This is a genomic window from Pseudomonas sp. S06B 330 (genome assembly GCF_002845275.2).
Taxonomy (GTDB): Bacteria; Pseudomonadota; Gammaproteobacteria; order Pseudomonadales; family Pseudomonadaceae; genus Aquipseudomonas.
The window spans coordinates 1,651,034-1,881,719 of the sequence record NZ_CP088149.1 but is presented as its reverse complement, the minus strand read 5'-3'; the positions used below and the strand labels follow the sequence as shown (position 1 = coordinate 1,881,719).

Below are 230,686 nucleotides of genomic sequence, written 5' to 3'. Positions count from 1 at the left end.
TCTACTGATCATTCTGGCCTCGTCGCTGGTCGTCATTGCCTTCTTTAGGCGCCTGAAGCTGCCACCGGTTTTAGGTTATTTGTGTGTGGGCCTTTTCGTCGGTCCCACGGCACTGAACTGGGTCAATGAAAGCGAAGAACTGCCAGACCTGGCCGAGATGGGCGTGGTTTTTCTGTTGTTCTCCCTGGGCCTGGAGTTTTCCCTGTCGAAAATGCTCGCCTTGCGCAAGGTGGTGTTTGGCCTGGGCAGCCTGCAGGTCGTGTGCTCAACGGCCCTGCTGGCAGGGCTACTGATGCTGCTGGGCATGCCCGGCGTCGCGGCGTTGTTGCTCGGTGCAGGCCTGGCCTTGTCGTCCACCGCTATCGTCAGCAAGGAACTGACCAGTCTTGGTGAGATCTTCAGCAGTCACGGCCAGAACGCGATTGGCGTGCTGCTGTTTCAGGATGTGATAGCCGTATTGCTGCTGACCCTGGTGCCGGTGTTTGCCGGTGAAGGGGGCCAGGCTTGGTATTGGGCGCTGCCGCTGACCTTGGGCAAAACGGTGATTCTCTTCATCGGGCTGCTGCTGGCCAGTCGCTGGCTACTGCCGCGACTGTTCCACGAAGTGGCCAGCTCGCATTCGGCAGAACTGTTCGTACTGCTGGCACTGGTCATTGTCCTGCTGACCGCCTGGCTGACCCACCTGCTGGGCTTGTCGCCGGCGCTGGGTGCCTTCCTGGCTGGCATGTTGTTGGGCGAGAGCAACTATCGCCATCAGATCGAAGCGGATATCCGCCCCTTCCGGGACATTCTTCTGGGGCTGTTTTTCGTCAGTATTGGCATGCTCATCGACCTGCAACTGTTCGCCACTCATGGCCTGGAGATTCTCGTCCTGACCCTCGGCCTACTGCTGGTAAAAGGCTTCGTGGTCGCCGCCCTGGTCCGGCTACGTGGCAGCGACGCCGAAACCGCCTGGCGCAGCGGCCTGGCCTTGGCCCAGGGCGGCGAGTTCTGCTTCGCCCTGATGGCACAGATGCAACAAACCCAACTGTTGCCTGAGGCCATTGGCAATCTGTTGCTGGCCGCTACGTTTTGTTCGATGCTAGTCACCCCCCTGCTGCTGCGTGCCGCCCCCAGCATCGCTGCCCGGCTGCACCGCAAGCCCAACGAAGAAATACAGCTGGAGGCCATTGAAGCGCAAAGTGCCGACATGAACGGCCACGTACTGATCTGTGGATATGGCCGGGTCGGGCAATCGATTGGACGCTTCCTACGCCGTGAGAATATCCCCTTCATCGCCTTGGATGACGACCCGGTGCGGGTACAGGAAGCTGCGGCTGGCGAAAGCTGTGTGCACTATGGCGACTCACGCCGTGGCGATCTGCTCAGTGCCATTGGCTTGGAACGAGCGCGTCTGTTGGTGATCGCCGTAGACAAGACCGACATCGCCATGAGTGTGCTCAAAGCCGCACGCGAGCGGCATGCCGATATTCAGATTCTGGTGCGCACCCGCGATGACAGTCAACGCGAAGAACTGCGCAGCGCCGGGGCGACTGCGGTAGTTCCGGAACTGCTTGAGTCGAGCCTGATGCTGGCGTCCCATGCGCTGGTAATGTTGGGCCTGCCAATGGACCACGTACAAGCGCGTATCGATGAAGTGCGTCAGACCCGCTATCGCATGCTGCAAGCCTTCTACCATGGTGCCGAGACCAATCCGATCGACAGCGAAGGCCTGCCCAAAACCATGATGCATGCGGTCAACCTTGGCGCCGAGGCGTTTGCCTGTGGACGCGCGCTGGCGGATCTGGACCTGGAGCAACTGGGCGTCGAACTGCAGGCGGTGCAACGCAACGGCGAAGAACTGGCCGTAGACGCCGAGACCTGCCTGCATGCGGGCGACGCGGTGTTGCTCAGCGGCCCGTTAACCGCTCTTGAAGCCTGTGAGGCGCGGCTGGTCGCCGGACGCTGATCAGTCCTGGCTGGTGGCGCCGATCTTGTGGATCGACAGATCGGCGCCGTAGTACTCCTGCTCCTGACTCAGACGCAGGCCGTGCACGGCCTTGATCACACCATACACGGCAAACCCACCCAACAGCGCCACCAGCACTCCAGCCAGGCTGCCGATCAATTGACTGATCAAACTGACACCGCCCAAACCGCCAAGCGCTGCCTGGCCGAATACCCCGCAGGCAATACCACCCCACACACCGCACACACCGTGCAATGGCCAAACGCCCAGGACATCATCGATTTTCCAGGCGTTCTGCGCTGCCGTAAAACACCAGACAAACAACGCCCCGGCGATCGCCCCGGTCGCCAGCGCCCCGACCGGGTGCATCAGGTCGGAACCTGCGCACACCGCCACCAGCCCCGCCAGTGGGCCGTTATGGAGAAAGCCCGGGTCATTACGGCCGACCACCAACGCGGCCACGGTACCGCCGACCATCGCCATCAACGAGTTGACCGCGACCAGGCCGCTGACCCCTTGCAGGGTCTGGGCGCTCATGACATTGAAGCCAAACCAGCCAACAATCAGAATCCACGAGCCCAAGGCCAGAAATGGAATATTCGACGGCGCGAACGCCACCAGCTTGCCATCGCGGTAGCGGCCGTTGCGCGGGCCGAGCAACAGCACGGCTGCCAGGGCCAGCCAGCCGCCCATGGCGTGCACCACCACAGACCCGGCAAAGTCATGGAAGCTGGCACCGAACTGCTCCTGTAACCAGGTTTGCAAACCCAGATTGCCATTCCAGACGATGCCTTCGAAAAACGGGTAGACGAAGGCAACGATCAACACCGTGGCACACAACTGTGGTGCGAAGCGCGCCCGTTCAGCGATCCCCCCGGAAATGATTGCCGGAATTGCCGCAGCGAACGTCAGCAGAAAAAAGAACTTCACCAGGCTGTAGCCGTGCTCATTACTCAGTACCGCCGCCGGCTGCAAGAAACTCACACCATAGGAAATCCAGTAGCCCACAAAAAAGTAGGCAAGGGTCGATACGGCGAAATCGCTAAGAATCTTACACAGCGCATTAACCTGATTTTTGTGCCGTACCGTGCCCACTTCAAGAAAGGCAAACCCGGCGTGCATGGCCAGAACCATGACGGCACCCAGAAGAATGAACAGCGTGTTGGAGCCGTGGACCAGAGTGTCCACTGCACTTTGCAGATTTTCCATGGAAGCGGCAGGCCTGTCGAAAAGCACCAAGACAGCGCGGAGTGACTCCTTTTTGCACCAACCTGGATCATTGCGTGGCCACTTCCCTGGCCGATCCTGCTGATAGCTGGAGTTTTTCCTTGGGTTTGTCGTGGATTGGGTTAAGGTTTAGAGGCCGGTTGTCGTCTGCGCGCGGAGTTAGCGCAGACACCGGACCTGAGCGCACCTTGGGACAGCAAAAGCTGTACCAGTGCATTGCACTGAACCTTCGCCAGCGCTCGCAACTCGAAATAGCCACACACATTAAGGAGAGCCCCATGACCAGCAAATCGGCAAAGACTGCTCAAGACATATTGATGGCTGACTTTCAGACTTTGGTTCGTGACACCGAAAAGTTGCTGGAACACACCGCCACCCTGGCCGGTGATCAGGCTGACGAATTACGCGGCCAGATCCACGACAGCCTGGAGCGTGCCCGGGAAACTCTGCAGCTGACTCAGGACTCTGTCCGCGAGCGCGGCCAGGCAGCCCTGACCGCGACTGAAGACTATGTACAGAGCAATCCCTGGCAATCGATCGGCATCGCTGCCGGCGTCGGTTTTTTGATTGGCCTGCTGGCCAATCGGCGCTGAGGTTGGCTATGGATAGCGAATCGAACAGCACCAGCACAGCCTCAAGCAAACGTCTGGGCGCTGCAGTGCTCGGCCTGTTACACGGCCATGTCGAGCTGTTTGGCATTGAGCTGCAGGAGCAGAAAGCACGCACCCTGAGCCTGCTGCTGTTTGCAGGCTTGGCCCTGGTGTTCGCCCTGCTGTTGCTGGTCGCGCTTTCGGCCCTGGTGCTGGTGCTGCTGTGGGACAGCTACCGCCTGGCCGGGGTTATCGGCCTGTGTGTGTTCTACGGTTTAGCCGCCCTGTTCTGCGGCCTGCGTCTCAAAGCCGCGGTGTACGATGAGTCATCACCTTTCAGCTCAACCCTCGAAGAACTTGCCAAGGACCGGGAGCGTCTGTTGCCATGAGCCTGTCTGAGCTACCGAACACCACCAACCGCCGCGAACTGCGCAAGGCGCTGGTGCGCCTGCGCCTGGAGATGCATCGCCAGGAAATCCGTCATGAGTCTGGGCAGTTGCTCAACCCGCTGACCCGCTTGCGCGCCATGGGCGATAGCCTGCAGGGTGGGCTGGGGATCAAACATGCGCCGTTATGGGGGATTGGTGCAGTGGTGGTGCTGGGGTTTCTGACCGGTAAAGGTGCCAAGAATGGCAGCTTGAGTCGGATGGTTCGCCTCGGCGGTAGCCTGCTGCCACTGCTCAAGTTGGTGATGCAGGGTGCCGCTAACAAACGCTGATAGCTTGCGCTAACACCTGGTGTAGCTGCTGCCTTCAGGCTGCGATTGGGCGCGAAGCGGCCATAAAACCTGAACTGATGCATGGACCCAGTTGCGACTGCTTTGCAGTCGATCGCAGCCTCGTGCCTCGACAGCGGCTACGGCGGTCGGAACAGTCTCTAATACGGTGCAGCGAAGTCACTTGCAGCCACCACGCTGACACGGGAAGCTAGGCACCTGCCCCCTGTATCGGAGAACTGGCCTTGGACTGGCACACCCTGCTCACCCGCGAACGTCTCGGCAAGCCCCTGCACAGCCCCGAAGAACTAGGCCGCAGTCCTTTTCACAAGGACCACGACCGGATCATTTTCTCTGGCGCCTTTCGCCGCCTGGGACGAAAAACCCAGGTGCATCCGGTCTCCAGCAACGATCATATTCACACCCGCCTGACCCACTCACTGGAGGTCAGTTGTGTCGGTCGCTCGCTGGGCATGCGGGTCGGTGAAACCCTGCGCGAACAGCTGCCGCAATGGTGCGAACCCAGCGATCTGGGCATGGTTGTGCAGTCGGCGTGCCTGGCCCACGACATCGGCAACCCGCCTTTCGGCCATTCCGGTGAAGATGCCATCCGCCATTGGTTCCAGCAGGCCGCCGGGCGCGGTTGGCTGGACGCTATGACGGACGCCGAACGCGGCGACTTCCTCAATTTCGAAGGCAATGCCCAAGGCTTTCGGGTGCTGACACAACTGGAATACCACCAGTTCGACGGTGGTACTCGCCTGACCTACGCCACCCTCGGCACCTACCTTAAATACCCATGGACAGCTCGCCACGCCGATGCGCTTGGCTACAAGAAACACAAATTCGGCTGTTACCAGAGCGAGCTGCCGCTACTCGAACAGATTGCCCGTAAACTCGGTCTGCCGCAGATTGAAGACCAACGCTGGGCCCGGCATCCGCTGGTGTACCTGATGGAAGCCGCCGACGACATCTGCTACGCCCTGATCGACCTGGAAGACGGCCTGGAAATGGAGCTGCTCGATTATCCGGAAGTGGAGTCGCTGTTGCTCAGCCTGGTCGGCGACGACCTGCCGGAAACCTACCGCCAGTTGGGGCCTGCCGACTCACGTCGACGCAAGCTGGCGATTTTGCGCGGCAAAGCCATCGAGCACCTGACCAATGCCGCCGCCCGCGCCTTTGTCGAACAGCAGGATGCCTTGCTGTCGGGACACTTGCAGGGCGATCTGGTTGAGCACATGCATGGCCCGGCCAAACGCTGCGTCCTGCAAGCCAAAGACATGGCACGCAAGAAAATCTTCCAGGACAAGCGCAAAACGCTGCACGAAATCGGCGCTTATACGACCCTCGAGATTCTCCTCAACTCTTTCTGTGGGGCTGCGCTTGAACAGCACGGCGGGCGTACGCCTTCATTCAAAAGCCGACGTATCCTCGACCTGTTGGGCAACAACGCCCCTGACCCCTCAGCATCGCTCCACAGCTCATTCCTGCGCATGATCGATTTCATCGCCGGGATGACAGACAGCTATGCCAGCGAAATGGCCCGGGAAATGACTGGACGCTCAAGCCCGACGTGAGCATATAAAGGGCACGCCAGGCATGTGAGTCGGCACCGGCGACATTCCTGGCGACGCCTTGATGCATTTTGATGTAGGACTATAACTACATAACGCAAAACATATTAAACAATAGCGCCACCCGGAAACATAAAGTCACTAATAGCAACATTCACACCCACAGCACTTCGCAAAATTTGTAGTCCATACCTGTATTTAGTGTCAGATATTTCCCATATAACAATTACCTCCCCTTGAGTTCGTGTGCGCCCTATTCCATCTGCGTTAAGGTGCCTGCCTAATTTCTGGCTCCTTACCTGGAACGTTCAACATGCACTCTGTATTTATCATCGACGATCACCCAGTCATCCGCCTGGCAGTGCGCATGCTCCTGGAAAATGAAGGCTATCGCGTGGTCGGAGAATCGGATAATGGCGTCGACGCCATGCAAATGGTCCGTGAATGCCTGCCGGACCTGATCATCCTTGATATCAGCATTCCAAGACTTGATGGCCTGGAAGTGCTTTCGCGCTTCCACACCATGGCCATACCCCTGAAAATTCTGGTCCTCACCGCCCAGTCTCCCGCCCTGTTTGCCGTTCGCTGCATGCACTCCGGCGCTGCCGGCTATGTATGCAAGCAGGAAGACTTAAGCGAATTGCTCAGTGCAATCAAAGCAGTGCTGTCGGGTTACAACTATTTTCCCAGCCAAGCAATCAATAACCTTCGCCTGCATGGGAATGAACACTGTGAACTGGAGCTTTTCAAGCAGGTCAATGATCGCGAGTTGATGGTTTTGCAACTTTTTGCCCAAGGCAGAAGTAACAAGGAAATCGCCCAAGGCATGTTCCTCAGCAATAAAACCGTCAGCACCTACAAAAAGCGCCTGATGCAAAAACTCAAAGCCAAATCGCTGGTCGAACTTATTGAAATGGCCAAACGCAATGCCCTGGTTTGAGCTGGACCATGCCTAAGCGCATCCTCTTTAGTTGCCTGTGCATTACCCTCCTCTACCTGTGCCAGCTATCAACGGCATACGCCGACGAGATTAAAGCCAGCCAGTACCGGTTGCTCAGCCGCTCACAGCCGGTGGGCTTGAAACTGTCGCTGAATCCAGCACAACAGCAATGGATCAACGGCAAAGGGCAATTGCTGCTTGGCACCTCGGCGCCGGATTACCCGCCCTTCGATATGACGGCCAGCGGTCGCGACTACGAGGGCCTGACCGCTGACGTTGCGGGCATTCTGGAGCACACCCTGGGCTTGCCGATTCACGTGCGACGCTTTGCCAGCCGCCAGGACGCGGTACAAGCCCTTACCCAGGGACAGATTGATCTGCTTGGCAGTGCCAATGGCTTCGAAGCGGCGACACCCGGGGTGGTCCTTTCCAAGCCTTACGCAGCGGACCAACCGGTTTTGGTGACGCGCGAAAACGAAAGCCGCCCCCTGGATACCGGCTTGGCTAACCTGCGCCTGAGCATGGTCTATCACTACTTACCCATGGCAGAAGTGAGGGCCAACTACCCCAACGCCACGATCCAGTCCTATCCGTCCTACCAGAATGCCCTCAACGCGGTGGCTTTCGACCAGGCTGATGTCTTTCTGGGCGACACCATTTCCACCCACTACCTGATCAATCAGGGTCACCTGCAAAACGTCAAAATGGCCAATTTTGGCAAGCACGAACCGGTCGGTTTCAGCTTCGCCGTACAGCAAGACAACCTCACCTTGCTGCAACTGATCAATGCCACACTCGATAACATCTCAAGCACTACCCGAGAAAGTATCTTCAAGCGCTGGAGCGCCGGTAGTGACATCTTGCTGACTGATCGCAAACTGCAGCTCTCGCAGCGTGAAGAGCGCTGGCTTAGGGAGCACCCGGTGGTGCGCGTGGCGGTCAATGAAACCTCCGCCCCTCTGACGTTTTTCGACAACGCCGGCAATTTTCGCGGGATCGCCGCCGACCTGCTTGAATTGATTCGCCTACGCACCGGCCTGCGCTTCGAAGTGCAGCGCGCCAACGGCATCAGTGACATGATCGATCGCCTGAATCATGATCAGGCCGATGTAATTGCTGCCATTTCTCCCAGCAAACGCCGGGAAAGCACCCTGAACATCAGCCGCCCCTACCTGGAAAACTCTTATGTGCTGGTGACCCGTCAGGGTCACAAGCAACCGACCTCCTTGGATCAGCTGCCAGGCCGACGCGTAGCCCTGACCCGCGACAGTCCTCTGATCGATAGCCTGCGTACGCGCGTAGCCGATATCCAGCTGGTAGAAACCGAAAGCAGCGCACAGTCGATAGCGTTACTTGCCAGCGGCCATGTCGATGCCGCCATCACGGCACTGATCAATGCCAACTTCAGCCTGGCGTCCCAACCTGAGCTGATCATTCGCAGCACCGTCGGCGCCGAACCGGCGACTTTTTCGATGGCTACCGCGCGTCACGCCCAGGCATTAACGTCGATTCTCGACAAAGCCCTGCTGAGCATTGCACCGGAAGAGCTGGGGGTGATCAACAGCCGCTGGCGGGGCTACAGCACCGACACCGGTGCCTACTGGAGTAAATACCACCAACTGGTCGTGAAAATTGTGCTGGGCACCAGCCTGCTGTTGCTGTTGTCATTGGCCTGGAACGCCTGGATGCGCCGCCAGATCAAGCAACGCGAAGCGGCTGAGCGTGCGCTGGGTGACCAGCTCGAATTCATGCGCACACTGCTCAATGGCACGCCTCATCCCATGTACGTGCGTGATCGCGGCGGGCGACTACAGAGTTGCAACGACAGCTACCTGGAAGCAGTGCAGTTGCAGTTGAATGAGGTGCTGGGCAAGCGTGTGCAGGAGGGCGCGCTGGGCGACAACTGCTATGCCAGCCAGATCCAGGCGGACTACCAACAAGTGATGCGCGATGGCGAGCCATTGATCGTCGACCGCCCGCTGCTGATCAACAACCAGGCCATAACCATCTATCACTGGATCCTGCCCTTCCGGGACTCGCTGGGTGACGTCCAGGGCATCATCGGTGGCTGGATCGATATCAGCGAACGGCGCCAACTGATCCAGGACCTGAAAAGGGCCAAACAGCAGGCCGATGACGCCAACCGGGCCAAGAGCACCTTCCTGGCCACCATCAGCCATGAAATCCGCACGCCGATGAACGCAATCCTCGGCATGCTCGAACTGACCCTGGAAAAAGCCAATCACGGCCAACTGGACCGTCCAGCCGTCGAAGTCGCCTACACCTCAGCCAAGGACCTGCTGGCCTTGATCGGCGATATCCTTGACATCGCCCGCATCGAATCCGGGCATCTGACCTTGGCACCGGAACGGATCAACCTGGCGGAGCTGGTGGAGTCTGTAGCGCGCGTATTCGATGGTTTGGCACGCCAAAAAAACCTGACCCTGATGCTCCGCATCGCCGCCAATGCACGCGTCGACGTGCGTCTGGACCCGCTGCGCGTCAAACAGATTGTTTCGAATCTGGTCAGTAATGCCATCAAGTTCACCGAACGCGGCCAGGTCATCATCGACCTGATTCTGGAGCCTGACGTTGATTCAGGCCCTGCCAGGCTTGAGCTGACAGTACAGGACAGCGGCATCGGCATTCACGAACAGGATCAGCAGCGCCTGTTCCTGCCTTTCGCCCAAGCCAACCCCGACAGTCGTCTCGCACGCAGCAGTACGGGACTGGGCCTGGCGATCAGCCGCGACCTGTGTAGGCTGATGGGCGGTAGCCTGACGTTGCACAGTGTGTTTGGCCTGGGTACCCGCGTTCATATCAGCATGCCGGTGACGTTGATGAGCAGCCAGCGCAACGAACCGATAGTGGCGCCTGAGCCCTGCATCGCCATTGCTGCACTGAAGGTACTGGTGGTCGATGACCACCCTGCCAACCTGCTGCTGATGACCCAGCAACTGGACTACCTGGGCCTGCAGCATCACAGTGCTGATAACGGCCTGGCGGGGCTGGGCTTGTGGCGGCAAGAGGCATTCGATGTGCTGATACTTGACTGCAACATGCCAACGATCAATGGCTACCAGTTCGCCCAGGCTGTACGTGCCGATGAAGTTGAACGGCAGTGGCCACGCAGCACGATCCTTGGCTACACCGCCAACGCCCAGCCTGAGGTCCGCGAGCAATGCCTGCAGGCCGGCATGGATGACTGCCTGCTCAAACCGATCAGCCTCAAGGCCTTGGGCCAGCGACTGGCCAGCCTACACCCCCTGCCCCCACGCCCACCTGAGGCCCACTCGGCCCTGTTCGACCTGGAGGGTCTGGAGCCGGTGGTGGGCAACAGCGCTGTCGACCTGCAGGCATTGCTAAAGCAACTTCAGGACAGTTTCCACAAGGACCGGCTGACCCTGGAGGCACTCGAGCCAAGGCTTCAAGCCAACCAGTTGAAGGAACAAGCCCATCGGATTCTCGGCGCCGCCCGGATCATTCAGGCGAACAGACTGATCGATGCCTGTGAACAGCTGGAATCAGCCTGCCAGTCGAACGCGCCGCCCTCCACGCTCGCGCTTGAGCAGCAGCAAGTGGTAGCGGCCATGACTGCGCTGGAGCAGGCGCTCACTCCGTACTTGGGCCAAGACAGCGACAGCAGTGCTGGAGCACAGCGGCGCTGAAAACAAAACGGCGGCCACTGGGGCCGCCGTTTCGTCAGGCATCAGGCAACCGGATTGATCGGGTTTTCCGGATACCAGGCGTCCAGCAGCGGGCTGACTTCGATCTTGGTCAGCTCGTTGCGGCCTTTGAGCCAGCTTTCAACGGCAGCGCGCTGTTCTTCAGTGACCGAGCCACGGTCTGCCTTGCAAACCAGGCCGAAGTCGTCGCCGCCAACATAGTCCAGACCATTGGCATCCATCGCCTCGGTCAGGAACGCATCGAGGAAGGCATCAACGGCTTCGTCGGACAGGTCTTCCTTGAACTCCAGGTTCAGTTCAAAACCCAGCTCCTGGAATTCATCCACGCAGAGTTTTTTGCGCAGACGGCGCGAACGGTTAGTGGCCATGAAACAATCCTCTTAAGTAATTACGCGCGGCACTTTACCAGTTTCACCACAAGGTTGCCGGAATAAAAGCCGATAAGCCGCCCCTTCGCACTGCCCCATCCGCCCGCGCCTTGGGGCATAATGCGCGCTATATTTTTCGTGTCGGGGCCTTCACCTTTTCTTGCCCCGTTCTTTTCACCCCTCGCTGGCAGGGTTTTATTGCACATGATCAGATCTCTACGCCCTTTTCTGCTTGCCGGCCTGCTCCTGCCGGTAGCCCTCTCGTCCCAGGCTGCAGCCGTCAACACCACGCTGCCGGCCAAAGTCCAGCAAGCGCTGAAAACCAATAAATTGCAGGACTCGGCCCTGTCGCTGGTCATGCTGCCGCTCAACGGCCCAGGCACACCCACGGTGTTCAACGCCGATGTCTCGGTCAACCCGGCCTCGACCATGAAACTGGTCACCACCTACGCGGCGCTGGAACTGCTCGGCCCGACCCACCAGTGGAAGACCGAGTTCTACAGTGACGGCCCACTGCGTAACGGCACCCTGCAGGGCAACCTCTACCTAAAAGGTGGGGGTGACCCGAAGCTGAACATGGAAAAACTCTGGCTGTTGATGCGCGACCTGCGCGCCAATGGGGTACAGACCATCAGCGGTGACCTGGTACTCGACCGCAGCCACTTTGTCCAACCGGTACTGCCGCAGTTCAATGATGACGGTGGTGACGAAAACAAACCGTTCCTGGTCAAGCCAGACTCCCTGCTGATCAACCTCAAGGCGCTGCGCTTTGTCGCCCGCAATGACGGTGGCAAGGTGCTGGTATCGGTCGAGCCGCCGATTGCCAACATTCGCATCGACAACCAGGTCAAAGCGGTGAACAGCAAGCAATGCAAGGGCGACGTGCGCTACAACCCGGTGACCCAGGCCGATGGCGTTACCGTCGTAGTCAGCGGTCAGTTGGGTGATGGCTGCAACTCGCAAACTTACCTGTCGCTGCTCGACCACCCAAGTTATGCCGCCGGCGCAGTACGCGCGATTTGGAGCGAGCTGGGGGGCACCATCCAGGGCCGTGACCGGATCGATGCCGTACCGAAGAGCGCCCGCCTGCTGGCCCGCGCCTTCTCGCCTGATCTGGTTGAGATCATCCGCGACATCAACAAGTACAGTAACAACACCATGGCCCAGCAGTTGTTCCTGAGCCTTGGCGCGCAATTTCGTACCGATGCCGACGGTGACGACGCCCGAGCGGCACAGCGGGTCGTACGCCAATGGTTGGCGAAGAAGGGCATCACCGCACCGCACCTGATCATGGAAAACGGTTCTGGCTTGTCCCGCGCCGAACGGGTCAGCACCCGGGAAATGGCTGCCCTGCTGCAAGCGGCCTGGAAGAGCCCCTACGCCGCCGAGTTCATCAGCTCGATGCCACTGGTCGGCATGGACGGCACCATGCGCAAGCGCCTCAAGCGCACCGCCATGACCGGCGAAGCACACATCAAGACCGGCACCCTGAATACCGTACGCGCCATCGCCGGCTACAGCCGCGACAGCAACGGCAACACCTGGGCGGTGGCGGCGATCCTCAACGACCCGAAACCCTGGGGAGCCTCTGCGGTGCTCGACCAGGTGCTGCTCGATCTGTATCGCCAGCCGAAGCTGGTCAACAGCACCGCCTCGGTTCAACCCTGATCGCTCAGGGCAGTTCGGCCTCGACGCGGTCGCGGCCGGCCTGCTTGGCCGCATAGACGCCGGAGTCCGCGCGTAACAGCAAGGCATCGGCGCCCTCTCCTGGGCGCCAGCTGGCCACGCCAAAACTGGCCGTCACCTGGCCAACCCCCTCCACCAACACGCTGCGCACCCCTTGCCACAGCTCCAAGGCCAGGGTGTACGCCTGGTCGGCGTTGCTACCAGGGCACAACACCATGAACTCCTCACCGCCCAGGCGACAGAACACATCGGTACGCCGCAGACGCTGACTGATGCGCTGGCACAGACTGCGCAACACGTGGTCCCCTACGGCATGACCATACTGGTCGTTGATCCGTTTGAAGTGATCAATATCCAGCATAATCAGCGCCAGCTCCTGCTGGTCGCGCTGAGCCCGCTCAAGCTCAGCCTTCAGGCGCTCCTGAAAATAGCGCCGGTTATGAATGCCGGTCAGCGAGTCGGTCACTGACAGGGCTCGCAACTCTTCTTCAACCCGTTTGAGATCGGAGATATCGGTCAGGTAGCCGTGCCACAGTGTGCTGCCGTCCTCCTCCGGCTCAGGCGTCGCTTCACCGCGCACCCAGCGCTGACCGGCCATCGGTAACACCACTCGGTATTCTTCGCGCCACGGTGTCAGGTGCTCGGCTGAATAGCGAATCGAGTTGCGCACTCGCAGCAAATCTTCCGGATGGATGCGCTCAAATACAGCCGTGGCATCCTGACGCAACAGCTCGGGCTCAATCTCGTAGATTTCCCGCAGCCCCTCACTGGCATAGCTGAAACATGAACTGCCATCAGGCCGCAGATGAAACTGATAGATGCCACCAGGCACCTCGGCACTGAGCTTGTCGAGCAAACGGTCACGGGCGGCCAGGGCTTCATGCACGCGCTTGCGCTCTGTGACATCGATACAGATGGCCAGATGACCGACCCACAAGCCATGCTCGTCGAGCACCGCCGTTACCAACATATTGGCCAGTAGATGGCTGCCGTCCTTGCGTTGCAACGTCCATTCGCCAGCCTCATTGCCACCCTCTGGAACGGTTTGCGCAAACATCGCCTGGGCGGGAGTGACTTCGCGCCCATAGCGATGACTCAAGTCGCGGGCGCGCTGTTGCAGCTCTTGTGGCGAGACCAAGGCCTCAAGGGTCAGGCTGCCCACCGCTTCGGCGCTGCTATAGCCGAGCAGGCGCTCAGCACCGGCATTGAATGTGCTGATCACACCTCGCAGGTTGGTGGCGACAATCGCAACCTGGGTTGCCGCATTCAGCACGCTGCGCAACTGGTTATGGGTATTGCGCAATGACTGCTCACTGATGCGCAACTCGCCCGTGCGTTGCTCGACCAGGGTCAAGGCACGTTGACGCTGGCTAAACAGGCTGAACAGCAAGGCGCTGAGCATCAGACTGAGCAGGCCACCAAGAAACACCACAGCATTGACGGCTGAAGAACGGTTGGCTTGCATGAACGCCAGACTGGGACGGATATCAAGCTGGTAGTCATGATCGGCCAGGTGCAGTAGATGGCTGGCCGCCAGCGGCGAGGAAACGCCCTGATTATCCGACTGGAATAACACCTCGTGCTGGGCATCCGGCCCGGTCAGGTCGCGAATGCGCACCACCAGGTTGTCCTGCGTGGCATTGGGCAAACCTTCGGCCATCAACTGGCGCAGGCTAATCACCGCCATGACATACCCCCGCGGCTCTGTGTTAGGGTCGCCCGGGGTGAACACAGGCGCTGTCATCAGCACCCCGCGGGCATAGGCGGGCTCCACATTGGCAAGGTTCAGCGGTGCGGACACGGCCATGCTGCCAGGGGTCGAGGCACGCTCCAGGGTGTCCTGACGCAAGGTCTGGGAAAGCAGGTCCAAGCCAAGCGGCTGGCGTTGCGGGCCCAATGCCTGGGTAAACAGCACGGGGTAGTACAGAGGACGCACCGGCGATACGCGCAGTTGACCGTCATCGCTCAACTGTTGGATGTGGTAAGGGCCTCCCAGCAGCTGGCTCGCACGCTGCTCGAACCCTTGTCGTGCCGGCCCGAGCACCCGTGGCGCCCAGGAGTAGGCCTGGGTCCGATGCAGCAAGGGCTGGGCATAACCGTTGAATTCGTCGAGGGTGATCTCCGTAGCAAAGACAAAGAACCGGCGCAGCCCATCCAGACGCTGCACCTGATCCTCGAAGCGTTCTTCGATACGACTGTAGCGCTCGCTGGCCAGCAACTCGAAACGTTGACGCAACTGTTGCTGGTACAACTCATAGGTTGCCAACGCCAGTAACGCGGTCAACAGTCCGCCCGCCACCAATGCCACCAGAGCCATCAGCCAGGCGGACACTTCTTCGCTGACAAAGCCGAGCATCTTTGGACGAACGCCATGCATCGACATATTGATAACACTCATAACGCCAGCATGCAGCGTTTCCCGGACCGTACCTCAGTTATAGCCATTAGCCACTAATGAAGCAATTCACGGCCCGGGAGAAGACTGTTTCAGCGTGCCTGAATGCGCCATGCCCGGTGAATTTTGCTGTTACGGGCAAAGTCTGGGTCCAGGGTCTGCGCGGTTATTTCCTCTACGGCATAACGCTCAGCCAGATGTTCATCAAGCTGGAACTTACGGAAGTTGTTAGAGAAGTAAAGCACGCCGCCAGGTGCCAGGCGCGCGACCGCAAGGTCAAGCAACTGCACATGGTCACGCTGGACATCGAACACACCTTCCATGCGCTTGGAGTTGGAGAAGGTCGGCGGATCGATGAAGATCAGCTCGTACTCGTCACGGCACGCTTGCAGCCAAGCCATGACATCGCCCTGCTCCAGACGGTTCTTGTCGGAGAAGCCATTGAGCGACAGGTTGCGCCGCGCCCAGTCCAGATAGGTCCGCGACAGGTCGACACTGGTAGTGCTGCGTGCACCGCCCTTGGCCGCGTGAACACTGGCGGTAGCGGTATAGCAGAACAGGTTGAGGAAACGCTTGCCGGCCGCCTCGCGCTGAATGCGCATGCGCATTGGCCGATGGTCGAGGAACAGGCCGGTGTCGAGGTAGTCGGTAAGGTTGACCAGCAACTTGACGCCGCCTTCGCTGACCTCCAGGAACTGACCCTGAGTGCTTTGGCGCTCGTACTGACGGGTGCCGCTCTGACGCTCGCGACGTTTGACCACCACACGGCTCTGGTCGATGCCCAGCGCCTGCGGAATCGCCGCCAGGGCATCAAACAGACGGGCCTGGGCCTTTTCCGGGTCTACGGAGCGTGGGGCGGCGTACTCCTGAACGTGTACCCAGTCCTGATACAGGTCGATGGCCAGGGCGTACTCAGGCATGTCAGCGTCATACAGCCGGTAGCAACTGACCTGCTCACGCTTGGCCCATTTGCCTAACTGCTTGAGGTTTTTCTGTAGACGGTTGGCGAACATCTGCCCGCCTTCGCTCAAACGCGCCGGCTCACTGGCAATGGCCGCGGGTGAACGCTGGTCTTCGTTGCCCTGCGCATCACGCTCAGGCTGACGGCGCTCGCCGGTCACAAACTGGTCAGGCTGAACCTTGATCAACAGCAATTTGCACGGCAGCGCACCGTTCCAGAACGCGTACTGCTTGTGGCTGCGAATACCCATGCGCTTGCCCAGGTCCGGCGCGCCGGTAAACACCGCCGCCTCCCAGTTCAAGCAGGATTGGCGCAGGCGCTCACCGAGGTTCTGGTAGAGGTACAGTAGGCTGGCTTCGTCACCCAGGCGCTCGCCATAGGGCGGGTTACAGATCACCAGGCCTTTCTGGTTCTGGTCAGGGCGCGGCTCGAAACTGCCCACTTCACCCTGATAGATTTTCACCCAGTCGCTCAAGCCCGCACGCTCGACGTTATTGCGACCCGGCTGAATCAGCCGTGGATCGGCCTCGTAACCTCGAATCCACAACGGCGGACGGGCAAGGCCGGCCTGCGCGCGCGCCTGCGCCTCATCATGCAGCTTGCGCCACAGCGCTGGCACGTGGCCCAGCCAGGCGCTGAAACCCCAGCGTTCACGCTTGAGGTTGGGAGCGATGTCGGCGGCAATCATTGCCGCTTCGACCAGGAAGGTCCCGACACCACACATCGGGTCAGCCAGAGCCCCGCCTTCGGCGGCAATGCGCGGCCAGCCGGCACGAATCAGCACCGCGGCGGCCAGGTTTTCCTTGAGCGGCGCAGCGCCCTGCTGCAAGCGATAGCCGCGCTGGTGCAGGCTGTGACCAGAGAGGTCCAGGGACAGGATCGCTTCGCCACGATCCAGGCGCAGGTGGACGCGCAAGTCCGGGTTGAGCTTGTCTACAGAGGGACGCTCGCCATCACGGGTACGCAGCTTGTCGACAATGGCGTCCTTGACCTTCAGGGCACCAAAATGGGTGTTGTCGATACCCGAGCCATGACCGCTGAATTCAACGGCCAGCGAACCACTGGCCTCCAGGTGATCCTGCCATTCGACCTCGTTCACGCCATCATAGAGGTCATCGGCGTTCTTCATGTTGAAGCGTTTGAGCACCAGTAGCACGCGGTTGCCAAGACGCGACCACAGGCACAGCCGATAGGCTGTTTCCATGTCGGCCGAGCCGCGAATCGCCGAGGTGTGTTCACGCACCTCTTCAAGGCCCAGGCCGCGGGCCTCTTCGGCGAGCAGGCCTTCAAGGCCTTTGGGGCAGGTTAGGTAGAGTTCGAAACGGTCCGACATGAGGTATCCAGTGCCTTGAGCAATAAGTGGAGGGCAAGCGCATTGCCCTGCCGATGTTTAATCGAACGCCTTTCCAGCGAGCGTTCGAATGGCACCCAATGGGTGCCGGGCCACCCAGGCGATCAGACGTATGCCAGGGGCAGAAATGTCTTTGATCGCTGGGCAGAATGAAAATTTCACGATTAACAGGGTGAAAAATGCCCCTTCGTCGTATTGACTGCCTTGTTACAAATTATCACTCAGCACTGGCCAAGTGACTTCAACGCTGGTCAAACCCTGATCATAGCGGGCTTTGCGTCAAACCCTGCTCTGACGCATTTATTTACTTATCCTGTGACCCTCAGAAAGGTTACGCCCTTATGACAAAACGATCATTCACACTGTGTCGCGTATTGGTTAGAACTCATCTCAGGTTGTCACCGCAATGGGGCAACACTTTCGCTCGCGACGCCGGCAGCGAGCGCAAACCGGCAGAACGATTCTGCCCGGCCTCCTAGAGGCCGACGGGACATTACAGTCAACAAGTGAGGGCAACACCCTATGAGAAGACTTAAGCGTGATCCGTTGGAACGAGCATTTTCACGTGGCTACCAATATGGGGTCACCGGCAAATCCCGCGAGCTTTGCCCCTTTACTCTACCGTCTGTACGTCAGGCATGGATCAATGGCTGGCGCGAAGGACGCGGCGACAACTGGGACGGTATGACCGGCACTGCGGGTATTCATAGACTCAACGAACTTCACGCCGTTGGCTGAGCGAGGATTTAACTTCGATTAACCATGCGCGCCCCATCCGGGCGGCGGGCTACGGCCCAGGGGCCCCTTCAAGGGGCCCTTTTTTATGCCCGCGATTCAGCGCGGCATAGCGGCAATAGCGTCCACAGCCTCGCGAATCAGCGCCGGGCCCTTGTAGATGAACCCCGAATAGATTTGCACCAGGCTGGCACCGGCCGCAATTTTTTGCGCGGCGTGCTTGCCCTCGGTGATGCCACCGGCGGCAATGATCGGCAACTTACCCCCCAGCTCGCCAGACAGCACCTTGACGATGTGGGTGCTCTTCTCCAGGACCGGCGCGCCCGACAAGCCACCGGCTTCATCGCCATGGGGGAGACCTTCTACCCCTTCGCGACCCAGCGTGGTGTTGGTCGCGATCACCGCGTCCATACCCGACTCGATCAATGCAGCCGCTACCAGTGCGGTTTCTTCATCGCTCATGTCCGGTGCGATCTTGATTGCCAGCGGTACGTGCTTGCCATGCTGCACCGCCAGTTGCCCACGGCGTTCGGCCAGGGCGTCGAGCAATTGCTTAAGCGAATCGCCGAACTGCAGGCTACGCAGGCCCGGGGTGTTGGGCGAGCTGACGTTGACGGTGATGTAGCTGGCCTGGTTATAGACCTTGTCCAGGCAAATCAGGTAATCGTCCACCGCGCGCTCGACCGGGGTGTCGAAGTTCTTGCCGATGTTGATGCCGAGGATGCCGCGGTATTTCGCCGCCTGCACCCGCGTAAGCAAGTGATCAACACCCAGGTTGTTGAAGCCCATGCGGTTGATGATCGCTTCAGCTTGCGGCAGGCGAAACAGGCGTGGCTTGGGATTGCCCGGCTGCGGACGCGGCGTGACGGTGCCGATCTCGACAAAGCCGAACCCCAGCTGGGCAAAACCATCAATGGCCGCACCGTTCTTGTCCAGGCCGGCCGCCAGACCCACGGGGTTGGCGAACTCCAGGCCCATGACGGTGACTGGCAACGAGGCCGGGGCCTTGGTCAACAGGCCGTTCAGACCCAGGCGGCCACCGGCGCCGATCAGGTCCAGGGACAGGTCGTGGGAAGTCTCCGGGGAGAGCTTGAACAGCAGCTGGCGGGCCAGGGTATACATGGGCGGGCTTAGCTCGACGTGAGTGAGGGGGCGATTATATAGGTGGCATCGTCCGGGGGACAGCGCCGCCTTGGCATATGCGTTGCTTTGTTGTGTCTAGACACCGGCCGCGCGAGCGGCCCGGCCTGACCTTCGATACAGGCGCGACACTGTGACTAACGACATTCCCTTCTCTCCTCTGGCCTGGGTCAACGGCAGCGATGCGCCGGAAAAGCACAGCCTGGACATCGGTTTCATGGCCCTGAGCGACTGCGCCTCGGTGGTGGTTGCCGCGACCCAAGGCTTTGCCCAGCCCTACGGCCTGAGCCTGAACCTCAAACGCCAGAGCTCCTGGGCCGGCTTGCGCGACAAACTGGTCAACGGCGAACTGGACGCCGCCCATAGCCTGTACGGGTTGATCTATGCCGTGCACCTGGGCATTGGCGGCACCCGTGCCACTGACATGGCGGTGCTGATGGGCCTGAACCAGAACGCCCAAGGCATCCATCTGTCGGCGGCGCTACAGCGTCAAGGCGTGACCCGTCCCGAGGCGCTGGAGCGCTATGTGCACCAAAGCAGGACAAAACTGACCTTTGCCCAGACCTTTCCGACGGGCACTCACGCCATGTGGTTGTACTACTGGCTCGCCAGCCAAGGCATCCACCCCTTGCATGACGTCAACAGCGTGGTGGTGCCGCCCGCACAAATGCTCGCTCACCTGCAGGCCGGGCGCATCGACGGTTTTTGTGTCGGCGAACCCTGGTCTGCGGATGCCGTCGCGCAGGGCCATGGCTTCACACTCGCCACCAGCCAATCGGTCTGGCCTGATCATCCGGAGAAAGTCCTGGGTTGCACCCGCGTCTTTGTCGAACAGTACCCCAATACGGCCAGGGCGTTGATCAAGGCGATCCTGGCCGCCAGCCGATTCATCGAGCAGAGCCCGGAAAACCGTCGCAGCACAGCCCAGTTGCTCAGCGGCAATGCCTACCTTGATGCGCCCTTGAGTAGCATCGAACCACGCCTGCTCGGCGACTACCACGACGGCCTGGGTAATCACTGGCACGACCCTCACGGCTTGCGCCTGCACGACCAGGGCCGGGCCAACCTGCCCTACCTGTCCGACGGCATGTGGTTCATGACCCAGTTCCGCCGCTGGGGCCTGCTGCGTGAAGATCCCGATTACCTGACAGTAGCGCGCCAGGTGCAGCAACTGGCGCTGTACCGCGACGCTGCAAGCGCCATCGGCGTGCCGTGCGACGCACAGATCATGCGCCGCAGCCAGCTGATTGATGGCTGCTATTGGGATGGCAGCGACCCTGCAGGCTACGCCCACAGTTTTGCCTTGCACGCGCTGGCCGAAACGCCTGCTGCCCACGCCCATCGCTGACAAGGGGACGCCATTATGCTGCGAATCCTGTTGATCGACGATACCGCAAAGAAGGTCGGACGCTTGAAGTGCGCACTGGTTGAAGCGGGTTTTGAGGTTATTGATGAGTCAGGGCTGACCATCGACCTGCCGACACGCGTTGAAACGGTGCGCCCGGATGTGGTTCTGATTGATACCGAATCACCGGGCCGTGACGTCATGGAGCAAGTGATCCTGGTCAGCCGTGACCGCCCGCGCCCCATTGTCATGTTTACCGATGAGCATGACCCGACAGTGATGCGCCAGGCGATCCAGGCGGGGGTCAGCGCTTATATCGTTGAAGGCATTCATGCCGCCCGACTGCAGCCGATCCTCGATGTGGCGATGGTCCGTTTCGAGAGCGACCAGGCGCTCAAGGCGCAACTGCAGGCCCGTGATCAGCAATTGGCCGAGCGAAAACGCATCGAGCTGGCCAAGGGGCTGTTGATGAAAATGAAGGACTGTAATGAAGAGCAGGCTTATACGCTGATGCGTCGCCAGGCCATGAGCAAGCAACAGAAATTGGTGCAGGTGGCTGAGCAGATCATTGCTATGAGTGATTTGCTTGGGTAGGGCTTGTCGGTGCGTTTTTGTTGTGTTTGAGATCGAGCGCCGCCCGCGCGGCGCTCGATCTCAAACACAACAAAAATCTATCGGCATTCCCCAACACATCCCTAGGCTCTGTATGAAAAGTTTTGAGACGAAGGTCAGGCAAGGCGAAAACAGCCGAGGAGGCGGAGTTTACGGGTTGTAAATGAGCATTCCGAGGCTGTTTTCAACGCAGCATCACCGAGTATCAAGGCTTTTCGTACAGTGCCTAACGCACTCTGGCCCACATCTTGCTCAACCTATCGCACTGGTAGCCAACGGCGGTTGCCCCTTCACGACAAAGACGTCGCATCCCCCTCGCCACAGCGGGTCGGGAGGCGGCGTCTTTTTCGTTTCTGCCCCTTGAGGGCGCGACCTGCAGTGCAATGTTCAACGAGGTGTTCGATGAATACGAGTTTCTGGAAGTCCGGGCATATCCCCACGCTGTTCGCTGCCTTTTTGTATTTCGACCTCAGCTTCATGGTCTGGTACCTGCTCGGCCCAATGGCGGTACAGATCGCGGCCGATCTGCACCTGACCACCCAGCAACGCGGGCTGATGGTCGCCACGCCGATCCTGGCCGGCGCCATCCTGCGGTTTGTCATGGGCATCCTGGTCGATCGCCTGTCCCCGAAAACCGCCGGCCTGATTGGCCAGGTGATCGTCATCATCGCTCTGTTCTGCGCCTGGAACCTGGGCATACACAGTTATGAGCAGGCACTGCTGCTCGGCGTCTTCCTCGGCGTCGCCGGCGCCTCCTTTGCTGTCTCCCTGCCACTGGCCTCGCAGTGGTACCCGGCCCAGCACCAAGGCAAGGCCATGGGCATTGCTGGCGCTGGCAACTCCGGTACGGTGTTCGCCGCGCTGCTGGCACCGGTGCTGGCTGCCAGTTTTGGCTGGAACTCTGTCTTCGGCTTCGCCGTGATTCCGCTGCTCCTGACCCTGGCACTGTTCGCCCTGCTGGCGCGCAATGCCCCGCAACGGCCCAAACCCAAGGCCATGGCTGATTACCTCAAGGCCCTGGGTGACCGCGACAGTTGGTGGTTCATGTTTTTCTACAGCGTCACCTTTGGCGGCTTTATCGGGCTGGCCAGCGCCCTGCCCGGCTACTTTAACGACCAGTACGGCCTGAGCCCGGTCACGGCCGGCTATTACACTGCCGCCTGCGTCTTCGCGGGCAGCCTGATGCGCCCCTTGGGTGGCGCGCTGGCTGATCGCTTTGGCGGCATCCGTACCTTGCTGGCGATGTACACCGTGGCGGCCATTTGTATTGCCGCTGTCGGTTTCAACCTGCCAAGCTCGGTGGCCGCCTTGGCCTTATTCGTCAGCGCCATGCTCGGGCTTGGTGCAGGCAATGGCGCAGTGTTCCAACTGGTGCCGCAACGCTTCCGCCAGGAGATCGGGGTGATGACCGGATTGATCGGCATGGCTGGCGGTATCGGTGGGTTCCTGCTCGCCGCAGGCCTAGGCGCTATCAAGCAGCACAGTGGTGATTACCAATTAGGGCTGTGGCTGTTCGCCAGCCTTGGCGTACTGGCCTGGTTCGGCCTGCATGGGGTCAAACAACGCTGGCGCACCACCTGGGGCTCAGCTGCAGTAACTGCAGCACGCGTCTGAGACCCGATCATGAGCCTGCAACTAAGTTTCGCCCACGCCAGCGCTACCGGGCCACGAGAGGAGAACCAGGACGCATTGCGCCTGGTCACGCCGAACCCGGAACTGGCCGCCAGTAAAGGCTACCTATTTGCCTTGGCCGACGGCGTCAGCCAGTGCGCCGATGGCGGCCTGGCGGCACGGGCGAGCCTGCAAGCACTGGCCCTGGACTATTACGCCACACCGCCAACCTGGGGTGTGGCCCAGGCTCTGGACCGCCTGCTGCTGGCGCAAAACCGCTGGCTGCGTGTCAACGGCGGCGGGCAGCCGTTACTGACCACCTTGAGCGCCCTGGTACTCCGTGGCCGACGCTTCACCTTGGCGCATGTCGGCGACTGCCGGATCTATCGCTGGGCCGCCGGGCAACTGCAACGCATCAGCGAAGATCATGTATGGGATCAACCGGGCATGCAGCATGTGCTCAAGCGCGCGCTGGGTCTTGATCAGCACCTGCAGGTTGACTACCTGGAAGGCGACCTGCGGGCCGGCGAGTGTTTTGTCCTGTTGAGCGATGGTGTCTGGGCCAGCCTGAGTGAATCGCAGATCAGGGCAGTATTGCGCGAACAGATTGACCTGCAGGATGCGGCGCAGACCCTGGTCAGCTCCGCCCATCTCAGCGGCAGCCAGGACAACGCCAGTGCATTGCTGGTGCGCATCGATCGGCTGGGCACAAACAACCTCGGCGACTCCCTGGCGCAACTGCAGCAATGGCCGTTGCCGACAGCCCTGCGCAACGGTCAAGTGATCGATGGCTGGACCGTTGACTCCCAGCTCAGCCACAGCCGCCAGTCACTGCTTTACCGCGTCCATGACAACCAGCAGCAAGCCTGGCTACTGAAAACCCTGCCGGAACAACGCACGGATGAACCCGGGGCACTGCAATGCCTACTGCTCGAAGAATGGTTCCTGCGTCGGGTCGCCGGACGTTACTTCCCCGAGGTACACCCGGCCAGCCAACGCCAGCACTTGTACTATGTGATGAGTGAATATCCAGGCCAGACCTTGGCGCAATTGTTCGTCCACTCTGGCCCACTCCCCCTGGCGCAATGGCAATCACTGGCCCAGCAACTGTTGCAGGCGGTGGGCCTGTTGCACCGGCGCAACATCCTGCACCGCGACATCAAACCCGAAAACCTGCACCTGGGTGATGACGGCCAACTGCGCCTGCTGGATTTTGGCCTGGCGTTCTGCCCGGGCCTTTCCGAGGACCGCGTCCACGAATTGCCAGGCACCCCTTCGTTTATTGCCCCGGAAGCCTTCGACGGCGAGCCGCCCAGTGCACAACAAGATCTCTACAGTGTCGGCGTAACGCTGTTCTACCTGCTGACCGGACACTACCCCTATGGCGAGATCGAAGCCTTTCAGCGCCCACGCTTCAGCCAACCGGCCAGTGCTGCGCGCTATCGCCCCGACGTGCCGCCATGGCTGGAGCACAACCTGACGCAAGCCCTGCTCGCCGACCCGCAACAACGCTTCGAAACCGCCGAGCAATGGCTGTTGCTGCTTGAACAAGGCGAGCGTCAGCAGCTGAGTGCCCGTCCGCGCCCGCTGCTCGAGCGCGAACCGCTTAAGGTCTGGCGCGGTGTGGCGCTGCTGTCCTTACTACTTAACCTGATCCTACTGATCTGCCTGCTAAAAGGCTGACAGCCCGAGCCTACGAGGAATACCCATGAAAGCGAAAGTCTGGCTAATTGGTGCGGGACCTGGCGACCCGGAGCTGTTGACGCTCAAAGCGGTACGCGCCCTGAGTGAGGCCGACGTGGTCATGATCGATGACCTGGTCAACCCACTGATCCTCGAACACTGCCCTCAGGCGCGGGTAATCGCCGTGGGCAAACGCGGCGGTTGCCGCTCCACACCGCAAGCGTTCATCCAGCGTCTGATGCTGCGCTATGCCCGTCAGGGCCGCTGCGTAGCGCGGCTCAAAGGCGGCGACCCGTGCATCTTTGGCCGCGGTGGAGAAGAAGCCGCCTGGCTGCAGGCTCAAGGTATCGAGGTTGAATTGGTCAATGGCATTACTGCGGGCCTTGCCGGCGCAAGCCAATGCGGGATTTCCCTGACCTTGCGCGGTGTCAGCCGCGGCGTAACCCTGCTCACCGCGCACACTCAGGATGACAGCCCGCTGAACTGGCAAGGCCTCGCTCAAGGCGGCACCACGCTTGTGGTGTACATGGGCGTGAGCAAACTCGCCGAGGTCCAGCAGGGACTGCTGGCAGGCGGCTTGGCGGCCGATACGCCCGTGGCAATGATCGAGAACGCTTCCCTGCCCCAGCAACGCGAACAACGCAGTTCGCTGATACACCTGTGCGAAGACGCCGACCGCTTCAATCTCTGCAGCCCAGCCGTTCTGGTGATTGGCCAAGTGGCAGCCCGAGACGCTGTAGCCAGCGCACTACTGCAGATACCCGCCTGAATCGCAGGCAAAGAAAAGCCCGGCCTAAGCCGGGCTTTTCTGTGAAGCGCTTACCAATTACTTGGCTTGAGCTTCTACTTGTGCTTCTACGCGACGGTTAACAGCGCGACCATCTTCGGTGGCGTTGTCAGCAACCGGACGGGTTTCACCGTAACCAACCGACTCAACGCGAGTCGACTCAACACCGTACTCGTTGGTCAGAACCTGCTTAACGGCGTTTGCACGACGCTCAGACAGCTTCTGGTTGTAAGCGTCAGGACCGACGGAGTCAGTGTGACCTTCAACGGTGGTGGTGGTCTGTGGGTACTGCTTCATGAAGTCAGCCAGGTTTTTGATATCACCGTAGCTGTTCTGCTTGACGACAGACTTGTCGAAGTCGAACTTGACGTCCAGCTCAACACGTACGACTTCAGCAACAGCTGGGCAGCCGTCAGCGTCAACGGTAACGTTGGCTGGGGTGTCAGGGCACTTGTCGACGTTGTCGCAAACGCCGTCGTTGTCGCTGTCGGAGCAGACTTCAGCAACAGGTGCTGGAGCAGGAGCAGCGCCACCGCTACCACCGAAGTTCAGACCCAGACCAACAGTTGGGCCCCACTCGGTGTTGCCGTTGTCGATGTTGTACATGGCTTCAACGCCAGCACGGGCGAAGAACATGTCGGTGATGTACCACTTGGCACCGGCGCCAACGTTGGCGAAGGTGGAGTGGTCACGACCGTTGTTGAAGCTCTGGCCGATGCTCTCGTGTGCAAAACCAGCCGAGACGTACGGACGCAGTGCATCGCCTACGGTACCGAAGTGGTAGGTAGCGTCGAGCTTAGCTTTGGAACCTTTGATGTCCTTGTTGAAGACATCGCCACGAACGTTGTGAGTTTCGTTGTAGCCCAGATCCAGGGACAGGTCGTCGGTCAGGAAGTAACCGAGGCGAACACCTGGGTTGGTGCCGTCGTTCTGAAAATTGCGCTCGCTATCGTAGTACTGCTTGGTAACGTTACCTTCGATCTCAACCGCGCCTTGGCCTTGTGCCAGAGCGCCGAGCGAAGTTACGGCTACAAGAGAACCAATGGCCAAGCCCAAGGTGTTTTTCAATTTCATCCGTTAAATCCCCATCTGGTGATAGTTAAGCAGTCCCACCAACATCCGGGGGACAACTCGTCGACAAGTCTAGCAGAACTTGCCAGTACGTAAGAGATATTTACGTGCCACTAAGTTTCAGCAAGGCCCGCAAATTTCTCACGTAGCTTGTCTAGCGCACGTTTATACCGCATTTTCGTTGCGCTAAGGCCCATATGCATGATATCGGCGATTTCCTGAAATTCCAGCTCTGCGACGAATCGTAGCACCAGAATTTCACGGTCAATCGGATTTACATGCACTAACCATTTATCCAGCCCACCTTTCTCTTCAGGTTTGGGCGCCTTCTCTTCCGAGGCTTCCTCAAGTGGATCCAAACTCAAGGCATCCATCAGTCGACGTTTGCGCCGCTCCTTGCGGTACTGGGTGATGCATTCGTTATAGGTGATGCTGTAGAGCCAAGTCTTGAACTTCGATTTGCCCTCGAAGTTCTTCAGGCCATAGAGCACCTTGAGCATCACCTCCTGACAGACATCATCAGCGTCCCGATCGTTCCCCAAGTAACGCGCACAGACGTTAAAAAGAGTCCGTTGGTAGCGTCGCATGAGCTCTTCATACGCGCGAGTAACATGAAACAGCTCCTCATGCGAACGCGCCACCAACTCCTCATCAGTGAGCTCGCGGGGGTCGTAACGCATGGGCAGCGAGTGAACTTTATTCAAAACGAATCTGGCCGACAGTCAGGTCAATGTCGCCGCTTACCCCTGCCTGGGGTAATTTGCGGCGGCATACATTAGCAGGATTTACCCGGTTAGCGGCTATTGACTCGCTGCTCGAGGAGAATCCGGTTGGACAACGAGACCAACTCGCCATCGTCGGTCAGCAGGGTCGTCTTGACCGTACCGATCTCCTCGATCTGCCCTTCAACCTCTCCAACCTGCACATACTGGCCCACTTGATAGAGCTCACGCACATAAATTCCAGCCAGAATCTGCCCGGCAATTTCACGACTGCCCAGGCCCATCGCCAACGCAACAGCCAGACCAACGGTAATCAATCCAATGACGATTACATGGTTGAGCAGGTCGGTCTTGACCTCAAGCTGGCTGATTGCCACTGAAATGCTGATGATAATGACCAGGCCCTGGGCAATACGCCCGACACCCGCCGCGTACTCAAGGCCAATGCCTTCAGCAGCACCACGCACCAGGCCGTTAACCAACTGGGCCAGGAGCACACCGGCCAACAACACCAGCGCAGCGCCAAATACTTTGGGTAAATACAGGGCAAGCATGTCGAGCGTAGCCGAAACCCGCTCAAGACCCAGGGATTCAGCGGCCGAGACGAGGAAGATCAACAACACAAACCAATAGACGATCTTGCCAATCAAGGTCGAGATCGGTACCTGGATACCGACCCGATCGAGCATCTTGGTCAAGCCAGTGCCGCCCATCAGGCGATCCAGACCCAGTTTGGCGAGTAACTTGGACAGTAAGGTGTCCAGCAGCTTGGCCACGACAAAACCAAGTAGCACCACAACCAGGGCGCCAAACAGATTAGGAATGAAGTTCGCCACTTTGGTCCACAACGCGGTCATCGCGGTGAGTAAGCTCTGTGTCCAGAGATTAAGTTCCATAGTCAATCGGCCTTATCAGCTTTACGGGCGGTAACGTTACGGCGGACCGGCGCAACATGCGCCGAGCCATTGTTAACGGCAATCATCAACGCCTGGCTCCAGCGGCCAAGCAGACTGAACAGATCGCCCGCACCAACCTGACGGTTGGCGGTTTTCAGGACGCGCCCAAGGCAAGCATCATCGTCGCGATCCTGGCCGGACGGCGAAGCCTTGAGCAAGTCTCGCAGGGATTCTTCAAACGGATCGTGCATGGGCACCTCGCGCAATATCTGTCAAAGACGAGGTGCTCGCCAGGCAGGTCACATGAACCAGGCGGACAGTTCGTGACTGATTGTTCACTAAATGCACTGAATCACACCCACCGCAGGCGGCGAAACAGCCACCACTGCCCCAGTGCCAACCCCAGCACCAGTAAACTGGCGAAGAGGAAGCCATAGGGACTTTCAGCACCGGGAATGCCACCAACGTTGATGCCTAGCAGTCCGGTGACGAAACTCATGGGCAGAAAAATGCAGGTAATGATGCCGAACCGGTACATGGTCCGGTTCATTCGCTCGGCACGCCGGCGGTCTTCGCTCTCCAGCACCAACGCAGCCCGCTCGCGGGTCAGTTCCAGTTCTTCGAGGTAGCGGGTCAGGCTGTTGTTGAGCTCGTTCCAGTAGTCGGCGTCATCGGCAGCGAACCAGCTCCACTTGTTGCGCGCCAGCTGTGCGTAGATTTCCCGCTGCGGGTTGAGAAAGCGCCGCAATCCGGCAGCGCGGCGGCGGATCTGCTGCAAACTGCCCTGATCCGGCGCGTAGCGTTTGTCCGCTTCCAGCTTCTCTTCCTCCAGATCGACCACTTCCGAAAGGTCGCTGATCAGCGCCTGAACTTTCTCGGTCAGCAATTGCGCCATGGTCAACAGCAGCTCGGACGCGGTTTTAGGCCCGCGCCCTTCAGTCAGTTGCTGGAGCAACTCATCGCTGGCGCGCATTGGCCGCAGGCGCAAGGAAATTACGCGCTGGGCCTGGGCGAAGATGCGCACCGAGACCATGTCTTCGGGCTCGGCACCTGGATTGAGGTTGACTCCGCGCAGGAACAACAGCATTTGCGCGTCCGCCAGCGGCAACAACCGCGGACGGGTGTTTTCCTCAAGCAGCAGGTCGCAGGCAAACTCGTTCAAACCACTGTCATGGCGCAGCCAGGTACGGGTCTGCGGGTGACTACGATCCCAGTGCAGCCACAGGCTTTCCTGCGGCTGCAGCTCAAGTGCATCCAGCTCAGTTCGAGCAATCGAACGCGCACCGCCGTTTCCATCCAGCACCAGGGCATGTACCAGGCCCCATTGCGCGTTTTCTTCTTCGAACATCCCTACCCCAGGCTTGGTTTCAGAGGCTTACTCTGGCATTTTCAACGGGCTTGGCGAGACAATCACACCATTGTTGTCAGCGTAAATGTATTCACCGGGGCGGAAGGTCACACCGGCAAAATTCACCACCACGTTGAGGTCGCCGATGCCACGCTTGTCGGTCTTCATCGGATGGCTGGCCAACGCCTGCACGCCTACATCGGTTTGCGCCAGAACATCGACGTCACGTACACAGCCGTAGATCACCAGGCCTTCCCAGTGGTTCTTCGCGGCTTTTTCGGCAAGCATGTCGCCCAGCAACGCCCGACGTAACGAACCGCCACCATCGACCACCAGCACTTTGCCTTTGCCATCGAGCTCGACCTGCTCCTTGACCAGCGAGTTGTCCTCAAAGCACTTGATGGTGACGATCTCACCACCGAAGGAATCGCGGCCACCGAAGTTACTGAACATCGGCTCCAGCACCTGCACCAGTTCCGGGTAGGCGTCGCACAAATCGGGGGTGAGATATTGCATGGGAAACTCCTGTCAATTGCCAAGACAATGGGATGTCACAGTTTCAATCAGTTAACGAGGCCCAGCGGTCAAGCTTTAGACTCAAGGCTACACGTCGGCGCCGATCCGGTCACCTGTTGTGCAGCGTCTTCGGTTACCACCGCCAGCGGGTTATGCAACCAGCGCTCGACCAGCGGCCAGACTTGCGCCTGGGCAGGCTTACTGACGAGCATATCGACGTGACCAAAGTTGTCGAAACCCTGTTCACGACCCAAGCGAACAAATTGCTTGTGCTGACCACCCAATTGTTCGAACAGCTTGCGGCAGGCCCACACCGGATCTTGATGATCGCCCGCACCTGCCACTGCCAGCACCGGCAGGTCAATCTCAGCCAACCCCGCCCACCAATCCGCGTCCTTGTCGCCAAAACGGCCAAACAAACCAAACCAGCGCATGCTTTCCAAGGCCAGGCCGATAGGTTCATCCTCCGGACCACGCTTGAGCCGCGCCCCGGAAATCTGGCCGAAGCGTTTGAGCAACAGGCGCCCGCCCCACTCCACCGGCGGCAATTTCAACGGCCAGTAAGTACGACTGACCTGAGTACCGAAAAACGCTGCACTGGCAACGTGCTCAGCCCCCAGGTACTGCCCGCCGAGTGCGGCAGCCAAAGTGGTACCGCCGAGGGAGTGACCAATCCAGTGCGCGGCGCGGCCACACTGCTCGCTGACAAAGGCGGCAATGACCGGCAAGTCATACCGCGCATAGTCGGCGACACGGTTGTGGCGATAATTGCGATTGCGCGGTGACAGGCCATGACCGCGCATTTCCGGAATCCATACATCGAATCCGGCGCGTGCCAGGTAGGCCCCGAGACCAATACCCCGAGGTGAGTACCAGAACCGCCGATTGGAAAAGCTGCCATGCAGCAGAATCACCGGGGCGCCCCGCACCTCGGTCTGATCGGCCATGCCAAGACGGGTCACGGCCAGCTCAACGGTGGGGTCTGGGCTGTTTGCGGCCTTGATCCGGTACACGTCCTCGCTCAGGTCACCCCGACGCTCGGCGCTGAGCAAGGCCACGGGAAATAGAGTACTGCTGCTTTGCATAGGTTTCTTGCACGAAAAAGGGCGGGATCCATCACTGGAACACGCCCTGGAATACGGTCGAAACCTTCATCGGCCACAAGGGCCAGGTGAAGGTTTCGGTTCAGCGCATCAGCTTGCTGCCTGACCTTCGGCCAGGAAGAACCAGGTCTCGAGTACCGAGTCCGGGTTCAGCGAAACGCTTTCAATACCCTGCTCCATCAGCCACTTGGCCAGGTCCGGGTGGTCGGATGGGCCCTGGCCGCAAATGCCGATGTACTTGCCAGCCTTGTTACAGGCCTGAATGGCGTTGGCCAGCAGCTTCTTCACCGCCGGGTTACGCTCATCGAACAGGTGCGCAATGATCCCCGAATCACGGTCCAGGCCCAGCGTCAGCTGAGTCAGGTCGTTGGAACCGATGGAGAAACCGTCGAAGTACTCGAGGAACTCTTCGGCGAGGATGGCGTTGGATGGCAGCTCGCACATCATGATCACGCGCAGGCCGTTGTCGCCACGAGCCAGACCGTTTTCGGCAAGCAGGTCGACGACCTGGCTAGCTTCGCCCAAGGTGCGGACGAACGGCACCATGATTTCAACGTTGGTCAGGCCCATTTCGTTGCGTACGCGCTTGAGTGCACGGCACTCCAGCTCGAAGCAGTCACGGAAGGCTTCGCTGATGTAACGCGAGGCACCGCGGAAGCCCAGCATCGGGTTTTCTTCTTCCGGCTCGTAGAGCTTGCCACCGATCAGGTTCGCGTATTCGTTGGACTTGAAGTCCGACAGGCGCACGATGACCTTCTTCGGCCAGAACGCCGCCGCCAGAGTGCTGATGCCCTCGACCAGCTTCTCGACATAGAAGCCAACCGGGTCGTTGTAACCGGCGATGCGCTTATCGACGCTTTCTTTGAGCTCAGCTGGCAGGCCAGCATAGTTCAGCAGCGCCTTGGGGTGCACACCGATCATGCGGTTGATGATGAATTCCAGCCGCGCCAGGCCGACACCGGCGTTAGGCAGCTGGGCAAAGTCGAACGCACGGTCCGGGTTGCCAACGTTCATCATGATTTTGAACGGCAGATCAGGCATGGCGTCGACGGAGTTCTGGCGCACATCAAAGCCCAGCTCACCTTCGAAGATAAAGCCAGTGTCGCCTTCGGCGCAGGACACGGTCACGCCCTGGCCATCCTTGAGCAGTTGGGTGGCGTTACCGCAACCGACGACAGCCGGGATACCCAGTTCACGGGCAATGATCGCCGCGTGGCAGGTACGCCCGCCACGGTTGGTAACAATGGCGCTGGCGCGCTTCATTACCGGCTCCCAGTCTGGGTCGGTCATGTCCGAGACCAGCACGTCGCCTGGCTGGACCTTGTCCATTTCCGAGACGTCCTTGATGATCCGCACCTTGCCGGCGCCGATGCGCTGACCAATGGCACGACCTTCGACCAGCACGGTACCGGTTTCTTTGAGCAGGTAGCGCTCCATGACATTGGCCTGAGCGCGGCTTTTCACGGTTTCAGGACGGGCCTGAACGATGTACAGCTTGCCGTCGTCACCGTCTTTGGCCCATTCGATGTCCATCGGGCACTTGTAGTGCTTCTCGATGATCATCGCCTGCTTGGCCAGCTCGCTGACTTCAGCGTCGCTCAGGCAGAAACGGGTGCGATCGGCCTTGTCGACATCAACGGTCTTGACCGAACGACCGGCTTTGGCTTCTTCGCCGTAGATCATCTTGATCGCTTTGCTGCCCAGGTTGCGACGCAGGATGGCCGGACGACCGGCTTCCAGCGTGCCCTTATGGACATAGAACTCGTCCGGGTTGACCGCGCCTTGCACCACGGTTTCGCCCAGGCCATAGGCGCCGGTGATGAACACGACATCACGGAAGCCCGATTCGGTGTCGAGGGTGAACATCACCCCGGCGGTACCGGTTTCCGAGCGCACCATGCGCTGTACACCGGCGGACAGGGCAACCAGCTTGTGGTCAAAGCCCTGGTGCACGCGGTAGGAAATGGCACGGTCGTTGAACAGCGATGCGAACACTTCCTTGGCGGCACGGATAACGTTTTCGACGCCACGAATGTTCAGGAAGGTTTCCTGCTGACCGGCGAACGAGGCGTCTGGCAGGTCTTCGGCGGTGGCCGAAGAACGCACGGCAACGGCCATATTCGGGTTGCCCTGAGACATTTCGGCAAAGGCAGTGCGGATTTCGCTGTTCAGCCGCTCGGGAAACTCGGCTTCCATGATCCATTGACGGATTTGAGCGCCGGTCCTGGCCAGGGCATTGACGTCATCGACATCCAGCGCGTCCAGCGCGGCGTGGATCTGGGCGTTCAGCCCGCTCTGCTCGAGAAAATCACGGTACGCCTGAGCCGTAGTGGCAAAGCCGCCGGGGACCGACACACCGGCACCCGCGAGGTTACTGATCATCTCGCCCAGGGATGCGTTCTTGCCCCCCACATGCTCCACATCATGGACGCCGAGCTTATCGAGGGAAACTACGTACTCTACCAAGGTGATCTCTCCACTAACTGTGTTGGAAAAGCTCAGGACGCCCGCCTGCCAGCTCTGGCTTGGCCGGGCGCTTGTGGCCTGGACCCGGAAAATAAGTGAGAATGCCGACGAACCGCGTTCGGCAAACCGAACCTATCATAAACAAGATTCGTCACCAGCTTAAGGCCCAAGGCGCAAATGAAACGATCTGCTTTCTTTATCTCCGATGGCACCGGCATCACAGCCGAGACGCTGGGACAAAGTCTTCTCGCGCAATTCGATACCATTCCATTCAATAAATTCACACGTCCGTACATCGACAGCGTGGAAAAAGCGCAGGTCATGGTACAACAAATCAACAGCGCCGCAGAAAAGGACGGTGTCCGTCCGATCATCTTCGACACCATCGTAAACCAGGATATCCGTGAGGTCCTGGCCACTTCCAATGGTTTCATGATCGACATTTTCTCGACGTTCCTGGCGCCGTTGGAGCAGGAGTTGACCGCGCACTCGTCGTATTCGGTGGGCAAGTCCCACTCCATCGGCGGCAACTCCAATTACATGGAGCGCATCGAGGCGGTCAACTTCGCCCTGGACAACGATGACGGCGCCCGCACCCACTACTACGACAAGGCTGACCTGATCCTGGTCGGCGTGTCACGCTGCGGCAAGACCCCGACCTGTCTGTACATGGCCATGCAATTTGGCATCCGTGCGGCCAACTACCCGTTGACCGAAGACGACATGGAGCGCCTGCAACTGCCGTCGGTGTTGAAAAAGTACCAGCACAAGCTGTTCGGCCTGACCATTGACCCGGACCGCCTGACCGCCATCCGCCATGAGCGCAAGCCTAACAGCCGTTACTCCAGCTTCGCCCAGTGCGAGTTCGAAGTACGCGAGGTGGAGAACCTGTTCCGTCGCGAGAACATCGCCAACATCAACTCCACCCATTTCTCGGTGGAAGAGATTGCAGCGAAGATCCTGGTGGAAAAAGGTGTGGAGCGTCGGTTCAAGTAGCTGAGCTTTTCTAGGGCCTCTGGCCGTTGCGGCTCTTTTGGGCGTTTGCCCAAGGGGCCGCCGCAGCGGCGAACGAGGAGACCCGAGGCTCGATCGCGAATTACCGCGAGCGCTCAGCATCGGCACACCCCTCCATGGGTGGCATATAGCCATTATGCGCAAGAAGTTGCGCAGTCTTCGTGTAGAAATCCCCGCGAAAAACGCTAAAGCCCTTGCAGGCTGTGGCCTCCCGCTGAGTGCGCAAGAAGTTGCACAGTAGTGCGCAACTTCTTGCGCACTTTTTCATGGTTTCCACCGTGAACAGAGAAAGAAGTGTCTGCATAAACTTCTAACTAATTGATATTTATGACTATTTGTTTTTTGGCATGAATATTGACTGGATGATGGCTTATCAGGCGATCTCGCCTACTACCAATACTGGGCGAAAAGGACACCCTGCATGAGTGCAGACAAGCTGGAAATGCTTGATCGACTGGCACGAGCTGACCGAGCCGCCAGGGCGATGCCCCACGAAGATATCAACTGCGCCATAACGCCCTGCCCTGCCGGTCAGCCTGAACTGTTCGTGGTGCCGGTGCGCTATGCGCTGGCCGAAGAACAAGCGCCCCATCCCTGCTGCACGCCTGGCGTTGCCAGCCACAGCCATCCCATGGCGGCCCGCCGCCTGCGCGCAGGTTATCTTTACCTGTGGCAGGACCAGGGCCCGCTCCAACGCTACGCCATCGCACCCGATGGTTTGCTCAGCGAGCAAGCGCTGGAGGACGATGACACGCTCGTGTTGAACGGCACCTTGGCGGGCCTGGCGCTGAAAAAGATCCATAACGCCTGGATGCTCTACTGCGAGTACCCCCTGCCCCCGGAACACTGCCAGGCGTTGAGCGACAGCAGTGCCCAGCGTAGCGCGCACATGCGCCACGTGGCCTTGCGCACGGTGGCCAACGAGCTGCAAGCGCCTCATTGCCCAGCGCTGGCCGATGCTGAGCAGGTGATGGCCGAACTGATCCCGTCCACCTACGCCCGGTCGATGAAGGCCGATCAAAAGCGCGGCGGCGACGATACCGACGCACTGGGCGCGGCAGCGATGAAATCGCCGACAACCCATAACATCAACGCCTACACCACGGCGATGCACCGCGCACGAGAACGGGAAAGGGTCATCGGCCAACACCCCGACGCCAGCGACGAAGCGCCGGGCGAGTGGAGCGCCGAACGCTGGGAGGGCCAGCGCACTCAGGATTGGCTGGAAACCGCCAAGGCCCAGGCCAATGGCTTGTTTCCTGTCTTTGCCTGCCTGGACGATGACCTCGGCGTGCTGCGCGATATCAACCATGAGCAGGAGTGGCTGGAAGCGCGTCACCAACAGTGGATCGCTGATAACACCCTGCGCCTGAGCATCGGTGGGTTTGTGCGCAGCCTGGTCAGCGAAGACGGGGCTGAGTTGGCGGGTACCCTCAACTACCGCTACAAGGGGCGTGATATCAGCCTCACCCCCGAGCAGGGCAAGGTCATGCTCGACACCCAGCATCAGCTGGATGAGGCGCTCAGGGCTGAAACCCAGGCCCGCCGCTACGGCGGCCAGCCCAGCCGGGTTGAAGCCAGCACCCGCGATGCGCGTATTGCCCGTATCGTAGCGCCCGTGCGCGCCTTTATACCGGCCGACCTGTACCCCGAAGCAGAACACCTGGTGCGCGAATACCGCGCCGAAAAACAGGCCAACCGCGATAACGACTTCCTCAGTGCCAAGGTGAGTGAATACATCGACCTGGAGGCGATGAACACCTGGCTCGAAACCACCGCCCCCAGCCATTTCCAACAGATCGAACAACGCCATCAAGCACTGTTCAGCGACCGCGGCGTGTTCCTCAAGCGTTCCGCCAATGGCACCTGGTTTGTCGATTACCATGACCTGAACACACGGCTCTGGTTGACCGAGCTGGCCACGGGCTGCCTGAGCGCCCAATGCATTCGGGCCCAGGGCGCCGAACAATATGCCGACTATGTGCGGGCCGCCGATGGCGGCGCACTGACACACCTCTTCCGCGCCTGGACGCCTTCGCTCGATGCGGCCATGAACAGCAGCACGCGCCTGGGCGAGTTGCTGGCGGCGCTGGCCGCCGAGAACATCACCGCCACCCATCAGGCCCTGGCCCCTCTGACCCTGCCGATCATCAACGACCTCGCGGCCATGGCCCGGGACGCCAACGGCCCATGGAGCGTACTGGTCAACCGCCTGGCCGCGGCGTTGCTGTTGCTCAAAGAGCAGAAAACCTTCAGCACGGCCTGGCTCGGCATTTTCGTTGCCGCGCGCCTGGGCAGCGAAGCGCGCTTGCAGTTCGTGACCGAAGGTGGCCGCCAGATCTGGACGTTACTGGGGCAAAAAGCCGAAGGCCTGACCCGCTGGGCCCGCGCCACAGGGGAAGCCATTGGAGCCGGGCGCGTGGCAGGGATTACGAACTCCACCTTTGTGACCCATAGCGGTGGAGTCGTCCCCCTGGCGGCCTTGCTGCTGAACTCGTTCAACGCGAGTAATTACCTGAGTCAGGCTGAGACCGTGGAGGGAATGGACGACCGGCGTGTTAACGACACTATTTCTGCGACTTTGTATACGGCGGCTGCGTTGACGGCAGTGATTGATAATCAGGTGCGGCAGGGGATGAAGAAGGATCAGTTTCTAATTCGCTCATCTCCGGCCCCAACCCTGACCCTGTTTGGTGGGGTGATTGGTGGATTGTCATTTCGCGCGGCCGTAAACGAATACCGGTCTTTGCAAATACAACTGGAGGGCGCACAAACCCATATCGATCCGTGGCTAGAGATGCGCCTGGCCGTGGTCTCGGGCCAGGTAACGGCCTATGGAGCCCAGGCGTTATTGGGCGTAGTACAAACGGGCAAAGCCTTGGCGGGTTTAGTGGAAGTGGAAACCGCCATCATGCGCTATTCGCTGTACATGGGCCCGCTGAACTGGATCATTGCCGCGCTGGGCGTGCTGTACCTGATCACCTGGTTCTTTCAGCAAACGCCACTGCAAAACTTCCTCAGCGCCTGCTGCTGGTCAAAAGCGCGGGCGGGCAATCTGGAGCCTATCGCGGCCAAGGCCCAACAAAGCGAACTCAACCACCTGTACGGCATCCTGTATACACCTCGAGTGAGCATGGAGAGCCGTTCGGAGGTGGGCAGCGCCAATGGACCTTCAGGACTGACGTCCATCAGCTCCATCGACAGCCTGACCATCGACCTGCCAGGGGCTGAGCCCAACAGCGTCTACCTGGGACTGAGCCTGATCGGTGACCCAGTGGATACCCAGCGCCACCGCTACTTGATCAAAAACAGCCTGAGCAAAAATCGTCAGCCGCCCAGACCTTGGCGGAATATGGTCCCGCACTGGCTACCCAGCAGCAGCTGTTGCTGGATACCGGCCAAGGAAGGTCAAGGCTTGCGCCTGAGCGGGCCCTTCAACACCGAGCCAGGTGTTCTTAGTACACAACCCAGTACTGTCTCCCTGCGCTTGTGGTACCGCACCCCCTTGATCGCGATGCTGGGTGCCGACACCTTCATCGGTGGTGAACGGGGGCTCGCCTTTACGTTGAATGACAGCGGCGGCGTGGTTGCCCTGCGGGACGACCCGACACCGGAACTGGATAGTGTGCCGAGGTATGGGCTGGGCGCAGATCGACCCGGTGCCTATTACCTGCAACCCAAGGACAAGACATGAGTACGCCACCGGCAGGCACCACAAAAAAGCGGATATTTTCGCGCAATGACTACTTGGCACCACTGCCCATCCCCACCGGTCGAAAACCCTCGGATGTGCTCAACACCATTTGGCGCAAGAACGAGGTGTTTATCGATATCGGTAATTACAGCATCGGTTCGGCGGTGATGGGGATATGGCCGATGGTAATGTTATTTGCATTTATGAACTACCTCACGCCTGACCCTATAGTATTGGTGGGAGGAGTTATCATCGTTGGCATCCCTATCTTATTTTTGATCCAGGCTCTGTTCCGCGAAGTGCCACTACCCGTGCGCTTTAATCGGCAACGCCGCGAAGTATGTGTACCGCAAGCAGATGGCGAATACTGGATTGTCCCCTGGGAAAGCGTGACGGCGGCAGCTACACAACATTCGTCGGTGAGCCAGGCAGGTAAAGCAACGATGGGCTTGTTGATCATCGGCTTTGAAAATCCGGATCCGCAGGCCAAAGACGACAACAAGCATTTCTCGCTGGGTTTTAACTGTGGCGGGGGCACCAGCGCAATGGCGTTATGGGAATGCATGCGCAGTTATATGGAAATTGGACCGGATGCAGTTGATGATCAGACTGCACGCTTCGACAGATCTAAAGGCATATGGGCCACCTATCTGGACGACCTTATCAAGGCTGCGAAGTTGAGGGGCTGGCTTGTAACCGCATTTTGGGAAGGCTTCTGTGGGATTTTCATTTTTAACACGCTACTGATAGACGTACTTGAACGCTGGAAACTGAATCCACCTCCAGACCTGACCTACCCCGCCATCATCGAATGGTCCAACCCCCTGCCACCCGAGCAATGGGCCAAGCGCTCCCCCGAGCTGGAAGCCGCCATCGCCAAGCGTGAGGCCGAATTAGCCGTGCAGATGCAGCCTGTGGACGAGACATGAGTACGCCACCGGCAGGCACGACGAAAAAGCGGATATTTTCGCGCAATGACTACTTGGCACCACTGCCCATCCCCACCGGTCGGAAACCCTCGGATGTGCTCAACACCATTTGGCGCAAGAACGAGGTGTTTCTCGACATCGGTAACTACAGCATCGGTTCGGCGGTGATGGGGATATGGGTAGGTGTGATGACGTTTCTGGCCATGTCTTTCTTCACCCGAAATCTCAACTCTGACTTCAGTCGGGATACTTTGATGTTGGGTGCAATTATTATGGCATTGCCAGTTTTTTTTCTAATCCAGGGCCTGTTCCGCGAAGTACCTTTACCTGTGCGCTTTAATCGACAACGCCGCGAGGTGTGTGTACCACAAGCAGATGGCGAATATTGGATTGTTCCTTGGGAAAGCGTGACGGCGGCGGCGACGCAACATTCGTCGGTGAGCCAGGCAGGTAAAGCAACGATGGGCTTATTGATCATCGGCTTTAAGAACCCCGACCCGCAGGCCAAAGACGATAACAAGCATTTCTCGCTGGGCTTTAACTGTGGGGGTGGCACCAGCGCCATGGCGTTATGGGAATGCATGCGCAGTTACATGGAGATTGGGCCGGATGCAGCGCCGGAGGCGGCTGCACTTAACTCAGGCGGGAGCCTGCGCTACTACATCGATTACATGAGCGATAAAGCTAAAACTCGCGGTTGGATTCTGACGATATTGTGGGAGGGTGTAGTTGGGGTATTTATTTTCAACGCACCTTTGGCCACCTATCTACAAAGAAAAAAGTTATACCCGCCTCCAGACCTGACCTACCCCGCCATCATCGAATGGTCCAAACCTCTGCCGCCCGAGCAATGGGCCAAGCGTTCCCCCGAGCTGGAAGCCGCCATCGCCAAGCGTGAGGCCGAGTTAGCCGTACAAGCTCAAGAGGTTCACTGAGCACGCCATCTATCGGCCCACCAGGGGTGATAAACCGACCCAAACAAAACGCCCGATGCAGTGCATCGGGCGTTGGGCTGAAATAGGTGTAAATCTATTTCAGGATTCGACCTGCTTTAGACTCAGGACGGCATCATCACCGCCTGCCCGCTCATGGCCAAATCCACCAGCTCGCGGTTGGCCACCGCGTACATAGCGTAATCGGTTCCGGTAGCGGCACGCAGATCGTCAAGCATGGCGCGCCAGCGCTCGACCATCACACGGTGCTGCTCCAGCCACAGCGCGACCCGTGCATCCATGTCCGCTGGCGCATCGGCCATCTGCAGGACCGAGATGGTGATCGCCCGCTGCTGCAGGTCGATGTCATCGCGGAACGACTCGCGGGCCAGGGCCTGCCAGTTGTTCTCTACCGACAGGTTGCTGATTTCCTGCAGGTACCAGGTCAGATCCAGCGCGCTGCCAACGGCGAAGAAGGCCTTGGCCACTTCAGCCGGATCCTGGCCAGTGACGTCGGACGCTTCAATGATCGGCAGCAGGGTGTACAGGTGCGTCGTCCCCGCGACCATGCGCGCCAACAGCTCAGGCACACCCGCTTCGACGAAGCCCTGGTAACGGGTCATCCAGCGCTCGCGGGTCGGCCCTTCCAGCAGCTCATCAAGCTTCAGGCCGAGGGCGGCGATCTTCGGCCCGAAATGCGCCACATCACGCCCGGCATCCTGCTCGTTGCGACGGCTGCGCAGGAACCAGCGAGTCGCCCGACGGCCCAGACGCATCAACTCGTCCATCAGGGTTAGCTGGATTTCCGCCGGCACCTGATAGTCCAGCGCCTCGATCTGGCGGAACCAGTGCGGCAGGTGGAAGATGTCACGCACGATCACGTAAGCACCGGCGACATTCGCCGGGCTCATGCCGGTGGACTCTTTCAGGCGCTGAACGAAGGTGATGCCCATGTTGTTGACCAGATCGTTGGCGATCTGGGTGCTGACGATTTCGCGCTTGAGGCGGTGACGACGCATGGCCTCGGCGAATTTGCTCACCAGCGACGGCGGGAACGCGGTTTCCATGTCGCGGGTCAGGTAGTCATCATCCGGCACCAAGGACTTGAGCAGCGCTTCCTTGAGGTCGATCTTGCTGTAGGAGATCAGCACCGACAGCTCGGCACGGGTCAGGCCCTGGTTGGCCGCCAGACGCTCCGCCAACTGCTCCTCAGTCGGCAGGAACTCGATGGCCCGGTCCAGCTTGCCACGGCTTTCCAGATCAGCCATCAGCCGCTTGTACTCGGCAATCCGCTCGCGAGCCCGGCGCGCCGCCAGAGACAGTGCCTGGGTCTGCTTGTAGTTGTTGCCCAGCACCAGCCCAGAGACTTCCTCGGTCATGCTGCCCAGCAGCTGGTTACGCTGCTTCTCGGTCATATCGCCGGCCTGCACCACTTCATTGAGCAGGATCTTGATATTGACCTCGTGGTCAGAGCAGTCCACACCACCGGCGTTGTCGATGAAGTCGGTGTTGGTGGCGCCGCCGTTGAGACCGAATTCGACACGGCCCAGCTGGGTCATGCCGAGGTTACCGCCCTCGCCGACCACTTTGCAGCGCAACTCGTTGCCGTCGACACGCAAGGCGTCGTTGGCCTTGTCACCGACATCAGCGTGACTTTCTTCGCTGGATTTGACGTAGGTGCCAATACCGCCGTTCCAGAGCAGGTCCACTGGTGCCTTGAGCAAGGCGTTGAGCAACTCGGTCGGGGTCAGCTTGTCGGCTTCGATGGCGAAGCGCTCTTTCATCTGCGCGGTGATGGCGATGCTTTTCGCACTGCGCGGGAAGATCCCGCCGCCTTCGGACATGATGCTGGTGTCGTAATCGCTCCAGGCCGAGCGCGGCAGGTCGAACAAGCGCTTGCGCTCGGCAAAGCTGCTGGCCGGTTCCGGGTTCGGATCGATGAAGATGTGCAGGTGGTTGAATGCGGCCACCAGTTGCAGCTTGTCGGACATCAGCAAGCCGTTGCCGAAGACGTCACCAGCCATGTCGCCAACGCCAACCACGGTGATCGGGTCTTCCTGGACATTGATGCCACGCTCGCGGAAGTGCCGCTGCACGCCGACCCAGGCGCCACGGGCGGTGATGCCCATCTTCTTGTGGTCGTAACCGGCCGAACCACCGGAGGCGAAGGCATCGCCGAGCCAGAAGCCGTAGTCGATGGCAATGCCGTTGGCGATGTCAGAGAAGGTTGCGGTGCCCTTGTCGGCGGCCACCACCAGGTACGGATCGTCATCGTCGTGGCGCACGACGTTGGCTGGCGGTACCAGGGCGCCGTCCTTGAGGTTATCGGTGATGTCCAGCAGACCGGAAATGAAGATCCGGTAGCAAGCGATGCCTTCGGCTTGAATATCATCGCGGCTGCCGCCCAACGGCAGGCGACGCGGCAGGAAGCCACCTTTGGCACCGACCGGAACGATGACCGAGTTCTTGACCTGTTGGGCTTTTACCAGGCCCAGCACTTCGGTACGGAAGTCTTCCTCACGGTCCGACCAGCGCAAACCGCCACGGGCGACGTTGCCAAAGCGCAGGTGCACGCCTTCGACGCGCGGCGAGTAGACGAATATCTCGAACTTGGGCACAGGCTTGGGCAGTTCGGGAATCAGCTTGGGATTGAACTTGAAGCTGAAGTACGACTTGGCCTGACCTTGAGCGTCGGTCTGGTAGAAGTTGGTACGCAGGGTGGCCTTGATCAGGTCCAGGTAGCGCCGCAGGATGCGGTCTTCGTTGAGCACCTGGACATCATCCAGAGCGGTCAGGATGGCCTGTTCCAGACGCTGCTGCTTGTCATCCAGGTCATCGCTGGCGAGCTTGCGTGCCAGGTAGAAGCGGGTCTTGAACAACCGGGTCAGTTCGCGCGCGATGTCGGTGTGGTTGTTCAAGGTGCTGGCGATGTACCCCAGGTCGAAACCCAGGCGGATCTGCTTGAGGTAGCGGGCATAGGCACGCAGCAGGGCCACGTCGCGCCATGGCAAGCCGGCGGTCAGTACCAGGCGGTTGAAGGCGTCGTTTTCCGCATCGCCTTTGACGATATGGACAAAGGCGTCCTGCAGCGTGTCGTTGAGTTGCTGGATGTCCAGGTCCAGGCCTTCGCTGTAGGTGAAGGCGAAATCATGAATCCAGAACTCACGGCCGCTGGCATGGCGCAAGCGGTATGGGAACTCGCCAAGCACACGCAGGCCAAGGTTTTCCAGGATCGGCAGAACGTCGGAGAGCGCCAGCGGCGTATCGGCGTGGTACAGCTTGCAGTGCAGTTGCTGTTTGCCGGCCTGGGTCAGCGGCTGATAGAAGCTCATGACCAGCGGTTTGCGTTCGGACAGGGTCAGCAAGTGATGCATGTCGACCACTGCCGAGTGCGCGGCAAAGCGCTCGCGGTAACCTGCCGGGAAGCCCTTGGGGAAGTCGGCAAGGATGTTGGTGCCCTGCGCTTCGCCGAAGCTCTCGACGGTGAGGCTGGCAAAGTCGTCCTGCCACGAACGGCAGGCCTGGATCACTTCGTTTTCCAGCTGTTGCGGGTCGATGTCGATACGATTCTTCGGATCGACGCGCAGGATCAACTGCACACGGGCCAGTACCGACTCGGAGAAGAAGGTCCAGAACTCGCAGTCGCTGGCCTTGAGGCGATCCATCAGCACTTGCTGGATTTTCTGCCGCACTTCGGTGGAGTAGATATCCCGCGGCACATACGCCAGGCAGTAGCAGAAGCGACCGTACGGATCCTTGCGCAGGAACACGCGAATCTTGTTGCGCTCCTGGATCTGCACGATCGACATCACGGTGCTGAACATCTCATCGACCGGCGTCTGGAACAGATCGTCGCGCGGCAGCACTTCCAGAACCTGCGCCAGCTCTTTGCCCAGGTGGGCTTTAGGGTCGAAGCCAGAGCGACGCTCGACTTCGGCGACCTTGCCACGGATATACGGAATCGAGCGCACGCTTTCGCCGTACACCGAAGAGGTGTACAGGCCCATGAAGCGGCATTCTTTGATGACCTTGCCGTCGGCGTCCAGCTGGCGGATCGATACATAATCCGGGTAAGCCGGACGATGCACGCGGCTCGGGTAAGCGGCCTTGGCGAAGGACAGCAGCAGCGGCTCGTTGAGGTAGTTGACCGCATAATCTTCGATGCGCAGGTCTTCGGCGGTGAGGCCGGCGCGCAGCAGGCGGGTCAGGCCGAGGAACGACTGTTCGTCGTAAACCAATTGGCCGCCCTGGGCATCGCCCTGAACAACAAACTCTTCATAACCGAGGAAGGTGAAGTGGTTGCCCAGCAACCACTCCAGAAAATCTTTGACCTCAGCCTTCTCGGTCTGCGCCGGGGTGTAGGCGGTTTGCTCGACCAGCGTCAGCAGCTCACTCAGCTTGGCTTTCATCGGTTCGAAATCGGCTACCGCGACGCGCACTTCAGCCAACACCTGCTCCAGTTCGCGGGTCAGCACATTGAGTTCGGCGGCGTTGGCGCAGCGGTCGATTTCCAGGTACATCAGCGATTCTTGCGAAACGCCCTCACCCTGGGTGCCCTTGGGCAGAATTTCCAGCAGCTCACCCTTAGGTCCGCGACGCACACTCAGGACGGTGGTCTGCAGGGTATGGATGCTGTAACCGCGGCGGTTGAGCTCGGTGCGCACCGAGTCGACCAGGAAAGGCAGGTCATGGTGCAGGACTTCGACCGCCGTGTGGGTCGACTGCCAGCCATGACGCTCGTAATCAGGGTTGTAGACGTGAACTTCAGGATGGGCAGGATCGAAGCGTTCGATAATGCGCCAGGCCGACAGGGTGCAACCGGCCAGATCCGACAGGCGGCGCTGGGTGAGCTCGTCAAGAGAGATGATGCCGAAGAACTGTTCGGCAAACAGCGCCACTTGTGGCAGTGCCTGTTCGCTGATGTGCTGCGCCAGGGCCGCTTGCAGTTGATGCTGGAAGTCGGCTTTGCTGGCTGCGGTGAAAAACGCCATCTGTGGTACTCCGCTTGGGCTTTGTTATTGAGTGAAGCGTCGCGCGCGTCCGCCATCTACGGATCAACGATAGCCAACCCGTAGCAGGAAGACGGTAAAACCATAAGAACAGGCGCAAAACACGACTCATTAGTCACATTCACCAATTCCACGGATGGGCATCTGCAAAAACGACTGCTCCAGACCGGGCTGTGTCTTTACGGGTGACCATCGACAGCGCAGCTTAACGAGTGCCCACCCGCCCCTGCTTGCGGTGCTGCGACATATTCGGTCATTGAGGTGCAACTGCTCGTTTATCCCTGGGCCGAAGACTGGCAAAATCGTGTTTCAACTTATTGATCGAGCCCCCCATGCAACTGACCACCGCCCTGCTCTTCGCCACCCCTTGCGATGATGAAGAAGACAACATGGCCACCCTGTGCTGCCACAGCGACAAGGGCCAGATGTTCCTCATGACCCGCTACCCGGACGAAGACCGTGTGGACATTACGCTCGACGAGCATTACGCCCCCGTCGAAGGTTTGAAGGTCACGTTCAGCACCAAACGCTTGCTGATCGAGGTTGCACCGCTGGATGCCGACGCCCTCGGTGGCGACGACCATCTGGAGATTCTCCTCAGCAGCGACGGCACCGACCTTGCCGAGGTCGACGAAACCCTGCAGAACATCCTCAAGGGCACCGGCACCTACGTCAGCGAGCTGTAATCGCAGCTGCAGTTTCTTGACAAGCAACTGCCTCGAAGGCATTGTCTGACAACCTGATTAATGAGCTAGACCCCATGCTTGAGCTTCAGCGCCCTGACACGCTGGTCGAACGCGTCGTCGGTGCCATCCGTGCAGAGATCGATTCCGGACGCCTGGCGGCCGAAGCGCGCCTGCCCACCGAGCAGCAACTGGCCGAACAACTGAACGTCAGCCGCTCGGTGGTGCGCGAAGCCGTAGCCCAGCTCAAGGCGGATGGGGTGCTGATCGCCCGCCGCGGCCTGGGTTCTTATATTTCGCAAACACCCACCGGCACGGTGTTCCGCTTCCCTTCCGCACAAGGCCGCAGCCCCGACCTGGTGCAGATGTTCGAAGTGCGTCTGTGGATCGAGACCCAGGCCGCCTCGGTGGCGGCCCAACGCCGCGATGCAGCGGACCTGGCGCGCATGAACAAAGCCCTGCAGGAGATGCTCGACAAACGCAGCGACTTTGCTGCGGCAGCCGCCGCCGACGTCGAGTTCCACCGCGCCATTGCCGATGCCAGCAAGAACGATTATTTCGTCGCCTTCCACGACTTTCTCCGTGGCCAGCTGGCCGCGGCACGCAAGACCGCCTGGGAAAACTCCGCCGCCCACTCGGTGGGGGGCTCTGCTGACGCCAACCGCGAACACCAGGCGCTGTATCAGGCCATCGTTGACGGCGATCGCCATGCCGCCGCGGCCTGCGCCGAAGCTCACCTGCGTGCTTCCGCCAAACGCCTGAAACTGGAATTGCCAAGCATCGATTGACCCTTTGAATTACCGTCTCTAACCGGCGCTGGTGCACAGCGCCTTTTGTTTGACCGACTTAGTCTGACAACCTGATAAGCAGACTCTCTGATAAGAACAAGCCAAGGTGACACCTGCATGATTTACGACTATTGCATCATCGGCGGCGGCATTGTCGGCCTCGCGACCGCCATGGCACTGCTTGAGCGCCAGCCTGGCGCCTCACTGCTGATCCTGGAAAAGGAAGCGAGCCTGGCCAGGCATCAGACCGGACACAACAGTGGCGTGATCCATGCGGGTATCTATTACGCCCCCGGCAGCCTCAAGGCTGACCTGTGCAAGCGTGGCGCCGAGGCAACCAAGGCGTTCTGCAGCGAGCACCAGATCACGTTCGATGTCTGTGGCAAATTGCTGGTTGCCTCTACCCCGCTGGAAGTTCAGCGCATGCACGCGTTGTACGAGCGTTCGCAGCACAACGGCCTCAAGGTCGAGCGCCTGGATGCAGCCGAACTGCAACGCCGCGAGCCGAACATCGTTGGTCTGGGCGGGCTGTTTCTCGATGCCACCGGCATTGTCGACTACAAGCAGGTCTGCCAGGCCATGGCGCGGGTGATCCAGGCCGCCGGTGGCGAGGTGCAGTTGTCGACCACCGTGCGCGCCATTGTCGAGAGCGGCGACGATGTCACCATCAGCAGCGATGACAAGGTCTGGCGTGCTCGCCAGCTGGTTGCCTGCGCCGGTCTGCAATCGGACCGCCTGGCAGCCCTGGCCGGGGTCAAGATCGACCATCAGATCATCCCGTTCCGTGGCGAATACTTCCGCCTGCCCGCCAGCAAGAACGACATCGTCAACCATCTTATCTACCCGATCCCGGACCCTGAATTGCCGTTTCTCGGCGTGCACCTGACGCGGATGATCGACGGTAGCGTCACCGTTGGCCCCAACGCGGTGCTGGGCCTGGGCCGTGAGAACTACAAAAAGTTTTCGGTGAACTGGCGCGACGTTGCCGAGTACGCACGCTTCCCCGGATTCTGGAAAACCCTCTGGAACAACCTCGGCTCTGGCACCACCGAGATGAAGAACTCACTGTTCAAGGGCGGTTACCTGGAGCAATGCCGCAAGTACTGCCCTTCGCTGAACATCGAAGACCTGTTGCCCTATGAAGCCGGCATCCGCGCCCAGGCGGTGATGCGTGACGGCACGTTGGTGCATGACTTCCTGTTCGCCGAGACGCCACGCATGGTCCACGTCTGCAACGCACCGTCGCCGGCCGCCACCTCGGCGATCCCGATCGGCCAGATGATCGCCGACCGGATCTTCAAAACCCGTTGAAACCCTGCTGCACACCATAACTACAAAGACAAAAAGGAAACCGCTTATGTCGGTACATGAGACGGCTGCGGCCGCGACAGAAACCCCGGAACAGAAGAAAAAGCGCCTGCGTAAGGTCGCTGCTGCAACCATCTTCGGCTCGATGCTGGAGTGGTATGACTTCTACTTGTACGCCACCATGGCGGCGATCGTGTTTTCCAAGGTGTTCTTCGACCCGAGCAATCCGGCCGTGGCCTCGCTGCTGGCCTTTTCCACCTTCGCCATCGGCTTTATTGCCCGACCCTTTGGCGGCATCCTGTTCGGTTACCTGGGTGACCGCTTCGGACGCAAGCAGGTGCTGGTCATTACCTTCTGCCTGATGGGTGTGTGCACCACCCTGATTGGCCTGATCCCCAGCTACGCCTCCATCGGCATCTGGGCACCGATCATCCTCGTCCTGGTACGGGTCATTCAGGGCCTGGGCGCGGGTGCCGAACTCTCCGCCGCAGCGGTCACCTCCTATGAGCACGCCAGCGAAGGCAAGCGCGGCAGCCAGGGTGCCTGGCCAGCATTGGGGCTGAACCTGGGCTTGCTGCTGTCGTCGCTGACCGTGTACGTGCTGACCATGAACGGCAACGAGTTCCTGCTCTCCGGTGGCTGGCGCATCCCGTTCATCTGCAGCATCGTACTGGTCGCAGTCGGCCTGTGGGTGCGCAGGAGCATCCCGGAAACCCCGGATTTCAAAGAGTTGGACAAGACGCCAAACAAAGCACAAGTGTCACCGCTCAAGCTGCTGTTCAAAAACGACCTCAAGGGGCTGGCAGTGGTGTTCTTCGTTGCCATTGGCTACAACGCTCTGAGCTACATTTTCAAGACCTTCTCGCTGGCCTACCTGACCCAGTACAAAGGGGTTGAAGCCCATGTCACGTCGTTGTCGGTGACCATCGCCAGCCTGGTGGCGATTATCGCCGTACCGTTCTTCGGCTGGCTGTGCGACAAGTGGAGCAGTAAGGCTGTGCTGATGCTGGGCGGGGTGTTCTCGGTGCTGTTCGCTTATCCGTTCCTGGCCCTGCTCAACACTGGCGAGCCAATGATGATCTACCTGGCCATCGCCATCGGTACCGGCATCCTTGCGCCGATGATGTTTGCGCCTCAGGGCTCGTTCCTCAGCCGCCAGTTCCCGACCCAGACTCGCGCCTCGGGCTTTGGTACCGGCCGTGAGATTGGCACTGCGGTAGCCGGCGGCCTGGCGCCCCTGGGTGGTCTGGCCCTGGTTGCAAGCTCGGCGACCCACTCCACCGATGGTGTGGCGGTGATCCTGGCTGTGGCAGCGGTGTTGGTGGTGGTGTTTGCCTGCTTTGACCAAGGCCGCAAGCATTCCACCTTCAAGAACTGAGTGATCGCCGTAGCCGCTGCCGCCAGGCTGCGACCGGGCGTGAAACGGCCGTCATTCAGCCCCATCATGGTGACTGAATGACGACTGCTTCGCAGCCGATTGCAGCCTGGCGGCAGCGGCTACGAATCTATTGCGCCTACCGCCCCGCGATGCTTTTCAACCCCGGATGCATTAAAGTAACAGCCCCCGCCCGGGCGCTTAGACGCGGTACGCCCTGGCTTTTGTCCAGGAACCTTCAACGATGGAACACCGTGAGGCGCTGATCGCGCTGCGCACCTTTCTTTCCACCCAGATCCTTGGCCAAGAAAAACTCGTCGAGCGTTTGCTCATCGTGCTTCTGGCCGACGGCCATATGCTGGTCGAAGGCGCCCCTGGTCTGGCCAAGACCAAGGCGATCAAGGAACTGGCCGAAGGCGTCGAAGCCGAGTTCCATCGTATCCAGTTCACTCCCGACCTGCTTCCGGCCGACATCACCGGCACCGAGATCTATCGCCCGGAAACCGGCAGTTTCGTGTTCCAGCAAGGACCGATCTTCCACAACCTGGTGCTGGCCGACGAGATCAACCGGGCACCGGCCAAGGTGCAGTCGGCGCTGCTCGAAGCCATGGCGGAGCGCCAGGTCAGTGTTGGGCGCAGCACTTACGAGCTGTCGCCACTGTTCCTGGTCATGGCCACACAAAACCCGATCGAACAGGAAGGCACCTACCCGCTGCCCGAAGCCCAGCTAGACCGCTTCCTCATGCATGTGAAAATCGGTTTCCCGGACGCCTCGGTGGAGCGCCGCATTCTCCAACAGGCCCGTGGCGAGGCACTCAACGGCGAAGCCAAGCCCGAGCGCCGGGTCAGCCAACAGGCAATCTTCGCCGCCCGCAAGGAAATCCTCGGGCTGTACATGGCCGATGCCGTGGAGGAATACCTGGTGCAACTGGTCATGGCCACCCGTACCCCGGCCAAATTCGACCTGGAGCTGGCCGACTGGATCGCCTATGGCGCCAGCCCGCGTGGCTCGATTGCACTCGACCGCTGTGCGCGGGCCCACGCCTGGCTGGCCGGTCGTGACTTCGTCAGCCCAGAAGACATCCAGGCGGTGCTGTTCGATGTGTTGCGCCATCGCATCATTCTGTCCTTCGAGGCGGAAGCCGCCGGGATTGATCAGGACCGGGTGATCCAGCGCATCCTCGACGTCGTCGCTGTCGCCTGACGCCATGCCTGAACGCTTGCTGGCCGCGCCCGGAATCCGCATCAGCCTCGCCGAGCTGATCGAGATGCGTCATCGCGTGCGCGAAGTGCAGCTGTTCTCACGACCCGGCCAGCGCAGTCCGCTGGTGGGCCTGCACCACTCGAAACTGCGTGGCCGCGGGGTCGACTTCGACCAGGTGCGGGTCTACCAGGCTGGCGACGATGTGCGCAATATCGACTGGCGGGTGACAGCACGCACACAGGAGCCACATACCAAGCTGTTCCACGAAGAACGTGAGCGACCGATCTTCATTCTCGTCGAGCAGAGCCAACGGCTGTTCTTCGGCTCCGGCCTGATGTTCAAATCGGTGCTTGCTGCCCAGGCAGCGGCCCTGATCGGCTGGGCCGCGCTGGGCCACAACGACCGCATCGGCGGCCTGGTATTCGGCGACAACGAGCATTATGAAATCAAGCCACGACGCAGCAAACAAAGCCTGCTGCAGTTGCTCAACCGCCTGGCCCGAGTCAATCAGGCGCTGCATACCGAAGCCCAGCCTCAAGCAGACAGCCTTGGCCTGGCCTTGCGCCGCGCCCGTGAAGTGCTGCGCCCCGGCAGTCTGGCGATCATCATTTGCGACGAACGCGCGTTGAGCCCGACGGTGGAGCAGCAATTGAGCCTGCTGGCGCGACACTGCGACCTGCTCCTGCTGCCGCTGTCCGACCCGCTCGACCATGCCTTGCCCGCCGCCGGCCTGCTGCGTTTTGCCCAGCGCGGCGCACAATTGGAACTCGACACCCTCGACCCGACCCTACGCCAGAGCTACCGTCAACAAAGCGATGCACGCATCGAGCGTTGGGAGCTGCTGGCGCAAAAACTGCGGGTGGTGCTTATGCCGCTGAGCACCCAAAGTGAAATGATTGAACAACTGCGCGAGTACCTCAACGCGCAACGACCGGGGAAAGTCCAGTGAGCTCACTGGAGCAACTGCAACCGCTGATCGCCCCGCCACCTGTGGGCTGGTGGCCGCTGGCACCCGGCTGGTGGGCGTTACTGGCGTTATTGCCATTACTGGGATGGGGCCTGTGGCGCCTGCACCTCTGGCGTGCGGGCAATAAACCGATTGTGCGCGCCGAACTGCCACTGGACCCGATCCGCATCGAAGCCCTGGCGGAACTGGCGCGCCTGCCCAAACCCTACGACGGCGAACCCGCCGGTGCCTGGCTGCAGCAGATCAATGCCCTGCTCAAGCGCTTGTGCCGCAACCATTACCCCGGCAGTCATAGCCATACCCTCAACGGTCGGCAGTGGCTGGCGTTTCTCGACAACCGTTGCCCGGCTGCCGGCCTGACCCGCTGGATGGTCCTGGTCGAAGGCGCCTACAAACCTGAATGCAAGCTCGACGACAAGGCCATCGCCGGGCTCAATCACGCGGTCGAAACCTGGATTCGCAAACATGTTTGAATTGGCCTGGCCGTGGGTGTTCCTGCTGTTGCCGCTGCCTTGGCTGGCGCGCTGGCTGCTGCCCACCGCCGACAGCGGCGAACCGGTGCTCAAGGTCAGCTTCCTCGACGAACTCGAAGGTCTGGCCGGGCGCCGGGCGCGGCTGAATCTGCCAACTTGGCGCCAACAGGCACCGTTCATCCTGATCTGGCTATTGCTCCTGTTTGCCGCCGCTCGCCCGCAATGGCTGGGCGAACCCTTGCCGGTGGCTGCCAGCGGCCGCGATCTGCTGGTCGCGGTGGACGTCTCCGGGTCCATGGACTTCCCCGACATGCAATGGCAGGACGAAGAGGTTAGCCGCCTGAGCCTGGTCAAAGCCCTGCTCGGCGACTTTCTCGAAGCTCGTCAGGGTGACCGCGTTGGCCTGATTCTGTTTGGCAGCCAGGCCTATCTGCAGGCGCCGCTAACCTTCGACCGCCATACCGTACGCACCTTCCTCGACGAAGCGCAGATCGGCATTGCCGGCAAGAACACGGCCATCGGCGACGCCATTGGCCTAGCCCTCAAGCGTCTGCGCCAGCGTCCATCGCAGAGCCGCGTGTTGGTGCTGGTCACCGACGGCGCCAATAACGGCGGGCAGATCCACCCACTGACAGCGGCGCGCCTGGCGGCCCAGGAACACGTGCGGATCTACACCATCGGCATCGGCGCCGATCCGCAAGAGACCGGTAACGCCGGTTTGCTCGGGATCAACCCGAGTCTGGACCTGGACGAGGCCTCACTCAAGGAAATCGCCGAACTGACCGGTGGTACCTATTTCCGTGCCCGTGACGGTCAGGAGCTACGCGATATCGACGATGCCCTCGACCGCTTGGAACCGGTTGCCCAACAACCGACTCAAGCCCGTACAGCGCAAGCCTTGTACAGTTGGCCACTGGCCCTGGCGCTGCTTCTGAGCGTACTGCTGGTGATACACGAACAATGGCCGGACAATCGGCTTCAACGGCTGCTGCGGCGCCCGAGCTTTCTGGTGCCGCACCCGCAATGGCGTGAACGGCTCAAGCGCCTGCGCCTGAGGAGACGCCGATGATCGCACTCTGGCCGCAATGGCTACGCCCGATCTGGCTGATTGTCCTGCCGCTGCTTGTCTGGTTGCTGTTCAAGCTCTGGCATCGACAGAAACGCGCCGGACGCTGGCAGATGATTCTGCCACCCAGCTTTCATGCCGTACTTCTGGGTGGGGGCAATGGCCGCGACAGCAAGTTGCCGTGGATTGCCCTTGGCCTGGCCTGGTTGCTCACGGTTCTGGCCCTGGTCGGTCCTAGCTGGCAGCGCCTGGAGGAAACCCGTCAGCGCCCCGCCGATCCGCTGGTGATTCTGCTGGAGCTGACCCCACAGATGCTTGCCGAGGATGCTGCGCCTACCCGCCTGGAACAGGCGCGACGCAAGATACTCGACCTGCTTGAGCATCGCCGCGACAGCCAGACCGCAATCATCGTCTATGCCGGCAGTGCCCACACCTTGGTGCCGCTGTCCGACGACCTGGCCACCAGCCGCAACCTGCTCGAAGCCCTCGACCCGTCGATCATGCCCCAGGCTGGTCAGCGCGCCGATCTGGCGGTTCGCAAAGGCCTGGCACTGCTGGCCCAGGCTGGCCTGGGTCAGGGGCGCTTACTGTTGGTCGGCTCATCCCTGAGCCCACAGGAGCGTGCCGGCATCAAGCAGGCCCTGGGCCGTCGGGGGCCTAGCCTGTTGATGCTCGGTATCGGCTCTGCGCAAGGTGCACCGGTCAAGCAAGCCAATGGTGAGTTCCTCAAGGACGATCAGGGCGGCATTCTCATGCCACGCTTGGAAAGTGCCAGCCTCAAGGCCTTTGTCAGCAGCACCGGGGGGCGCTACCGCAATGCCCGCATCGACGACCTTGACCTGCGCGGCTTGCGCCTGTTCGAGAACCCGAAAAGCCTGCGCGATGATGGTCATACCTTGCAGCTGGATAGCTGGGCCGACCAGGGCTATTGGCTGTTGTTGCCGCTCCTGCTGTTGGCGGCCTGCGCCGGACGCCGTGGTTGGTTGTTCTGCCTGCCGCTATTGTTTCTAGTGCCGCGACCGAGCTACGCCTTCGAGTTCACTGACCTGTGGCTGCGTCCCGACCAGCAAGGCCAACACCTGCTCGAACAACAACGACCGAATGAAGCCGCCCAGCACTTCGAAGACCGCCAATGGAAAGGCCTGGCCCTGTATGAGGCCGGTGACTACGACGGTGCAGCACGCTTGTTTGCCCAGGGTAACAGCGCCGCCGATCACTACAACCGCGGTAACGCCTTGGCCCGCAGTGGGGAACTTGAAGCGGCCCTTGATGCCTATGAGCAGGCGCTTGAAAAACAGCCGGAATTGCAACCTGCCTTAAGCAATAAGGCCCTGGTCGAACAACTGCTACAACAACGTCAGGCTGAACAACCCAAACAGCCCGAACAACCCACGCAGGAAGCGCAGCAGAGTGCCCCCAGCGCACAAGTCGACACCAGCAGCAGCGCCCAGAACAATCAGGACCCGGCCAGCGAAAAACCCTCGCAACAGCCCAGCGACAGCAACAAGAACGACAGCAATGCCAGCGAGCAGGCACAGAACCTGGCCAGCAATGCGGATAATGAACAAACGACCCGACCGCCCCAGCGCCCACTCGACAGCACCCTGGATGCCGAACAGCGTCAGGCCCTGGAACAATGGCTACGGCAGATCCCGGATAATCCGGCCGAACTGCTGCGGCGTAAATTCTGGTACGAACAGCAACAACATCAGGAACCCCATCAATGAGTCGCGCCTGCGCCTTTGTACTCGGCCTCTTCCTCAGCCTGCAGGTGCATGCCGCGTCGCTGCTTGCCAGCGTTGATCGTACGCGCCTGAACGCTGGCGAAACCCTTGAACTGACCTTGCAGACCCAGGATGTGACACAGTTTGGCAAACCGGACCTGAGCCCCCTGGAGGCCAACTTCGACGTGCGTGACACCCGCCAGGTCAACAGCCTCAACAGCCTTGACGACCATAACACCGCCGGTACCCGTTGGATCATCACCCTGCTGCCGCGCCAGAGCGGCAGTGTGGAAATCCCGGCCCTGCAGATGGGTGAATTACGCAGCGAACCGATCAGCCTGCAAGTACTGGCGCAAGAAGCCAGCAGCGAAAATCACGGTCCGGTGTTCATTGATGCCAGTCTCGATCAACCCGAAGTCTATGTGCAGGCTCAGGCGGTACTGACCCTGAGCATCTACCATTCGGTGCCGCTGTACGACGACAGCAGCTTGAGCCCGCTACAAATTGACAACGCCAAGGTCGAGCCCCTGGGTGAGTCGCGGACCTTCGAGAAAGTGATCGACGGCGTACGCCATGGCGTGATCGAAATGCGCTACGCGATCTACCCGCAGCACAGCGGTGACCTGAACATCCCGGCCCTGGCATTCAGCGCCACGGCAGCGCAGAACGATGCCGATCAGGAACTTAGTTCACCCAGGGCCGGTAAGCAGGTGCGGGTCAGCTCTACGCCATTGGTACTGACGGTCAACCCGATCCCCAGCGACTACCCCGCCAACGCCCCTTGGCTGCCGACCAACAACCTGAGCCTGGAGGAGCATTGGAGCCCTGATCCCGGGCAACAACAAATTCAGATCGGTGACTCGCTGACCCGCACGGTGACGGTGCAGGCGGAGGGCCTGTCCAGCGCCCAACTGCCGCCGCTGCCGGTAACCGAGGTCACCGGCTTACGCCGCTACCCGGACCAGCCGCAACTGCGTAATCAGGTCAACGACCGCGGCTTGCTCGGCATCCGTGAAGAACGTGAAGCCTTGGTCCCGACCCACAGCGGCACGCTGGAGCTGCCGGCTCAAGAAGTGTTCTGGTGGAACACCCGCGAAGACCACTTGGAGCACAGCAGCCTGCCGGCGCGCAGCCTGCAGATCCAGGACAACCCGGCTCTGAGTGCCGACAAGCCGGCCAACATCGACCCGGTTAGTGTCACCACCCGCCCACTCTGGCCCTGGCAACTGAGCACTTTACTCCTGGCCCTGAGCACCCTGGCCGGCTTTACCCTGTGGTGGCGCGCCCGCTCGCAACCGGCGGTGCTGCGCGCTGCCCAGGCGGGACCTAGCCCACGCACCTTGCTGGACGACCTCAAGCGCGCGTGCCAGGCCAACGACCCCCAGGCCACTCGCCAAGCCCTGGACGCCTGGGCCCGACAACAACCGGAAACCCTGGCGGAAATGGCTGCCCGCTTCGTGCCGCTATCCGACGCCCTGGACGGTCTCAACGGTGCCCTCTACAGCGAAAGCGGGCACTATTGGCAGGGTGATGAACTCTGGCGTGCCATTGGCACCATCCCGGCGGCAGAACAGATCCAGCCGACTGTGAGCGAAAACGGCAGCCTGCCACCGTTGTATCCCAAATAACCCAAGGCGTGACGCCCATGCGTTGCGCCGGCAATCTGCGGAACCCTTCATGCGTCTGTTTCACACCTCCGACTGGCACTTGGGACAAACCCTACATGGCCAGGAACGCGACTTCGAACACGCCTGTTTCCTTGAGTGGCTGCTCAGCCAGCTCAAGCTGCGCCAACCTGACGCGCTGCTGATCGCTGGCGACATCTTCGACACAGTCAATCCGCCGGTCAAAGCCCAGGAACGTCTCTACGACTTCATCGTCCAGGCCCACGAGCAACAGCCGAAACTGAACATCGTGATGATCGCCGGCAACCACGACTCCGGCTCGCGTATTGAACTGCCAGCACCCTTGATGCGTCGCCTGCGCACCCATGCCCTGGGCCGGGTGCAATGGCTTGATGAGGGGGTGCTCGATAGCGAGCGCCTGCTGATCCCCCTGACCAATGCCCGCGGCAAAGTCGCTGCCTGGTGCCTGGCCCTGCCCTTCCTGCGGCCGGCCGAAGTCACTGGCGCGCACTTGGGCGACGATTACCTGCGCGGCATCGGCCAGGTGCATGAGCTCTTGATCGCAGCGGCACTTGAGCGGCGCAAGCCGGGTCAGGCATTGATCGCCGTCAGCCACGCGCACATGGCCGGCGGTTCGGTCTCGGAAGACTCCGAGCGCAGCCTGATCATCGGCAACGCCGAAGCCCTGCCCGCCAGCCTGTTCAGTAAGGACATCAGCTACGTCGCCCTGGGTCACCTGCATAAGCCACAGCGGGTCAATCGCGAAGATCGCATTCGCTACAGCGGCTCGCCCATCCCGCTGTCGTTCTCGGAAATCGGCTATCAGCACCAGATCCTCGAAATCGAAATCGATGGCAGCGCTCTGGCCAGTGTTGAATCACGCCTGATCCCACGTGCTGTGCACCTGCAACGCCTCGGCCCCGCGCCTTTGCCTGAGATTCTTGCGCAACTGGCCGATTTGCCAGTGGTCGACCTGCTCGATGACCCGCAACGTCAGCCCTGGCTGGAAGTGCGGGTGCGTCTGGACGAGCCACAGCCGGACCTGCGCCAGCAACTGGAAAGCGCGTTGCAGGGCAAGGCCGTACGCCTGGTGCGCATCGGCGCCGAGTACGCGGGCAACGGCGAAGGGGCAGAGGTGGATGATACGGCCCTGGTAGAGCTGGGTCAGATGACCCCGCAAGAACTGTTCAGCCGCGCCTGGGCCCAGGCCTACGGCAATACCGTGGACGAGCAGACCCTGGCCGACTTCGCCCTGTTGTTGCAGGACGTTCAGCAGCAAGAGGAACAGCCATGAAAATTCTCGCCATCCGCCTGAAGAACCTGGCATCGCTGGCCGGTCCGTTCGAAATCGATTTCACCGCCGAACCGCTGGCCAGCGCTGGCCTGTTCGCCATCACCGGGCCGACCGGTGCCGGCAAGAGCACCCTGCTCGATGCCCTGTGCCTGGCGCTGTTCGGCGCCGTACCGCGGCTGAGCAACATCGGCCGGGAAACCAAGCTGCCGGAAGTCGACAGCGACATCCTTACCAGTGACCCGCGTACCCTGCTGCGCCGTGGCACGGGCAGCGGCTTTGCCGAAGTCGACTTCGTCGGCATCGATGGTCGCCGCTACCGCGCACGCTGGGAGGCCAATCGCGCCCGCGACAAGGCCAACGGCAAACTGCAAGGCAGTCGCCAGAGCCTGCACGACCTAGACAGTGATCAGCTGTTGAGCAACCAGAGCAAGGGCGAATACAAACAACTGATCGAATCACGCCTGGGCTTGAACTTCGAACAGTTCACCCGCGCCGTGATGCTGGCCCAGAGTGAGTTCAGTGCATTCCTCAAGGCCGACGACAAAGACCGCAGTGAACTGCTGGAAAAGCTCACCAACACGGCGATCTACAGCCAGCTTGGGCGCCGCGCCTATAGCAAGAGCAAAGAGGCCGAAGAAGCGCACAAAATATTGCAGGAGCAAGCCGCCGGGGTCATGCCGTTGTCCGACGAGGCTCGCGCCGAGCTTGACCAGCGCTACCACCAGGCGCTGGAGCGCTTCAAAGGCGAGCAGACGCAACTGCGCCAGCTGGAACTGCAACGCGCCTGGCTGAACGAACTGCAGCAACTGCAAGCCCAGGTGCATAACAGCAGCGAGCAATTACTCAGCGCTCAACAGCACAGTGACAACCTGCAGGGCGAGCGCCTGAACCTGCTACGTCTGGAGCACCTGGCGCCGCAACGTCATCAGTTCGCCCGTCAACAGGCCTTGAGCAGCCAACTCGCGCCTTTGGCCGACCGTATCAGCGTCTTGCACCAACAACACGATGAGCAGCAAGCACGCCAGCAGCAACTGCACGAACAACAGCTCGGCGCGCAAGAGGGGCTGGCTCACGCCCTGGCTCGGCAAAGCGAAAGCGCGCCGTTGCTGCGCCAGGCCTTTGCCGAACAAAACAGCCTGACCCGCCTGAGCCAGGAACTGGCCAACTGCCAGACCCTCAAGCAACAGGCTGAGCAGGCCTGCAATGAAGGCCAGCAGCACCTGCTGCAGTTGGCAGAACACCAGCGACTGACCGAAGAACGCCTCGGCCAGATCTGCGAACAGCTTGTGCAGAGTGAATCACTGGCAGGCTTGAGTGACGCCTGGAGTGCCTACCGCGACCGCCTGCAACAGTTGATGCAACTGGGTAACCGGCTGAATCAGGGACGCGCCGAATTGCCAGGTTTGCAGCAACGGGTCGAGCAGGCCAATGCTGCACTGGAGCAACAACGCGCCGCCCTTGCCCTGCTCTACCACGAAGCCCAGGCTGAACCCGACGCCCTGGCTGAACAGATCGGTTTGCTCGGCGAGCTGCTGCAGAAAAATCGCCAGCAGCAGCGCCAGGTGGAAACACTCAGCCACCTGTGGCATCAACAGCAGGAACTGGAACAACGCCAGGCCGCCTTGCGCGAGCGCCAGCAAGCCGCCCTCAAACAGCGCGAACAGCTGATCAGTGCAGGCCTCAACGGCAAGAACCAACTGACCGCTGCCGAACAGACCCTGACGGTCACCCGGCAACTGCTGGAACGCCAGCGACTGGCCCGCAGCCAAAGCGTCGAAGAACTGCGCGCACAACTTCAAGATGACCAGCCCTGCCCGGTATGCGGCAGCCAGGAGCACCCTTACCATCAGCCTGAAGCGCTGCTACAAAGCCTGGGTCGCCATGACCAGGATGAAGAGCACAACGCCCAGCAAGCGGTCGACGCGCTGAAACAGCAGTTGGATGAACTGCGTACCCAACTGGGTGGCGTCAACGGCCAGATTAAAGAATACATTCACCAGCAGGAGCAACTGGCCGAGCAGCTACACGCCATCGCTCCGGACCTTGAGGCTCACCCGCTCAACAGTGTGCTGCTGGAGCAGGACAGCAGCCAACGCGCTGGTTGGCTGCAATTGCAAGCGCGCCGACTGAGCGACGACATCAGCCGCGATGAGCAGCGCCAGAACACCCTGCTGACCCTGCAAAAAGAAGCAGCGCGCCTGCAACAGCAACTGCAGCGTGCCAGCGACTCCAGCCAGCAGGCCAATCAGCAGCTCAGCCATCAGCAGCAAGCCCTGGATGCCGATCAAGAGCGCCTGGAGCAAGACCTGGCAAGCGTTGCCAGCGTATTGCCAGCGCCTGTTCTCGACGACCTGCGCCGCGAGCCTGCAGCGACCTTCCTGCACCTGGACCAGCAACTGGCCTTGCGCCTGGACTTGCTGCAACGGCGCAAGGACGAGCAGCAAGAACACAGCGAACGCCAGCAATCCCTGGACAAGGCCCAACTGCAACAACAGACGCGAGCCCTGAAACAAGCAGAGCTACAACAGCAGTTCAGCGAGCTGGAGCGCCAACAGCAACAGAGCCAGGCCAGTCTCGCCGACCTGCTCGGCGAGCAAACAAGTGCTGAGCAGTGGCAACAGCACCTGGAGCAGACGGTCGAGCACGCTCGCCAGCAACAGGACCAGGTCAGCCAGCAACTGCAGCAAGCGCAGGCTCGACTGATTGAACTGGCCGCTGAACTCAAGGCCAAGGGCGAACGTTTAAAGGCGCTGGAACAAGAACACGCTGAGGTTCGCAGTCAAATCGAGCAGTGGCGTCAGCAGCATCCCGAATTGGATGACAGTGGCCTGGAGCAATTACTGGGTTTCGATGACGATGCCGTCAGCCAACTGCGCCAGCGCCTATTGGACAGTGACAAAGCATTGGAGCAAGCGCAAATCCTGCTCAAGGAACGCCAGCAGCGTCTGCAACAGCATCAGGCCCTGGCCACGCTGGAACTACCCGCTGAGGCACTGGCGTCAGCCCTGCAAACCTTGCAGGAACAACTGACTGCCAGCGAACAGGCTTGCGCCGAATTGCGTGCCCAACAGGCCGACGATCAACGCCGCCAACAGGCCAACCAGGCCCTGGCCGAGCGAATGACTCAGGCCTATGCCGAATGGCAACGTTGGGCGCGGCTCAACGCCCTGATCGGCTCGGCGACGGGCGACACCTTTCGCAAGATCGCCCAAGGCTACAACCTCGATCTGCTGGTGCATCACGCCAATGCCCAATTGCGTCAGTTGGCGCGGCGCTACCGCCTCAAGCGCGGCGGCAGCCTGCTTGGCCTATTGGTACTGGATACCGAGATGGGCGACGAGCTGCGTTCAGTGCACTCTTTGTCCGGTGGTGAGACCTTCCTGGTATCGCTGGCCCTGGCCCTGGGCCTGGCGTCGATGGCCTCAAGCACCTTGCGCATCGAATCGCTGTTTATCGACGAAGGCTTCGGCAGCCTTGATCCGGAGTCGCTGCAACTGGCCATGGACGCCCTTGATGGCTTGCAGGCCCAGGGCCGCAAAGTCGCCGTGATTTCCCACGTGCAAGAAATGCACGAGCGCATCCCGGTACAGATCCAGGTACGGCGTCAAGGCAATGGCTTGAGTACAGTGGAGGTCAGTGGGTGATTCTCTACTCGTTCCGCCGCTGCCCGTGGGCCATGCGTGCGCGCCTGGCGCTGCGTTACAGTCAATGCCCGGTGGACATCCGTGAGGTCAGCCTCAAGGCCAAGCCGGCCGAGCTGCTGGCCTTGTCGCCCAAAGGCACGGTACCGGTATTGAGTGCCGGTGAGCAGGTGTTCGATGAAAGCCTGGATATCATGCGCTGGGCTTTGGCCCAGCATGATCCGCAGGATTGGCTGCTGCGCGCCGATCCCCTGGCGGCAGACGCGGCTGATGCCTTGATCGCCCGTAACGACCGAGACTTCAAGGTTCAGGTCAACCTGTACAAATACGCTGAACGTTATCCAGAGCATTCACGCGAACACTATCGCCAGCAGGCTGAACCTTGGCTGGCCGAGCTGGAAGCGCGGTTGGCCCAGCGCGCCTATTTGTTCGCCGAACATCCGAGCCTGGCCGATGCAGCATTGCTACCCTTGATGCGCCAGTTTTCTGCAGTCGAGCCCGAATGGTTTGCAGCAGCGCCCTACCCGCACTTGCGTGCCTGGTTGCAGGGCTGGCTTGAGTCGCCGTTGTTCAAGGCAATCATGGCGCGTTAAGGCCTGTGCACCCTCTGTCTTCTTGACTGTGCCCGCGTTGCGACTGCCCTGCAGTCGATCACAGCCCCCTACCTCGGCAGCGGCTACAGCACCTGGCCTCATACCGCCAGGATCGGCGAAGAATAGAGAAACAGCAGTACCGCCACGATGCGCCAGATCATGCTTCGTCCTCGGGTCGAGAAGAGTCAAAAATTTAGCGCCAAATTAAATAACGTGGCCACATGCCACTACCAGAAGTTTTACATTTCCCCTCGGACCTGACATTTCTGCCAGTAGACCCGGCGCGTTGCTACCGCTTCAATGGTGCTGCACCACATGTGCATTCAATGGAGTGAGCCCATGAACACCCTGCGTTATTTCGCTGCCGTAGCCTTAAGTCTTGTCAGTTGCTATGCGCTGGCACTCGACCCCAACGAAGAAATCGTCCCTGACACTGTAAAGCCTGAATTTCTTGTTTACGCGGCGACCTGGCAACCTTCTTTTTGCGCCAGATCCCCTACGGTAGCCGGTTGTGACGATCTTGAAAGAGGCTTTCTGGCTCATGGCATCTGGCCCTACAACAAGAGCACTGAACAAAAAACCAACCGTCACCCACAATTTTGCGCCAACTCGGCTGCGTGCAAGGGCGAAGCCTGCCCCATGACTGACAAAGCGATGGAGGATGTATTGGGTAATAAAGATCTCAGAAAGTTGGTGACGAAAGAGCCACAGGGTATGTTCGCGCATGAATGGAAAAAACATGGAACCTGCACAGGCAAAACCATGGAAGGTTACTTTGACGACCTCGCGAATCTGTACTCAGATATCATCCAGTACGACGAGGCGATGTTCAGTGCGTGGGTTGGTAAGGGCGCCGAGTTTGCAAGCATCAAAAAGGCGTTTCCAGACAACACATCATTCCGCTGCTTTGTTCACAACGAACAGCAATACTTGCATGAGGTTTTCTACCTCATCGACAGCGCTGGCCAACCGTATACCGAGGAAAAGCATCTGCAAATCGGCACTGCATGCCAGGACAAATACACCTTGATTCCCGCCCCTCCAGTATGACGGCCGCTGCAAAGCCGCAATCCTGATAGGCTGCGGCTTAACTCTGGCAATCAGTGCTGTGCCTTGTGGTCCAATGCTGCGTAGAAGTTGGCACTTTGTTGCAAGTATTTCTGGGTGTAGCTGAGGGTGGAGGACTTACGCTCACTGATTTCAACCTGAGCGTGGGCAGGCAAGGCAACCGAAGCAGAAATGGCAGAAGCGGCGATGACCGGAAAGAGATTGAAGTTCATGGCGCTGACCTCGAAGTCTGTGGTTTGAAGTGGCCGTTGCAGGCCGTGGTTCAAACTTACGCCGCTCACGCGGCGTACAGAAATTCATTGCAGCAGTAGCCATTATCAAGGCGGTTGATAGTCAGTCGATGAATTTCAGGTCGGACGGTGCGTCCTGAGGCAGCTTCTGCACCGTTTCGCCAAGCATGCCGCTACGCGGATCGCGGCGCATTACCACGATCTCGTTGCTCTTCTGGTTGGCCACCAGGAGGAACTTGCCCGATGGATCGATGACGAACTCACGGGGGTGGTCACCCTCCACACTGCGTCGCTGCACTTGCATCAGCTTGCCGCTGTCTTCGTCCACCGCAAAAACCAACAACTCATTGGCCGTGCCGCGGTTGCTGACATACAGAAAACGCCCGTCAGCAGACAGGTGCAAAGCGCCTGCGGCTTTGGCCGCAACATCGTTTTGTTCGGTCAGCGGCAAACGCTGGCGCTCGATCAACTTGCCGTCGTTGTGCTCAAAGAGCACCACCTGCGCGCTCATTTCCAGGGTCAGGTAGGCCTGCTTGCCGTCGCTGCTGAACAGTAGATGGCGCGGACCGCTACCTGGCGGCAAATCGACGAATGCTGGCGTGGCTGGACTCAGCGGGCGCTTGGGGCTGGCACCGTCATAGCGGTAGATAAATACCTTGTCGGCCCCCAGATCGCTGGCAAACACGTAGTGGCCATCCGGTGAAGACACCACCGAATGTACATGGGGGCCGGCTTGGCGTTCCGGGTTGGCGCCGCTGGCCTTGTGCTGATCCTGCTGCACCGAGGCACCCAACCTGCCATCCTTGGCCACCGGCAACACGCTCAGGCTGCCACCAGGCGTCGGCTGCACGCCATAGTTGGCGACGAACAGGTAACGCTGGTCATGGCTGAGACTGGCATGGGTCGGCTCATCGCCGCCGCTGCTGATCTGGTTGAGGGGCTTGAGGGTGCCGTCTTTGGCGCTGACAGAAAAACTGCCGGCCTGGCCCTTGCCCGCCCCGTTCTCGTTGACCGCGAACAGTAGTCGATGGTCGACCGAAAGCGTTAGCCAGGAGGGGTTCTCGCTTTTGAGCACCTGCAACGGCTTGACACCAATCTGACCGCTGACGCTGCTGAACGCATAACGGTACAGCCCTTCACTGGCACCATCGGTGTAGCTGCCCACCAGCAATTGCGTGCCATGGGCCGCGCTGAACACACTCATGGCACTAGCGATCAACAGCGTCGTCAGCTGGCGTTTCATCGTCGTCCTCACTCTCATCCGATGCGCTAAAGGCACTCATACAGACTAGCCGATGCTCGGCGCTGTCGGCAGCGATCAGCCAATCCTGGCCGTCGGCTCGGGCGGCGGTAATTTGCTCGGGGGAAAAGGACCATGTCTTGCGGGCTCGACCGTCCATGCATTCGATCTGCAGGCCGGTGTCATTGAAGGTGAAGGCAAACGCGTGCAAGCCGTCGATCAGGAGCATGTCGCACGTTTCGAGGGCTTGGGAAAGGGTTGTCATTGCGCAGGTATCATCGGCTGGAAAAATGCCATGATACTCCATCCTCAAACGCATCGCCGGCAAGCCCGGCACCCACAGAACATGCCACTCCTGTGGGAACCGGCCTTGCCGGCGATGGGCTACGCAGTGGCCCCGCTTACCACACCGATCAGTGAGCGAAAATCGAACCGCTCGCCTTGCCCACCATTTTCTCCGGTTTGATCAGGAAGCGTGCCAGCGCGGGCAACAGCCACAGCGCGCCAAACATGTTCCACAGGAGCATGAAGGTCAGCATCAGGCCCATGTCGGCCTGGAACTTGATTGCCGAGAAGATCCAGGTGCACACGCCGATGGCCAGGCAAAGGCCGGTGAACAGCACCGCTTTACCGGTGGACTTGAGCGTCTGGTAATAGGCTTCCTGCAGCGGCAGGCCGGCACGCAGGAAGCTTTCCAGGCGGCTGTAGATGTAGATGCCGTAATCGACACCAATACCCACACCCAGCGCCACCACCGGCAAGGTCGCGACCTTGACGCCGATGCCCATGAACGCCATCAGCGCGTTACCCAGCACCGATGTCAGCACCAACGGCAGCACAATGCATAAGGTCGCGGCAAACGAGCGGAAGGTGATCATGCACATCACCGCCACACAGATGTACACCAGGATCAGGATGGTCAGCTCGGCCGACTTGATCACCTCGTTGGTGGCCGCCTCAATCCCGGCGTTACCGGCTGCGAGGAGGAACTCCAGACCTTCCTTGTTGTGGGTGTCGGCAAACTCTTTCACGGCATTGACTGCCCGATCGAGGGTTTCAGCCTTGTGGTCGTTGAGGAACACCAGCACTGGCGCCAGCGAGCAGTCAGCGTTGTACAGGCCGTCGGCACGGGCGATAGAGCTGTTGAGCACGTCGCTGTTTCGCGACAGGCTTTCCCATTTCAGGTTGCCCTCGTTCATGCCCTTGATCATCTGCTTGGAGACCGTCACCAGGGAAATCGCCGATTGCACCCCCGGGGTGTTCTCCATCTTCCACATCAGCTCGTCGATCGGCGCCATGGTCGAGTAGATCGAGCACCCCTCGGTCGGGGTTTTGACCATGACCACCAGTACGTCGGAACTGGTCGAGTAGTTATTGATGATGAAGCTGTTGTCATTGTTGTAGCGCGAATCCGGACGCAGCTCCGGTGCGCCTTGATCGAGATCGCCGATCTTCAGGTTCTGGCTGTACCAGAGGCCACCACCGAAGGCCAGCAAGGCCAGGACGATGGACACCGGCGCGACCTTGGCACTGGCGAAGTTGGACAACAAGCGCCAGAACGGATGTTCGCGGGTCGCGTCCTTCTTGCTGCGCTCGATGGCCTTCTTGCTGATGCCGACATAGGAAATCGCCACCGGCAGCAGGATCAGGTTGGTGAACACGATCACCGCCACGCCGATCGAAGCACCGATAGCCAGTTCACGGATCACGCCGATGTCGATGATCAACAAGGTGATGAAGCCTACGGCGTCGGCCAGAATCGCAATCATCCCCGGCAGGAACAGCTGGCGGAAGGTGCGTCGGGCAGCGGTCAGGGCGTTATCAGCATCGCTCGACTGCAGGGCAATGCCGTTGATCTTCTGCACCCCGTGGGAAATGCCGATGGCGAAGATCAAAAACGGCACCAGCATCGAATACGGATCAAGGCCGAACCCTACCGCATGCATCAGCCCCAGTTGCCAGACTACCGCCACCAGGGTGGTGATCAAAACGGCGATGGTGCTGCGGATACACCAGGTGAACCAGTACAGCAGAATCCAGGTGATCACCAGGGCGATACCGAAGAACATCGCCACCATCACCAGGCCATCGATCAGGTCACCTACCTTTTTCGCGAAACCGACGATGTGAATCTTCACATTCGGGTTCTGCGCCTGGAACTTGTCGCGGATCTTCTCTTCCAGCTGATGGGAGAATTGCTGGTAATCGAGCTTGATCAGTTTGCTCTGGTCCTGCGGATCCGGGTAAGACTCCAGCAGCGGCACATCGATGATGCTCGACTTGAAGTTGTTGCCCACCAGGCGACCGACCTGGCCGGACTTGAGCACGTTGTTGCGCAACAAGTCGAGGCTGTCGGGCGAACCGTCGTAAGTGTTGGGAATGACTTCACCACCAGCAAAGCCTTCTTCGGTCACCTCGGTCCAGCGCACGCTAGGGCTCCACAGCGACTTCAGCCCGGAGCGATCGACCCCCGGAATGTAGAAGACCTCGTCATGAATCTGGCGCAAGGTCTCCATGTAGTCCTTGCTGAAGATATCGCCATCGGTGGCTTCCACCGAAATGCGCACGGTGTTGCCGAGGTTGGCCAGGTCGTTACGGTGTTCGAGCATCTTCTCGATGAAGGGATGCTCAAGCGGAATCATTTTCTCGAAGCTGGTCGAAGGACGGATCTGCGTGGCCTGCCAGAACAGAAATACGCTAACCAGCAGGCAGATGAGAATCACCACCGGGCGGTTGTTGAAGATCAGGCGTTCAAGCAGGGTCGCCTTGTCGTGATGGTGCTGCTGATTCATGTTGAACTGCTCCTGCTGGCTCATGGCTGCACTCCTTCAGCGCCCTGGGCCGAAGCCAGGTGCACACCACCCTGACCAACCAGCACCAGCCCTTCACCATTGCGACCACTGACAGCCGCCAGGGCGATGCGATCAGCACGGTTGAAGATACTGAACGTCTGACCGTCGTCACTGCTACGCAGGACGCTGCCACCGTTGCCGACCAACACCAGGTTGCCATTAGCGAGAAGCGTAGCGCTTGCCAAGCCAAATTCGAGGGCACCGCGGGCGGCCTTCAGTTCAATCTGTTGCCAACTGTCACCAAAATCAGTGGAGCGGTAGAGGTTGCCACGCAGCCCATAGGCCAGCAACGTGCGCGGCTGGGCGGTACCGATCACACCAAACAGTGAACCTTCATAAGGGCCTTGAAGCTTTTGCCAGGTCTGACCGTCGTCACTGGAGCGGAACATACTGCCCTGTTCACCGACGATGAACAGACCGGCATCTTTGACCTGGGCAATGCCGTTGAGGTGGAACTGGTCTTCGTTGTCCAGTCGATCAGCAACGTCGAGCCACTGTTTGCCACCGTCAGTGGTTTCCAGCAGCGCGCCATAAGCACCCACGGCAAAGCCGTGCTCGGCGTCCTTGAACCAGACATCGAGCAACGGCGCTTCACGTTGCAGGTCTTCGAATTGCTTGGTCCAGGTCACACCGCCGTCGCTGCTGACCAGAATCTGCGCGTCATGGCCGACCGCCCAGCCGTGCTTGGCATCGACAAAATAAACGGCGGTGAGCAGTTGCCGGGTCGGCACCTTGGCTTGGGTCCAGGTCTTACCCTGGTCATCGGAGAAGAGAATATGGCCGCGATCACCGACAGTGATCAGGCGTGGGCCGGCTTGGGTCACGTCGAGCAACAGGCTCTTTTCGGCCTTGGCCGATTCCGTGGAGTAAACCTTGGCCTCGGACGTTGCCGCCGCGACCGTGTTGGCCGACAACCCCATTGCGATCACCAGCAAACCGCTGGCGGCCAATGCCCATGGGCGTACGCGCGCTGCGCCGCCAGTACCTGCCATGCATGGCTCGGTCATAGATCTGTCCCCCGATTATTGTTATTTGGGTCAATCTATTTGCAGGCACTGCGAAAAACCGTGTTCCAGAGCCCCGCAAAAGCTGAGGGCCATCCTATCGGGGTTTTTGAAGGGCTGACAACGAACGGGACGTTATCTTTTGTTAAGCGAAGGATTTGCGGGGTAGTTCTCGCCAGCAAGGCTGGCCCCCACAGTCTCTCGGGAGGACGGTGGGGCCAGCCTTGCTGGCGATCAGGCCATTACGCCAGGCTCTTGCTCACGACTTCATAAACATCGCTGGACAGTGAGCCGGACGCCAGGATGCGCTCCAGCTCACCCTTCATCAGTGCCTGACGGGCGCCGTCGTATTTGCGCCAGCGGGTCAACGGTGCCAATTGCCGTGAGGCAATCTGCGGGTTGAGGGCATTGAGTTCGATCACCAGGTCCGCCAGGAAACGATAGCCAGAACCATCGCCAGCATGGAAGTTGACCAGGTTCTGGCCGGCGAAGGCACCGATCAAGGCACGTACCTTGTTCGGGTTCTTCATCGTGAACGCCGAATGCTGCATCAGCGCTTTGACCCGTGCCAAGCCGCCCGGCAAGGTGCTGGCTGCCTGCACGCTGAACCATTGATCCATGACCAGAGGGTTGTCCTTGAAGTTCTCGGCGAAGACCTCAAGTGCCTTGGCACGCTCAGCCTCGAACGGCGAGTTGACCAGCACGGCCAGCGCGGTAAGGCGCTCGGTCATGTTGTCACAGGCGTCGAACTGCTCCTGAGTCGCGGCCAGCACTTCAGGTTTGCCACTGAGCATCAGGTACGACAAGGCAATATTCTGCAGACTGCGACGGGCAAAATGCTCAGCTTCGGCCACGTATTCGGTCACGCGCGACACACCACGGTTGGCCTGGTAACGCGCATTCAATGCGTCGAACAGCTGCGTGGCGATCTGCTTGCGAGCGAACTCACGGGCCGCGTGGATGGCATCGACATCAGCCACTTCGCTGATTTCGGTGAGGTAGGCTTCGCTTGGCAGCGAGAGCATTTCGGCCACCATGGCTTGGTCCAACTGCTCATTGGCCAACACCGTTCCCAGCGCCGTGACCAACCGCTGATCAAGCACCAGGGCACTGCCCTGCTGGTGCTGGGCGATCAGCTCCTGAAGCACTTGCACCGACAGCTGCTGACCCGCTTCCCAGCGGTTGAAGCCGTCGCTGTCGTGCTGCATGAGGAACATCAGCTGATCGCGATCATACGGAAAGCTCAGTTTGACCGGCGCGCTGAAGCCGCGCAGCAACGACGGTAGCGGCTTGGCACTGACGTCGACGAAGGTAAAGGTCTGCTCGGCTTCGGTCACCGACAGTACCCGCGAGGTGCCAGCGGCAGCCGCTTCACCTTGCAGACGCAAGGCGATGTCGTTGCCCTGGGCATCGAGCAGGCCCAGCTCAACCGGAATCACGAACGGCTGCTTCTCGACCTTGTCCGGGGTTACCGGGTAACTCTGGCGAAAGGTCAGGCTGTAGGTTTTCGCGGTGCTGTCATACACCTCGCTGACCGCCACACGCGGAGTACCGGCCTGGCTGTACCAACGCTTGAACTGCGTCAGGTCGACGCCGTTGGCATCTTCCATGGCCTTGATGAAGTCGTCGCAGGTCACGGCCTGGCCGTCATGGCGCTCGAAGTACAGGTCGCTGCCTTTGCGGAACCCTTCGGCACCGAGCAAAGTACGGACCATGCGCACCACTTCCGAACCTTTCTCGTAAACGGTCAGGGTATAGAAGTTGGAGATTTCGATGAAGCTGTCCGGGCGTACGGCGTGAGCCATGGGGCCGGCATCTTCGGCGAACTGGTGGGTACGCAGGTAGGCTACGTCTTCGATACGCTTGACCGTACGCGAGTTCATGTCGGCACTGAACTCCGAATCGCGGAACACCGTGAAGCCTTCCTTGAGCGACAGTTGGAACCAGTCGCGGCAGGTCACGCGGTTGCCCGACCAGTTGTGGAAGTATTCGTGTGCAACCACTGCCTCGACCCGCTGGTGCGCGGCATCGGTAGCGGTCTCGGCGCGGGCCAGTACACAGCTGGAGTTGAAGATGTTCAGGCCCTTGTTTTCCATGGCGCCCATGTTGAAGTCGTTGACCGCGACGATCATGAAGATATCCAGGTCGTACTCACGACCATAGACTTCCTCATCCCAACGCATGGACTTTTTCAGGCTGGTCATGGCGTGTTGGCATTTGTCGATGTTTTCTGGCTCGACATAAATGCGCAGGGTGACGTCACGGCCCGACTGACGGGTGAACTTGTCTTCGACGCACCACAGGTCACCAGCCACCAGGGCAAACAGGTAGGCCGGTTTCATGAACGGGTCTTCCCAGGTTGCCCAATGCCGGCCATCTTCTTGCGGGCCGGTACCGACCGGGTTGCCATTGGACAGCAGCACCGGGTAGCGATGCTGTTCGGCGATCACCGTGGTGGTGAATTTGCTCATCACGTCCGGGCGGTCGAGGTAATAGGTGATCTTGCGAAAGCCCTCGGCTTCACACTGGGTGCAGAACATGCTGCCGGACTTGTACAGGCCTTCCAGCGCGGTATTGCTTTGCGGGTGGATCTTTACGCTGGTGTCGAGCGTGAAGCTTGCAGCTTTCGGCTGCACGGTGAGATGACTGTCGTCCAGCTGGTAGTCAGCCGCTTGCAGCGCCTGGTCGTCCATGGCGACTGCAATCAACTCCAACTGTTGCCCATCGAGCACCAGCGGCGGCAAGCCGGCACCACGCGCGGGGTTACGGCGCATGACCAGCTGCGCGTGAACCAGGCTGTGGTCCTCGAACAGTTCGAAGGTCAGGTGCGTCTCGTCGATCAGGTACTCGGGCGCCTGATAGTCCTTGAGGTAGATCACTTGCGGCTGTTCGGTACGCATGTGGCGGTCCTTTTACTGATGCACGGCGAGCTGGTACGCCGTGTACTTGCGAATATTGATCACACCGGTATCGAAAATCAGGTACTGACCCTTGATCCCCAGCAGTGTGCCTTCAGCCACCGGGTTCTTGTCCAGGTTGAAACTGACGATCTTGCTCGGGTAGGCCTCGACTGGATAGCGGATTTCCAGCACTTCGCCGTCGCTCAATGGCTGCACGGCCTGTAGGCCAAAGCGAGCCTGCAAGGCGGTCAGCCCCTCGGCGCAACTGTCGAACAACTGATCACGCACCGCCAGCAGGTCAACCGCTTCGGCATCGCCCTTGAGCAGTGCCCGCCAATTGGTGCGATCAGCGACCTGACTGCGGAACAGGTCTTCGACCAAGCCCGATTGCTGCCGGGTAGCGACCCGCACGATTGGCAATGCCTGACTGGCGCCTTGGTCAAGCCAGCGAGTGGGCAGCTGAGTGGCACGGGTGATACCAACCTTGATACCCGAGGAGTTGGCCAGGTACACCACATGATCGGTCATGCAGAACTGCTCGCCCCAGGAGGGTTCGCGGCAGGTGCCTTGATCGTAGTGGCATTTTTCCGGGGCCATGATGCAGACATCGCATTGGGCCAGCTTGGTCATGCACGGGTAGCAATAGCCCTGGCTGAAGCTGGTCTTGGTCTTGCGACCGCAGTGACTGCAATGGATGGCACCAAGGTATTCCAGGCGCAGGGTCTTGCCGATCAACGGATTGACCGGCACTTCCTGCTCGCCCAGACGAAAAGCGTACTGCACCACCGACGCGTCAAGACGCGCCGACATTTTACTGATGGAGCCGCGGCCAAGTTCGATCAATGGACCGCATCCGACTTGAACAGGATGTTGGCCACTGGTGCCGACTTCGAGCTGCACTCTTGCGGGCCCATGTAGCCGGTACGCTGCTCTTCAGGCAGGTTCTGCAGTTCCCAGGCGATCACCGCCTGCAGCGACAATTCTTTCTGCTCGGTGGTGAGCTTGCGCCCGTCCGCCCATTTGCCCAGTTCCACGGCCAGTTTCAGGCTTTCGTAGATTTCCGGGGTGATGTTTTCGATCATTTGCGCAAAAGTGGACATAGCGTCTCCCAAAATCAAGCCGTCAGTTTACGCCGGGCCAGCGCCCCGCCCAAGAGCCCGCTGAGGCAACCGACCAAAAGCCCGCCCACGTGAGCGGCGTTGGCAATTTGGCCGAAGCCCAGCAAGCTGACCAATCCGGACAGGCACAGCAGCAGCCAGACCAGCATCATCACCAGTACCCCCCGCGGCATGCGGTAGACCGGATTGGGCGCCAGCCACTGGTACAGCCAGACGTGCCCAAGCAGGCCATAGAGCACCCCCGACAAGCCGCCAAACAGGCTCGGCCCGCCAAACAGGTACTGCGCGGCGTTGGAGACCAAGCTGAACAACAAGGTCAGGCTGAGCAGCGACCAGGGCCCTTGACGCAGTTCGATACGTCGACCCAGCTCCCAATACCACAGCGCGTTCATGGCCAGGTGAAGGATGCCGAAATGCACCAGCATCGGCGTGAACAGACGCCACCATTGGCCGTCTGCCAGGCTCGCCGCCAGCGGGGTGAAGTACAGGTATTCGCCCTGTACGCGAAAATCGAGAAAGGTCAGCCAGCTCAGGGTGGCAAAGTTGTCACCGAGACCGGTCAGCCCGGCGACGATCAGGCACAGCAACAACACCACCGCAGTGGCCTTGCTGGCCTGTAACTGTTCGGCGAAACCCGGCCGTGACGCCGGCGTCAGGGCGGCATCGGCGGGCAGCTGGAAGTCGGCATCGCCTTCGGGAAAGCGCTGGTACAACTCGCGGACATCCTCGGCGAGGTTTTCCGCTACCCACAACACCTGATCACCGCCCTCTTCGCTGACCCGATGCGGCACCTGCAGGCGTCGCAATAAGCCGACAAAGCCACTCAGGTCGGTGTTCAAGGGCATACGCAACACCACCACTGCACTCATTGGTTGGCCTCCGGCCGGTCCACGTCGACCCAAACAAACTTGCGTGGGTCGATCTGAGTTTCATCATCAAGTCGGTAAGCAACCAGTTTGCCGTACAACACCGCACTGTAATCCAGGCAGGCCAGGTTGGAACGGATCGGTGCCGGTTTGCCGCTGCGCCAGTAATGGCCGACAAACAGCATGGGCTCGTCCTCTCCATAGCGCAGCAAGGCATTTTTCTGGGTGTGGCTCAGTGGCGTACTGGCGACTTTCTCCGGCAGGGCATCCGGCTGGAAGACGATATCGCCGTAGGTTTGCGGATCTTCTTCCCAGAACTTGGTGCGGAAAAAGGCCCGCGTCAGGCCGTCGCCACCGGTCAGGGTCAGACCGTCCGGCAGGCGCATGTCGGTACCGCGCAGCAGACGGTTGCAGACTGTCGCGGCAAAGCTCTCAGGCACCGCAGAGGCCTGGATGAAATGCTCATCGATACGGCCATCTGGGTGTTGCTGGCGCAACGGTTCGATCAGCCGCCGGTCCCAGCAGGCATGCACGACACGGAATCGCCCAGCATCGATAAACAACGGCAACTCGTAAAACCACTCGAGAAAATCATGCCAGTCGCCTGGATGCTGCTCGAATTGGGTCAGGGTTTCGTAGATCAGCCGACCGTGGCGCGGGTTGTGTTCGCGCACGAACTGCTTGCCACTGCCGGGCAAAGCCGGGGTATTCCAACCCAGCGCGTTGTACTCATGATTGCCCATGATGCAGTAGGCCTGACCTGCATCGACCATGTCATGGACGATGTGCAGCGCCTCGCGAATCCGCGGGCCGCGGTCGATGATATCGCCGAGGAACAGCGCCTGGCGCTGGGCGTGGCGCCAGACACCGCCCTGGCGCTTGTAGCCGAGGGCATCGAGCAGGCGTTCGAGGGTGTGCGCACAGCCGTGCACGTCACCAATCAGGTCGTAACTACGGGCTGGATCGAGCATCACTCGCCTCCACCACCCAGGCGGCTGCCCCAACCGAGTTTGGTCCGGCAGACCTCGTAGTAATTGTGATCCAGTGGGTGAATCAGGCGCAGTTTCTGCGGCTTCTTGTTCACCGTAATGGTATCGCCAGGGGCGCAGGTAAAGTGGTTCTGGCCATCACAGGAAATCTGCGGGTAGATCTGCAGGTCCTTGGACACCACGATCTTCAGTTCACTGTTGCCATCGACCACGATCGGCCGCCCGGACAGCGTGTGCGGATACATCGGCACAATGACAATAGCGTCGAGTTTAGGGTGCATGATCGGCCCGCCCGCCGACAGCGCATAGGCCGTCGAACCGGTCGGGGTGGCGACGATCAGGCCGTCGGCCTTCTGGCTGCAGACAAACTGGCCATCGATGTAGATCTCAAACTCGATCATCCGCGTCGATTTGCCTGGATGCAGGACCACGTCATTGAGCGCATCGCCCTGGCCAATGGCTTCGGCGTGGCGGCGCACTTCGGCCTGGAGCAGAAAGCGGTTTTCCACCAGGTAATGGCCATCGAGCACTTCGGCGACTTTGACCTCCAACTCATCAGGACGGATGTCGGTCAGAAAGCCCAGGCTGCCACGGTTGATACCCAACACCGGGGTGTTGTGCTTGGCCAAGGCGCGGGCGGCGCCGAGCAGGCTGCCATCACCGCCAACCACGATGACCAGGTCGCAGACTTCACCCAACAGCTTGCGCGACGAGGTCTGCAGACCGTGGCCAGGCAGGACTTCGGCAATCGTCTCCTCGAGGATGACGTGCAGATGCCGTTGCAGCAGGAATTTTTTCAGTCGGCGAATAGTATCGAGCACCTGCGAACTGCCAAGGCGACCGATGATACCGATATTGCGAAATTGCTCCATGGGGCTCCTGCTAGACGCTACGGCGGGTAAAGAGGCGCAATTGCGCCAAAGAGTTCGATTATGGGCGAAAGCGCCGGGTGGCAGCAAACGCCGGAGAAAATCGCCAAGGCCCGAAGGTTAGCGGCTATGCTCGCTGGATGAACCCTTTCCCCGGCCTGATCGACCTGCCCCGCCAGTTGCGCCAGCCCCACGTGCGCGACCTGGCCTGGGTTATCCTCGCGCCCCCGATGCTGCACGACACGCCCTGGCCCCAACGACATCCGCTGGCGGGCAGTGACTGGGTTGCCCACCCTGAACGCCTGCACCACTGGTTATACGCCCTGGACCACGACAGCGGCGCGCTGGATCACTGGCTAGCGCAAACCACCACGCGGCGATTAGGTCTGTACTACGAACGTCTCTGGCAATTTGCCTTGCAGCAAGCGCCAGGGGTCGAGCTGTTGGCTGCCAATTTGCCAATCCGCACCGGTGGCCACACCTTGGGCGAGCTGGATATTCTCCTGCGCGATGAGCAAGGCGTGCACCATTTGGAACTGGCGATCAAACTCTATCTGGGGCCGCCAGGCGGCGATGGCAAGGACCCGGCGCACTGGCTGGGCCCAGGTTGTCATGACCGTCTGGACCGTAAGCTGGCGCATCTGAGCGCACACCAACTGCCAATTTCTGCCCGGGCAGAAAGCCGTGAAGCCTTGGCGGCACTGGGTATCAAGCAGTTCAGCGCGCAGCTCTGGCTTGGCGGCTACCTGTTCTATCCATGGCCCGGCCATGCCGACTCGCCTGCCGGTGCACACCCCCAGCACTTGCGTGGGCAGTGGTTACATCAGCGCGATTGGCCAGCTTATGTCGAGCACAGTCACGATGGTTCCTGGCAACCCTTGCCGCGCCAAGCCTGGCTGGCGCCGGCGCGTTGTGAGCCTGAGGCATGTTGGTCAGCAGCACGCCTGGAAAGCTGGTTTCACGCGCTTGATCCACTGGCACCCGCGCAACTGCTGGTGCGCATGGTGGAAGTGCAAGGTGGCGACTGGCAGGAAGCGCAGCGGGTGTTTCTGGTGTCTGATCAGTGGCCGAACCTGCCAGACTGAGTAAAGGCCGTCGTTAACCCAGACTCAGACGCAACGCCAACGCCGCCAAGGTCAACAGCAACACCGGCACCGTCAGCACAATCCCGACCTTAAAGTAATAGCCCCAGCCAATCTTCACCCCCTTGCGCTCCAGTACATGCAACCACAACAGCGTGGCCAGGCTACCGATCGGAGTGATTTTTGGCCCCAGGTCGCTGCCAATCACGTTGGCGTAGATCATCGCCTCCTTGACCACGCCACTGGCCGTGCTTGCGTCAATCGACAGCGCGCCAATCAGCACCGTCGGCAGGTTGTTCATGATCGACGACAGCAACGCGGCCAGCAGCCCCGTCCCCATGGCGGCGCCCCACACCCCACCCTGGGCAAAGTTTTCCAGCCAGCCGGCCAGGTAGTCCGTCAATCCGGCGTTGCGCAGGCCATAGACCACCAGGTACATCCCCAGCGAGAACACCACAATATGCCAGGGCGCCTCTTTGAGCACCTTGCGCGTGGATATCTTGTGCCCACGCGCCGCCACCAGCAGCAACACCAACGCGCACAGCGCCGCGATGGCACTGATGGGAATACCCAGCGGCTCCAGCGCAAAGCAGCCGATCAACAAGATCACCAAGACCAGCCATCCGGCAACGAAGGTCGCCGGGTCCTGCACTACGCTGCGCGGTCGGTCCAGCTGTAAGGGGTCGTAGTCAGCCGGGATATCACGACGGAAATACCACAGCAGCATCGCCAGGGTTGCCACCACCGCGACCAGGTTCACCGGCACCATCACGGCGGCATAGCGGTTGAAGCCGATACCAAAGAAGTCCGCCGAGACAATGTTGACCAGGTTCGACACTACCAGCGGCAAGCTGGCGGTGTCGGCGATAAAACCTGCAGCCATGACAAACGCCAGGGTCGCCGCCGGACTGAAACGCAAGGCCAGAAGCATGGCCACCACAATCGGCGTCAGGATCAGCGCCGCACCGTCATTGGCGAACAGCGCTGAGACCAGCGCCCCCAGCAGGATGATGTAACAGAACAACCGTCGCCCACTGCCACGCCCCCAGCGCGCCACATGCAAGGCCGCCCAGGCGAAGAAACCAGCAGCATCGAGCAGCAGGCTAATGATGATCAAGGCGATAAAGGTACCGGTAGCGTTCCAGATGATTTGCCAGACCACCGGAATATCACCCCAGTGCACCACGCCACTGAGCAGTGCCAACAACGCGCCACCGCTCGCACTCCACCCCACCCCTAACCCTCGGGGCTGCCAGATCACCAGGGTAATGGTCAGCAGGAAAATCAGCGACGCCATCAGCATTTCAAAAACCTTGAGAACGAAGGAGGACAAACCGCCGGATTCTAGCGACAGATCAATGTGGCGTTGGCAATTATTTGTTGCAATCGACAGGCAATCGCCATACCAGCGATTAAAGTGATGCCACGGCGCCAAAAGAGCACCGACTTCCACCTGATGATAAAGGAATAACCATGACCCTGAAGACACCTACGGCCCGCTATAGCGGCCTGTCGATCACCTTGCACTGGTTAATGCTGGTGCTGTTGGCGGCCGTATATGCCCTGATCGAACTGCGTGGCCTGTTTCCCAAAGACAGCGTCGAACGCAACTTGATGAAAGACTTGCACTTCATGCTCGGCCTGACCGTGTTCGTACTGGTCTGGTTGCGCCTGGCCCTGCGTGTGAGCCGTCCGACACCACCGATCATCCCGGCTCCGCCCGCCTGGCAGACCGGCCTTGCTCACTTGATGCATCTGGCCCTGTACTTGTTGATGATCGGTCTGCCGCTGGCCGGCTGGATGATTCTCAGCGCGGCGAACAAACCTATCCCGTTCTATGGCGTTGAGCTGCCGGCCCTGATCGCACCGGATATGGACCTGGCCAAGTTCATCAAGGGCTGGCACGAGCGCATTGGCAGCTGGGGTTACTGGCTGATCGGCCTGCACGCCCTGGCTGGGCTGTACCATCACTATGTGCAGCGCGATAACACCCTTGTGCGCATGCTGCCGTATAAAGGCTAGGCAAAGCCGCGGCGGCCCTGCAGGCCGCCGCTGTGCAGGAAAATCAGCCGGGTGCCGGGGGTAAAGGCACCCGCCTCCACCTGTTGTTGCAAGGCCATCAGTGCCTTGCCGGTGTAAAGCGGCTCCAGCGGTACACCGGACTCGGCCTCGCAAGCGGCGATAAACGCCAACAAGGCCTCATCGACCTTGGCAAAACCGCCGCGACTGGCTTCGTACAGCCGGTATCCATAGGCCCCGGCCAAGGCTTGAACCTGTGTAGGGACGCCATGGTCCATTGGCACGGCCAAGGCGCCATGCACTTGATGGGCACCGCTCTCAGCCAGCACCAACCCGGCCAAGGTGGTGCCTGTTCCCGCCGCCAGCCACCAGCCGTCATAGTCCGGCCACCGCAATGTTGCCAACTGTGCGCGAGCCTGCTCAACAATCAGGGCGCAGCCTTTGACCCCCAACGAACCGCCACCACCTTCAGGTATGCAGTGCCAGTTCGGGTAGTGGCTCTGCCAAGGCTGCCAAAAGTCCGGCTGATGCCGCGCTCGGTAACCGGCATAGCCCAACCAATGCAGGTGCATGCCAAAGGCGTGCAGATCACGCACTGTGGGGGTGTCCTGAAAATGCCCGCGCAACAGGCCTGCCGTGGCAAAACCGAAACGTTTACCGGCAGCTGCCAGCGCGTGCAGATGATTGGAGTGAGCGCCCCCCAGGCTGATGACACCGGGGGCAGCTAGGTGTTGGGCCACACGCAGGTGTTCCAGCAGTTTGAACCACTTATTGCCGCTGATCAGCGGATCAATCAGGTCCAGGCGCAGCACCGCCAACTCAACGCCGAACCGACGTAACCAGCTCAGCTCCAGTCGCTGCAGGGGGGCATTGGGAAGAGCATCAAAGGCGAACATGTAAAGATCACTGCCTCAAGGAACCAGCAGTCTAACAGCGCGGCGGGATCGGCACCCCGCCGCGCGCCACACTCAGAGCTCAGCAGCCAGACGCGACCCTTGGTTGATCGCCCGCTTGGCGTCCAGCTCGGCAGCTACATCGGCGCCGCCGATCAGATGCACCGACTGCCCTGCCGCCTGCAAGCCATCGTACAGCTCACGCAACGGGTCTTGACCGGCGCAGATCACCACGTTATCCACCGGCAACACCTGCGGCTCACCCTCGGCAATACGGATATGCAGGCCTGCATCGTCGATGTTCAGGTACTCGACGCTGTTGAGCATCTGCACCTGCTTGTTCTTCAGCCCGGTGCGGTGAATCCAGCCTGTAGTCTTGCCCAGGCCGTCGCCGACTTTGGTTTTCTTGCGTTGCAGCAGAAACACCTGACGCGCCGGCGCATGCGGCTCGGCCTTGATCCCGGCCACCCCGCCGCGTGCATCCAACGCGGTATCGATACCCCATTCCTTCCAGAATGCTTCGCGGTCCTGGCTGGTGGCCACGCCTTGGTGTACCAGGTATTCGGAGACGTCAAAACCAATACCGCCAGCGCCGATCACCGCTACTTTCTGGCCCACGGGCTTACGTTCGAGCAGCACGTCCAGATAGCTCAGCACCTTACTGTGCTCAATACCGGGAATTGCTGGCAGACGTGGCGCAATGCCGGTGGCGAGGATGATCTCGTCATACCCGCCCTTGGCCAGTTGCTCGACATCGACGCGAGTATTGAGGCACAGCTCGACACCTGTGGTCTGCAGCTTGCGCTTGAAGTAGCGCAGGGTCTCAAAGAACTCCTCTTTGCCTGGCACGCGCTTGGCCACGTTGAACTGGCCACCAATTTCGCTGGCCGCATCGAACAGGGTCACCTGGTGGCCACGCTCGGCTGCGACCGTGGCCGCAGAAAGCCCGGCAGGGCCGGCACCGACCACAGCAATCTGCTTGACCTGGGTGACCGGCAGGTAATTAAGCTCGGTTTCGTGGCAGGCCCGCGGATTGACCAGGCAACTGGTCAGTTTGCCGCCGAAGGTGTGATCCAGACAGGCCTGGTTGCAGCCGATGCAGGTGTTGATCTCATCGCCACGCCCGGCGGCGGCTTTGTTGACGAACTCAGGGTCCGCCAGAAACGGCCGAGCCATGGAGACCATATCAGCATCGCCGTCGGCAAGGATCTGCTCGGCCACTTCCGGGGTGTTGATACGGTTGGTGGTGATCAGCGGAATCCGCACCGCGCCGCGCAACTTGGCGGTGACCTTGCTGAAGGCCGCGCGTGGCACCTTGGTGGCAATGGTCGGAATTCGCGCTTCGTGCCAACCGATACCGGTGTTGATAAGGGTCGCGCCAGCCTTCTCGATCGCTTGCGCCAGTTGCACAATCTCTTCCCAGTCGCTGCCGCCTTCAATCAGGTCGAGCATCGACAGACGAAAGATGATGATGAAATTCGGGCCGACCGCTTCACGCACACGGCTGACGATTTCCACTGCCAGGCGCATACGGTTCTCGTAACTGCCACCCCAGCGGTCAGTACGGTGGTTGGTGTGGGCGGCGAGGAACTGGTTGATGAAGTAACCTTCCGAACCCATGATTTCGACACCGTCGTACTCGGCGCTTTGTGCCAGCAACGAGCAATTGACGAAATCCTGGATCTGCTTTTCGATGCCCTCTTCGTCCAGCTCACGCGGCTTGAACGGGTTGATCGGTGCCTGGATGGCGCTTGGCGCCACCGACTTGGGGCTGTAGGCATAACGACCAGCATGGAGGATCTGCATGCAGATTTTGCCACCGGCTTCGTGCACGGCCTTGGTAACGATGCGGTGCTTATCAGCTTCTTCCGGCGTGCTCAACTTGGCCGCACCGGAATACACCCCACCCTCGACATTCGGGCCAATACCGCCGGTGACCATCAGGCCTACGCCGCCACGGGCACGCTCAGCAAAATAGGCGGCCATGCGCTCGAAGCCACCGGGCTTCTCTTCCAGGCCAGTGTGCATCGATCCCATCAGGGTACGGTTGCGCAAGGTGGTGAAGCCCAGATCCAGCGGGGCGAGCAGGTGCGGGTAGTGAGCGGCGGCCATAATGAACTCCACAACAGGCGTAATCACGGAATGCGGGCACCTCGCACAGCTGGCGGGGCCCGTCGGTTATCTGTGGACGACATTAAAGAGCCAGCCCGCGCGGCTCAATGACCGAAAATGACAAGTTATTGATCCTACTGCACCCGAGGTCTACCCTTAGGACCGAATCCCTTGTTGGTGCTGTGCTGTTTCATGCGAAAACTTCTGTTAAGCGCCTTGGCGCTGGTTGTCATTGCTGCGCTGTGCGGCTATGGGTTCTGGACTGAGCAACGGCCGAGCGGGCATTACCTGTCGGACCTGCGGGTCGAGCTGGCCTTGAGCGAAGGCGCCCCCTCCGACCATGGCAACCTGCTGGGGGTTGAGCCGCAACTGTTCCCCAGTGATTACCAAAACCTGCAGCGCCTGCACCGCAAGTTGGCCGCCTACCTTACCCAGGCACGCGCGCAAGGCCTGGTCAGCGCCCGGACCATTGTCATCCTGCCCGAACACATCGGCACTTGGCTGTGGGCGCGAGGCGAAAAGAACGAGCTGTACCAGGTCACCCAGCGCCGTGAGGCCTGGCAATGGCTTGAGGTGAGCAACCCGATCAGCTACGGCCTGGCCATGCTTGGCGCCGAGGGCGACGACTGGCGCGCCGATGCACACCTGCGCATGAAGGCACAGCAGATGGCCCGCGACTACCAACAGCTGTTCGGTGGCCTGGCCAAAGAGTTCGGCGTCACCCTGGTAGCAGGCTCAATCGTCTTGCCATCTCCCTATGTCGAGAAAGGCACACTGCGGGCCGGCTCAGGCGCTTTGTACAACAGTAGCCTGGTGTTTGCCGGCGACGGCTCGATACTCGGCCAGCCGCAACGCCAGCAACACCCGGACAGCGATGTGCGCCGCTACATCGACAGTGGCACCGACCAGCCACCGCAAGTTGTGCAGACCCCAGCCGGACGCCTGGGCGTCTTGATTGGCAGCGATAGCTGGTACCCGAGCAATCAGCAGCAATTGGCTAATCAGTCAGTACAGTTCATCGCCAACCCGGCGTTCCTGGGTGGCAAGGACAGCTGGAACGCGCCCTGGCGCGGCAATCGCCATCAACCCTTGGCCGCCTCTCTGCCGCTCAAACCCGGCGAAGTCAGCGAAGCCCAGGCCTGGCAGCAACTGACCCTGCACGCCAATCCCGGCGACATGAGCAGCATGAGTGTGTTTCTGCGTGGACGTTTCTGGGATGTCGTCGCCGAGGGCCAGGGCTTCGCCAATCGCGGTGGCCTCAACCTGAACGGCAACCACGCCAGTGGTGCGCGCTTGCTGAACCTGTGGCTGTAATACGGCCATGAACCGCCCACGGATGCGCCTCGGCGACCTCTCAGTCGGTTTTATCCAGAGCCTTAGTGAAACCCTGCAGCAGCGCGGTATCGAGCCCACAACGCTGTTGCAGCGCTATGGCCTGGACGCTGCACGCCTGGGTGAGGCCGGTGCTCGCCTGTCCATCCCGCGTTACATGCACCTGGGCCATGCCGCCATCGAACTGACCGGCGATCCGGCCCTGGGCTTGCAGATGGGTGCCATCAGCCGCCTGAGCCAGGCTGGCCTGGCCGGTGTCACCGCGGCGCAGGCGCCCACCGTCGGTGAGGCCGCGCGTACCCTGTTGCGTTTCGAGCCGTTGTACGCCGCCAACTACCGCGGTCGTTCGAGTTTCCATGAAGACAGTACAGGAGCATGGCTGCGCTTCTACTCCATCAGCCCTTATAACGACTACAACCGTTTTGTGGTCGATTCGCTACTGGCTGGCTGGCTGGCGCAGTTGTCGAACCTGGCCGGGGTGAGCCTAATGGCCGAACGGCTAGACATCGAATTCGAGACGCCCGCCTACGCTGCCGACTACCAGGCGTTGTGCAGCAATCCCGTGCACTTTGCTGCACAGACCAATCAACTGCGGCTCAATCGCGCGAGCCTTGCGCTACGCAACCCGGCGCACTGCCCGAGCACTTGGCGGCATTTGCTCAATTTGTGTGAAGCAGAACTGGAACAACGCACACGAATCCGCAGCTTGAGCGAACGTATCGCCCATTTGCTCGGACCACTGCTCAATGGCGGGCAAGAACCTGATTTGGAGGAAGTGGCGCAACACCTGCAACTGCCGACCTGGACACTGCGGCGCAAGTTGGCCGAGGAAGGCACGCAGTATCGCGCCATCCTCAACGATACCCGCCGCGACCTGGCCATGGCCTATATTCGCGACACGGAACTGGCCTTTGGCGAGATTGCCTATCTGCTCGGCTTTGCTTCGGCCGAAGCGTTCCAGCGTGCGTTCAAGCGCTGGAACAGCATGACCCCTGGAGCCTTTCGCCGCAGCCAGCGGCGTACCGGCTGAGATTACAGCTCGGTGGCGTCTTCGGCAGGCTCGGGTGGGTCAAGCTCGAACGCGCGCAATTCGAGTAATTCTTCTTGATAGTCGTCCATCGTCTGCTCCGTCGTTTCTCATTCATTTCATTGATTCGTCATCGAGCCTAAAGTGGCGCGATGAAAGAAAAATGACAATGACACTCATCAACACAACGTAGCAGCAAAGGCGAAAATTACGATGTTCCACAGATTTCGGGGGAAAGTGCTCTTGGCCTCCTTCTGAAGTCGCGAAGTTACAGGCAAGCTCAGGCGCTACAGACTGCGACTTCAGGAGGCCGCCGTAAGGGCGGAAGGGGCCATCAGCATTGCCACATCGACTGGATAAGCTCGCGCTCTGAACACCGAAGCCCAACCCCACCTACCCCAACAATTCGCGAAGAAGCAAAATTACCGGTGCGTTACTGGGGTGCTTGCTCAGCGTTGTTGGCAGGCACCACCGGCACTTCTGTCGAAACGGGCTCAGCCGCAGCAGGCGCTGGCTGCTCGACATTGATCGGTGCCGTATCGACCGGCGGCGCCACCGGCATCGACCCCTTGCTGTCATCCACCACCGGCGCTGCGGCAGCCTCGGCAGCGGGTGCCTGCGGCGCAGGGGCCGGCTCAATGACCGGCGGCACTGGCGCAGGCGCTGGGACCGGCGCCAAGGTAGCAGCGTCTGGTGCAGGGCTGGCCTCAGGCATACCCAGCGCTGGCGCAGGCTTTTCTACCGGCTTTTTCAGCGAAATCTTTTTCTTCTGTTCTTTGGGTAAGAAGCTTTCTACCAGGGCGAAGTAGCGCTCGTAAAACTTGGCCGAAGTCACCGTCTCACTGGCAACTTTGACCATCGAGTCATCCGTCGAGCCGATCGGCATCGAGACCGAGCCAAGGATGCCAACGCCGAGGCTGGCCGAGGTATTGGATTTTTTCAGCGCATAGCGGTCTTGCAGGGCGTTGGCGAATATGGTCGAGCGCTGCTCATCGCCGCTGTCGCGGGCGCAGACCACGTTGAAACTGATCTGCAGGTGCGAGTCGCCGGTCTGCTGAAAGCTCTTGTTGCCGTTGACCTGCCCAGCATCGCTACTGGTGATGATATAGCCCTGGCTGAGCAGTGCGCGGCGGGCCGCTTCGCACGAACCGGCTTCGCTGACCGGGAAGTTGCGCGAAAAGGTACCCGAGTCGTCGAAATTCTCGTGTTCGTAGATGGCAGCTTTCTTCGAAGAACAGCCGGAAACACCCGCCAGCACAAGGGCCAGCCCGAGTGCACTGAAGACGGTTGACTTTGACATTGCAAATCCTGAGTAAAACGTTCGACGCCTATTGTGCATCACATCGGCGGATCACCGAAACCGCAGCTGGACGATCACCATAGAAAATTCATCAACGAGCCCGCAAATCAGGCTGATGACCAAGGCCACCGGCGGTCGAAAAACCTTGAATTAATTCCTCCTGCCGCCCGGCGCTTGCACAACGATCGCACTTTTCCCCGAGCAATGTCCGACTACGCCGGCATCAACAGCCAGAAAGTCGAGACTGACCAGGTGGCGACGGCCATGAGCGAAATGGTTGCCACCGTCCAGGAGGTCGCGCGCAACGCCGAACAAACCAACTTGCTGGCGCTCAACGCCGCCATCGAAGCCGCGCGGGCTGGTGAGGCCGGTCGCGGCTTCGCCGTGGTCGCTGATGAAGTACGTGGCCCGGCCCAACGTACTCAGCAGTCCACAGCGCAGATTGAGGCGCTGATCGTCTCGCTGCAACAGGGCGCACAGAAGGCTGCTGAAATGATGCACAGCAGCCATCAGATGGTCGAAACCACAGTGCAGCTGGCCAATGAGGCTGGCATTGAGCTGCATCCAAAGGCGTAAAACCTGGCCACCTCGAGTCGTCAGACACAACGAGGTGACCGAGTTGCGACTGCCCTGCAGTCGATCGCAGCCTCGTACCTCGGCAGCGGCTACAAGAAGACAGGCACAAAAAAAGCGACCTGAAGGTCGCTTTTTTTGTTACTTCAATATGGCGCAGCGGACGGGACTCGAACCCGCGACCCCCGGCGTGACAGGCCGGTATTCTAACCGACTGAACTACCGCTGCGTGTCGTGCAGACCTGGATGGCGAAACAACCGCTGATCTCAGGCACAAAAAAAGCGAACCTTAGGTCGCTCTCTTTGTTGCTTCGAGGAGTTCAAGGGCCTCGAAGCGAATATGGCGCAGCGGACGGGACTCGAACCCGCGACCCCCGGCGTGACAGGCCGGTATTCTAACCGACTGAACTACCGCTGCGTATCGCACAAGCTTTCGCTTGGTTGAAACTGGGATCTGGCCTGAAGGCTTCGGTGCCTTCGGACCTCAAACCGGTCCTAAAACCGATCTGGAGAAAAGTGGCGCAGCGGACGGGACTCGAACCCGCGACCCCCGGCGTGACAGGCCGGTATTCTAACCGACTGAACTACCGCTGCGCATATGGACTTGCGTCCGGTTCCTCTCTGATAACACCTTCTTGCGAAAGTGTCGGGTCAGGAACATCTCAGGAAGTGGTGGGTGATGACGGGATCGAACCGCCGACCCTCTGCTTGTAAGGCAGATGCTCTCCCGGCTGAGCTAATCACCCGTGTGCTTCGCTGAGGTGGCGAAATTTACGCAGGTATCGATGCTAAGTCAATACCCCTGTTGAAGTTTTTTTCAAAAAGGGCAAAAAAGCGTTGTTACTTGTAGATCATCTTCTTGGTCATACCGCCGTCGACCACGAACTCCTGGCCAGTGACAAAGCCGGCATTGCGCGACAACAGCCAGGCAACCATGGCTGCCACGTCTTCTACTGTCCCTACCCTGCCCGCTGGATGCTGCGCATGGTCTGCTTCGCTCAGCGGCTCGGCACGACGCTCAGAAGGATCACGGGCATCGATCCAGCCAGGGCTGACCGCATTGACCCGGATCTCCGGCCCCAGACTCATGGCCAGGGCATGCGTGAGCGCCAGCAGGCCGCCCTTGCTCGCCGCATAGGCTTCGGTGTCGGGTTCCGATTGCGCGGCGCGGGTGGAGGCCAGATTGACGATAGCGCCACCGTGAGCGCGCAAATACGGCGCACAGTGCTTGGCCAGCAGCATCGGCCCACCAAGGTTGACCGCCAGCACCCGGTTCCAGTGCGCAAGGCTCAGGGTTTCCAGGGTGGTGTTATGCGGATCGGCGACAGCGGCATTGCACACCAGCGCGTCAAGTCGACCGAACTGACCAAGCACTTCGGCCACCGCGGTCTTGACTTGGGTTTCATCGGCAACGTCCATGCCGATGAACCAGGCATTGTCGCCGAGCACTTTGGCCGCCTTGGCGCCGCGTCCACGATCGAGATCGGTGAGCACCACCTGCCAGCCTTCGGCGATCAGCCAGGCAGCAATGCCCAAGCCGATCCCCCGTGCCGCACCGGTCACCAGGGCGACGCGGCCGTTATGGCTGCTGTCGCCCACTGACCAGTCGATCACAGCGCCGCCAGACCACGGGCCAGGTCGGCCTTGAGGTCAGCAACGTCTTCCAGGCCGACGGCAACCCGGATCAGGCTGTCGCGAATCCCAGCAGCCTCACGTTCCTGCGGCGACAGACGGCCGTGGGAGGTGGTGCCCGGGTGGGTGATGGTGGTCTTGCTGTCACCCAGGTTGGCGGTGATCGAAATCAGTCGCGTGGCATCGATGAAGCGCCAGGCGCCCTCTTTGCCGCCCTTGACCTCAAAGCTCACCACGGCGCCGAAACCACTCATCTGGCTTTTCGCCAACACGTGTTGCGGATGGCTCTGCAGCCCGGCGTAGTGAACCTTTTCAATGCCATCCTGCTGCTCCAGCCACTCGGCCAGGGCCTGCGCATTGGCACAGTGGGCGCGCATACGCAGGTTGAGCGTTTCCAGGCCCTTGAGGAAGATCCAGGCGTTGAACGGGCTCAGCGACGGCCCGGCCGTGCGCAGAAAGCCCACCACTTCCTTCATCTGCTCGCTACGCCCGGCAACCACACCGCCCATGCAACGACCCTGGCCGTCGATGAACTTGGTCGCCGAGTGCACGACGATGTCGGCACCCAGCTTCAGCGGCTGCTGCAATGCTGGGGTACTGAAACAGTTGTCGACCACCAGTTGCGCGCCCTTGGCGTGAGCAATCTCGGCAAGGGCAGCGATATCCACCAGCTCAGCGAGTGGATTGGATGGCGACTCAACGAACAGCAGCTTGGTGTTGGCCTTGATGGCCGCATCCCAACCGGCAAGGTCCACCAGTGGCACGTAGTCAACCTGCACACCGAAGCGCTTGAAGTACTTCTCGAACAGGCTGATGGTCGATCCGAACACGCTCTGCGAGACCAGCACGTGGTCCCCGGCACTGCACAGGGCCATTACCGTGGACAGGATCGCCGACATGCCGGTGGAGGTGGCCACCGCTTGCTCAGCGCCCTCCAGGGCGGCAATGCGCTCTTCGAACGCACGTACGGTGGGGTTGGTGTAGCGTGAATAGACGTTACCTGGAACCTCGCCGGCGAACCGTGCAGCGGCATCAGCCGCTGTCCGGAACACGTAGCTGGAGGTGAAGAACAGCGGATCGCTGTGCTCACCTTCCGGCGTGCGATGCTGGCCGGCGCGTACCGCCAGCGTGTCAAAAGCGACCCCTTCAAGGTCGCTGTCCAGGCGTCCGGCATCCCATTCCTGTGTCATGCCGCTGCCTCCTAAATTAATTGTTGTAGAGGTCGATGATCGCGCTGACAGCCTGGTTCTTGACCTTGGAGGCGTCGTTGCGCGCCTGCTCGATCTTGTCCAGGTAGGCCTCGTCGATGTCGCCGGTAACGTACTTGCCGTCGAACACCGCACAATCGAAATGCTCGATCTTGATCTTGCCACCGCCCACGGCCTCGATCAGGTCCGGCAGGTCCTGGTAGACCAGCCAGTCGGCACCGATCAGCTCGGCGACGTCCTCGGTGCTGCGATTGTGCGCGATCAGTTCATGGGCGCTCGGCATGTCGATGCCGTAGACGTTGGGGTAACGTACAGCCGGTGCTGCGGAGCAGAAGTAAACATTCTTCGCCCCGGCTTCGCGGGCCATCTGAATGATCTGCTTGCAGGTGGTGCCTCGCACGATGGAGTCATCCACCAGCATCACGTTTTTGCCGCGGAACTCGAGCTCGATGGCGTTGAGCTTCTGGCGCACCGACTTCTTGCGTGCAGCCTGGCCAGGCATGATGAAGGTCCGGCCGATGTAGCGGTTCTTGACGAAACCTTCGCGGAACTTGACGCCCAGGTGGTTGGCCAGCTCCAGCGCTGCGGTACGGCTAGTATCAGGAATCGGGATAACCACATCGATGTCGTGATCCGGACGCTCGCGCTGGATCTTCTCGGCCAGCTTCTCGCCCATGCGCAGGCGCGCCTTGTAGACCGAGACGCCGTCGATGATCGAATCTGGGCGTGCCAGGTAAACGTGCTCGAAGATGCACGGCGACAATTGCGGGTTGTTCGCGCACTGACGGGTGTGCAACTTGCCTTCTTCGGTGATGTACACCGCTTCGCCCGGGGCCAGGTCGCGGATCAGGGTGAAGCCAAGCACGTCCAGGGAAACGCTTTCCGAGGCGATCATGTACTCCACGCCTTCGTCGGTGTGACGCTGACCGAAGACGATGGGACGGATGCCGTTCGGGTCACGGAAACCCACGATGCCGTAGCCGGTGATCATCGCCACTACCGCATAACCACCGACGCAACGGTTGTGCACGTCAGTAACCGCAGCGAACACGTCTTCTTCGGTCGGCTGCAGCTTGCCGCGCACTGCCAACTCGTGGGCGAAGACGTTGAGCAGGACTTCAGAGTCAGAACTGGTGTTGACGTGGCGCAGGTCGGACTCGTAGATCTCCTTGGCCAATTGTTCAACGTTGGTCAGGTTGCCGTTGTGCGCCAAGGTGATGCCGTATGGCGAGTTGACGTAGAACGGCTGGGCCTCGGCTGAGGTCGAGCTGCCCGCGGTCGGGTAACGCACATGGCCAATGCCCATATGCCCGACCAGGCGCTGCATATGGCGCTGCTGGAACACATCACGGACCAGGCCGTTGTCCTTGCGCAGGAATAACCGGCCATCATGGCTGGTCACAATACCGGCAGCGTCCTGGCCGCGGTGCTGGAGGACGGTTAGCGCGTCATACAGCGCCTGATTGACGTTCGACTTACCGACGATACCGACGATGCCACACATGCGACGCAACCCCTACTTAATGAAACTGGACTGAGCAGCTCTCAAGGCGTTTTGGGCCCCAGAAGCTGATCCTTGAACGGGAGATCAGCCGGTGCGCTGATTCCGCTGGCTAGCCACTGGCTGGTGAACCCCAGAATGAGGTTTTTCGACCAGTCAGCCACCAATAGAAATTGTGGTATCAGGCGAGAATCCTGCCACCACTGATCCTGTTGTACCGGCCCCAGGCTCAACAGCCCGACAGCCACCACCACCAGCAAGGCTCCACGGGCGGCACCGAAGGCCATACCCAGGAAGCGATCGGTCCCGGACAGCCCGGTGACGCGAATCAGCTCGCCAATGAGAAAGTTGATCATGGCCCCCACCAGCAGGGTGGCGACGAAAAGAATGGCGCATCCGGCGATAACCCGGGCCGACGGCGTCTGGATATAAGATTCCAGGTACTGCGACAGCGAGCCACCGAACATCCAGGCTACCGCACCGGCAATGATCCAGGTAAGCAGCGACAAGGCCTCTTTGACGAAGCCGCGCTTGAGACTGATCAGCGAAGAAATGGCGATGATCGCGAAAATCGCCCAGTCGACCCAGGTAAATGCCACAGTGTTGCCTGCAAACGGATAAGGCGGCGCATTTTACCAGAGCAGCGGGCTGTCGGTAAGCAGTGATTTGCCGCCCGGCACTGGCCGGGCGACGAGTACTCAGCTGCGCTCGGGCTGGAAGCGCACAATGATGCCGTTGAGCTTCTGCTGACGACTGATCACATCACGCAGACGCTCGGCTTCAGCGCGCTCGATCAGCGGCCCGACATACACCCGGTTCATGCCACCGGCCGAACGGATATAGGCGTTATAGCCCTGGCTACGCAGGGTTTTCTGCAGATTGTCGGCACCGGCCCGATTGGACAAACTGGCCAATTGCACCGACCAACTGATCGGTAAGCCATTCGCGTCAATCTTGCCCGCTGCCGGCTTGGCGGCAGTGGCAACCGTCGCGGTAGGCTTTACCGTTGATGGCGGCGTCGCTGGCTTGGCCGCAACGACTGGCTCAGGGGCTGCAGTCGGGGCCGGGGCCGGCACTGCGGGTGGCGCGGGCGCAATCGGCGTGCTTGGGGTCTGGGCTGGCACCGTGGACTCGTCGACGATCACCGGCGCCTCTTCAGGCAGGGCCTGAGGCTCCGGCACCGCCACAGGCTCGACCTGCACCGGCGCCATGGTCGGCGCCGCCGGCGCTTCTGGGGCCTCAACGCGCACCTGACGCATCTCGTCTTCACGGGAAAACAGCATCGGCAAGAAAATCACCGCCAGGGCTACCAGCACCAGCGCACCAACCATCCGTTGCTTGACCACTTTATCCAGCAATGCCATTTGCCCCATCCTCCGTGGCCTGCCGATCCAGCCACTGCAGGGCTTCGCCGACACAGAAAAACGATCCGAACAGCAGGATTTCATCATCCGCCGCCGCCAACGCGCACTGGCCATCGAGGGCCTCGGCGACGCTGGAGTAAGACTTCACATCGGCACCGAGGTTCGTCAGCGCCGCCTGCAGCTCGCTCGCAGAACGACTACGCGCGGTATCCAGCGGTGCAACTGCCCACGCTTGAACCGAACCGCACAAAGGCTGCACCACCCCAGCAAGATCCTTGTCAGCCAATAGGCCGAACACCGCCAGACGCTTGCCTTGCAGCGGCCGCGCAGCCAGACGCTGGGCCAAGTACTCGGCGGCATGAGGGTTATGGCCGACATCCATGAGGATAGTCAATGCCTTGCCCTGCCAGCGGAATCTGCGGCGATCCAGACGACCGACCATCCGCGTCGACTGCAAGGCCGCGGCGATCTGCCCGGCGTCCCACGGCAAGTCCAGCAACAGATAGGCTTGCAGCGCCAGCGCAGCGTTTTCCATCGGCAGGTCGAGCAACGGCAGATTGTGCAGCTCGACCACTTGCCCGCGGCTATCAACGCCCCGCCACTGCCAGTACTGATCCGTGCTGGCGAGATCGAAATCGCGCCCACGCAAGAAGAACGGGCACGCTAGCTCGCGCGCTTTATCCAGTAATGGCTGCGGCGGATTGAGATCACCGCACAGCGCAGGCTTGCCCGGGCGGAAGATTCCGGCCTTTTCAAAGGCCACCAACTCCCGCGTATCGCCCAGGTAATCGACATGATCGACTCCGATGCTGGTAACCAGCGCTACATCGGCATCGACGATATTGACGGTATCCAGGCGCCCGCCCAGACCCACCTCAAGCACCACGGCATCCAGCGCCGACTGCTTGAACAGCCAGAACGCGGCCAAGGTGCCGGCCTCGAAGTAGGTCAGAGAAGTCTCGCCGCGGGCAGCTTCGACAGCGGCAAACGCTTCGCACAGTTGCTCATCAGCAGCGTCTTCGCCATTGATCTGCACCCGCTCGTTGTAACGCAGCAGGTGCGGCGAACTGTATACCCCGACTTTAAGCCCCTGAGCACGCAACAATGCCGCCACAAAGGCGCAGGTCGAGCCCTTGCCGTTGGTGCCGGTCACGGTAATCACCCGTGGCGCCGGCTTGTCCAACCCGAGCCTGGCCGCAACCTGTTGCGAACGCGCCAGGCCCATATCGATGGCCGAGGGGTGCAACTGCTCGAGATAGGCGAGCCAGTCGCCAAGGGTACGTTGGGTCATACGGTGGCAGGCGCCGGTGGCACGACGATCGGCTCAAGCACAGGCGCGACGAACGTCGGCGTCGGCAGGCCCATCATCTGTGCCAGCAGGTTGCCCAGGCGCTGACGCAGCTCCTGACGCGGGATGATCATGTCGATAGCGCCGTGTTCAAGGAGGAACTCACTGCGCTGGAAACCTTCTGGCAGCTTTTCACGTACGGTCTGCTCAATGACGCGAGGGCCGGCAAAGCCGATCAGGGCTTTTGGCTCACCAACGATGACGTCGCCAAGCATCGCCAGACTTGCGGAAACACCGCCGTAGACCGGATCGGTCAACACCGAGATGAACGGAATGCCTTCTTCGCGCAGACGTGCCAGCACCGCCGAGGTCTTGGCCATCTGCATCAGCGAGATCAGTGCCTCCTGCATACGCGCACCGCCAGAGGCGGAGAAGCAGACCATCGGGCAGCGATTTTCCAGGGCGTAGTTGGCCGCGCGCACGAAGCGCTCGCCAACGATGGCACCCATCGAACCACCCATGAACGAGAATTCGAAGGCGCTGACCACAATCGGCATACCCAGCAGGGTACCGCTCATGGAAATCAGGGCGTCTTTCTCACCGGTCTGCTTTTGTGCAGCGCTGAGACGATCTTTGTACTTCTTGCCATCACGGAACTTCAGGCGGTCGACCGGCTCCAGATCAGCCCCCAGCTCAGCACGGCCTTCGGCATCCAGGAAGATATCGATGCGCGCACGTGCGCCAATGCGCATGTGGTGGTTGCATTTAGGGCAGACATCCAGGGTCTTTTCCAGCTCCGGACGATACAGCACGGCTTCGCAGGACGGGCACTTGTGCCACAGCCCTTCAGGCACCGAGCTTTTCTTCACCTCGGAACGCATGATCGAAGGGATCAGTTTGTCTACTAACCAGTTGCTCATGCTTTCTTTCTCCAGTAACGGCGACCGGCAGGCGTTGGCTGCCAGGTTCGCGCGTATGCCCTTGAGCTCAATTCATGTATGACGCGATGACGGGCCGGCTCCGGCGCCCCACCTACAGCGAGGTGCCCCGATACCGCCCCATCGTCAACCTGTAAGGGCGACGCCTGCGGCGCCACCCAGTAATTTCGACCGGCCCATGGGCGCGATCCGGCAGCACCAGGCTGCGAAAGTTATGGACGATGGCGCGCGGCCAGCCGTCACATTGGCAACAGCAGACGTTATCACGCCTGCTTGACGGCCTGGATAAAGGCCTCTATCCGTGCGGCATCCTTGATGCCCTTGGCCTGCTCGACACCGCCGCTGACATCGACGGCATAGGGGTGCACCTGGGTAATGGCGGCAGCCACGTTGTCCGGCGACAAGCCCCCGGCAAGAATGATCGGCTTGCTCAGTTTTTCGGGCACCAGCGACCAGTCGAACGCCTCTCCCGTGCCCCCCGGCACACCCGCAACATAGGTATCGAGCAGAATGCCGCTAGCGTCCTTGTACAGCTTGCATGCGGCCTCGAGGTCATCGCCTGGGCGCACCCGCAACGCTTTGATCCATGGTCGGTTATGACCGGCGCAATCGGCCGGGGTTTCATCGCCATGAAACTGCAGCAGGTCCAGCGGCACCGCTTCGAGAATGTCGCTCAGCTCGCAGCGGCTGGCATTGACGAACAGGCCCACGGTGGTCACAAACGGCGGCAAGGCGGCAATGATTGCCCGCGCCTGCTGCACGCCGACCGCCCGCGGACTCTTGGCATAGAACACCAGACCAATGGCGTCAGCGCCCGCCTCTGCCGCAGCCAAGGCATCCTCGATGCGCGTAATACCACAGATTTTGCTGCGAACGGCGCTCATGCCCGGTGAACCTCGGCTGATCTGGAAAGCCCCGGATGTTAGCAAATGCCTTGTGGATCGTCAGCCGTCAGCGACTCGTAACCGGTAAGAAAGTGTGGACCTATGTAACGCTCGGGCAAGGCGAACTCATCGTGGTACTCCACCTGCACCAGGTACAAACCAAACGGATGGGCGGTGACGCCACCGGTACGCCGCTCACGGCTTTCCAGCACTTCTCGAGCCCACTCCACCGGACGCTCACCAGCGCCGATGGTCATCAATACCCCGGCGATATTGCGCACCATATGGTGCAGGAAGGCACTGGCGCGGATATCCAGAACAATCATCTTGCCGTGGCGAGTCACCCGCAGGTGATGGATATTCTTGATCGGCGACTTGGCCTGGCACTGCCCAGCGCGAAAGGCACTGAAGTCATGGGTACCCACCAGATACTCGGCGGCCAGGGCCATGCGCTCAACGTCCAGTGGCCGGTGATTCCAGGTGACTTCCTGGCCCATGTGCGCCGGGCGGATCTGGTCGTTGTAGATCACGTAGCGGTAGCGCCGGGCGATGGCCTTGAAGCGAGCATGGAAGTTCGCCGGCATCTCTTTAGCCCAGGACACGCTGATGTCGTGTGGCAAATTGATGTTGGCGCCCATGGTCCACGCCTTCATGCTGCGCACCACCTGGGTATCAAAATGCACCACCTGACCACAGGCATGCACGCCAGCGTCAGTACGCCCGGCGCAGAGCAGGGTCACGGGCGAGTCGGCAACTTTGGACAACGCCTCTTCGAGGGTCTGTTGGACGCTCGGTACGCCATCAGCCTGGCGCTGCCAGCCGCGGTAGCGCGAGCCTTTGTATTCCACGCCCAGAGCGATGCGAAAGAAGCCTTCGGCCGCCGATTCGGCAACCGTGTTATCAATGATTTCCAAGAAGATACAGCCTGTCGATTTAGCAGATGGCGGGAATTATAACGACAACGGCAGCCACCAGGGCTGCCGTCGGACGTACAAGGGCAGGCCTCAGACCAGACGCGAGAGCATCTCGTCGGCTTCCTGCTTCTGGGCATCGCTGCCCTCCTTGCGCACTTCGTCGAGGATATCGCGTGCACCGTCATGGTCACCCATGTCGATGTAGGCACGGGCCAGGTCGAGCTTGGTCGCAGCCTCATCGGCACCGCCCAGGTAGTCGAACTCCAGATCATCACCAAGGTCGTCGCTCAAGGCGTCTTCAGCGGTGAAGTGCGGTTCGATCGACGGTTGCTCCAGGCTCTGTGACAACTTGTCGAGTTCGGCATTGACGTCATCCAGCTCGGAAGCAAAGCTCTTGGCTGCATCGGAGTCATCTTCCAGCGACAGCGACAGATCGAAGTCTTCCGGCAGCTCCAACTCGCTCAACGGATCGAACTCCGGCATGGTTTCGTCGAAAGCCGCAAGCTCGGCAGCGATATCGATCGGCTCGATGACCGGCAGTTCAGCCAGTTGATCGCCCGCGACATCGAGATCGAAATCAGACAAGTCATCGAGCGCTTCAGGCGCACGCTCAACAGGCTGTTCGGCGGCCACTTCAGCCTCTGGCTCCACAGCCGGTACCTCAGCCACAGGCTCGGGCGCTAGCTCCAGTTCGATCTCAGGTGCGGACTCACCAAGCTCCAACGGTGCTTCCAGATTCAGATCTTGCAGATCATCGTCAAGGCTCAGATCGAACGCACTGTCCAGCTCATCGTCAGCAAGCGGCTCCGCCTCTGGCGCCGACTCCAGTTCCGCAGTGGGTTCTGGTTCTGACTCAGGTTGCACCTCGGTCTCGACCTGCGGCTCAGGTTCAGGTTGCACTTGAGGTTCAACCTGCGGCTCATCCTGCAACAATGCCTGGACGTACTGGGCATCCATTTCTGCCGCCAGGGCAGCGGCACCGATACCGCCCGCCGCCAATGCCATCATGGCCGGAAAACGGCTCTTGAGGGCCTCGACGTCAGCATGGTTCTGACCCGTAGCGATCAATTGGCGTTCATGGCCGACAAAGGCGTCACGATCACCTTGGCGCGCATAGACTTCCATCAGCTTCAGACGCAGATCACTACGCTCCGGCGCCGCAGCCACTGCCGGCTCCAGCAGCTCAGCGGCATGGTTCAGGCGACCACGGGCAATGCTCAGCTCCACTTCGTTGAGCAGCGCATCGGCGCTTGGCGCTGGCGCTGTATCCGCGGCGGGTGCCACCAGCGGAGCAGCCATTGGCTGCGGCTGGGTAGGCGCTGGCTCAAGCGGCTTGGCGGCGGCTGACTTGCTTTGCTCAGCAGGTGCTTCAGCAGCGCTGGCAGCGGCGGCCGAGGCTGCTACAACCGCCGGCGCCAAGGTGACGCTCGGCGCCGGCATTTCCAGGCCCTCGAAGCTGCTCGGTGGCAGGTCGAGGTCCGGGCTGCGATCACTCTCTTCGGCCAGTGCGCGAGCCATGCGCAGGTGCTTTTCCGCTTCCTGGTCAGCCTTGCGCTTGCGCGCCAGCAACAACAGTAACAACAGGAGTACTAGCAATGCCGAGGCGGCAATCAGCGCCAGCAACAGCGGGCTGCCAAGCAGGTCATCGAGCATCTTGCTGGAACCGCCTGCAGTCGCAGGCTCAGCGCCAGGCGCCTTGTTGTCCAGCGGCGCGGTATCGACGGCCGCAGGCGCCGGCGTCACCACCGGTTCGCTCGGCGCAGGCTGCAGCTCGGCAGAAATGCTCGACTGCTCAGGCGTCTGACCTGCGGCACCCTGGGCTTCGAGCCGGGCCAATTGATCGTTCTTCAGTGCAATCAAACGCTCCAGCTTGTCCAGCTGGCTCTGCAGATCGCTCATACGGCTTTTCAGTTCGGCATTGTCACGCCGCGTGGTATCGAGGCTTTCCTGGGCGAGCGCGAGCTTATCGCTGACTGCCTTGCCGTCACCGGCGGCAGTTTTGCTGCTGGGCGCCACCAGGCGCAGATTGTCCTGATTGGCGATCTGTGCTGGCGTAGCCTCGGTACCCGTGCGACGCGTGGCGTCCAACTGTCGGGCACGCGGTCCCAGGCGCCGGCCTTGACGCCAGGCGGCGTACTGCTCGGCAACCTCCGTCACCGCTTCGCCTTGGGGAATGCTCATGACCTGCTGCTGATCGGGAAAGCGCAAAACCTGACCGGTTTTCAGCAGGTTGATGTTGCCGTTGATAAAGGCATCAGGGTTCAGCGCCTGGATGGCCAGCATCGCCTGCTGCACCGAACCGCCCTGACGGGCCTTCGAGGCAATCTCCCAAAGCGTGTCACGGCGTACCGTGGTGTAGTTGGCTGGCGCGCTGACTGCCGGCGCAATTGCCGCTTGCGGCTTGGCACCCGGCAGTGCGGCCTGATTGACCAGCACACTGTAGTCACGCAACAGTCGCCCGCTAGGCCACATCACCTGCACCATGAACTTGACCATCGGCGCGGGCAGCGGCTGGCTCGAGGTCACTCGCAATACGCTTTTGCCGTTGGGATTGATCACCGGCGTGAACGTCAGGTCGTTCAAGTAGGCCTGGCGCTCAATGCCAGCCTTGGCGAACTCTTCAGCAGGTGCCAGGCTCGGCGCCACTTCCGCTGCGGTAAGATCGCGCACATCGAGCAGTTCGATCTCAGCATCCAGCGGCTGGTTCTGCGCCGACTTCAGCGTCAACTCGCCCAAACCAAGGGCATGCGCCATACCGGACGACAGCGCCGACGCCGCGGCTATTGCTAAGACCAGTTTGCGAATTCGAAGCATGACCTCTTCCTTTGAAAGAACCGTCCCCGGCAACCGAGCAATATCACGGTAAAAATTAGTTGCAAGTATCTTTTACACAACATGTTTTATCAACAATTGCGCCACCTGCACGGCATTCAACGCCGCACCTTTGCGCACATTGTCGGTGGTCAACCAGAGGTTGAGCTGCTCGGCTTCGTCGATTCCGCCGCGCACCCGTCCAACATAGACCACGTCTTGTCCGACCGCGTCACCGACCGGCGTCGGATAATCGCCCTCCTCGACCAGTTCGATGCTGTCAGCAGCTTCCAGCGCAGCATTGACTGCTGCCAGGTCGATCGGTTCACGGCTTTGTACCGATACACTGTAGCTATCGCCGAAAAACACCGGGACTTGAATGCAGCTGACGGAAATCTTCAGGGCAGGCAAGTCCAAAACCTCGCGCAACTCGCTGACCAAACGACGCTCGAGCGCACCGTGGCCTTCTGCATCATTGGCGCCCACTTGAGCCAACAGGTTGAACGCCATCTGCCGGTCGAAAAAGCGTGGCTCCAGCGGACGAGCATTGAGCAACTCGGCCGTTTGCCGGGCCAGCTCATTGACAGCTTCGCGACCTTGGGCCGAGACCGCCAGACACGCGGTGACGTTGACCCGTTCAATGTCGAGTAGACCTTTAAGGGGGGCCAGGGCAACTGCCAGGGCAACGGCGGCGGCGCTTGGACTGCTGACTTGCAGCGGCGTGGGCAGATTGTCCAGACGTGCTGCATTGGCCTCGGGCACCAGGGCGGGCGCTTGCTCGGCGGGCAAACCGCCAGAAAGATCGATCACTGTGCAGCCAGCGGCTTGGGCTCGCGGGGCAAAACTGCGGGTAACGGCGGGGCCCGCAGCGAAAAACACCAGTTTTACCTTACTGAAGTCGAAGCTGTCGACTTCGCGTACACGCAGGCTTTTGCTACGGAACATCACGCCACTGCCAGCTGACTCATTGCTGGCCAGCAGGTGAAGGGTACCCACCGGAAAGTCCTGTTCCTCGAGAATCTGCACAAGGGTTTCACCGACAGTACCGGTGGCACCGATCACGGCGATATCAATAGGCTGGCTCATAGGGGGAAAATCCTCTGCTGGAACGGCGGGAGCGGCACTTTACTTGGATTTCGCCTTACAGTCTTGTGTACCGCCCATCGCTGGCAAAGCCAGCTCCCAAAAATATTGTATACACCCCCTGTGGGAGCCGGCCTTGTCGGCGATCGAGCGCACAGCGCCCCTGTGCAAACAAAAAAGCCCGCGCTGTTTCCAGCGCGGGCTTTCGCTCATCTCACTGCAGCAATCAACGCTCCAGCAGAATCCGCAGCATGCGACGCAGCGGTTCGGCCGCGCCCCACAGCAGCTGGTCGCCAACGGTAAAGGCACCCAGGTACTGCGAACCCATGTTCAGCTTGCGCAGACGACCTACCGGAATATTCAGGGTACCGGTGACGTTGGTCGGGCTCAGCTCCTGCATGCTGATCTCGCGCTGGTTTGGCACCAGTTTTACCCACGGGTTGTGCTGGCTGATCATGCCTTCGATATCGGCGATCGGCACATCTTTGTTCAGCTTGATGGTCAGCGCCTGGCTGTGGCAACGCATGGCGCCGATGCGCACGCAAATGCCGTCGACCGGGATCGGGCTCTTGAAGCGACCCAGAATCTTGTTGGTCTCGGCCTGGGCCTTCCACTCTTCACGGCTCTGGCCGTTAGGCAGCTCTTTGTCGATCCAAGGGATCAGGCTGCCCGCCAGCGGTACACCGAAGTTTTCGGTCGGATAGGCTTCGCTGCGCATGGCCTCGGCAACCTTGCGGTCGATGTCGAGGATGGCGCTGGCCGGGTTGGCCAAGTCATCGGCCACGGCGGCGTGAGTAGCGCCCATCTGACGGATCAGTTCGCGCATGTTCTGGGCGCCAGCGCCGGAAGCGGCCTGATAGGTCATGGCGCTCATCCACTCGACCAGACCCGCTTCAAACAGGCCACCCAGGCCCATCAGCATCAAGCTGACGGTGCAATTGCCGCCGATGTAATTCTTGGTGCCCGCATCCAGCTGCTGGTCGATCACCTTGCGGTTAACCGGGTCCAGGACGATCACCGCGTCATCCTGCATACGCAGGCTGGAGGCGGCGTCGATCCAGTAGCCTTGCCAGCCGGCTTCGCGCAGCTTTGGGAAGACTTCGTTGGTGTAGTCGCCACCCTGACAGGTCAGGATCACATCGAGGGTCTTGAGCTCTTCAATGCTGTAAGCGTCTTTAAGTGGAGCAATATCCTTGCCCACTGCCGGACCCTGGCCACCTACGTTGGAGGTGGTGAAGAACACCGGCTCGATGAGATCGAAATCCTGCTCTTCCAGCATCCGCTGCATGAGCACGGAACCGACCATACCGCGCCAACCGATCAGACCTACACGTTTCATCGCAACTACACCTTTGCTAAAAAGTGGGCCGCTGCTTCACAAGGAAAAACAGCAGCGGGCCCGAGAGATTACAGATTCCGCAGCGCTGCGACTACTGCGTCGCCCATTTCCTGCGTACCTACCTTGCTGCAACCGGCCGACCAGATGTCGCCCGTGCGCAGCCCCTTATCCAGCACCAGGCTGACGGCCTTTTCAATAGCTTCGGCTGCCGCCTGTTGATTGAAGCTGTAACGCAGCATCATCGACACCGACAAAATGGTTGCCAGCGGGTTGGCAATGCCCTGCCCGGCGATGTCTGGCGCAGAGCCGTGGCACGGCTCGTACATGCCTTTGTTGTTGGCATCCAGGGACGCTGACGGCAGCATGCCAATGGAGCCGGTGAGCATGGAAGCTTCATCCGACAGGATGTCGCCAAACATGTTATCGGTGACCATTACGTCAAACTGCTTGGGTGCCCGCACCAGTTGCATGGCGGCGTTGTCGACGTACATGTGGCTGAGTTCTACGTCCGGGTAGTCCTTGGCCACGTCTTCGACGATTTCACGCCACAGCTGGCTGGAGGCCAGAACGTTGGCCTTGTCCACCGAGCAGAGCTTCTTGCCGCGCACACGGGCCATGTCGAAACCGACCCGGGCAATACGACGGATTTCGCTCTCGCTGTACGGCAGGGTGTCGTAGGCCTGACGCTCGCCGCCTTCAAGTTCGCGGGTGCCACGCGGCGCACCAAAGTAGATGCCGCCCGTCAGCTCACGGACGATGAGAATATCCAGGCCAGACACGATTTCTGGCTTGAGCGAGGAGGCATCGGCCAATTGCGGGTAGAGGATCGCCGGACGCAGGTTGGCAAACAGACCCAGTTGCGAACGGATTTTCAGCAGTCCGCGCTCCGGACGAATGTCACGTTCGATCTTGTCCCACTTCGGTCCACCCACAGCACCGAGCAGCACCGCATCGGCCTGACGCGCACGTTCCAGGGTCTCGTCGGCCAGCGGCACGCCGTGCTTGTCGATGGCTGCGCCACCGATGACATCGTGACTCAGGCTGAAGCCGAGCTGGAACTTGTCGTTGGCCAGCTCCAGCACCTTGACCGCCTCGGCCATGATTTCCGGACCAATACCATCACCTGGGAGAATCAGAATCTGCTTGCTCATGGGTTCCTCTTATTCGAATCAAGTGACACGCCGCACCGGCCTGCCGGAAAAAACACTCAGCGTTCGGCCCAGAGCACCAGAACATCGGTGCTGAACGAGCCGTCGGCTTCAATCTGGTAATACTGCCGTACTTCTTCGCCCATCGCCTGCTGCAAATGGCGTATGGCGCCGCGCATCACGTCTGGGGTACGCATGCGCTCAACCCAGGAGCTGTATTCAAGGCGCAGGCGCTGACGTGTGTGACTACGGCTGAACAGCCCGGCTTCACTGACTTGCTGCAACCACTCGGCCGCCGAATAGTCGCGCACATGACTGGTGTCGCGCAGCACTTCGACGCTTTGCAAGTAGGTGTCGAGCAACGCGCTACCCGGCGACATTACATCGATGAAGGCCGCGACGCCGCCCGGCTTGAGCACCCGCCGCACTTCACGCAGGGCCAGGCCCAGGTCACTCCAGTGATGCGCCGAATAACGGCTGAAGACGTAATCGAACGTAGCATCGGCGAATGGCAGGCGCTCGGCGGCACCGCGTTCGGTGACGATATTTTCAAAGTGACGCTCAGCAGCGGTGGCAGCCACCACGTCGAGCATCTGCTGCGACAGGTCGTAAGCCACCACTTCACGCACCAAGGGCGCGATATGAAAACTCACATGGCCGGCGCCACAGCCAAGATCCAGCACTCGCGCCCGCCCCTGCCCGGCCAGCTCAGCCTGGAGCAACGCGAATTCGCTGCCCTGGGCGTGGACAGCACTGCTCAGGTAGGCACTGGCCTGCTCGCCGAACTGGCGTTGGACGACGTCTTTATGCGTGGTGCTGGTCATGAGATCTCCTTGGCCCTCATCGCTGGCAATGCCAGCTCCCACACAGCTTGTGCTGTGGGAGCTGACGTTGCCGGCGATGGCATCAGCCGGTTCAACGCATTAGTCAGACGTCACGAAACAACCAAGGCTGACTCGCCCGGTGTTTGGCTTCGAAAGTGGCAATCGCATCGCTGTCCTGCAAGGTCAGGCCGATGTCATCCAGGCCATTGAGCAAGCAGTGTTTGCGAAACGCATCGATCTCGAAACTCAGGACCTTGCCATCTGGGCGGGTTACGGTTTGGGCCTGCAGGTCGATGGTCAGCTGATAGCCAGGGTCGGCTTCAACTTGTTTGAACAGCTCATCGACCTCTTCGTCGCTGAGGATGATCGGCAACAAGCCGTTCTTGAAGCTGTTGTTGAAGAAAATATCGGCGTAACTCGGCGCAATGATGCTGCGAAAGCCATATTCCTCAAGGGCCCAAGGCGCATGCTCACGGCTCGAGCCGCAACCGAAGTTCTCGCGGGCGAGCAGCACGCTGGCACCTTGATAACGCGCGTGGTTCAAGACGAAGTCCGGGTTCTGCGGGCGCTTGCTGTTGTCCTGGTAGGGTTGACCGACATCCAGGTAACGCCACTCATCGAACAGGTTAGGGCCAAAGCCGGTGCGTTTGATCGACTTCAAGAACTGCTTGGGAATGATCTGGTCAGTGTCGACGTTGGCACGGTCCAACGGCGCGACGAGACCAGTGTGCTGGGTAAAGGCTTTCATGCTGCGCTCCCTTGAATCAACTCACGTACGTCGACAAAACGACCGGTTACAGCGGCGGCGGCGGCCATCGCCGGACTCACCAGGTGGGTACGGCCGCCAGCACCCTGACGGCCTTCGAAGTTGCGGTTGGAGGTGGACGCGCAATGCTCGCCACTCTCCAGGCGGTCGGGGTTCATCGCCAGGCACATGGAGCAGCCCGGCTCACGCCATTCGAAACCGGCTTCAAGGAAAATCTTGTCCAGACCTTCTTTTTCCGCCTGCGCTTTGACCAGCCCGGAGCCCGGCACCACGATGGCTTGCTTGATAGTCGAAGCGACCTTGCGCCCCTTGGCAATCTCGGCGGCGGCGCGCAAGTCTTCGATCCGCGAGTTGGTGCACGAACCAATGAATACCCGGTCGAGCTGGATGTCAGTGATCGCCTGGTTGGCGCTCAAGCCCATGTACTTCAAGGCGCGCTCGATGGAACCGCGCTTGACCAGATCAGCTTCTGCAGCCGGATCCGGTACGCGCTGGTCAACCGCCAGGACCATTTCCGGCGAAGTGCCCCAGCTGACTTGCGGCTTGATCTGCGCAGCGTCCAACTCGATTACCGTGTCGAACACGGCATCCGCGTCGGACACCAGGTCGTTCCAGGCTGCGACAGCCATGTCCCACTGCTCGCCTTTGGGCGCATACGGGCGACCTTTAACGTAAGCAATGGTCTTTTCATCGGTTGCCACCAGGCCCACCCGGGCACCGGCCTCGATAGACATGTTGCAGATGGTCATACGGCCTTCAACAGACAGGTCACGAATCGCGCTACCGGCGAACTCCATAGCGTGGCCGTTACCACCGGCAGTGCCGATCTTGCCAATCACAGCCAGAACGATGTCCTTGGCAGTAACGCCAAACGACAATTGCCCTTCGACCCGTACCAGCATGTTTTTCATTTTCTTCGCCACCAGGCACTGGGTTGCGAGCACGTGCTCCACTTCCGAGGTACCGATGCCATGTGCCAAGGCACCAAACGCACCGTGGGTGGAGGTGTGCGAGTCGCCGCAGACTACCGTCATGCCGGGCAAGGTTGCGCCCTGTTCTGGGCCGATGACGTGGACGATGCCCTGACGCACGTCATTCATCTTGAATTCGGTAATGCCATACTCGTCGCAGTTTTCATCGAGGGTCTGGACCTGCAAACGCGAGACCTGATCGACAATGGCGTCGATACCCCCCTTACGCTCGGGTGTGGTCGGCACGTTGTGGTCAGGGGTGGCGATGTTGGCATCGATGCGCCAGGGTTTGCGATTGGCCAGGCGCAGGCCTTCGAAGGCCTGCGGCGACGTCACTTCATGAATGATATGACGATCGATATAGATCAGCGCCGAACCATCGTCGCGCTGTTTGACCAAATGCGAATCCCAGAGCTTGTCGTAGAGCGTTTTGCCGGCCATCAGACTTTCCTCATCAGCGTCTTTCTATGCCAATAACCACTTGGCTTGTACGGACGATGCTATGACGGTAGATTGAATAACTCAAATTCATAATTTTTATGCTTTGGATAACCGAAAGGAATACTTGAGCCGTGGACCTGGCTAATCTCAACGCCTTTATCGCCGTGGCTGAAACCGGCAGCTTTTCGGGGGCCGGTGAACGCCTGTTCCTGACCCAGCCAGCCATCAGCAAACGCATTGCCGGACTTGAGCAGCAACTGGATGTGCGCCTGTTTGATCGCCTTGGGCGCGAGATCAATCTCACCGAAGCCGGACGTGCGCTGCTACCGCGCGCCTACCAGATCATCAATGTCCTGGATGATACGCGCAGAGCCTTGACCAATCTCACCGGTAAAGTGACCGGTCGCCTGACCCTCGCTACCAGCCACCATATCGGCCTACACCGTTTGCCTCCGGTTTTACGCGCCTTCACTCGCCAATACCCGGCAGTGGCACTGGATATTCAGTTTCTCGATTCGGAAGCAGCCTACGACGAAATACTCCATGGTCGCGCAGAGATCGCCGTGATCACCCTCGCCCCCGAACCGCACTCGCTGATTCGCGCGGTACCGGTGTGGGACGACCTGCTGGATTTCGTCGCCTCCCCAGAGCACCCCTTGGCGCGCAATGGGGCCGTCAGCCTCGCCGATATTGCCCATCATCCAGCGGTTTTCCCCGGCGGAAATACGTTTACACACCATATTGTCCAGCGTTTGTTCGAAGCCCAAGGACTGACACCAAACATCGCCATGAGTACCAACTACCTGGAAACCATCAAGATGATGGTTTCCATCGGCCTGGCATGGAGCGTGCTACCGCGGACTATGCTCGACGAGCAGGTTGCGCCTATCGCTTTGCCGGGCATACAGCTGTCACGCCAGCTAGGCTACATTCTGCACACCGAGCGAACGTTATCGAATGCAGCCAAGGCCTTTATGGCACTGCTCGACAGCCACGCAGGCAGCCCTGAGCCTATGAGGTAAAACCCGGCCAGTACAATTCTCAAGGACGCGTCACCGCCAAAGGTCTGGTACCGATGCCCAAATCAGCAAATCGCTTTCCGCGTCTGCCGCGTATCCATGCGGCAGACCCCCAGGCGTTGGAGCAGACCTGGGAAAACGCCCCGCAACTGTTGGCGGCGCTCAATGGCGCACGCTTGGGCGCCTGGTTCTGGGACATCGAGACTGGCCAGATCAGTTGGTCAAGGGGCACTCAAGCACTGTTTGGCTTCGACCCCAAGCAACCGCTACCCAAGGACATCGACTACCTGGACCTGCTGCCCGCCGAAGACCGCGCCCGCACCTTGCAGGCCTTTAATGCGGTCATCAATGGCGAACCGGTCGAGCAAGCCTTGCGCCACCGAATTCGTTGGCCGGACGGCAGCCTGCATTGGCTGGAAATCAATGGCAGCCTGGCCAAAGATAAGAATGGCCGCCCGCAGATGATCGGCGTGATCCGCGAAATCACCCGCCAACGCGAGCGGGAAACTGCGCTGATCAACTCGGAAAAGCGCTTTGCCACACTGTTTCACCTGAGCCCCAACGTGGTGCTGCTGACCCGCCGCTCCGACGGCCTGATCTATGAAGTCAACCAGCACTTCGAACAGACCCTCGGCTGGCCCGGCCACCAGGTCATCAACAAGACCACCGTCGAGCTAGGCCTGTGGGCCAATCCTCAACAGCGCAATGCGGTACTCGAAGCCACCCGTGGCAACAGCGGCCCAGTCAGCCTGGAAGTACAGTTTTGTGCCAGCAACGGCAAAGTCCACGACGGCATTCTCAGCACCCAGAACATCGAGCTTGAAGGCACGGTCTACCTGCTCAGTACCTTCGTCGACACTAGCGAACGCAGGCGCGCCGAACAGGCCCTCAAAGACAGCCAGGAACGCCTGGACCTGGCCCTGGACTCCGCGCAACTGGGCACCTGGGACCTGCATATCCCCAGCGGCATGCTCTACGGTTCGGCACGTGCAGCCGAGTTGCATGGCTTGGAGCCAGTGCCTTTTCATGAGTCGTTTGAAGCGTTTTTCGACGGGGTTCCGGAGCAAGATCGCAGCACCATGCGCAAGGCCTACCGCAGCCTTCGCGAAGGCCCGGCCGGTAACTATCAGATCACCTACCAGATCCAGTTGGAAAACGGCGCTGTGCGCTACATCGAAAGCCGTGCCCGGCTGTACCGCGACGCACAGGGCAACCCGCTGCGCATGGCCGGCACCCTGCTCGATATCAGCGACCAGGTCGAACGTGAGCAACGCCTGACCAGTTCGGAAGAAAAGTTTGCCAGCCTGTTCCAGGCCAGCCCCGACCCGATTTGCGTCACGCGGCAAGACACAGGGCAATTCATCGAGATCAATCCCGCCTTTACCCAGATCTTCGGCTGGGACGCCGGCCAGGTCATTGGCCGCAGTGCTGAAGAAATTGGTTTGTGGGCCGAGTCAGCAGAACGCGCCCGGCGCATCGAGCAGGTGATTCGCGATGAAGCCCTGAACAATGTCGCGGTGGTGGTCAACCACAAAGACGGTCAACCGCTGACCTGCGTGATATCCAGCCGCCTGATCACCGTCGACAACCTGCCCTGCAGCGTCACGACCCTGCGCGACATCACCCAGCAGCAACGGGCCGAGGCTGCGCTTAAAGCCAGTGAAGAGAAATTCGCCAAGGCATTCCACTCCAGCCCCGACGCCATCACCATCACCGAGCTCGACAGTGGCCGCTACCTGGAGGTCAATGACGGCTTCTGTCGCCTGACGGGCTACAGCGCCGCTGAAGTGATCGGCCACAGCGTCTACGAAATCGGCATTTGGGCGGACGACAAACAACGCGCAATCCTGCTCGCGGAACTGCAGGACAAGGGCCGTGTGCATCATCGGGAAATGCTCGGACGCAACAAGCGCGGCGAACTGCTCACCGTTGAGGTCTCGATTGAGCCGATCACCCTCAACGAGTCGCCCTGCCTGCTGATGACCGCTCGCGATGTCAGCCAGTTGAAAAACGCCCAGGCGCAGATTCGCCACCTGGCCTACCACGACCCACTGACCAACCTGCCCAACCGCGCCCTGCTGATGGACCGCCTGAGCCAACAGATCGCCTTGCTCAAGCGCCATAACCTGCGCGGCGCTCTGCTGTTTCTCGACCTGGACCACTTCAAGCACATCAACGACTCGCTGGGCCATCCGGTTGGCGACACCGTGCTGAAAATCATCACCGCGCGCCTGGAGGCCAGCGTACGCCTGGAAGACACCGTGGCTCGGCTGGGCGGCGACGAGTTTGTGGTACTGCTCAGCGGCCTGGAAGGCAGCCGTGACGAGGTCACGGAAAAAGTCCGCGAACTGGCAGATACCCTGCGCGAATTGCTCGCCGAACCGATGTCTCTGGACGGTCAGCGCCTGCAGGTCACGCCCAGCATCGGCGTGGCGCTGATCCCTGATCATGGCTCGACCCCAGCCGATCTGCTCAAGCGCGCTGACATCGCCCTGTACCGGGCCAAAGACTCTGGACGCAATACCACCCAGATGTTTCACACCACCATGCAAAAGGCTGCCAGCGAACGCCTGCGCATGGAGAGCGACCTGCGCCTGGCCCTGGCCCGTGGCGAACTGGCGCTGCACTTCCAGCCGCAGGTTGATGCCCGAGACAATCGTATTGTCGGTGCCGAAGTGCTATTGCGCTGGCACCACCCGCAACTGGGCCAGCAGCCACCGGCACAGTTCATTCAGGTTCTGGAGGAAAGTGGCCTGATCCTCGAAGTCGGCAGCTGGATCCTTGAAGAAGCCTGTGATGCTTGCGCCGGCATGCTGCGCGACCACCTAATCGATGCCGACAACTTCAGCCTATGCGTGAACATCAGCCCGCGGCAGTTTCGCCAGAACGACTTTGTCGAACGGGTGCTGCGCAGCCTCGACGACTTCCGCCTGCCGTACAAAATGCTCAAGCTGGAGATCACCGAAGGCATCGTCATCCAGAACCTGGAGGACACCATCAGCAAAATGCGCGAGCTAAAACAGTATGGCGTGAGCTTTGCCATGGATGATTTCGGTACCGGCTATTCGTCACTGACCTACCTCAAGCGCCTGCCGGTGGATGCGTTAAAGATCGACCAATCATTCGTGCGCGATGCGCCGTTGGATCCTAACGATGCAGAGATTGTCCGGGCCATCGTCGCCATGGCTCGTAGCCTGGAACTGGCGGTGATTGCTGAAGGCGTGGAGTTGACTGAGCAGCTGGAGTTTCTCGAGCACCTGGGCTGCCATTTGTATCAGGGCTACCTGCACAGTCGGCCGTTGCCGTTGGGTGAGTTTCGGCAGTTGTTGCTGGAGGCACCGGCCAGTTTGTGACCGCAGAGTGAGGCGTTGCACTGACTTTGTGGGCGCTAGCGTTGCCAGCGATGCAGGCACCGCGTACTTACTGACACCCAGTCGATGCCATCGCCAGCAAGACTGGCTCCCACAGAACCACAAAAAAGGGCACCCGAAGGTGCCCTTTTCTTCACATCAGCGCACTCAGTTCAGCGCAGGCTTGTTATCCCCATTGATCGGGATGCGCTTGGCCTTGGCCTCTTCCGGCACGATACGCAGCAGGTCGATGCTGAGCAGGCCGTTGGCCAGGCCCGCAGCCTTGACCTCGATGTGGTCGGCCAGGCGGAAGGACAACTTGAAGGCCCGCTGGGCAATGCCCTGATGCAAGTAAGTAACGCTTTCATTGTTGCTGTCACGCTTGCCGCCAGTGACGGTCAAGACGCCCTTTTCCACTTGCAGGTCCAGGTCTTGTTCCTGGAAGCCAGCGGCAGCAACGACGATTCGATAGTGGTCTTCGCCATGTTTTTCGACGTTGTAGGGTGGGTAGCTGCTACCCGCCTCGTTACGCGCCGCGGATTCGAACAGGTCATTGAAACGGTCGAAACCTACGGAATGACGGAACAGTGGAGCCAGAGAAAAAGCAGTAGTCATGGTACATCTCCTGAAAATCAGCGAGGTTGTGTAGTAGCGCGACCCGACTTCGGCATCGCGTACTCCTTAGATAAGGACCCTCGCCTGCTTTTCAAGCACCCCTGCAAAATTTTTTCAGGCCGCCTCGCTAACCGGCATCCCGATCAACTGGGCGACACGATCGCAGTCGGTTTCACGGCGCAACTCGGTAAACAACGCCACCGCTTCGGGGTAGGTGCGGGTCAGCATCGCAACCCATTGTTTCAAGCGTCCCGGCGCCTGACGCGGAGTCATCTGCGCCCGGGCCTGGCCCCAAAAGTCCCGAATCAGCGGCAGCAAGCTGTGCCAGTCCATCGGTACAAAATCAACGCCGTCGCGTTCAGCAGCAATCTGCCGAGCCAGGTCCGGGCGCGAAACCAGCCCGCGGCCGAGCATGATGTCTTCGACACCGCTGACTTCGCGGCAACGTCGCCAGTCTTCAAGGGTCCAGACTTCGCCGTTGGCGTACACCGGTACCTTGACCACATCCTGTACCTTGGCCACCCACTCCCAATGTGCTGGCGGCTTGTAGCCGTCAACCTTGGTCCGTGCATGCACCACCAACTGCTCAGCCCCGCCTTCGGCCAGCGCAAGGGCGCAGTCCAGGGCACCATCAGGGCTGTCGAAGCCCAGGCGCATCTTGGCCGTCACCGGAATATGCGCCGGCACGGCGCGGCGCACCTCACGCAGGATGGCATGGAGCAGCTCCGGCTCCTTGAGCAGCACCGCCCCACCGCGGGATTTGTTCACGGTTTTGGCCGGGCAACCGAAGTTCAAGTCGATCACCGGTGCACCCAGCTCACAGGCCAGCACCGCATTCTCTGCCAGGCAAACCGGATCCGAACCGAGCAGCTGCACACGCAAGGGCACCCCGGCCGCGGTCTGCGCACCCTGGCGCAATTCAGGCGCCAACTTGTCGAAGGTGGCCGCCGGCAACAGCCGGTCGCAGACGCGAATGAACTCGGTGACACACCAATCGATACCGCCCACTTGAGTCAGGACGTCACGAAGGATGTTGTCGACCAGCCCCTCCATCGGGGCCAGGGCAATTTGCATGGGTTGCATCTCGAGCGAAAAAGGCCGGCAGTCTAGCAAAATCCGCGGTCTACAGCGCTCCGGCCATCAGTGCAGGGCCGTAGCCGTCAATGAATTCACTGGGCATGCGCTTGGGCCGCCCTGTGGATAACTCGATGCAGACAAACGTGGTGTGAGCACGCAGCAAGGTAGTGCCGTCACTGGGGCGCACCAATTGAAAGCGTCGCGTCATCTTCAGGCGCTGATCCCAGTCGACGATCCAGGTTGCCAATTGCAACTCGTCGTCTTCGTAAGCCGCTGCCAGGTAATCGATCTCATGACGCACCACCGCCATCGCCCGGTCCAGACGCCGGTACTCGGCAAGGTCCAGGCCCAAGCGCTGGGAATGACGCCAGGCACAACGCTCCAGCCAGGTGACATAGACCGCGTTGTTGGCGTGGCCGAGCCCATCGATATCCTCGGCACCGACGCGCAGGTCGATGGTGAACGGTGTTGCCAGATCCCAACTCATGCCAGCTCCAGGTCTGTGGTGAACGGACAGAGTGTAACGGATGCTCAAGCCGATTGCCGCGCTGGCGCATGACGATGCGCCAGCAACGTCATAACCCCTTCAATCAACTGTGGATCGGACAGGACTCGCTGATGCCCCCCTTGCGGCAGCAACAGCAGGCGACTGTCGAACCAGGCCTGATGGATCGCACGCGCCTCGCTGGCCGGCACCAGGGTATCGTCTTCGGCATGCACGATCAGCGCGGGAATCTCCAGTTGATAGCCACTGACGTCCAGACGCGCGATTTGTATACCGACGTCCCGCTCGATCTGGCGGATAAAGGCTGCCCGCGCCCGCGCCGGCATACCCAGGCGATGGGCGAAACCGCGCAATACACCCAGTAACTGCGCGGGCGCGGCGACGCTGACCGCAGCTTCAGCACGCAGGCCCCACTGCAGCGCCAACATGACGCTGGCGCCGCCCATGGAATGGCCAATCACCGCTTTGAGCGGCGGCAGTTCGGCGGCCGCCTCAAGCAAGGCGCGAGCGAACAGAACAACGTGCGCTTGATTGCCCGGTGAATGACCATGCGCCGGCCCCTCCAGGGATACGGCGGTGTAGCCGGCCTGCACTAGGGTATCGATCAGGTGGGCGAACTGGGTTGGGCGCCCTTCCCATCCGTGCATCAATAACACGGTTGGCCCTTGCCCCCAGCGCAAGGCAGACAAGCCAAAGCGTAACGTGATGCGCTCGGCACGGGCCAATAACGGCAGCTCCCACTCACGGGGCGGCAGGTTGCGTGGGGTCATGAAGGCGCGGCGCATCTTGCCGGCAATATGTTCTGGCGCCAGCCGTCCGAGGGTGCCGTTGACGCTACGAATCCAGCTCAAGGTATTCATCGCTTCGCTCCGGTGGATGTCGCTCGATCAGACCACCGCCGACTTGGCGGCACGCAGGATACGGTCAGACAGCTCATCTGTGCCCAGAGCACGGGCCAAGGCCAGGCCACCAATCATGAGGGCCATGTCGGCGAGGACCTTGTCGGCCTCTTCGGGGCTGTCGGAAAGGTTTGCCATCATCAATTCAAGGTGTTCGGCCAGGACCTGACGAAACGCATCCGGCAGACGCGCCATCTCACCCAACGCCGTGGGCAGCGGGCAACCACGCTCGGTGGCATCGCGGTGTTTGCGTGACAGGTAGAAGGCAGCAACCAAAGCACGACGCGCTTCACCGCTCATGTTCGGATCGACGTCGGCCAGCAGCGCTCGGCGCTCAGAAAGCAGCTGATTGAAGGCTTCGAGCATCAGTGCGTCCTTGCTGTCGAAGTGCGCATAGAAGCCCCCCACCGTCAGCCCAGCGGCCCCCATCACCTGATTGACGCTGGGTTCGGCAGGGCCATGCTGGATCAGCGCACTGCAGGCCGCATCGAGAATCCGTTCGCGGGTTTTTGCCTTTTTGTCGTTCATGACCTGCCTCCGAATATTATGGTGAGAATATTATTCTCATAATATTTTTTCGCAAGCATTTTTCCCTGCCGCTTGTCGTACAGAGGAGAAAGTAGGAGGAGGTGGGTCTGCCCCCAGGTAGCGGACGCCAAGAAGCTGGTTATCCAGCCCTCTGCCTCAAGCCTTTGGCATATTCGTTCGGAGAACGGTAGCCCAGCGCAGAGTGCAGTCGGCTGCTGTTGTAAAACCCATGGATGTAACTGGCGATTGATAACTGCGCCTGTTTTTTCGTGGGGTAGATCCCGCAAGCCTCCTCTCTTTTCAGCGTAGCGAAAAAGCTCTCGGCCACCGCGTTGTCCCAACAGTTTCCCCTTCGGCTCATGCTCTGTGTGAAGTCCTTCTTGGCCAGTGTCAGGCGAAACTTACTGCTCGCGTACTGACGGCCCTGATCGGAGTGAAATACCGCTCCGTTGGCGCCAGAGCAGGCGCTCCAGGCGTTCAGAAACGCGCGTTCGACCAAGTCGTCAGGCATTCGATCAGACAAGCTGTAACCCAGTATCTGGCGGGTTTGGATACTCAACACTATGGCCAGATACAACCAACCTTCCTTGGTTGGGAGATAGGTGATATCACTGACCCAGGTTGGCGTGAGGTTATCGATGGAAAACTGACGCGCCAGCACATTACTTGCAACCGGCAAGTAATGGTGGCTGTCCGTGGTGCAGGGCCTGAAACTGCCTTTGGACTTGCCCCGTATCTGCTCCTCCTGCATCAACCGCCTAACCCGTTTGTGGCCCACCGCGTGCAATTTCTGGCGCAAGGCTGCCACTAGCCGTGGCCGGCCGTAGGTGTTTCGACTGGCCGCATAGGCCTTACGCAACTCAATGCGAATTTGAGCGTCAGGGTCAGGGCGAGACTGACGGTGCGTGTAATCGTAGAAACCTGAAACCGAGACATCCATCACCCGACACAACACACGTACGGGGTATTGAGTCCGCTCAGTAGCGACGAAGGCGTATCTCACCTGGACTCTTTGGCAAAGAATACCGCCGCCTTTTTTAGGATTTCACGCTCCATTTTTAGCTCGGCAATCTCGGCCCGCAGGCGAGCGAGCTCACTGTCTTCCTTGGTGATGGGCTTGCGTTCAGGTGAACTCAACGGCTGGCCTCTGCGCGTGGCATCAACCCAGTTATCCAGCGTTTTCACGGACATCTCTAGCTGGCGGGCAGCTTCGGTTCTGCCAACGCTTTCAGCTAATGCGACGGCTTGAGCCTTGAACTCATCGGTATAGTTACGGCGAGTGCTTGGGTACATGGCAACCTCCAAGAGAGCGATTTAAGTATCGCTTCTTGGCGTCCGTTGTCACGGGACAGTTCCAAGGAAACTTTTTTCGAGGAAAAAACAAAAGGCTCATTCAATAATCGAATGAGCCTTGAAATCCCACAAAGTGGGTAAAATGGCGTCCCCTAGGGGACTCGAACCCCTGTTACCGCCGTGAAAGGGCGGTGTCCTAGGCCACTAGACGAAGGGGACTTTTAACCTTCGTACAGATCCGTTTTCACGAATCCTGGCAAAATTGGTGGAGCTAAGCGGGATCGAACCGCTGACCTCCTGCATGCCATGCAGGCGCTCTCCCAGCTGAGCTATAGCCCCAGATTTCTAGCCTCGCGGCCCAGCGACCCCTATCGACATCGCTTGTGTAAAACTGGCGTCCCCTAGGGGACTCGAACCCCTGTTACCGCCGTGAAAGGGCGGTGTCCTAGGCCACTAGACGAAGGGGACGAACCTTCTTACCTTAACAACCCGGCTACTGGAACCCGGTTGACTTCGAAGTCAGTGTAGCTGACTGCGAATAGGAATTTGGTGGAGCTAAGCGGGATCGAACCGCTGACCTCCTGCATGCCATGCAGGCGCTCTCCCAGCTGAGCTATAGCCCCACAATGTCGCTTTGAACTGAATCGCTTGGCTGGGTGCTTCGCGCTTCGTTTCGTTCATCGCTGTGGACGGGGCGCATATTAAGATCGGATGGCGAACCTGTCAAATATATTTTCAACAAAATTCAAAAAAAATTTCCGAGATAACAAACACTTACCGCCCAAAGCAGGGAAACACCCCGGAATTGCTGGGGTGAGACCCTGTGACAATGCAATCAGGCGATGGTGCCCAACAGCTTTTCCCACTCTTTGTTTTCTTTCTTCGACACACCACCGAGGAGGTCCAGCGCCTGGCGCAAGCGGTAGCGGGTCAGGTCAGGGCCCAGGATTTCCATGGCATCGAGCACCGACACCGAGCTGGCCTGGCCACTGATCGCGGCGAACATCAGCGGCATGGCATCACGCAGCTTCAATTCCAGCGCCTCGACCACCGCCTGGATGCAGCCGGTGATGCGGTCTTTTTCCCACTGGCGCAGGCCCTCAAGCTTCCACAGGATCAACTGCATGACCTGGCGCACCTGGTCGGCCGACAGCTTTTTGTGCTCGAACAGTTTCGCATCGAGCTTGAGCGCGCCTTCAAAGAAGAAGCCACCCAACGGCGCGATCTGGCTGAAGGTCTCTACCCTGCCCTGCACGTGCGGAGCGATCTTCATCATGTAGTCACTGTTGAACGCCCACTTCTGCACCCGCGCAGCGAACTCTTCCACCGGCAGGTCGCGCAGCCACTGGCCATTGAGCCAGGACAGTTTCTCGATGTCGAAGATTGGCCCGCCCAGGGACACCCGCGACAGATCGAAGTGCTCGACCATCTCGGCCAGAGAGAACTTCTCGCGCTCGTCCGGCATCGACCAGCCCATGCGCCCCAGGTAGTTGAGCATGGCTTCCGGCATGAAGCCCATGCGCTCGTAGAAGGTCACCGACGTCGGGTTCTTGCGCTTGGACAGCTTGCTCTTGTCCGGGTTACGCAGCAGCGGCATATAGCACAAGGTGGGTTGCTCCCAACCGAAGTACTCGTACAGCTTGATCAGCTTGGGCGCCGAGGGCAGCCATTCTTCGCCGCGCAGCACGTGGGTGATGCCCATCAAGTGGTCATCGACAACGTTGGCCAGGAAGTAGGTCGGCAGGCCGTCGGTCTTCATCAGCACCTGCATGTCCATGCGGTCCCACGGAATCTCGACATCGCCACGCAGCAGGTCCGGTACTACGCAAACGCCTTCGCTCGGCACCTTCATGCGGATCACATGCGGCTCGCCGGCAGCCAGGCGACGCGCCACTTCTTCTGGCGACAGCAGCAAGGCACGACCGTCATAGCGCGGGGTCTCGCCACGGGCCATTTGCTCGGCACGCATCTGGTCCAGCTCTTCGGCGGTGCAGAAGCACGGGAAGGCATGGCCCATGTCGACCAGTTGTTGGGCGTATTGCTTGTAGATATCGCCGCGCTCGCTCTGACGGTACGGGCCATGCGGGCCGCCGACGTCCGGGCCTTCGCTCCACTCGATGCCGAGCCAGCGCAAGGCGTCGAAGATCTGCTGTTCGGACTCACGGGTCGAACGCAACTGGTCGGTATCTTCGATACGCAGGATGAATTCGCCGCCGTGCTGCTTGGCAAAGCAGTAGTTGAACAGGGCGATATAAGCGGTGCCGACGTGGGGATCGCCAGTCGGCGAAGGCGCGATACGCGTGCGAACGGTGGTCATGAAGAGTCTCGGACTAGAGATGAATCAAAGGCTGGATGTTAACAGGGAGCGGGCACCCGGCTCCAGCAATGGGCGCGATCGGCACTTGTGGCGATGGATCCAAACACGGTTAAATTTGCTTACATTTTTGGAACGATAGTACTCATGCCCGCTCAACTCAAACGCCGCCTCCTGGTTTTCCTGTCCCTGGTTTTGCTGATTGCCCTCGCCTTTCTCGCCCACTGGCTCTTCAAGGGGCGCTTCTACGAAAGTACCGACAACGCCTATGTTCAGGGCGAAATCACCCGGGTTTCCAGCCAGCTCAGCGCACGCATCGATGAAGTGTTGGTTCAGGATAACCAACACGTAGCCAAGGGCGACCTGCTGGTGCGCCTGGAGCCGGACGATTTCCGCCTGGCGGTGGATCGCGCCCGCGCTGCACTGGATACCCGTGAAGCCGAACGCCTGCAGGCCGAAAGCCGTCTAACCCAGCAATCGAGCCTGATCGCCGCCGGCCAGGCCCAAGTGGCCGCCAACCAGGCAACCCTCGGCCGCGCCGAACTGGACCTCAATCGCGCCCAGGCCCTGCGCAAACCGGGCTATGTCTCGGAAGAGCGCGTCACTACCCTGTCAGCGGAAAACCATGTCGCCCGCTCGCAAGTGAGCAAGGCCCAGGCTGACTTGCAAGGCCAGCGCCAGCAGGTCAACGCCCTGACCGCTGAAATCAAACGCCTCGACGCGCAGATCGTCAACGCCCGCGCCGACCTGGCCCAGGCTGAACTGAACCTGACCCGCAGCGAAATTCACGCGCCGATCAGTGGCATGATCGGTCAGCGCGCCGCCCGTAACGGCCAAGTGGTTCAAGCCGGCGCCTACCTCTTGTCGATCGTGCCAGACCAGGACATCTGGATTCAGGCCAACTTCAAGGAAACCCAAATCGGCCATATGCAGGCCGGCCAGAAAGCCGAACTGGTGTTCGACAGCTACCCCGACACCCCGATCCAGGCGCAGGTCGACAGCCTGTTCGCCGCCTCCGGCGCCCAATTCAGCCTGCTGCCGCCCGACAACGCCACTGGCAACTTCACCAAGGTGGTACAGCGCATTCCGGTGAAACTGACCTTCGCTGCGGACAACCCGCTCACGGGCAGAATCCGCCCGGGCATGTCGGTTACCGCTACCGTGGACATCCGAGACCACGCCGACAATGGCCGGTGATCAACTGATCCGTCCCGCCGGCGAACCGAGCCGACGCGACTGGATTGCGGTGATGAGCGTGATGCTCGGCGCCTTTATGGCAGTGCTGGACATCCAGATCACCAACTCCTCGCTCAAGGACATCCAGGGCGCCCTCTCAGCCACCCTAGAGGAAGGCTCGTGGATCTCCACCTCGTACCTGGTGGCTGAAATCATCATGATTCCGCTGACCGCCTGGCTGGTCCAACTGCTGTCGGCACGGCGCCTGGCGGTGTGGGTGTCAGTGGGCTTTCTGGTGTCATCGCTGCTGTGCTCGATGGCCTGGAACCTGGAGAGCATGATCATCTTCCGCGCCATGCAGGGTTTTACCGGCGGCGCTCTGATCCCCCTGGCGTTCACCCTGACCCTGATCAAGCTACCCGAGCACCATCGCGCCAAGGGCATGGCCATGTTCGCCATGACGGCCACCTTTGCCCCATCGATCGGTCCGACCCTGGGTGGGTGGCTGACCGAGAACTGGGGCTGGGAGTACATCTTCTACATCAACATCCCGCCCGGCCTGATCATGATTGGCGGTTTGCTGTATGGCCTGGAAAAGAAAGAAGCCCATTGGGAACTGCTGAAAAGCACTGATTATGCAGGCATCGTCACCCTTGGCGTCGGCCTCGGCTGCCTGCAGGTGTTCCTTGAAGAAGGCCATCGCAAGGATTGGCTGGAGTCGAGCCTGATCGTCAGCCTCGGCAGTATCGCCCTGCTGAGCCTGATTACCTTTGTGATCGTGCAGTTTTCCAAGCCTAACCCGCTGATCAACCTGCGCATTCTCGGCAACCGCAATTTCGGTTTATCGAGTATCGCCAGTTTGGGCATGGGGGTTGGCTTGTACGGTTCGATTTACCTGTTGCCGCTGTACCTGGCACAGATCCAGAACTACAACGCGTTACAGATTGGCGAAGTGATCATGTGGATGGGGGTTCCCCAGCTGTTTCTGATTCCGCTGGTGCCCCAGTTGATGAAGGTGATTTCGCCGAAGATTCTCTGCACCGTGGGTTTTGGCTTGTTCGGCCTGGCCAGCTTTGGCTCCGGGGTGCTCAATCCGGATTTTGCCGGTGAGCAGTTCAACCATATCCAGATCATCCGCGCCCTGGGACAACCGATGATCATGGTGACCATCTCCTTGATCGCCACCAGCTACATCCTGCCCCAGGATGCGGGCTCGGCATCGAGCCTGTTCAACATCCTGCGCAACCTCGGCGGCGCCATTGGTATTGCCCTGCTGGCAACCCTGCTGGATGCGCGGACCAAGGTGTATTTCGACTACCTGCGTGAGTCGCTGGTGCCGAGCAATCCGCAAGTGGCTGAACGCCTGACGCAGCTGGCTGAGCGGCTGGGAAGTGATGCGGCCGCATTGGGCAAACTGAGTGAAATTACCCACCAGCAGGCAATGATCATGGCCTATAACGATGCCTTCCATTTTGTGGGCATCGGTTTGGCGATCAGTATGCTGGCGGTGTTGATGACGCGTAAGTTGCCACAGGGGTTGAAGGCAGGGGAAGCCCACTGACCTGTGTTACTGGCTTATTGACTCGTAGCCGCTGCCTGACGGCAGTGGCTACCGTATGCCACCCTCAACCCGTTATCAAACGTTCACGCAACGCCGCAATCTCGTCTCGCATCTGCGCCGCCGCCTCGAACTCCAGATCTCGCGCCAACTGGTACATCTTCTCTTCCAGCGCCTTGATGCGCTTGGCAATCTCGCCAGGTGAGCGCAATTCGGCTTCGTACCGCGCGCTTTCTTCGGCCGCTTTGGCCATGCCCTTGCGCTTCTTGCTGCGCGAGCCCGGCACGTTGGCGCCTTCCATGATATCGGTGATGTCCTTGACCACCCCCTTGGGCACGATACCGTTGGCGGCGTTAAAGGCGATCTGTTTGTCACGGCGGCGCTCGGTTTCGCCGATCGCCCGCTCCATTGAGCCGGTCACTCTGTCGGCATAGAGAATCGCCCGCCCATTGAGGTTACGCGCCGCCCGGCCGATGGTCTGAATCAGTGAACGCTCAGAACGCAGGAAGCCTTCCTTGTCGGCATCGAGGATCGCCACCAGTGACACCTCAGGCATGTCCAGGCCCTCGCGCAGCAAGTTGATCCCCACCAGTACATCGAAGGTGCCCAGGCGCAGATCGCGAATGATCTCGACCCGCTCCACCGTGTCGATATCCGAGTGCAGATAGCGAACCCGCACGTCGTGATCGGCCAGGTAATCAGTGAGGTCCTCGGCCATACGCTTGGTCAGGGTGGTGACCAGTACCCGCTCCTCCACCGCCACACGCTTGCGGATTTCCGAGAGCAGGTCGTCGACCTGGGTGGTAGCCGGACGCACTTCAACCTGCGGGTCGACCAAACCGGTCGGACGCACCACCTGCTCCACGACTCTGCCAGCATGCTCGGCCTCATAGTTGCCTGGCGTGGCAGAAACGAAGATGGTCTGCGGGCTGACGCTTTCCCATTCATCGAAACGCATGGGCCGGTTGTCCAGCGCCGATGGCAGGCGGAAGCCGTACTCGACCAGGGTTTCCTTGCGCGAGCGGTCGCCTTTGTACATCGCCCCGACTTGCGGAACGCTGACGTGGGATTCGTCGATCACCAGCAATGAGTCAGGGGGCAGGTAATCATAAAGGGTCGGCGGCGGCGCGCCGGCCGGACGCCCGGAGAGGTAGCGCGAGTAGTTCTCGATGCCGTTGCAGTACCCCAGTTCGAGGATCATTTCCAAATCGAACCGGGTGCGCTGCTCCAGACGCTGGGCTTCGACCAGCTTGTTGGCCTTGTGCAGGTATTCAAGACGCTGCTGCAGTTCTTCCTTGATACCCTCCACCGCGTCGAGCAAGGTTTCCCGTGGGGTCACGTAGTGGCTCTTGGGGTAAAAGGTAAAGCGCGGCAACTTGCGGATCACCTCGCCAGTCAACGGGTCGAAGGCGGCAATGTTCTCCACTTCATCATCGAACAGTTCGATGCGGATGGCCTCCAGGTCCGATTCGGCCGGGAAAACATCAATCACATCGCCGCGCACGCGGAAGGTGGCGCGGGCAAAGTCCATTTCGTTGCGGGTGTACTGCAAGTCGGCCAGGCGCCGCAGCAAGGCGCGCTGGTCGAGTTTGTCGCCACGATCAACGTGCAACACCATCTTCAGGTAGGTTTCCGGGCTACCCAAACCGTAGATGCATGACACCGTGGTCACGATAATCGCGTCGCGACGCTCAAGCAGCGCCTTGGTCGCCGACAGGCGCATCTGTTCGATGTGGTCGTTGATCGAGGCATCCTTTTCGATAAAGGTATCGGACGACGGCACATAGGCTTCGGGCTGGTAGTAGTCGTAGTAGGAAACGAAATACTCAACAGCGTTATTGGGGAAAAACGCCTTGAACTCGCCATACAACTGCGCCGCCAGGGTCTTGTTCGGCGCCAGCACCAGCGTCGGTCGCTGCACCTGGGCGATAACGTTAGCGATGCTGAAGGTCTTGCCCGAGCCGGTCACACCGAGCAGCGTCTGATGCGCCAGGCCCGCTTCGATGCCCTCGACCATCAGGCGAATAGCTTCGGGCTGGTCGCCGGCTGGCTGGAAACGGGTGACGAGCTGGAACTCGGACATGACAAACCTCTGTGTTAGCGCGACGTGTTTTGCGCAGATGCTGGCAACTGTATTTATAGACAGTGCTTATACCTAATTAGGGGTCAGCAATGCCAGTTTCAACGCCGTGTCGTGGGCATTTCTGAGTATGGACCGGTCAATTCGACTAACGGTCGAAAAATATTCGGTGAAACAGCAGGAAAAGCTGCGTCAGACTGTCGCCGTGACCGATGGGTATCACTATACTGACTCCCCGTTTGTGCACCGCTCTAGTGCATTCGGCTGGAGCGTGCGGACCTCTTCCACTCTCCATTCAGAGCCAAGGTAATAATGAGCCTGTTTTCCGCTGTCGAGCTGGCACCACGCGATCCCATTCTGGGCCTCAACGAAGCTTTCAACGCCGATACCCGTAGCAACAAGGTCAACCTGGGTGTAGGTGTTTACTGCAACGAAGAAGGGCGTATCCCACTGCTGCGCGCAGTGATCGAAGCCGAAACCCAGCGCGCTGCCCAGCACGCTTCCCGCGGTTACCTGCCGATTGACGGCATCGCCGCCTACGACCAGGCCGTGCAGAGGTTGCTGTTCGGTGCCGAGTCGCCACTGCTGGCCGCTGGCCGTGTGATCACCACCCAGGCCGTCGGCGGCACCGGTGCACTGAAGATCGGTGCCGACTTCCTCAAGCAAGTGTCGCCCAACGCCGTTGTGGCGATCAGCGACCCGAGCTGGGAAAACCACCGCGCCCTGTTCGAAACTGCCGGTTTCCCGGTACAGAACTACCGCTATTACGACGCAGCCACCAACGACGTCAACCGCAGCGGCATGCTCGAAGACCTCAACGCCCTGCCGTCCGGCTCGATCATCGTGCTGCACGCCTGCTGCCACAACCCGACGGGCGTCGACCTGAGCCTGGACGACTGGAAAAACGTTCTGGAAGTGGTCAAAGCCAAGGGCCACGTGCCCTTCCTCGACATGGCCTACCAGGGCTTTGGCGATGGTATCCACGAAGACGCCTTCGCTGTGCGCCTGTTCGCTGAGTCGGGCCTGAACTTCTTCGTTTCCAGCTCGTTCTCCAAGTCCTTCTCGCTGTACGGCGAGCGCGTTGGCGCCCTGTCGATCATCACTGAGTCCAAGGAAGAGAGCGCGCGCGTGCTGTCCCAGGTCAAGCGCGTGATCCGCACCAACTACTCCAACCCGCCGACTCACGGCGCCAGCATCGTCGCCGCCGTGCTCAACAGCCCGGAACTGCGTGCGATGTGGGAAGAGGAACTGGGTGAGATGCGCCAGCGCATCCACGGCATGCGCAAGCAGATGGTCGAGTTGCTGGCCGAATACGGCGCCGAGCGTGACTTCAGCTTCGTCGGTCGTCAGCGCGGCATGTTCTCCTACTCGGGCCTGACCGTTGAGCAAGTGGCGCGCCTGAAGAACGAGTTCGGCATCTATGCGTTGGATACCGGCCGCATCTGCGTGGCCACTCTGAATCAAAGCAACATCCATGGCGTGACCAAGGCGATCGTCGAGGTCCTGTAACTGACCTTTTGCTCAGGGGAGGCTTGACTTCCCCTTAGCAATCAGTAAGATACGCCACAGATTCCGCGATAGCTCAGTCGGTAGAGCAAATGACTGTTAATCATTGGGTCCCAGGTTCGAGTCCTGGTCGCGGAGCCAAATACTTGAAAAACCTCCAGTTGCGCTGAGCACTGGAGGTTTTTTCGTTTCAGTGCCTGACTCGCGCCTCACGACTGACAGGGCGCCGATCTTCCACCAGCGCCCCACCCATAAAATCAGCTGCGGCCAATGGGGTAGAAGATGCCACCGCTCCACACCCCCAGCCATTGCTGACCGTCGATCTGCCGCGGCTCAGCCAGCTCTACCAGCTGATAGAACACATTGCGATGGATCAGCGCCTCGAGGTTGCTGCGCATGTGCACGTAGGGCGACGGTTCTTGAGTCTTCGGGTCGACCTCGAAGCGCAGAGGGTGCTCAGGCCCTGCATCAACCTGATCCTCGACATTACTGGTAAAGCGCAGCACCTGCTGCTCGCCGCTGCCCTGCACCTCCACCGCCACCGCCACGAACGGCGCGTCATCGACCTTGATACCGACCTTCTCCACTGGCGTCACCAGGAAGTAGTCATCACCGTCACGGCGCATGATGGTGGAGAACAAGCGAACCATCGGCTTGCGTCCGATGGGTGTGCCCAGGTAGTACCAGGTACCGTCCCGAGCGATGCGCATGTCGATATCGCCACAGAAGTCGGGGTTCCACAGATGCACCGGTGGCAGCCCCTTGTCGGACTTGGGAATCTGCGCCAACAGATCGTTGGCCTTGCCACTCTCGGTCATCACCCTCTCCTCAACGACTCATGCCTAAAAGGCTACGAGCGTAATCCTCAAGGGGTGGGCCGAGCAAATCTTCTGGCTTGTTATCGTGGAACGTCAGCAATCCGCCGCGGCTTTTGATCCGCGCGGTATCGATCAGGTAGCGTGTGTTGGTTTCAATGAGCATCAACTGGACAATACCGGTATCGACACCCAGACGGTCGAGCGCCTGCTCGTCATACCACTCATCACCATTGCCGATGCGGTCATCGGTTCGGGCAAAGCGCGCATATAACAGATAATGGGCGCCCACTGAGCGGGCCTCGACCAACGCCTGCTCCAACCCCAACGGCCCCTCGGCCCGACGGACCATGGGGAAGTATTCGATAAAGCCCTTGAAGGCCTCCTCGGCCACCACGTTAGGCCGCGGATAAGGGCCCTTGCCTGGTGGAACGAAGGCCCCCTGACCGATGTAAATGAATGAATCAGGTTGCAGGCGCACCGACAGCGAACGACGAGTGTCACTGTGATCGAGCAGACCGGCGTCGCTCATTTGATAACGGGCACCCTCACCCATATCGCTGACTGTCATGCAGCCGCCCAGCGCCATCAGCGCCAGCAGCAGAACCAGGCTACGCATCTATCCTCCAGAGGCCGGTGACGGAAAACCGGCGAACAGCTGACAGATGCAGCTTTTGCGCCAGTCTTAACCGCCGATGATTTTCATCACGGTGGCCCCACCGGAAAACGCCACCGGCTGTTTGTCGCCCAGCGCCTTGACGAGCAATCCCTGCAAGGCGGGCAAGGCTTGGTGGCGCGGCTTATCAAGCAGGTCGCCGATAAAGTGACGATTGCTCGATGACAGACAGCCATGCAACCAGCCAGTGGAGGACAAACGCAAGCGCGAGCAGGTCCGGCAGAACGGCACGCTTTCGTTGGCGATTACGCCAAAATAGCCCTGACCAGGAATCTGGTAGCGCAGTGCCGTGGCATCCACTGGCGCATTGGCCTGCAAGTACTCGTAGCGCTCGCCAATCAACTGCAACAGGTGCTCAAGGCTAACGAACTGTTGCAGGAAAGCATTGCTGTCACGGGCCAGATGCCCCATGCGCATCAACTCGATAAAGCGCAGCTCGAAACCACGGGCCAGGCAATAGTCCAGCAGCGGCACTACCTGATCAAAGTTCTGCCCACGCAAGGGCACCATGTTGACCTTGATCTTCATCCCCGCCGCACTGGCTTGTTCCATGCCATCGAGCACCGTAGCCAGGTCGCCACCGCGGGCAATACGACGAAATGCATCGGGATCGAGGGTATCAAGGGAAACGTTGAGGCGACGAATACCTGCCGCACGCAACAGCGGCAGCTTGCGCGCCAACAGCTGGCCATTGGTGGTCAGGCTGATTTCGTCCAGGCCCAGATCAGCAATTGAGGTAAGAAAGGTTTCCAGCTTGGGACTGACCAGCGGCTCGCCACCGGTCACGCGTACACGTTCTATGCCGGCAGCTTCGATCAAATAAGCCACGCCACGGGCCATGGCCTCAGCCGACAGTTCATCCTGGGCCGCCACCAGACGCTTGCCGTCCGGAACGCAATAGGTGCAGGCATAGTTGCAGGCAGCGGTGAGGCTGACGCGCAAGTTGCGAAAACGCCTGCCTTGGCGGTCGACGATCATGGGTGACTCCGGCATGGATGAATCGGGCCTGCAAAACCTGACTCAAAAATCAGGTTTTTGCAAGCCTCTTACATGAGTATAGGCCTGCAGGCCTTATCTCAGTAGCGCCGTCACCCCGCAAAGCGGCTCAGTTACCGGCAACGTCCGGGTCGCGCTTGCGCTTGTTGCCCATGCGCACGCCGATATCCATGAGAAACTGGAAGAAACCCTCCTGGTCTTCCAGCACGTTGCTCCAGAACGGCGAGTGATAAAGCGCCACCGCGCCATGCACCAGCGCCCAAGCGGCACAGTAGTGGAAATACGGCGGCACGTCTTCGAGCTTGCCTTCACTGATGCGCCCCTTGATCAGCAGGGTCAAGCGCTCGAAGTTGGAGGCGCGGATCTTGTGCAGCTCCTCCACCATCTCCGGTACCTGGTTGCCCTTGACCACTTTCTCTTCGAGGCGGTCGAACAAGCGGTAGCGCTGCGGATCACGCATCCGGAATTCGAAGTAGGCGCGCGACAGGGCTTCCTTGTCGCGGTCGACGTCGGCAGAGTGCAACAGTTCGTTCAAATCGCGCTCGTAGTCGAGCATCAGGCGCAGGTAGATCTCTGCCTTGGATTTGAAATGCTTGTAGATCGTGCCTTTGCCGATACCGACGGCATCAGCGATCATCTCGACGGTGACACTGTCTTCACCCTGTTCGAGAAACAGCTTGAGCGCGGTATCGAGAATTTCTTGCTCACGGCGACGAAACTCACGGACCTTACGAGGTTCTTTCTGCATAAGAAGGACTGGATCAAAATCGAAGCCGGTTATTATGCCTAACTTGCGCCAAAATGCACGGATCATCCGACCATGTCTATGTTTCTTGATGAGTTTGAGCAGGCCTCGGGCCTTCGCTATCTGAACCACGCAGCCGTCGCCCCCTGGCCCAAAAGGGCCAGCCAGGCCGTTGCCCGCTTCGCCAACGAGAACGTTTTGCTCGGTGCCAGGGACTATCCGGACTGGATGGCCATGGAGCAGCGTCTGCGTGAACGCCTGATGCGCCTGACGAATGCACCATCGACTGATGATATTGCCCTGGTCAAGAACACCTCCGAAGCACTCTCGTTCGTCGCTTTCGGACTGCAGTGGCAGGCAGGTGACCAGATTGTTATCAGCGATGAAGAGTTTCCCTCCAATCGCATCGTGTGGGAAGCCTTGGCCGACCAAGGCGTTGAAGTGGTTCAAGTGAGCCTTAAAGGCCAAGACCCGGAAGCCAATCTGCTCGCTGCCTGCGGACCGCGTGTGCGCCTGCTGTCGATCAGTGCGGTTCAGTTTGCCAGTGGCCTGCGTCTGGATCTGGTGCGACTCGGTCAGGGCTGTCGCGAGCGAAACGTGCTCTTCTGCATTGATGCTATCCAGCAACTGGGCGCCCTGCCCTTCGATGTCCAGGCCTATCAGTGCGACTTCGCCATGGCCGATGGTCATAAATGGATGCTCGGCCCGGAAGGCCTGGGTGTGTTCTATTGCCGCGCCGAGGTTCGTGGGCAGCTCAAGCTCAGCGAGTATGGCTGGCATATGCTTGAACACATGGGAGACTACAGCCGCTCGACGTGGGAGCCGGCCCGCAGCGCCCGGCGCTTTGAATGCGGCAGCCCGAACATGCTGGGTGCCGCCGCGCTGGATGCTAGCCTGTCGCTGCTCGAAGAAGTGGGCCTGGAACAGGTATCAGAGCTGCTGGCCGAACGCGTACAGTGGCTCTACGAAGGGTTAGCGGCCATTCCTGGCGTTACAGTGCACAGCCCAGAGGAGCTACACCGCCGGTCGGGCATCGTTTCGTTCAGCATCGCGGGGGTGGACAACGTCCTGGTCCATCAGCACCTGAAGCACGAACAGGTCGTTTGCATTCCGCGTGGCCCCGGGGTGCGCTTTTCCCCGCACTTCTACACCTCTAGGCAGGTAATCGACGAAACTGTGCAAATTGTCCGGCAGATTGCAGAGCGATGAGTGCTCAGCAGCCGTCGCTGTATTCCAAATCTGTTTAAAAAACGATCAGGCGGCGCTGGCACCGCGCTAATCCTGACCAATACTTCAGGTGTTGGCGCGGCACACCCCCCAGTGGCGCGCCGATAAAGGTGCTCAGGGACCGCGTACCTTTGTTTTACTCCTAATGGTCTTAACCCGGATTCACCCCCCAGAACCCGGGTTTTTTTTGCCTGCGATTTATCGCACCTGCAGGCGCAGGCTCAGATCACCCGCGCCAGCGGAAACAGGCGTTTGAAGTTAGCGGTAGTCTGCTCAGCCAACTGCTCGTAGCGTTCACCACGCACCATCGCCACGAACTCTGCCACTTCGCGCACGTATTGCGGCAGATTCGCTTTACCTCGATAGGGAATCGGCGCCAGGTAAGGCGAGTCGGTCTCGACCAGCAGGCGATCAGCCGGGACTTGCCGGGCAACATCGCGCAAGGCATCGGCATTGCGGAAAGTGACAATACCGGACAAGGATATGTAGTAACCCAGATCCAGCGCGGCCTTGGCCATGTCCCAGTCTTCGGTGAAGCAATGCAGCACACCCGCCTGGTTCAAGTCTGCTTCGCGCAATAGTGTCAGGGTATCGGCACGCGCCGCACGGGTATGAATGATCACCGGCTTACCAGTGACCTGCGCAGCCTGCAGATGCAGGCGGAAGGAATCCTGCTGCACCTGCGCAGCTTCCGGCTCGTAGTGGTAATCCAGGCCGGTTTCGCCAATTGCCACCACATGCGGGTGCTCAAGCTCCTTGAGCAACCAGTCCAGCGGCGGTGCGCCGTCCGGGGTCAGATCCAGCGGATGAATACCCACCGAACAGTCGACGTCGGCGTAACGCTCACTCAGATCCTTGACCGCCTTGGCATTATCGGCACTGACGCCGATGCACAGGAAATGGCCGACGCCGCGGGCACGGGCGACATCCAGCGCGGCATCCAGCGAACCCTGGTGAGCGCTGAGGTCGAGACGATCGAGGTGGCAATGGGAATCTACAAGCATGGGCACATGACAACACTGAAATGAAATAAAGGGACAGCTCAGCTCAACGCTGGCCGGGCAACATCGCCCAAGAGGCCAGCAGCGCTTCGAGCAACAGCACGCGATTGAGGTTGGCCTTGGCCAGGACCTTCTGACGCTGGGCGAGGATCCAATCCTGAATCTCCAGGACCTTGCCCTGGCCGCTCTTCTGCGCCAGGTACTGTACAACCTTACGCATATCGCTCAAGCCTAAACCTTCCTCATCCTCGGTCAACTGATAGCGCAAGATGAGATTGGACCAGTCGCAGAACCAGTCGAACAGCTGCAACAAGGGAATGGCATTCCAGGCTTCGGCCAACTGGCTGGGCGATTGCTGCTGCTTGAGCAGTTTTTTCACCCCGTCGACCACCAGGGCCCGTTGCTCGCGGATCCCCTGCGCCTGCAACTTGACTGCCGCCAAGGGCGAACCCGCCGCTAGCGTGAGCAATTCAATACGCTCTTGTTCATCGCACTCAGGCAGAGCCGCGCTCAACCAAGCCAAGCTTTGCGCAGTATCGGGCAATGGGCAGGCCTGCTGCACACAACGACTCTTGATGGTCGGCAACAAACGGCTGGGTTGGTGGCTGACCAGTAGTAACACAGTATTGCCGGAAGGCTCTTCCAGGCTTTTGAGCAAGGCGTTGGCGGCGTTGATGTTCATCGCTTCGACCGGCTCGATCAGCACCACCTTGCGTCCGCCCAACTGCGCGGTCTGGACCACGAAAGACACCAGATCACGTACCTGATCGACCTTGATCGGCTTGTCGGCCTCTTCCGGCTCCAGTACGTAATTGTCCGGGTGGCTCCCGGCCGCCAGCAGCAGGCAAGACTTGCATTGCCCGCAGGCGTGCAGATTGGCTGGGCGCTGGCACAGCAGCAGCGCCATCAAGCGCTCGGCCAGGGCGCGCTTGCCGATGCCTTGCGGCCCGTGCAACAGGTACGCGTGAGCATGCTGGGTGCGCCCTGCCAGTTGCTGCCACAACGCTTGCTGCCAGGGGAAGGCTTCAGCCACGGCAACGTTCCACAATTTGCGGCAGCAAGGCGTCCAGGGCTTGCTGCACTTGAGTCAGCGATTGTGCGGCGTCGATCAGCAGGTATTGCTCCGGGGCCGCCTTAGCACGCGCCAGGTAAGCCTGACGGACGGCTTCGAAGAAGCCTTGGCCTTCTTGTTCAAAACGGTCCAGACGGCCACGGGCTGCCGCCCGCGACAGGCCAATCTCCACCGGCAGGTCGAAGACCAGGGTCAGGTCCGGACGCAACGCGCCCTGAACAAATTGTTCAAGGGTGGCAATACGTTCCACACTAAGACCACGACCACCGCCCTGATAGGCATAGGTGGCGTCGGTAAAGCGGTCACACAACACCACCGCGCCACGCGCCAGCGCCGGGCGAATGACTTGTGCCAAGTGCTGGGCGCGGGCGGCGAAAACCAATAGCAACTCAGTGTCGGCATCCATGGGTTCATCGCTAGGTGCCAGCAGCAATTCGCGAATCCGTTCGGCCAGTGGCGTGCCACCAGGCTCACGGGTCAGCACCACATCGACGCCCTGGGCCCGCAAATGCTCGGCAAGGTACTCGCGATTGGTGCTCTTGCCCGCGCCTTCGGGGCCTTCCAGGGTGATAAACAAGCCGCTCACAGGCAGTCCTTACAGTTGATCATTGCGGGGAGGTTTCGCTGGCCGGTGCCGGCTGTTCAGGCACGGGCTCAGGACTGACCTCAGTAGGTTCCGGGCTCTGCGGCTCGGTCGCAGGCTCAGCAGCAGGCTCGATCACCGGTGCCGGGCTCGAGCGGTAGTCGGCACGGCGCTTGATCTGATACTCGCGAACCGCTGAGTTATGCGCATCCAGATCATCAGAGAAAATATGGCTACCGTCGCCACGGGCGACGAAATACAGGCTGCTGCCCGGTGTCGGGTTCAACGCAGCATGAATGGCTTCACGCCCGACCATGGCAATCGGCGTTGGTGGCAGCCCCGCATTGGTGTAGGTGTTGTAGGGCGTTGGCTCTCGCAGGTCAGCGCGAGTGATCTTGCCGTTGTAGCGCTCGCCCATGCCGTAGATCACCGTCGGGTCGGTCTGCAGCAACATGCCAATGCGCATGCGGCGCACGAACACCCCGGCGATCTGACCACGCTCCTGAGGCACACCGGTTTCCTTCTCCACCAGCGACGCCATGATCAGCGCCTGGTATGGGTCACGGTAGGGCAGATCAGCCGGGCGCTCGGCCCACTCCTTGGCCAGCACCTCGTCGAGGCGCGCATACGCCTGCTGAAGGAACTCCACATCGGTCATGCCACGCACAAACCGATAGGTGTCGGGGAAGAATCGCCCTTCCGGGAAAACACCGGGGTGACCAAGCTTGTCCATCACCTCGGCATCGCTAAGGCCATCGAGGGTCTGCTTGATCTTTTCGTGCTTGGCCAACGCAGAACGCACCTGACGGAAATTCCAACCTTCAACCAGGGTCAGGCTGTACTGCACGACATCACCACGGCGCCAGACTTCGAACAGCTCGCGCACCGTCATGCCAGGGGTCATGCGGTACTCGCCGGTATGCAACGGCACCCCCGTCATGTTGAAGCGCCAATACAGGCGCAGCCAAAAGGCATCGTCCAGCAGGCCCTGGCTCTCCATACGGTAGAACATGCGATTGGGAGTGGTACCCGTAGGCACGTCGAGCAATTGCTCCTGGCTGACATGCAGGGGCTGCTCAAGTGCTGAATTCACTTTCCAGGCTGAAAACCCCAAGAACAGGCCTGCCAGGATCAATCCAGTCTCCAGCAGCACCAATAATTTACGTCTCACTAATCAGGCATCCAGTAACGTACGGGCAATGGCCTGCAGTTTACGGGTGAGTGGGCCCGGCGACCAGTTCAGCGATGCAAATGCTCGCACTGGCCAGATACCGTAGACGCTATTGCAGACGAAGACTTCGTCGGCCTGCTCCAGGTCCTGCAGGGACAGATCGGTAATGCGCAGGCTGATTCCGGCATCAGCCGCCTGGTCGATGAGCGCTGCACGCATCACCCCGGCAACACCACAGCGACTCAGGTCGGCAGTCAGCAACTCACCGTCACGGACCAGAAAGAGATTGCTGAACACCCCTTCAATGACCCGCCCCGAAGTGTCAAGCATCAAGCCTTCAGCATGCTCGGTATCCTGCCATTCGGCCCGCGCCAGTACCTGCTCAAGCCGATTGAGGTGCTTGAGCCCGGCCAGCAGCGGCTGCTGGGCAAGTCGGGTGGAACAGGCAAACAGGCGAACGCCCTGCTGCGCATGCTGGGCGGGATACGCGGGTAAAGGGCTACCCTGAAGAATACGTCGTGGTGCCACGCCAGCGGCCGGCGCGTAGCCACGCTGACTGTCACCCCGCACAAGAATAAGTTTGAGCACACCGTCACCCAGCGCACTGGCGTAACGGCATAACTCATCAGCGATCACCACCTGATCGGCGTCGATCGCCAGGCGCTGGCACCCCAGCGCCAGGCGCTCGAGATGATACCCGAGCAATGATGGCCGCCCTGCCCTGACGGCAATGGTCTCGAACAGACCATCGCCGTAGGCCAGGGCCCGGCTTTGCAGGTTGACTGCATCCGCCGGCAGGCCATCGAGCCAGCTGTGCATCAGCCGGCGAACCGGCGGAACACCAGCGAGCCGTTGGTACCGCCAAAGCCAAAGGAGTTGGACAGCACCACATCGATCGGCATGTTGCGCGCCTCATGCGCCACAAAGTCCAGGTCGCACCCAGCATCCGGCTCATCAAGGTTGATGGTCGGCGGGGCAACCTGGCCGTTGATCGACAGCACGCTGAAGATCGCCTCAACCGCACCGGCAGCACCGAGCAGGTGACCGGTCATCGATTTGGTCGAGCTGACAGCCAACTTGTAGGCGTGATCACCAAACACCGACTTGATCGCCGAGGACTCGGCCAGGTCGCCGGCCGGCGTCGAGGTGCCGTGGGCGTTGATGTAATTGACCTGGTCTGCGTTCAGGCCGGCATCGCGCAGGGCGTTGACCATGCAGCGCGCGGCACCACTGCCATCTTCTGGCGGGGAGGTCATGTGATAGGCGTCGCCACTCATGCCAAAACCAACCAGTTCGGCATAGATCGTCGCGCCACGGGCTTTGGCGTGCTCGAGCTCCTCAAGCACCAGCGCACCGGCACCGTCAGCCAGAACGAAGCCGTCACGGCCTTTGTCCCACGGACGGCTGGCACGGGCCGGGTCGTCATTGCGGGTCGACAACGCGCGCGAAGCACCAAAACCGCCCATACCCAGGCCACACGCGGCCATTTCGGCACCGCCGGCAATCATCACGTCGGCTTCACCGAAGGCAATGTTGCGCGCGGCCATACCGATACAGTGAGTACCGGTGGTACAGGCTGTGGCAATGGCGTAGTTAGGTCCCTGCACACCCAGATGGATCGACAGGAAACCGGAAATCATGTTGATGATCGAACCCGGCACGAAGAACGGCGAAATGCGCCGCGGGCCCTGCTCATGCAAAGTCCGGCTGGTTTCTTCGATATTGGTCAGGCCACCGATACCCGAGCCCATGGCTACGCCAATGCGCTCGCGGTTGGCGTCGGTTACCTCCAGGCCAGCGTTGCGCACTGCCTGAAAACCGGCTGCCAGGCCGTACTGAATGAACAGATCGAGCTTGCGGGCTTCCTTGACCGACAGGTATTGCTCAACCTCGAAGCCCTTTACCGAGCCGCCAAAACGGGTGGAGTAGGCAGACAGGTCCGTGTGTTCAATCAGACCTATGCCACTGCGGCCAGCCAGAATGCCCTGCCAACTGCTCGGCACATCCGTACCCAGTGGCGACAGCATACCCATACCGGTGACCACGACGCGTCTACGCGACACAGCACTCTCCTTATTCAATTGACTACATCTCTTGTAAAGAAAAAACCGCACGCCGGCGAAGGCAGTGCGGTTTTTCCATGACAAGAAGCGACGACTACAACGTCTTAAGCCTGGTGGCTGGTGACGTAGTCGATAGCAGCTTGAACAGTAGTGATCTTCTCGGCTTCTTCGTCAGGGATTTCGGTCTCGAATTCCTCTTCCAGAGCCATCACCAGCTCAACGGTGTCAAGGGAATCGGCACCCAGATCTTCGACGAAGGAAGCAGTGTTCACTACTTCTTCTTCTTTAACGCCCAGTTGCTCGGCGACGATTTTCTTGACGCGTTCTTCGATGGTGCTCATACCTTGTTTTCACTCCTAATGGACATATGTCAGGCAGCTGGCCGGTGTGTAAGTGTATAGAAAGACGTCTGCTTTTCAAGCTCAACACGTCTCGCCAGACCACACCTGCCAACCGACTAGAATCTGGTTGCAGCTTTATAACGGATTTTAGACAGCTCGTATGACATTTTTTTGAAGCAATCCGTCACATTGAATTTACATGTACATGCCGCCGTTGACCGGAATGGTCGCGCCGGTCACATAACCTGCGCCTTCAGAGGCCAGGAAAGCGACCACATTGGCGATTTCCTGAGCCTGACCCAAACGCCCCAGAGGGATCTGAGTCTGCAGTGCTTCGCGCTGCGCTTCAGGCAGTTCGCGGGTCATGTCGGTATCGATAAAGCCCGGCGTCACCGAGTTGACGGTGATCGCACGGGAGCCGACTTCACGCGCCAGGGCGCGGCTGAAACCTTCCAGACCGGCCTTGGCGGCAGCGTAGTTGACCTGCCCGGCATTACCCATGGCACCCACTACCGAACCGATGCTGATGATACGACCCCAGCGCGCCTTGGTCATGCCACGCAGCACGCCCTTGGACAGACGGTAGAGGCTGTTGAGGTTGGTATCGATGACATCGAACCACTCATCATCCTTCATGCGCATCATCAGGTTGTCACGGGTAATACCAGCGTTATTGACCAGAATGGTCGGCGCGCCGAACTGCTCCTGGATCTTGGCCAGGGTAGCGCTGACAGACTCATCGCTGGTCACGTTCAGCTCCAGGCCGGTACCGGTGATGCCGTGTTCCTTGAGGGTCGCAGCAATACGCTCAGCGCCCGAAGCGGAGGTGGCAGTACCAATCACGGTAGCGCCCAGACGGCCCAGTTCCAGGGCGATAGCCTGGCCAATACCACGGCTGGCGCCGGTAACCAGGGCAACTTTACCTTGCAGGCTCATGCAAGTTTCTCCTAAATCAGGCCAGCGCCGCACGGGTGGCGGCGAAAGCATCCGGGGTGTTGAGGTTAGAGGTGTTCACGCCATCAGCGCAGCGCTTGTTCAGGCCCGCCAGCACTTTGCCCGGGCCACACTCGACCAGCTGCACCGCGCCATTGGCGGCCAGGGTCTGCACGCACTCGACCCAGCGCACCGGCTTGTACAGCTGTTCGAGCAGGTCACGCTTGAGGGTGTCCAGGTCAGCGGCGACAGCAGCGCTGACGTTCTGTACAACCGGAATCTGCGGTGCCTGCCAATCGATGGCATTGACCGACTCGGCAAAACGCTCGGCAGCCGGACGCATCAGCTCACAGTGCGACGGTACGCTCACCGGCAACGGCAATGCGCGCTTGGCGCCCTTGGCCTTGCAGGCTTCCATGGCGCGCTCGACGGCCGCCTTGGCACCCGCGATAACCACCTGGCCAGGCGAGTTGAAGTTCACCGCGCTGACCACTTCACCCTGCGCCGACTCGGCACAGATGGCAACGACGTCAGCGTCGTCCAGCCCCAGAATCGCCGCCATGGCGCCCTGCCCGGCCGGCACGGCCTCTTGCATGAGCTCACCGCGACGTTTCACCAGCTTCACGGCATCAGCCAGGCTCAGGCTGCCAGCGGCGACCAGTGCACTGTATTCGCCCAGGCTGTGCCCGGAAACGAAAGCCGGACGCGCACCGCCCTCAGCCAGCCACAGACGCCACAGGGCGATCGAGGCAGTGAGGATAGCGGGCTGGGTTTTGTCGGTTTGATTGAGTTGCTCTTCCGGACCCTCTTGGGTCAGCGCCCAGAGGTCATAGCCCAGGGCATCGGAGGCTTCCTTGAAGGTTTCAATGACCAGCGGGTACTGGGCGCCCAGCTCGGCAAGCATGCCGAGGGACTGCGAACCTTGACCGGGAAAGACGAATGCGAGGGATGCAGACATTGAACAAGCCCCTAATGATCTTGTCGTCGGAAATGAAGCGCCCAGCACCTGGCTGAGCACAAGAAACTGAAGACTTGGATGATAACGCGGACCAAGCGGTCACATTTAACCACTTCCTGCGGCATATGCCTAAAGCAACAGGTCTTCCAGGCGACCGTGCAGGCGCTGCGGGAGGTTTTCCTGGATTTCGATCAAGGCACGCTGAATGGCGCTCTGAAAGCCCTGCACGCCGGCAGAGCCATGGCTCTTGATAACGATGCCCTGCAGGCCAAGGAAGCTTGCGCCATTATGCCGCGCCGGGGCCAAGTCAGCCTGCAGGCGCTTGAGCAGCGGCATCGCCACAGCGCCGGCCAGACGCGCAGCCAGACTACCTTTGAACAACGCCTCGATGCGTGCGCCGATCATGGTTGCCAGGCCTTCGCTGGATTTGAGCAGAATGTTGCCGACGAAACCGTCGCATACCACCACATCCGCCTCACCACGGTACAAGCCATCACCTTCGACGAAGCCAATGTAGTTAATCCCGCGGGCGTTCTGCAGCAGACTGGCCGCCAACTTGACCTGCTGGTTACCTTTTATGTCTTCGGTACCGACATTGAGCAGCGCTACACGAGGCCGGGAAATACCCAAGGCTTGAGCCGCCACCGAGCCCATCACGGCAAACTGAAAGAGATTCTCTGCACTGCAGTCGACATTGGCACCCAGGTCGAGCAACTGGCAGTAGCCAGCCTGAGTCGGAATGGCCGCGACCATAGCCGGGCGATCAATGCCAGGCAGGGTCTTGAGCACATAACGCGACAGCGCCATCAACGCACCGGTGTTACCGGCACTCACACAGGCCTGCACCTTGCCATCACGCAATAATTCCAGAGCCACACGCATCGACGAATCGGGCTTGCCACGCAATGCCTGGGCCGGTCGCTCATCCATGCCGATCACTTCGCTGGCGGCAACAATCTGCAGGCGCGCGCGATCCGCTGCCGACTGGCCAGCGATAAGATCTTCAAGAAGGGAGGGTTGACCGACAAGGGTCAGGTGCAGCGAGGGGGTAGCCGATAGGCAAGCAATACTCGCCTGAACAATGCTGCGGGGACCGAAGTCCCCGCCCATTGCGTCAATCGCGATGATCTGAGCGGACAAGGATTACTCGTCAGCGCCCTTGTCGATCACTTTACGACCACGATATACGCCTTCTGGCGATACGTGGTGACGCAGATGCACTTCACCAGTGGTTTTCTCTACGGACAGAGCGTTTTCCGAGAGGGCGTCGTGCGAACGGCGCATGTCACGGGCAGAGCGGGATTTTTTGTTCTGCTGAACAGCCATAATTGATTAACTCCTAAACGTTTGGGTCACGCTTTAACTGCGCCAATACACTGAACGGGTTGGACCGTGTTACCTCGTCCTTGCTCGGTTCGGGCTCATCGGCGCCCGCCGGCTGCTGGCATTCTTCCGGATGATGAGCAGGCACGATGGGCAGGGCGAGCAAAAGCTCCTCCTCGACCAAGGCCTGCAGATCCAAAGGATCTTCGCCCAGTTCCAGCACGTCATAACCTTTCGGCAACGACTGGGTATTCGCACCCTCCTTCACCACAGCGTAAGTACATTCGCTATGGATCGGCAGGGTGACCAGCTCAAGACAACGCTGGCAAACCATTTTGACCTCAACGCTCAGATCGGTGTGGATAACCACAGCTTTCTGCTCGTCTCGCTCAAAATCGAATTTAGCCTGCACCGTACCGACATTGTCGGAAAGCGGGTCGCAGAGTCTCTCCAAATCGGCGAGCTGCAGTGTTCCTTCAAGGGAAACACCACGATCGGCCAATTTGCGCGGGTCAACGTGAGGTGGAATCGGGTCATTCAACATAGGCGCAGCATTCTAGGGATGACCCCCGCCCCTGTCAAAGGAAATTCGGCGCCATTCAGCATGTTAGAATCGTTTCACCTGCCCAGGAGTTTATCATGCTGCCTTTATTACTGGCTTCCAGCTCGCCCTACCGGCGCGAATTGCTTGAGCGTTTGCGCCTACCCTTCAGCTGGGCCTCGCCCGATATCGACGAACAACGCCTACCGGAAGAGCCCGCCCTTGAGCTGGTCAAACGCCTGGCCCAGGAAAAAGCCCACGCCCTCGCCGCCAGCCACCCCAACCACCTGATCATCGGCTCCGACCAAGTCGCGGTGCTTGGCGAACAGATCCTCGGCAAGCCACACACCTTCGAACGCGCCTGCGCACAGCTGCTTGAAGCCAGTGGCAACCATGTCACCTTTCTCACCGGCCTGGCCCTACTCAACAGCCAGACCGGCTATTGCCAGGTCGACTGCATACCCTTCACGGTCAACATGCGCGAACTGGACCTGGCCTGCATTGAGCGCTACCTGCGCGCCGAGGAACCTTACGATTGCGCCGGCAGCTTCAAAGCCGAAGGATTAGGCGTCAGCCTGTTTCAGAGCACCCACGGCGTCGACGCCACCAGCCTGATCGGCCTGCCACTGATCCGCCTGGTAGACATGCTCCAGGCCGAAGGCCTGAGCCTGCCCTAATACCCCGCAGGGATCGAATTAAACCCATAAAAAAGCCGGCCTCAACGGACCGGCTTTTCAACTAACGAATCACTCAGCGCAGCGATGGCCCCTGAAAGCCCATCCACAACGCCAGGCGCTCGGCAATGCTGGTACCCAGGCGCTTGGAAAAGCGATCAAACGGTGACTCTTCAACGGTGAAGTCCACCAATTCCTTCTCACCCACCACATCGCGCGCCACATAACCGGCACTACCCAAGCCATCCACCAAGCCCAGAGCCAAGGCTTGCTCACCCGACCAGATCAAGCCACTGAACAGCTCAGGATGCTCTTTGTCCTTGAGGCGCTCGCCTCGGCCTTGCTTCACACTGGCGATGAACTGCTTGTGAGTCGTCTCCAGCACGCCTTGCCAGAACGCTGTCTCTTCAGGCTTTTGCGGCTGGAAAGGATCCAGAAACGCCTTGTGCTCACCCGCCGTATAGGTGCGCCGCTCGACACCGAGCTTCTCCATGGTGCCAACAAAGCCATAACCGGCAGCTGTAACACCAATGGAGCCAACCAGACTGGCCTTGTCGGCATAGATTTCATCCGCGGCACTGGCAATGTAGTAGGCTCCGGATGCCCCCAAGTCACTGATCACCGCATACAGCTTGATTTTCGGGTACTCCGCACGCAGACGGCGAATCTCATCGTAGATGTAACCCGACTGCACCGGACTGCCGCCCGGGCTATTGATGCGCAGGATTACCGCCTTGGTTTTGCTATCTTTGAACGCCTCGCGCAAGCCACCAACGATATTGTCAGCACTGGCAGGCTCCTGATCCGCAATCACCCCACGCACCTCAACCAGCGCCGTGTGATTGACGCTACGAGACGCCGCCTTGTCCATGCTCGACCATGGACTGAACAGCATGAGGATGCCAAACAGATAGGCGAAGGTCAGCAGCTTGAAAAAAATACCCCAGCGCCGCGCCCGGCGCTGCTCCTGCACACCAGCCAGCAGGGTTTTCTCCAGCAGCTTCCAACTTTTGCGCTCATCGCTGCTTTCGTTGACTTCATTAGCTTCGGCGCTGGGCGCCTTCCATTCGTCAGTCATGCTCACCTACCCTGGAATTACCGCAGCAGGCGAGCGACTTAGCCAGGCCTGCAACTGTGAAAAGTGTTCGATACAGACTTGCGGACCGAAGGCACTCAATGCCGCCGGCGACATAGCCCCATAGCTGACCGCCACAGAATGCATGCCAGCATTGCTGGCCATCAACAAATCGAACGAGGAGTCTCCGACCATCAACGCCCGCGCCGGTTCAATCTGGCAATGGGCAAGAATTTCCTCAAGCATCTGCGGATGCGGCTTGCCACGTGTTTCATCGGCAGCCCGGGTGATATCGAAGTAATCCTCCCAGCCATTGGCTCGCAGCACCCGATCAAGACCTCGTCGCGCCTTACCAGTGGCCACCGCCAGACGATAGCCCTGGGCGCGAAATGCCTCCAGCGATTCCACCACACCCTCGAACAATGGCGATGGCTGCTCATCCAACGCCATGTACACATCAGCATAATGCTGACGAAACACCGCCACCTGCTCGGCATCCAGGTGTGGATACAAGGTGCTGATGGCCTCGGCCAGTGCCAGACCAATAATACCTTTGACCGCTTCATCATCGCAGCCAGGGTGACCAGCGCGACCCGCCGCCACGTGCATGGACTCGACGATACGCCCGATCGAATCAGCCAGGGTGCCGTCCCAATCGAAGATCAGCAGATCGTAATCACGACGCACTCAAGCGCTCCACGGTCTTGGCCCACATGTCATCCACTGGCGCTTCAAGCTTGAGCTCGCCACCATCAGGCAGCGGCACGGTCAGCGCATACGCATGCAGAAACAGGCGTTTGCCGCCCAGCTCGCGAATTTCGCGAGTGAAGTCCTCATCGCCATACTTGCTGTCACCCGCGATACAATGCCCGGCATGCAGGGCATGCACTCGAATCTGGTGGGTGCGACCGGTAATCGGCCGCGCCTCGATCATCGTTGCGAATTCACCGAAACGGCGCAGGACGCGAAACAGGGTCAGCGCCTCCTTGCCTTCATCGTTGATTTCAACCATGCGTTCACCGGAGCGCAGATTGCTCTTGAGCAACGGTGCATTGACCTGCTTCTTGGCCGTTGCCCAGTGACCACGAACCAGCGCCATATAGCGCTTGTCGACACCATCACCGCGCAACGCGGCGTGCAGGTGGCGCAACATGCTGCGCTTTTTGGCAATCATCAACAGGCCGGACGTGTCGCGATCCAGGCGATGGACCAACTCCAGCTCCTTGGTATCGGGACGCAACTGACGAAAGGCTTCAATAACCCCAAAATTCAAGCCGCTACCGCCATGCACGGCGATGCCCGCAGGTTTGTTCAATACGATCAAGGCCTTGTCTTCATAGACGATGGCGGCCTCCAGGCGCTGAAGCAAACCTTGGGCCACAGGCACAGGCTCATCGCGCTCCGGCAGACGAACGGGCGGCACGCGCACGATGTCTCCGGCCTGCAATTTGTACTCAGGCTTGATCCGGCCCTTGTTCACCCGCACTTCGCCTTTGCGCAAAATGCGGTAAATCAAGGTCTTGGGAACGCCCTTGAGCGCAGTGATGAGAAAGTTATCGATTCGTTGGCCGGCAAGTTCCGGCGCGACCTCAATCAGCTGGACGCCGGAGGTCGGAGGGGCATTAGTCGTCATTTGCTAATCATAACAATTTTTTATGGATTTGAAGCACTTAATGATTGCTGCTATAGTCGCGAACGCCGCCAAAAGCGGCTGGCCAGCGGACTCACGGCTTCTAGCCGGCCCTGACCGACGCAAAATCTCGAGGACGCGAGGCCGTCCGACGGGGCTTTCGCCAGTTTACAGAAATGCCTGGAATCGCCACCAGCGCCGTGCAGAGAAGACCGATAAAAAACTACAAGAGCGGTGTTTTACCCTCCCCTATGTTTTTTTTCGATGCCCCTGTCAGTGCCGTCAATTTCACGCAGTCATGGTGAATGCTTCGGAAATATCAGCCTTGGACATAAAAGGCGCGGGCTCCCGTATTGGAGCTGGCGATAAATGCAACCCGTTGCGGATTCAGCGCGCGGCAGCACCCGAATTATCAGGGATACGTGTAGGGTGGAGATGCACAACCGTCGGACCGTGTAGTACTGCGTCCAGTCCACAGGCCTTTTGGCCAGACGACCGGACCCGGTCTTGATCAAGATGCCCCTGGGGCGTCCACGGCCGAAGGCTGATTCCTCCTCCTGACTGAGTGCATTTGACACCACAGCAAGCAGGACGCGTCGTCGCGATTTCGGCAGTACTGGGTTACCAGTCTGGCTCGAACGTCGCTGGACACGGGGGTGGCCCGCCACCCCTTGCGCACCTGACACCGACCGTGAGAAGTCGTGTGTGCCGAACGCCGTTTCCGGCAGCCCGGAAACCGACGGTATTACATGAAAAGAATGCTGATTAACGCGACTCAACCCGAAGAGTTGCGTGTAGCACTGGTAGACGGCCAACGTCTCTACGACCTGGACATCGAGTCCGGTGCGCGTGAGCAGAAGAAGGCCAACATCTACAAAGGCCGGATCACCCGGATCGAACCTAGCCTGGAAGCCGCTTTCGTCGACTTCGGCTCCGAGCGTCATGGCTTTCTGCCGCTGAAAGAAATCTCCCGCGAATACTTCAAGAAGTCCCCAGAAGGCCGGGTGAACATCAAGGAAGTACTCAGCGAAGGCCAGGAAGTCATCGTTCAGGTCGAGAAAGAAGAGCGTGGCAACAAGGGCGCCGCCCTGACCACCTTTATCAGCCTGGCTGGTCGTTACCTGGTGCTGATGCCGAACAACCCGCGTGCCGGTGGCATCTCCCGTCGCATCGAAGGCGAAGAGCGTAATGAACTGCGCGAAGCGCTGAACGGCCTGGTCGCCCCTGCTGACATGGGCCTGATCGTGCGCACTGCCGGCCTTGGCCGCAGCAGCGAAGAAATGCAATGGGACCTGGACTACCTGCTGCAACTCTGGACCGCCATCAAAGAAGCCTCCCAGGACCGCGCTGCGCCTTTCCTGATCTACCAGGAAAGCAATGTCATCATCCGCGCTATCCGCGACTACCTGCGCCAGGACATCGGCGAAGTGCTGATCGACAGCATCGATGCTCAGGAAGAAGCCCTGACCTTCATCCGCCAGGTAATGCCGCAGTACGCCAGCAAGATCAAGCTGTATGAAGACAGCGTACCGCTGTTCAACCGCTTCCAGATCGAAAGCCAGATCGAAACTGCCTTCCAGCGCGTCGTCGACCTGCCGTCCGGCGGCTCGATCGTTATCGATCCAACCGAAGCCCTGGTCTCCATCGACATCAACTCGGCGCGCGCCACCAAAGGTAGCGACATCGAGGAAACCGCCCTGCAGACCAACCTGGAAGCGGCTGAAGAAATCGCCCGCCAACTGCGCCTGCGTGATATCGGCGGCCTGATCGTCATCGACTTCATCGACATGACCCCGGCCAAGAACCAGCGCGCCGTCGAAGAAAAGGTCCGTGAGTGCCTGGAAGCCGACCGTGCCCGCGTACAGGTCGGTCGCATTTCGCGCTTCGGCCTGCTGGAAATGTCCCGTCAGCGCCTGCGTCCATCCTTGGGCGAAAGCAGCGGCATCGTCTGCCCACGCTGCAGCGGTACCGGCATCATCCGTGACGTCGAATCCCTGTCGCTGGCCATCCTGCGCCTGATCGAAGAAGAAGCCCTGAAAGACCGCACTGCCGAAGTTCGCGCGCAAGTGCCGATTCCGGTTGCTGCGTTCCTGCTCAACGAAAAGCGTAACTCGATCACCAAGATCGAACTGCGTACCCGGGCGCGTATCGTCATCCTGCCGAACGACCACCTGGAAACTCCGCACTTCGAAGTTCAACGCCTGCGCGACGACAGCCCGGAAGCGCTGAGCACCCAATCGAGCTACGAAATCGCCGCCACCGAGACCGAAGAAGCTCAGCCGACGGCGGCCACCCGCACCCTGGTTCGCCAGGAAGCAGCGGTCAAGACTGCTCCAGCTCGCGCCAATGCACCGGTTCCAGCTGCCACTGAGCAACCTGCAACTGCCCCCGCTCACATCGCGCCAGAGCCAAGCCTGTTCAAAGGCCTGGTGAAGTCGCTGGTCAGCCTGTTCGCCGGTAAAGAGGAACCTGCCGCCGCGCCAGTGGTTGCCGAGAAGCCGGCCACCGAGCGCCCGCAGCGTAACGAAGAGCGTCGTAACGGTCGTCAGCAGAGCCGCAATCGCAATGGCCGTCGCGATGAAGATCGCAAGCCACGCGAAGAGCGCGCCCCGCGTGAAGAGCGTCAACCACGCGAAGCCCGTGAAGAAACCCAGGCCCGCGAAGAGCGTGCACCACGCCAGCCACGCGAAGAGCGTCAGCCTCGCGCACCACGTGAAGAGCGCCGTTCCCGCGAGGACCGCCCGGTCCGCGAACTGCGCGAGCCACTGGACGCTGTCACTCCGGCCGTACGCGAAGAGCGCCCTGAGCGCGCACCGCGTGAAGAACGTCAGCCTCGTGAAGAGCGTGCACCGCGTGAAGAACGTGCACCACGCGAAGAGCGCGCTCCTCGTGAAGAACGTGCGCCACGTGAAGAGCGTCAACCACGCCCACCACGCGAAGAACGTCAGCCTCGCCCAGCCGAACAGGCTGCAGAAGCGGCTGAAGAGCAACTGCCAAACGAAGAGCTGCTGCAGGACGACAACCAGGAAGGTAGCGAAGGCGATCGCCCACGCCGCCGCTCCCGTGGCCAGCGTCGTCGCAGCAACCGTCGTGAACGTCAGCGTGATGCCAACGGCAACGTCGTTGAAGGCTCCGAAGATGGCAGCGAAGAAGGTAACGAGCCGTCGGCTGCCGAACTGGCCGCAGGCCTGGCTGTCACCGCTGCGGTCGCGACCAGCAACATCAGTGCTGAAGCTGAGGCGCAGGCCAACGTTCAAGCCGAACGTGCAACAGCTGCGATTGAAGAGACTGCCCCTGTAGCAGCCCCTGCAGCCGTAGAAACTGTCACGGTAGAGGCTGCTGAAGCGGCAACTGAGCCGACCCCGGTCGAGCCTGTTGTGGTTGAGGCTCGCCAGCCTGAGATTGCTGAAGAAGTGGCAATCGCCCCAGTGGTCGAACAACCGATCAGCGAGCCTGTGGCCGCGGTTGAGCCGAGCATTGAGCCAGTGGTCGAAGTTGCCCCTCAACCAGCGGCAGAAGAAGCGTCGGTTGAAGTTGCTATCGTCGCCGAGCCGGTTGTTGAGGCCCCTCGCGAACCAGAAGCTGTTCAGGCGCCTGTGGTTGAAGCTGACGCTGTCCAGCCGGTTATTACCGCGCCTGCGCCTGCTGCCGTAGCTGAAACTCCAGCTGTCGAGCCAGCAGTGGTCGAAGCCCCGGTAGTGATGCTGCCGAACGGTCGCGCCCCGAACGACCCACGTGAAGTGCGTCGCCGCAAGCGTGAAGCCGAAGCTGCAGCAGCTGCTGCCGCCCAAGCCGCACCGGCTGATCAAGCTGAGGCCCTGGAAACTGCAGAAGAGCATAAACCGCTCGTGTAATTATCCAGGCTGAAAAAAAGCCCCGCCAGGAAACTGGCGGGGCTTTTTTTTGGTTCACGTAATCTCGGGAAGATTTTTATAGTCGGACGCCATCAGGGATGCATTGTCGGAGCCGGTCTTGCTGGCGAAGGCATCGACTCGGAGTCAGTTGCTACGCGGCGTCTGCATCGCTGGCAAGGCCAGCTCCCACAAAAGCGGCTGCAGCACCTGCGCGCCTCGCACTGCGGTTGATTTTGATCTTGCTCTCACGCAAGTTCAGTCGCCACAGACTGCGACTTCAGGAGGCCACCGTAAGGACAGAAGGGCCGACAGCCTCACCACACAGAATGGATAAGCCCGCCCCCACAAGGTCAATACAGATTCGGCTCCATCTCAAGCGTAACCCCGAAGCGCTCAAGGATATCGGCTTGAATCTTCTGCGCTAGCTGATGCAGTTGCAACCCGCTAGCCTGGCCATAGTTAACCAGCACCAGCGACTGCAAACGGTGGACTCCGGCATCGCCCTCACGGTGCCCCTTCCAACCCGCCTGCTCGATCAACCAACCTGCCGCCAGTTTCATCTGCCCGTCAGCCTGCGGATAAGCCACTAGCCCCGGATGCTGCAGCCGAATCTTGTCAGCCAGCACAGCAGCAACCACCGGATTCTTGAAGAAACTCCCGGCATTGCCCAGCTCGACCGGATCCGGCAGTTTCTCGCGACGAATACTGCAGATCGCGTCACTGACATTCTGTGCCGTGGGCTGAGCAATACCCTGCTCACTCAGACGCTGACGCACCGGCCCATAATCCAGGTGTGCCTGCATCACTCGACTCAAGGCAAAGCGCACACGCAGGATCAACCAGCGTCCCGGCTCTCGCTTGAACAGGCTGTCACGGTAGGCAAAGGCGCACTCCTCCAGGCTGAAGTCGCGCAACTCACCGGTTTGGCGATCCAGTGCAGTGAGCCCGGCAAACACGTCCTTGATCTCGACGCCATAAGCACCAATGTTCTGCATCGGCGCCGCGCCAACGGTGCCCGGAATCAAGCTGAGGTTTTCCAGCCCGGCCAGGCCTTGAGCCAGGCTCCATTGCACGAATGGATGCCAAGGCTCACCCGCCTCAGCCTCAACCACCACGTGCTCGCCGTCATCCGCGAGGATGCGCAGGCCACGACTGACCATGCGCAGTACCAGCGCCTGGATGTCGGCGGTCAGCAGCAGGTTGCTGCCACCGCCGACCACCAGCACCGCTACACCCTGCTCACTGGCTTCAGCCAGCGCCTGGCGCACATCGTCATCGTTATGCACCTCGGTGTAATACCGCGCCTTAACGTCGATTCCAAAGGTGTTATACGGCTTGAGCGATACCTGCTGCTGCCATTGCCCGCTCATAGACGTCCCTTGAGTTCGATGACCAGTTTGCGGCAGGCGTCTTCGATGAGGTCCAGAACCTGCTCGAAACCTTGCTCACCGCCATAGTAAGGATCCGGCACTTCGTCCAGGGCCCCTTCGTAGCGAAGCAGGAACAGGTCCAGCTCCGCTTTTGCCCCGGCGGGCTGCATAGCCCGCAAGTGACCAAGGTTGCTCTTGTCCATGGCCAGGATCAGATCGTAGTCATGGAAATGCCCAACCTTGACCTGTTGCGCGCGCTGCTGCGACAGGTCGTAACCGCGCAACTGGGCAGCGCGCCGAGTGCGACTGTCCGGTTGCTTGCCGACATGCCAGTCACCGGTACCGGCGGAAGCTACTTCGATCCGCTCGCTCAGGCCTTCGGCCTGTAGCTGGTGACGCAGCACGCCTTCGGCGGTGGGCGAGCGGCAGATATTGCCCAGGCACACAAACAGAACCCGCATCAAGCCTCCAGAATGCGCCGTACGCGCTCCAGATCGTCCGGGGTGTCAACGCCCACCGGTGGCGCCTCTATGGCGTCAGCGACGTGAATACGCACGCCATGCCAGAGTGCACGCAGCTGCTCCAGCGACTCGGTCTGCTCCAGCCAGCACGGCCCCCAGCCAACGAAATCCTCAAGGAAACCGGCGCGATAGGCGTACATACCGATATGACGACGATAAGGCACACCAGCCGGCAAGCTGTCACGGCCTTGAGCGAAAACATCTCGCGCCCAGGGCAACGGTGCGCGACTGAAGGTCAAGGCCAGGCCGTTGCAATCACTAACCACCTTGACCGCGTTGGGGTTGAACACTGCCGTGACGTCGCCGATCGGTTCGGCCAGCGTCGCAATGCCGGCTTCCGGGTGCGCCGCCAGGTTGGCCGCCACCTGATCAATGATGATCGGTGGAATCAATGGCTCATCGCCCTGGACGTTGACCACGATCGCGTCCGCGTTCAAACCAAGCTTGGCGGCCACCTCGGCCAGACGGTCAGTGCCCGAGTCATGATCCTCACGGGTCATCAGCACTTCAGCGCCAAACGCCTCACAGACCTGGTAGATACCGGCGTCATCAGTAGCGATTACCACCCGGCTGGCACTGCTCTTGCGCGCCTGCTCCCAGACATGCTGGATCATCGGCTTGCCAGCGATGAGCAGCAATGGCTTGCCCGGCAGGCGGGTGGAGGCCAGCCGAGCAGGAATTACCACAGTGAAGGTCAGGCTCATTTGTCCAGACGCTCGTCATCGCTCAGGGTACGTGCTTCGCTTTCGAGCATCACCGGAATACCGTCGCGAATCGGATAGGCCAGGCCTGCGCCTTTACTGATCAGCTCGGTCTTGTCGGCGCTGAGCTTGAGCGGACCTTTGGTGATTGGGCAGGCGAGGATATCGAGCAATTTGGTGTCCATGGGTATTCCTCAGGCCAGTGGCCGGAAAAAGAAAAGAATCAGGGCAGCGATGGCGCTTGCAACAGTCGCTCAAGCTGGCCGTCGAACCAGGCCGTAAAGGCCACTGAAGGCGCAGCGTCGACCGCAAGGTACCACCAGTCGTCTGCCGCGAAAGCGCGGCATTTGACCGCGTCCTTCTCGGTCATGATCAGCGGCAGCACTGGAGTGAAACTCAAAGCCTTGGCGCTGAACTCAGCATGATCGGCAAAAGGGTGTGGCACAGGCTGCCAGTTTAACGCCTGCAAGGTATTGAAGAAACGCTGTGGATTACCGATACCGGCAACGGCGTGCACAGCCTGGCCAGGAGGAAAATGCACCAGGCCAACACGCTCCCCACTGCGCAGGTTCACCAGCGCAGTCGGCTTGAGGGTAAAGGCATAACCCTCATCACGATCAGCTGTAGCGCCGTTGTACAGCAAGGCATCCACCGCCTGCAGGCGCTCCACGGGTTCGCGCAGTGGCCCGGCGGGCAAGCAGCGGCGATTACCCAGGCCTCGAGCGGCATCGATTAAGACAATCTCCAGATCGCGAGCCAAACGGTAATGCTGCATGCCGTCGTCACAGAGGATCAGGTCCAGCTGTTCACTGGCCAGCAGCGCCTGCACGGCACGCGAACGATCAGGGTCGATCATCAACGGCACGCCGCTACGCTGAACGATCAACAAGGGTTCGTCACCCGCCTCAGCCGCGCTCTGCTCAGCACTCACCCGCCAGGGCAACTGCGGCGGCTTGGCACCATAACCGCGGCTGACCACACCAACGCGCAGCCCTTGCTGGCGACAATGTTCGATCAACCAGAGAATCATTGGCGTCTTGCCGGTGCCGCCGACGGTGATGTTACCCACCACGATCACCGGCACCGGCGCACGGTAGCTAGCGCTTTCCCCGGCGAGAAAACGCGCGCGCTTGCGTAGCACCACGCGGCGATACAACGCCTCCAGCGGACGCAGCAGGGCCAGGGCCGGATGCCCGGCGTACCAGGCATCGAGCAGACGGTCGGCGAAGGCCATCAGGGATTTCCTTGAGCCGCCTCGACCGTGGTCATGCGCAACTGGCTGAAACCGAGCTTGCCGGCCGCATCCATGGCAGTGACCACCGCCTGGTGCGGGGTCTTGCCGTCGGCACTGATCGACAACGGCAGTTTGGTGTCACCGGCAGATTCTTTCTGCAGGGCTTCAATCAGGGTCGCCAGATCGCTCTTGGGCAGCAGGTTGTTGTTCACCGAATAGACGCCTTCGGCGCTGATGGTGATGTCCAACTGCTTGACCTCGCTGTCGGGTGCCGGTGCACCACTGACAGACTCTGGCAGTTCTACCCGCAGTTGGGTTTCACGGGTAAAGGTGGTGGTCACCACAAAAAACAGCAACAAAATGAAGACCACGTCGATCAGCGATGCCAGGTTGATGTCCACGGTCTCCCGTGGCTTGCGCCGGAATTTCACGCCTTGCCCTCAGCCAGGTCGACATCACGGTCACCCTGCACCACTTCAACCAGCTTGATAGCTTCTTGTTCCATGCCGACCACCAGCTCATCGATGCGGCGCTGCAGGAAACGGTGGAAAAACACCGCAGGAATACCCACCATCAGACCCGCCGCCGTAGTGATCAGCGCCTTGGAGATACCACCGGCCAGTACCGAGGCGTTGGCGGTCATGCCGCTGCCCATGAACGAGCTGAAAATGTCGATCATGCCCAGTACGGTACCAAGTAGACCGAGTAGCGGCGCCATGGCGGCGATGGTGCCCAGGGCATTGATGTAACGCTCCAGCTCGTGGATGACGCGAGCGGCGGCTTCTTCAATGCACTCCTTCATGATCTCGCGACCATGGCGGGAGTTGGCCAGACCTGCGGCGAGGATCTCGCCCAAGGGTGAGTCCGCGCGCAGGGCCTTGAGCTTGTCGCTGGTCAGCTGTTTGTCTTTGATCCACATCCACACTTGACCGAGCAGGTGCGGCGGCGTGACCCGGCTGGCGCGCAAGGTCCAGAGGCGCTCGGCAACGATAGCCATGGCGGCGATGGAACTCAGAATGATCGGCAGCATCATCCAACCACCGGACTTGACCAATTCCCACACAGTTAGCATCCCCTTGAAAAAGTCCGCCACTCTACCATAGGACCCCGGCACGCTCATCTGCCGAAGGTCGTCAACCCGGGTCGCGCCAGAACCGGCGTTGGTTGCGTAACGCCAACGGCTCGCCAAAAGTCCCCAGACGCAGGCGTAGCGCACCATGCACAGCGCTGTCGTACGCTTCGATGCCATTTATCGAGTAGCGTTCCATGACCTCGGCATGGGGATGGCCAAAGGCGTTATAGCGCCCCCTGGAAATCAACACGCCACGCGGCGTCGTGGCCGTCAGCAACGCCTGACTGGAGGATGTGCGACTGCCGTGATGCGGCGCTTGCAGCCAGTCGATGCCGGTGGCCTGCCAGTCACGGACCCAGGCCCGCTCGCCCGCGACATCGAGATCGCCGGTGAGCAGCAGACGCTCACCGCCCGCCTCGATCAGCACGACGCACGAACCCTGATTGCTGTCGCGTGCGCCTTGCCAGTGCCAGACAGAGAAATTGACCCCATCCCACTGCCAGCGCTGGCCGTTGACACAGGCTTGGGCCTGCAAAGCGGGCGGCAGCTTGGCAGCTTCACCGCTGAGTATTTGCCGCACCGGCAAGCCGCGTTGGAGCGCTGATGCGCCACCGGCATGGTCAGCGTCAGCGTGGCTGAGCACCATCAGGTCAACCGCCTTCACCCCCAGCTTATGCAGCGTCGGCAATACCACGCGTTCACCCAAATCGTGATCACCCATTGCCGGCCCGGCGTCGTACAGCAGCACGTGCTCACGGGTACGCAGCACGAACGCCAGGCCCTGACCAACGTCCAGTTGCCAGACCTCCAGCTGACCATGCGGTATGCGCTCTCGCGCTGCAAATACCGCCAGCAACAGCAAGGGCCAGCCCAGAACACGCATTGGCAAGCCAGGGGGCAGCAATACCAGCACCGTGCCCAGGGCCAGCAATAACCACAGCGGCCACGGCAACGGCTGCGGTATCCATGCGGGCTGCAACTGAGCAAGGTGTCCCAGCAGGCGGAACAGACCATCAAGCAAACCGCCAGCCAACCAGAGTAAACCCTGCCCAACAAACGGCACGGGCAACAGCAAGGTTCCCAGCAACGCCAACGGCAACACTGCCAGGCTGATCCAGGGCACGGCGAACAGATTGGCCAGCGGCGCACTGAGGCTGACCGGCAGCCCCAGTGCCATCAATATCGGTAGCAAGCCCAAGGCAATCATCCACTGCGCCCGGCCCCACGCCTGCCAAGGGCGCCAGCTGCCCAGCCGACCACTAAAGGTGAACACCAGTACCGCAACGGCGCCGAAAGACAACCAGAAACCCGGCAAAAGACTCGCCAGCGGCTCCCACAGCAACACCGCATTGAGCGCCAGCAGTAGCGGCAATCCCACGCCTAGATGGCGAAAACGCAAACGCCAGAGCAACACCACGGCCAACATCACACAGGCTCGCTGCACCGGCACCTGCAAACCGGCCAGCAGGCCGTAGCTCAACGCGGCGGCAAAGGCCAGCCCACAGGCCCAAGGCAGCCAGGGCAAGGCTTGCGGCCACCAGCCCAACCTAGCCAGGCCAGCAATCAACCCATAGATCAGACCGGCGAACAAGCCGATGTGCTGCCCGGAGATCACTAGCAAGTGCACGGTGCCGGTGGCCTGTAGCGCTTGCCAGCTCTCCCGCGCCAAGCCTGCGCCATCGCCCAATACCAGCGCCACCAGTTCCGCCTCGCGCCCCTGCGCATCCACACTCAACACGCGCTGGCGCACGCTATCACGCCAAGCGCCTTCTGCAGACGTCAGGCGCTCCCCGGCCTTGACGGTACCGGTAGCGCCGATACGCCGGGCCAGTAAGGTAGCCTCACGATCGACACCGTGCGGGTTGAGCAAACCATGGGGACGCTTGAGGGTGACTGCCAGCCGCCAGCGCTCGCCACTATTGACCGCAGGCCCGCCAAACCAACTCAGTTGCAGGCGCTGTGGCAGCTGTCCACGTCGCGACTGGGCGCCCTCAACGTCGAAGCGTACTGATCGCTCGCTTTGCTGAGGCAAGCCGACCACCCTACCCTCCAACCATAGGGTGCGCCCATCCAACGTTGGCACCAAGCGATCATCCAGCGCCTGCTGCGCCGACAGGCAGGCCCAACACACACCCAGCAGAAACAGACCGAGTGGACGCATCCGAAAAGGCAGGCAGAAAAGTCCGATAATGGTCAACACGGCCAGTATCCCGACCGATGGCAAAACCGGTAGTACACTCAGACACAACAGGCCAAGTGCCAGCGCCAACATCCCTGTGCGCATGGTTTCAAGCTCCAGAAGAATCCCTTCCTCTGAGGCTTAGATCAGTGAGCGTGAGTGCTCACTCAATAATTGTCACAAAGTCTGTAATGGGGCCCTTTTAGAATCCGTGCATACTTGCGCCTTCACCCAGTCGAGAGCCTACATGCCGCGTCGTCTCTTTAAACGCTACATGCCCGACCCGACCAGCATTAGGGAACACAAATCCTTACGCTTTCTCGGCCGGCTGTTGCATGACCCGAACCTCTGGCACCTGAATCGGCATTCAGTGGCGCGGGCGATGGCGGTTGGCCTGTTCGCAGCCTTTATCCCGGTGCCGATGCAAATGCTGCTGGCCGCAAGCCTGGCGATCATGATTCGCGGCAATATGCCGATTGCGGTCAGCCTGGTCTGGCTGACCAATCCGATCACCATGCCACCGGTGTTTTTCTGCACCTACCAGATGGGTGCCTGGCTGATGCAGGTTCCACCCAGGACCTTGCCGCAAGAGCTGACCTTCGAATGGATCACCGGCGAACTCTCGACCCTGTGGCAGCCCTTCCTGCTTGGCTCGGTGGTCTGCGGCGTGTTGCTCGGCGCCCTGGCCTACTGCCTGACCATGCTCTATTGGCGTTGGTGGGTAGGCCGGCAGTGGCGCCGGCGCAAGCAGAAGGTCTCAGGTACGCATTCCACGCCCACTGACCAGTAGGCGATTGCAACCGAAGTACAGCACGGCGGTGGCAATCAGCATGAAGCTGATCGCCACGCCGATGCGAATGTCCGACACCCCGAGAATGCCGTAACGGAACGAGTTGACCATGTGCAACACCGGGTTGGCCATCGACACGGTCTGCCAGAACGGTGGCAACAGGTTGATCGAGTAGAACACCCCGCCCAGGTAGGTCAGCGGCGTCAGGACGAAGGTCGGAATGATCGAAATATCGTCGAAGTTGCGCGCAAACACCGCATTGATGAAACCCAGCAACGAGAAGATGGTTGCTGTCAGCAACACCACCAGAATGGTGACACCCAGATGGTGCACCTGCAGGTCGGTGAAAAACAGCGACAGCAGGGTAACGATCACCCCTACCGCCAGCCCGCGCAACACCCCGCCCAGGGTGTAGCCGATCAGAATGGTATGCGGCGACACCGGCGAGACCATCAGCTCTTCGATCGAACGCTGAAACTTGCTGCCGAAGAAGCTCGAGACCACGTTGCCGTAGGAGTTGGTGATCACCGACATCATGATCAGCCCCGGAACGATGTACTCCATGTAGGTGAATCCACCCATGTCGCCAATCTGCCGGCCAATCAGGTTACCGAAGATCACGAAGTACAAGACCATGGTGATCGCCGGGGGCAGCAGCGTCTGCGGCCAGATCCGGGTAAAACGGCGCACTTCGCGATAGACGATGGTATTGAGGGCGACCAGATTGGCGCTTAGCTCCGAGCTCATACCGCCACCTTCGCCAGGTTTTTCTCAACCAGAGACACGAACAACTCCTCGAGACGATTGGTCTTGTTGCGCAGGCTTTGCACTTCGATGTTCTGCAAGGCCAGTTGGCCGAACAACGCCGTGATACCCACTTCCTTGTCCACTTGCACTTCCAGGGTGTGCGGGCTGACCAGCCGGCACGGATAACCGACCAGGTTCGGCGCCTGCGGCAGGTCCTGCTTGAGATCGAGCAGGAAGGTCTCGACGTGCAGCTTGCTCAACAGCGCGCGCATGCTGGTGTTCTCGACAATGGTGCCGTGGTCGATGATGCCGATGTGGCGGCACAGTTGCTCAGCCTCTTCCAGGTAATGGGTGGTGAGGATGATGGTGATGCCCTGCTGGTTCAGCTCGGTCAGAAAACTCCACATCGAGCGGCGCAGTTCGATATCCACACCCGCCGTCGGCTCGTCGAGGATCAGCAGGCGCGGCTCATGGATCAGCGCCCGGGCAATCATCAGGCGCCGCTTCATGCCGCCAGACAGAGAACGCGACGGCACATCGCGCTTGTCCCACAGACCGAGCTGGGTCAGATACTTCTCGGCACGCTCCTTGGCCACCTTGGCCGGGATGCCGTAGTAACCGGCTTGGGTCACAACGATGTCGAAGGTTTTTTCGAACTGGTTGAAGTTGAATTCCTGCGGCACCACGCCAATGCAGCGCTTGAGCGCCGCCGGCTGGCGATCGAGGTCATTGCCAAAGATGCTCACCGTGCCGCTGGTCTTGTTGACCAGGGTCGAGAGAATGCCAATGGTGGTGGACTTGCCGGCGCCGTTGGGGCCGAGCAAGGCGAAAAAGTCACCTTCGGCGACATCCAGGTCGATACCCTTGAGGGCCTGGAAACCGTTGCCGTAGGTTTTGGTTAGCTGCCTTATGGACAGAGCAGAACTCATAGCGGGTCGCGTACCAGTTTGGAAGGTTCTAGACGCGGCCAGGTAAGCCGGCCGCAGTGAATGTGGCCATGGTGCTTGTCCAGGCCATACAAGTACAGTCATGTGTATCGATAATAACTATCAGGTTGACCGTAGTAATCAGGTCAATGCAGTCATCACCGCTGCCTGGAAGGCCGGGCGCTCCTGCAAGCGTTCGTACCAGGCCCGCAGATGGCGCATTTCGGGACGCTCGATCGGCATTTCGAACCAGGCATAGGCAAAGCAGCCCAAGGGAATGTCGCCCATCCCCAGCTGCTCACCCGACAGATACGGCCGTTGGGCCAACGCCTGGTCAGCGATGGACAGCAATTGCGCGCAGGTCTTGTGGGCGGCATTGATCGCCACCCAATCCTGCTGCTCGGCGGGGGTGCGCAAAATACCCCAGAACAGTGGCCGGAAAGGTGCGGCCAGCGATGAGGTGACCCAATCCATCCACTTGTCTGCTTCAGCGCGCTGGCGTGCAGCGGCCACATACCAGCCCGCCTCGACGCCATACTGCGCCGACAGGTAGCGCACGATGGCATTGGACTCCCACAGCACCAGGCCGTCATCTTCAACCATGGGCACCAGACCGTTAGGGTTCAGCGCCCGGTACTCAGGCTCATTGACCAGGCCGAAGGCACCACCGGCATCGATCGATGCGTACTCCAGCCCTAACTCTTCAGCGCACCACAGTACTTTCCTGACATTGGTCGAATTCTTCCGGCCCCAGATCTTGAGCATGACGTCGTCCTGATGAATGTGCGGTCGCCCAGTCTACCCCAGGCGCCAGCCCTGACAATCACCCACGCGTTGCGGCGAACTCCCACGGCCACAGCCTGTCACTGTTCTGACAAGCCGATTATCGGATGCCGTCTAAGCTCTGATGGATCGCAGAATGCCCTTAGGTTTCACGGAGGAAAGACTATGTTGCTGTTGTGGTTAGTGGTTCTGGTGATCGGTGCGGCCTATCTTGCCCACCGCCGCATCGCCGCGGTGCCAGCGTTGGCAGTATTAGCGGTGTATGTGCTGCTGATGGGTGTCTACGGCCGCGCTCCCGGTTGGTTGCTGGCGATCCTCTGGCTGGTGCTGGCGGCCAAAGCCGCATTGGTACTGCTGCCGGATCTGCGGCGCAAGGTCTTCAGCGGACCACTGTTCGGCTGGTTCCAACGCACCCTGCCGCCCATGTCGCAAACCGAACGCGAAGCGATTGATGCCGGTACCGTCTGGTGGGATGGCGAGCTGTTCAGCGGTCGCCCGCACTGGAACACCCTGCTCGACTATGCCAAACCTGAACTCAGCGAAGAGGAACAAGCCTTCATCGATGGCCCGACCGAAGACCTCTGCGCCATGGTCAGTGACTGGCAGATCGGTCAGGACCTGGACCTGCCGCCGCAAGCCTGGGAGCACATCAAGTCACACGGTTTCTTTGCCCTGATCATCCCCAAGGAGTACGGCGGCAAAGGCTTTTCTGCCTATGCCCACTCGCAGGTGGCAATGAAGCTGGCAACCCGCAGCGGCGACCTGGCGTCGACCGTCATGGTCCCCAACTCTTTAGGGCCGGCTGAACTGCTGTTGCACTACGGCACCGACGAACAGCGCCAGCATTACTTGCCGCGCCTGGCCCGTGGAGAGGAAATCCCCTGCTTCGCCCTTACCGGCCCGCTGGCCGGTTCCGATGCAGGAGCAATGCCCGACACCGGCGTCATCTGCAAAGGCCAGTGGCAAGGCGAAGAGGTTATCGGCCTGCGTCTGAACTGGGAAAAGCGTTACATCACCCTGGGGCCGGTGGCAACGCTGCTGGGTCTGGCGTTCAAAGCCTATGACCCTGAACACCTGCTGGGCGAGGAAGAAGAACTGGGGATCAGCCTAGCGCTGATCCCCACCGACACCCCCGGCGTCGAGATCGGCCAGCGCCATCTGCCCCTGGGCGCCGCCTTCATGAACGGCCCCAACAGCGGCAAGGACGTGTTCGTCCCACTGGAGTTTCTCATCGGCGGCCAGGCCATGCTCGGCAAGGGCTGGATGATGCTGATGAACTGCCTGTCGGTAGGCCGCTCGATCTCCCTGCCTGCTGTAGGCACCGGTGCCGCCAAGTACACCAGCCTGGTCACTGGCCAATACGCGCGGGTTCGCGAGCAGTTCAATGTGCCGTTGGCAGCCTTCGAGGGCATTCAGGAATCGCTAGCGCGGATCGGCGGCAATGCCTTCCTGATGGACAGCGCTCGCCTGCTAACGGCCAAGGCTGTGGACCTGGGCGAGAAACCCTCGGTGCTGTCGGCGATTCTCAAGTATCACCTCACCGAGCGTGGCCGCGAATGCATTCAGCACGCCATGGACGTGCACGGTGGCAAAGGCATCATCATGGGCCCAAACAATTACCTGGGGCGTAATTGGCAAGGCGCACCGATCTTCATCACCGTCGAGGGGGCCAACATCCTCTCGCGTAACCTGATGATCTTTGGCCAGGGGGCTATCCGCTGCCACCCATTCGTCCTCAAGGAAATGGCCCTGGCCGGGCGCGAAGACCACAACCAGGCGCTCAAAGAGTTTGACCAACTGCTGATGCAACACATTGGCTTCGCGGTCGGTAACGCTGCCAGCACCTTTGTCCTCGGGCTAGGGCTGGGTCATTTCGAGAAGGTGCCTGGCGATGCCCTGAGCCAAGGCTATTTCCGTGCACTCAATCGCCAGGCAGCGGCCTTCGCGATGCTTGCCGACCTCTCCATGATGCTGCTCGGCGGCGAACTCAAACGCCGCGAACGCCTGTCAGCGCGCCTGGGTGACGTGCTGAGCAACCTCTACTTGAGCTCGGCCGCGCTCAAGCGCTATCACGACCTCGGCTCGCCGAGCCACCTGCAACCCCTGCTGCGCTGGGCCATGGAGGAAAGCCTGGGCCAAGCCGAGAAAGCGCTGGACCGACTGCTCGACAACTTCCCCAACCGTTTCCTCGGCTGCGCCCTGCGCCTGGTCGTGTTCCCGTTCGGTCGCCGCCATACTGGGCCGAGTGACGCTCTGGATGCTGAAGTGGCCGCGTTGATTGGCCGCGCAAAAGGCGACCCGGCACTGGAGGAGCTGCTTGCTGGCTGCTATCGCCCACAGGCCGCCGAGGACCCGGTGGGTGCCCTACAACACGCCTGCAGCTTGCTCGACGCGTGCGCGCCACTGCATAAAAAGCTGCATCAAGCGCTCAAAGGTGGCGAGGTCAACCCCGCACCCGGTGAGTCGACAATCGATGCGGCGCTGCGTGTCGGTATCTTGCAGGAAACAGAAGCTAAAACCCTCCAGGCCGCCGAGGCCGCCCGGCGCAAGGTCATTGACGTAGACGCCTTCAGCAAGGAGGAACTGCTGCCCACCCCCGGCAAAATTCGTTAACGGCCGGGACATCGGGCGTCGGGAGCCGTATACTCCCGCGCCCGTTTTTGCTCAAGAGGACTGCCAGCATGGCTACCGATCGCCTGGAATATCATCTCGCCCTGCTCACCCACCTGCGCACTATCCTCGCGGCCCTGGGCGAAGCCGAACAAGTGCCGGAAGAAAGCCACGCGCTGTTCCTGGAGCGTTTCGACGACCTGATGCTGCAACTGCCGGTTGATCCGGAGAGCACCTACCTGGGTCAAGACCTGATGTGCCAGATCATTCAGCGCTACCCGCAAATCGCCCACTTGGTCCCACGGGATCTGTTGTGGTTCTTCGGCGGTGACTGCCTGCACTTCATGCCCGAGCAAGAGCTGGCCCTGTACCAGGAACTGGAAGAGCGCCGCTACGAGGCCGAGCAGAACGATGAGCCGTTCGACTGGAATCAAGAAAAGCAGCTGTTGAGCATGTCTGACGACGACAGCAAGCATTGATCTACGAGGGGGCGCTAGGGCTGACAACAGCGCTACCGCCCTGAACGATGAACAAAAAATACAGACGAAAAAAAACGCCGTTCAAACGAACGGCGTTTTTTGTTTGGAGCGGGAAACGAGACTCGAACTCGCGACCCCGACCTTGGCAAGGTCGTGCTCTACCAACTGAGCTATTCCCGCAAATTGAAACTTCCGGTCGAACCGGACAGAAAAAAAGGGCCATAGCCCTTCTCTTCCAAAGCTCGCAGTGCCTAAACACTGCAACGCCAAATTTGGAGCGGGAAACGAGACTCGAACTCGCGACCCCGACCTTGGCAAGGTCGTGCTCTACCAACTGAGCTATTCCCGCAAATATGGCGTCCCCTAGGGGACTCGAACCCCTGTTACCGCCGTGAAAGGGCGGTGTCCTAGGCCACTAGACGAAGGGGACACACTACAACATTCACTCCCTGCCGCGTTACGCTGTGTGCTTTATGCTGCAAGTGGCGCGCATTCTAGGGATGCTGGCGAATGCCGTCAACTCCTTTGTATAAATTTATTCAAATCAATGACTTCTAGTGAAAGGCGGTGCTGACCCTTTCGTCTCACTGGCCGCACCGCAGCGCCACATCACGCCCTTGCCTAACCGACCTGGATAACATGGAATGATCGCCCTAACTGCGGTTCCCACCCTTTGGCACCATTGTCCATGTTTATGTATACGCCCTTTGCAATTGGCCACGGGTGATGCTCAGAGTTACTGGTGAAGTAGATGCCGCCAGGGAAACCAGCTTGAGTAATCCCGCCTCCCCCGTATTGATTGTAGATTTCCCGCAGGGTCGCTTCATTTGTTGCGATTCTAAATGCCGAAGCGAACTGCCACTGCCCTCTATAGGTCATCCGGATAACACCAGATACGTTCACGGTGTACCTCAATGTCTGCCCAGCAGTGTCGCGTACAGTAATGATCGCGCTGCCGTTACCTGTGGACAACACCATACCGTTGCTGCTATGTACGCTCGCAACCTTTGTATCGCTGGAACTGTAGGTATAGGGCGGCGTGCCTCCTGAAGCCGATCGCTGACCACGACTTCCCACCGGCCGGTTATTTGGACCTTGTCCTGAGCTGGCATTAACATAGATTCTGCCATTGAGCACCATCGAGCTGGTGTCGATTTGCAGTGGCGGCCGATCATCAACCAACACGCGCCAGGCAGCAGAGACAGGCTGGTTTCCGTATACCGCTTTAGCGGTGAAGGAATGTTGACCAACCGACAGGCCGGCCAGCGTGGCCTGCCAAGTGCCGCCGCTGGCAACCCCTACGGTTTGTCCGGCAACCCCGTTGTCGAGAATCTGTACCTGCAACCCTCCTTGTGCAGTGCCATACAACGTCCCCCCTCTGAGATAGGTACGACCACCATTACCGATGGCCGTGCCATTGCTGTCGACGACCCGGGTAATAACCGGTGTCACCCCTTGGCGCACTTCGAAGGTACGTGGCAAGGACTCCTGGTCACTGCCATAAAGGGCAACCGCCTTGATGCTGTAGGACCTGACCGTTAACCCAGTGATGGTATGGGTCCAATCGCCAGCACCACTGACCGGTCTCTCACCGATCGAAATCGCCCCCTCGAAAATCTCGACCCGCTGGCCGATGCTCGCCTTGCCAGACACCGTAACCCTGGAGTCAAAAGTAAAGCCGCGGTCGGCCACTTCACCTGTCAAATCCCTTACGCTAACGATCGTCGGTGCCACCTGCGCGACAACGCTAAACGAGCGGTTATCCGACTCCTGCCCACCCCCATACAACGCCCTGGCCTTGAGGCTGTATGCCCGGGTTACCAAGCCTTGCAGTGGGTAGGACCAATCGCCGCTGGCATCAACCGATACCGTGGCAAGCGAAGTCGTTCCGTCGAACAACTCTACCCGCTGGTTGCTCGTGGCTTTACCCGCAAGGGCAACCGACGTATCAACTGTGGTGCCGGCTTCGGCGACTTCACCCCGAGAGTCGGCGACACTGGTGATACTTGGCTTGATTTCGGCATAAACGGTGAAGGTGCGCACAGCCGACTCCTCACCATTGCCATACTGTGCCTTGGCCATGACGCTGTAGGTCTTGGCCGTCAAATTGCTCAGCAGTAGGGTCCAGTCACCGTTGCCATTGACCGACGCAATGCCCCTGGACAGCGCCCCGTCGAAAATCTCCACCTGTTCGTTTGCACTCGCCTTGCCCGCCAGGTTGACCGAGGTATCGACCGTGGAACCGCCATCGGCGACTTCCCCTCTGGAGTCCCTAACGCTTTCAAGGGTGGGAAACACATAGTCGACCACGCTAAATCTGCGCGCGGTCGATTGCGCCCCGCTTCCATACAGGGCCCTGGCGGTTATGACGTAGGCCTTGACCGCCAGATCAGTGAGCGTCAGCGACCAGTTGCCTTGCCCATCGGTGCGCACGGTATCCAGCACGGCGGTCCCGTCGAGTACCTCCAGGGCCTGGTCGACACTGGCGGTACCGGAGACGATGATGAGGGTATCGACGGTTGTCTGCCCCTCATTCAACTCCCCCCTTGAGTCCGTCACATGGACAATAGTCGGGCTGACCTCAGCCACCACTTGGAAAGTGCGCAGTTCAGACTCCCGCTCCTCACCGTACCAGGCCTTGGCCATAAGGTTGTAGCTGCCGATCACCAGATCTGCGCGTGGCAACACCCAGTTGCCCAGACCATCAACGTCCACCCTGCCCCACGTCACAGCATCGTCGAACAGCTCAACCTGCTGACCCGCGCTGGCGTTGCCCGTCAGGGTCACTGCGGTGTCGACCGTGGCACCACCATTGGCGACATCCCCTCGCGAATCCGCCACTTCCGTAATCACAGGGTCGACATCGACAACCACCGTGAAACTCCACACCGACGACTCCGTGCCACTGCCATACAGTGCCTTGGCCTTAAGGTCATAGCGCCGCGGCGCAAGGCCCAGCATCGGGAAACGCCACACGCCTTGCTCGTTTGCCCCTGCCTGGCCTACAACAGTGTCACCATCAAGGAGCTCAACCCCCATCGCTGCCCGGGCCGTACCGATCAAGGTCACACTGGTGTCGACGGTAAAGCCGCCGTTGACAACCTGCCCCCAGCTATCGATCACACTGCTGATGGCGATCGGTACGGGCGTACCGACGTACAGCTCCAGAACCCCCGACAACCGGGTCTGGTCACCCCGTTTGAGTGCGTACAAGGCACTGATAGTGGTACCTCGCGAGACCTCAATCAACGTTGAGGCAATACGAAACTCCACCGGCCGTCCCTTTGAGGCCTCGGTAATGGGTACCCAGTCACTGGCCGTGCCATTGGCATAGACACTTTGCCAGTAATACGTGAGCACATCGCCCGCCTCGGTGTCGGTGTAATCGACTCGCAAGGTGGCACCGTTGGGAATGACTACTTCGGGGTCGAGTACGTCACCATCGGCTTCGGCGACAACCGGTGCCGGTAATTCCTGGCGCAATTGCAGCACCTGAAAGTAACTGCGGGCCGACTCGCGCACATCATAGATCACCGCCCGATCGTTGCTGACCCGGTAGTACAGCTCCAGCGTACCGCCATCGAGCCCCCCTATATGCTCAGCATCCACCAGAACCTCGATGGCCTTGCCGACCATGTTTTCGGTGACCAGCACCTCCTGCTCGTGCAAATACACGCTGCCATCTGCCCGCTTGCCTAGCCAGATGACATTGACGACATCGCCGCTGGCCATACCTGGGTAGGGCCCCAGCAGCACCCAGGCATAGTCGAGCCGGCTGTCCAACAGAGCACCCACTGCCTGCTGGATAAACGGCGCAGGCAGCTCAGAGAGTTCACCGACAACCGTGGCGAAGGCACGCTTGGAGGACTGCGGCGGCTCACCGTTGGCCTTTCTCAGTACATAAGAAGCGTCGCCTGTGCCCCCAGCTATCGCTCGAATATCGGCGTTGGCAACCTTGAGTTCGAGAATCACCGGCAGGCTGCTGATCTGTACCGACTCGATATGGACCAGCGGCGCCCCCATCTTCGGCGTGCCAATCCAGGTGAATTCGATGATGTCGTTTACTGCAAATGGATCACCGTTCAGCGGGATCTGAACGGTCACGTCGTTCGGACCCAAGCCGATCAGGTCGATCTTGCCTTCGATGGCTTCGGCGATGAACGGCGGCTCAAGCCGCCAGGCACCGGCCTCTACTTTGAGCTTGGTTGAACGCGACCCATCGGAGGAAAAGTTCCACACTTCATCGAAAACTTCATAGCGCAACTCCAGTGCATTACTGTCCCCAGCCGCCAGGATGGCATCCTGATCGACCAGCACTTCGACAGGGTCACTTCCCGCCGCTTCGCTCTCACTGATCAAGCGCAGGATGCGCACACTGCCCCAACTCAGTACCACGGTATCGCGGGCGGCCCGCTCAGGGTAATTGGCGATGGTGACCGGAACCCCACTGGCCGCCCATTCGGCATCGACGCCGTTGTCGATGATGTCTTGGGGCACTTGTGGCCGCAGCAGTTCCGAGTGCCCTGGCAAGTGCGGTTCCTTATCGACACCGCCCGGCAAGTTAAGCTTGATTCGCAAGCGCAAAGGCACTGAGTCTTCCGGCACCGTCGCCCCCAAGCGCAGCAGCTGGAAGTGGATATCCTCCAACCATTCAGGCTGGAAGTGCACACTGGCAAGATAGAAGACCAGCCGCTTACCGACGTCCGGCAGCTCCACGGTCAAGTCCCGTACCGACTCACCCTCAATGAGTACTGTCAGCCGATCACCCGCCTGCATCTCCAGATAGGGATCGATGAGCGTCAGCACGCCCTCCGGATGTCTCTCAACGATGGCACGACTGATCCCGCCATCCCCTTGCTCTACCGGGGTGATCATGTCAGATATGAACAGGGGGCGCGGAGCCAGGATGCCTACCCCCTCAGCACGAGGTGGAAACAGACGGGCGCTGAACGTTCTCATGGGGACTCCTTGCCTGAGATAACAGACGAGATCAGCTAAAAAGGTGAGATTGTTGACGCCAAGCCGACCAGCCGGCCGCTTGTGACTTAATCTGGGTCCATGCCCAACACTTGCCGATACTCACGCTCACTGAGGGAACCGACGTTGCCGTCAACGAAATGGCCGTTGAGGTCGTACGCATAGGCCGTGCCGGCGCCCAGGCGCTCTGACGTCCAGAAGGGATAATCCAGATACCCCAAGTAACTGGCGACAGGGCCGGTGATAGTGTAATAAATGGTCCACAGACGTTTGAACCGGTTGCGCGAAAGCGGTGAAAGATTCGCCTCTTCACACACCCGCCCCATACCTTCCCAGTCTGCGCTGGGTGTCAGGAAATGCACCTGGCGAATACCGCTGACCCTGAGGCTGTAGCGCTGGACCTTTTCCTGACTGTCGGTGGCGGTGATCTCACAATTGCCATTGGCCAGGGCAGTGACCTGCCCATCGTCATCAACGGTGGCCACCTTCGGCTCGTTGCTGGCATAGCGGTAGGGCGCAGTGCCACCACTGGCCTCGCGCTTAAAACGGACGAAGTCAGGCAGCATTGCAGGGGGCTTGTCGGCAAAAACGAGATAATCATGAGCGCTCAGGTCCAGTAAAACTTCACCCTCAAATTGACTCCCCAACGTCAACTGCCACCTCACTGAGTCAGTGCGCCCCCCCTCCGGCGAGGTCGCAACCTGGTAGTACAACTCGACCACCTTGCCTTGTTGAGCGGTGAACACTTCCTTTGCAACAGGCACCCCCACCCCCTCCCCAGCACCGCTGGCCGGTACACGGGTCCAATCCAGAAGGTTCTCATCCAAGTAAAAATACAGATAGTCCCGGGGGGACAAGTTGCCGGGAGGCGCGATCAACGTAACGCCATCGGCTGGCAGCTGCGTCGGGTCAAGCTGATCGCCATTGAAGCCCTCTAGGCGCGGTTTTTCGTATTCAACCAACAACGTATCGAACTGTGTCATACCTGTACACCCCACCAAGCACTGGAAGTTTCCGGTGCACAGGTTCATGCACCGGATCTTTGGTCATGGACAACCCACGTCAGCCAACCATCGCCGCCGCACTGATCAGCCGTTGGGCGCTGAGCGCCCGACCACGGGCCGCTGCGGATGCTCGATAAGAAACCAAACCATTCAGTTGATCACCCACTGCGGAGTTGTCCCCCCCGCCCAGCGCATGCCCCCACGCCAACACGCGGCCATCAGACCTCAAGGCAACGAAACCATGGGTGTTGCTGTATACCGCCTGGATATTGACTAACTCGGGTACCATTTCTGGCGCGATCAATCCACCTACGCTGACGTCACCCCAGGCCATTACCGTGCCATTGCGCCGCAACACGGCGAATGCCTTGGAGGAACCTGTCACCTGGACCACATCGGTCAGGTTGACGATTTCATCTGGCGGCACACCGCCCTCCGCCGCCACGCCCCCCCAGGCAACCACCGAACCATTGGCTCGCACCGCAGCAAAAACGTGCCAATTCGACGCCACTTCAATGATGTCGGTCAGCGCTGCGATGTCCGCCGGCAAGGCCCCGCCGTGAGGAGCGCTGCCCCAAGCGACCAAATGCCCAGTGTTGCGTTTGGCCACAAAGGCCCCCGCGTTGGCGTTACAGATTTCGCTGATGTCGGTGTAATCGGCCACTGCATCTGCGTTTCCGCCATAAACGGCATCCCCCCAGGCCACCACGGTGCCATTACTGCGCAGGACAGCAAATGCTTTGAAATTACCTTTGATGTCAACGATGTCCGTCAGACCGCTTACCGGGTCTGGAACCGTCCCTCCCGTCGCCGCACTCCCCCAAGCCACTACCTGCCCGGTAGTACGCAAAGCAGCAAACGCGGTACTTGCACCCACGACTTTTTTGATGTCGGTGTGGCCATCAATGGGCGCGGGAACAGTACCACCGGAGGCCGCAACGCCCCAGGCAACCACATGCCCTGTAGTCTTGATACCGGCAAAGGCAGTACCGTTGGCCGCCACAGCAGCAAAGCCGTCTGGCGACACAGCCCCCATGCTGCCACCGTTAGTTGCATTGCCCCAGACCACCACATTGCCGTTGAGCCGCCGCACGGCGTACGCACTGGTGGTGCAACTCACCTCAACGATGTCATCGTAGGTCCTGATGGTGGAGGGAATGAGGGCACCAAAGGCCTGGTTACCCCAGCCACGCACACGCCCATCATCACGCAGGGCGACAAACGCGGCGGTACCTGTCACCGTGGTATCGGCACCACTGCCAATGATGTTGGCCGGGTTGAGCGTCAATTGGTCATCAGCGGTACGTACTTGCAGTGGCAAATGAGGCTGAATGTCCCGCCATTGACTGGCGGCCGCCCATTGGGCATCGGTGGAGTACTTCCACTCTGCCAGCACTGGCTGGCCGCTGACCGCGTGAAACGCTTGCAGATAACGAGGTGAAGCCGAAGATCGATAGGTGCTGCGATTGAAACGCGCCCCTAAGATTTTCAACTGCCCGGCACCGACTACCACGCGTACATCGTATTGCGCCGGCGGCGAAGGCTCGTCCGGCTCGACACCACCACGCTGCACGTAATACTGCACCTCGATGCTGCCATTCTCGTTGCCCTTGATCACCTCATAAGCCACTGTAAAGCGCTGCTCGCCCGCCACCGTCACTGTGTGTGTCTTCTCATCTGCAACTGTGCCGCGAACCACAACCCTGACTTTGTCGCCAACCACAAGCTCGGTGGTTGCGTCGATGACCACCGTTGCGCCCAACGTCACGGCGTTGGGATCGATCACACCTTCATCGTTCGCTTCGGCAACCACCGGTGCCGCCAAAGGCGGTGTGGCACTTTCCGCGACGGCAAAGGACAGTACCGCTGTGCGCAATTCCTCGTCCTCAACGAGCGCGACCCGGCAGATCACGCTGACGGTGTTGTCCTGGTTTTTCTGAATCTGGGCAAAGGGCACGACAAAAGGCACAGGCTTACCGACCATGCCGCCGGAGATTGGCTTACCGGCAGGCTTGTACTCATTGCCTTGGTCATCAGTCCATTCCAGCTGAACAACATCCCCAGCCCCCATCCCTTCGTAGGCAGCGAGTTGAACATTCGCCCCGTTACGCACATTGCGCAGGTCAAGGCTGCCATCTTGCAGTTCGGCAACAGATACCGGGTCAAGCTCTGGCACTTGACTTTGCTGGACGGCAAATGTCAGGCCCTCGGTGCGCAACTCCCCGCCCTCAACCAGTGCGACCCTGCAGATAACGGTGACGGTGTTGTCCCGACTTTTCAGAATCTCGGGGTACGGCACAACAAACGGCACTGGTTTTTCGATCATATTGCCAGTGATATCTTTACCCGCGGGCTTATAGGCGAACCCCTGGTGATCGGTCCACTCCAGATAGACAACATCGCCAACGCCCATCTGCGGATAAACGGCCAGTGTGACGTTGGCCCCGTTAACCACATTCCCAAGGTCAAGCTTATTATCCTGGCCCAGTTCAGCGATGGTCACCGGATCGAGCACCTGCGCCTGCTCGCCGATGTGCAGGGTCAACACATCGGATTGACTGACCCTCCCGTCTTCGACACGCTTGACCCAGTAAGACGCCGAAACCGTACCATTCAGATCGCCCTTGACCTGTTCCAGCGGTATTACCAAGGCAAACTCGGGGCGGCCGATGTTGTTCGCGGTAATCTTGATCCAATCTTCGTAAGGTCCGGTCTTTGAACCGTTCCAGGTGAAATGCAGCTCATCGCCAATGGCGATGCCGGTGTAGCGCGTGACATACAGGCTGGTGCCATTGGGTGGCAACTTATCGGGATCGAGCACATTGCCTGGTGCATCCCGCACAATCGGCACCGGCAATTCGGCCCTGGGCTCGCCAATGTTGAAGCGCGCCGTGGCCAGCGACCTGCGCACCACGCCCTCTTCGTTAATCAGCTCATAAGAAAGCTCCAGCGACCCACCTTCGATGGCCACAAGGTGCCTGCCTTCCACATAAAATTTGATCGGTTGCTTAGCGTTTTCCTCGTTATTGCTGATGTCGTGGGGCGTAAGCTCTGGAAAGTACACAGTCTGATCAGGTTTTGTGCCGTACCATTTCAGGTCGATCACCTGGCCGGCAGCCATGGTTTCATCCCAGGGCACTTCAATGGTGGTGGTGGGCAATGTTGGGTCCAGGCTGCCCCCTGACGCATCCAACGCTACCGGCGCGGCCAGTTGCGCAGGCTCACCGACGATATTGATGAACCGCCCCTTGGCTTGCATTAGCGTGCCATCATCGGCCTTTTTTAGTTGGTAACTGAACACTGCTTGAGCCTTGGCCAGGCGCCGTACATCAGCATTAGGTACGGGTAGTTCAAGGATGCCAAGAGGACCAACGACCTTCGGTGGATAGCTGACGTCAACCACCACACCATCGGCGCTGGTGCCCGCGAGATTGACAATGATCTCGTCCTCGGGATTGAAAATCCTAGAGTCCCCAGCGACGACCTGCAGCGTCACTGGCGCACTGCCCAATTGTTCAAGATCCAAGATATTGCTGACGGCTTCTTTGACGTACACCGCATCCAGGCGAGACCCTCCGGTATCAACCACCACGCGAACCTCGGCACTCCAATCCTCAGACTGGTTGTCCACCAAGTCGTAGATCTCAAAAGCAACCGCCAGGCCACCACCGTCGGAGTCCCCAGCCGCCAAAATGGTTGCCTCATCCACGGTCATAACGATGGGGTGATCGACCTCAGCCTGGGTTACGGTATGGCTGACGAACTGACCACCCCAGGTCAAACGGATCTCGTCGTGCTCGGCCATGAACGGATAGGGTTCAATCGTGACAGGCACGCCATCCGCGGCGGCGTCCTTATCCACACCACCATCGATGATTTCCTGCGGCAAATTCAGTTTCAGTTCCGAATGACCTGGCGTGTCGCCGTTCTGGTCCTGCCCGCCAGGACGGTCGAGTTTGATCAGTACGTCGGTAGCTGCAGAATCCTCCGGCATTTGGCCGACCCGCCTAACTACGTAGCTGATCGTGGTGATGCGATTGGCTAACCGGTTGGGTGCGATGAACAGGGTTTGGCGGGTATTGACCTCGTCAGCAGCGATTGGCTTACTCGCGACTTGAATATCACCCAGCAACACCGCGACGCTATCGCCATCCCCCATTTCCTGCCAGGGCGGAATGAATAACTGCAAACCATCACGCGGAAAATTCTCCCGCGCCGCGGCAAGGTTAATGCCCAGTTCGCCACTGGGAACCGGCCCGGTCTTGCCGGGAATCTCCAGTTCTACCAGTTGCATAGGGTTTGCCCCTAAAAACAAACCTTGCGCTTGATCCAACTCCTTATTTTCTTCTGAAACTTGCATGCTGGCCACCCTGTTTGTCGAACCGTTTGATGGCTGCAATTAGATACCTGCCTAGCAATGCTTCCAACTAGCATTTTTATCAGGTAAGCAAATCTAACACTCACCAAAAAAACACCAATCACGCCTTACATTATTTGTCTACTGACAAAAATATCAGGTGCTGAGCTTATGCAATGAAGCAACAATAAGATCGGCAAATACTTTAAGCGTTGAGGAATCCCCCTACAGACAGCCTCTAAGCGCCCAGCCTAACATGGCAAAACTCAGCCTCTTTAAATACTCAGGGATATTATTTCCATGAATACAATCAATTCCACACGCACCAATTTTTTATTGAAACCACTCAGCCTGGCTACATGCACATTGTTTCTTGCCGCCCCTTTGACGCAAGCTGCTATTGTTGAAAATGGCGAGAGCCTGGTTATAGATTCAACCACGCCGATTGATAACTACACCGTCCGCACCAACAGTTCTTTGACCTTAAACGGAGCGACCACCAGCAGCGTATTCATACAATCGGGGTCCAATCTGGTTGTCAACGGCGGTACGATCCTTGGCACCAACAGCGATGGCCTGGAAGTGACCAATAGCACCGCCACCGTCAATAATGCCCGAATCAGTGGTGATTTCCTGGGCTTGTCAATAAACCGCGTGGCAGGCACCTCGACAGGCTCACAGGTAACCCTCGACAACAGCGTGATCACCGGAGGCGAAGATGCCGTTCAGGTCACTGGCGCCAGCACCCTCTCCCTGGCCAACTCCACCGTTACCGGTAGCGGTATCGGCAGCCGGGGTATCAACCTCCTGGGCGGCGCGGCCATTGCCACCAACAGCCAGATCAGCGGCCAAAGCAATGGTGTGCGCATCGTCCGCGATATCGACGACGTGGGGGATCCGCGCCTGGTGCTTGAGGGCTCCCGGGTCGAAGGACGCACGGGCGCGGCAATTCTCCTGGAAGGCGGCGTGAATGCCGAGGTCGCCATCCGCAATCGTTCGACCCTGGTTGGCGCGGATGGCGTTTTGATCCAGGTGCAGGCTGCCTCCACGGCCAACATTGATGTACTTAGCAGCGAGCTCGATGGCAACGTCCGCGTCGCCTCCGACAGCACCGCCAACCTGAGCCTGGAGCAGGCTACCTGGACCGGTGACTTTGAAGTCGAAGCCGGAGGCAACGCAACCCTCGACCTACAGAATCAGTCAACATTCACAGGACGACTGGTAAATGTCAGTCAACTGGACATCGGTAACCAATCTACCTACAACATGGTCGAAAGTACCAGGCTAGGTAACCTGAACATGGCTGGCGGCACCATCAACATGGGCACCGGCAACAACTTCTATGCCCTTGACGTCGACAACCTCTCCGGTAACGGCGTGATCGCTATGAACGTGGACTTCAGCACCAATGACCACGACCGATTGAGCGTCAATCAGAACGCTACAGGGGACTTCCAGTTGCACGTGGCTGACTCAGGCACCGACCCTGTCGCACCTGAACAGTTGACTCTGGTACACACCGCCGCCGGCGACGCGCAATTCAGCCTTCTCAATGGCCGCGCAGTGGCAGTCGGCGCCTGGTCCTACGAGTTATCCTCGACCGATGACGGCAACGGTGGAACTGACTGGTTCCTCGACCCGGAAAAACGTACGATCAGCCCAGGTACCCGCACGGTTATGGCACTGTTCAACACGGCGCCAACCGTTTGGTATGGCGAGCTGACCTCATTGCGTAGCCGAATGGGTGAACTGCGCTTTAACGGTAGTAAGCCTGGCTTGTGGATGCGCAGCTATGGCAACAAATACAACGTAGCCGACGCCAGCGGCACCGGTTACCAGCAAAACCAGCACGGTCTGTCCCTAGGGGCCGATGGCCGTCTGCCCTGGGGCGACGGCCAGTGGTTGATCGGTGCTTTGGCCGGCTACAGTCAATCTGACCTGAACCTGAAAGAGGGTAGCTCCGGCACGGTCGACAGTTATTACCTCGGTGCCTATACCACCTGGCTCGACGCCGAATCGGGCTACTACTTCGATGCTGTGGCCAAGCTCAATAGCTTCCACAACAAGGCCGAGGTCGCGGTCAATGACGGCAGCCACGCCAAAGGTGACTATGACAACCTCGGCATGGGTCTGTCCGCCGAGTTCGGCCGACATATTCCGCTGCCCAATGGTTACTTCATCGAACCCTTCACCCAGTGGTCAGCCGTGCTGATCCAAGGTGAGGATTTCCACCTGAGCAGCGACCTGCAGGCTGATGGCGATCAAAGCCGCTCGCTGTTAGGCAAAGCGGGCCTGACGGTGGGGAAAACCTTCGAACTGGACAATGGCAGTAAGCTGCAGCCTTACCTGCGTGGCGCCCTGGCCCACGAGTTCATTAACAACAATGAAGTCAGCGTCAACAACAACCGCTTCAACAATGATCTGTCCGGCTCGCGAGGCGAGCTGGGCACCGGCCTGGCATTGGGTCTTGCCAGCGGATTGCAGGTGCATGTCGATCTGGAATACGCCAACGGCAAGCACATCGAACAACCCTATGGTGTGAACCTGGGATTGCGTTATAGCTTTTGAACTGGCCGCACCACAGCATCAAGCCCTATACCACTGAATCAGGCTTATGCTGCCCCTATAGACGACCCACTGCACTGTCACCAAACACAAAAAAGGGAAATGCCTCGGCATTTCCCTTTTTTCAGCTCATCTTATCTGAATGTCAAGCGACACGTCTGTCCTGCCGAGGACATCCAGAAAGCGCCAAGATGGCGATCCGACCTTACCGGAAAGCCGTCTATCAGCGCCGTGTAGACAATACTGCCGTAACGAAGATCGGTGGTCAGGAACCAAGGATCGTAAGGAACATACACCACAAAGCCGTTATTGGCTTGTTCATCTGTCGGAGTAAATGTGAATGGATATTCGTTACCTGGCACAGGCGTCGTACCAGCCTCGTCCACCCAGCCCTGATAGACGAAAGCCAGTTCCTGATTCGCCAGTTTCGGCTCTCCACCCGGCACGCGAATTACAATGCTCCATACGCCTGCTTCATCCTGGCGTAGCGAACTGCAGTTGAACCAATTGCCGGCCGGATCCTCCTCAAGGTCGGCGAACTGGAATTTGGGATCAGGCACGACAATTGTACTGACCTGAACACGAACGAGCTTGGCCCCCGAAGTAATGATGTTGTCGTTAACCGAGGGATGGGCCACCGTATAGTGCGCCGGCAACGCGTCACTGTTGCCCCGATCGTCGATCAACGTCCACGGAATGGTGAATGGCATTTTGAATGTCGGCGGCTCGCTGCCTAACACGCGGTATTCTCCATCTGGCGCTGGGACAGCCACGCTATCCCAGTACAGCTGCACGACATCACCGGCCTTCGCACCCCCATAGAGGTCGACCTCGGCGGTGGCACTCTGACCTGCGTCGTCCTCGGTCAGCTCATCAGGATCAACAGTGACGGCCCCCTGAACGACAGGCAAGGCCAGCAGCGGATGCACAACCCCCGGCGGGTCAGTTGGATCGACAGGCCCTGGGGTGCGCAAATCGACGTCAACGTCATAGCCAACCAGTTCTGGGATCTCGCGGTTACCGCGAACAATCTTGTAGGTTATCCGCGATTGTTTCAAGCCTGGGTCGTTGTTCAACACAGCGGAGTAAGGCAACTCCACCACAGCACCCAATTCCGGCATGCTTTGCGCTGGCCGGTCAACACCATCGAAGGCCACTACCACCTGGTCCCCGGTACTCCAGTTTGTGTAAGGATCGATCTGGACGATTACCCCCTGAATGGCATCGGCATGATCAATCAAGGTATCATCACCCACGGGCACTTTGGGCGGCTGCAAATTACTGGGCGCCGGTGCCAGGGTAATGTTGACATGCTTGAATGCCGATTGTCGGCCAACATTGCCTTTACGATCGGCCAATGTATAAAACAGTGTCTGGGCGCCTTCCTTGCCCGTGAGCATAGCCTCAGTCAGATCAACGGTAATCGGAAGCCCGAGATCCGCCCGGGTAAAAGTTCCGACCAGCAACGCCTGCGGGATAGTGCTACCCAGGTAGACGACCACCTCATCATCGATCCTGGCATCACCGTAGGTAGACGGCACGGTGACCACTACTTTGTTATCATTAGCAGCAAGATACTCCGCCGTAATGCCGTTGGCTTCCACCTCAAGAGGCAGCGTAATCAATGCGCCAGCATTACCCCCGTTGGGTGGCGTCCTGTCGATATTGATGGTCAGGCTTTCAGAGACAGCGGGATTACCGCCGGTATAAACTACATAAGAAAGTTGAAAGGGGCCCGCGTTTACCGTTACATTCCCCGGCAACGTCAGCTTCAGGGGAAAATCGCCCGGGGCTATCGGCGTAGTAAAGCGAAATATCGTTTCATCTAATCGAATACCCTGCCATTGCAAATAAATCCTCCCCGGTAGGCCAGGGTTAGAACCCTGATCGAACTGAGGAACATCGACAGCCAGTGCCTGGCCTTGATACTGAGAATGCAATTGATTCAAATCGTCATCGGACGTATCTGGCAACAGCGGATTAATATCGGCTAGCTGTGGCGCTGGAACCGCCATGTTTGCATTACGACGAAGCTTGCTACTGTCCATCCGCGCTTGATGAGCACTAGGCTTTACTTGGATATTCATGATTCAACCTCATTCGCTGGATTTGGTTGTTTCTATTTAATGAATTGCCACGAAAGCTAAACATGGCATACGCACAACAGGTTAAAAATCTAACGGTGAAACCCGAGATTTCGTACCGACTGCTAACTAACATCAACGCTCATTGCAAATGTCGTTATCCGGCCCACAGATTTCACCGCTCGGTAATGTCCGAGTGATATAAACCTGCTCCCGGCGCGAACTACCGAAACCACCGCCAACCTTAGTCAAGGTGTAATAAGCGGTTGCCGATCCGTTGTTTACCATCGGCTCGATATGTACTAAGTAAGGCACCACTACCTCGAAACCATTGAGTGCTTCTTCAGCTGCCAGCACTTTTGCTTGCGACCACAAGGTGCCCTCAATCGGAATCTGTGACCCGAGATCTTCATAGCCCTGGCAGTAAACCTCCACCAAATCGCTGGGGTCAAAAGCCGGATTCGCGGCGACCCGAATGGTCACCCCTTCCCAGATGCGCGGCTTGACACAGCAGTTGAGGTAGCCCTGGAGACTTGCGTGAGGGAAGCTCGGCGTCTGCAGTCCCTGGATTGGCTCGATCAACACTTGCACGCTGGTCACTGACGACAACTGTTGGTTGACGCTGTTATCAGTGCGGTAGAAGACTGGCAAGGCGCTGTTGTTTTTTTCCTGCTCGATGATCTCCCAGGGCACAGTCAATGTCAGGGGCTTGCCGGCCACATCACCCGGTTGCACCTGGTAGCGGGTGGCCGGTTCTGCCACGCTACCCCAGTACACCTCTAGCCATTCGCCCAGTTGCGGATCTTCGAACAACGTCAACAGCACCCGGGCATCGCGCCCGTCATCCCGAGCAGTCAGCGTGTTTGGCAGGTCCGAGACCTCTCCGCGCACCTCCAGCCTGGCCAAATCATTGTTGAGCAGGGCCGGTGCACTGGCGTGGTCCTGGCCAGCGATAGTGAAATCGAAGGGCACCGTCTCCTCGGGTGACGCCGGTGTAAGCGACCCACCATAACGAACCCGGTAGCTTACCTGCACCGTGTCAGGGCCTAAGCCATTGGCTGTCAGCGCCTGCCAAGGTACGAAATTCGTCAGCGGAAACCTCTCAGGATCCACTGCCAACTCTGTCAGTTCGCGCCCACCCCAGTTGACAATAATGAATTGAGACTTGTCCGCATTGTCATAACGGTCAATCTCGACAGTTACGCCGTTCTCAGCAGTGGCCCCCTCCCGCGCGTGCTGGCGGTCAATCAAACCTCGCGGCGACAGCGGGATTCGAGGTGCCGGCAGATTTTCCGGAGCGGGCACCAAGGTGACGCCAATACCCGCCGAATAGGACAATGGGCTCTCATTACCAGCCAGGTCGTATAGCCGGTAGAAAAGATAGTGCTGCCCCTGACCGCCGGCACGTATAACCGCCTCGGAAAGCGGCAGGAGCAAGCGTCGATTCTCGATATCGTCCTGGCTGAACACCTGCTCGCCTGCCGATGGAGTATCGCCCGGCATAGGGTCGACTCGAGACCAGAAAAACACGGCTCGGTCGAAGGCTCGCATGCTGCTATAAGAAGGCACTGCGACCAGCACCTGACCATGCTCTCTCAGGTAATCATCAGTGATGACCCCGACCAACTCATCCGGATATCGCGCCCCCGCCGGCTGTTGGTGGTCGTGAGGCGGTACGGTATCGATGGTGACCCGCTTGATCAGTGAATAATTTCGGTTCCCGCCCTGGTTTATCTCATATGACAGATCATAAGTGCCATGCACCAGGTAGTTCTGAGGCACGGTCAGAATCTTGTCTCCTGGCTCGACCGGCGTCGGGAAGTCTTGATTCCTCACCGAGACAAAACCCGCGCCCTCGATACGCCACCCAATCGAAACTGTTTCCCTGACAATCCTCGGATCGTTCGAAAACGGCCAGGCGGGCACCACAACCTCCAGGTCATCATTGAGCACAGCACGTGCAACAATGCCATCTGGGTTCTCCAGCCCTTGCTCATCCTTGATGATCGCTGGCACTTCCGGCTGAGCAAGGGTAAGTTCATTGAAAAGCTGATGCGGTGCTCTACGCTCGTCCATACCTGCTCCCTTCCTGGTTAAGACAGCACTGTGGCGGCTTTGCACTGAGTCACCCACGCGGTCAGGAGTGATTGAACGCGATTTTGCTCTCACTGGAAACTGACAGAAATAACAGGTGCGTCGAGACGGAAACGGGACTACGGGAGGGGAAAAACGCTTGAGGAGGGAATTTTGGGCACAAAAAAAGAGGCCCTTAGGCCTCTTTCTTGATCGGCTGATGCCGATTGAATCTGGAGCGGGAAACGAGACTCGAACTCGCGACCCCGACCTTGGCAAGGTCGTGCTCTACCAACTGAGCTATTCCCGCAAATATGGCGTCCCCTAGGGGACTCGAACCCCTGTTACCGCCGTGAAAGGGCGGTGTCCTAGGCCACTAGACGAAGGGGACACGCTACAACATTCACTCCCTGCCGCGTTTCGCTGTGTGCTTTACGCTGCAAGTGGCGCGCATTCTAAGGATGCTTTTATAAGTCGTCAACCCCTCTCGATAAATTTATTTAAATCAATGACTTCCCAGCGCTTTGCAAGCCGCCAGTCGATTCCACACGCCTGTACCTTGGCGTTTTTTTTCTGACACCCACCGTTGGCTGAAACCCTTATAGCTGCGGCAATCTAGATGCAAAATGCCACCACTGAGCCCCGGACAACCGCTAAACAGCTCTATCCGGGCAAAAGCTAAGCCACTACACTCAAACGGTAAATCATCCTGTATGAGGCGTTAACGGTGACACCACTTATGATCACCCTGCTCATTGTGGCGGGGATCGCGTTATTGATCGTGATCGGCTACCTCAACAATGTGGTCGAGAACAACAAGCTCGAGCGTGCCCGGCTGAAGATCGAGCTGGCCGAACGCTTGCGGCGTTGTGGCGAGATCACCGAAACCTTCCCTGGCCAGCTGATGACCCCAGCATTAAAGCTGCTGCTGACCCGCCTGGAACTCAATCTCAACCAGCGTCAGCTGGCCCTAGACAAACACAGCCGCGATATCCGCGCCCGCATGGCTGAACTCGAGGGTTTGATCGCCCAAGGCGATGCCATTCCCGTCAACAATCCTCCTGCGCCGATCCAGACAGAAGCCCGGGCCAAGGATGTGCGCTTTCTATTGGAAGGTATGCACAACCAGATCACCCGTGCGGCGCAAGAAGGCTTCCTGCCGACCAACGAGGCCAAGTACTGGGTCAAGGAAATCCGCCACATCCTGGTGCTGCTGCACATTGAGTTTTTCAACAACCTGGGGCAGCAGGCGCTGCAACAGAATCAGCCCGGGCATGCCCGCCTGGCCTTTGAGCGGGGTGTTCAATACCTGCGCAAGCAACCAGACCCTGTGCTCTATCGCGAGCAGCTTGAGTACATGGATAAACTGCTGGCACGGGCCAATGCCCAGGTGCTGAGCCAACTTGAGCCTGCCGAAGATGAGGTGAACGAGCTGACGGAAGGCCTGAAGACCGACCCCACGGAAGACTGGAAGAAGAAAGTCATTTACGACTGAGTCCTGCCCGGCCAGTTGTAGCCGCTGCTGCCAGGCTGCGATCGCCTACGAAGCAGGCGTCATTCAGTTACCGAGAGGCGCCTGAATGACGGCCGTTTCACGCCCGATCACAGCCTGGCGGCAGCGGCTACGAATCGAAAGTTTTCAAATAGTCAGCAGTCGCTCAAACGCAGAAAGATTGCCGCCAGGCGTTCAAGCCCGACTTGATCCGCCTCGCTGAAGCGCGCCAGCTTCGGACTGTCCAGGTCCAGCACACCAATCAAACGCCCTTCTTTGACCAGCGGAATCACCAGTTCACTGTTCGATGCGCTATCGCAAGCGATATGCCCTGCAAACGCATGCACATCTTCGACCCGCTGGGTTTCCCGGCTGGCGGCAGCAGCGCCACACACACCACGGCCGAACGGGATCCGCACACAAGCGACCTGGCCCTGGAACGGCCCCAGCACCAACTCTTCATTACGATTGAGGTAGAAACCTGCCCAGTTCAGGTCTTCGACCTGGCTGTAAAGAAAGGCGGAAAACTGTGCCGCATTGGCAATGAAGTCGCGCTCATCGGCAAACAGCGCTTCCAACTGTGCAGCCAGCAGGCCGTAGCCTTCAAGGCCTGCGCCAGAAGCATTGAGGTCAATCATCTTTTTTGCTCCAACAGTTGCAGTCCAACCCAGTAACGAGCGAACTGATAGGCACAACGGCCATTACGGTTGCCGCGGCCAGTGGCCCAGCGCACAGCGAGGATGTCCAGCGCTTCGTCGCGCTGCCAGTTCAGCCCGGCAGTGCTTGCCAACTGGCCAATCCAGTGCTCGACGACATTGAGGTAGTGGTCCTGGCTGAAGGGGTAAAACGACAGCCACAGGCCAAAGCGGTCGGACAAGGCGATCTTGTCTTCCACCGCTTCGTTGGGGTGCAACTCGCCATCGACCATCTTCCAGTTTTCGTTGTCGCTCTGCTTTTCCGGCACCAGGTGGCGGCGGTTCGAGGTGGCGTACAACAGAACGTTGTCCGGCGCTTGCTCCAGCGAGCCATCCAGCACGCTTTTGAGCACCCGGTAGTCACCCTCCCCGGCTTCAAACGACAAATCGTCACAGAACAACACAAATCGCTGGGGCAGCTTGCTGAGTTGCTCGACGACGCGCGGCAGGTCGGCCAAGTGATCACGTTCAATTTCAATCAGACGCAGGCCAGCCTCGGCATGCTCGGCCAGCAGTGCCCGCACCAGCGACGACTTGCCGGTGCCGCGCGACCCCCACAGCAAAGCGTGGTTGGCAGGCATGCCATCGAGGAACTGACGCGTATTGCGACCCAATTGCTCGCGCTGCTGGTCGACGCCGATCAAATCAGACAGGCGCATGTCCAGGCTGACCTCCAGCGGCAGCAGATAGCCGCTACGGCCATCACGCTGCCAGCGTGCAGCCAGACAGAGATTCCAGTCGATCTGCGGGCGCGGGGCCGGCAACAACGGTTCAAGACGGGCGAGCACGGTTTCGGCGCGCTCCAGAAAAGCATTCAAACGAGAGTCCACAAGGTTTCCTCAAGACAGATTCAAGGACAACGGCATTGCTGAATGTGTGACAGGGCGTGCCAGCAGCCGGGACTGATCGGCTATGCTTGCGCAGCGCACGGAAAGTGAAACTGGCTCGGGACTCATGGATATCAAGTTCACCAATCGCCTGTCCTACAAGCAAGCCCGGCTGACAGTCCTGGTCGGCTTCATCCTGGGTACATTGCTCAGTCTCATTCAGATTGGTATCGATTATGCCAGCGAAGACGCCTCCATCAACCGCGAGATGCAGGCTTTGCTGCAAATCAGTCACAACCCGGCCTCACGCATCGCCTACAACATCGATGCGGAGCTGGCCCAAGAGCTGACCGGCGGCCTGCTGCAATCGCCAGCGATCACCCGCGCGCGGCTGATCGACAACAACGACACGGTGCTTGCAGATGTTCAACGCCCTCGCGAAGAAAGCAGCTACCGTCTGATCAGCGATTTCCTGTTCGGGGAAAGCCGAAACTTCCACGACCCGCTGTATCTCAGCCACATGCCCAACGACTACCTGGGCACCTTGTACCTGGAAGTCGACACCTTTGCCTTTGGCGGCCGCTTCCTCAAGCGCGCTGAGGTGACCTTGCTCAATGGCTTCATGCGCAGCCTGATCCTCACCGGCATCCTGCTGGCGCTGTTCTACTTCATGCTGACCAAACCCCTGGTGCGCGTGATCAGTGCCCTGGCCAATCGCGACTCACGCCAGCCTGAGCAGTCGAAGCTGTCGTACCCGCCTGGCCATGAGCACGATGAGATCGGCGTACTGGTCAAGGTTGCCAATCAGCAGTTCGTCAGCATGGCCACCGAAATTCAGCAACGGCGCAACGCCGAAAATCGCCTGACCGAGTACCTCAACGAACTGGAAAATATCGTTTCGGCGCGCACCAATGAACTCAAGGCCAGCAACACCCGCCTGAGCCAGTCCAACGAAGAACTGGAAGATGCACGACGACGCGCCCTGGACATGGCTCAGGCCCGGGCAGCCTTTCTGGCCAATATGAGCCATGAGATCCGCACACCGCTCAATGGCTTGCTGGGGATGATTGCACTGTCTCTGGACAGCCCACTGAACGCCGAACAGCGCCAACAGCTGTCGATTGCCCATGACTCTGGCAAGGTGCTGGTGGAGTTGCTCAACGACATTCTCGACCTGTCCAAATTCGACGCCGGCCAACTGGAACTTGAGCGCATCCCCTTCGACCTTGGCGCGCTGGTCGAAGACACTGCCAACCTGTTGTCGCAGAACGCTGCACCCAGTGTCGAGCTGACCTGTCTGATCGACTCGCAGTTTCCCAGCATGGTCCTCGGCGACCCCACCCGTGTCCGCCAGATTGTCAGCAACCTGCTGTCCAACGCGCTCAAGTTCACCCGCTTCGGTCGCGTCGATGTCCGCCTTCGCGCCTGCAACGGCGGCGTGCGCCTGGAAGTCTGCGACACCGGTATCGGTATCCCTCATGAAGCCCAGGTACGGATCTTCCAGCCCTTCATTCAGGCCGGGGCCGGGATTACCCGCCAGTACGGCGGTACCGGCCTGGGGCTGGCCCTGACCAACAACCTCTGCGAGGCCATGCAGGGTCGCTTGAGCATCAGCTCCGAAGCCGGCTTTGGCAGCCAGTTCAGTGCTGAACTACCCCTGCCCTGCCACACCCCGGCGGTGCCTGCCGAACGCCTGCACGGTCGTGTCGCGGCGATCAGCAATGCCAGCAGCGGTCTGGCCGAACTGTTGCAAACCCTGCTGCCTGAATGGGGGCTGGAGTATTGCCGCCATGACCATCCCGATGAGCTGAGCGACGCATCTCCTGACCTGTTGATAACAGACGACCTGGACAGCCTGTTCCAGATTCGACCACAGATTCAGGCACCGATCCTGCTGGTGACCGCCTATGGCAACTTTCTTCCCGGTGAACAGGCCGCCAGCCTGACACCCTTGCAACAGCAGGCTCGGCCACTGGCGCGCAACACCCTGTACCAGGTGTTGCGGCACACCCTGCAGGGCACCGACAGCGTTAACCCCAGTGCCCAACAGCGCGCCCTGCACAGCCAACGTCGCGCCCGCATCCTGCTGGTAGAAGACAATCCGGTGAACCAGTTGGTAGCCAAGGGCATGCTGGCCAAGCTCGGCTGCGAGGTGAACATTGCCGCCCATGGTGCCGAAGCGCTGGAGCAGTTACAGCACACGCCGTTCGAGCTGGTGCTGATGGATTGCAACATGCCGGTCATGGACGGCTATGAGGCCAGCCGACGGATCCGTCAGAGCGGACGCTGGCCAAATCTGCCGATCGTCGCCCTGACTGCCAACGCCATGCCCGAAGAGCGAGAGCGCTGCCGGGCGGCGGGGATGAATGATTACCTGGCCAAGCCCTTCCGTCGTGAAGAGCTACTGGCCCTGATCGATCACTGGGTACCCGTGCTGGCTACTTGAGCAGTTTCTCGATTGTGGCCACCAGCGCCTCGGGTTTGGTGCTCGGCGCGAAGCGGGTCACCTTGCCGGTTGCAGGGTCAACGAGGAACTTGGTGAAGTTCCATTTGATTTTTTGCGACCCGAATAAACCCGGCGCGCGCTTCTTCAGCTCGACATACAGCGGATGCGCGGCATCACCATTGACCTCGATCTTGCGAAACAGCGGAAAGCTGACGCCGAAGTTCATCTCGCAGAACTGGGCGATTTCCCGCGCATCACCCGGCTCCTGCTTGCCGAACTGGTTGCAGGGAAAGCCCAGCACCACCAGACCCTGCTCGCGATAATGTTGCCAGAGCTGCTCAAGGCCCTTGTACTGAGGGGTAAACCCGCACTGGCTGGCAGTGTTGACCACCAGCAAGGCTTTGCCCTGGAAATCGCCCAGGACCTTCTGCTCACCCGCCAAGGTGACGCAGGGAATGTTCAGCAGCGCGTCGGCCATGCGCCTATCTCCTCTGTTAGCGTGGCACCAGGTCCAGGCAGACCGAGTTAATGCAATAGCGTAGCCCGGTCGGCGCTGGACCATCGGGGAATACGTGACCCAAGTGGGCATCGCACTGGGCGCAGGTCACTTCGGTACGGATCATGCCGTGGGAGGTGTCGCGAATCTCGATCATCGCGCGGTTCTCGATCGGCTCGTAGAAGCTTGGCCAGCCACAACCGGAGTCGAACTTGGCGTTAGAATCGAACAACGCAGCGTTGCAGCAGATACAGTGATAGACACCGTCAGTCTTGGTGCCGTTGTACTTGCCACTGAACGGCCGCTCGGTGCCCTTCAGGCGACAAACGTTGTACTGCTCCGGATCAAGCATTGCACGCCATTCGTCCAGGGTTTTCTCAATCTTTTCCATGTGCAGGCCTCGGCAGACTAAAAACCCCGCGCTGCGTCTTTTCCACAACGCGGTCGGCACGTATATTATTGCGCCTCATCAGACATCAGTCTGGCACCCGCGTTACACGCATTTCAAACGATTTCACAGCGCAGTGCGCGGCGATCTTTTCTAATCGGGATCACATCATGCAGGTCAGCAAATCGAACAAGCTCGCCAATGTCTGCTATGACATTCGCGGCCCGGTGCTCAAGCACGCCAAACGCCTGGAGGAGGAAGGCCATCGCATCCTCAAGCTGAACATCGGCAACCCGGCGCCTTTTGGTTTCGAAGCGCCCGACGAAATCCTCCAGGATGTGATCCGCAACCTGCCGACTGCCCAGGGCTACAGTGACTCCAAAGGCCTGTTCAGCGCGCGCAAGGCGGTCATGCAGTATTACCAGCAAAAGCAGGTCGAAGGTGTCGGTATCGAAGACATCTACCTGGGCAACGGCGTCTCCGAGCTGATCGTGATGTCGATGCAGGCCCTGCTCAACAACGGCGATGAAGTCCTGATCCCGGCACCGGACTATCCGCTGTGGACCGCCGCGGTAAGCCTGGCCGGCGGCAACCCGGTGCACTACCTGTGCGATGAACAGGCCGACTGGTTCCCGGACCTTGACGACATCAAGGCCAAGATAACTTCCAACACCAAAGCGCTGGTGATCATCAACCCGAACAACCCCACCGGCGCGGTGTACTCGCGTGAATTGCTCTTGGGCATGCTGGAGCTGGCGCGCCAGCACAACCTGGTGGTGTTCTCCGACGAAATCTACGACAAGATTCTTTACGATGAGGCGGTGCACATCAGCACCGCATCGCTGGCCCCGGACCTGCTCTGCCTGACCTTCAACGGCTTGTCCAAGTCTTACCGGGTGGCGGGTTTCCGCTCCGGCTGGCTGGCCATCTCCGGGCCCAAGCAGCACGCCCAGAGCTACATCGAAGGCATCGACATGCTGGCCAACATGCGCCTGTGCGCCAACGTTCCGAGCCAGCACGCCATTCAGACCGCCTTGGGCGGCTACCAGAGCATCAATGATCTGGTTCTGCCACCCGGCCGCCTGCTGGAGCAGCGCAACCGCACCTGGGAGCTGCTCAACAACATTCCCGGTGTCAGCTGCGTCAAACCCATGGGGGCGCTTTATGCCTTCCCGCGGATTGACCCGAAAGTCTGCCCGATCCACAACGACGAAAAGTTCGTCCTTGACCTGCTGCTCTCGGAAAAACTGTTGATCGTCCAGGGCACCGCCTTCAACTGGCCATGGCCAGATCACTTCCGCGTGGTCACCCTGCCTCGGGTCGATGACCTGGAACAAGCCATCGGCCGCATCGGAAACTTCCTGAAGACATATCAGCAGTAACCTACAGGCTTTTGGGAAGACCTGCGCCAACTCCGGCGCAGGTCCTACCGCTTAATTACCGCCTCTGTAAGTCCTGGCGTTCTGCCGTGCGGGATGACGGAATTCGACTGTAATACAGAGAAGTACACAGTTTGAAATAGTCGCCCGGTTGAATCACTGGAGCCCGCACCTTATATACCCCGCATACGTGACATTTTTATCCGTCAGGAGAACGTAACAACCATGATGCGCATCTTACTGTTTGTAGCCACCAACCTTGCGGTTGTGCTGATTGCCAGCATTACCTTGAGCCTGTTCGGCTTCAATGGGTTCATGGCGGCAAACGGGGTTGACCTCAAGCTCGACCAGCTGCTGATTTTCTGCGCCGTGTTCGGCTTTGCCGGCTCGCTGATTTCGCTGTTCATCTCCAAGTGGATGGCGAAAATGAGCACTGGCACCCAGATCATCAGCCAGCCGCGCACTCGCCACGAACAGTGGCTGCTGCAGACCGTTGAAGAGCTGTCCCGCGAAGCCGGCATCAAGATGCCGGAAGTGGGCATCTTCCCGGCCTACGAGGCCAACGCCTTCGCCACCGGCTGGAACCGCAACGACGCCCTGGTTGCGGTCAGCCAGGGCCTGCTGGAGCGCTTCTCGCCCGATGAGGTACGTGCGGTCCTGGCCCACGAGATCGGCCACGTGGCCAATGGCGACATGGTCACCCTGGCGTTGATCCAGGGTGTGGTCAACACCTTCGTAATGTTCTTCGCCCGCATTATCGGCAACTTTGTCGACAAGGTGATTTTCAAGAACGAAGAAGGCCAAGGCATCGCCTACTACATCGCAACCATCGTTGCTGAGCTGATTCTGGGCATCCTGGCCAGCATGATCGTCATGTGGTTCTCGCGTAAACGCGAATACCGCGCTGACGAAGCCGGCGCCCGCCTGGCGGGTACTGGCGCGATGATCGGCGCCCTGCAGCGCCTGCGCTCGGAACAGGGCGTGCCAGTGCACATGCCTGACACCCTGAACGCCTTCGGCATCAACGGCGGCCTCAAGCAAGGCCTGGCTGGCTTGCTGATGAGCCACCCACCGCTGGAAGATCGTATCGAAGCCCTGCGCCGCCGCGGCTAAGCAACACCGCATGAAAAAGGGCGACCTGCGGGTCGCCCTTTTTGTTTTAGCGCTGCAATCGATAGACCCGCTCAAACAGGTGGCTGGCGCCAGCCTGCTGAAACTTCGGACTTTCGGCCAATACATCGTGCGCGGCTTGCGCGAGCGGATGCCAGGCGGCGAACAGCACCTGTACTTCCTGATCGGTCACGGCAAAGGGCGGCCCGTCGATTTTCGACTGATCGTAATCCAGGGTGATCAACAAGCCCTTGGCGGCAGGCGCCAGTATTGCCTGCAAATGGGCAACATAGCGTTTGCGCATGGCTGCTGGCAGGGCAATCACTGCGGCACGGTCATACAAGGCGGTGCAGCCGCTGACATCCTCGGCCGTCAACGCGAAAAAATCGCCACAACGAATCTCGATGCCCTCACAACGGTAGACCTTGAAAGCGCCACACTGCTCCACCTGCGGCTGCAACTGGTGCTCATTGAAGAAGTCCTCCACGGCCCGCTCTGACAGCTCGACACCGAGCACCTGCAAGCCCTGCCCGGCCAGCCAGAGCATGTCCAGGCTCTTACCGCACAAAGGCACCAGCACCCGCTCTCCTGCCGACACCGCCAGCGTCGGCCAGTACTGCTGAAGGTAACTGTTGACCTGAGGCTGATGAAAACCGATCTGATTGCTCGCCCAGCGTGAATGCCAAAACTCCGCCTGCATCTCTCACCTCGATAAATTCGATCAAATACTGCGAAAACTTATATTAGATTTAGATCAATATTGTGCCTGAAGATGAGCTCATCTTAACGTCAGGAGCGCCCTTATGCTGCCCAGCCTGTTTATTTCGCATGGTTCGCCCATGCTTGCCCTGGAACCAGGGGCCAGCGGCCCGGCCTTGAAGCGCTTGGCCGCCGAGCTGGCGCAGCCGAAAGCCATCGTGGTGGTCTCAGCGCACTGGGAAAGCCGTGAGCTGCTAGTGTCCAGCCATGCGCAACCGGACACCTGGCATGACTTCAGTGGCTTTCCAGCGGCCTTGTACGCCGTCCAATACCCGGCCCCCGGCGATCCCGCCCTGGCCCAACGGGTCAGCCAACTGCTGTGTGCTGCCGGCCTGCCCGCTCGCCTGGACCCACAGCGTCCGTTCGACCATGGCACCTGGGTGCCGTTGTCGCTGATGTACCCCAAGGCCGACATTCCGGTGGTGCAGATTTCCCTGCCGACCCAGCTCGGCCCGCAACTGCAGGAACTGGTAGGCCGCGCGCTGGCTGGCTTACGCGAAGAAGACATCTTGTTGATCGGCTCTGGCAGCATCACCCATAACCTCGGCGAACTGGACTGGCATGCCGGCCCGGAAAGCATTGAGCCTTGGGCATTGGCCTTTCGTGACTGGATGATCGACAAGCTGGCGACCGACGACACCCCTGCCCTGCATGACTACCGACAGCAGGCACCGTTTGCGGCACACAATCATCCGAGCGATGAACATTTGTTGCCGCTATATTTTGCCCGTGGCGCCGGTGGACAGTTCGCTATTGCCCACCAGGGTTTCACCTTGGGGGCGCTGGGCATGGATATCTATCGGTTTTCGTAGCCGCTGCCGCCAGGCTGCGATCGGGCGTGAAACGGCCGCCATTCAGGCCCATAAGGATGACTGGATGGCGACTGTTTCGCAGCCGATCGCAGCCTGACGGCAGCGGCTACGTGAGATATCTGTTTTTACAGGCAAAAAAAATCCCCGAACGCGTCGGGGATTTTTTAGTACTAGCGGATCAGTCTTCGCGGTAGCGGCGCAGCTTCAGCTGCTTACCGGCAACACGAGTGTCCTTGAGCTTGGCCAGCAGACGCTCCAGACCTTCTTCCGGCAGCTCGACCAGGCTGAAGCTATCACGCACCTGGATGCGGCCGATTGCTTCGCGGGCCAGGCCGCCTTCGTTAAGGATGGCGCCGAGCAGGTTTTTGGCCGCGATACCATCACGCGCACCCAGCGCGGTACGGCAACGGGCACGACCTTCGCCCAGCGGCATTGGTGCACGACGCTCACGCTCGCCACGCTCTGGACGCTCGCCAGTGCGCTCACGCGGGGTGTAAGTCGGAACCAGCGGCTGCTCCTTCTCGACTGCTTCCAGGGTCAGGGCCTGCGCGTTGGTTGCCTTGCGCAGCAGGGCTGCAGCCAGGGCACGCGGGCTGCAACCGATGTCGGCAGTCAGACGATCAAGCAGGTCACCGTGGGTCGACTCAGCATCAGCAACCAGCGGTGCCAGGCTGTTGGTCAGCTTCTTGATGCGCGCATCAAGAACGGCCTGGGCGTTAGGCAGACGAACTTCGGCAACTTTCTGCCCGGTAACACGCTCGATCACCTGCAGCATGCGACGCTCACGCGGGGTGACCAGCAGCAGTGCACGACCTTCACGGCCAGCACGACCGGTACGGCCGATACGGTGAACGTAGGACTCTGGGTCATACGGCATGTCAACGTTGAACACGTGAGTGATGCGCGGTACGTCCAGACCACGGGCAGCGACGTCGGTAGCAACGACGATGTCCAGACGGCCATCCTTGAGCGAGTCGATGACGCGCTCACGCTGGTTCTGGGCAATGTCACCGTTCAGCGCAGCGGCTTTGTAGCCTTTGGCTTCCAGGGCACTGGCCAGGTCGAGGGTGGCTTGCTTGGTACGCACGAAGGCGATCAGCGCGTCGAACTCTTCCACTTCCAGCAGGCGCAGGACAGCGGAAACCTTCTGGTCGGCGTGGACCATCAGGTGGGCTTGCTCGATAGCGGTTACAGTCTGGGTCTTGCTCTGGATCTTGACGTGCTTCGGGTCACGCAGGTGACGTTCGGCAATGGCGCGGATCGAGGCAGGCAGCGTGGCCGAGAACAGCACAGTCTGACGGCTTTCCGGCATGGCCTTGAAGATCACTTCGAGGTCGTCCATGAAGCCCAGCTTGAGCATTTCGTCGGCTTCGTCGAGCACCAGGTGGTTGACGGTTGCCAGGACTTTCTCGTCGCGACGCAGGTGGTCGCACAGACGGCCCGGGGTAGCAACGACGATTTGCGCGCCATTGCGGATGGCTTTCAGTTGTGGGCCCATTGGGGCACCACCGTATACGGCCACCACGGTAACGCCCGGCATCTGCTTGGCGTAGGTTTCAAAAGCGGTGGCTACTTGCAGCGCCAACTCACGGGTTGGCGCCAGGATCAGGGCTTGCGGCTCGCGCTTGCTCGGGTCGATACGGTTCAGGATAGGCAGTGCGAAGGCAGCGGTTTTACCGGTACCTGTCTGCGCCTGACCGATCATGTCGTGACCGGCGAGAATAATCGGGATCGACTGCTGCTGAATGGCGGATGGCTCTTCGTAGCCGGTAGCCAATACTGCAGCAACAATGCTCGGATGAAGATCGAGAGCGGCGAAGCCGCCGGTTTCCTGGGTCATGGGTCTGCCTCTAAGTGCATCCGCAAAGACCCATGCTCCAAAGCTGCACATGCCTTGTAAGACCCGAAGGTCACCCTGGCAGCTTTGTCGGCGGGGATTTGCGAAAACGATTGAAGAAAAATAGGAACGTCAAGGAGAGTCCGCGGGGCGGACGCGCAGCCGAAGCTGGCTTCGGGGAATTGCACTACCTAAACGAGGTCCGGTAAAAGACCGGCGCGTACTATACCTGAATTCGCAAATCACGGGAGATTTTTTTATTCCAACACGCCGGCGCCAGACCACGTTACCACGGGTCTGGTGGCGGTGAGGTGGCGGGCGGCTGAATCGATTTTCCGCCGACCGCTCAACGGCGCGGCTCAGGAGGCCGGGCGAATGGCTGTGATCAGCGGTTGCAACGAGTAGCCCAGACGCGGCGCCAAGGCCTCTGCACGCGCATTGAGGCCGTCCATGTCCAGGGTTTGCTCAAGGTCGGCAGGCACCATGATGATTACGTTGCCCTCCTTGACCGGCAGCTCCCAGTAATGGCGGTGGTAGAGACCGCGCAACAAAGCAGCGCCCAGCGGTTTGCCGTCGTCCCCGGCCCACTGGTTGATCACCAGCCAGCCACCGGGATTCAGACGCTTCTGGCAATCCTCAAGGAAGCGCCATGCCAAATGTGCAACCCCTGGACCGTGATCGGTGTACAGGTCAACAAAGATCAGGTCGGCGGATTCGGCGCTATTGAGCAGCTCCATGGCATCGCCAATGCGGATGTACAGCCGTGGGTCGTCGTCCAGGCCCAGGTATTCGATGGCCAGGCGCGGTACATCAGGACGCAGCTCGATGGCCTCGACGTCTTCCAGCGGCAAAAACTTCAGGCAGGCCTGGGTCAGGGTGCCGGCACCCAGGCCGAGAAACAACGCACTCTCAGGCTCGGCGTGGCACAGCGCACCAATCAGCATGGCGCGGGTATAGTCATATTCCAGCCAGCTCGGGTCGGCGGTGAACACGCAACTCTGCTCGATCGCCTCGCCAAACTCGAGAAACCGGTAGTCCTCAACTTCCAGCACGCTAATGGTGCCGTATTGATCCTGCACCTGGGCCAGCAAGCGCTCTACCCGTTCCACTGTCATGCTGTCTCCCGGCAAGCGCCGCTGCCCCAAGCAAAAACCGCCATTGTCCGTCAACCGCGCCAGTGCAACAAGGCGTCCAGCAACTGTTACCATGGCAGACAGCCCATTTCCGACCTGACCGAGCCTGTGATGAACCAATCCTGGAGCCCTGACAGCTGGCGCGCCCTGCCGATCCAGCAACAACCGACCTACCCTGACGCTGCGCACCTGCTCAAGGTCGAACAGACCTTGGCCAGCTACCCGCCGCTGGTCTTCGCTGGCGAGGCACGAGAGCTACGCCGGCAATTCGCCGAGGTCACCCAGGGCCGCGCCTTCCTCCTCCAAGGCGGTGATTGCGCAGAGAGTTTCGCCGAGTTTTCCGCGGCCAAAATTCGCGACACCTTCAAGGTGTTGCTACAGATGGCTATCGTCATGACCTTTGCCGCTGGCTGCCCGGTGGTCAAGGTCGGACGCATGGCCGGACAATTTGCCAAGCCACGTTCGGCCGGTGATGAGACCATCGCCGGGGTGACGCTGCCGGCCTACCGTGGCGATATCGTCAACGGCATTGGCTTTGACGAAAAAAGCCGGGTGCCCGATCCCGAGCGCTTGCTCCAGGCCTATCACCAGTCCACCGCCAGCCTGAACCTGCTGCGTGCCTTCGCCCAGGGCGGCTTTGCCGACCTGCACCAAGTGCACAAGTGGAACCTGGACTTCATTGCCAACTCGGCGCTGGCGGAAAAGTACAGCCAACTGGCCGACCGCATCGACGAAACCCTGGCGTTCATGCGCGCCTGTGGCATGGACAGCTCGCCACAATTGCGTGAAACCAGTTTCTTCACCGCCCACGAAGCCTTGTTGCTGAACTACGAAGAAGCCTTCGTCCGCCGCGACAGCCTGACCAACGACTACTACGACTGCTCGGCGCACATGCTCTGGATCGGCGACCGTACCCGTCAACTCGACGGTGCACACGTGGAGTTCCTGCGCGGGGTCAACAACCCGATCGGGGTCAAGGTCGGCCCGAGCATGAACACCGAAGAGCTGATCCGCCTGATCGATGTGCTCAACCCGGACAACGATCCCGGCCGCCTCAACCTGATTGTGCGCATGGGCGCCAACAAGGTCGGCGACCACTTGCCGGCTCTGATCCGCAGCGTCGAGCGCGAAGGTCGCCAGGTGCTGTGGAGCTCCGACCCGATGCACGGCAACACGATCAAGGCCAGCAGCGGCTACAAGACCCGCGATTTCGCCCAGATCCTCAGCGAGGTCAAGCAATTCTTCCAGGTGCACCAGGCTGAAGGCAGCCATGCCGGTGGCATTCACATCGAAATGACCGGTCAGAACGTCACCGAATGCATCGGCGGCGCCCGACCGATCACCGAAGACGCGCTGTCCGACCGCTACCACACCCACTGCGACCCGCGGATGAACGCCGATCAGTCATTGGAGCTGGCCTTCCTGATCGCCGAAACCCTCAAGCAAGTCCGTCGCTGAAAACGCTGCGGGCCAGCGCCGGACGCAATCGTGCTGCGCTGGCCCGCGGACAATTGAGTTGCACCTGACTCAAGCCAAGCCAACCTGCCAAGCGCCACAGGCTGTCTGCCAGGGCCTGCATGCCCGCTTCATCCAGCCCCTGCGCTTCTTCATGCACGGCATGGATGGCCAGACGCGCACTGGCCCGTTCGGCACGCAGATCAACCCGCGCAGCCATCCGCTCGTTGTACAAAAAGGGCAACACGTAATAGCCATACACCCGCTTGTGCGCCGGGGTGTAGATCTCCAGGCGGTAGCGGAAATCGAACAACCGCTCGGTCCGCTCGCGCTCCCACACCAACGAATCGAATGGCGACAGCAGCGCGTGGCTAACCACCTTACGCGGCAACCGCACGCTGTCCAGGCAGTAGGCCGGTTGCGACCAACCTTGCACGGCACAAACTTGCAATTGCCCCTCCTCGACCAACTCGGCGACCCGCGCGCGACTGTCTGTCGGGCTCAGCCGATAGTAATCACGCAGGTCTTTTTCGCTGGCCACACCCAAGGCGCTTGCCGCTTGCAATAACAATCGCCGTTGCGCCTGGGCCTCGTCGAGCAGTGGTTGCTGCAACAGCGCCGCAGGCAGCACTCGCTCCGGCAAATCGTACAAGCGCTCGAAGCCACGCCGTCCGGCCACGGTGACCAGGCCTGCGGCAAACAGCCATTCCAAGGCATGTTTTTCCGCACTCCAATCCCACCACGGGCCGGCGCGCTCGGCGCGAGTCGACAAACTGCCAGCGCCCAATGCGCCTTGAGCCGTGACAGCAGCAAGCACGCGCGCGATGGTCGGTTGCTGCTCACGGCCGAAGCGGGCCAACTGTTGATAAATACCCTGGCCCTGGCGCGCACGGTCCATGCGCCAGCGCAGCAAGGGATAGAGATCCAGCGGCAACAATGAGGCTTCATGCCCCCAATACTCGAACAGCCTGCGCTGGCGACTGCCACCCCAGGCGATCTGGTCAAACAGCGCCTGTGGATAACTACCCAGGCGGGAAAACAGTGGCAGGTAATGGGAGCGCACCAAGGCATTGACCGAATCGATCTGCACGACGCCCAAGCGCGCGAACACCCGTTGCAGATGAGCGCTACTCACCGTTGAACGGGGTGCCCGCGCCGCGAAGCCCTGAGCCGACAACACCAGACGGCGTGCCTGCAGCAAGGAAAAGGTTTGACTGGTGGGCATGCCCGACTCCCTCTGAACAAGCCCACTTAAGGTAGTAGCGACACCTTAATGGCGCGACTCATTTTTTCAGCGGGTCATCCCAGAATGGCCGCTCCACCTCCTGCAGCACATCGACGCGACTCATGCCCAGATCGTGCAGTGCCGCATCACTCAGGCGCGCCAGCTCCATCCGTTGCCGGTGCAACTGGTGCCAGCGTGCCAGTTGCTGAACGACGCCATGGACAAGGTGGGAGAAGCCACTGTAAGCAGCGTGGGGATGAACCAGAACCTGACCTTTCATCGTCTTACCCTCCGTGTGGGATGACGACAGTGTCAGGGCGGGCCTAAGATCAATCCAACGAATGTTTCTTATGTCATACATCTAGGGGATTGATGCAATGTCCCAGTACCAGAGTATCGACTCCGACGTCCTGCGCACCTTCGTCGCCATTGCCGAACACGGCGGCTTCACCCGCGCCGGTGAAGTGGTCAACCGCACCCAGTCAGCGGTAAGCATGCAGATGAAACGTCTGGAAGAAGACATCATCCAACGCCAGCTATTCGAGCGTGATGGCCGCCAGGTGCGCCTGACTGCCGAGGGCCAGGTGCTGCTCGGCTATGCCCGGCGCATCCTCAAACTTCACGGCGAAGTGTTCAACACCCTGCGCATGCCGCACATGGTCGGTATGGTGCGCATCGGCACGCCAGATGACTACGCCATGCGCTTTCTGCCCGGCATCCTCTCCAGTTTCGCCCAGGCCTACCCCTTGATCCAGGTCGAGGTTCACTGCGAAAGCTCGCGTCAACTGATGCAACGCCAGGACCTGGACATGACCATCGTCACCTGTGAACCCGGCCATGAAGTCGGCCAGCTGCTGCGCCGGGAGCCTGCTGTCTGGGTCCAGGCCCAAGGCTTTTGCCCGCATGAGCACAATCCATTACCCCTGGCGGTATTCAATACCGACTGCTGTTGCCGGACCTGGGCCTGCAATGCTCTGGATACGATCGACAAGGAGTACCGCATTGCCTATACCAGCGCCAGCACCCCGGCGATCATGGCGGTGGTCAGCGCTGGCCTGGCCGTCACCGCGCAGTTGCAGAGCCTGATCACCAGCGACTTGCGCGTGATCGGTGAAGCCGAGGGGCTGCCCCTGTTGCCGACCGCCAGCATCATGCTGCTGCGCAACAACAGCAGCCAGTCGCAGATGACCGACTGCATGGCCGACTACATCATCGAAGGCTTCAGATCTTGAACGCCAGCATCACCGCGCAGAGCACCAAGAAGCCACAGAACAGCGAACGCAGGACCTTTTCCGGCAAGGCGTGAGCCAGTTTCACGCCCCAGCTGATACTCAGCAGCCCACCCAGCGCCAGCGGGATCCCCATGCTCCATTGCACATGCTGGTGCACGCCATAGGTCAGCAAGGTAACCGCGGTGCTGGGCGCAGCCAGGGCCAGCGACAGCCCTTGGGCCACCACTTGCGTGGTGCCGAAGACGCTGGTCAGCACTGGCGTCGCCACCACCGCGCCACCGACACCGAACAAGCCGCCGAGCACCCCGGCCCCGCCACCCAGCACGCCAAGCCAGGGCCAGGAGTGGCGCAGCTCACTGCTCGGCTGCGCCTTGGGCATAAACATCCGCGCCAGGTTCCAGGCCGCCAGGGCAACCAGGAACAGGACAAAACCGAAGCGCATCGATTGCGCATCCACGCCCACTGCCCAGATCGAACCGAGCCAGGCAAAAACAAAGCTGGCAACCGCCAGCGGCAAGGCATGACGCAACTCGATGCGGTTGCGCTGGTGATAGCGCCACAACGCCAGCAACACATTGGGCACGACCATGACTAGGGCCGTGCCCTGCGCCAGTTGTTGGTCGAGACCGAACAGTACGCCGAGCGCCGGAATCGCGATCAGCCCGCCGCCGATACCGAACAGCCCGCCGACTGTTCCCAGTGCAGCGCCCAGCGCTATGTACATTGCCCACTCGATCATTGCCATCTCTCTGAAAGTCCAATCGCTGCATGCTACCGAGCCAACGCTAGCGGGGAAACGCACAGCAACGCACAATGGCTGTGCCAATTACGCAAAAGCAGAACCCAGAAATGAATCCGGATGCCCTCACCGAACAACTCAGCCTGTTTCTGGATGTACTGGAAACCGGCAGTTTTTCCGCCACCGCCCGTCGCCATCCGCTTACGCCGTCCGCCGTGGCGCGGCGCATCGACGCTCTGGAAAGCGCCGTCGGCAGCCGCCTGTTTGTGCGCAGCACCCACGCCGTGCGCCCGACACCAGCAGGCAATGCCTTTGCCGAACGGGCCCGGCGTATCCTCGAGGAGCTGCGCCTGGCCCGCGCCGAGGCGGTGTCGCTGAGCAATGCCCCGGAAGGCCTGATTCGCATCGATGCCCCGGCAGCCTTCGGTCGGCGCCACCTGGCCCCGGCAATCGCCGACTTTCTCGTCGCCTATCCAGGACTCGATGTGCAACTGCGCCTGATCGACAGCTTCGTCGATTTGCATGGCTCACACCTGGGAGAAGTCGATCTGGTTTTGCGCGCCGGCCCCCTGGCCGACACTCGCCTGGTGGCCACCCCGCTGGCCTACATGGTCCGTATCGCCTGCGCCAGCCCGGCGTACCTGGCCGCACGTGGCGTTCCGGCAAGCCCCGCCGAACTGCCCGCACACGATGGCCTGGACTGGGACGGTTTGGCCCCGCCCTTCGCCTGGCGCTTTACCGTCGACGGCCAGATGCGCCTGTATCGCCCCACGCGTATGCGCATGAGCGCCAATAACGCCGAAACCCTACTGTTCGGCGCCTTGGCCGGGCTGGGCATTGCCCACCTGCCAACCTGGCTGATCAGTGAATACCTGCTGCGTGGCGAGCTGCTGCCGCTGTTCTGCGAAAACGGTCTGCCCGCCGTCGAATCCAGCGGCATCTATGCGCTGCGCCTGGAACATGAAACGAACTCTCGCAGTCGTTTGCTGCTCGAATTCCTCAAGAGCCGCTTCAGCCCCGTGCCGCCATGGGACCTGGCCCTGCAAAGCGAACTGCGCTGGTAATAAGCGCACAAATTAACAGCGTGATAAATTTTATCGACCAACTGATCAAAGGATTTGCATGAACGCCGACACCCACGCTCCGTGCGACGAATTGCTCTTGGACAACCAGGTGTGCTTTGCCCTGCATTCCACCTCACTGCTCATGACCAAGGTCTATAAACCATTGCTGCAAGCGCTGGGGCTGACTTATCCACAGTACTTGGCCATGCTCGTGCTATGGCAACAGGACGGCCTGACCGTTGGTGAAATCAGTCAGCGCCTGTTGACCGACCCCGGCTCACTGACCCCGCTGCTCAAACGCCTGGAAGCCGAAGGCTTGCTCAAGCGCACGCGCAGCCGTGACGACGAACGGGTGGTGCAAGTGCAACTGACCGACCAAGGCCGCGCCCTGCAGGAACAGGCCAAACGCGTACCACCGTGCATCTTGAGCGCCAGCGGCCAGAGCCTCGAACGCCTGCAACAGCTGCAAGCCGACCTGCTGGAACTGCGGGCGAATCTGCAAAAAAACCTCTGAGGTCTATGCTGTGAGTGACCGTTCGTACGGAAGGTCGAAAAATTAACTTGCGCACTAAATAACTGTGCACTAAATTAATTTTCACACCCACCAGCGCCACGGCGCAGCAAACACGCGAGGCTCAACATGCAAAAGGTCACTCCCCTGTACATTGCCGAAGCCAAGTCCACTGGCGGTCGCGACGGCGGTTCACGCTCCAGCGACGGCAAGCTGGAAGTCAAGCTGAGCACCCCAAAGGAGTTGGGTGGCGCGGGTGGTGATGGCACCAACCCCGAGCAACTGTTCGCTGCCGGCTACTCGGCCTGCTTTATCGGCGCCCTGAAGTTCGTCGCCGGCCAGCAGAAAAAAGCCCTCCCGACTGATAGCTCGATCACCGCCAAGGTCGGCATTGGCCAAATCCCCGGCGGTTTTGGCCTGGACATTGACCTGGACATCAACCTGCCTGGGTTGGAACAGGCCGAGGCGCAAGCCCTGGTAGACGCAGCCCACCAGGTTTGCCCGTACTCCAACGCTACCCGCGGCAATGTCGATGTGCGCCTGAAGGTCACGGTCTGAGGGTCAAGCCCAGGCATAAAAAAACCCGGCCTAGGCCGGGTTTTCGTGTTCGCGCAAACGCCAGGTTTAAACCTTGGCGCGGCCCTTGTAGGAGCCGCCTTCGCGGGTGTCGATCTCGATCATGTCATCGATTTCGATGAAGTCGGCAACACTCAGTTCGGTACCGTTGCTCAGCTTGGCAGGCTTCATGACCTTGCCAGAAGTGTCACCACGGGCGGAACCTTCGGTGTAAGCAACTTTACGAACGATGGTGGTCGGCAGTTCAACCGAAACCAGACGATCTTCGAAGAACACGGCTTCACAGACGTCGGTCATGCCTTCTTCGATGAACGGCAGAACGGCCTCGATGTCTTCGGCGTTCAGCTCGTACATGGTGTAGTCGGTGGTGTCCATGAACGTGTAGGTGTCACCGCTGATGAACGACAGGGTCGCTTCTTTGCGGTCCAGGATCACGTCGTCCAGCTTGTCATCAGCCGAGTAAACGGTTTCGGTCTTGTAGCCGGTCAGCAGGTTCTTCAGCTTGGTCTTCATGATCGCGCTGTTACGGCCCGACTTAGTGAATTCAGCTTTCTGAACCAGCCACGGGTCGTTGTCGATCCGCAGTACGGTACCAGGTTTCAGCTCTTTACCAGTTTTCATTGCGAGATATCCGAATTTGGATGGATTTACAAAAATCGAGGCCGCATATCATAGCCAATTTCGGTAAAACTGTACCAGCGCCGTGGCAAGGTCCGGCTGAGCGGCCTGCTCGGCACTCCAGCGCCGGGCGTGCAGGTCGAGTTCGGCCCAGTGCTCAAGTACCTGTTTCCAAGCCGGCCCCATATCGCGATCCATGTTCCAGGCGCGCCACAAATCGACGATGGCCGCTTTCGCCAATGGCGACAACCCCACGACGTAGTGATCCAGAAATGCCTCGAGCTTTTCCCAGTGGGCGTACTCTTCCTGCACATAGATATGCCAGAGCAGCGGGCGGCCAGCCCATTGCGCACGCACGAACGAATCTTCGCCGCGCACGGCATTGAAGTCGCAGCACCAGAGCAACGGGTCGTACTCATCCTGACTGACGAAGGGCAGGATCTGCACGGTCAGGGCGCCACGCGTTGCCACAGCGCCCACAGGCAAAGGTTGCCCGCCAAGCCAGGCCTGCACATCGCCCAGCACACGTCCTTCGGGGACCAGCAGATGGTTGGCGCGACTGTCGGCGGCCAGGGCGTCTAGCCAACTGGCCAGGCTCGGGTTCTCGTAGGCGAACAGCGAGATCAGCCGAGCGTCGCTGGCGGGTGTCACACCCAGTCCTTGCAGAAATGCCTCACGCGCGCTCGGGCTCTGCTCGAACGCTTCACGCCGGGCCAGCAGTGTCGCCTCGCGCAACAACCCCCCGGTTTTGGCGGTAAAACCGGGAAAGAAAAACACCTTGCGCAAGCCATTGGGCTGCGGGGAAGGCAAGCCATGGCAACCTTCAACCCAGGTTTCAGCGCTCAGGTAGTCCAGGTTCAGCCACAGCGGTGGCCGTGGGCAGTCGAGCATGGCCAGCACATAGGCTGCCGGCAACTGACAGGCAAAAGCGCCGATGACCACATCAGCCACAGCGGTTTCCTGCCAGTCGGCCTGCCAATGACAGACCTCCACACCCTGTTGCCACTGCTGCGCAACCTGGGCGTCAGCGTCAGGGCAGATGCGCGCGAATGCGCTGAGGTCGTCCACCCACAAGCGCACAGCCACGCCCTGTTCGGCCACCAGTTGCCGGGCCAAGCGCCAGGTCACGCCGATATCGCCGTAGTTGTCGACGACACAACAGAAGATGTCCCAGTGCGTTTTCATCGCTGGCCCCTGTAAAAAAGCGCCGATTGTCCGGGTAAATCATCGCAGACAAAAGCGTGCCACGAAAAAAACCCGTTGCGGCATGCGACAATGAGCGCCCGTGCCCTGGCCAGGAGGCCGCCATGCCCCGCCCTCGTGAACTGAAGATCAGCCTCAAGCCCGTGCAACTGACCCTGTGCATCGCCTTGGGCCTATGGCTCGGCGCGGCAGCCATCGCCTTGAGCCTGTGGTTGGCGTGGCGCCTGATGCCAGAGACCGTACATCCCTTGAGCCAAGTGCTGGTGCCACCCGCGGCTGCGCCCGCTGCCGATCAGCAGAGCCAGATGTTCGAGCAGTACAAACAGATTCTGCACAACCAACAAGTGCAACAAGCCGAGGACCAAGCCGAAGGCAACATGCGCAACCTGGCCAACCCCAAGTGCCAGTTCTGGCTGCAACAGAACCGCACCGCGCCGACCGAAAAGAGCCGCGCCCTCGTCCTGGAATTCTGTAACTGATCGCCATGAACAAAGCCGACCTGCTGCAACGCATCATCGACACCTTGAGCCTCGACTTAGAGGTGGCCCAGCGCGCGGCGCAGACCGCCTATGAAGCGGCCACCGCTGAAGAAAACATCGCTGAAAACAAGTACGACACCTTGGGCCTGGAGGCGTCCTACCTGGCAACCGGACAAGCCCGGCGCATGGAAGAGATTCGTCAGGCACGGGCGGCGTATCAACAATTGCTGTTGCGCGATTACGATCCGGCGCTCGGTATTCAGGTGAGCAATCTGGTCACGCTGGAGGCTGAGAGCGGTAGCTGCCAGCGCTTGTTCCTCGGGCCTGAAGGCGCCGGCTTGAAAATTGGTCAGGGCGAGCAGTTGGTGACGGTGATTACGCCGCGCTCGCCGCTGGGGCAAAGCCTGATGGGTAAACGCGAGGATGACGACGTCAGCTTGGTTCTCGGAGGCAAGCAGCAGCACTTTGTGGTGGTTGAGGTCTGCTAAACACAGTACCTGCTGTAGCCGCTGGCGAGGCACGAGGCGGCTACAGGGCCCCCAACGCATTGAAGCGCTGCGCCAATCCCTGCTGGGCAAACTGCTCGATGATGAATTCGACAAACGCCCGCGTCTTGCCCGGCAACAGCTTGTGCTCGGCGTAGTACAAGCTGATGTTGCCATCATCCACATACCAATCCGGTAATACTCGCAAGAGGCTGCCCGCCTGCAGGTAAGGCACGGCAAACGGCATGCTCACCAATGCCACCCCCAGCCCCTGCTGCGCCGCTGCACAAGCCGCTTCCGAATCACTCATGGTCATACGTAAGCGAATCTGCAGCGGGGTCTGTTCCTGCTGACAATGGGTCAACGGCCAGGAGCGCACCCGCCCGGTTTGCGGTGAGCGGATGAGAATCCCATCAAGCGTTTGCAGATCAGCCGGCTGGCAGATCGCGGGATGCTGCTCCAGGTACGCCGGGGCCGCTACCAGAATCCGATGCGCCGGGGTCAGCTTGCGGGCGACGACGCCTTGGGGCAGGTCAAAACCACCGCCAATAGCAGCATCGAAACCCTGGCCGATCAGGTCGACCTGGCGATTGTCAAAATGCCAATCCGGGCTGATCGCCGGAAAGCGCTGCAGAAACTCGGCCAGCAAGGGCACGATGTATAAGCGCCCGAACACCGTGCCCATGCTCACCTTCAAGGTTCCCGCCGGTTGCCCTTCGGCGCTGGCAAGGTTAGCCACAGCATGCTGAATGGTCTGGAAGCTGGTGGCCACTTCGCCGAGAAAACGTTGTCCGGCTTCGGTCAAGGTCAGGCGCCGCGTGCTGCGCTGAAACAAGCGCACGCCCAAGCGCGTCTCCAGGCGAGCAACATTCTTGCCCACCGCCGCCGGCGTCAGGCTCAAGCGCCGCGCAGCCTCGGCGAAGCTGCCGACTTCGGCACTACGAACAAAGCATTCGATACTGCTAAACGTTTCCACAGCTGGCGATTCCATACTTCTGGTTTACACAGACTATAGCGATTAGTGGCTACACAGAGGGTAATCTGCGGTCGATACTGAGCCTTATCCAAGGCATCACGCCTGGTATTTTCGGGAGCAGAACATGTCGACTCAAACTCGCCTCAACGGCAAAGTGGCTTTGATCCAGGGCGGCTCACGCGGTATCGGCGCAGCCATCGTCAAACGCCTGGCCGCTGAAGGTGCCAGTGTCGCCTTCACCTACGCCAATGCCACTGAGCAAGCCCAGGCGTTGCAGCAAAGTATCCTTGCCAGTGGCGGCAACGCGTTGGCGATCCAAGCCGATAGCGCTGATGCCAGCGCCGTGCAGCGCGCCGTAGAAACCACGGTCGAAACCTTCGGCCGGCTCGATATCCTCGTCAACAACGCCGGTGTCCTGGCCGTCGCGCCGTTGCTGGAATTCGACCTGGATGACTTCGACCGGACCCTGGCGGTCAACGTGCGCAGCGTCTTTGTTGCCACCCAGGCCGCCGCTCGGCACATGGGCCAGGGTGGCCGGATTATCAACATTGGCAGTACCAACGCCGAACGCATGCCCTTTGCCGGCGGTGGTCCCTATGCCATGAGCAAGTCAGCGTTGGTTGGCTTGACCCGTGGCCTGGCCCGCGACCTTGGCCCGCTGGGCATCACCATCAACAACGTCCAGCCTGGCCCGGTCGACACCGAGATGAACCCAGCCCATGGCGAATTCGCCGAGAGTTTGATGGGCTATATGGCGGTAGGTCGCTATGGGGAGGTTGAGGAAATCGCGGGCTTCGTCGCCTACCTGGCCAGCCCTGAGGCGGCCTACATCACCGGTGCCAGCCTGACCATCGACGGTGGCTTTGCCGCCTGATGCACTGAAGTGCCACGCCGACCGCGCCGGATTTTGTTGATCTTGTCGACAAAAGCCGGCGCGGTCCGGGTCGGTTTTTTCGACCCGATCACCCAGGATTTCCGCTACTGTCACACCCTGACTGCAACTGACCAAGATGGCCCCATGACCTCCCCCACTTCTCCCTTAAGCCGCGGTTTGATCCTGCTGATGGCAACTGCCACCGGCCTCGCCGTGGCCAGCAACTACTACGCACAACCGTTGCTGCACAGCATTGCCGAGCATTTCGGCCTGACCACCGTCAGCGCCGGGGCCATCGTCATTGCCGCACAACTGAGCTACGGCGCCGGTCTTCTGCTGCTGGCACCGTTGGGCGATATGTTTGAGCAGCGCCGCCTGATCGTCAGCATGATCGCCATCAGCACCCTGGGCCTGTTGATCAGTGCCTTCTCACCAAGCCTGGTCTGGCTGTTACTGGGGACCACGCTGACCGGCCTGTTCTCGGTTGTGGCTCAGGTACTGGTGCCAATGGCAGCGGGCTTGAGCGATCCGAGCCAGCGCGGGCGAGTGGTCGGAACGCTGATGAGCGGCTTGCTGCTGGGCATCCTCCTGGCCCGCACGGCGGCCGGTTTCATGGCCGAACTGGGCGGATGGCGCAGCATCTACCTGCTGGCCGCGGCGCTGATGGCGATCTGTGCCATTGCCTTGGCACGGGCCCTGCCGGAACGTCACCAACACGCCGGGCTCAGCTATCCCGCGCTGATTGGTTCAGTGTTTCGCTTGTTCGCCGATGAGCCGGTACTGCGCCTGCGCTCGCTGCTCGGCTTGCTGGCCTTCAGCCTGTTCGCCCTGTTCTGGACGCCACTGGCATTTCTCCTGGCGGCTGAACCCTACCAGTACTCGGACGCAGTGATCGGCCTGTTTGGCCTGGCCGGTGCCGCCGGTGCACTGTCAGCCAACTGGGCCGGACGCCTGGCCGATCGCGGCAAGGGCCCGCTGGGCACCACGGTTGGCTTGCTGGCCCTGTTGCTGTCCTGGATACCGCTGGGGTTCGCCCAATCGTCGCTGGTAGCACTGTTGATCGGCGTGCTGTTGCTCGATCTGGCCGTGCAATTGGTGCATGTCAGCAACCAGAACGCAGTGATTGTGCTGCGCCCGGAAGCTCGCAATCGCCTGAACGCGGGCTACATCACCTGCTATTTCATCGGAGGTGCGCTGGGCTCGCTGCTCGGCACCCAGCTGTTTCAGACCTATGGCTGGAACGGCATCGTTCTCGCCGGCCTGACCATTGGCAGCCTTGCCTTGCTGGTCTGGGTGCTGGCTGAGCGTCAGCGCAGCCTACGGGCACGCACAGCCTAACGACGGATGAAAGCTTCATCGACCTTGGCCAGGTGTTCCTCGCGCAACGTGCCGGCGTAGTAATGCAGCTTGATCCAGGCCAGCAAGTAGTCGTAGCGCGCCTGGGCCAGGTCGCGACGGGTGGTGGCAAGCTGTTGTTCGGCATTGAGTACATCGAGGTTGACCCGCTCGCCCCCCAGTACGCTCTGACGGGTCGAAACCACCAGGGCTTTGGCCGAGGTCAGCGCCCGCTCGTAGGCACGCAGGCGGCTGGCGCCGGATTGGCAGGCATTGTACTGGCGTCGTAACTCAATCAAGGTACTGCGGGTATTGCCATCCAGTTCGTACTCGGCCTGCTCCAGGTTGCGGCTGGCCTGGCGGGTCGACGCCGATACGCCGCCACCGGCGAACAGCGGCAGGCTCACTTCCACACCAATGGTGTTGGTGGTGTAGCGCTGGTTGTAGGTGTTGCCGCTGTCGGATTCCATGCGCCGTGACGTGGCATAGGCCGTCACCTTGGGCAAATGCCCTGCGCGATTGCGTTCGACTTCATACGTCGCCATTTCCAATGCCTGACGCTGAGAAGCCAACTGCGGGTTGTTGGCCAGCGCCAGTTCATGCCAGGCCTCGAAGCTGGACGGTTGCACGGTTAGCAACGAAAAACCGTCGTTGAGGGGGGCCAGCTCATCGATCCGCGCCGCCGGCTCACCGATCAATGCGCCGAGCTCACGCAAGGCGGCATCCTGATCGTTGCGCGCCTGGATTTCTTCAGCGTCGGCCAGCTCGTAACGCGCCAGGGCTTCAAGGATATCGGTGCGGGTCCCCTCACCTTGTTGGAACAACTGCTGGTTTTGCTGAAACTGCTGCTGATAGGCCTGCTTGCTGGCCACACTGATGCCGATCTGATCCTCGGCGAACAGCGCTTGTGTATAACTGGTCATGACCCGCACCAGTAGCTCCTGACTCTTGCCGCGAAACTCCTCGTCGGCAAACAGCGCCTGCGCCACACCCTTGCGATAACTGGCATAGGCCTCGTAATCGAACAGCGGTTGCTGGAGGATGAAACTGGAGCCATAGCTGTCGTAGTGACGATCTTCGCTTTCACGTCGCGAATCGCCCAGATAGCTGGCCTCGGAGTCGTTGCGGCCCTTGTTGTAGTTGTAGGACAGGTTAGGCAGCAATCCGGCGCGGCCAATGGCCCGGTACTCCTGTCCCGACTCACGGGCCTTGAGCGCGCCAAGGAACACTGGGTCTTTACGCAAGGCTTGCTCGTAGACTTGAAACGGCCCCATGGCCTGCACAGCGTCCACGGTTGTCAGGGCGAACGCCGCCAGCAGCCCGGTCATCAAGCTTTTCATTCACGGGCTTCCTATTGTTCGGTCAAGGCGGTGCCTGCCCGGTCGAGCAGGGGTTTGAACAGGTAATTGAGCAGCGAACGTTCGCCTGTGCGCACAAACAGTTCGGCCGGCATGCCCGGCTTGATCACCAGACCATTAAGCCGCGCCAGGGCCTGTTCGCTGACAGTGCTGCGTAGTACGTAGTACGGCTGGCCCGTTTTGTCGTCGAGCAGTTGGTCGGCAGAAATCAGCACCACCTCCCCCGCCACCCGCGGGGTACTGCTCTGGTTAAACGCGGTGAAGAGGATATCCACAGGCAACTGCACCGCGACCTTATCCACAAGGTTGACCGGCAATCGCCCTTCGACTTCCAGCGCGGTGCCCTGAGGCACCACCTCAAGCAGCGTTTCACCGGCACGCAGCACTGCGCCTTCGGTGTGTACGCCGAGGTTGACGGCAATACCATCGACCGGCGCAAGGATTTCACTGTGTTGCAGGTCGAACCCGGCGGACGTCAGTTGCTGCTCCAGCGTTACACTCTTGAGCTGAGCTTCGGCCAATTGGCTGCGCACCTCTTTCTGGTACTCCTCGCGGCGCTGCTGCAAGTTCAGGCGCGACTCGACAATATCTTGCTCCAGCCTTGCGCTGTCGCCACTGTTCTGCGCCAGGTCGCGCTGGACCTGGGACAGCTGGCGCTGATACTCCAGCAAGCGATTGCGCGGAATGTAGCCCTGGCTGGCCAGTGGCCTGAGGTTGTCCAGTTGCTCACGCAAGGAGTCGGCCTGGGCCTGCAGGTCGCCCCTGGCTCGACGCATGCCGGCCAATTGCGCCACGGCCCCTTCAATGGCGGCCATCAGCCCGGACTGCTCGCGGGCTTGAGCGTCGCGGCGGCTGCTGAACAGTTGCCGCTGGGTTTCCAGCACCAAGCTCAACTGCGGGTCAGGATCATCACTGAGTGGCGCAGGAAAGGTGATCTGCGCCAGGTTATCGCGCTCGCTCTGCCAACGGGCCAGACTGGCCCAGGCCACCCGGTACTCAGCCTGCAGGGACTGCACCTGCGCCTGAACCTGCGTTTGATCAAGGCGAAACAGCGGTTGCCCCTGCTTGACCTGCTGCCCCTCACTGACCAGGATCCGGCTGACCACGCCTCCCGCCAAGGACTGCACCGCCTTGCGCTTGCCCGAGACCACCACCGTGCCCTGTACGGCAATCCCCTGATCCAAGGGCGCGAGGGTTGCCCAGGCGACAAAGCCACCGAAGCCAAGCAGGGTCAGTAGCCAGCCCAGTCGAACAAAAAAGCGCGCATCACGGCCGCTGGCGGCCGCTTCGACGGCAACCGTGTTCATACGCCACCTCCTGCAGCCGCCGCGGCATTGGCCGCAGGCACCTGACGCACGGCCTGCTCCTGGGCTCGGCTCAAGGCTTGCAGCACGTCTTGAGCCGGACCGAACGCCTGTAACCGTCCTTCATTGAGTACCAGCAATTTGTCGGCCTGGGCCAGGGCAGCCGAACGGTGCGTGACCAGCACCACGGTGCGCCCCTGGGCTTTCATCTGGGCAATGGCCGTCGCCAGGGCAGCTTCGCCCTGGGTGTCGAGGTTGGAATTCGGTTCATCCAGAACGATCAGCCTAGGCTCTGCGTACAAGGCGCGCGCCAGGGCAATACGCTGCTTCTGTCCACCGGAGAGATCACTGCCGCCTTCACCAAGCCGGGTGTCATAACCTTGGGGCAAACGCAGGATCAATTCATGCACCCCGGCCTGACGCGCGGCCTCGACCACTTTGTGGCCATCAAGCTCGGCGAACCGGGCGATGTTCTCGGCAATACTGCCGCGCAACAGTTCGATGTTCTGCGGCAAGTAACCAATAGACGGGCCAAGGGCCTCGCGGTCCCAGCGGTGGAGGTCGGCGCCATCCAGCCGGACGGTTCCGGCCAGGGTCGGCCAGACACCTACCAACACCTTGGCCAGGGTCGACTTGCCGGAACCGGACGCCCCCAACACACCTAACACTTCACCTGCCTGCACGTTGAAACTGATCTGCTGCAAGATCGCCAGGCGCTTACTGGGGGGCCCGGCGCTGACCTGCTCGAAGCTTAGGCGCCCGGTCGGGGCCGGCAGTGCCATGGGTGCCGGTGGCTCGGGGAACGCGCGCAGCAAGCCATCAAGGCGCTGGTAGGCCAAATGCGCCCCGCTCCATTGCTTCCACACTGCGATCAGTTGGTCGATGGGACTCAACACCCGACCCATGAGGATGGAGCCGGCGATCATCATTCCCGGGGTCATCTGCCCTTCGATCACCAACAACGCTCCCAGCCCCAACACCAATGATTGCAAGCACAGGCGCAAGGACTTGCTGATCGCGGTGATCACAGCCGACGTATCACTGGCCTGGTTCTGCAGCGTGAGAAAGCGCGCATGCAAGCTGAACCAGCGCTTGCGCAAGGTGCCAAGCATGCCCATGGCCTGGATGCTTTCGGCATTGTGCAACTGGCTATCGGCCAGGTGGGTGGACTGCTGTTGAAAGCCACTGGCTTGCACCAGTGGTTTATGGGTAAGCCGCTCGTTCAGCACCGCCAGCGCGATCAGCAGCAATGCCCCCACGCACGCCATGACCCCAAGCCAGACGTTGAAGAGAAACATCACCGCCAGGTAGATGGGAAACCAGGGGGCATCGAAGAACGCGAATAATGCCGGGCCGGTGACAAATTGACGCAACTGGGTCAAATCATTCAGTGATTGCGCAGCCTGACCATCGCCTTGACGCAAGTTGCGTTCGAAGGCAGCGCGATAAACCGAGAGGTTGAACCCCTGCTCCAATTGGTGCCCCACGCGAATAACAATAAAACTGCGGATCACCTCCAGCACGCCGATAAATACAAAAAAACCGACGACCATTAAGGTCAACATCCACAAGGTGGTTTCGTTGTGTGACGACAACACCCGATCATAGACTTGCAGCATATAAATCGAGGGCACCAGCATCAGGATATTGATCAATGCAGTAAAACAACCAACACTGATCAATATCGACTTGTAGCGGGCCAATGCCGCCCATAACGGGGCATTGGCCTTAGTAGTCGACTTGTTCATTGTCCGCCTTTCTATCCCTGAAAAATCGGCACTTGCTTACACGCAGTTAGTCTTTGCTCTTACGCTCCAACAGCAATGTCTTTCCGGCGGGTGTTATCCATTTATAGCTTTCGTGCTTGTAACGATTAAAGTGCACAACAGCACTGCCATCAGCGCCGATCAGCGCCAACGTGTCCGGCGTTACCAACCACCGGCTGACGGACTGACCAATTAAGTGCTGCAAGCACTGAAGGTCTCCGCCCAACCACGTTTCGGGCGCATGCAGCTGCAACTGACATGCCGCCGCCTGTTCGTTTTCGGGGTAAAGCTCCCAGTCACCGGCCAACTGCGCGGGATTGGGCAACAGCAGACTGCCGGCCATACCAACCTCTGTAATCAACATCAGGGGAATCGCGCCGAGCGCGATCATTCGCTTGAAAGCCATCTTCGATCCGTGTTCCCGGTGGGCAAAAGGCGGCGCTTGCGCACCGCCCCCCAAACTGTAATCAGACCACGATATCCGTAGCGACAGCTTGACCTACGGTAGTCACCAGGAAATCAGACAGACTGTTGCCGTTGAAGTCGATGGCCAAACTACCCAGATTGCTCGCCTGATCGAAGCTCAGTACCGCCTCGCCAGCCTGCCCGCTAAAGGCATCGACGAACTGCAGCGGCAACTTGTCGGTGGCAAAGCTGGCAATAGCCGACAGATCGATCTTGTCCTGACCACTGACAAAATCCATGATCCGATCAGCTGCACTCGGGGTAGAGTCGCTGCTGGCAGCAAACACGAAGGTATCGGAACCAGTTCCGCCCCAGAGTTTATCGCCGCCACCAGCGCCATAAATGATGTCGTTGCCGGCGCCCCCTTTGAGCTCATTGGCCACGGCATTGCCGATCAGCAGGTCGTTACCCGAACCGCCAAAAGCATTCTCCACGGTGACACCCTTGGCAATGGAAATATTGCCAATCATGCCGCCAATATCCGAGAACGAGGCCTCATTGAGGTTGATTTTCTGGTTCTGGGTAAACCCGGAGAAATCCAGGGTATCGTTGCCGCCGCCGTCCCATACCGAAAACACGACTTTCGATGAAGACGAAGTGGCCGAATAGAAATCACGATCGGCGCTGGAGTTGAAGCCGTACACGGTATCGGTGGAGCGGGCGGCGTAGTTGGCCCCGTAGAGCTTCTGGATCGCCGCGATGTCATCCATCAACGGTGCCGACGCGTAGACCTGTACACCGCCTTTGGTAAAGTTCTGGCCGGTGTTGCTTTCGCTCCAGTAACTCATGACGCTGTAGCCCCGGGTGTCCTGACCGTACGAGGCGTCGGCATAGCTGGGATAGCCTTCACCGGCGTTGTAGTCGCCAGGGTGAGACAGGCCCAGCACATGACCGATTTCGTGGGTCAGGGTCTGGCGGCCATAGTTACCGTTTTGTGGGTTGATGTTGGCCTGGTACTGACTATTGATCAGGTACCAGGACTCACCCATGTTCGAACCCGGGCCATAAAACGGCAGGTAAGCGAATGCCGCCCCGCCCGTGCTGCCATCGCTATAGTTGCCGAAGGTCATGTGACCGTCGCCGCCTGAGGCTGACTCCCTGAACGTCACCTTGGCCACGTCTGCCCAGGACTGCATGGACAGCTGCGCTTGCGCCTTCTGCTGCGCCGAGAACGCGCTGAATGAACCCAGACCCTGGCCATAAAAATCGGACGGGGCTTTGGTCAGGAAGGTATAGGTGAGGCTGATGGTGCCATCCTTGTTCATGTCTCTCCAGGCGGCGCCATCACGCAGCAACTGGGTAGCAGCCTGATCGACCGAGAACGAAGGCTTGCCATTGACGGTCGCATTGCCGCCGCGATCATATTGATGGCCGAAACTATTGATCAGACCGAAAGCGGAACTTGCACCCAGGGGTTGCAATACAGAACCGGCAGAAACAATAGCGCTTTCTTTTACTTTCGACATACAGACACTTCCTTGTTTACAAAAAAGCAGTTGTTGTCCGACAGGACGCTCCCGCGGCGAGATCGTCCTATCACTCGCCTTAAATGAGGCGAGGAAAAACTGACACACTTACAAATGCGCTGTCCAGCTTTTTCTTAACACACTTTTTCCCGCCTGCTTATTTAGAAAATCTTAATTCATTTGCGCAAACGCGATATATCGCAGGTCACGCGCAGCGGACGAAATTAAGCCACCAAACTTTAGTTTGAAAACCGAACTTTTATTGCGTGAATGCGACACACCGCACTACACATTTAAATCTGAGTCTTGAAGAAATTACTTTTTTGTGACAACTCACACGCTTACCCTCCGTCGACTGACGATTGACTTGTCGCGGCGCCGGGTGCTGAGTAGGGATTTATTCCCCCCTTCTTATGGATAACACAATGACAAGGCTCACGGTTCAGTCCGGCGACTTCTTGCAAGGTGAAGGCGAGTATCGCAATGGATCGCTTACACTCAAGAGCTGCAGCAACCCTTCTTCCGGGGAGAAAATTGCCCTTTCTGGCATCAGCGAACTGATCGTCGCCAACCAGGAGTCCAGTCGCAGCCTGGGCAGCGCCCTTGGTTGGGGCATGGCTGGTGCGCTGGTAGCGGGCCCGGTAGGTTTGCTTGCCGGCTTCTGGCTCGGCGGCAAAGAAGAGGAGGTGACCTTTCTGGCCACCTTCAAGGATGGTCGCAAGCTCATGGCGATCACCGACAGCAAAACCTGGTCGAAGCTCAACACTCACTGGCGCCGCCATGCACCGCTGGCGGCCAATGGCTGAATCGACGTCCGCTGGATTCGTACCATCGCTTGAAAGCACCCTGCTAAGATGCGCGCCCGCCCGACGCAACGTCGGCACGCGCGTCTGCTGCATGTGTTCAAGGAGCTTTCTGCATGACCCTGCCCCACCCTCGCCTGCCCTTGAGCCTGCTTGGCTTGAGCCTGGCGTTGCCTGCCAGCCACAGCCTGGCCCAGGACAGCATTACCCTGGCCCCGGTACAAGTCTCCGAGGTCTACAGCGAGGGTTATCAGGTAGAGCACGCATCGGTGGCAGGTTTTGCCCCGGCGCCGCTGCTCGATACCCCCGCATCGATAGCGGTGTTCAGTAAGCAGTTATTGGCTGACCGCCAGGTGCGCACACTCAGCGAAGTGCTGCAAAGCGACGCGTCAGTGGGCGAAAGCTACGCGCCGATTGGTTACTACGAAAACGTTAACGTGCGTGGCTTCGAGCTCAACGCCGCCAGCAGCTACAAGATCAATGGCCAGACCATTGCTGGCGAACAGAACGTGGCACTGGAGAACAAACAACAGGTCGAATTGCTCAAGGGCTTGTCCGGCTTGCAGAGTGGCGTTGCCGAACCTGGCGGCTTGATCAACTACGTGACCAAACGTCCGGAAGATGTGCGCTCGGTGACGCTATCGAGCAACGAGCAAGGTGAGCGCTACATCGCCACCGACCTCGGTGGCTGGTTCGGCAGTGAGCGCCAGTTCGGCGTGCGCGCCAACCTGGCCCATGAAGACATCCGCTCCTACGTTGATCACGCCGACGGCAAACGCGACTTCGCCAGCCTGGCCTTTGATTGGCAGATCAACCCGGATGCCGTGCTGCAACTGGATGCCGAATACCAGCAACGCGAACAGCGCTCGGTGCCAGGTTATCAACTGCTCGGCGGCAGCAGCCTGCCCCACGATATCGACCCACACGACCGCCTGGCCTACCAGCAATGGGCCAAGCCTGTGACCATCGACTCGCTGAACCTGGGCGGGCGCTTCGACTATCGCTTTAGCGACAACTGGACCGGTTCGCTCAGCGCCTCGCGCAGCAAGGTGATGATCGATGACTACAGCTCATTCGCCTGGGGCTGCTATGGCGCCCCGAGCTGCGCCACTTCCAGCGTGCCGAACCACTTCAGCCCGGAAGGCGACTACGACATCTATGACTACCGCAGCCCCGACGACACCCGCCGCACCGATGAAGCACAGGCGGCGCTCAATGGACGTTTCGAGGCCATGGGCCTGGGCCACGACCTGACGGTTGGCGCCAGCGCCCAGCGTCGTACGCTGGATCAGCGTCCCTACTTCAACGAAATGATCGGCAGCGGCAACATCTACCAACCGACACCGGTATTGCCGCCGTCTGACAAAACCGTTGGCGACAGCACCCGCCGCCTGGACAGCCGTCAGTACGGGCTGTTTGCCAACGACCGGATCAGCTTCAATGAGCAATGGCAGACCGTGCTCGGTGCACGCCTGGTACGCCTGGACGAGAAGACCTTTAATGAACAGGGCGATCCGGGACGCCATACCCGTGACTATCAGTTGCTGCCCAACGCCGCGCTGATCTACAAGCCGCGCCCGGATATCTCCGTGTACACCAGCTACAGCAAAGGCATCTCGTCCGGTGGCACCGCGCCTTGGTTCGCCAGCAACACTGCCGAAATCCTCGCCCCCACCCTGTCACACCAGCTGGAACTCGGCATCAAGCGCGACTGGCAGCGCTTAAGCCTGAGCGCAGCCCTGTTCCAGCTGCGTCAGGCCTATCAGTACTCCCGGCCGGACGGCGTGGGCAATTTCACTTATGTGCAGCAAGGCCAGCAGAAGAATATCGGCCTTGAGCTGGGCGCCAGCGGCTGGCTGAGCGAGCGTCTGCAGATCAATGCCAGCGCTGCCGCCATTCGCGCCCGGGTGAAGAACAGCGGTACAGCCGACTATGAAGACCACCAGGCGATCAATGTGCCGAATTTTCGCGCCGCCGTGCAGGCGGACTACAGCCTGCCGATTCCCGGCCTGGCGCTGCTTGGTGGCGCACGCTACAGCGCCAGCAAATATGCCAATCAGGCGGGCACGGTGGAGGTGGGCAGTTATGCGGTGTTCGACCTGGGCAGCCGTTACAGCACGAGAATCGGCGGCTACGACACCGTGCTGCGGTTGATGGTCGACAACGTCTTCGACAAACGCTACTGGCGCGATGCCGGCGAGTACCTGGGAGATGGTTATCTGTTTCAGGGGGCGCCGAGGACGGCGCGGGTGTCGGCGTCTGTGAGTTTCTGAGGTGTTTTCAACCTGGTGCGCAAGGGTTACACCTCATTTTGCGACGATGCTAGCCAATGCAAGGATTGAGCGCTTAACTCTATAGGTTGACGGCATGACCTCACGTGCCTTCTTACCACGCGCGGGCGCTCGCTATGGGCCAACTGCTGATTGATGACGAGCTGGTGTTTGACGAAAACAACTTCCTGTTGTTTCGTCTCGGCGCCGCCAATGAGGAGCCTGTGCGCTTGGGGGCAATCGCCAGCCGTTGCCTGGCCATGCTGCTAAGGTCGGAGGGGGCCGTGGTGGGCAAGCGCGAACTGATAGCCGCTACGTGGGGGCAATACGGGCTGGAAGTGACCGACAACAGCCTAGTCCAGATTGTCCGCCAGTTGCGCATGGCACTGGAAAAACTCAAGCCTGGTCGGACATACATCCAGACCTTGCCACGCCTAGGCTACAAGCTCGCCGAAGGGGTGAAAGTCGAACCGTTGACTGCGCCTCTGAACAGGGTGCCGAGCCCGTTGTCGACCGTCACTGGCAGTGAAGCTCCCGCTCCCGATGTGCCTGATGCATCGCTCATCGCAGAAACAGAAACAGAAACAGAAACAGAAACAGAAACAGAAACAGACCTTGCCGAATCGGCAGCGATCACGGCAATCCCCACGACAGCAGCACCCGCTTCAGGGCCGCCGCCAACACACCCTATTACAGCCCCAAGGCGTTGGCTCTTGTGGCTCGCCTTACCCTTATGTGGAGCCTGTGCATTTGTACTCGCAAGTATCTGGCCGACCCCATCGCTTGAGGTCGAGCCCCCAGCGTTCGCCGCCTCCGTAACGATCGATGAGGTGCAGGTCCACTTGCCAATTCAAGACATTCACCCACCAGTGGCGGCACACCTGCAGTTGATGGTCCAGAAGAGTCGAAAACTGGCGGGGTTTCTAGGTCTATCAGCGCAAAACATACACCTGTACTTGTTACCTTCGCGCCGTGGAGCAGATCAGATTCTCTGCGATGGTGCCTTAGAATCGGCGAGCAGCCGCTGCATTGGTGTACAGCAACATGACTAGGCGCACCGCACTCGTAAGCTGGTCTCTGGCCTTCGTCGTCGTGAGTCTGCTAGGTGCGGGACTGGGGCGTTTGTTCGGCTCGCACGCCTCGAGCCTGGACCTCTGGTGCACCGGGGAAAGCGCGCATCAAGTGCAATCGCAACGGCCATCTTCTTCATGGCTGACGACACGATTCAGGCTGGACTTGAGAACTACTGGGGTCAGCCATATGCGCATGGTGGCCCAATTGATCGATCTCGACTCCGGGACTGCACTTCACACCCTACGTCGCAATACGGCCTTCCATGTGCAACAACAGGGCCATCGCTTGCAGATAACGGTAGTACGTAGCGCCAGTGGCGAAGCGGAGAGCACGCAGCCTGAACTTGCGGGCACACTCGGTCTTTTTATCTTCCGTTCGAACAACAGCTTAAGTTATTGGATACGGTCGCTGTCCAAGACGCGTTACCTGTTCGATGATGGCAATGACATGTTCATTCTGTGTAGCAAGCGGTGACATCGCCAAGTTCTATGCGCGGAGGCCCGCCGACCACGCAACTGTTGCCAGCGGCATTCACTTACTTGTGCTATGGACAAATACGCAAGGGCCCGAACAATAAAAAAACCAACACACTTGACGGCCAGGGGCATGGGAGCATAAAGTCAAAACACCCGATTGTAATCAACGCGCTCGGGTATCGGCAGTCCACTTACGCATCGGTTAATGTGATCGCACACGGTGTTATTACGCAGGTCACAAGCAGCTGTAACCTTCGACGATAATTCCTCGCATCGGATAGCGGTTACTAAATTTCTGGGCGCACTCACTTTCTGAAAATACCCGTTTCAAGAGTTTACACTCGAACATACGGGGACGCTGGATTGAAATTACAATCAACATGACAGGGCCATCTTTAGCACTGACGGAAAGATTATGAACGACGACATTGTGAGTTACGCCGAACACGAAGCCATCAGAATCATCGGCAAACAAGAGCCAGAGCCAAGCATTCAGAAAGTCTTGATCGTTGACGACGACCGCTCAATGCGCGAAATGTTGTCCGGTATTCTTGACAGCAAAGGCATACACAGCCTGTTGGCTGAAAATGCCGCCGATGCAATGGACTTGTTGAAGTCTGAAAAACTAATTACATTAGTCATAACCGACCTACGCATGCTACCGATTGATGGCCTGGCGTTTATTCGTCAGATCCGAAACTCAGTGTGGGCCGACTTGCCTATCGTAGTAGTTTCCGGCGATGCAGGCATTCGAGATGCAATCGACGCCATGCACCTTGGCATCGTCGATTTTCTTCTCAAGCCAATAGAACCCGAGCAGCTGCTTCCATTGGTTAACAGGGAACTGGGCATCAAGGCCTAGGCACGTCCCTCACATTTGATAGCAACTATCAACCGCCTCCGGATATATAAAGAACGGCTCCAGTCTGAACGCCATTAGGTGGGCAGGCGCTTTCGCTGGGCATGGATGCCAAACGTGTAAAACCCCGTTGTTTACGCGACCACCTTGCTCATTAAGGAATGGTCTAACACGAGGATCATCACCTTCTACTGCATATCATGAACACGTCACTGCCATCATCCATCAAATAACGCGTCTTGGTCAGCGGCTGCATCCATACACTCAAACTGTCACCCGGCTTATAAGAAAACAGACCCGCACGCGTCGACAGCTCCGGATCCGAACGATCTACTTCGTTCTCGGCACTACGCTGAACATCAATCTGCAGACGGTGCTCATGTTGTCGTGCTCGGAAGGTACTAGTACGCTGCATCACTCCAATAACAGCCTCGGTATTGGTATCCATCAGTCGAGCCTTCATGCTCATATAGCTTGAACCTGCTGGTCTCAAATCCAGGCTGAAGCGCGTGGTCAGCCATGCAGAATTTGCGTCAGGTCGCACTTGATGCGCACTCTCCCCTTCGCACCAGAGATCCACGCCAACCTTATATCCACCTGACAAGTAGCCCAGAGTTACACTCAACAGACCAACCAAAACGAAGGCTTGACACCAACTTGAACATGTAAAACGCCTAGTCATATAGTTGCACACCGATACAGCGGCTATTGGCCGCTTCCAACTTACCATCGCACAGAATCTGATTGCTCTCTCGACCTGACGTCAGCAAGTACAGATGCACCTCGCCCACCGGGATTCCCATTATTTCCGCCAGTTTTTGGCTGCGAAGGACCGTCGCCTGCAAGTATGACGTCGGTAGTTGTTTCCACTTATCTGCAGGTAGATACACGTTGACATTATTCATGGTTACCGGTGCGCTAAACCCAATCAGAGGCGCATCCAACGGTGGTGCCTGCCAGGCTCTCCCCAACAGAAAAGTAAGTGCGCCCCACAATAGTAAGGCAAGCCATAGACCCCAACGCTGTTGCAACAATGCTGGGAGTGTTGACGGCGACGTATAGGATTGTGCTTCCTTGAGCAATGAGGGGCCGGTATCTCCCAGCGTTGTATCGGCTAGGCTCGACGCAGGTGAAACAGGGATTTCTCCATCATTGTTAAACATTGCCGAGCGCACGGTCGATATGACCGGTGCATTGGCTGCCAACTCTTCCACTTGGACGTTATCGGTAAGCTTGTAGCCTATTCGTGGCAATGTCTGGATAAACTCACGATCAGGCTGCATTTTTTCCAATGCCAGTCGTAACTGCCGGACAACTTGGGCCAGGCTATTGTCAGTCACCTCCAAGCCGTACTGACCCCATGCTCCCGCCATCAAATCACGCTTACGCACCACAGCATTATCTGAGCGCAAAAGCATGGCCAGGCAACGGCTGGCGATTGCGCCTAAGCGCAACGGCTCTTCACCATCGGCATCAGCCCGAAACAGCAGAAAGTTGTCCTCATCGAACACTAGAATTTTATCAATTAGAACGAGGCCCATCACACCTTTCCATATTCGGAAATTCGACAAACTGGAAAGTCATTCCCGCTTGTCGTCTTTCGCAGTGTCGTCCGGACTCCACATCAATACGCACTGCATTCCTGTTTTCTGCAAAAAATTGCAGTCAGGTTGCGGCCTAGTGAGCAATCGCAAGACAAACGTCAGAACGTATTCGCCACCGTCCTGGCTATAGGTATTGCGGCCCTTTTCTCAGGGGGCCTATAGTTGCCAGTGGTTCAGAGTCGTTACCCGCCGCTTGTTCTAAGTGGCTCATACGGCGCGCTATCGGCATAACGCTGAGCGATCTGATCAAACTCATCCTCCAAGCCCCGAAAAGCCTCCACCATATCAGGATCAAAATGTCTCCCGGCCCCGTCATAAATAACGTTGGCTGCTGTGTTGTGGCTCTTTGACAATTTGTATACGCGCCGACTGATGATTGCATCGTAGACGTCTGCGATAGCCATCAAGCGAGCACTTACAGGAATGGCATCGCCGGCCAGCCCATTGGGGTAGCCACTGCCGTCCCATTTTTCGTGATGGCACAGGGCAATTTCCTTGGCGATGCGCAGGAAGGGCACTTGTTCTCCCAACAGCTCCTCCGCATGTACCAGCGCCTGATAACCCAATTGCGCATGAGTCTTCATAATCTCGAACTCATCCGCCTCCAAGCGACCTGGCTTGAGTAATATCTGGTCGGAAATACCGACCTTTCCGATATCATGCAGCGGTGCCGACTTACAAATCAGTTCAATGCTCTTTTCATCTAGATGTGCACTGAACCGTGGGTGATGACGCAAATTCTCGGCCAGTACTCGCACATAATGCTGTGTGCGCCGCAGGTGATTACCCGTCTCGTTATCGCGTGTCTCGGCCAATGACGCCAGGGCCAGAATGGTCACGTCGTGGGTTGCTTGGAGCTCGCGGGTTCGCGCCAATATTTCCTGGTCCAAAAAACTCTTTTGCGAACGCAGCAGATCTACAGCCACCTTGAGGCGCATTTGTGTCTGTACCCGCGCTAGCAGGACGGGCGGATTGATCGGTTTGCTCAGGTAATCGGCCGCGCCGAGCGCGAGCCCCAGACACTCATCTATATCCTGATTGCTGGCACTCAAGAACAGAACCGGCACATCACAGGTCTTTGAGTTGCCCTTGAGGCGACGACATACCTCATGGCCATTCAGGCCAGGCATTACGATGTCCAGCAAGATCAGATCGGGAATCGTTTGATCGATGATCTGCAGGGCGTGCTCGCCGCTAGCAGCAACTCGTACTTGATAGTGCTCTCTCAGTAACTCATTGATCACCTGCAGGCTGGACGGCTCATCGTCAACCACCAGCACGACGGGTTTAGAGGGATAATGGTCCAACAAGACTTCCTCGCGGCAGGATCACTAATACGTAGTCAAATCAGTCGTGGTAAAGGTCATTGGCGCGAACGCACAAAGGGGCAAGAATCGTGCTCTATCTTTGCCAATTGACTGCAGTAACGCATGCCATTCACACGCCTGTTCTGAAATGAGCTGAGCCACACGGTGTTTAATGATGAAAAACGCTGAAAACTTCTGAATCTGCCTTGGCGCTACCCTTAGAGGTTGCCCGTGGCTTGCTTGGCGCTTTCTGCGTCTGTTGCATGGGCGTGCAGGGCCTCGTTCAGGCAAAATCGCGCCTGCTTGAAGTCACGACACCTCCCGCGGTAGGCAACGGCTGAAAATGCTCTGCAAACCCGCTCCGCAGGACGCCTGCATGTTGGGAAAAATAGGATAAAGAGCCCCCATCAAATTCAGCCAACGGGCTATCGAGCACGCGGCAAATGGCTTGTAACTGGATAACGTCGAGCGCAGACGAGACTTAGATTTCATGGGGCAATAGCGCACTCAACTGCTTGAGGAGTGCCGCCAGCGGTTCGCTCAAACGTTCCAGACAGATGCGCAGCTCATGATCAGGTTGCTTTGTGCGTATAGCCTGCTCCAACCCATCCGCTCGCCGCGCAATAGCGTCAGCACCAATGGTCGCAGATACGCCTTTACACCGATGAGCCAACACCTCGGCTTTATCCAACTGACTCTCCACCAGCGCGATGTCCAGTTCCTTCAACAAAGCGCTCTGGTCGACGAAGTAGGTCTGCAAGAGATTCAGATACATCTCGTGACTACCCAACACCCGCCGTATGCCGGCTTCCGTGTCCACTCCATCGAGATTCAGGGTTTCGCCAAGCCCTCGGCGTTGCCCGTCGCGTACCGGTGCCCGGCCAAGCCAGTGCCGCAAAATCGTGTAAAGCGTCTGTGGTTCAAAGGGCTTGCTGATAAAGTCGTTCATGCCCGCAGCCAGGCAAGCGTCGTGATCGCACTTCCTCGCGTTAGCGCTAATCGCCACAATCGGCAGCTCGCTCAAGCCGGGCAGCAGACGCAGTTGACGGGTGGCCGCCAAGCCATCGAGCACTGGCATCTGCATGTCCATTAACACCAGGTCATACGCTCCTTCAGCCAAGCGTTTTAGCGCCTCGCGACCATCTGCGGCAGTATCTACACCGCAATTCACCGCCTGTAGCAGCCCGGCGGCGACCTGCTGATTCAGTTCATTGTCTTCCACCAGCAAAATGCGAGTACCATCGGCCGCCTTCCAATCGTTGAGGCTTGGTGCCAGAGGCTGTGTATCAATGACTTCGTTCTGAGCCAATTGCAGGCGGACCTCAAACCAGAAGCTGCTACCTTCACCCAAGACACTCTGAACCCCTACTCGCCCCCCCATCAGCTCGGCGAGTTGCTTGGCAATCGCCAGCCCCAAGCCCGTTCCGCCAAAGCGCCTTGTGATTGAGGTATCGGCCTGTTCAAAGCAGTGGAATATGGCGTCCAACTGCTCGGACGACAGACCGATGCCGGTATCCGTTACGCTGAAGTACAACAGAACATCATCCACGCCACTCTGACGCAGACTTACCTCTATTCGGATCTGTCCCCGTTCGGTGAATTTCACCGCATTACTGAGAAAATTGAGTAAAATCTGACGCAGTCGCAGCGGGTCTCCACACAGACGCTCGGGCACATCCGCTTCGGTATTCAGGCGTAAGTCCAGACGTTTCTCAACAATACGGGGACGTACCAGGTCAATCGCTTCTTCCAGTAGCTGGGCCAAGCTGAAGTCACGAAACTCCAGCTGAAGCTTGCCAGCCTCAATCTTCGAAAAATCCAGAATATCGTTAAGTACACCCAGCAAGTATTGGCTGGAGCGTTGTATGTTGGACAGATAGTCAAGCTGGCGCTCGTTCAGCTCCGTCATCAACGCCAGATGAGTCATGCCAATGATTGCATTCATCGGCGTGCGAATCTCATGGCTCATGTTGGCTAGAAATTCGCTTTTGATTCGTGCACTTTCTTCAGCCAGTTGCTGGGCCTGTTGCATATCAGCGGCTGCGGCGTGTTGGGCAGTAATATCCTGGATGATCCAGATCGATCCACGAGACAAGTTCCCAGGCGAGATGGCTCGTGCACTCAGACTCGCCCAGAAGCAACTGAAGTCCTTTCGGCATAGCTGCAGTTGCTGCTGATAAATGTCGCCACGGTTCAATGTCGCGAGAACCTGCTCCTCCAAGGCGCGCATATCCTCCGACGCAGCCTGATTCAGCCAGCTCAGCGGTGAACACTGCAGTTGCTCGCCTGGCGCATAACCGAGAAGTTCGTTCAGCCGCCAGTTAGCCTGGACGATCACCCCACCCTGCACCAATGCAATACCATAAGGCGCCGCCGTGACAATTGCTTGCTGCTGTTCATGTGCTTCCCGCAAGCGGCGTTCATCTGCCTTCCGCTGACTAAGATCGCGAATCGCCACACACCGGCACTCCCCCCTACCCTGTCGGGCCGGTAGCAGACACAGGCGCAGTTCGGCAGGAAACTCACTGCCATCAGCTCGACGGGCAATCACCTCTACGGTGTCTACCACTTTGTTGATTCGCAACCGCTCAAGGATATGATCGACACGCTCAAGCTGCCTGTCCGGTACCAACCCTCGATAGCTCTGCCCCAACAAGCTGCCGGGCTTGTAGCCAAGGGTCAGTTCGCTCTCCTGATTGGCCAGAATCACATTGTGCTCATCAAACACCAGTAATGCCTTTGGCGCGAACTCTACAATGCCCCGGTACCAGCTCTCAGTAGCCTCCAGTGACTCTTGCCGTTGTTGCAGTATCAGTGCCTGGTCTTCCAACTGCCTGGCCTGTTGTCGGGCCTGCGTCAATAGCTGCTGGTTGTGAATGCGTTGCAGTAGAAAATCCAACAGCGCGCCGACGCGTGGGGGCAAACCATCGATTAGACTGAACTGGGCTGGATCCGGGCGATGGCTGAAATCAAGCTCAAGGCTGGCCATCTGCTGTCCGTCCTGCAGAATTGGCAAACTGAAATGCACCCGGCCACTGCGGCGCACGAAGGGCGCTGGATCAAACAGCAAGACGGCCTGACAACCTAAACAATCCTGCAGTCGCTGTTGCAAGGTTGTAGCGAATGCTTCCAGAGTGGTAGCCAACTGCAACGCTTGCACCAATTCGCCGAGACGCCCCTTGACCCAGTGCTGTCGACGCAGCTCTTCATTGACTTCAACATAGGCGTTAAGCGCTTCACCCAGCGACACCACTTCAGCAAGCCCCTTTTGTTGCAACTGCACGACAGGGGGCTCCCCGTTTTTCAGACGGCGAATGCGCTCAGAAAGTGTCAATAGGGGGGTCACCAGTTGGCGCCGTATAATGACCAAAAACACCAGAAGCCCTGCGACTAACGTGATCAATTGCATCACGACACTGACAGTGCCAGCCAATTTTGCTTTGTTTCGCGCAGCCTCGACATTGGCATCCAATCTTTGGCTGATTAGAACCCTCAACTGATTTAGCGCATCCGCAAAATTCCACTCGGAATTGATGTACGTAGTAGCGGAGAGGAGAAGCACTGCGTCTTCAAGACTGCGCGGGGTGATTGCCCGCCTCTCCATTTCCGCTTGTTTGGAATCCAAGGTTTCGACCTGGGCTAGCCATCGGGATTCAGTATCACTAAGCCCAATAGTTGCAAGGTTCTCGACTGCATTGTGAAAGGCACGACCGTCTTGCGATTGTTGGTTATAGAGACTGCGAAATAGATCATCACCTGTACTTGCATACAAACGGGCCAACTGAGTCAGGGCTCGATTAAGCGCAGCCATCTGGACAACACCGGATATCATTTGGTGACGTTTGTCAGTGACACCTCGAACCTGTTCAGCGTAGTAATGACCCAATACTAAGGTCAGCAGACAGGTAACCAACGCTATAGCAAATCCTATCGAAATGAGCTTGCTCAGACGCTCCAGACTCACGAGGCTCTCCTGCGAACATTGCCACGACCCACGTCGAAAGCTTGCCCATTAGTAAACTACTGCCCCTTCAGTAGCGCTGTGAAAACAACTGATTCATGCGATTGGTTTCCTGAAAAATGCTGAAAATTTGTGAGTGGGACGGCGTAACGCCCTGTCCAGAGCTTTGACGTGCTGGCCGACGCCTAGTGCTCTTCGTCACCAGTAAGTTGTTGCGCATCACGCCCCTGCAGGTTCTCCCTACTCCGCTCATCAGATTGTGCCAGCGGAGCAAATACTTCCACTGCGTTTCTACCCCCCTTCTTGGCGCGGTACATGGCTTCGTCGCCAAAGTGAAATAAGTCACGCATATTGTCGGCCTGGTCGGGATACATCACTACGCCGATACTCGACGAAATATCCAACTCCACGCCATTGTCCATGACAAATGGTTTTTCAAGAATACGACGGATCTTCTTCGCGACCTGAAGGGCCTCGACTGTCTTGTGGGCATCTGGCAGGAGGATGATAAATTCATCGCCACCTATGCGCGAAGCGGTATCAGAAGCGCGCAGCACCGAGCACATACGTACTGCGACCTGTTTCAATAGCCAGTCACCGGCCTCATGCCCGTGCTGGTCGTTGACCGCCTTGAACCTGTCCAGATCAATAAAGAGTAACGACAACGTACGTTGCTCTCGATTCGCGAGCGCGAGCATCTTGGCAAGCTGGTCTTCGAGCATTCGGCGATTGGGCAGGTCAGTCAGTTGGTCGTAGAACGCCATTTTCCGGATGGTATCTTCAGCGACCTTGCGCCGGGTGATGTCCCGGGAGCTACCAACGATGTGGGTCGGTCTGCAAGCGTTGTCCAGCATGATATTGGCCACTACCTCAACCGGGACGCGATGACCGTCCTTGTGCCAGACAGACAGCTCAATGCCGATGAAACGGCCCGTCAGGTCGCCTTCGTCAATACGCCGCAGGTGTTCTGCCACAACTTCGTTCCATAGGTAAACCGAGTCTGGCGGCATCGATTGAAGCAGCGGAACATTGAATGTTTCTTCCTGCGTCCAGCCACGCAACCATTCAACCGAGGGGCTTATATAGCTGTATCGCATGGACGGATATTGGACAACCCAGATTACATCGTTGCTGTTTTCCGCCACCAGGCGATACAAGGCCTGACTTTCCGCCAATGCCTCGGCAAGGCGCGAGCGCTCAATGACCAATTGTGCGAGTTTAGAGTAGTCCACCAGCAGGGCGAGATCATGGATGTCCGGGGCTGCGGGCTGGCGCTGATACAAGGCGAAGACGCCGAGAATAGTGCCCTCATTGTTTTTTATCGGCTGGGTCCAGGCCGCCCTCAGGCCGAAGGCGAGAATGGCTTCACGAGTTGAGCCTCGATACGAGGAATCGCTGGCGATATCCTCAACGATGACGGTTTCCCCGCGGGAAACGGCAATCGCGCAAGAGCCGTTCATATCGTCAATCGGTACGCGTGCCGTAGCGCCGAACCATGCCTCAGGCAAATGGGGTGCAACACAGCCGATCAGTTCCTTGCCATTGTCAGCCACCAGATACACAGCGCCCGATACACCGACACGGTAGTCATCAATGATGCACACCATGGCGTTCAGCACTTCCGACAACGTGGCATTCTGAGCCAGTTTATCGAGCACCAGGTTGTTCAGTCTAAGCGAGTGGTTGTGCGCAACCAGTTCTTTCTCAGCGGCCTCACGGGCAATGGTTTGCTCATGCAACTCGGTCACGTCGGTGGAAAAACCGATCAAGGCCAGCGGTTGATCCGGTAGTTGCACCGGCACCTTGATCGACGCGTAGTAATGTTTTTTTCCATCAGGTGTTGTGACGACTTCCGTAGCGCTTTGCTTGGTACCCGAGGCAAACACTTGGCGATCCATGACCCAGAAATCATCGGCGACCTTAGGCGGCAAGATTTCGCGGTCTAGTCGGCCGATGATCTGTTCAGCCGGCAAACCGAACAAGTCAGCGGTCTTCGCATTGGCGTAGACAAATCGCCGTTCGCTGGTTTTGAAGTAAACATAAGCGTCCATGGTGTCCAGGACCAGATCCAGCAGCGCCCGCTGTGCGCGATTCTGATGAATAAACGTCACCAGCAGCCACTGCAGGATGCACAGACAGATAAAGGCAAATACCGAGAAGATCACCTGAATTCGCCAGTTGAACAGGTACTCATCCTTGCTCGCACCGACCAGTTGCAGCCACTGGTCATTGTGCATGGGGGCCAACACGGCAAGGCGCTCCAGCCCGTCCACCGGCGAGCGGTAAAATTTCACCTCCGCCCCGTACCGGGAGTCCTGAAAAGAGGCGCCGCCAAGGGGGATCAATCCACCGCTGTATACCTCAGCGGGGTCGTTCGAATACATGTAGCGATACAATATTTTATTCGTTCGCCGGTCTATAAAATTCAGGATTCCGTTCTTGCCCAAATCAAATCCCCGAGCGACATCGGCATTGAGCAAATTCGACAAGCTATGGAGGCTGGTGAAACCGACGACACTCCCCAGCAGGTCCCCTTGCGTGGATTTGATCCTCCGATACATCACTATCCCCCCACCACGCAGTTCAGGTATTTGCGGCCGGGAAACAAAAAAGCTGGCTGTCTCTGCCCCGCTGTCCATGAACGCCCGATACCGAGACCAGTTCTTGTAGGAGGAGGCCGCCAACACGCTCGGCGGCAAAGCAGCGCTCAGCGGTACATCAGTGGCGAAGGTAACGATATTGCCAGCGGCATCTAGGACGATGACGGTATCCAGCCATGCCTGCTTCAACTCCTTTTGCAGCAGCGCTTGTTTTCGCGGCAGATCCATACCAAGGAGACCCATGGCCTCACCGATCGAAGAAAGTTGATAGTTCAGTGTTATCTCGAGCTGATCAAAGCTGCGTAAATGCATCGACGAGACGTTTTTCAGGCTTTGCACCACCCTGGCTTCAATCCAGTTATGCTCTAGGTACAAGTAAACACCCGCACACGTGCCCTGAACCAGTAAAGCCAGGATCAACACACCGCGTTTAGCGGCCAGACTGGAGAAAAACGAGTCTGTGACCGATCGTAGCCACGCAACAAAACCACTCATATAACCCCACCCAGATACGCCGGGCCTCGCCAAGTCGGCCACTATTTCCCAAACTGCTATGCTTGATCATCTTTGCGGCTCAGCCAACCAGCTCATTATGGCTGTTCCGACGGGAGGCTCGCAGGTGAAAAATCACTGAGTCAAAGCACACAGACCTGATGATTGTCGCCCACCAACGCTCCACAAGCCGCTCCCGCTCTTCTTCACCGAAAGAGCGGGTTACAAAATGGCTTGTTGGCTTTCTTACACTGTACCCAGCACATCAAACCGTTTTGAGCAAAATTGCGGCGAGTTCAATCATCATTACATTTTGAACTGCTTCACCAGATGGTTCAGATCAACGGCGAGTACCGAGAGCTCACCACTGGCGAGCGACGTCTGATGAGAGCCGGTAGCCGATTGGGTCGACAGATCACGGATGCTCACCAGGTTCTGATCGACCTGACGCGCCACTTGCGATTGCTCCTCGGCAGCCGTTGCAATCTGCAGGTTGCGATCATTGATGTGGCTGATCGACTCGGTGATTTCGGCAAGTGCAGCCCCCGCTGCCTGCGCCAGCAACAGGGTTTTGCCAGCCTGCACACTGCTATGGTCCATAGAAGTGACCGCCGCGTTGCTGCCGGCCTGAATGTTGGAGATCATTTTTTCGATCTCCTGGGTCGACTGCTGCGTACGGTGGGCCAGTGCACGCACTTCATCAGCCACCACGGCAAAACCGCGGCCCGCCTCACCGGCTCGAGCGGCTTCGATAGCGGCGTTCAGGGCCAGCAGGTTGGTTTGTTCGGCAATGGCACGGATCACATCAAGTACCGTGCTGATATCAGAGGCCATTACGGCCAGTTCTTTGACGTCAGCCGATGTCGACTCAACGGTGGAGACCATGTGGTTGATTGCCACCACGGTCTCATCGACTTTGATCCGACCACTCATAGCCGTACTGCTGGCTTGCGACGCTGCCGTAGAGGCCTCTGCAGCGTTGTTGGCCACTTCGTCGACCGCCGAACTCATCTCGGTCACGGCCGTGGCCGCCATCTCAATTTCGTCGGTCTGACGCAATAGGCCCTTGGAAGCGTCCTCCGTCACGGCATGCATTTCTTCCGAGGTAGCGGCCAGTTGAGTAGACGAATCATAGATCTTGGTAATTGCGTTGCGCAGATTGTCCTGCATCGTGGCAAGCGCGGCGATCAAGCGCCCCAACTCGTCACGGCCATCAACGTTAATATCGGCGCTGAAGTCGTTACTGGCAATGCGCTCAGCAATCAGTAGCGACTGGCGTACGGGAATTAATATGCTGCGGGTGTAAAGCGTAGCGAGTAAAATACTTGCAACCATTGCTACGGCGATGAAAACTCCAACTAGGGTGCGCAGGCTTGTGTAAGCGGCATCGGCTGCAGCGCCGGCAGCTTTAGCCTTTTCCTCGTTGACGTCGATCAACTGCTGAAGGTGGGTGAATATGCCATCGTGTACACGTCGGACTTCGGAGTCGGAGAGTTGGATAGCACCTTCAAAATCCTTGGCCGCAATCAAGGCCAAGTATTTTTCTTCAACAACGTTGAATTGGCTAACAGCCTCTTTCAGCGCGCGGAAGATTTCCGGCGCCTTAGCCGTCACGACCAAGGGTGAGAATTGGTCCAGCTCTTTCTGAATGGCATATTTAGTCGCGGTGATACTGGCAATACTCTTGGCCTTTACCGTGGCAGATTCCAACGGGTTACGCAGCTTGCTGTTTTCATTACGCAAAGTGACAAAATCGCGCCCAAGTCCACCTAAAATCTTGAAACTAGGCACGACATTTTCTTCAACAAGCTTTTCTGCCCGATTCAGGTCAGAGGCCTTGCTGATAGCAAATAACCCCATACCGCTGATCAACAGGCAAAAAAAACCAAAACACAGCATCGAACGAGGAGCAAGATTAAGTGTACGTAGATTCATTATTATATGTCTCGATAAATTGACCGGAACGAGTCAAGTCCTTGAACGCAGAAAGAGTACGCAACACCTCAGCGTGAGCAAACTGACGGGTGTCAGTAAGAACCGTAATATTGTTCATCCGCTTGGCATTAACACCCAGTTGATAGACGCCCCGCGTACCACTTAAATCAGTGCCCGATGATCTTCTTTGACCTTGACATCATTATCGTCAACGACGCCTCGGCAACGGCCAATTTGATGTGCGATGAACGCTCCCGATTCTTGCGCCATGACAACGGAAACTGATGCGTTTGGGTTAGGTGACATACCCCTTGTATGACTACATCCGCGCGCCGAACATTTTTTGCTCTGGCATCAACTAATCATTATTTCGCTGTAGAACGGTTAAATAGAACTCTCGGTATCACACCGAAATTAACGCCTCACCAGCCCCACGAGGCTCAGCGTCAAATTACCGCAAACCGCCCCCGCGTAGAGTGCGAACAGTATGATCAGCGACACTGGCATAATGTGCTCTTCGTACCTCTTGCGCAGGCCTAGCCAGAAGCTAAAACAGTAACGCATGCCCCCCCACCACGCTGCTCTGAAAAGGCATGATTCGCGGTTCGCGGAATGCTGAATAATGCTGAAAAGTTCTGAGCGCTTATGAAAATCACCGCGTTAGTGCGATTTCGTCAGTGAAATATCACACCACAGGGCGAACGTGGGGAGAGCAAATGAGGGCGCGAAACCTGCAGAATGCAAAAAGCCCCCGACCTTTTCAGGTCGGGGGCTTTTCTAAATGTGGCGGTGAAGAAGGGATTCGAACCCTTGATACAGTTTCCTGTATACACACTTTCCAGGCGTGCTCCTTCAGCCACTCGGACACTTCACCGTTTCTCTTCAAGCAGTTCAGCCTGTCGAGGCGCGCTAATGTAGTCGAAACAGGTTCTGATGGCAAAGGTTTTTTTCAGAATATTCATGCGCTTAAGCCAATTCGGCAAAAAATCACGGCACACAGGGCAAAGCTGCCAATCTCTGGCGTGCTTCGGCAGCCCGTCAGCACCTCCTCCCAAGTTATACGCTAAAGCGGCCAATGGCTGACCGGTCAGTCAGTCACAGCGCTTTACCTGACTGCCCGGCCTGAGTAACGTCTGCCCCACTCTCCCTTTAGGAACTGTGTCATGAGTGAGCTGATTACCTACCACCTCGAAGACGGCATCGCGACCCTGACCTTGAACAACGGCAAGGTCAACGCTATCTCTCCAGACCTCATTGTTGCCTTCAACACCGCCCTCGATCAGGCCACGCAGGACCGTGCCGTGGTAATTGTCACCGGCCAGCCAGGGATTCTTTCCGGCGGCTATGACCTCAAGGTAATGACCGCAGGCCCAAAAGAGGCCGTTGCCCTGGTCACGGCCGGCTCGACCCTGGCCCGGCGCATGCTCGCTCACCCGTTTCCGATCATTGTCGCCTGCCCTGGCCATGCGGTGGCCAAAGGTGCATTCCTGCTGCTCTCGGCCGACTATCGCATCGGCGTTGAAGGCCCGTTCAGCATTGGCCTGAACGAAGTGCAGATCGGCATGACTATGCACCACGCCGGGATCGAGCTGGCCCGTGACCGCCTGCGCCGCTCGGCTTTCCACCGCTCGGTGATCAACGCCGAGATGTTCGATCCAATCAGCGCCGTGGATGCTGGTTTCCTCGACAAGGTGGTGACGGTCGAGCAGCTGCAGGAAAGCGCCCTGGCCGCTGCCCGGCAGTTGAAGAAGATCAACATGAACGCGCATAAACACACCAAACTCAAAGTGCGCAAGGCGCTGCTCGAGACCCTCGACGAGGCGATCATCCGCGATCAGCAACACCTGGGCTGACCCCTACCAAGGCCTGATTGCGTTTACTTACACAATCAGGCTGATCCTACAGCATTGAGCGTTTGCTCGTACAAGTGCACACCCGTACACTGCGCCGCGTTTGCCTGGTGTGAGTCGTTCAATGCTTTTTCTTATCCGCATGCTCTTGTTGGGGCTGCATTTTGTTCTTATCGGTATTGTCGGTGTGTTGATCGGCCTGTGTCGGCCCTTCAATCCGGACAACAGCCGTATCTACGCGCGCCTGTATGGGCTGCCCGCTACCTGGCTGATGCACCTGGATGTCAAAGCCGAAGTTGGTCCGCTGTTCGACCAGCCGCCTGGCTGCGTGATTGTCGCCAATCACCAGTCCAACCATGACTTGTTTGTGTTGGGCCACGTGGTGCCGCCGCGAACCGTGTGCATCGGCAAAAAAAGCCTGAAATGGGTTCCGCTGTTCGGCCAGCTGTTCTGGCTGGGCGGCAATGTGCTGATTGATCGCGGCAATGCCTATCAGGCGCGCCGTGCCATGCAAACTACCACGCGCACCTTGTGTGAGAACAACACCTCGATCTGGGTGTTCCCCGAAGGCACGCGCAACGCCGGTGAACAGCTGATACCGTTCAAAAAAGGCGCCTTTCATATGGCGGTCGAAGCCGGTGTGCCAATCGTGCCCGTGTGCGTCAGCCGCTACGCCCGGCGCTTGAGCCTGAACAGCTGGCGGCGCAGTAAGGTCATCATCCGCTCACTGCCACCGATCGCCACCAGCGGTCTGACCCAGCAGGACGTGCCAGCCCTGGCCGAGCAATGCCGACTGCAGATGCAACGCTGTATCGATCGGATGGAAGCTGAATTGCCGCAGGCATGAGTGGTTGCTGAAATCTGTGGGTCAGACCAAGCTACTGGCACGCAAATCAGAAGAAGCGAATCACCATGGGACGAGTCGTTGCGTCGGCGGTGTACAGCGCCGGCAGAAAAGTCACCAACATCAGTATCGACGAAGGCAGTCAGTGGGCCAGTAAACCTGGGCATTTCGTCTGGATCGGCCTGGAAGAGCCCGACGCTCAGGAACTGGCCAATCTGCAATGCCAGTTCAACCTGCATGAACTGGCCATCGAAGATGCCCTGGAAAAACACAGCCGGCCGAAGCTGGAAACCTTCGGCGACGCGCTGTTCATCGTCACCTACTCGCCCGTGCGCCAGGCAGGCAAGCTGGAGTTCATCGAAACCCATATCTTTGCCGGCAATGGCTACATCATTACTTGCCGCAATGGTCACTCCAAATCCTACGCCCTGGTCCGCCAACGCTGCGAGGCACGTCCCTTGCTGTTGGAACACGGCGAGGATTTCGTCCTCTATGCCCTGCTTGATTTTGTCACCGAGAACTATCAACCGATCGCCGAAGCGATCCACGGTGAGATCGAAGAGCTGGAACAGAGTGTGCTCAGCAATTCCCTACAGGAAGAAGACATCCGTCGCCTGCACAGCCTGCGTCGCGACATCCTGCGCCTGCGCCGCTACGTCGCGCCTATGGTTGAGGTCAGTGAAGAACTGCAGCGCCTGACCTTTCCATTTATCGACAAAAACATGCGCCCGTACTTTCGCGATGTGCAGATCCACGTGACCCGACAAATGGAAGACCTGGCGGGGATTCGTGACATTGCCAGCCAGACCATCGAGATCGGCATGTTGCTGGAGTCATCACGGCAAAGCATCGTCCAGCGCAAGTTCGCCGCCTGGGCGGCGATCCTGGCATTCCCCACCGCAGTGGCAGGGATCTACGGGATGAACTTTCAGAACATGCCGGAGTTAAGCTGGCACTACGGCTATTTCGCCGTACTTGGGGGCATCGCCGTGGGCTGCACGGCGCTGTTCGCCAGCTTCAAACGTTCCGGCTGGCTATAGGCAACCTCAGGCCGAAGTCCCCTGAGGCTTGTGCGCGACGAAACGCATCATCCATTCGGCAACCGTGCTGCCCTGGTGCTCATGCGCCAGGCTGTCGATGCCCTTGCGGTACACCTCTTGGCCAAGGTTGTCCTGGCGCAGTTCAAGCAGCGCCCGCGAATAATCGTGAATGAATTCAGGGTGCCCCTGGAAGCACAAGACCTGATCGCCGATGTGGTAGGCCGCATTCGGGCAGAAATCGCTCGAGGCAATCACCGTGGCGTTTTCCGGCAATCGAGTGACCTGATCCTGGTGACTGATCAACAAGGTCAGCTCCTCGACCTGTGGGCTCATCCACGGTGCTTTGGCGTTCATAACATAGCGGTGGGTCCCCACCCCCCAGCCCTGTGTCGAACGCTCGCTCTTGCCGCCCAGTAGCAGCGCCAGCAGTTGGTGGCCGAAACATACACCCAGCAACTTGTCGCCGCGCTGATAATGATCCAGCAAAAACGCCTTGAGCTTTTCAATCCATGGATCATTACCGAACGAGTCGGCCTTGCTGCCAGTCACCAGGTAGGCATCGAATACCTGGTCATCATCGGGGTACTCGCCGTTCATCACGTTGTAGACGTGAAATTCGGCGGCGATCGGCTGGCGGCTGAACAGTTGCTCGAACATCCGTCCGTAGCCCTGATACTGCCCGACCAACTCGGGTCGCAGGACGTCGGTTTCCAGGATGCAGATGCGTAACGACATAAAAATAGTCCTGAACGACAAAAGGCGGGATTGCCCCCTAGAGCCTGCCCCGAATAAGGCCTGCAAGCAAGTAGGATGCACTGACGAACGGTCACCGGTAGTGGATCCCGTCGCACTGTGTGCGCAAGCGTCTAGCAAGGGGAAAAGTTAGTGAATGGCACAAGGCCTCATAACTGAAAAGCACCCTAATTTATATCGAAATACTAAAGCGTTCTAAAACACTGCTGACGCTGACCCTAAGGTTAGTTGTATACCCATTAGCAAAGGTTCGCGTCTGGACGTCAAACCGCGTTACCCGTTTGCCGGATCGACGACAAGGAAGCCACTGGGCACTCAGGAATAACAACAAAAAGGCGGTCAGCCATGTTCAAACAACCCAAAGTACGCCAAGCCGGGCTCATTCTCTTCGCCACGACATTGCTGTTGATCCTGCCGAACCTCTCACGCTTGTTCGGCTAGGCTCTGTATGAAAAGTTTTGAGACGAAGGTCAGGCAAGGCGAAAACAACCGAGGAAGCGGAGTTTACGGGTTGTAAATGAGCATTCCGAGGCTGTTTTCAACGCAGCATCACCGAGTATCAAGGCTTTTCGTACAGGGCCTAACGTCACTATGGCCCTGTATGGCCCTGCACAGGTACTCTGCCAGCTCTGAACCGCTGGAGATTGCCCGTGCGCCATTGCCTTGTCCTGTTGTTGTCCCTGCTCTGCCTGCCCCTGCAGGCGGCGCAACTGACCCTGGAACTGGGAGGCGCCAGTCGCCACTGGCAAAGCACCGAACTGCTCGCCCATCCTAAGGCGCAGGATATTCAGGTCGACAACGACGTCTCCTACAAGAAAACCATGCACTACCGCGCGGTGCCGTTAGCAGCATTGCTTGCAGGCGTATCGCCAGACGATCACCTGCAAGCGGTTGCCGATGACGGCTTTGCCGCCGAAATGCCCGCAGCACCGTTGCTCAAGGACGGTCCGGCACGGGCGTGGCTGGCTATCGAAGACCCGGCCAAGCCCTGGCCGCCGTTAGGCGCTGGCAAGCACAGTGCCGGTCCGTTTTACCTGGTCTGGACCAATCCGCAAGCCAGCGGCATCAGCCCCGAACAATGGCCCTTTCAGGTTGCCAGCATTCGCCGCCTGGCGCCGGTCGCCGCCCGTTTCCCGGCGCTACTCCCGGCAGCGGATCTGGCTAAGGACGATCCGATCAATCTGGGCTTCGCCCTGTTCCAGAAAAACTGCCTGGCCTGCCACCGCCTCAATGGCGCGGGTGATGCGCAGTTCGGCCCGGACCTGAACCTGCCGCACAATCCCACCGAATACTTCCAGGCGGCGTTTTTACGTCGCTACATTCGTGATCCACAGAGCCTGCGCCAATGGCCGCAGGCAAAAATGCCTGGCTTCAGCAGTGCCGTGCTCAGCGAGCCACAACTCGATGCATTGATTGCTTACCTGGCGCACATGGCCACACGTAAACAACCCTGACCCTCACTGCTGCTGGGCGCCGAGGCTCGGCAACACCACGACTTTAGCGTGCATCTGCTCGCAACCACCGCCTCGGCGCATGCCTCGCACCGGGCAAGCGTCCAGATAGTCCAGGCCAACGGCAAGCTTCAGGTGCCGCTCCGGCTTGGCCAGTTGATTGGTCACATCGAAGCTGTACCACGCACCATCCAGCCAGGCTTCGGCCCAGGCATGGCTGGCCATCTGCTGGCTTTGGCTGTCAAACAAGTAGCCTGAAACATACCGCGCGGGCACTCCAAGGCTGCGCGTGCAGGCCAGAAACGCATGGGTGTGGTCCTGACACACGCCCTCGCCCCCCGCAAACGCCTGGGCAGCGCTGGTTTCCACTGCGGTGCTGCCAGGTCGGTAGGGCATGCGCTGGTTCAGCGC

At 59.6% G+C, this 230,686-nt stretch carries 186 protein-coding genes, 15 tRNA genes and 2 pseudogenes (2 of these 203 cut by a window edge); 73 read left to right on the top strand and 130 right to left on the bottom strand.

The genetic code is table 11. The features are described from left to right. Positions 1–1,948 carry the 3' portion of a monovalent cation:proton antiporter family protein gene (locus CX511_RS08725; RefSeq protein ID WP_045186830.1) on the top strand. 11 nt of this gene lie to the left of the window's left edge, so 1,948 of the gene's 1,959 nt are visible here — the last part of the coding sequence; its start codon lies beyond the left edge, outside the window; it ends in the stop codon at positions 1,946–1,948. On the opposite strand, the gene CX511_RS08720 is transcribed toward CX511_RS08725, so the two are convergent. Next, positions 1,949–3,157, bottom strand: coding sequence for an ammonium transporter (locus CX511_RS08720; RefSeq protein ID WP_045186833.1), 1,209 nt, complete (start codon positions 3,155–3,157; stop codon positions 1,949–1,951). 296 nt (positions 3,158–3,453) lie between these two features. Here CX511_RS08720 and CX511_RS08715 point away from each other — a divergent pair, with 296 nt between their 5' ends. The 6 genes from CX511_RS08715 to CX511_RS08690 all read left to right on the top strand — a co-directional run bounded on the left by CX511_RS08715 (position 3,454) and on the right by CX511_RS08690 (position 10,662). Further along, entirely contained in the window at positions 3,454–3,768 is a 315-nt protein-coding gene (locus CX511_RS08715; protein ID WP_045186836.1) for an ElaB/YgaM/YqjD family protein, read from the top strand. An 8-nt stretch (positions 3,769–3,776) separates the two neighbouring features. After that, positions 3,777–4,154, top strand: a complete 378-nt coding sequence (locus tag CX511_RS08710) for a phage holin family protein (protein ID WP_045186839.1) — start codon at positions 3,777–3,779, stop codon at positions 4,152–4,154. Beyond that, a complete protein-coding gene (locus CX511_RS08705; RefSeq protein WP_045186841.1) occupies positions 4,151–4,483 on the top strand; it encodes a hypothetical protein in 333 nt (110 codons plus the stop codon). Before CX511_RS08710 ends, CX511_RS08705 begins: the two co-directional genes overlap by 4 nt. 242 nt (positions 4,484–4,725) lie before the next feature. After that, the gene (locus CX511_RS08700) at positions 4,726–6,057 is read left to right on the top strand and encodes a deoxyguanosinetriphosphate triphosphohydrolase (RefSeq protein ID WP_045186843.1); all 1,332 of its coding nucleotides are present in this window, start codon (positions 4,726–4,728) and stop codon (positions 6,055–6,057) included. 310 nt (positions 6,058–6,367) lie between these two features. Beyond that, the gene (locus tag CX511_RS08695; RefSeq protein ID WP_045186846.1) at positions 6,368–6,994 is read left to right on the top strand and encodes a response regulator transcription factor; all 627 of its coding nucleotides are present in this window, start codon (positions 6,368–6,370) and stop codon (positions 6,992–6,994) included. 8 nt (positions 6,995–7,002) lie between these two features. Beyond that, entirely contained in the window at positions 7,003–10,662 is a 3,660-nt protein-coding gene (locus CX511_RS08690; protein ID WP_101293285.1) for a transporter substrate-binding domain-containing protein, read from the top strand. A 41-nt stretch (positions 10,663–10,703) separates the two neighbouring features. Here the strand turns inward: CX511_RS08690 and CX511_RS08685 are convergent, their stop codons facing one another. Beyond that, positions 10,704–11,048 (bottom strand): YggL family protein, encoded by a 345-nt coding sequence (locus tag CX511_RS08685; protein WP_101293286.1) that lies wholly within the window; start codon positions 11,046–11,048, stop codon positions 10,704–10,706. Positions 11,049–11,252: 204 nt separating this feature from the next. Between CX511_RS08685 and dacB the strand changes: the two genes are divergently transcribed. Beyond that, positions 11,253–12,716: a D-alanyl-D-alanine carboxypeptidase/D-alanyl-D-alanine endopeptidase gene (gene dacB / locus CX511_RS08680; RefSeq protein ID WP_045186856.1), complete on the top strand. Its 1,464-nt coding sequence runs from the start codon at positions 11,253–11,255 to the stop codon at positions 12,714–12,716. A gap of 4 nt (positions 12,717–12,720) precedes the next feature. On the opposite strand, the gene CX511_RS08675 is transcribed toward dacB, so the two are convergent. Further along, positions 12,721–15,117 carry a sensor domain-containing diguanylate cyclase gene (locus tag CX511_RS08675; RefSeq protein ID WP_101293287.1) on the bottom strand — a complete coding sequence of 799 codons (2,397 nt, stop codon included), beginning with the start codon at positions 15,115–15,117 and terminating at the stop codon, positions 12,721–12,723. A gap of 104 nt (positions 15,118–15,221) precedes the next feature. Continuing rightward, positions 15,222–17,423, bottom strand: a complete 2,202-nt coding sequence (gene rlmKL, locus CX511_RS08670; protein WP_045186863.1) for a bifunctional 23S rRNA (guanine(2069)-N(7))-methyltransferase RlmK/23S rRNA (guanine(2445)-N(2))-methyltransferase RlmL — start codon at positions 17,421–17,423, stop codon at positions 15,222–15,224. Between the two features lie 540 nt (positions 17,424–17,963). On the opposite strand from rlmKL, the gene rmf reads away from it, so the two are divergent. After that, positions 17,964–18,179 (top strand): ribosome modulation factor, encoded by a 216-nt coding sequence (gene rmf / locus CX511_RS08665; protein ID WP_010223328.1) that lies wholly within the window; start codon positions 17,964–17,966, stop codon positions 18,177–18,179. A 96-nt stretch (positions 18,180–18,275) separates the two neighbouring features. On the opposite strand, the gene CX511_RS08660 is transcribed toward rmf, so the two are convergent. Then, positions 18,276–19,298 carry a quinone-dependent dihydroorotate dehydrogenase gene (locus CX511_RS08660; RefSeq protein ID WP_101293288.1) on the bottom strand — a complete coding sequence of 341 codons (1,023 nt, stop codon included), beginning with the start codon at positions 19,296–19,298 and terminating at the stop codon, positions 18,276–18,278. A 151-nt stretch (positions 19,299–19,449) separates the two neighbouring features. On the opposite strand from CX511_RS08660, the gene CX511_RS08655 reads away from it, so the two are divergent. From CX511_RS08655 to cobA, 5 genes are all read left to right on the top strand, one after another. Continuing rightward, positions 19,450–20,664 carry a CmpA/NrtA family ABC transporter substrate-binding protein gene (locus tag CX511_RS08655; RefSeq protein WP_101293289.1) on the top strand — a complete coding sequence of 405 codons (1,215 nt, stop codon included), beginning with the start codon at positions 19,450–19,452 and terminating at the stop codon, positions 20,662–20,664. Positions 20,665–20,679: 15 nt separating this feature from the next. Then, entirely contained in the window at positions 20,680–21,255 is a 576-nt protein-coding gene (locus tag CX511_RS08650; RefSeq protein WP_045186872.1) for an ANTAR domain-containing response regulator, read from the top strand. Positions 21,256–21,675: 420 nt separating this feature from the next. After that, positions 21,676–22,887, top strand: coding sequence for a nitrate/nitrite transporter (locus tag CX511_RS08645; protein WP_045186875.1), 1,212 nt, complete (start codon positions 21,676–21,678; stop codon positions 22,885–22,887). A 9-nt stretch (positions 22,888–22,896) separates the two neighbouring features. Further along, on the top strand, positions 22,897–24,567 hold the full coding sequence (locus CX511_RS08640; protein ID WP_101291828.1) for a bifunctional protein-serine/threonine kinase/phosphatase: 1,671 nt from the start codon (positions 22,897–22,899) through the stop codon (positions 24,565–24,567). Positions 24,568–24,592: 25 nt separating this feature from the next. Continuing rightward, positions 24,593–25,336 (top strand): uroporphyrinogen-III C-methyltransferase, encoded by a 744-nt coding sequence (gene cobA, locus CX511_RS08635; protein WP_101291827.1) that lies wholly within the window; start codon positions 24,593–24,595, stop codon positions 25,334–25,336. A gap of 57 nt (positions 25,337–25,393) precedes the next feature. On the opposite strand, the gene CX511_RS08630 is transcribed toward cobA, so the two are convergent. From CX511_RS08630 to ppsA, 8 genes are all read right to left on the bottom strand, one after another. Then, on the bottom strand, positions 25,394–26,428 hold the full coding sequence (locus CX511_RS08630) for an OmpA family protein (protein ID WP_101291826.1): 1,035 nt from the start codon (positions 26,426–26,428) through the stop codon (positions 25,394–25,396). Positions 26,429–26,538: 110 nt separating this feature from the next. Then, positions 26,539–27,105 carry an RNA polymerase sigma factor SigX gene (sigX, locus tag CX511_RS08625; RefSeq protein ID WP_036990388.1) on the bottom strand — a complete coding sequence of 189 codons (567 nt, stop codon included), beginning with the start codon at positions 27,103–27,105 and terminating at the stop codon, positions 26,539–26,541. Between the two features lie 113 nt (positions 27,106–27,218). Next, entirely contained in the window at positions 27,219–28,043 is an 825-nt protein-coding gene (locus tag CX511_RS08620; protein WP_045186893.1) for a mechanosensitive ion channel family protein, read from the bottom strand. 2 nt (positions 28,044–28,045) lie between these two features. Further along, complete coding sequence (locus CX511_RS08615) at positions 28,046–28,294, bottom strand: hypothetical protein (protein WP_045186896.1); 249 nt, start codon at positions 28,292–28,294, stop codon at positions 28,046–28,048. A 101-nt stretch (positions 28,295–28,395) separates the two neighbouring features. Further along, positions 28,396–29,391, bottom strand: a complete 996-nt coding sequence (cmaX, locus tag CX511_RS08610; RefSeq protein ID WP_045186899.1) for a divalent cation transporter CmaX — start codon at positions 29,389–29,391, stop codon at positions 28,396–28,398. Between the two features lie 27 nt (positions 29,392–29,418). Further along, positions 29,419–29,907, bottom strand: a complete 489-nt coding sequence (gene rraA / locus CX511_RS08605; protein WP_045186901.1) for a ribonuclease E activity regulator RraA — start codon at positions 29,905–29,907, stop codon at positions 29,419–29,421. Positions 29,908–29,975: 68 nt separating this feature from the next. Beyond that, positions 29,976–30,992, bottom strand: a complete 1,017-nt coding sequence (locus CX511_RS08600) for an alpha/beta fold hydrolase (RefSeq protein ID WP_231353388.1) — start codon at positions 30,990–30,992, stop codon at positions 29,976–29,978. A gap of 108 nt (positions 30,993–31,100) precedes the next feature. Continuing rightward, positions 31,101–33,476 carry a phosphoenolpyruvate synthase gene (gene ppsA, locus CX511_RS08595; protein ID WP_045186907.1) on the bottom strand — a complete coding sequence of 792 codons (2,376 nt, stop codon included), beginning with the start codon at positions 33,474–33,476 and terminating at the stop codon, positions 31,101–31,103. 177 nt (positions 33,477–33,653) lie between these two features. On the opposite strand from ppsA, the gene ppsR reads away from it, so the two are divergent. From ppsR to CX511_RS08575, 4 genes are all read left to right on the top strand, one after another. Then, the gene (gene ppsR, locus CX511_RS08590; RefSeq protein WP_045186910.1) at positions 33,654–34,472 is read left to right on the top strand and encodes a posphoenolpyruvate synthetase regulatory kinase/phosphorylase PpsR; all 819 of its coding nucleotides are present in this window, start codon (positions 33,654–33,656) and stop codon (positions 34,470–34,472) included. Between the two features lie 439 nt (positions 34,473–34,911). Beyond that, positions 34,912–38,184, top strand: coding sequence for a toxin VasX (locus CX511_RS08585; RefSeq protein WP_231353386.1), 3,273 nt, complete (start codon positions 34,912–34,914; stop codon positions 38,182–38,184). After that, positions 38,181–39,113 (top strand): hypothetical protein, encoded by a 933-nt coding sequence (locus CX511_RS08580; RefSeq protein WP_220639113.1) that lies wholly within the window; start codon positions 38,181–38,183, stop codon positions 39,111–39,113. The genes CX511_RS08585 and CX511_RS08580 overlap by 4 nt, the downstream gene beginning before the upstream one ends. After that, complete coding sequence (locus CX511_RS08575) at positions 39,110–40,048, top strand: DUF6708 domain-containing protein (protein WP_220639112.1); 939 nt, start codon at positions 39,110–39,112, stop codon at positions 40,046–40,048. Before CX511_RS08580 ends, CX511_RS08575 begins: the two co-directional genes overlap by 4 nt. A 122-nt stretch (positions 40,049–40,170) precedes the next feature. Here CX511_RS08575 and CX511_RS08570 read toward each other — a convergent pair whose 3' ends face one another. Then, complete coding sequence (locus tag CX511_RS08570) at positions 40,171–45,036, bottom strand: NAD-glutamate dehydrogenase (RefSeq protein ID WP_101292083.1); 4,866 nt, start codon at positions 45,034–45,036, stop codon at positions 40,171–40,173. Positions 45,037–45,386: 350 nt separating this feature from the next. Here CX511_RS08570 and CX511_RS08565 point away from each other — a divergent pair, with 350 nt between their 5' ends. From CX511_RS08565 to CX511_RS08500, 14 genes are all read left to right on the top strand, one after another. Next, positions 45,387–45,740 (top strand): hypothetical protein, encoded by a 354-nt coding sequence (locus CX511_RS08565; protein WP_045187318.1) that lies wholly within the window; start codon positions 45,387–45,389, stop codon positions 45,738–45,740. Positions 45,741–45,814: 74 nt separating this feature from the next. After that, on the top strand, positions 45,815–46,525 hold the full coding sequence (locus CX511_RS08560) for a FadR/GntR family transcriptional regulator (RefSeq protein WP_045187316.1): 711 nt from the start codon (positions 45,815–45,817) through the stop codon (positions 46,523–46,525). A 117-nt stretch (positions 46,526–46,642) separates the two neighbouring features. Continuing rightward, entirely contained in the window at positions 46,643–47,836 is a 1,194-nt protein-coding gene (gene lhgD / locus CX511_RS08555; RefSeq protein ID WP_101292084.1) for an L-2-hydroxyglutarate dehydrogenase, read from the top strand. Positions 47,837–47,882: 46 nt separating this feature from the next. After that, positions 47,883–49,211: an MFS transporter gene (locus CX511_RS08550; RefSeq protein WP_045187312.1), complete on the top strand. Its 1,329-nt coding sequence runs from the start codon at positions 47,883–47,885 to the stop codon at positions 49,209–49,211. 241 nt (positions 49,212–49,452) lie between these two features. Next, a complete protein-coding gene (locus CX511_RS08545; RefSeq protein WP_045187310.1) occupies positions 49,453–50,412 on the top strand; it encodes an AAA family ATPase in 960 nt (319 codons plus the stop codon). Between the two features lie 4 nt (positions 50,413–50,416). Beyond that, positions 50,417–51,361, top strand: a complete 945-nt coding sequence (locus CX511_RS08540; protein ID WP_045187308.1) for a DUF58 domain-containing protein — start codon at positions 50,417–50,419, stop codon at positions 51,359–51,361. Then, positions 51,358–51,852 carry a DUF4381 domain-containing protein gene (locus CX511_RS08535; protein ID WP_045187306.1) on the top strand — a complete coding sequence of 165 codons (495 nt, stop codon included), beginning with the start codon at positions 51,358–51,360 and terminating at the stop codon, positions 51,850–51,852. Before CX511_RS08540 ends, CX511_RS08535 begins: the two co-directional genes overlap by 4 nt. Beyond that, positions 51,845–52,921: a vWA domain-containing protein gene (locus CX511_RS08530; RefSeq protein WP_101292085.1), complete on the top strand. Its 1,077-nt coding sequence runs from the start codon at positions 51,845–51,847 to the stop codon at positions 52,919–52,921. Before CX511_RS08535 ends, CX511_RS08530 begins: the two co-directional genes overlap by 8 nt. Further along, positions 52,918–54,645 (top strand): vWA domain-containing protein, encoded by a 1,728-nt coding sequence (locus CX511_RS08525; protein ID WP_101292086.1) that lies wholly within the window; start codon positions 52,918–52,920, stop codon positions 54,643–54,645. Before CX511_RS08530 ends, CX511_RS08525 begins: the two co-directional genes overlap by 4 nt. After that, complete coding sequence (locus CX511_RS08520) at positions 54,642–56,270, top strand: BatD family protein (protein ID WP_045187300.1); 1,629 nt, start codon at positions 54,642–54,644, stop codon at positions 56,268–56,270. Before CX511_RS08525 ends, CX511_RS08520 begins: the two co-directional genes overlap by 4 nt. A 49-nt stretch (positions 56,271–56,319) precedes the next feature. Then, entirely contained in the window at positions 56,320–57,561 is a 1,242-nt protein-coding gene (locus CX511_RS08515) for an exonuclease SbcCD subunit D (RefSeq protein ID WP_101292087.1), read from the top strand. Then, positions 57,558–61,205 carry an AAA family ATPase gene (locus tag CX511_RS08510; protein ID WP_101292088.1) on the top strand — a complete coding sequence of 1,216 codons (3,648 nt, stop codon included), beginning with the start codon at positions 57,558–57,560 and terminating at the stop codon, positions 61,203–61,205. Before CX511_RS08515 ends, CX511_RS08510 begins: the two co-directional genes overlap by 4 nt. Further along, positions 61,202–61,795 carry a glutathione S-transferase gene (locus tag CX511_RS08505; protein ID WP_101292089.1) on the top strand — a complete coding sequence of 198 codons (594 nt, stop codon included), beginning with the start codon at positions 61,202–61,204 and terminating at the stop codon, positions 61,793–61,795. The genes CX511_RS08510 and CX511_RS08505 overlap by 4 nt, the downstream gene beginning before the upstream one ends. Positions 61,796–62,134: 339 nt before the next feature. After that, complete coding sequence (locus CX511_RS08500) at positions 62,135–62,845, top strand: ribonuclease T2 family protein (protein ID WP_158239992.1); 711 nt, start codon at positions 62,135–62,137, stop codon at positions 62,843–62,845. Between the two features lie 50 nt (positions 62,846–62,895). On the opposite strand, the gene CX511_RS08495 is transcribed toward CX511_RS08500, so the two are convergent. From CX511_RS08495 to CX511_RS08445, 11 genes are all read right to left on the bottom strand, one after another. After that, positions 62,896–63,075 (bottom strand): hypothetical protein, encoded by a 180-nt coding sequence (locus tag CX511_RS08495; RefSeq protein ID WP_101292098.1) that lies wholly within the window; start codon positions 63,073–63,075, stop codon positions 62,896–62,898. Positions 63,076–63,196: 121 nt separating this feature from the next. Continuing rightward, entirely contained in the window at positions 63,197–64,336 is a 1,140-nt protein-coding gene (locus CX511_RS08490) for a lactonase family protein (RefSeq protein ID WP_082071397.1), read from the bottom strand. Continuing rightward, on the bottom strand, positions 64,302–64,598 hold the full coding sequence (locus CX511_RS08485; protein WP_101292099.1) for a DUF5629 family protein: 297 nt from the start codon (positions 64,596–64,598) through the stop codon (positions 64,302–64,304). The genes CX511_RS08490 and CX511_RS08485 overlap by 35 nt, the downstream gene beginning before the upstream one ends. Positions 64,599–64,746: 148 nt before the next feature. After that, complete coding sequence (locus CX511_RS08480; RefSeq protein WP_409077878.1) at positions 64,747–67,125, bottom strand: efflux RND transporter permease subunit; 2,379 nt, start codon at positions 67,123–67,125, stop codon at positions 64,747–64,749. Between the two features lie 20 nt (positions 67,126–67,145). Further along, positions 67,146–68,192 carry a WD40/YVTN/BNR-like repeat-containing protein gene (locus tag CX511_RS08475; RefSeq protein ID WP_082071396.1) on the bottom strand — a complete coding sequence of 349 codons (1,047 nt, stop codon included), beginning with the start codon at positions 68,190–68,192 and terminating at the stop codon, positions 67,146–67,148. A gap of 239 nt (positions 68,193–68,431) precedes the next feature. After that, a complete protein-coding gene (pepN, locus tag CX511_RS08470) occupies positions 68,432–71,089 on the bottom strand; it encodes an aminopeptidase N (protein WP_045187285.1) in 2,658 nt (885 codons plus the stop codon). A 12-nt stretch (positions 71,090–71,101) separates the two neighbouring features. Then, positions 71,102–71,932 (bottom strand): DUF2797 domain-containing protein, encoded by an 831-nt coding sequence (locus CX511_RS08465; protein WP_045187283.1) that lies wholly within the window; start codon positions 71,930–71,932, stop codon positions 71,102–71,104. Further along, positions 71,929–72,189 (bottom strand): YeaC family protein, encoded by a 261-nt coding sequence (locus CX511_RS08460; RefSeq protein WP_045187281.1) that lies wholly within the window; start codon positions 72,187–72,189, stop codon positions 71,929–71,931. The genes CX511_RS08465 and CX511_RS08460 overlap by 4 nt, the downstream gene beginning before the upstream one ends. 14 nt (positions 72,190–72,203) lie before the next feature. Then, the gene (locus CX511_RS08455) at positions 72,204–73,076 is read right to left on the bottom strand and encodes a rhomboid family intramembrane serine protease (RefSeq protein ID WP_101292092.1); all 873 of its coding nucleotides are present in this window, start codon (positions 73,074–73,076) and stop codon (positions 72,204–72,206) included. Further along, a complete protein-coding gene (locus tag CX511_RS08450) occupies positions 73,073–74,047 on the bottom strand; it encodes a metallophosphoesterase (RefSeq protein WP_177327811.1) in 975 nt (324 codons plus the stop codon). Before CX511_RS08450 ends, CX511_RS08455 begins: the two co-directional genes overlap by 4 nt. Continuing rightward, positions 74,044–74,934: an NAD(+) kinase gene (locus CX511_RS08445; RefSeq protein WP_045187274.1), complete on the bottom strand. Its 891-nt coding sequence runs from the start codon at positions 74,932–74,934 to the stop codon at positions 74,044–74,046. The genes CX511_RS08450 and CX511_RS08445 overlap by 4 nt, the downstream gene beginning before the upstream one ends. Positions 74,935–75,071: 137 nt before the next feature. On the opposite strand from CX511_RS08445, the gene CX511_RS08440 reads away from it, so the two are divergent. Continuing rightward, positions 75,072–76,016: a DUF1853 family protein gene (locus CX511_RS08440; protein ID WP_101292093.1), complete on the top strand. Its 945-nt coding sequence runs from the start codon at positions 75,072–75,074 to the stop codon at positions 76,014–76,016. A 13-nt stretch (positions 76,017–76,029) separates the two neighbouring features. Here CX511_RS08440 and CX511_RS08435 read toward each other — a convergent pair whose 3' ends face one another. After that, positions 76,030–77,316 carry an arsenic transporter gene (locus tag CX511_RS08435; protein ID WP_101292094.1) on the bottom strand — a complete coding sequence of 429 codons (1,287 nt, stop codon included), beginning with the start codon at positions 77,314–77,316 and terminating at the stop codon, positions 76,030–76,032. 170 nt (positions 77,317–77,486) lie between these two features. Here CX511_RS08435 and CX511_RS08430 point away from each other — a divergent pair, with 170 nt between their 5' ends. Then, positions 77,487–78,035, top strand: coding sequence for a cytochrome b (locus CX511_RS08430; RefSeq protein WP_045187266.1), 549 nt, complete (start codon positions 77,487–77,489; stop codon positions 78,033–78,035). Here CX511_RS08430 and CX511_RS08425 read toward each other — a convergent pair. Further along, on the bottom strand, positions 78,032–78,928 hold the full coding sequence (locus CX511_RS08425; protein WP_101292095.1) for a 1-aminocyclopropane-1-carboxylate deaminase/D-cysteine desulfhydrase: 897 nt from the start codon (positions 78,926–78,928) through the stop codon (positions 78,032–78,034). The genes CX511_RS08430 and CX511_RS08425 overlap by 4 nt on opposite strands. Before the next feature lie 72 nt (positions 78,929–79,000). Beyond that, positions 79,001–81,040 carry an NADPH-dependent 2,4-dienoyl-CoA reductase gene (locus tag CX511_RS08420; protein ID WP_177409672.1) on the bottom strand — a complete coding sequence of 680 codons (2,040 nt, stop codon included), beginning with the start codon at positions 81,038–81,040 and terminating at the stop codon, positions 79,001–79,003. A 189-nt stretch (positions 81,041–81,229) separates the two neighbouring features. Here CX511_RS08420 and CX511_RS08415 point away from each other — a divergent pair, with 189 nt between their 5' ends. Together CX511_RS08415 and CX511_RS08410 are read left to right on the top strand one after the other, a co-directional pair. After that, the gene (locus tag CX511_RS08415; RefSeq protein ID WP_045187337.1) at positions 81,230–82,351 is read left to right on the top strand and encodes a carbon-nitrogen hydrolase family protein; all 1,122 of its coding nucleotides are present in this window, start codon (positions 81,230–81,232) and stop codon (positions 82,349–82,351) included. Between the two features lie 7 nt (positions 82,352–82,358). Beyond that, entirely contained in the window at positions 82,359–83,399 is a 1,041-nt protein-coding gene (locus CX511_RS08410) for an AraC family transcriptional regulator (protein ID WP_045187258.1), read from the top strand. A 430-nt stretch (positions 83,400–83,829) separates the two neighbouring features. Here the strand turns inward: CX511_RS08410 and CX511_RS08405 are convergent, their stop codons facing one another. After that, the gene (locus tag CX511_RS08405) at positions 83,830–84,696 is read right to left on the bottom strand and encodes a DUF2242 domain-containing protein (RefSeq protein ID WP_045187256.1); all 867 of its coding nucleotides are present in this window, start codon (positions 84,694–84,696) and stop codon (positions 83,830–83,832) included. Positions 84,697–84,960: 264 nt separating this feature from the next. Here CX511_RS08405 and CX511_RS08400 point away from each other — a divergent pair. Further along, positions 84,961–85,272 (top strand): annotated as a pseudogene (locus CX511_RS08400) (methyl-accepting chemotaxis protein); the annotation flags it as partial. A 149-nt stretch (positions 85,273–85,421) separates the two neighbouring features. On the opposite strand, the gene CX511_RS08395 reads toward CX511_RS08400, so the two are convergent. The 20 genes from CX511_RS08395 to leuC all read right to left on the bottom strand — a co-directional run bounded on the left by CX511_RS08395 (position 85,422) and on the right by leuC (position 104,381). Next, positions 85,422–85,498: transfer RNA gene (locus CX511_RS08395), tRNA-Asp, on the bottom strand. Between the two features lie 112 nt (positions 85,499–85,610). After that, a tRNA-Asp gene (locus CX511_RS08390) sits at positions 85,611–85,687 on the bottom strand. Between the two features lie 99 nt (positions 85,688–85,786). Further along, a tRNA-Asp gene (locus tag CX511_RS08385) sits at positions 85,787–85,863 on the bottom strand. A gap of 76 nt (positions 85,864–85,939) precedes the next feature. Further along, a tRNA-Val gene (locus CX511_RS08380) sits at positions 85,940–86,015 on the bottom strand. Between the two features lie 94 nt (positions 86,016–86,109). After that, a complete protein-coding gene (locus CX511_RS08375; RefSeq protein WP_177327814.1) occupies positions 86,110–86,868 on the bottom strand; it encodes an SDR family oxidoreductase in 759 nt (252 codons plus the stop codon). A gap of 11 nt (positions 86,869–86,879) precedes the next feature. Continuing rightward, entirely contained in the window at positions 86,880–88,091 is a 1,212-nt protein-coding gene (locus tag CX511_RS08370; protein WP_045187249.1) for an O-succinylhomoserine sulfhydrylase, read from the bottom strand. A gap of 16 nt (positions 88,092–88,107) precedes the next feature. Beyond that, on the bottom strand, positions 88,108–89,613 hold the full coding sequence (purF, locus tag CX511_RS08365) for an amidophosphoribosyltransferase (protein ID WP_045187247.1): 1,506 nt from the start codon (positions 89,611–89,613) through the stop codon (positions 88,108–88,110). Positions 89,614–89,654: 41 nt separating this feature from the next. Then, positions 89,655–90,209, bottom strand: coding sequence for a CvpA family protein (locus CX511_RS08360; RefSeq protein WP_045187244.1), 555 nt, complete (start codon positions 90,207–90,209; stop codon positions 89,655–89,657). A 99-nt stretch (positions 90,210–90,308) separates the two neighbouring features. Next, positions 90,309–90,974: an SPOR domain-containing protein gene (locus CX511_RS08355; RefSeq protein WP_045187242.1), complete on the bottom strand. Its 666-nt coding sequence runs from the start codon at positions 90,972–90,974 to the stop codon at positions 90,309–90,311. Continuing rightward, positions 90,958–92,265: a bifunctional tetrahydrofolate synthase/dihydrofolate synthase gene (gene folC / locus CX511_RS08350; RefSeq protein WP_101291966.1), complete on the bottom strand. Its 1,308-nt coding sequence runs from the start codon at positions 92,263–92,265 to the stop codon at positions 90,958–90,960. Before folC ends, CX511_RS08355 begins: the two co-directional genes overlap by 17 nt. Further along, the gene (accD, locus tag CX511_RS08345) at positions 92,262–93,182 is read right to left on the bottom strand and encodes an acetyl-CoA carboxylase, carboxyltransferase subunit beta (protein ID WP_045187237.1); all 921 of its coding nucleotides are present in this window, start codon (positions 93,180–93,182) and stop codon (positions 92,262–92,264) included. The genes folC and accD overlap by 4 nt, the downstream gene beginning before the upstream one ends. Before the next feature lie 281 nt (positions 93,183–93,463). Next, entirely contained in the window at positions 93,464–94,084 is a 621-nt protein-coding gene (locus CX511_RS08340) for a phosphoribosylanthranilate isomerase (RefSeq protein WP_101291965.1), read from the bottom strand. A gap of 38 nt (positions 94,085–94,122) precedes the next feature. Further along, positions 94,123–94,998 carry a tRNA pseudouridine(38-40) synthase TruA gene (gene truA / locus CX511_RS08335; protein WP_101291964.1) on the bottom strand — a complete coding sequence of 292 codons (876 nt, stop codon included), beginning with the start codon at positions 94,996–94,998 and terminating at the stop codon, positions 94,123–94,125. 90 nt (positions 94,999–95,088) lie between these two features. Next, positions 95,089–97,812, bottom strand: a complete 2,724-nt coding sequence (locus CX511_RS08330) for a FimV/HubP family polar landmark protein (protein ID WP_101291963.1) — start codon at positions 97,810–97,812, stop codon at positions 95,089–95,091. A 72-nt stretch (positions 97,813–97,884) separates the two neighbouring features. Further along, entirely contained in the window at positions 97,885–98,895 is a 1,011-nt protein-coding gene (locus tag CX511_RS08325) for an aspartate-semialdehyde dehydrogenase (protein ID WP_045187229.1), read from the bottom strand. Positions 98,896–99,118: 223 nt separating this feature from the next. Next, positions 99,119–100,231: an aspartate-semialdehyde dehydrogenase gene (gene asd, locus CX511_RS08320; protein ID WP_010223256.1), complete on the bottom strand. Its 1,113-nt coding sequence runs from the start codon at positions 100,229–100,231 to the stop codon at positions 99,119–99,121. A gap of 68 nt (positions 100,232–100,299) precedes the next feature. Continuing rightward, a complete protein-coding gene (gene leuB / locus CX511_RS08315) occupies positions 100,300–101,382 on the bottom strand; it encodes a 3-isopropylmalate dehydrogenase (protein ID WP_045187227.1) in 1,083 nt (360 codons plus the stop codon). Between the two features lie 56 nt (positions 101,383–101,438). Continuing rightward, the gene (locus CX511_RS08310; RefSeq protein WP_101291962.1) at positions 101,439–102,203 is read right to left on the bottom strand and encodes a class I SAM-dependent methyltransferase; all 765 of its coding nucleotides are present in this window, start codon (positions 102,201–102,203) and stop codon (positions 101,439–101,441) included. 103 nt (positions 102,204–102,306) lie between these two features. Continuing rightward, entirely contained in the window at positions 102,307–102,951 is a 645-nt protein-coding gene (gene leuD / locus CX511_RS08305) for a 3-isopropylmalate dehydratase small subunit (RefSeq protein ID WP_045187222.1), read from the bottom strand. Next, the gene (gene leuC / locus CX511_RS08300; RefSeq protein ID WP_101291961.1) at positions 102,948–104,381 is read right to left on the bottom strand and encodes a 3-isopropylmalate dehydratase large subunit; all 1,434 of its coding nucleotides are present in this window, start codon (positions 104,379–104,381) and stop codon (positions 102,948–102,950) included. The genes leuD and leuC overlap by 4 nt, the downstream gene beginning before the upstream one ends. A 131-nt stretch (positions 104,382–104,512) precedes the next feature. Between leuC and CX511_RS08295 the strand changes: the two genes are divergently transcribed. After that, positions 104,513–105,403, top strand: a complete 891-nt coding sequence (locus CX511_RS08295) for a LysR family transcriptional regulator (protein WP_045187217.1) — start codon at positions 104,513–104,515, stop codon at positions 105,401–105,403. A gap of 53 nt (positions 105,404–105,456) precedes the next feature. After that, positions 105,457–108,753, top strand: a complete 3,297-nt coding sequence (locus CX511_RS08290; protein WP_045187215.1) for a sensor domain-containing protein — start codon at positions 105,457–105,459, stop codon at positions 108,751–108,753. A gap of 165 nt (positions 108,754–108,918) precedes the next feature. Here CX511_RS08290 and CX511_RS08285 read toward each other — a convergent pair whose 3' ends face one another. From CX511_RS08285 to gltX, 12 genes are all read right to left on the bottom strand, one after another. Then, positions 108,919–109,365, bottom strand: coding sequence for an Hsp20 family protein (locus CX511_RS08285; protein ID WP_045187213.1), 447 nt, complete (start codon positions 109,363–109,365; stop codon positions 108,919–108,921). Between the two features lie 114 nt (positions 109,366–109,479). Then, on the bottom strand, positions 109,480–110,439 hold the full coding sequence (locus CX511_RS08280) for a tRNA dihydrouridine synthase (protein ID WP_101291960.1): 960 nt from the start codon (positions 110,437–110,439) through the stop codon (positions 109,480–109,482). A gap of 49 nt (positions 110,440–110,488) precedes the next feature. Then, positions 110,489–110,929: an acyl-CoA thioesterase gene (locus CX511_RS08275; protein WP_101291959.1), complete on the bottom strand. Its 441-nt coding sequence runs from the start codon at positions 110,927–110,929 to the stop codon at positions 110,489–110,491. 44 nt (positions 110,930–110,973) lie between these two features. Continuing rightward, positions 110,974–111,807: an alpha/beta hydrolase gene (locus CX511_RS08270; protein ID WP_101291958.1), complete on the bottom strand. Its 834-nt coding sequence runs from the start codon at positions 111,805–111,807 to the stop codon at positions 110,974–110,976. Positions 111,808–111,834: 27 nt separating this feature from the next. Then, entirely contained in the window at positions 111,835–112,374 is a 540-nt protein-coding gene (locus CX511_RS08265) for a TetR/AcrR family transcriptional regulator (RefSeq protein WP_045187205.1), read from the bottom strand. A 139-nt stretch (positions 112,375–112,513) separates the two neighbouring features. Then, positions 112,514–113,377 (bottom strand): IS3 family transposase, encoded by an 864-nt coding sequence (locus tag CX511_RS08260; RefSeq protein ID WP_220639111.1) that lies wholly within the window; start codon positions 113,375–113,377, stop codon positions 112,514–112,516. Further along, on the bottom strand, positions 113,374–113,667 hold the full coding sequence (locus CX511_RS08255; protein WP_220639103.1) for a transposase: 294 nt from the start codon (positions 113,665–113,667) through the stop codon (positions 113,374–113,376). Before CX511_RS08255 ends, CX511_RS08260 begins: the two co-directional genes overlap by 4 nt. A 143-nt stretch (positions 113,668–113,810) precedes the next feature. After that, positions 113,811–113,886 (bottom strand) — tRNA-Glu (locus CX511_RS08250). Positions 113,887–113,930: 44 nt separating this feature from the next. After that, a tRNA-Ala gene (locus CX511_RS08245) sits at positions 113,931–114,006 on the bottom strand. 53 nt (positions 114,007–114,059) lie between these two features. Continuing rightward, positions 114,060–114,135 (bottom strand) — tRNA-Glu (locus CX511_RS08240). A gap of 79 nt (positions 114,136–114,214) precedes the next feature. Further along, positions 114,215–114,290 (bottom strand) — tRNA-Ala (locus tag CX511_RS08235). Positions 114,291–114,502: 212 nt separating this feature from the next. Further along, positions 114,503–115,984 carry a glutamate--tRNA ligase gene (gltX, locus tag CX511_RS08230; protein ID WP_045187202.1) on the bottom strand — a complete coding sequence of 494 codons (1,482 nt, stop codon included), beginning with the start codon at positions 115,982–115,984 and terminating at the stop codon, positions 114,503–114,505. Between the two features lie 144 nt (positions 115,985–116,128). Between gltX and CX511_RS08225 the strand changes: the two genes are divergently transcribed. Together CX511_RS08225 and CX511_RS08220 are read left to right on the top strand one after the other, a co-directional pair. Then, complete coding sequence (locus tag CX511_RS08225; protein WP_045187200.1) at positions 116,129–117,178, top strand: HlyD family secretion protein; 1,050 nt, start codon at positions 116,129–116,131, stop codon at positions 117,176–117,178. Then, positions 117,168–118,718 (top strand): MDR family MFS transporter, encoded by a 1,551-nt coding sequence (locus CX511_RS08220; RefSeq protein WP_045187198.1) that lies wholly within the window; start codon positions 117,168–117,170, stop codon positions 118,716–118,718. Before CX511_RS08225 ends, CX511_RS08220 begins: the two co-directional genes overlap by 11 nt. A gap of 64 nt (positions 118,719–118,782) precedes the next feature. On the opposite strand, the gene uvrB is transcribed toward CX511_RS08220, so the two are convergent. After that, the gene (uvrB, locus tag CX511_RS08215) at positions 118,783–120,798 is read right to left on the bottom strand and encodes an excinuclease ABC subunit UvrB (protein WP_045187195.1); all 2,016 of its coding nucleotides are present in this window, start codon (positions 120,796–120,798) and stop codon (positions 118,783–118,785) included. Between the two features lie 309 nt (positions 120,799–121,107). Between uvrB and CX511_RS08210 the strand changes: the two genes are divergently transcribed. Next, positions 121,108–122,304, top strand: a complete 1,197-nt coding sequence (locus CX511_RS08210; protein ID WP_045187193.1) for an amino acid aminotransferase — start codon at positions 121,108–121,110, stop codon at positions 122,302–122,304. A gap of 62 nt (positions 122,305–122,366) precedes the next feature. Continuing rightward, positions 122,367–122,442, top strand: a tRNA-Asn gene (locus CX511_RS08205). A gap of 116 nt (positions 122,443–122,558) precedes the next feature. On the opposite strand, the gene CX511_RS08200 is transcribed toward CX511_RS08205, so the two are convergent. From CX511_RS08200 to CX511_RS08185, 4 genes are all read right to left on the bottom strand, one after another. Next, entirely contained in the window at positions 122,559–123,119 is a 561-nt protein-coding gene (locus CX511_RS08200; RefSeq protein ID WP_101292045.1) for a DUF1285 domain-containing protein, read from the bottom strand. 10 nt (positions 123,120–123,129) lie between these two features. Continuing rightward, positions 123,130–123,735 carry a DUF4823 domain-containing protein gene (locus CX511_RS08195; protein WP_101292044.1) on the bottom strand — a complete coding sequence of 202 codons (606 nt, stop codon included), beginning with the start codon at positions 123,733–123,735 and terminating at the stop codon, positions 123,130–123,132. Between the two features lie 66 nt (positions 123,736–123,801). Further along, entirely contained in the window at positions 123,802–124,770 is a 969-nt protein-coding gene (locus CX511_RS08190; RefSeq protein WP_101292043.1) for a GTP 3',8-cyclase MoaA, read from the bottom strand. Positions 124,771–124,897: 127 nt separating this feature from the next. Continuing rightward, positions 124,898–125,536 carry a TetR/AcrR family transcriptional regulator gene (locus CX511_RS08185; RefSeq protein WP_045187184.1) on the bottom strand — a complete coding sequence of 213 codons (639 nt, stop codon included), beginning with the start codon at positions 125,534–125,536 and terminating at the stop codon, positions 124,898–124,900. Between the two features lie 72 nt (positions 125,537–125,608). Here CX511_RS08185 and CX511_RS08180 point away from each other — a divergent pair, with 72 nt between their 5' ends. Further along, complete coding sequence (locus CX511_RS08180) at positions 125,609–126,742, top strand: aminotransferase class V-fold PLP-dependent enzyme (RefSeq protein WP_101292042.1); 1,134 nt, start codon at positions 125,609–125,611, stop codon at positions 126,740–126,742. A gap of 239 nt (positions 126,743–126,981) precedes the next feature. On the opposite strand, the gene CX511_RS08175 is transcribed toward CX511_RS08180, so the two are convergent. The 12 genes from CX511_RS08175 to CX511_RS08120 all read right to left on the bottom strand — a co-directional run bounded on the left by CX511_RS08175 (position 126,982) and on the right by CX511_RS08120 (position 136,749). Next, positions 126,982–127,764, bottom strand: coding sequence for a TatD family hydrolase (locus CX511_RS08175; protein WP_101292041.1), 783 nt, complete (start codon positions 127,762–127,764; stop codon positions 126,982–126,984). Between the two features lie 43 nt (positions 127,765–127,807). Then, entirely contained in the window at positions 127,808–128,794 is a 987-nt protein-coding gene (locus tag CX511_RS08170) for a DNA polymerase III subunit delta' (protein WP_045187176.1), read from the bottom strand. Beyond that, the gene (tmk, locus tag CX511_RS08165) at positions 128,787–129,419 is read right to left on the bottom strand and encodes a dTMP kinase (protein ID WP_101292040.1); all 633 of its coding nucleotides are present in this window, start codon (positions 129,417–129,419) and stop codon (positions 128,787–128,789) included. The genes CX511_RS08170 and tmk overlap by 8 nt, the downstream gene beginning before the upstream one ends. 19 nt (positions 129,420–129,438) lie before the next feature. Then, a complete protein-coding gene (gene mltG / locus CX511_RS08160) occupies positions 129,439–130,587 on the bottom strand; it encodes an endolytic transglycosylase MltG (protein WP_045187173.1) in 1,149 nt (382 codons plus the stop codon). A 3-nt stretch (positions 130,588–130,590) separates the two neighbouring features. Further along, the gene (pabC, locus tag CX511_RS08155) at positions 130,591–131,406 is read right to left on the bottom strand and encodes an aminodeoxychorismate lyase (RefSeq protein WP_101292039.1); all 816 of its coding nucleotides are present in this window, start codon (positions 131,404–131,406) and stop codon (positions 130,591–130,593) included. Beyond that, a complete protein-coding gene (gene fabF / locus CX511_RS08150) occupies positions 131,406–132,650 on the bottom strand; it encodes a beta-ketoacyl-ACP synthase II (protein ID WP_045187168.1) in 1,245 nt (414 codons plus the stop codon). Before fabF ends, pabC begins: the two co-directional genes overlap by 1 nt. Before the next feature lie 104 nt (positions 132,651–132,754). Further along, entirely contained in the window at positions 132,755–132,991 is a 237-nt protein-coding gene (gene acpP, locus CX511_RS08145) for an acyl carrier protein (RefSeq protein ID WP_003175607.1), read from the bottom strand. 195 nt (positions 132,992–133,186) lie between these two features. Further along, a complete protein-coding gene (gene fabG / locus CX511_RS08140) occupies positions 133,187–133,927 on the bottom strand; it encodes a 3-oxoacyl-ACP reductase FabG (protein WP_045187164.1) in 741 nt (246 codons plus the stop codon). 16 nt (positions 133,928–133,943) lie between these two features. Further along, complete coding sequence (fabD, locus tag CX511_RS08135; protein ID WP_101292038.1) at positions 133,944–134,882, bottom strand: ACP S-malonyltransferase; 939 nt, start codon at positions 134,880–134,882, stop codon at positions 133,944–133,946. A 129-nt stretch (positions 134,883–135,011) separates the two neighbouring features. Next, positions 135,012–136,022, bottom strand: a complete 1,011-nt coding sequence (gene plsX / locus CX511_RS08130) for a phosphate acyltransferase PlsX (protein ID WP_101292037.1) — start codon at positions 136,020–136,022, stop codon at positions 135,012–135,014. Between the two features lie 3 nt (positions 136,023–136,025). Next, positions 136,026–136,208, bottom strand: a complete 183-nt coding sequence (rpmF, locus tag CX511_RS08125) for a 50S ribosomal protein L32 (RefSeq protein ID WP_010223221.1) — start codon at positions 136,206–136,208, stop codon at positions 136,026–136,028. 13 nt (positions 136,209–136,221) lie between these two features. Then, positions 136,222–136,749, bottom strand: coding sequence for a YceD family protein (locus tag CX511_RS08120; RefSeq protein ID WP_045187160.1), 528 nt, complete (start codon positions 136,747–136,749; stop codon positions 136,222–136,224). Between the two features lie 95 nt (positions 136,750–136,844). On the opposite strand from CX511_RS08120, the gene CX511_RS08115 reads away from it, so the two are divergent. Beyond that, a complete protein-coding gene (locus CX511_RS08115; protein WP_101292036.1) occupies positions 136,845–137,423 on the top strand; it encodes a Maf family protein in 579 nt (192 codons plus the stop codon). Between the two features lie 73 nt (positions 137,424–137,496). Here the strand turns inward: CX511_RS08115 and CX511_RS08110 are convergent, their stop codons facing one another. Genes CX511_RS08110 through rluC form a run of 3 tightly spaced genes read right to left on the bottom strand, consistent with a single transcriptional unit; the run spans position 137,497 to position 140,128 of the window. After that, the gene (locus CX511_RS08110) at positions 137,497–138,498 is read right to left on the bottom strand and encodes a S49 family peptidase (RefSeq protein ID WP_045187156.1); all 1,002 of its coding nucleotides are present in this window, start codon (positions 138,496–138,498) and stop codon (positions 137,497–137,499) included. Between the two features lie 6 nt (positions 138,499–138,504). After that, positions 138,505–139,182, bottom strand: coding sequence for an HAD family hydrolase (locus CX511_RS08105; RefSeq protein ID WP_101292035.1), 678 nt, complete (start codon positions 139,180–139,182; stop codon positions 138,505–138,507). Then, complete coding sequence (gene rluC, locus CX511_RS08100; protein ID WP_045187152.1) at positions 139,172–140,128, bottom strand: 23S rRNA pseudouridine(955/2504/2580) synthase RluC; 957 nt, start codon at positions 140,126–140,128, stop codon at positions 139,172–139,174. The genes CX511_RS08105 and rluC overlap by 11 nt, the downstream gene beginning before the upstream one ends. A gap of 746 nt (positions 140,129–140,874) precedes the next feature. Here rluC and rne point away from each other — a divergent pair. After that, positions 140,875–143,979, top strand: coding sequence for a ribonuclease E (gene rne, locus CX511_RS08095; RefSeq protein ID WP_101292034.1), 3,105 nt, complete (start codon positions 140,875–140,877; stop codon positions 143,977–143,979). 350 nt (positions 143,980–144,329) lie between these two features. Here the strand turns inward: rne and murB are convergent, their stop codons facing one another. The 8 genes from murB to CX511_RS08055 form a co-directional block, all read right to left on the bottom strand. Further along, positions 144,330–145,349: a UDP-N-acetylmuramate dehydrogenase gene (murB, locus tag CX511_RS08090; RefSeq protein WP_101292033.1), complete on the bottom strand. Its 1,020-nt coding sequence runs from the start codon at positions 145,347–145,349 to the stop codon at positions 144,330–144,332. Beyond that, positions 145,346–145,810, bottom strand: a complete 465-nt coding sequence (locus CX511_RS08085) for a low molecular weight protein-tyrosine-phosphatase (protein ID WP_045187146.1) — start codon at positions 145,808–145,810, stop codon at positions 145,346–145,348. The genes murB and CX511_RS08085 overlap by 4 nt, the downstream gene beginning before the upstream one ends. Then, a complete protein-coding gene (kdsB, locus tag CX511_RS08080) occupies positions 145,810–146,574 on the bottom strand; it encodes a 3-deoxy-manno-octulosonate cytidylyltransferase (RefSeq protein WP_045187143.1) in 765 nt (254 codons plus the stop codon). Before kdsB ends, CX511_RS08085 begins: the two co-directional genes overlap by 1 nt. Continuing rightward, the gene (locus CX511_RS08075; RefSeq protein WP_045187141.1) at positions 146,571–146,756 is read right to left on the bottom strand and encodes a Trm112 family protein; all 186 of its coding nucleotides are present in this window, start codon (positions 146,754–146,756) and stop codon (positions 146,571–146,573) included. The genes kdsB and CX511_RS08075 overlap by 4 nt, the downstream gene beginning before the upstream one ends. 38 nt (positions 146,757–146,794) lie before the next feature. Beyond that, positions 146,795–147,805, bottom strand: coding sequence for a tetraacyldisaccharide 4'-kinase (gene lpxK, locus CX511_RS08070; protein WP_045187139.1), 1,011 nt, complete (start codon positions 147,803–147,805; stop codon positions 146,795–146,797). Beyond that, a complete protein-coding gene (gene pocB / locus CX511_RS08065) occupies positions 147,805–148,236 on the bottom strand; it encodes a flagellar polar localization protein PocB (protein WP_045187136.1) in 432 nt (143 codons plus the stop codon). The genes lpxK and pocB overlap by 1 nt, the downstream gene beginning before the upstream one ends. Further along, positions 148,233–148,868: a flagellar polar localization protein PocA gene (pocA, locus tag CX511_RS08060; protein WP_045187134.1), complete on the bottom strand. Its 636-nt coding sequence runs from the start codon at positions 148,866–148,868 to the stop codon at positions 148,233–148,235. Before pocA ends, pocB begins: the two co-directional genes overlap by 4 nt. 70 nt (positions 148,869–148,938) lie before the next feature. Further along, positions 148,939–151,161: a DNA internalization-related competence protein ComEC/Rec2 gene (locus CX511_RS08055; protein ID WP_101292031.1), complete on the bottom strand. Its 2,223-nt coding sequence runs from the start codon at positions 151,159–151,161 to the stop codon at positions 148,939–148,941. 142 nt (positions 151,162–151,303) lie between these two features. Here CX511_RS08055 and CX511_RS08050 point away from each other — a divergent pair, with 142 nt between their 5' ends. Further along, positions 151,304–151,846: a DUF2062 domain-containing protein gene (locus tag CX511_RS08050; RefSeq protein WP_045187130.1), complete on the top strand. Its 543-nt coding sequence runs from the start codon at positions 151,304–151,306 to the stop codon at positions 151,844–151,846. On the opposite strand, the gene CX511_RS08045 is transcribed toward CX511_RS08050, so the two are convergent. The 3 genes from CX511_RS08045 to CX511_RS08035 all read right to left on the bottom strand — a co-directional run bounded on the left by CX511_RS08045 (position 151,814) and on the right by CX511_RS08035 (position 154,284). Next, a complete protein-coding gene (locus tag CX511_RS08045; RefSeq protein WP_045187128.1) occupies positions 151,814–152,593 on the bottom strand; it encodes an ABC transporter permease in 780 nt (259 codons plus the stop codon). The two genes, CX511_RS08050 and CX511_RS08045, sit on opposite strands and share 33 nt — an antisense overlap. Continuing rightward, positions 152,590–153,522, bottom strand: a complete 933-nt coding sequence (locus CX511_RS08040; RefSeq protein WP_045187126.1) for an ABC transporter ATP-binding protein — start codon at positions 153,520–153,522, stop codon at positions 152,590–152,592. The genes CX511_RS08045 and CX511_RS08040 overlap by 4 nt, the downstream gene beginning before the upstream one ends. A 138-nt stretch (positions 153,523–153,660) precedes the next feature. Continuing rightward, on the bottom strand, positions 153,661–154,284 hold the full coding sequence (locus CX511_RS08035) for a glutathione S-transferase family protein (RefSeq protein ID WP_045187123.1): 624 nt from the start codon (positions 154,282–154,284) through the stop codon (positions 153,661–153,663). A 183-nt stretch (positions 154,285–154,467) separates the two neighbouring features. Here CX511_RS08035 and CX511_RS08030 point away from each other — a divergent pair, with 183 nt between their 5' ends. Next, positions 154,468–156,915 (top strand): acyl-CoA dehydrogenase, encoded by a 2,448-nt coding sequence (locus tag CX511_RS08030; RefSeq protein WP_101292030.1) that lies wholly within the window; start codon positions 154,468–154,470, stop codon positions 156,913–156,915. 68 nt (positions 156,916–156,983) lie between these two features. Next, positions 156,984–157,391 carry a PA2817 family protein gene (locus CX511_RS08025; protein ID WP_045187118.1) on the top strand — a complete coding sequence of 136 codons (408 nt, stop codon included), beginning with the start codon at positions 156,984–156,986 and terminating at the stop codon, positions 157,389–157,391. Positions 157,392–157,495: 104 nt separating this feature from the next. Here CX511_RS08025 and CX511_RS08020 read toward each other — a convergent pair. The 6 genes from CX511_RS08020 to CX511_RS07995 all read right to left on the bottom strand — a co-directional run bounded on the left by CX511_RS08020 (position 157,496) and on the right by CX511_RS07995 (position 167,666). After that, positions 157,496–157,571: transfer RNA gene (locus CX511_RS08020), tRNA-Gly, on the bottom strand. A gap of 93 nt (positions 157,572–157,664) precedes the next feature. After that, positions 157,665–157,740 (bottom strand) — tRNA-Gly (locus CX511_RS08015). 5 nt (positions 157,741–157,745) lie between these two features. After that, positions 157,746–157,821, bottom strand: a tRNA-Glu gene (locus tag CX511_RS08010). Between the two features lie 191 nt (positions 157,822–158,012). Then, positions 158,013–162,350, bottom strand: a complete 4,338-nt coding sequence (locus CX511_RS08005; RefSeq protein ID WP_101291850.1) for an immunoglobulin-like domain-containing protein — start codon at positions 162,348–162,350, stop codon at positions 158,013–158,015. Between the two features lie 86 nt (positions 162,351–162,436). Then, on the bottom strand, positions 162,437–163,351 hold the full coding sequence (locus tag CX511_RS08000; protein WP_158239988.1) for an immunoglobulin-like domain-containing protein: 915 nt from the start codon (positions 163,349–163,351) through the stop codon (positions 162,437–162,439). A 79-nt stretch (positions 163,352–163,430) separates the two neighbouring features. Then, the gene (locus CX511_RS07995) at positions 163,431–167,666 is read right to left on the bottom strand and encodes an RCC1 domain-containing protein (RefSeq protein WP_101291852.1); all 4,236 of its coding nucleotides are present in this window, start codon (positions 167,664–167,666) and stop codon (positions 163,431–163,433) included. Between the two features lie 645 nt (positions 167,667–168,311). On the opposite strand from CX511_RS07995, the gene CX511_RS07990 reads away from it, so the two are divergent. Next, positions 168,312–170,297 carry an autotransporter outer membrane beta-barrel domain-containing protein gene (locus CX511_RS07990; RefSeq protein WP_231353383.1) on the top strand — a complete coding sequence of 662 codons (1,986 nt, stop codon included), beginning with the start codon at positions 168,312–168,314 and terminating at the stop codon, positions 170,295–170,297. 131 nt (positions 170,298–170,428) lie between these two features. Here the strand turns inward: CX511_RS07990 and CX511_RS07985 are convergent, their stop codons facing one another. From CX511_RS07985 to CX511_RS07970, 4 genes are all read right to left on the bottom strand, one after another. After that, positions 170,429–172,381 (bottom strand): hypothetical protein, encoded by a 1,953-nt coding sequence (locus CX511_RS07985; protein WP_143527672.1) that lies wholly within the window; start codon positions 172,379–172,381, stop codon positions 170,429–170,431. Positions 172,382–172,513: 132 nt separating this feature from the next. Beyond that, on the bottom strand, positions 172,514–174,454 hold the full coding sequence (locus CX511_RS07980; RefSeq protein WP_101291855.1) for a hypothetical protein: 1,941 nt from the start codon (positions 174,452–174,454) through the stop codon (positions 172,514–172,516). A 231-nt stretch (positions 174,455–174,685) separates the two neighbouring features. Further along, a tRNA-Gly gene (locus CX511_RS07975) sits at positions 174,686–174,761 on the bottom strand. 5 nt (positions 174,762–174,766) lie between these two features. Further along, a tRNA-Glu gene (locus tag CX511_RS07970) sits at positions 174,767–174,842 on the bottom strand. A 336-nt stretch (positions 174,843–175,178) separates the two neighbouring features. Between CX511_RS07970 and CX511_RS07965 the strand changes: the two genes are divergently transcribed. After that, on the top strand, positions 175,179–175,946 hold the full coding sequence (locus tag CX511_RS07965) for a hypothetical protein (RefSeq protein ID WP_101292138.1): 768 nt from the start codon (positions 175,179–175,181) through the stop codon (positions 175,944–175,946). A gap of 152 nt (positions 175,947–176,098) precedes the next feature. Here CX511_RS07965 and msrC read toward each other — a convergent pair whose 3' ends face one another. Then, positions 176,099–176,581 carry a free L-methionine (R)-S-oxide reductase MsrC gene (gene msrC / locus CX511_RS07960; protein WP_045187106.1) on the bottom strand — a complete coding sequence of 161 codons (483 nt, stop codon included), beginning with the start codon at positions 176,579–176,581 and terminating at the stop codon, positions 176,099–176,101. Next, complete coding sequence (locus CX511_RS07955) at positions 176,578–177,468, bottom strand: ATP-binding protein (RefSeq protein WP_045187103.1); 891 nt, start codon at positions 177,466–177,468, stop codon at positions 176,578–176,580. Before CX511_RS07955 ends, msrC begins: the two co-directional genes overlap by 4 nt. A gap of 82 nt (positions 177,469–177,550) precedes the next feature. Between CX511_RS07955 and CX511_RS07950 the strand changes: the two genes are divergently transcribed. Beyond that, complete coding sequence (locus CX511_RS07950; protein WP_101292137.1) at positions 177,551–179,911, top strand: response regulator; 2,361 nt, start codon at positions 177,551–177,553, stop codon at positions 179,909–179,911. Here CX511_RS07950 and CX511_RS07945 read toward each other — a convergent pair. Together CX511_RS07945 and msrB are read right to left on the bottom strand one after the other, a co-directional pair. Then, a complete protein-coding gene (locus CX511_RS07945; RefSeq protein WP_045187099.1) occupies positions 179,904–180,389 on the bottom strand; it encodes a glutathione peroxidase in 486 nt (161 codons plus the stop codon). The genes CX511_RS07950 and CX511_RS07945 overlap by 8 nt on opposite strands. A gap of 16 nt (positions 180,390–180,405) precedes the next feature. Then, positions 180,406–180,798, bottom strand: coding sequence for a peptide-methionine (R)-S-oxide reductase MsrB (gene msrB, locus CX511_RS07940; RefSeq protein WP_045187096.1), 393 nt, complete (start codon positions 180,796–180,798; stop codon positions 180,406–180,408). A gap of 167 nt (positions 180,799–180,965) precedes the next feature. On the opposite strand from msrB, the gene CX511_RS07935 reads away from it, so the two are divergent. Together CX511_RS07935 and htpX are read left to right on the top strand one after the other, a co-directional pair. Continuing rightward, positions 180,966–182,177, top strand: coding sequence for a pyridoxal phosphate-dependent aminotransferase (locus tag CX511_RS07935; RefSeq protein WP_045187094.1), 1,212 nt, complete (start codon positions 180,966–180,968; stop codon positions 182,175–182,177). A 222-nt stretch (positions 182,178–182,399) separates the two neighbouring features. Continuing rightward, positions 182,400–183,287, top strand: coding sequence for a protease HtpX (gene htpX, locus CX511_RS07930; protein ID WP_045187091.1), 888 nt, complete (start codon positions 182,400–182,402; stop codon positions 183,285–183,287). Positions 183,288–183,333: 46 nt separating this feature from the next. Here the strand turns inward: htpX and CX511_RS07925 are convergent, their stop codons facing one another. After that, the gene (locus tag CX511_RS07925; RefSeq protein WP_045187086.1) at positions 183,334–183,984 is read right to left on the bottom strand and encodes a thiopurine S-methyltransferase; all 651 of its coding nucleotides are present in this window, start codon (positions 183,982–183,984) and stop codon (positions 183,334–183,336) included. 103 nt (positions 183,985–184,087) lie between these two features. Here CX511_RS07925 and CX511_RS07920 point away from each other — a divergent pair, with 103 nt between their 5' ends. Then, positions 184,088–184,855: a DODA-type extradiol aromatic ring-opening family dioxygenase gene (locus tag CX511_RS07920; protein ID WP_045187084.1), complete on the top strand. Its 768-nt coding sequence runs from the start codon at positions 184,088–184,090 to the stop codon at positions 184,853–184,855. 178 nt (positions 184,856–185,033) lie between these two features. On the opposite strand, the gene CX511_RS07915 is transcribed toward CX511_RS07920, so the two are convergent. Then, positions 185,034–186,695, bottom strand: coding sequence for a DEAD/DEAH box helicase (locus tag CX511_RS07915; RefSeq protein ID WP_038608503.1), 1,662 nt, complete (start codon positions 186,693–186,695; stop codon positions 185,034–185,036). Between the two features lie 356 nt (positions 186,696–187,051). Next, positions 187,052–187,807, bottom strand: a complete 756-nt coding sequence (locus CX511_RS07910) for a spermidine synthase (RefSeq protein ID WP_045187081.1) — start codon at positions 187,805–187,807, stop codon at positions 187,052–187,054. Between the two features lie 129 nt (positions 187,808–187,936). Between CX511_RS07910 and CX511_RS07905 the strand changes: the two genes are divergently transcribed. Next, positions 187,937–189,283 (top strand): class II 3-deoxy-7-phosphoheptulonate synthase, encoded by a 1,347-nt coding sequence (locus CX511_RS07905; protein ID WP_045187078.1) that lies wholly within the window; start codon positions 187,937–187,939, stop codon positions 189,281–189,283. Here CX511_RS07905 and CX511_RS07900 read toward each other — a convergent pair. Both CX511_RS07900 and CX511_RS07895 read right to left on the bottom strand, forming a co-directional pair. Beyond that, complete coding sequence (locus CX511_RS07900) at positions 189,264–190,505, bottom strand: winged helix-turn-helix domain-containing protein (protein WP_045187075.1); 1,242 nt, start codon at positions 190,503–190,505, stop codon at positions 189,264–189,266. The two genes, CX511_RS07905 and CX511_RS07900, sit on opposite strands and share 20 nt — an antisense overlap. A 58-nt stretch (positions 190,506–190,563) precedes the next feature. Further along, on the bottom strand, positions 190,564–190,785 hold the full coding sequence (locus CX511_RS07895; RefSeq protein ID WP_045187074.1) for a DUF1127 domain-containing protein: 222 nt from the start codon (positions 190,783–190,785) through the stop codon (positions 190,564–190,566). A gap of 97 nt (positions 190,786–190,882) precedes the next feature. Between CX511_RS07895 and CX511_RS07890 the strand changes: the two genes are divergently transcribed. Continuing rightward, on the top strand, positions 190,883–191,737 hold the full coding sequence (locus tag CX511_RS07890; RefSeq protein ID WP_045187072.1) for a LysR family transcriptional regulator: 855 nt from the start codon (positions 190,883–190,885) through the stop codon (positions 191,735–191,737). Here CX511_RS07890 and CX511_RS07885 read toward each other — a convergent pair. Further along, a complete protein-coding gene (locus tag CX511_RS07885; protein WP_045187070.1) occupies positions 191,727–192,476 on the bottom strand; it encodes a sulfite exporter TauE/SafE family protein in 750 nt (249 codons plus the stop codon). The genes CX511_RS07890 and CX511_RS07885 overlap by 11 nt on opposite strands. Before the next feature lie 110 nt (positions 192,477–192,586). On the opposite strand from CX511_RS07885, the gene CX511_RS07880 reads away from it, so the two are divergent. The 3 genes from CX511_RS07880 to CX511_RS07870 all read left to right on the top strand — a co-directional run bounded on the left by CX511_RS07880 (position 192,587) and on the right by CX511_RS07870 (position 194,609). After that, positions 192,587–193,540 (top strand): LysR family transcriptional regulator, encoded by a 954-nt coding sequence (locus CX511_RS07880; RefSeq protein WP_101292139.1) that lies wholly within the window; start codon positions 192,587–192,589, stop codon positions 193,538–193,540. 58 nt (positions 193,541–193,598) lie between these two features. Then, a complete protein-coding gene (locus CX511_RS07875) occupies positions 193,599–194,054 on the top strand; it encodes a MarR family winged helix-turn-helix transcriptional regulator (protein ID WP_045187069.1) in 456 nt (151 codons plus the stop codon). Between the two features lie 126 nt (positions 194,055–194,180). Continuing rightward, positions 194,181–194,609: an organic hydroperoxide resistance protein gene (locus CX511_RS07870; protein ID WP_101292136.1), complete on the top strand. Its 429-nt coding sequence runs from the start codon at positions 194,181–194,183 to the stop codon at positions 194,607–194,609. A gap of 66 nt (positions 194,610–194,675) precedes the next feature. Here the strand turns inward: CX511_RS07870 and CX511_RS07865 are convergent, their stop codons facing one another. Both CX511_RS07865 and earP read right to left on the bottom strand, forming a co-directional pair. Beyond that, positions 194,676–195,248 (bottom strand): elongation factor P, encoded by a 573-nt coding sequence (locus CX511_RS07865; protein ID WP_045187067.1) that lies wholly within the window; start codon positions 195,246–195,248, stop codon positions 194,676–194,678. Positions 195,249–195,296: 48 nt separating this feature from the next. Then, complete coding sequence (gene earP / locus CX511_RS07860; protein ID WP_101292135.1) at positions 195,297–196,430, bottom strand: elongation factor P maturation arginine rhamnosyltransferase EarP; 1,134 nt, start codon at positions 196,428–196,430, stop codon at positions 195,297–195,299. 122 nt (positions 196,431–196,552) lie between these two features. Between earP and CX511_RS07855 the strand changes: the two genes are divergently transcribed. After that, positions 196,553–196,927, top strand: coding sequence for a hypothetical protein (locus CX511_RS07855; protein WP_045187061.1), 375 nt, complete (start codon positions 196,553–196,555; stop codon positions 196,925–196,927). Between the two features lie 5 nt (positions 196,928–196,932). Beyond that, the gene (locus CX511_RS07850) at positions 196,933–197,415 is read left to right on the top strand and encodes a GreA/GreB family elongation factor (protein ID WP_045187059.1); all 483 of its coding nucleotides are present in this window, start codon (positions 196,933–196,935) and stop codon (positions 197,413–197,415) included. 40 nt (positions 197,416–197,455) lie between these two features. Here CX511_RS07850 and CX511_RS07845 read toward each other — a convergent pair whose 3' ends face one another. Next, positions 197,456–198,403 (bottom strand): LysR family transcriptional regulator, encoded by a 948-nt coding sequence (locus tag CX511_RS07845; RefSeq protein WP_045187058.1) that lies wholly within the window; start codon positions 198,401–198,403, stop codon positions 197,456–197,458. A 109-nt stretch (positions 198,404–198,512) separates the two neighbouring features. Here CX511_RS07845 and CX511_RS07840 point away from each other — a divergent pair, with 109 nt between their 5' ends. Together CX511_RS07840 and CX511_RS07835 are read left to right on the top strand one after the other, a co-directional pair. Beyond that, entirely contained in the window at positions 198,513–199,262 is a 750-nt protein-coding gene (locus CX511_RS07840; protein ID WP_045187056.1) for a 3-oxoacyl-ACP reductase family protein, read from the top strand. Positions 199,263–199,406: 144 nt separating this feature from the next. Beyond that, entirely contained in the window at positions 199,407–200,600 is a 1,194-nt protein-coding gene (locus tag CX511_RS07835) for an MFS transporter (RefSeq protein WP_045187324.1), read from the top strand. Here CX511_RS07835 and CX511_RS07830 read toward each other — a convergent pair. The 5 genes from CX511_RS07830 to CX511_RS07810 form a co-directional block, all read right to left on the bottom strand. After that, positions 200,597–201,937: a TolC family outer membrane protein gene (locus tag CX511_RS07830; protein ID WP_101292134.1), complete on the bottom strand. Its 1,341-nt coding sequence runs from the start codon at positions 201,935–201,937 to the stop codon at positions 200,597–200,599. The genes CX511_RS07835 and CX511_RS07830 overlap by 4 nt on opposite strands. A gap of 11 nt (positions 201,938–201,948) precedes the next feature. Beyond that, positions 201,949–203,262, bottom strand: coding sequence for an HlyD family type I secretion periplasmic adaptor subunit (locus tag CX511_RS07825; RefSeq protein ID WP_045187053.1), 1,314 nt, complete (start codon positions 203,260–203,262; stop codon positions 201,949–201,951). Further along, on the bottom strand, positions 203,259–205,007 hold the full coding sequence (locus tag CX511_RS07820) for a type I secretion system permease/ATPase (protein WP_101292133.1): 1,749 nt from the start codon (positions 205,005–205,007) through the stop codon (positions 203,259–203,261). Before CX511_RS07820 ends, CX511_RS07825 begins: the two co-directional genes overlap by 4 nt. Positions 205,008–205,053: 46 nt before the next feature. Beyond that, on the bottom strand, positions 205,054–205,431 hold the full coding sequence (locus tag CX511_RS07815; protein ID WP_052675612.1) for an AprI/Inh family metalloprotease inhibitor: 378 nt from the start codon (positions 205,429–205,431) through the stop codon (positions 205,054–205,056). 61 nt (positions 205,432–205,492) lie between these two features. Continuing rightward, complete coding sequence (locus CX511_RS07810) at positions 205,493–206,956, bottom strand: serralysin family metalloprotease (protein ID WP_101292132.1); 1,464 nt, start codon at positions 206,954–206,956, stop codon at positions 205,493–205,495. A 425-nt stretch (positions 206,957–207,381) separates the two neighbouring features. Here CX511_RS07810 and CX511_RS07805 point away from each other — a divergent pair, with 425 nt between their 5' ends. The 5 genes from CX511_RS07805 (at position 207,382) to CX511_RS07785 (ending at position 212,441) form a co-directional block, all read left to right on the top strand. Next, positions 207,382–207,762, top strand: coding sequence for a hypothetical protein (locus CX511_RS07805; RefSeq protein ID WP_101292131.1), 381 nt, complete (start codon positions 207,382–207,384; stop codon positions 207,760–207,762). A 113-nt stretch (positions 207,763–207,875) separates the two neighbouring features. Beyond that, complete coding sequence (locus CX511_RS07800; RefSeq protein WP_101292130.1) at positions 207,876–210,032, top strand: TonB-dependent siderophore receptor; 2,157 nt, start codon at positions 207,876–207,878, stop codon at positions 210,030–210,032. A 134-nt stretch (positions 210,033–210,166) separates the two neighbouring features. Beyond that, positions 210,167–211,081 (top strand): transcriptional regulator, encoded by a 915-nt coding sequence (locus tag CX511_RS07795; protein ID WP_101292129.1) that lies wholly within the window; start codon positions 210,167–210,169, stop codon positions 211,079–211,081. Positions 211,082–211,289: 208 nt separating this feature from the next. Further along, positions 211,290–211,577 carry a hypothetical protein gene (locus CX511_RS07790; protein ID WP_101292128.1) on the top strand — a complete coding sequence of 96 codons (288 nt, stop codon included), beginning with the start codon at positions 211,290–211,292 and terminating at the stop codon, positions 211,575–211,577. A 417-nt stretch (positions 211,578–211,994) separates the two neighbouring features. Continuing rightward, positions 211,995–212,441, top strand: coding sequence for a response regulator (locus tag CX511_RS07785; RefSeq protein WP_101292127.1), 447 nt, complete (start codon positions 211,995–211,997; stop codon positions 212,439–212,441). Between the two features lie 178 nt (positions 212,442–212,619). Here CX511_RS07785 and CX511_RS07780 read toward each other — a convergent pair whose 3' ends face one another. From CX511_RS07780 to CX511_RS07750, 8 genes and pseudogenes are all read right to left on the bottom strand, one after another. Beyond that, entirely contained in the window at positions 212,620–212,886 is a 267-nt protein-coding gene (locus tag CX511_RS07780; protein ID WP_101292126.1) for a hypothetical protein, read from the bottom strand. Between the two features lie 226 nt (positions 212,887–213,112). Beyond that, the gene (locus tag CX511_RS07775; protein ID WP_101292125.1) at positions 213,113–213,979 is read right to left on the bottom strand and encodes a winged helix-turn-helix domain-containing protein; all 867 of its coding nucleotides are present in this window, start codon (positions 213,977–213,979) and stop codon (positions 213,113–213,115) included. A 245-nt stretch (positions 213,980–214,224) separates the two neighbouring features. After that, entirely contained in the window at positions 214,225–215,349 is a 1,125-nt protein-coding gene (locus CX511_RS07770) for a response regulator (RefSeq protein ID WP_231353382.1), read from the bottom strand. A gap of 481 nt (positions 215,350–215,830) precedes the next feature. Beyond that, positions 215,831–219,313 carry a hybrid sensor histidine kinase/response regulator gene (locus tag CX511_RS07765; protein WP_101292123.1) on the bottom strand — a complete coding sequence of 1,161 codons (3,483 nt, stop codon included), beginning with the start codon at positions 219,311–219,313 and terminating at the stop codon, positions 215,831–215,833. Positions 219,314–219,495: 182 nt separating this feature from the next. Next, a complete protein-coding gene (locus CX511_RS07760; RefSeq protein ID WP_101292122.1) occupies positions 219,496–222,405 on the bottom strand; it encodes a diguanylate cyclase in 2,910 nt (969 codons plus the stop codon). 303 nt (positions 222,406–222,708) lie between these two features. Continuing rightward, the gene (locus tag CX511_RS25585; RefSeq protein WP_409077877.1) at positions 222,709–223,437 is read right to left on the bottom strand and encodes a methyl-accepting chemotaxis protein; all 729 of its coding nucleotides are present in this window, start codon (positions 223,435–223,437) and stop codon (positions 222,709–222,711) included. Between the two features lie 129 nt (positions 223,438–223,566). After that, a pseudogene (locus tag CX511_RS25580) lies at positions 223,567–224,301 on the bottom strand (MCP four helix bundle domain-containing protein); the annotation flags it as partial. An 820-nt stretch (positions 224,302–225,121) separates the two neighbouring features. Next, a tRNA-Ser gene (locus tag CX511_RS07750) sits at positions 225,122–225,211 on the bottom strand. 289 nt (positions 225,212–225,500) lie between these two features. On the opposite strand from CX511_RS07750, the gene CX511_RS07745 reads away from it, so the two are divergent. The 3 genes from CX511_RS07745 (at position 225,501) to CX511_RS07735 (ending at position 228,071) form a co-directional block, all read left to right on the top strand. Next, positions 225,501–226,190: a crotonase/enoyl-CoA hydratase family protein gene (locus CX511_RS07745; RefSeq protein ID WP_045187044.1), complete on the top strand. Its 690-nt coding sequence runs from the start codon at positions 225,501–225,503 to the stop codon at positions 226,188–226,190. A gap of 121 nt (positions 226,191–226,311) precedes the next feature. Further along, on the top strand, positions 226,312–227,034 hold the full coding sequence (locus CX511_RS07740) for a lysophospholipid acyltransferase family protein (RefSeq protein WP_045187042.1): 723 nt from the start codon (positions 226,312–226,314) through the stop codon (positions 227,032–227,034). A 65-nt stretch (positions 227,035–227,099) separates the two neighbouring features. Further along, entirely contained in the window at positions 227,100–228,071 is a 972-nt protein-coding gene (locus CX511_RS07735) for a magnesium and cobalt transport protein CorA (RefSeq protein WP_045187039.1), read from the top strand. Positions 228,072–228,077: 6 nt separating this feature from the next. On the opposite strand, the gene CX511_RS07730 is transcribed toward CX511_RS07735, so the two are convergent. Beyond that, positions 228,078–228,806: an amidotransferase gene (locus CX511_RS07730; protein ID WP_045187036.1), complete on the bottom strand. Its 729-nt coding sequence runs from the start codon at positions 228,804–228,806 to the stop codon at positions 228,078–228,080. 668 nt (positions 228,807–229,474) lie between these two features. On the opposite strand from CX511_RS07730, the gene CX511_RS07725 reads away from it, so the two are divergent. After that, the gene (locus tag CX511_RS07725) at positions 229,475–230,278 is read left to right on the top strand and encodes a c-type cytochrome (protein ID WP_101293023.1); all 804 of its coding nucleotides are present in this window, start codon (positions 229,475–229,477) and stop codon (positions 230,276–230,278) included. A gap of 3 nt (positions 230,279–230,281) precedes the next feature. On the opposite strand, the gene CX511_RS07720 is transcribed toward CX511_RS07725, so the two are convergent. Beyond that, positions 230,282–230,686, bottom strand: partial view of a transglutaminase family protein gene (locus CX511_RS07720; protein ID WP_045187032.1) — the 3' portion only. The gene runs 393 nt beyond the window's last position; the window shows 405 of its 798 coding nt (coding positions 394–798); the start codon falls outside the window, past its right edge; its stop codon occupies positions 230,282–230,284.

What these genes read in the sequence shown, in the direction of transcription:
- CX511_RS08720 (WP_045186833.1), bottom strand. Translation starts at nt 3,157, where the DNA reads ATGGAAAATCTGCAAAGTGCAGTGGACACTCTGGTCCACGGCTCCAAC.
- CX511_RS08715 (WP_045186836.1), top strand. Translation starts at nt 3,454, where the DNA reads ATGACCAGCAAATCGGCAAAGACTGCTCAAGACATATTGATGGCTGAC.
- CX511_RS08710 (WP_045186839.1), top strand. Translation starts at nt 3,777, where the DNA reads ATGGATAGCGAATCGAACAGCACCAGCACAGCCTCAAGCAAACGTCTG.
- CX511_RS08705 (WP_045186841.1), top strand. Translation starts at nt 4,151, where the DNA reads ATGAGCCTGTCTGAGCTACCGAACACCACCAACCGCCGCGAACTGCGC.
- CX511_RS08695 (WP_045186846.1), top strand. Translation starts at nt 6,368, where the DNA reads ATGCACTCTGTATTTATCATCGACGATCACCCAGTCATCCGCCTGGCA.
- CX511_RS08690 (WP_101293285.1), top strand. Translation starts at nt 7,003, where the DNA reads ATGCCTAAGCGCATCCTCTTTAGTTGCCTGTGCATTACCCTCCTCTAC.
- CX511_RS08685 (WP_101293286.1), bottom strand. Translation starts at nt 11,048, where the DNA reads ATGGCCACTAACCGTTCGCGCCGTCTGCGCAAAAAACTCTGCGTGGAT.
- dacB (WP_045186856.1), top strand. Translation starts at nt 11,253, where the DNA reads ATGATCAGATCTCTACGCCCTTTTCTGCTTGCCGGCCTGCTCCTGCCG.
- CX511_RS08675 (WP_101293287.1), bottom strand. Translation starts at nt 15,117, where the DNA reads ATGTCGATGCATGGCGTTCGTCCAAAGATGCTCGGCTTTGTCAGCGAA.
- rlmKL (WP_045186863.1), bottom strand. Translation starts at nt 17,423, where the DNA reads ATGTCGGACCGTTTCGAACTCTACCTAACCTGCCCCAAAGGCCTTGAA.
- rmf (WP_010223328.1), top strand. Translation starts at nt 17,964, where the DNA reads ATGAGAAGACTTAAGCGTGATCCGTTGGAACGAGCATTTTCACGTGGC.
- CX511_RS08660 (WP_101293288.1), bottom strand. Translation starts at nt 19,298, where the DNA reads ATGTATACCCTGGCCCGCCAGCTGCTGTTCAAGCTCTCCCCGGAGACT.
- CX511_RS08650 (WP_045186872.1), top strand. Translation starts at nt 20,680, where the DNA reads ATGCTGCGAATCCTGTTGATCGACGATACCGCAAAGAAGGTCGGACGC.
- CX511_RS08645 (WP_045186875.1), top strand. Translation starts at nt 21,676, where the DNA reads ATGAATACGAGTTTCTGGAAGTCCGGGCATATCCCCACGCTGTTCGCT.
- CX511_RS08640 (WP_101291828.1), top strand. Translation starts at nt 22,897, where the DNA reads ATGAGCCTGCAACTAAGTTTCGCCCACGCCAGCGCTACCGGGCCACGA.
- cobA (WP_101291827.1), top strand. Translation starts at nt 24,593, where the DNA reads ATGAAAGCGAAAGTCTGGCTAATTGGTGCGGGACCTGGCGACCCGGAG.
- CX511_RS08630 (WP_101291826.1), bottom strand. Translation starts at nt 26,428, where the DNA reads ATGAAATTGAAAAACACCTTGGGCTTGGCCATTGGTTCTCTTGTAGCC.
- sigX (WP_036990388.1), bottom strand. Translation starts at nt 27,105, where the DNA reads ATGCGTTACGACCCCCGCGAGCTCACTGATGAGGAGTTGGTGGCGCGT.
- CX511_RS08620 (WP_045186893.1), bottom strand. Translation starts at nt 28,043, where the DNA reads ATGGAACTTAATCTCTGGACACAGAGCTTACTCACCGCGATGACCGCG.
- CX511_RS08615 (WP_045186896.1), bottom strand. Translation starts at nt 28,294, where the DNA reads ATGCACGATCCGTTTGAAGAATCCCTGCGAGACTTGCTCAAGGCTTCG.
- cmaX (WP_045186899.1), bottom strand. Translation starts at nt 29,391, where the DNA reads ATGTTCGAAGAAGAAAACGCGCAATGGGGCCTGGTACATGCCCTGGTG.
- rraA (WP_045186901.1), bottom strand. Translation starts at nt 29,907, where the DNA reads ATGCAATATCTCACCCCCGATTTGTGCGACGCCTACCCGGAACTGGTG.
- CX511_RS08600 (WP_231353388.1), bottom strand. Translation starts at nt 30,992, where the DNA reads ATGCAAAGCAGCAGTACTCTATTTCCCGTGGCCTTGCTCAGCGCCGAG.
- ppsR (WP_045186910.1), top strand. Translation starts at nt 33,654, where the DNA reads ATGAAACGATCTGCTTTCTTTATCTCCGATGGCACCGGCATCACAGCC.
- CX511_RS08585 (WP_231353386.1), top strand. Translation starts at nt 34,912, where the DNA reads ATGAGTGCAGACAAGCTGGAAATGCTTGATCGACTGGCACGAGCTGAC.
- CX511_RS08580 (WP_220639113.1), top strand. Translation starts at nt 38,181, where the DNA reads ATGAGTACGCCACCGGCAGGCACCACAAAAAAGCGGATATTTTCGCGC.
- CX511_RS08575 (WP_220639112.1), top strand. Translation starts at nt 39,110, where the DNA reads ATGAGTACGCCACCGGCAGGCACGACGAAAAAGCGGATATTTTCGCGC.
- CX511_RS08570 (WP_101292083.1), bottom strand. Translation starts at nt 45,036, where the DNA reads ATGGCGTTTTTCACCGCAGCCAGCAAAGCCGACTTCCAGCATCAACTG.
- CX511_RS08565 (WP_045187318.1), top strand. Translation starts at nt 45,387, where the DNA reads ATGCAACTGACCACCGCCCTGCTCTTCGCCACCCCTTGCGATGATGAA.
- CX511_RS08560 (WP_045187316.1), top strand. Translation starts at nt 45,815, where the DNA reads ATGCTTGAGCTTCAGCGCCCTGACACGCTGGTCGAACGCGTCGTCGGT.
- lhgD (WP_101292084.1), top strand. Translation starts at nt 46,643, where the DNA reads ATGATTTACGACTATTGCATCATCGGCGGCGGCATTGTCGGCCTCGCG.
- CX511_RS08550 (WP_045187312.1), top strand. Translation starts at nt 47,883, where the DNA reads ATGTCGGTACATGAGACGGCTGCGGCCGCGACAGAAACCCCGGAACAG.
- CX511_RS08545 (WP_045187310.1), top strand. Translation starts at nt 49,453, where the DNA reads ATGGAACACCGTGAGGCGCTGATCGCGCTGCGCACCTTTCTTTCCACC.
- CX511_RS08540 (WP_045187308.1), top strand. Translation starts at nt 50,417, where the DNA reads ATGCCTGAACGCTTGCTGGCCGCGCCCGGAATCCGCATCAGCCTCGCC.
- CX511_RS08530 (WP_101292085.1), top strand. Translation starts at nt 51,845, where the DNA reads ATGTTTGAATTGGCCTGGCCGTGGGTGTTCCTGCTGTTGCCGCTGCCT.
- CX511_RS08525 (WP_101292086.1), top strand. Translation starts at nt 52,918, where the DNA reads ATGATCGCACTCTGGCCGCAATGGCTACGCCCGATCTGGCTGATTGTC.
- CX511_RS08520 (WP_045187300.1), top strand. Translation starts at nt 54,642, where the DNA reads ATGAGTCGCGCCTGCGCCTTTGTACTCGGCCTCTTCCTCAGCCTGCAG.
- CX511_RS08515 (WP_101292087.1), top strand. Translation starts at nt 56,320, where the DNA reads ATGCGTCTGTTTCACACCTCCGACTGGCACTTGGGACAAACCCTACAT.
- CX511_RS08510 (WP_101292088.1), top strand. Translation starts at nt 57,558, where the DNA reads ATGAAAATTCTCGCCATCCGCCTGAAGAACCTGGCATCGCTGGCCGGT.
- CX511_RS08500 (WP_158239992.1), top strand. Translation starts at nt 62,135, where the DNA reads ATGAACACCCTGCGTTATTTCGCTGCCGTAGCCTTAAGTCTTGTCAGT.
- CX511_RS08495 (WP_101292098.1), bottom strand. Translation starts at nt 63,075, where the DNA reads ATGAACTTCAATCTCTTTCCGGTCATCGCCGCTTCTGCCATTTCTGCT.
- CX511_RS08490 (WP_082071397.1), bottom strand. Translation starts at nt 64,336, where the DNA reads ATGAAACGCCAGCTGACGACGCTGTTGATCGCTAGTGCCATGAGTGTG.
- CX511_RS08485 (WP_101292099.1), bottom strand. Translation starts at nt 64,598, where the DNA reads ATGACAACCCTTTCCCAAGCCCTCGAAACGTGCGACATGCTCCTGATC.
- CX511_RS08480 (WP_409077878.1), bottom strand. Translation starts at nt 67,125, where the DNA reads ATGAATCAGCAGCACCATCACGACAAGGCGACCCTGCTTGAACGCCTG.
- CX511_RS08475 (WP_082071396.1), bottom strand. Translation starts at nt 68,192, where the DNA reads ATGACCGAGCCATGCATGGCAGGTACTGGCGGCGCAGCGCGCGTACGC.
- pepN (WP_045187285.1), bottom strand. Translation starts at nt 71,089, where the DNA reads ATGCGTACCGAACAGCCGCAAGTGATCTACCTCAAGGACTATCAGGCG.
- CX511_RS08460 (WP_045187281.1), bottom strand. Translation starts at nt 72,189, where the DNA reads ATGTCCACTTTTGCGCAAATGATCGAAAACATCACCCCGGAAATCTAC.
- CX511_RS08455 (WP_101292092.1), bottom strand. Translation starts at nt 73,076, where the DNA reads ATGAGTGCAGTGGTGGTGTTGCGTATGCCCTTGAACACCGACCTGAGT.
- CX511_RS08445 (WP_045187274.1), bottom strand. Translation starts at nt 74,934, where the DNA reads ATGGAGCAATTTCGCAATATCGGTATCATCGGTCGCCTTGGCAGTTCG.
- CX511_RS08440 (WP_101292093.1), top strand. Translation starts at nt 75,072, where the DNA reads ATGAACCCTTTCCCCGGCCTGATCGACCTGCCCCGCCAGTTGCGCCAG.
- CX511_RS08435 (WP_101292094.1), bottom strand. Translation starts at nt 77,316, where the DNA reads ATGCTGATGGCGTCGCTGATTTTCCTGCTGACCATTACCCTGGTGATC.
- CX511_RS08430 (WP_045187266.1), top strand. Translation starts at nt 77,487, where the DNA reads ATGACCCTGAAGACACCTACGGCCCGCTATAGCGGCCTGTCGATCACC.
- CX511_RS08425 (WP_101292095.1), bottom strand. Translation starts at nt 78,928, where the DNA reads ATGTTCGCCTTTGATGCTCTTCCCAATGCCCCCCTGCAGCGACTGGAG.
- CX511_RS08415 (WP_045187337.1), top strand. Translation starts at nt 81,230, where the DNA reads ATGCGAAAACTTCTGTTAAGCGCCTTGGCGCTGGTTGTCATTGCTGCG.
- CX511_RS08410 (WP_045187258.1), top strand. Translation starts at nt 82,359, where the DNA reads ATGAACCGCCCACGGATGCGCCTCGGCGACCTCTCAGTCGGTTTTATC.
- CX511_RS08405 (WP_045187256.1), bottom strand. Translation starts at nt 84,696, where the DNA reads ATGTCAAAGTCAACCGTCTTCAGTGCACTCGGGCTGGCCCTTGTGCTG.
- CX511_RS08370 (WP_045187249.1), bottom strand. Translation starts at nt 88,091, where the DNA reads ATGACACAGGAATGGGATGCCGGACGCCTGGACAGCGACCTTGAAGGG.
- purF (WP_045187247.1), bottom strand. Translation starts at nt 89,613, where the DNA reads ATGTGTGGCATCGTCGGTATCGTCGGTAAGTCGAACGTCAATCAGGCG.
- CX511_RS08355 (WP_045187242.1), bottom strand. Translation starts at nt 90,974, where the DNA reads ATGGCATTGCTGGATAAAGTGGTCAAGCAACGGATGGTTGGTGCGCTG.
- folC (WP_101291966.1), bottom strand. Translation starts at nt 92,265, where the DNA reads ATGACCCAACGTACCCTTGGCGACTGGCTCGCCTATCTCGAGCAGTTG.
- accD (WP_045187237.1), bottom strand. Translation starts at nt 93,182, where the DNA reads ATGAGCAACTGGTTAGTAGACAAACTGATCCCTTCGATCATGCGTTCC.
- CX511_RS08340 (WP_101291965.1), bottom strand. Translation starts at nt 94,084, where the DNA reads ATGAGCGCCGTTCGCAGCAAAATCTGTGGTATTACGCGCATCGAGGAT.
- CX511_RS08330 (WP_101291963.1), bottom strand. Translation starts at nt 97,812, where the DNA reads ATGCTTCGAATTCGCAAACTGGTCTTAGCAATAGCCGCGGCGTCGGCG.
- CX511_RS08325 (WP_045187229.1), bottom strand. Translation starts at nt 98,895, where the DNA reads ATGAGCCAGCCTATTGATATCGCCGTGATCGGTGCCACCGGTACTGTC.
- asd (WP_010223256.1), bottom strand. Translation starts at nt 100,231, where the DNA reads ATGAAACGTGTAGGTCTGATCGGTTGGCGCGGTATGGTCGGTTCCGTG.
- leuB (WP_045187227.1), bottom strand. Translation starts at nt 101,382, where the DNA reads ATGAGCAAGCAGATTCTGATTCTCCCAGGTGATGGTATTGGTCCGGAA.
- CX511_RS08310 (WP_101291962.1), bottom strand. Translation starts at nt 102,203, where the DNA reads ATGACCAGCACCACGCATAAAGACGTCGTCCAACGCCAGTTCGGCGAG.
- leuD (WP_045187222.1), bottom strand. Translation starts at nt 102,951, where the DNA reads ATGAAAGCCTTTACCCAGCACACTGGTCTCGTCGCGCCGTTGGACCGT.
- leuC (WP_101291961.1), bottom strand. Translation starts at nt 104,381, where the DNA reads ATGGCCGGCAAAACGCTCTACGACAAGCTCTGGGATTCGCATTTGGTC.
- CX511_RS08290 (WP_045187215.1), top strand. Translation starts at nt 105,457, where the DNA reads ATGCCCAAATCAGCAAATCGCTTTCCGCGTCTGCCGCGTATCCATGCG.
- CX511_RS08285 (WP_045187213.1), bottom strand. Translation starts at nt 109,365, where the DNA reads ATGACTACTGCTTTTTCTCTGGCTCCACTGTTCCGTCATTCCGTAGGT.
- CX511_RS08280 (WP_101291960.1), bottom strand. Translation starts at nt 110,439, where the DNA reads ATGCAAATTGCCCTGGCCCCGATGGAGGGGCTGGTCGACAACATCCTT.
- CX511_RS08275 (WP_101291959.1), bottom strand. Translation starts at nt 110,929, where the DNA reads ATGAGTTGGGATCTGGCAACACCGTTCACCATCGACCTGCGCGTCGGT.
- CX511_RS08270 (WP_101291958.1), bottom strand. Translation starts at nt 111,807, where the DNA reads ATGAATACCTTGAGCTGGATTCGTAGCGTCAACGGCACCCTCGGACGG.
- CX511_RS08265 (WP_045187205.1), bottom strand. Translation starts at nt 112,374, where the DNA reads ATGAACGACAAAAAGGCAAAAACCCGCGAACGGATTCTCGATGCGGCC.
- CX511_RS08255 (WP_220639103.1), bottom strand. Translation starts at nt 113,667, where the DNA reads ATGTACCCAAGCACTCGCCGTAACTATACCGATGAGTTCAAGGCTCAA.
- gltX (WP_045187202.1), bottom strand. Translation starts at nt 115,984, where the DNA reads ATGACCACCGTTCGCACGCGTATCGCGCCTTCGCCGACTGGCGATCCC.
- CX511_RS08225 (WP_045187200.1), top strand. Translation starts at nt 116,129, where the DNA reads ATGCCCGCTCAACTCAAACGCCGCCTCCTGGTTTTCCTGTCCCTGGTT.
- CX511_RS08220 (WP_045187198.1), top strand. Translation starts at nt 117,168, where the DNA reads ATGGCCGGTGATCAACTGATCCGTCCCGCCGGCGAACCGAGCCGACGC.
- uvrB (WP_045187195.1), bottom strand. Translation starts at nt 120,798, where the DNA reads ATGTCCGAGTTCCAGCTCGTCACCCGTTTCCAGCCAGCCGGCGACCAG.
- CX511_RS08210 (WP_045187193.1), top strand. Translation starts at nt 121,108, where the DNA reads ATGAGCCTGTTTTCCGCTGTCGAGCTGGCACCACGCGATCCCATTCTG.
- CX511_RS08200 (WP_101292045.1), bottom strand. Translation starts at nt 123,119, where the DNA reads ATGACCGAGAGTGGCAAGGCCAACGATCTGTTGGCGCAGATTCCCAAG.
- CX511_RS08195 (WP_101292044.1), bottom strand. Translation starts at nt 123,735, where the DNA reads ATGCGTAGCCTGGTTCTGCTGCTGGCGCTGATGGCGCTGGGCGGCTGC.
- CX511_RS08190 (WP_101292043.1), bottom strand. Translation starts at nt 124,770, where the DNA reads ATGATCGTCGACCGCCAAGGCAGGCGTTTTCGCAACTTGCGCGTCAGC.
- CX511_RS08185 (WP_045187184.1), bottom strand. Translation starts at nt 125,536, where the DNA reads ATGCAGAAAGAACCTCGTAAGGTCCGTGAGTTTCGTCGCCGTGAGCAA.
- CX511_RS08180 (WP_101292042.1), top strand. Translation starts at nt 125,609, where the DNA reads ATGTCTATGTTTCTTGATGAGTTTGAGCAGGCCTCGGGCCTTCGCTAT.
- CX511_RS08175 (WP_101292041.1), bottom strand. Translation starts at nt 127,764, where the DNA reads ATGCTTGTAGATTCCCATTGCCACCTCGATCGTCTCGACCTCAGCGCT.
- pabC (WP_101292039.1), bottom strand. Translation starts at nt 131,406, where the DNA reads ATGCACAGCTGGCTCGATGGCCTGCCGGCGGATGCAGTCAACCTGCAA.
- acpP (WP_003175607.1), bottom strand. Translation starts at nt 132,991, where the DNA reads ATGAGCACCATCGAAGAACGCGTCAAGAAAATCGTCGCCGAGCAACTG.
- fabG (WP_045187164.1), bottom strand. Translation starts at nt 133,927, where the DNA reads ATGAGCCTGCAAGGTAAAGTTGCCCTGGTTACCGGCGCCAGCCGTGGT.
- fabD (WP_101292038.1), bottom strand. Translation starts at nt 134,882, where the DNA reads ATGTCTGCATCCCTCGCATTCGTCTTTCCCGGTCAAGGTTCGCAGTCC.
- rpmF (WP_010223221.1), bottom strand. Translation starts at nt 136,208, where the DNA reads ATGGCTGTTCAGCAGAACAAAAAATCCCGCTCTGCCCGTGACATGCGC.
- CX511_RS08120 (WP_045187160.1), bottom strand. Translation starts at nt 136,749, where the DNA reads ATGTTGAATGACCCGATTCCACCTCACGTTGACCCGCGCAAATTGGCC.
- CX511_RS08115 (WP_101292036.1), top strand. Translation starts at nt 136,845, where the DNA reads ATGCTGCCTTTATTACTGGCTTCCAGCTCGCCCTACCGGCGCGAATTG.
- CX511_RS08110 (WP_045187156.1), bottom strand. Translation starts at nt 138,498, where the DNA reads ATGACTGACGAATGGAAGGCGCCCAGCGCCGAAGCTAATGAAGTCAAC.
- rluC (WP_045187152.1), bottom strand. Translation starts at nt 140,128, where the DNA reads ATGACGACTAATGCCCCTCCGACCTCCGGCGTCCAGCTGATTGAGGTC.
- rne (WP_101292034.1), top strand. Translation starts at nt 140,875, where the DNA reads ATGAAAAGAATGCTGATTAACGCGACTCAACCCGAAGAGTTGCGTGTA.
- murB (WP_101292033.1), bottom strand. Translation starts at nt 145,349, where the DNA reads ATGAGCGGGCAATGGCAGCAGCAGGTATCGCTCAAGCCGTATAACACC.
- CX511_RS08085 (WP_045187146.1), bottom strand. Translation starts at nt 145,810, where the DNA reads ATGCGGGTTCTGTTTGTGTGCCTGGGCAATATCTGCCGCTCGCCCACC.
- kdsB (WP_045187143.1), bottom strand. Translation starts at nt 146,574, where the DNA reads ATGAGCCTGACCTTCACTGTGGTAATTCCTGCTCGGCTGGCCTCCACC.
- CX511_RS08075 (WP_045187141.1), bottom strand. Translation starts at nt 146,756, where the DNA reads ATGGACACCAAATTGCTCGATATCCTCGCCTGCCCAATCACCAAAGGT.
- lpxK (WP_045187139.1), bottom strand. Translation starts at nt 147,805, where the DNA reads ATGGCCTTCGCCGACCGTCTGCTCGATGCCTGGTACGCCGGGCATCCG.
- CX511_RS08055 (WP_101292031.1), bottom strand. Translation starts at nt 151,161, where the DNA reads ATGCGCACAGGGATGTTGGCGCTGGCACTTGGCCTGTTGTGTCTGAGT.
- CX511_RS08050 (WP_045187130.1), top strand. Translation starts at nt 151,304, where the DNA reads ATGCCGCGTCGTCTCTTTAAACGCTACATGCCCGACCCGACCAGCATT.
- CX511_RS08045 (WP_045187128.1), bottom strand. Translation starts at nt 152,593, where the DNA reads ATGAGCTCGGAGCTAAGCGCCAATCTGGTCGCCCTCAATACCATCGTC.
- CX511_RS08040 (WP_045187126.1), bottom strand. Translation starts at nt 153,522, where the DNA reads ATGAGTTCTGCTCTGTCCATAAGGCAGCTAACCAAAACCTACGGCAAC.
- CX511_RS08035 (WP_045187123.1), bottom strand. Translation starts at nt 154,284, where the DNA reads ATGCTCAAGATCTGGGGCCGGAAGAATTCGACCAATGTCAGGAAAGTA.
- CX511_RS08030 (WP_101292030.1), top strand. Translation starts at nt 154,468, where the DNA reads ATGTTGCTGTTGTGGTTAGTGGTTCTGGTGATCGGTGCGGCCTATCTT.
- CX511_RS08025 (WP_045187118.1), top strand. Translation starts at nt 156,984, where the DNA reads ATGGCTACCGATCGCCTGGAATATCATCTCGCCCTGCTCACCCACCTG.
- CX511_RS08005 (WP_101291850.1), bottom strand. Translation starts at nt 162,350, where the DNA reads ATGAGAACGTTCAGCGCCCGTCTGTTTCCACCTCGTGCTGAGGGGGTA.
- CX511_RS08000 (WP_158239988.1), bottom strand. Translation starts at nt 163,351, where the DNA reads ATGACACAGTTCGATACGTTGTTGGTTGAATACGAAAAACCGCGCCTA.
- CX511_RS07995 (WP_101291852.1), bottom strand. Translation starts at nt 167,666, where the DNA reads ATGCAACTGGTAGAACTGGAGATTCCCGGCAAGACCGGGCCGGTTCCC.
- CX511_RS07985 (WP_143527672.1), bottom strand. Translation starts at nt 172,381, where the DNA reads ATGAATATCCAAGTAAAGCCTAGTGCTCATCAAGCGCGGATGGACAGT.
- CX511_RS07980 (WP_101291855.1), bottom strand. Translation starts at nt 174,454, where the DNA reads ATGGACGAGCGTAGAGCACCGCATCAGCTTTTCAATGAACTTACCCTT.
- msrC (WP_045187106.1), bottom strand. Translation starts at nt 176,581, where the DNA reads ATGATTGACCTCAATGCTTCTGGCGCAGGCCTTGAAGGCTACGGCCTG.
- CX511_RS07950 (WP_101292137.1), top strand. Translation starts at nt 177,551, where the DNA reads ATGCTTGCGCAGCGCACGGAAAGTGAAACTGGCTCGGGACTCATGGAT.
- CX511_RS07945 (WP_045187099.1), bottom strand. Translation starts at nt 180,389, where the DNA reads ATGGCCGACGCGCTGCTGAACATTCCCTGCGTCACCTTGGCGGGTGAG.
- msrB (WP_045187096.1), bottom strand. Translation starts at nt 180,798, where the DNA reads ATGGAAAAGATTGAGAAAACCCTGGACGAATGGCGTGCAATGCTTGAT.
- CX511_RS07935 (WP_045187094.1), top strand. Translation starts at nt 180,966, where the DNA reads ATGCAGGTCAGCAAATCGAACAAGCTCGCCAATGTCTGCTATGACATT.
- htpX (WP_045187091.1), top strand. Translation starts at nt 182,400, where the DNA reads ATGATGCGCATCTTACTGTTTGTAGCCACCAACCTTGCGGTTGTGCTG.
- CX511_RS07925 (WP_045187086.1), bottom strand. Translation starts at nt 183,984, where the DNA reads ATGCAGGCGGAGTTTTGGCATTCACGCTGGGCGAGCAATCAGATCGGT.
- CX511_RS07920 (WP_045187084.1), top strand. Translation starts at nt 184,088, where the DNA reads ATGCTGCCCAGCCTGTTTATTTCGCATGGTTCGCCCATGCTTGCCCTG.
- CX511_RS07915 (WP_038608503.1), bottom strand. Translation starts at nt 186,695, where the DNA reads ATGACCCAGGAAACCGGCGGCTTCGCCGCTCTCGATCTTCATCCGAGC.
- CX511_RS07910 (WP_045187081.1), bottom strand. Translation starts at nt 187,807, where the DNA reads ATGACAGTGGAACGGGTAGAGCGCTTGCTGGCCCAGGTGCAGGATCAA.
- CX511_RS07905 (WP_045187078.1), top strand. Translation starts at nt 187,937, where the DNA reads ATGAACCAATCCTGGAGCCCTGACAGCTGGCGCGCCCTGCCGATCCAG.
- CX511_RS07900 (WP_045187075.1), bottom strand. Translation starts at nt 190,505, where the DNA reads ATGCCCACCAGTCAAACCTTTTCCTTGCTGCAGGCACGCCGTCTGGTG.
- CX511_RS07895 (WP_045187074.1), bottom strand. Translation starts at nt 190,785, where the DNA reads ATGAAAGGTCAGGTTCTGGTTCATCCCCACGCTGCTTACAGTGGCTTC.
- CX511_RS07890 (WP_045187072.1), top strand. Translation starts at nt 190,883, where the DNA reads ATGTCCCAGTACCAGAGTATCGACTCCGACGTCCTGCGCACCTTCGTC.
- CX511_RS07885 (WP_045187070.1), bottom strand. Translation starts at nt 192,476, where the DNA reads ATGATCGAGTGGGCAATGTACATAGCGCTGGGCGCTGCACTGGGAACA.
- CX511_RS07880 (WP_101292139.1), top strand. Translation starts at nt 192,587, where the DNA reads ATGAATCCGGATGCCCTCACCGAACAACTCAGCCTGTTTCTGGATGTA.
- CX511_RS07875 (WP_045187069.1), top strand. Translation starts at nt 193,599, where the DNA reads ATGAACGCCGACACCCACGCTCCGTGCGACGAATTGCTCTTGGACAAC.
- CX511_RS07870 (WP_101292136.1), top strand. Translation starts at nt 194,181, where the DNA reads ATGCAAAAGGTCACTCCCCTGTACATTGCCGAAGCCAAGTCCACTGGC.
- CX511_RS07865 (WP_045187067.1), bottom strand. Translation starts at nt 195,248, where the DNA reads ATGAAAACTGGTAAAGAGCTGAAACCTGGTACCGTACTGCGGATCGAC.
- earP (WP_101292135.1), bottom strand. Translation starts at nt 196,430, where the DNA reads ATGAAAACGCACTGGGACATCTTCTGTTGTGTCGTCGACAACTACGGC.
- CX511_RS07855 (WP_045187061.1), top strand. Translation starts at nt 196,553, where the DNA reads ATGCCCCGCCCTCGTGAACTGAAGATCAGCCTCAAGCCCGTGCAACTG.
- CX511_RS07850 (WP_045187059.1), top strand. Translation starts at nt 196,933, where the DNA reads ATGAACAAAGCCGACCTGCTGCAACGCATCATCGACACCTTGAGCCTC.
- CX511_RS07845 (WP_045187058.1), bottom strand. Translation starts at nt 198,403, where the DNA reads ATGGAATCGCCAGCTGTGGAAACGTTTAGCAGTATCGAATGCTTTGTT.
- CX511_RS07840 (WP_045187056.1), top strand. Translation starts at nt 198,513, where the DNA reads ATGTCGACTCAAACTCGCCTCAACGGCAAAGTGGCTTTGATCCAGGGC.
- CX511_RS07835 (WP_045187324.1), top strand. Translation starts at nt 199,407, where the DNA reads ATGACCTCCCCCACTTCTCCCTTAAGCCGCGGTTTGATCCTGCTGATG.
- CX511_RS07830 (WP_101292134.1), bottom strand. Translation starts at nt 201,937, where the DNA reads ATGAAAAGCTTGATGACCGGGCTGCTGGCGGCGTTCGCCCTGACAACC.
- CX511_RS07825 (WP_045187053.1), bottom strand. Translation starts at nt 203,262, where the DNA reads ATGAACACGGTTGCCGTCGAAGCGGCCGCCAGCGGCCGTGATGCGCGC.
- CX511_RS07820 (WP_101292133.1), bottom strand. Translation starts at nt 205,007, where the DNA reads ATGAACAAGTCGACTACTAAGGCCAATGCCCCGTTATGGGCGGCATTG.
- CX511_RS07815 (WP_052675612.1), bottom strand. Translation starts at nt 205,431, where the DNA reads ATGGCTTTCAAGCGAATGATCGCGCTCGGCGCGATTCCCCTGATGTTG.
- CX511_RS07810 (WP_101292132.1), bottom strand. Translation starts at nt 206,956, where the DNA reads ATGTCGAAAGTAAAAGAAAGCGCTATTGTTTCTGCCGGTTCTGTATTG.
- CX511_RS07805 (WP_101292131.1), top strand. Translation starts at nt 207,382, where the DNA reads ATGACAAGGCTCACGGTTCAGTCCGGCGACTTCTTGCAAGGTGAAGGC.
- CX511_RS07800 (WP_101292130.1), top strand. Translation starts at nt 207,876, where the DNA reads ATGACCCTGCCCCACCCTCGCCTGCCCTTGAGCCTGCTTGGCTTGAGC.
- CX511_RS07795 (WP_101292129.1), top strand. Translation starts at nt 210,167, where the DNA reads ATGGGCCAACTGCTGATTGATGACGAGCTGGTGTTTGACGAAAACAAC.
- CX511_RS07790 (WP_101292128.1), top strand. Translation starts at nt 211,290, where the DNA reads ATGCGCATGGTGGCCCAATTGATCGATCTCGACTCCGGGACTGCACTT.
- CX511_RS07785 (WP_101292127.1), top strand. Translation starts at nt 211,995, where the DNA reads ATGAACGACGACATTGTGAGTTACGCCGAACACGAAGCCATCAGAATC.
- CX511_RS07780 (WP_101292126.1), bottom strand. Translation starts at nt 212,886, where the DNA reads ATGGATACCAATACCGAGGCTGTTATTGGAGTGATGCAGCGTACTAGT.
- CX511_RS07775 (WP_101292125.1), bottom strand. Translation starts at nt 213,979, where the DNA reads ATGGGCCTCGTTCTAATTGATAAAATTCTAGTGTTCGATGAGGACAAC.
- CX511_RS07760 (WP_101292122.1), bottom strand. Translation starts at nt 222,405, where the DNA reads ATGAGTGGTTTTGTTGCGTGGCTACGATCGGTCACAGACTCGTTTTTC.
- CX511_RS25585 (WP_409077877.1), bottom strand. Translation starts at nt 223,437, where the DNA reads ATGGCGGCCACGGCCGTGACCGAGATGAGTTCGGCGGTCGACGAAGTG.
- CX511_RS07745 (WP_045187044.1), top strand. Translation starts at nt 225,501, where the DNA reads ATGAGTGAGCTGATTACCTACCACCTCGAAGACGGCATCGCGACCCTG.
- CX511_RS07740 (WP_045187042.1), top strand. Translation starts at nt 226,312, where the DNA reads ATGCTTTTTCTTATCCGCATGCTCTTGTTGGGGCTGCATTTTGTTCTT.
- CX511_RS07735 (WP_045187039.1), top strand. Translation starts at nt 227,100, where the DNA reads ATGGGACGAGTCGTTGCGTCGGCGGTGTACAGCGCCGGCAGAAAAGTC.
- CX511_RS07730 (WP_045187036.1), bottom strand. Translation starts at nt 228,806, where the DNA reads ATGTCGTTACGCATCTGCATCCTGGAAACCGACGTCCTGCGACCCGAG.